Source organism: Litoribacter populi, assembly GCF_007483685.1.
In the GTDB taxonomy this organism is placed as follows: domain Bacteria; phylum Bacteroidota; class Bacteroidia; order Cytophagales; family Cyclobacteriaceae; genus Litoribacter; species Litoribacter populi.
In genome coordinates, this window is the sequence record NZ_VMKN01000002.1 from 149,452 (window position 1) to 380,137 (window position 230,686).

Genomic DNA, 230,686 nt, shown 5'->3' on the forward strand with positions numbered 1-230,686 from the left:
CCCTTTGGAGGCGGTGGATTTCGAAATAAGTCATAAATTTGTCTAAGTACACATTCATAAAATGCTAGTTTTGGTAGACCAGCAAAATACTCTAAAATCCTCTTGGGGCATGCCCCAAGAGGATTTTAGTGGTGCACTATTGTTGCCAAATTTGGTGCATTCTTATTTACCGAAAGTGGTGCAGTTTTATTTACCGATTACAAAATCTTATGTATAGCTCCTTGGTGACAAGATTCTTAGCTTTAAGTCGGTAGTAATCAAGAAAGGTTCTGTAAATCAAGAAGTAAAATAGAAACAACCCCGCAAAAACTTCTATTCCCACCCATTTGTACACGTAGCTCAGTATGAGTATAAAAATTGGTAGATAAGAGGCGATTTGATATATTTTGACGTTTTTCATGACAAAAAATAAGCCTTTCCATCCATAGATGAAAAGGCTTATAAGTTTTTTATTTAAACCTTAAAGGTCGATACCCATGAAAGACATAAAGGCGATACCCATAAGTCCTGTAATCAGCATGGTGATACCCAACCCTTTCAATCCGTTAGGAACATTTGAATACTTAAGTTTCTCTCTAATGGCAGCCAAAGCCACGATTGCTAGGAAAAAGCCTGTACCTGAACCAGCACCGTAAACCGCTGCTTCCGCTAGGGTGTAGTCTCTACCGGCCATGAAAAGGGAACCACCAAGAATCGCACAGTTTACCGCGATCAAAGGAAGGAAGATCCCCAAAGAACCGTAAAGAGCTGGTGCAAATTTTTCGATAATCATCTCAACCAACTGAACCATGGCCGCAATTACTGCGATGAACATGATAAATCTAAGGAAAGTCAAATCGATAGTGGCAAACTGCTCACCTAGGAAAGCCAATGCTCCCTCTTTAAGGATAAATTCATTCAACAACCAGTTTACCGGTACGGTAACTGAAAGAACGAAGATAACCGCTGCACCTAGACCAAGGGCTGTAGACACTTTCTTGGATACTGCCAAGAAGGAACACATACCTAGGAAATAGGCAAATACCATATTATCAATAAAGATTGATCTGATAGCTAAATTAAATAATTCCATTTCTTAGATATATTTTAATGTTCTACATAACCAGTTTTGGTACGTTGTACCCAAATGATCAATCCAAGGATTATAAATGCACCTACAGGGGAAACCATTAGACCATTTGTAGCCAAGGAGAAATCATCACCGAACAACCCAGAGATGTTGTCAAATACAGGGTATCCGAATACGGAGCCTGAACCCCAAAGCTCTCTAAAGAACGCAACTGCAAGGATAATCCAAGAGTAGCCCAAGGCACTACCAAAACCATCAAGGATGGAATCATACGGTTTGTTGCCAAGCGCAAAAGCCTCAAGACGACCCATTACAATACAGTTTGTGATAATCAATCCAATGAATACGGATAGTTCTTTGTACATATCGAAAGCAAAAGCTTTCAACACCTCGTTTACCAAAGTCACCAAAGAGGCAACAATAGCAAGCTGCACAATAATCCTAACCCTAGAAGGGATAGTGTTTCTCATTAGAGAAATGGTAAGGTTAGCCATTACCATTACAAATATTACAGATAGCGCCATTACCATGGTTGGTTGCATCTGTGTGGTTACCGCTAGTGCTGAACAAATACCCAAAACCTGAATGGTGATTGGGTTGTCATCCACTAGTGGATCCGATATCAATTTCTTTCTTCTCTTAGATAAGAGTGCCTCTGATGGCTTTTTTACTTCAGCTGTTTCTGTACTCATTATATTGAAATTGAAACGTTCAAAATTAATTTAAAGCAACAGGAGCGTCACCAGTTCTTTTTCTTTCTAGGTAGCTCTTGTAGTGGCTCAAGTAGCGCTCCAACATTTTGTTTACCCCTTCAGCAGTAATAGTAGCCCCAGAAAGGCCATCAACTTTATGCGGATCGGCAGAGTAGTCTTTACCTTCACCTTTTTGCATTCTTACCGCCTCAAGTTCTCCAGCTTCGTTGAAGATCTCTTTACCTCTATACCTAGCCTGCACATCACCTGAAGTGATTCTTGCACCAAGCCCTGGAGTTTCAGCGGCGTGAGCAAAAGTTACACCTTCGATAGTGTTAAGGTCAGTTTGAAGAGCTACATAACCCCAAATCTCATCCCAAAGTCCATTACCATATACCGGAAGGATGATAGACTGAACATCCTCTTCATTACCTTCAGCATGGTAGATAAACACGGGGTAAAGTCTATCTTCTGGGCTTCTTTTATAGTTTTTAGCGATGTTTACATTTTCAGCGACAAGTTGGTTTCCCTCCTCATCCTGCTCAACTTCCTCACCGTTGATGTTGACTACTTTAGAAGAAATTCTGGTTTCGTAATAGTTTATTACCTGTTCAGATTCCATTCTGTTTAATTCCTCGGCGGCCATCACGGCCCCAAGAATTTGCTTTTTGGTATCCAATTCTTCAGCTTTCTTCTGAATTGGCCCCAACAACTCTGATGTACCTGACAATAATAGTCCTAAGACTACGGTAAGGATGACAGAGAATGTGATAATATATCCGTTAGACTGTTGCACGTTGTAACCTCCTTTTCTTGTTTGCTTTTACTACATAGTGATCAATAAGTGGTGCAAATACGTTCATGAACAATACCGCCAACATAATTCCTTCCGGATAGGCTGGGTTCGTCACTCGTATGATGACAGTAAGAACACCAATTAATAACCCGTAAATCCACTTTCCAGTTTCGGTCTGAGAGGCAGAAACTGGGTCGGTAGCCATAAACACGATACCGAATGCAAGACCACCCATCACCAAATGATAATGTGCAGGCATAGCCATGTATTCATTCACTGCGAATAGCTCCATTACCAAGCCCATAAGCCAAGCACCACCAAATGCACTTACGATGATTTTCCAGCTGGCTACACCAGTTAGAATAAGTATGGCTGCACCGATTAAAGCCATCAAAGCCGATGTCTCACCGATTGATCCAGGGATAAATCCGAAAAACATATTTGCAAAGCTAAACATGTTGTCCATAAAGCCTGCGTTGTGGGTAGCCAATGCCGAAGTCACTGCCTCGCCCTCCTGGCCAGCCTGATATGCTACTGCAAGGGCAGTGGCTCCAGAGAATCCGTCAACCACACCTTTTTCACCTACGTAAGTCCATACCTGGTCACCAGAAATCTGCATTGGGTATGCAAAGTAAAGGAAAGCTCTTGCGGTCATGGCTACGTTTAGAATATTCATACCGGTACCACCAAACACCTCTTTTGCTATCACCACAGCGAAAATTGTCGCTAAGGCAACCTGCCACAAAGGAATGGTAGCTGGTACCACCAATGGAATCAACATCCCTGTCACCAAGAAGCCTTCATTGATGGGGTGTTTTCGTACTACTGCAAAAATGGCCTCTACAATACCACCTGCAGCATAAGAAACCAATACAATAGGTAATACTAGGATAGCGCCCAAAAGAAATTTGTCTGCGAAGTCCGCTGTCTCACCTACCGCTAAATAATGCATGTTGCCGGTATTGTACATACCAAATAGCAAACATGGAATCATAGCGATCACTACAGTGATCATCATTCTTTTTAGATCGATGGCATCCCTGATTTGGGCACCTCTTGGATTAGTTGTATGTTTTGGTGTGAACATGAACGTTTCACCTGCCTCATACAAATAATACAAGTTCTCCAATTTGCCGCCCTTTTGAAAAAGCGGCTTCTGCTTATCTAACAGATCGCGTAGAAACTTCATATTAATTAACTATATTGTATTAGTTCAATTCCTTTTCTTAATATCTCCTGTACTGGATGCTTGGACACGTCCACAAATTCACAAAGGGCAAGGTCTTCCTCCACCAACTCATAAATTCCTAGCTCTTCCATTTCATCATAATCCTCGGCCATGATGGCTTTCAATAGATATACCGGGTAGATGTCCATCGGAGTTACGTTTTCAAACACACCTGTCTGAACAAAAGCCCTCTCTTCACCTCTCATGTTAGTATCCAACACAAACTCTTGGTTTGGTTTCAAGAAGCTGAAAAGACCCAATGCCCTGTGGTAGCTAAGTCGTGCCGAAGTTGGTTTCATCCAGCCTAGGAACTCATACTCATCGCCTTCAGGAAGTACGGTGATTTGATTATCGTAATAACCCAAATAACCATCGTTATTGATTCTTTGTCCTGTAAGTACATTACCGGAAACCACTCTGTATTTACCTTCTTTGGTATTTCCCGCCAAGAACTTATCCACGCAAGCACCCAAGTAAGTTTTTGCGTAAGCGGGCTTAGTAATGTGTGAGCCAGAGATAGCAACAATTTTGGAAGCATCATAGACGCCGTCCAAGAAAAGTTTACCGATCTGCGCTACCCCATATGGGTTTACAGTCCAGGCAATATCTCCTTTATTGATGGGATTAATGTGGTGGATTTGCACACCTACGTTTCCGGCTGGGTGAGGTCCAGAGAACTTGTTAACCTGTACATTTTGTACATTATTGTAAACCGCTGGAACTTCAGCGCCTTCCTCCAAATTGAGGTGAACCACTCCAGGAGTCAACTTTTTCAATACGTTGATACCGGCTTGGAAGTATTTCTCTTGGCCTTTTAACAAAAAACCATAATCCGGAGCTAATGGGTGGGTGTCAAAACCTGAAATAAAGATGGCTTTAGGCTCATCCGCTGGATCGGCCACTACGCCAAACGGTCTTTGGATGATCTGTGGCCACACACCGCTCATCGCCATGTGATTAACTACATCTTCCCTTTTGAGCGCTTTCAGGTCAGAATCATTGTATTTTGTAAACTGTTCGAATTCAAAGGTCTGATCTGCCTTAATCTTAATCTCGAGCAATCTCCTTCTCTCTCCTCTTTTGATTTCTACGACTTCTCCGGAAACAGGAGATACGTATTGAACTTTGTCAAGTTTTTTATCAAACAAGATTGGGGTTCCTGCTTTCACAGTATCTCCCTCATTGACAAGAACTTTAGGGCGTTGCATCCCTATGAAGTCGGTAGGTTTGATTGCAAAGGTCTGAGCTGGCTGGAAATTTGCAAGTTGCTTATCAGCTCTTCCGGCAAGCTTAATATCAAATCCCTTCTTAAGCTTTATTAGTTTTGACATATTTATTTTTTGAACTATATGGTCCCTTTAAAAACGCCTCAAATCTAAGAAAATACATTAGTTATTAGAAGATAATTGCTCGATTATTTCCACGAAATAAGTATACTTGGCAATTATTTTGTTTGAGGCATATCTAATTTATGTTGTAATCAATCCCTCTTTATCCCAATTTTTTACATGGTTCATCACCAGTTCCATGAGCCACATAGGGGTGGAAGTAGCTCCACAAACGCCAACACTGTCATCGACTTTGAACCACGCCCTGTCTATTTCTGACTCGTTCTCAACAAAATAGCTACGCTCATTTTGTTCTTTACAAACTTGGTATAGAGCCTTACCATTGCTACTTTTCTTTCCTGAGACAAATATAATGACGTCGTTATCTTGAGAGAATTTTCTGAGTTGGGGTTCTCTGTTGGACACCTGGCGGCAGATAGAATCATTGGCATTGAAGTCCACTTCCTCAACCGATCCCTTGGCTTTTTCTATTCGTTGGGAGATTTTCTCTTTAAGGTCATAAAACCCCTTGGTGCTTTTGGTAGTCTGGCTGAAAAGAGTGATCGGAAGGGTGTAGTCAATTTTCTCCAGATCTTGTTCCTCCATCACTACAATGGCATTTTCCCTGGTTTGCCCAGTCAGGCCGATAACTTCGGCGTGTCCCTTTTTCCCATAAATGACAATCTGCCCCTTTTCTCTCTCCATTTTGTCGAAAGCATTTTTTACACGGTGCTGTAACTTTAACACCACTGGGCAGGAGGCATCTATGAGTTCAATATTGTTTTCTATAGCGGTGCGGTAGGTTTCAGGAGGTTCTCCATGGGCACGGATGAGGACTTTACAATTACTGATTTCCTTAAGTTGCTCACGGTCGATGACTACAAGCCCCTTCTGGCTGAGTCTATTTACCTCCATATCATTATGAACTATATCTCCCAGACAGTATAAAGTGTCAGCACCTTCCATTTCGTCCTCGGCCATTTTAATGGCAAACTCCACCCCAAAGCAATATCCAGAATTTTTATCTATAGTTACCTGCATGACATAGTTGTTTAAGCCTCGATTTTCTCTTTGGCCAATTTTACAATTTGGGTTACCTGGTCGTCAAAATCCAAATAACTTGTATCTATTTCCACAGCGTCATCTGCCTTTTTAAGTGGGCTGATTTCCCTGCTGGAATCTATTCTGTCTCTTTCTCCTAAGTTGTGGATAATTTTATCCAGTTCTACAAGGTCTCCTTTTTCCAAAAGCTCCTGCTGCCTTCTCTCCGCACGAATGTTAAGATCGGCAGTCATGAATACTTTCAATTCCGCATCGGAAAATACTACTGTACCGATATCGCGACCATCCATTACCACCCCTTTGTGTTTACCGAGCCGCTGCTGCTGTGCAACCAACTCTTTACGCACCTCTTTAAGCTTACTCACTTCGCTAACTCTCTCCGAAACCTTCATCGTCCTGATCTGTTTTTCCACATTCAGACCATTTAGAAAAGTCTCTTGGAAACCTGTTTCTTCATTCTTGTGAAACTCAATTTTCAGGGTGGATAGAGCCTTGAGCACCTCCTTGGGATTGGTGAGATTTGTAAAACTATTGATAAAATGGAGCGTCACCGCTCTATACATGGCCCCTGAATCTATATAGGTATAACTCAAAGTTTTAGCTACGGCTTTGGCTGTTGAACTTTTACCACAACCCGAAAAGCCATCAATAGCAATTACAATTTTCTTCATCCAATCTTTGTTAATTCCGGAAAGCCGTGTTTTCCGGTGCAAATATAAGAGTTTTAAATCTTTTATTAGTCCTGAGGCAAAGGTATCTTCAAAAGTCCAAAAAGCGTAATTTTCACAGCAATTAATAACAACTTTCGGAAAGTCCTCCGGCTTTCGTAAATTTGGTTTTCAGATAGACACCGAAGGCCTATCTGAAATTTCATTTTCTGCTTAACCCCATTTTTATGAAAAAATTTTCCCTTTCCGGCCAGTTTGTAGACATTCCCAACCGCCAAATCTTTCCCGCAGAAGTTAGCATCGAAAACGGCAAAATAGGCCAGGTGAAGAAAGTGACTCAAGCTCCAGATGAATATATAATGCCCGGATTCATCGATGCCCATGTGCACGTGGAGTCCTCCATGTTGGTCCCATCCGAGTTTGCCCGTCTAGCAGTGGTCCACGGGACGGTGGCTTCCATCTCCGACCCACATGAAATCGCTAACGTTTGCGGTATGGAAGGTGTGGAGTATATGATTGACAATGGCCACAAGGTCCCTTTCAAGTTTTACTTCGGCGCACCTTCCTGCGTACCCGCCACTCCATTTGAAACGGCAGGTGGAGAAATCAACACTGCCGATATTGAAAAACTAATGATTAGGGAGGAAATCACCTATCTAGCCGAAATGATGAACTGGCCAGGAACGGTCAACCGTGACTCAGAGGTAATGGAAAAAATTGCCATAGCACAGAAATTTGGGAAGCCCATAGATGGCCACGCTCCAGGCTTGAAGGGAGAACTGGCAGAAAAGTATATTTTAGCCGGCATTAGCACCGATCACGAATGCTTCACTCAAGAGGAGGCTTTGGACAAGTTAAAGCATGGTATGAAAATCTCCATCAGAGAAGGTAGTGCTGCTAAAAACTTTGAGGCACTGATCGGACTTATCGATGAACATGCAGACAACATCATGTTTTGCTCGGATGACAAGCATCCCGATAATTTGGCCGTCAGCCATATCAACCACCTCGCTGCAAGAGCAGTGGCCGAAAACAAGGATTTGTTTGATGTGCTAAAAGCCGCCTGTCTCAACCCAATTTCTCACTATAAAATGAAAGTTGGCTCATTGAAAGAAGGTGATCCAGCAGATTTTATAGTGGTGAAAGATTTGGAGAAGTTTGAGGTGTTGAAAACTTTCATTGACGGAAATTTGGTTGCGGAAAATGGCAAAACTCTCATCGAGAGTGTATCCAACGAAATCATCAACAACTTTCATACAAACAAAAAATCCGTTGAAGACTTTGCAATAGATGCCAAAAGTCAGACGGTTAGGGTGATCGAGGCTTTGGATGGGCAATTAATCACGCCAGAAATTAAAGGGGAAATCCTGATTAAAAACGGAAAGGCAGAATCTAACCCTGAAAAGGATATTTTAAAAATAACAGTAGTAAACCGTTATGAGGATGCTGCTCCAGCAATGGCTTTTATCAAGAACTTTGGATTGACCGAGGGTGCTATTGCCTCTTCAGTTGGGCATGACTCACATAACATCATAGCTGTAGGCGTGGATGATGAGAGCATAACCAAGGCAGTTAATCTAATCATCGAAGCTAAAGGTGGAGTATCTGCTATCAATCTCAATCAATCCATAATTTTGCCTCTTCCTGTGGGCGGAATCATGTCGGCTGAAGATGGATACAAGGTTGCAGAACAATACACCACCATTGATAAAATGGCCAAAGAAATGGGGTCTAGCTTACAGTCCCCTTTCATGACCTTGAGCTTTATGGCGCTGCTGGTAATACCTGATCTGAAACTAAGTGACAAGGGATTATTTAGCGGTCAGGAATTCAAATTCACAGACCTTTTTCTTTAAATCAAAAAAGCGGTCAGAAGTAATTTCTGACCGCTTTTTTGATATGCTATCACCTACAAGGGTTTAATTTTTATATTTTTGAAGTAAACTCTACTATGCATGTCATGCGCTTGCAAAGCAATTGTACCACCATTCAATTCAGCTTCATCAATCTTGTATTTGTTGACCACCTCATCATTGATCTTGATGGTAACCATATTGTCTTGCACAATGATATGTTGGGTAAACCATTGCATATCCTTTACATAGGTCTCTCTTTCTGAAGTTTCAAGGCCTTTTTCATTGGCCCGATTGATACATTGGCTAGCCTCATTAATTTGGATTTCATATCCTTTATTCGGAAAACCTTTCTCGGTATATTCTGTATGGATATAGATTCCCGAATTGGCTTTGGGAAATGTCATTATATCAGCCTTGAGTTCAAAATTCTTCAAGTCTTTCCCGATTTCATCTCCATTGTAATACAAATGTGCTCGCGGACCATGGGAAACCAACATTCCGCTAAAAACTTGAAACGCCCTAGGATTTTCAGTTACTGTCCATCCCTCTAGGCTCGTACCGTCAAACAGGCTTATCCAGCCCTCTTCATCCTCATTGTTGAATCCAAACCCACTAAGGGAGACCCAAATCACTCCGACTAAACCTAAAATTCTCAGTATCTTCATTTTTGCTAAAAGTTATTGGTTTTAATAATTGGTAGTTTGCAATAACCTTTCCAAAAAACCTAGTTGACAAAATGAATTCATCAGAAAAAATAAATTTGTTTTCAGAAAGGAATAAAGGACCTATTTCACCTGGTAATAAGTCGAAAACTAGAGTTAAAAAATTAAAAACATCAGTGACTAGCGATTTGCTGTTTCCTTTTAATATCGCGGACAATGGATTCTGCGTGAGCGATAGAGTTTTCTATAAAAAACTCACGGGTATTCAAACCACCACAAACCACCCCAGCCAAATACACTCCTGGAATATTTGATTCTTGATTTGCTTCATCATAGCAAGGTTGCCTATGCTCATCCAGGTTCAGGCTGACCCCAATCTGTTCAAGCAGTTCAAAGTTGGGCTTATAACCTGTCATCGCAAGCACAAAGTCATTTTCGACACTTTCCTCTCCACCCGGAGTGTTTAGAACAACAGTCGATGGTGTGATTTCCTTGATAGTGGTATTGAAATAAGCTTTAATACACCCCTCTTTTACCCTATTTTCAATATCAGGTAATACCCAATACTTCACATTCCTATCTACCATACTATCTTTCATAACCATGGTGACGTCGGCCCCTTTTCGCCAAGTCTCTAAGGCTACATCCACTGCAGAATTCCCGCCCCCTACCACAAGTATTTTTTGACCGATATATGGCCATGGCTCTTTATAATAATGACTTACTTTTGGAAGGTTCTCACCTGGGACATCCATCAGATTGGGTAAATCATAAAAACCGGTTGAAATAATAATATGGCGTGCCTGATAAGTGGCTTTCGAGGATTTTATTTCAAAACCATTTTCTAACTTGGTTATTAACTCTGCTTTTTCATAAAGTTTGACTTTGAGGTCGTAGTGTTTCTGAACCCTTCTATAATATTCCAAAGCCTCTGTTCTGGTGGGCTTATTGGCAAGTGACATAAAAGGTATTTTCCCCATCTCTAGTTTTTCAGAGGTGGAGAAAAAAGTCATGTTGACTGGATAGTTAAACAAAGAATTGGTTAGGGTTCCTTTTTCCAGGATTACATATTTGAGGTTGGCTTTTGTGGCTTCAATCCCACAAGCCAAACCTATCGGGCCTCCCCCGATAATCAAGACATCAATGTTGTTCATCTAAAAAGGTGATTTTCTTTCTTTTCATGTAAAGAAACCCATCTTAAGTTATAGAGTTCAAAAAAATCGGCTTCTTTTAGTACGGAAGACAATTGTGTTATTTTCAGTCTCTTCTTTTTCAACATAAAACTTCTCAGAAATAACCCCACTGCCATCGTGGCCCCAAAGAATCGCTGTAGTATTCACAGTACCGTAATAATCCTCCAACCTCACAAATTGTGCAGATAGTGCTCTCTCCTGAACAAGAGTCACACCGGTATCAGGCAGCTTTTCGTCTGGAGTAATTTCTTCACTTTTTAAGGTTTTCAGCATTTCCCCAGGCTGAAGTTTGTCCAAAAGAATAAGTTCATGCAAATCCTCCTTTGCAAGTTGTTCTTTAGGCCAGTCAGAGTTAAGCAGTTCATTACTGAGGGTGTGAAGACCTGGTTCAATTTCTATAATGTCTTCCCCATAATTACTCAGATAATACATGTTCTCAGAATCTGCCACTAGCAGATTGAAGCCATCATATTTATCCATTTGGGAGGAAATTTCGTCGAGGTAGTCATATGGGGACATCTTACCTTCCAAAAAGTTTTTAACCAAAAAACCTCGGCTTACTGGATTTTCTTTTAGGTTGTAGAAATCTCTATAGTTTGTGATTGCTGCAAATCTTCCTTCTGGAGAAATGCCCATCCAAGCGCCTCCACTTTTGAGGTCCTTACCTCCAAAGAAGCCAGATCCCCATTGGTGGATAGGTTTGGAAGGCCTATCAAAGACCTCATCTCTATTTCCTACTAAAATCAACCTATACTCAGGGTGAGCAAGCCAATTAAACGTGATCAAACACATAAAGTTTACGCTTTAAAAAGCCAAATATATTATTTCTTCCATATATCCAGCCGTTATTTCAAGGGATTTACTAAAAAAATAATTCCCAGACTTTGGTTTATTTTCTATCCCGTACTTAATCAAACTATAGGCCAATTAAATTTTAAGAGATTTTAACAGGAATTTTCTACCTCCCTATTGTATCTACGACACAAATCGTATACCTTTGATACGATAAATATCGTACAACAAATATGAGCGTAAAACCCACAGAATCAGAACTGGAAATCTTAGGCCTAATATGGGAAATGGAAAAGGCAAGTGTGCGGGAAGTCCATGAAAGGCTGAGCGCCAGTAAGGACACCGGATACACCACCACCCTGAAACAGATGCAGGTTATGTTTTCCAAAGGGCTATTGGAAAGGTATGAGGAAGGGCGTGGACACATCTACAAGCCCGCAATCAGCCAAAAAGAAACTCAATCCTCATTGGTCAAGAATTTCATGTCTTTAGCCTTTGGGGGATCTGCCAAAAAGCTTGTCATGCAGGCCTTGGGACAGAGTGAACCATCCAAAGAGGAAATTGAAGAAATAAGAGCGTTTTTGAACAAATTGGAAAATGACAAATAATGGAAACCTTTGACATTATATTCCCAGAAGCAACCAGGATTGCGCTGGGTTGGACTCTAATGCATTCCATGTGGCAGATATTAGCCATCAGCATTTTGTTTTTTATCTTCACCAAAGCCTTTTACAAAAAAAACCCAGTAGTTAAATACAAAGCAGGATTAGTCGCTTTGACCAGTATAGTAGTGACTACAGTTGCAACATTGATTTACTTCCTGTCACTGGCTCAAAATGAAGGTAGCATGGTGATGGTAATGTCCAACACAGGCTGGAATACTGTTCCGGCTGCTGCAAAGGCCAGCTATCTCCTTTCACTTAAGGCTTACCTTGCCCAACACTTACATTATATAGTAAACTTCTGGATAATCGGAGCCGCGTTGTTTTCCATTCGCCTCATTGGCAACTTAGCGGCATTGCAGAATCTGAAAAAGGATTTGAAAAGCAATCTCCCTGAAAAGTGGGTCAGTTTCACAAGTGCTCAAGCAAAAAGAATGGGCATTAAAAGGTCTATCAAGTTTGGAACTTGCAATCCATGCTTCACCCCTATCACTTTTGGGGTATTCAAACCAGTCATACTGATTCCCGTAAGCCTTGTTTTTCAACTTACTCCATCCCAATTGGAAGCTATCATCACACACGAGCTAGCCCATATCAAGCGAAATGATTATTTGACAAATTTAATGCAGTCCGTTTTGGAGGTGCTATTTTTCTATCATCCATGTTTCTGGTGGCTCAATGCCAACATCCGTGAGCAACGGGAACATGCCACTGATCAAATGGCCATTGCTAGTGGAATAGAACCAAAATGCCTAGCTCAAGGTCTAGCAGAAGTTCTCAACCATAGCGCACAAAACAGTCCGGAAGTAGCATTAGCTGCCGGAAGCCGTAAAAACACAACACTTGAAAGAATCAAGCTCATGCTTGGCTATTCAATCAATCAACCCAAATTCCCATCTATAATCTCTTACACTATGATAGCTACATTAATTCTTAGCGCCACACTTGTCGCTGCATCAAACCCTAGCCCCAATAACGAGTTATTGACTACGATTTCTGATAATATTCATCTGGAGCATCCTCGATTTGAAATCTCTTCTGATACAGTACCACAGAAAAAAGTAATGGAATTCGAAATCATAGAGGAGACTGAAGGCAATCAGGAAAAGGATGAGGACGAAAAAGTGATGGTAAGGACCATTATCATCAATGGCGATACGCAAATGACAAGATCTCCGAAAATAATCATGCGAAAGCACCTTGATGACAGCGTCTTTTATAAATTGGACACATCCATTCTTGATGAAGAAAAGATAAAAAAAATAGAAAAACTCTTGGAAAAAAACGCTGCCAAAATGGAAATAGCCGGGGAAGATCTGCACAAAAGAATCATGATCTGGTCAGAAGAAAACCATCCTCGTATGGAGGAATTCGTGAAAAAAATGAAAGGCAAGGAAGTGATGATCATGGAAAGGCACAAAGAAATGACTACCAAACTGGAGCCTAAACTTAAGGAATTAGAAGCCAAAATGGAGGAATGGCAAAAGGAATTCGGACCTAAAATGGAGGAATTTCATCAAAAAATGGAAGAGTGGCAGCAGAAAAACGACCACCACTTTAAGGAGTTGGAAAAACTTATGAAAGATGCTTTCAAAGAAGAAAAGCCTGCTAAAAAAGAGTCTTAATTGCCAATCTTTTCTTATTGATAATAACTTCATCCCCTGTGGTCTTTCCCAATAAGGATTGGGCCACAGGGCTTTTTATGGAAACTGCAAATACCTGCTCTCCTTCCACCACAAGTTTTCCAAAGGGAACACATATAATAAGACTCATTCCTTCAAGCTCAACCAAAGCTCCAAGCTCCACTTTTTGTCTTTGAGATTCAGGAGAAATGCTATTCACCACCTGAAGCTGGGAAGTTAAATCATGCAAGACTTGGGAAAATTTGGTTCTTTCCTGATTGATCATCTCACGTGAAGTCTCATACTTATCGCCTGCACTACTCTTAGTTTCCCCTTCTCCAGAGTCGTCCAACGCCTGCAAAGAAGTTTTCACCTCCTGAATCTTACTTTCCAGTGTGGATTTCAGAACTTCCAATGTTTTACGTTTCTTATCAAGCATATTAATAAAATGTCTCTAAAATAAAAGGGAAAGAGACTTCATTTGAAGCCTCTTTATTACTTTTGCAGCATGTCGATCAAAGCCGGTTTTATTTCAGGAATTATAGTCTTTCTGACTTTTATTTTGTTCAAAAACACCATTGAAGATGACACCATGCAGATGGTGTTTGCCATTTCATTTGTGCTGGCAGAACTCCTTATAATCGGATTGGTTTATAAAAAGATCCGCTGATTTTACTGACAGCCTTCTTTTCTGCGGGTATCCATGACATAGGTAATTTTCCAGTCGCCCTTTTCTTTGATCAATTGAAAAGAGTTTACACCACAGTGCGAAAAGGCATCATTTACGTAAAACTCATATGGAGTCCAAGCTGACGCCATTTCTCCATCTACCTTGATGTGATATTCCAAAATCCGCTCATCCAAATTGATTTCCGCAGGGGTGACAGCAATCCTATTCACAAAATCTTTAACTGAATTAGTTCCTAAAGCAGCTTTTCCCCCATTTTCAGTGACCGTGTGCATAATGGCTTTTTCGTGAAAGACAGATTCCAAGACCGCTTGATCTTTATCTCTCATACCTTCGAAAAGTTTTTCAATCACATTTTCGATTTCTTTATCGGAATTGACCTGTCCAAATGACAACCCGCAGATCATCACCAAAGAGATTAATAAAACTGATCTACTCATTTCTTCTGATTAAAAGACCCAGCCGTATTTTCTTTCACTTCTAGTTGTCTTGGATCTCCATGATAGGTGATTTTAGCACCTGTTGCAGCACTTCCTTTAAGGGATTCTTTGACGATAAACTCAGCCTTACCAGTGGTATTGGCAAAGACCTCGGCATTCTGGACTTCTAAATCCTTACCGTTTATTTCACCGCTGGTCACCGAGCGTAAGTCAAGGTTTTCAGCGCTACCTTTCACATAGATTTTGGCATTGGAGGCCGCATCAAGCTTTAAGTTTTGAGCATTGACCCTTGCCTCTATGTAACTGCTGGTGGATGCGGTGATTCTGATGTTCTTGGCATCCATAGGATCTTTGACAAAGACTCTAGAGCTGGAGCTTGCTTCCAATTGGTCAAGATCAGTATAAATAATTTTGACCTTTACTGAGGTAGATCTGAAATTGCCTCTGCCCAGTTTAACTTCTAAGGTTCGATCTGATACGTTGCTTTCCACCTTTTCCAGATCGACGCCACTGGCCACGATATGAATTTCGTTACGGTCTCCTTTTTCCAGTTCGGCTTCGATGGCGTTGGAAACTTTCACACTGTTAAACCCCTGCAATTTGCGGGTTTCCTCACTGGTCTGCGCCATTACTTGAACTGAGACCAAGATTGCACAAAAAAGCAATAAAGTGATTTTTTTCATAGTTTGGTATAAATTATACTCCTCCATAGAGTTTGAAGGTCATATTTCTTAAGGCCTTATTGGTAGCGGCATAATGCATTGCCTCCGCGATATCATAAGCACTCACCCATTCTTCAAAGTCACCATCCGGCATAGCTTCACGGTTCTGTGGGGTATCGATAATGCTGGGTACAAAAACATGAGAACGCACTTTCAAGTCTTTGCACTCCTGTGCCACCAAGTCGGCGAGCTGAATAACCAGCCCTTTACTCAAAGCGTATGCCACTACATCCTTTCCGTCCTCCGGTTGAAGGGCCGGCCTAGCTCCAACGAAAAGAAAGTTCCCTTGGTTGGCTTTTTTCATGGTTGGAAGAAAATATTTCACCATGTTGAAGGCACTAAAAAAGTTCAGTTTAATCATCTCCTCCACATCTGACTGAGAAGTCTTCTCAAACCCACCGAAGGCAAATCCCCCAACCAACATGGCTATCGTGTTAATTTCCCCATATTGAAGGCTGATTTCTTTAGAAAACTCCAAAACGGCTTTCTCATCCGTCACATTCACTTCATAAATATCATCCACTATTTCCTCCAGGTCATGCTCGCTGTCAGGCTCTACCATCGCAATTACTTTAAAGCCCTCTCTTTTGAATTTTTCAACTACTGATTTTCCCAAATTACCCGCTGCTCCGGAAATGATAATATTTCTGTCCATGTTTAACTATTATGATTTAAAAATCCACCGAATCGTTCCATATCGGCAGCCTCCATTATTCAAATTTACAAAACTTACCGACAATTGAATCACATTGAGTGCAAAGTTCAATTCCCATTTTCTCAACATCATCCTTTATCTTTGTGGCAATTGTAACATTTATATTTATCAAATGGAGAACCAAAAGTCCCAAATCCAGGTCAAAGAAAAACATAAACGCAAGGTGTTTTTGGCCAAAATACTAATATACCTGCTGCTATTTGTTTACAATGAATTTTTTGCTCAACTGATCAATTTTCCAACTGAAGCAATAAAAGCTACCGCCCACCGCATTTATGACGCGGCTACTTTCTTTTTGGCAAGCAACATCCTAATATCCTTGGGCAGAATGGTCTTGGTAAGATTTTACCTTAGAAAAAACCACCTTGAAAGTCTTCATACCAATTTTGTACTAGGGGTAAATATGATCGCCAGTATTCTAAATGGGATCATTTTCTTAATTACTTTGATGTTATTGTTTGGCATCAATCCTTTCACTTTTTTCACCAGCATCACCATTGTTGCAGCGGCCGTTGCTCTGCTTTCAAAGGATTATATCACCAATATGATCAATGGTCTGATTATAATGTTTTCTGATCAACTCACCCTTGGAGACAATGTGAAGATAGGGGAACAAAAAGGCAAAATATTGGATGTGACGCTCATCAATTTAGTGCTGCTCAATGAGGACGACGACATTGTGATGATCCCAAACAACACGGTCCTTACTAGTCTGGTAATTAATCACAGCCGACAGTACATCAAAAAATTAAGTTTTGAATTCGAAGTAAAACCTGGAAAACTGGATCTTGATCACTTCGAACAAAAGCTTCGGGAAACTCTGAATCAATTTGAGGAAGAAGTCACCGCAAATTCCTTCAGTATGAAAACCGTGCATATCCAAAAAGATGCCGTGAAACTGAAATGTCAATTTCTGCTCAACAACAATGACAAGCAGTCCGAGAGAATCATCAAAAGGAAGATTAATCAGAAAATAATCGAGCTTTCTAATGAAATCCAATAAAGAAAACCTTTACGCCAACATTTACGAGATTGTCAGATTAATACCGGAGGGAAAAGTGACCACGTATGGTGCCATTGCCAAAGCTATTGGGCTAGGAAGTGGGGCGCGAGTAGTTGGTTATGCCATGAATGCCTCCCATACAGAAAATGTTCCAGCGCACCGAGTAGTTAATCGCAATGGTCAATTGACTGGAAAGCATCATTTCCCCCACGCGACGACAATGGAAGATTTATTAAAAAAAGAAGGTGTGAAAGTAGTGGCTGATCAAATTGTTGATTTTGAGCAACATTTTTGGGACCCTGCCTCGTTGGAAGGAGAAATATGATAAAAACACTAGTCATGCCGTCATATTTTAAGTATATTTATTAAAGATTAATCCACATTTACCTATAAAAACTCTGCAAATACAAAAATTTAGTAAAAATTTCTTTATATCACAGCTTTTTAAGTATGGTTTTTGTTTATGACATTAATAAGTCAAAATCTATAGAAAACATGGAAAAAGAACTTAAGAGCCATATAGCAGAAAACCTTAGAAAACACAGAGTTTTAAGAGGTTACACACAGGAATACATAGCAGAGTTTTTAGGCAAAAAAGATTATACTGCCTATTCTAGGTACGAACAGGGTCGTTCTAACCTCAAAATGGAAGATGCCATCAAGCTTGCCGAACTTTATCAAGTAGATGTACAGGACCTGATATCGGTATCTCCCACCATAGCTGGCAACATAGAAGGCGGGAGCTCCAACGGACACCACATATCGGTACTAGTGGAACTTGATGGAAGCAACGAAAAGCTGGAAAACAATATTAAAAGACTGAAGAAGATTAACGAATTGATGAGTAAAGAGGAGCTTTAAACCTTTACCTTTTTATCTTTCTTTCTTGCCGCCATCAGGCCGAAAAACATCAGCAGTCCGTTTAGAATCAAGATTTCAAATCCGAACTTGTAACCTGCAAGCCAAGCTTCGGAATTCATACTGATTATGAAGGCCACAGATGGAGCTGCCACTGCAAGGTATGGCACCATCTTGTCATTGACCTGCCATCTGGTGAATAGTCCAAAAGCATATAGCCCCAACAAAGGTCCATAGGTATATCCTGCGATGGTAAAAACTGCGTTGATGACACTTTGATCATTAATCCAGCGGAAAAGCAAGATGACTAAAAACATGACTCCGGTAAAAGCCAAGTGGACCTTTTTGCGAATTGCATATTGCTTACTCTTTTCATAATTCTTCTCTATTTCTAGAAAGTCATAGCAGAAAGACGTGGTAAGTGCTGTAAGTGTGGAATCTGCGCTGGAATATGCCGCTGCAGTTATCCCCAATACGAAGATAATTCCTGCAAATGCGGTGAAATGCTGGGTTGCCAGGAAGGGATATAGGTCATCGGATCTTAATGGGACTTCTATTCCGTTGGTTTCAGTATATAGATATAGCAATACCCCTAGGACTAAGATCATCAGGTTAACAAAAACCAGGATTATAGTAAACCAGAACATGTTTTTTTGAGCATCACCTAAATTGCGACAGGTAAGATTCTTTTGCATCATGTCTTGGTCAAGCCCAGTCATCACAATGGTGATAAAGGCTCCAGCCAAGAACTGCTTGAAGAAATTAGTCCCTGACTTCCAATTCCAGTTGAATATTTCTGAACGGGTATCAGTACCCACTCTGTCTACCAAATCACCCAATCCCGAAATGTTGAGATCTTTGGAAACCAAATAGATACTCACCCCTATTGCCGATAGCATAAAGAAAGTCTGCAGGGTATCGGTCCAAACCACGGTTTTGATCCCTCCTTTATGCGTATAGAGCCAGATGAGACCAACAGTAATCAGCACCGAAACCCAAAATGGAATCCCCCAAGTATCAAATAGGATCAACTGAAGCACACCAGCCACTAGAAAAACCCGGATGGAAGAGCCCAACGTCCTGGAAAGAATAAAGAAAAAAGCACCTGTCTTATAGGACCAAAACCCAAAACGCTGCTCGAGATAAGCATAAATGGATACCAAATTCAACCTGTAATACAGCGGCAATAGCACCAAGGCAATCACAGCATATCCCAAAGTGTAGCCTAGCACTACTTGGAAATAATGGAAACTGGTATTGCCCACCTCACCTGGTACAGATATAAAGGTCACCCCAGAAAGAGATGCTCCTATCATCCCAAAAGCCACTAAAAACCACGGTGATTGCCTATCGCCAGTGAAAAACGTTTCGGCAGTAACCTTTCTGCTGGTAAACCAGGAGATGAGGAACAACAAGAAAAAATATGCGGTTATGACTAAGAGAACTAAGGTGGAATCCATACTGTATTATTATAAACAGCGTTAAAATTGTCTATAATTATTAACTTTGCAAAACTCTGCAGTGATCAATGGGGGATATATAAGTCTCAAGCCTATAAAATCACTGAAAACGGTGAGAACTGCCCGATTTTTGCGACGAATAAATTGAGCACTGAAAACCCTAACAACTAGATATGAAACCTTTAGAACATACCTTAGAAGAAGAAGTAGAAGTCTTGATTGAAGACTTGGTGGATAAGGAAGAGTATGACCTTGTGGTATTTAATGACGATGTTAATACGTTTGAGCATGTGTCCAAAGTATTGATCAAAGTCTGCAAACATTCTCAGGAACAAGCTGAGCAATGTACCCTGATTATTCATTATAAAGGAAAATGCGCTGTCAAGAAAGGGAGCCAGTCCACATTGAAGCCTATGTGCGAGTCAATTCTGGACGCAGGCATTCAAGCGGCCATTGTATAACAAAACCTGAGTGAACTTTCCATCCAAACTAATCGAAGATGCAGTCAGTGAAATAAGCCGGCTACCTGGCATCGGCAAAAAAACAGCCTTAAGACTGACCCTGCATCTTCTCAGGCAACCCGAAACTTTCTCCCAAACCCTTACCGAGGCCATTTCTAAGCTCCGGACTGAAATCCAATATTGTAAAAAGTGCCATAACATCTCCGATCAAGACGTTTGCTCTATTTGTCTAGGCGCCCGTCGTGATAGATCTACGATTTGTGTGGTAGAGGATATTCCCGATGTGCTGGCAATTGAAAACACCTCGCAGTATAACGGACTTTATCATGTCCTAGGAGGTGTAATCAGTCCTATCCAGGGTATAGGACCAGAAGAGCTAAAAATCGCTTCACTTTTGAGTAGAATTGATTCTCAGAAATCTGATGATCCAGTTCAGGAAGTAATTCTAGCGTTAAGCGCAACCATGGAGGGCGATACCACTTCCTTTTTTATAACAAGGAAACTTAAAGAAAAAGGGATTAAGGTCAGCACTATTGCTCGCGGTATTCCAATAGGTGGAGAACTAGAATATACCGATGAGGTAACTTTAGGCAGAAGTATTCTAACAAGAGTAAATTATAATCTCGAATAATTTCGAAAAAACTTAACTCATTTCCTTTGTGGAATTGATCGCACTCTCTATATTTGCACTCACAAAAAGGGGGATTAGCTCAGTTGGCTAGAGCGCTACACTGGCAGTGTAGAGGCCATCGGTTCGAATCCGTTATCCTCCACATCAATAGCTTGTCATCTGACAAGCTATTTTTTTGTACTTACCCTAACACTATCTACCTATCTATCAAATACTTAAGGTAAAATTTGGAAATAGAAAAAAAATCAAACTATTTTGCACGCTAAGTATGTTAAGGGGGTGAATACCGCCAACCAAACCACTATTACATGAATATCAGAGCCATCTGCACAGATATCGACGGCACTTTATTGAATAAAGACCGAGAAATTTCTAGAAGAACCATCCAAGCCATCCAAAGCCTTCCCAAAGATTTTCCCATTATTTTAGCCTCCTCCCGTATGCCGTCAGCCATGATCCATCTCCAAAAAGTTTTGGACCGGATTGAAAATCCGCTGATCTGCTATAATGGTGGTTATGTTGTCAATTATCTTTCTGCAGATCGGCATATATTGGGGGATGTATGTATCCCTTTAAATATCTGTGCAAAAATTCAGGACTTTTCCTTAGACACTTCGATTCACTTGAGCCTCTACGGTAGAGATGATTGGTTTGCTCCAAAAATGGACTTTTGGACAGAAAGAGAAATCCGAAACACCAAAGTCAACCCTTCAATCCAGCCTTTTGAATCAGTAATTGATCACTGGAACGACCGGGGCTGTGGAGCGCATAAGGTAATGTGTATGGGGCCTGCTGAAGAAATACAGACCCTATTTGATCAACTTCAAGACTCAGTAAGCCACGAGGTACATCTTTACAGATCCAAAGATACCTATATTGAAATTGCCCCTAAGAAAATATCAAAAGCCTCAGCTTTATCAGATGTGCTTAGTTTCAATTACGATATCGATATGTCTGAAGTAATGGCATTTGGCGATAATTATAACGATATAGACTTGCTACAGGCTGCAGGACACGGTGTGGCAGTGGGAAATGCGAGACCTGAAGTCAAGGCAATTGCCAATGAGATAACGACTGCAAGTATCGATGATGGCGTAGCTGAAATGATCGAAAAATATTGCTTAAGTTAAAGCAGACCATCTCCACTTTCGGCTTCATCTGTAGCCCTATATAGAAAATCCATGTAGGGCTGCATTTTATTAAAGGTGTCCAATGCAATATCAACAGTATTCCCCTTTTCAATTTCTTGGTCGGAAATTTTCGTAATGACTTCAAAGCTTTTGTAACGAAGAAGGTCAATGTGCGGGTGGTCGAGATCATAATCTCTAGGAGAGGTCTTTAGCTTTTCACCATAAAGTCCGCCAAATCTTTTCTTAAAATCCGGCTCACCCATGATCCTTTTGAGCTCTTCACCCGAGTAATCAATTTCCTGCCGCACCTGCTTTAACAATTGCGCGGGAGGATGATAAAGCCCTCCCCCTACAAAGCTCCCTTCTGGCTCTACGTGAAGGTAATACCCCGGTCCGATAGACTTTTTACTGCCTCGGGAAAAATATGCTGCCATGTTAATTTTATATGGCATCTTGTTGGGACTAAAGCGCATATCGCGATTTTGCCGAAACACACAATCTTTTGGCATGAGACTTTCCAAACCCGGATCGAGGTGCTTTAGGCCGTTGAGCAATTCACCCGTCTTTTCCAGAAACTCTTCCTTTACTTCTAAAAACCAATCCCTATTATCATCCATCCATCCCTTTTCATTGTTTTGGGCTAGGGTATTCAAAAATTTTAGTGTGTCTGCAGTCATTAAGTCTAAAGGTTATCAGCTTTTGTTTAGATAAAGTCCACCAAGGTTTCCATTTTCATTCCTCGGCTCCCCTTGATCAATATTAGGTAATCCTCAAGAGCGGAATCCTTCAACCAGTTTCTCAAAGAAAAAGGATCAGGAAAATATAATGCTTCAGGTGCATGTTTCAGTGCGGACTTGGTCATCTCTCCGGCAAAGCATACTTTGTCAAAATTGAGTTCCTTCACCAATTGACCCAATTTCTCATGTTCCTCCTCCGTCTGCTCACCTAATTCATACATATCTCCGAGAATGACCATTTTGTGCTTCTTACCGGTCATGGCTCCAAAGGTTTTGATAGCTCCTTCCATACTGGTAGGGTTAGCGTTGTAGGCGTCAAGCACTATCAAATTGCTTCTTTTTTCCACCAGCTGTGAGCGCATATTGGACGGGGTATATGTGCATATCGCTTCCACAGCCTTTTCCTCCTCCACTCCAAAGAAACTGCCTACCGCCAAAGCTGTGGCTATGTTTTCAAAATTATAGATCCCCAACATTTTACTCTGGTGTATCTTTCCATCAGATGACTTGAACTTTACAAAAGGGTCCGCACTAACGAATTCCACTTGATAGTCATCTCCTTGTTGAGGATATAGAAAAGGATCCCTCATCCGCTTGACCATATTCATCAAAATAGGGTTTTCACTGTTCACAAAGATTTTCCCGTCATTTGCAATGAGGTGCTGGTACATTTCAGTTTTGGTTCTTAATACACCGTCAAAACCTCCAAAACCTTCTAAATGGGCTTTGCCAATATTGGTAATCAATCCATGAGTAGGCTCGGCAATGGCACACAGCTCAGCAATATCCCCAATTTTGTTGGCTCCCATTTCCACAATACCTAGTTCCACTTTCTTGTTCATACCCAATAATGTCAGGGGCACGCCGATGTGATTGTTTAGGTTACCCTTGGTGGCAAAGGTTTTAAACTTCTGGCTCAAGACTGCATTAAGTAGCTCCTTAGTTGTTGTTTTCCCATTTGTTCCGGTTATAGCAAGTATAGGAATCCCAAGCTGCCTACGGTGATGAGTCGCCAATTGCTGCAAAGTAGTGAGTACATCATCAACGAGTATATAGCTGTCGTCCTTTTTCCTGGGTAGATAATTTTCATCATCAATCACCGCTACCGAAGCCCCGTTTTTCAAAGCAGTTGCCGCAAATTCATTGGCATTAAAACTTGGCCCTTTGAGGGCAAAAAACATATTTCCAGGCTGGATATGACGGGTATCGGTACTGATGCCGGAAGCATCTTTATAGGCTGAATAAAGCTTCTGCAGGTTCATGGTTACAAAAATTGGGTTCTAACTCCCAAAATAAATCAATGCCGGACATCTTCGCATCAATTCTTCCGTTTATTTTAAGTAATTTTAGTATCTATTCTTGCTAAACCGATGAAGTACCCACTTGTTTTCACTTTTCTCTTACTATACACCTCCACTTATTCCCAACAGCTTTTTGAATTCAATACTTCCGTACAACTAGAAATAGAGGGTAACACACTTATAAACCCCTATGCCGGAGGTATCAATGCGGCTCAATTTCAGACTTTGGATGTGACTGGTGATGGCAATGAGGAATTAATTGTTTGGGACCGAAATACCCGAAATCTGTTGGTTTTTGAAGAAATAGAGGGGCAACATGTGCACAGACCGGAACTTACCTACTTGTTCCCATTAGACTTAGGCGGCTATTTGATCTTGGCAGATTTTGACAATAACGGTCAGAAGGATCTATTTACCAGCAGTCCATTCGGAATTAAAGCGTACAAGAACACCGCCCCTGCTGGCTCCCCTCCTACTTGGGAAGTTGCCAGTGAATTTTTACGACTTGAAAACAACTCCAATCTGCAGGCGAACAACTTGGATATTCCAGTCATCATCGATTTGGATGGAGATGGAGATTTGGACATTCTTACATTCAATTTCGCCACTGGAGATTATCTGGAATACTTTGAAAACACCAGCGTGGAACGAACAGGGCGACCTGGGATTGATGGTTTTGTTAGAAAGACAATCCGCTGGGGGAATTTCGAGTTTTGTGGCTGCGAACACTTTGCCTTTGGCTTCACCTGTGGGGGGAATCCCATTCAAGAAGCCCACACTGGGGAAAATCTGCGAACAGAACACCTCGGAGGACACAGTTTGCTTTTACATGATTTCACAGGAAACGGGGCAGTTGATATGCTTCTAGGTCAGGATCAATGCAACACGCTTTACTTTCTTCCCAACACCGGCACTAATACCGAACCGGAATTCAACTCCTTCTCTACCTCGTTACCTGGGTTGGGAGAATTACCAGAATTCCCAATCTTCCATGTGGGTAGTCTTTATAAAAACGATTTGTTGATTTCCACAAATGCTTCCAGCCAAGCCCAAGAATATGGAATCGACTTTTCGACCAGCATCAAGAGGTTTATTGGAGAAGGTGACGGCTGGGCTGCTCAAGGGCAACCTTTTTTACAGTCGGACATGGTTGATCTAGGAGAAAATGCCAGACCTTTATTTAGAGGAAACCAGCAGGATGGGGAGCTTTTGGTTACCAGCAATCAGTCCATTGGAGAATCCACCGTTGGAGCTATTACCAGGTTTACACTTGGGCAAGATGGTTTTGTCTTAAGTGATAGGGATTACCTTAACTTTTCACAATTAGGATTCTTGGACCTACAACTTTTGGAAACCGATGGTTATTATTTTTTCTCGGGGGTTCAAATCATAAACTTCAGCCCTGTAAGAAAGCTATTTTGGTCAAGGAATGGTTTTCAGCATGTAGCTGAAAATGAAATCAGCCTTCCTGAAATCAGTTTGAGGGGTAATGACCACTTAGAATTTTTTAAAGAAGACGGCAATCATTATTTACTCGTATCAAGGCAAACTGGAGAATTGATCTTGTTTCGGGCCAATCTTTCCGACAGTCCTTCTTTCGCGCTCTTGGAAAGAAATTATCTAGGTTTCGGCGATAATCCCGTCAACCGAAATCGGGCTGTAAAGGTGGTGGGCAATGATCTTTATGCCACCGACCAAAGAGGAATTCTAACCCACTATCCTAATTTCAGACAGGGAGCCAATGGAAATGATAATCTTTTGCAAATAAATGGAGCAGCCACAATCACTAGATTGGGAAGAAGTACATGGGTTAGCTCAATTCCCTCTTCTCTGGGCGGAAATGAAGATTTACTTTTGGGGACCGGTGCTGGTGGGTTGATTTATTTGTCCCCTCTTGGTGATCAGGGAAACGGAGAACCTTCTAGATTGCAAATAAAAGTGTACCCTAATCCCACAACAGACGTGGTACAAGTCATTACCAGTTTAACTGGCGAGCTTCAGCTGATAAATCCTATGGGACAGATCCTCCAAGACGGATTGCCAATTCAAAGTCAACGCTTAACCGAAATTGACCTTAAGCAATACCCGAAAGGTATTTATATTATAAGAGTCTTAAGTCCTGATGGAGGCCGTGCCAGCAAAAAAGTAATCAAACTGTAATTTCAAAACCATCCGCATCTTCCAACGCCGGAAACTTCTTGCGGAAAGCCAAAAGTGGTTCTTTTTCTAAGGTGATGGTTGATATTTCTTCTCTGTCTTCTAAAAAGCAAATTGTTTCTCCTTTGAAAGTATAAGCGCCAGTATGACCGACATAGGGCACCTGATTGCCATCAGTACCGATTCGGTTGACACCAAATGAGTAGCTGACATTTTCCATCGCCCTTGCCTGAAGAAGCACATCCCAGGCATTGACGCGTGGGGCGGGCCATGAGGCAATAAAAAATATCACATCATAAGCTGGCTCTCCGTCTTTCAACCAATTCCGACTCCAAATCGGGAAGCGTAAGTCATAACAGATTTGTGGCAATAATTTCCAACCTTTCAATTCCACGATGATATTTTCCTCACCGCGGCTGAAATGCTCATCCTCCCCTGCCATTCCAAATAGATGTCTTTTGTCATAGTGCTCTACCTCACCTTCAGGTGTTACCCACAAAAGCCTATTGTAATAATGGCCTTCCTCTTTGATAATAACACTTCCGGTAACCACTGCTTTGGTCTGGGCCGCCATTTGCTTCAGCCATTTAGTGGCATGAAGGTTCATGGGCTCGGCAAGCTCCTGGGCATCCATGGAAAAGCCCGTGGCAAACATCTCCGGCAACACTATTAAATCAACCTGCTCCTTGATTGACCAGATCTTCTCTTCAAACATGGCTAGGTTTGCAGCTTTGTCTTTCCAGTACAGATCCGATTGGATCAGGGCAATTTTCAGGTTGTCGTTCATAGTTTCGTTATAAAAAAGATAACCGCTGAGGCGCAGAGGGCCCAGAGTAAATATTTCTCTGTGACCTCTGGATCTCTGCGGTTTAATTTATTTTCTTTTCTTTATCTTAATGGATACACCATGCGGTAATCCGTAGCTATTTTCCCTTTACTTACATCGATCAGTTTACTTTTGATCAGTCTTTTCTTCAAACCTTTGACATAGTCGACAAAAAGAATTCCCTCTAAGTGATCGTACTCATGCTGAATCACACGAGCAGTCATTCCAGAGAATTCTTCTTCCTGAAGGTTCCAGTTTTCATCAAAATACTCAATTGTTAATTTTTCTGGTCGAATGATTTCGGCTCTGACATCGGGAATACTCAAACAGCCTTCCTCAAAACCAAAATGGTCTCCATATTCGTCCAAAATAATCGGATTGATAAACGCACGACGGATTCCTTTCTCCTCCTCTTCCTCATCCAGCATCAAGGAGCTATCGATTACAAACAAGCGAATACCTTTGTTTATTTGTGGTGCAGCAAGGCCTACGCCTGAGGCATGTCCCATGGTGTCTAACATGTCAGAAATCAAACCAGAGACATCGTCCCCTTCCTTGATTTCTTCCGCTTCTTTCTTGAGTATAGGGTTTCCGTAAGCAACTATCGGATAAATCATAATTGATCTAAGTAGGTTTGTAATATGATGGCAGCACTGACTTTATCCAGGTTGCCCGCTTTTTCTTTTCTGTCTTTTTTCTTGCTTCCCATGGTGATCATGGATTGCATGGCCATTTTTGAGGTGAATCTTTCGTCCACTAGCACGACCTTTTTATCGGGGTATTTGTTAGCCAATCTACCTTTTAGGTTGATGGCTGGCTGGGTCATTTGCGTGTCCGTCCCATCAAGTGATTTTGGGTGACCTACCACGATGGTGTCCACCTCTTCCTTGGCGAAATAATTCTCCAAGTAGGTAAGAAGGATTTTGGTATCCACAGTCTCCAATGGATTGGCCGTAATCTTCAGCATATCGGTAACGGCTATGCCGGTCCTTTTTGTTCCCAGATCAATGGCTATAATTCTCCCCATTAGTTCGATTGGATTTTGATCTTGACTTTTCTTTTCACTTCCCTTTCCAGTTCCAAAGCTTTTGGAAACAGCAAGTCATTTTCAATTTTGGCGTGGATGGCCAGCTCTCTTTCGAAATTCTGTAAGTGGTAATAGAGTACTTTTATCTCCATCGGTGCACTGACTTCTAACTGGTAATCCTCGGTAAGCTTGCGGATTCCTTCCATTTCGTCATCATGCACCTCATGGGCATGAGCTAAGTGAGCAATACTTTTCACCTCCAGAAACCTTAATGCATCCACCAAGTTGTAGTCCCCCTCTTCCAAGTGATGTAGTAGAGCAATCCTTTTGAACAAAGTATCTTCCTCCTCATGAATATGGTGGACAAAATCATCCACAAACAGAGGAAACATCAACCCCATGTCAGCAAGCAGTTCCTTATATTTCCCCTCCACTTTTATCCCTGCTATCATGTTAGAGAGGAAAGGCAGTTGCTGGCAGACGAAATCATAGTGTTTTTTTCGCAGGTATTCCACCAACACTTCAATGGGATGGAGATAGAGTTCCTCGGCGGAGGGTTCCTTCTGGGCAGCCCATATTTCCAACTCCGCCATTACCTGGGAAGCCTTAACACGAAACTTGCCACAGACCTCTTCAAGTGATTTTTCTTTGTATTGGAAAAAGCTGATGCCGAAGTAATGCAATACCGCCGCAAAGACATAATTATCTTTGACGAGATCTGCAATCGAGAGGTGAGAACTGTGTTTAGCATTCGGCATACAATTACAAAAGTAAAATTTTTTGATGTAAAAAGAGGTTAAAATGGTCACCGAAATTGAATTTCTTACGTTTATAAAAACGAAATAGGGTAGAACCTTGTTAAGTTGTATATTTGGAATTATGCTTATTCCAGCCTTTTTTTAATTTAATAGCCTAAAGATACCGTGAGCGAAGAAAAAAATAAATCAAACCACGAAGACGTGAATCAAAAGAAAAACACCTCAGCTCAAATCCGATTACCTATCATTTTGGCCTTGGCCATATCTGCTGGTATTTGGATTGGGGCGACATTTGCAGAACCGAAATCAGATCGTAACGACCTGAAAGCGGCCCTTTATAAAATTCAGGAAATCATCACCTACATCAACCGAGATTATGTGGACAGTGTCAACACCAACGAACTCGTTGAGCATGGCATTGAAAAGATGTTGGAGAAACTAGACCCGCACTCTGCTTATATTCCTGCCAAAGACGCCCAGTTGGCTAAATCCCAACTTGACGGCGAGTTTGACGGTATAGGGATTGAGTTTGGCGTATTGAGGGATACTATATATGTGGTGGCTCCACTTACAGGAGGGCCTTCAGAGAAAGTAGGACTTCAATCAGGTGACCAGATTATTAAAGTGGATGGTGAAACCGTGGCTGGAACTGGAGTGACAAATAGGGATGTATTTGACCTATTAAGAGGACCGAAAGGAAGCAAAGTTGAACTTACTGTAAAAAGGAAGACCAGCAGTGACCTAATGGATTACACCATTACTAGAGATAAAATCCCACAATACAGTGTCAATGCGACCTATATGGTCAGTGATGAGATCGGCTATATCAAAGTGACAAGGTTTGCAGCCACTACTTATGAGGAGTTTAAAGCTGCTGTTGAAGAATTGAAGGAGAAAGGTATGAGCAAACTTATCCTTGACCTTCAAGGCAATCCAGGCGGTTACATGGGAGCTGCCATCAACATGGCTGATGAGATTTTGGGAGAAAATGCCATGATCGTATCCCAGCAGGGCAAATTGAACAGATATAATCAGAAAGCCTTTGCGGTGAAGCCAGGCATATTCGAGGATGGCTCAGTGATCGTATTGATCAACGAAGGAAGTGCTTCTGCATCAGAGATTGTTGCAGGTGCCATTCAAGACAATGACCGTGGACTGATTGTGGGTAGAAGATCTTTTGGAAAAGGACTAGTTCAAATGCCTATTGACCTTTCGGATGGTGCTGAGTTAAGATTGACCATTGCCAGATACTATACGCCTTCCGGTAGATCTATCCAGAAGCCTTATGGCGATGGTGATGATTATGGAAAGGATTGGCTTAACCGTTATGAGCATGGAGAATTCTTCTCCGCTGATAGTATCAAGTTTGATGACAGCTTGCGATATGAGACCAAAGGTGGTAGAGCCGTATTTGGTGGAGGTGGTATTATGCCAGATTACTTTGTGCCACTGGACACCACTATGAATAGCCCTTATGTAGGCAAACTCTTCAGCTCTGATTCAGCAAGAGAATTTATCCTTGGGTATGTGGACAATAATAAAGACAAATTTGAAAACATGACCTTTGAGGAATACTACAACAACTTTGAGGTTTCCGAATCCATGCTGAAAGAACTGATCAAAATCGGTGAGGAAAACAAAGTCAAGTTTGACGAAAAGGATTACAAAAAATCGAAGGATTACTTGAAGATTTTGGTGAAAGCCCATATGAGTAGAAATATTTATGACGACAACGCTTTCTATAAAATCGTCAATGACATAAATGAGGTTTATCAGCGAGCACTCAATCTTTTTGATGAGGCGGCTAACCTTGCTTTTCAAGAAAATCCTTAATAGAAGATAAATAGTAAAAAGCGGATAGATTATTTTATCCGCTTTTTTATTGTCTATTCATTTCTACCAAACTCTGCTTCTATGAAACTCCTTTATCTATCTCTTTGCCTTTTAGCATTATTGCCTATGACTACTAACGCCCAAGATATTCAAGTCAGACTAAACCATCTTGCCTTACAGGTAAAGAATTTGGAAACCAGCAGGGAGTTTTATAAAGATGTGGTTGGCTTACCCCAGATATCAGATCCTTTCAATGATGATATTCATGCCTGGTTGGACATGGGAGGCAGTCAGCTACACTTGATAGAGGGCGGCAAGGATGAAGGAGAAAAGGATAAAAACAATCATTTATGCTTTAGTGTAGATGACATGGATGCTTTTATTGAGAAGCTGAGAAAACATAATATCACTTTCAGCGATTGGCCAGGTAAAGAAGGCGCCATCACTACCCGACCAGATGGTATCCAACAAATCTATTTCCAAGACCCTGATGGTCATTGGATCGAAGTGAATGATGATCATTTTGGCTGAGGAACTTCAAACCGCACACGTATTTACATACTAACCCACTCATAAATAATGGCTACCCAATTAAGGGTAGCCTTTTATCATTTTGGTAATTACTATTAAGATGCAATTATGGTCAATTTAATATTGATCCAAATCTGCTTCACTATCCTAAAACCCATATGGACCCGAAGAGGAGGTGCATAGGAGCCGATTTGGAAATAAGTTTAGCGTAAGGTTACGGTAAACTTTTTCATTGCTTTAACTTAGTCTTCGTTACTATACAGATCACTTGGCCATCTGTCATTACTACTGTTGATATCAGGAAGAATGCGATCAGGATCTATTTGGATGGAGGTAACTTTTTTGTCAGTAGAAATCATATGATTCCAGCTGTCCCCTCTTTGCCAAATCTCTACAGGAAGCATTTTTCTCTCCTTTGAGCCATCATCAAATGTGATCTCCATCAAAACCGGCATAGGTATCCCTCCTCGGTTTGAAATAGCCACAACATAATTTCCAGGGCCATATGGGTACACGCCGTCAATAGCTAAATCTATGTTTTCTGTGCCATAGAACCAACCGTTCCAGAACCAGGAAAGGTTTTCTCCGGCCACATTCTCCATGTGGTTGAAAAAGTCGTTAGGTTGAGGGTGTTTAAATGCCCAAGTTTTAATATATGATTTGAAAGCATTGTCAAAACGCTCCTCCCCCAAGATATATTCTCTCAACATAATCAGCCCCATCGCAGGCTTCATATAGGCAATCATACCCAAATTTCTTACGTTAGCTACATCAGGATAAGTATCAATTCCTTCTCTGTCTTTACTGGTCAGCCAATTGGTAAATCTTCTGGTCTGATTTAAAGTAGAGCTGTACTCACCTTCATTGAAATCCAAAGTGCTGTAGTGGTTGATAAAAGTATTGAACCCTTCATCCATCCAAGCGTACCTTCTTTCGTTGGTGCCTACGATCATCGGGAACCAGTTGTGTCCAAACTCGTGGTCTGTTACACCCCACAGGGATTCTCCGGTGGATTCATACCCACAGAAGTTCAACCCTGGATACTCCATCCCTCCAATGTCAGCAGCTACGTTTACTGCAGCAGGGTAAGGATATTCATACCATTTTTCAGAATAATGCTCGATTGAGGCTTTGCTGTACTCGGTAGATCGGCTCCAGGCATCTTCCCCGTCACTTTCCTTCGGGTATGCCGATTGGGCTATAATTTTTTTACCGCTTGGTAAATTGATTCTAGCTGCATCCCAAATAAAGGCCTTCGAAGAAGCAAAAGCCACATCTCTGGAATTGCTGATTTTGTAATGCCAAGTCACCTTACCATCCTGACGTGGACGGGTAAGGCTCGTATTTCCAACCTCATCCGGACTAATGATATAAACCGTAGAATCGCTATCAGCAGCTCTGCTCAACCTGTTTTGCAATTCTCTCGGGACTACCTGATTCGTATTTTGAAGCGCTCCAGAACCTACCACGATATGATCGAAAGGCACGGTAACTTTATAATCAAACTCACCATAACCAAGATAAAACTCTCCAGCACCAAGATAGGGCTCAACATTCCAGCCCGTCACATCATCAAAAACCGCAACTTTAGGATACCATTGGGCCAAAGCGTAAATCACGCCATCCTCAACCTCAAGTCGCCCCATACGGTCCATGCCTTGTACAGGAATCTTGAATTTGAAATCCATGGAGATAGTCGCCTGACCGCCGTTGGCAGGAATAGGCTCATCAAAGAATACCTGCATTCTGGTATCGTCAATCAAATGACGGCTAGAACTTCCGCCTCTTCTACCTACTCTTGCGCTTACATTTTCAATTTCATACCCCCCATCTGTATCGCCGGAATACCGGTTGCCCTGAATTGGGGTAGTCAAAGTACCTCTGCTGTCCTCTTTAAACCTATTTTGCTCCATATGAAGCCACACAAAATCTAGGTCCATGGGGCTATTGTTGTGATAGGTAATTGTCACTGTGCCCCCTAGAGTATGTTCGTCCTCATCTAGTTCCACCTCCATGACATAATCGGCACCGTTTTGCCAATATTGATGCCCAGGGGTACCCATTGCGGTACGGAATGGAGAGCCTTGTCTATAAGTAAATTCATTGAATTTCTCCTGTTGGGTAGTGGTGGCCTGCTGTGCATCCACAGCGGTCAGCATCCCCACAAGAGAACAGGAAAGAAAAATTTTCCGCCAAACGTTCTTCATGTTGTATATGGAATTTTTGTTATCCTGCTAAAATAGGAAAAAAAAATCAGGCAGTGGGGTAAAGACCCCCCTATATACACAAAATGCAAAAAAATTGCATTTAGCTTAAATGACAAATTTATACCTTTGTGGGCTTAATCAACCCTTATTATCTTACTATGAGAAAAGTTTTACTTAGTTTGATTACTCTAAGCGTAGCGTTTGGAGCTCAGGCCCAACAGGATACCACTATGGTAGATTTGTCCGAGGTGGTCATTAAGGAAAACAGAATGGAAATCCCATTCAATAAGACATCGAGAAATATCAGTATCATCGGCCGAAAGGCAATTGAAACTACTCCAGCAAGGAGCTTGCAGGAAGTACTTTCCTTTACTCCTGGCGTGGATGTACGCCAGCGCGGTGTCAGCGGAGTGCAGGCCAATATCGGCATAAGAGGTGGCAGTTTTGAGCAAACCCTTATGTTGCTCAACGGCATCAAACTCACCGACCCACAGTCTAATAACCACATGATGAACATCCCTCTTCCCCTTCAGGGGATAGACCGCGTGGAGGTACTCAAAGGACCAGGCTCAAGAATTTATGGTCAAAATGCCTTTGCTGGAGCAGTGAATATTGTAACTAGATTACCTGAGAGCAAAAGTCTAAATTTTCAAGCTTATGGAGGAGGATTTGGATCGAGAGGTACCAGTTTGGTTACTTCCCTTCCCCTAGCCGGCGGCAAATACAAACAAACCTTAAGCTTTAGCCATGATGCCTCCGATGGGCACTGGCACAATTCTGATTTCAAGGTTAGCAATCTGTTTTACGAGGGCGGTCTTGACCTAAAACCCAGTCATGAGGTCAGAGTAATGGCAGCTTTAAGTGACCGTACTTTTGGTGCAAACGGATTTTACACCGATGCCTTTCCGGACCAGTGGGAAAGCGTACAGACTGGTTTGGCAGCTCTTAGCCATACTTATAAAAAGGATGCGGTTTGGGTACAAACCAGAGCCTACTGGAGAAGAAATATTGATGAATTTCGCTTAAGAAGGTTTGAGCCAGAGTTTTTCACCAACAATCATGTTTCCGATGTGTTAGCTTTGGAAGCCAACGGCCGGTATGAGCACAGCCTGGGTACCACCGGATTTGGAGTAGAAGGCCGAAAAGAGATGATTGATAGCAATAATCTTGGGCAACGAGAAAGAGAGTTCCTAGGAGCCTTTGCCGAGCATAGGATAGAATTTCTGGACAAATTCGACTTCCGAGCTGGTCTTTATTCCAATTATTATGATGAGTATGGCTGGAAACATTTCCCTGGAGCGGAGCTTGGTTATCAATTGAGTAACAGCTCGAGATTTTATACCAACTTTGGGATAAGCTACCGAATCCCATCATTCACAGAGCTCTATTACGAAGACCCCAGTAATCTGAGCAACCCGGATTTGCAACCTGAGCAGGCAAGGAGCTTTGAGTTTGGTTACATTTTTAGCAGAAAAGGATTCAGGTTTGAAACGGTGTACTTCAACAGATACACCGATAATCTTATTGACTGGAACCGCGCTCCTAGCGATGAGGATGTGAACCCTAACCGATGGACGCCAAGAAACGTCAGCGAGGTAACTTTCAATGGATTTGAAACTTCAGTAACCTATGCAGCAAATTGGGGTGGGACCAATGCGATGTTAAAGGAACTGTCCTTGTCCTACAATTTCATAGATGCCAACTTGACTCAGGCTGAAGGAGTGGATAGCAGGTTTGCCCTAAGCGCAATGAGAAATCAGTTTATCGCCGGTATACAAGCACAATTTACAGAAAGAGTCGAGCTTACCGTAAAAGGCCGATACATAGAAAGAATGGCTTTGGATCCGTATTTCCTCATGGATGCTAGGATAGACTTTAATAGACTTAAAACGTTTGGGTTCTTCGCGGAAGTCTCTAATATTACTGATACTGAATATATTGAGGCGGGATTTGTCCCAATGCCTGGACGTTGGGGGCGGGCAGGAATTACCGTAAACCTTTATTAACACAAAAGCTCTCGTCTTAGGCGGGAGCTTTTTGTTTATACCTTATCGTGGAAATTGGGCAAAAGTCCGGGGATTTGAAATCAACCCTTTTCCATATAGATCCTTTCCTAAATTACTGGCAAATCTATCCATTACATTCATACTACTATGGATGGGAGCTCCATGAGCACCTATTTGAGCCAGATACACATTGGATAAATCTTCTTTATCAATGAGAAAGCATTGGAATTCCATGTTGGAACGGAAAACAGAATCCCCATCTATAAATACTTCTTCTTGATAGATAGCCCGAGCATTAACCAGGAGAATAGCTTCCACGTCAATTTCGGCAAGCTTATTCATAAAATCTTGGTAACTGACAGGGCGATGGATGGCAAAATATTGGTCAGCGCTATGGACTTTGGTCCCTTGAAGATTTCTGGATATAGACTGCCCAAGGTCCCTTCTGAATTTTTCTTGAGCTAAGCTATTAAACTGACCATACAGGACATAATTGTAATTTTCTTCATCCCAATCGTAAAACATTTCCTCCGAATCCGAATACAAAAGAAGCACACTGCTGTATCGGAGGGTTTGAGCATTAGGGTCTAGCAAGTGGCTATTGACATTGACGGTAGCGCAGGCAAATGCTAGAAATAAAAGGGGGACTAATAACAGGCTCTTCTTCATACTAAATATTACTTTATACAAAGCAAAAAGGTTGCATATTATTGGCAATAAGTAATTAATTTAAGAATCTTTGACTAGGAGTGATATTTTAACAAGATGGTGCCAAAGTTTTCATTACACTAACAATCCGTTGTATTTATCCAATTTTTTATACAGATAACCATGTAATTTTTCATGAAAGATATTAATTTGCCTCTCTTTAGATTTTTTAAGGATAAACATTAGGCTTAAATGTTTTTTTTCCCGTTTTTCAAAGTGAAGATAAAACAGAGCCCTTAATGAAATACGTGTTGATGTTAGCTTGCCTGATGACAATTGTATCTTGTCAGTCGGACAACGAGGAGAAGTTGAGATTATTAAATTCAAAATTTACACCGGGCTGCTATAGCTTTAGCGGTGATGGCAGTACAATAGCCTTTGAGATTAAGCAGAACTACTCCAAAGTGGAAGGTAGTTTAAGTTATGATAAGGTCGGAAAGGATAGGAACACTGGTTATTTTGAAGGACAAGTTGAGGACAATATGCTGATTGGTACATATACCTTTCGCGTAGAAGGTCAAGAGCGTACTCGGCAGGTTGCATTCCAATACGATCAAGGTGAATTGAAGGAAGGTTTCGGCATACTTAGTCAAGATGGAACCACCTTTAGAAACCCAAAACAACTGGATTATACTTCATCCCCGTCTCTTCGTCGAACAGATTGCTATGCTCCTGTAATGACTGGTGTTGACGATACTAATGAATTGTATTCTCAAGTTCATTTGGCACTATTTAGCCCAGAGCAAGTTGAAACAAAATTAAAACCAGTAAACAAAAAAACCGAAAAGCCAGCTTATTTGATTTTCAACACAGATAATACTAAGGCCGAGATTTTCTTTCCTGGTCAGCATAGAAGTATGGTCTTAAGAAAAACGCATCAAGGCAATTGGGCAAACGCCCAATACACATTGTCTAGCTTAAAAGGTTATACACTTTATCATAATACCGACCCAATCTACAACAGTTGGGAGTAGGTAAAAATAGCGTTAAATTTTCCAGTTCATTATCAATAACTTAAAAACAAACTTTGAGATTTTCGCTTTTTTAATTTGCAGCAATCAAATTTAAAACTACCTTTGCAATCCCATTACAACGGTAATGGGATAAAGAAATCGGGAGTTTAGCTCAGTTGGTTCAGAGCATCTGCCTTACAAGCAGAGGGTCGGGGGTTCGAATCCCTCAACTCCCACCATTATACCTTGCATATGGTGAGGTTTTTCAAAATATTATTTCTTGGGTGTTTAGCTCAGTTGGTTCAGAGCATCCCGACCCTACAGGGCGGGAGAGACGGGAGTTTGATTCCGCCAACTCTTACTAAAAAAAAAATAATAAAAACATTTTGGGAGTTTAGCTCAGTTGGTTCAGAGCATCTGCCTTACAAGCAGAGGGTCGGGGGTTCGAATCCCTCAACTCCCACATTTTAAGCCTCACATGAGGCTTTTTTTGGTTATAAACTATTTTTTTTTGAAAGCCGTTCTCTATATACTTTTCTCTAAAAAACTCGACAGGTTTTATATTGGCCACACAACAGAACCTATCGAGGAAAGACTTCGCAAGCACTTATCTGACCATACCGGTTTTACCTCAAAAGCAAAAGATTGGGAAATCGCACACCTGGAGCCTTTTCCAGACAAGACTCAAGCTTATCGAAGGGAATTAGAGATAAAAAGATGGAAAAGTAAGCATAGAATTAAGAAACTAATCAATCCAACTCTCTAGCTCAGATGGTTCAGTGCATCCCGACCCCACGGGGCGGGAGGGTCGGGGGTTCGAATCCCTCAACTCCCACATTTTAAGCCTCACATGAGGCTTTTTTTGGTTATAAACTATTTTTTTTTGAAAGCCGTTCTCTATATACTTTTCTCTAAAAAACTCGACAGGTTTTATATTGGCCACACAACAGAACCTATCGAGGAAAGACTTCGCAAGCACTTATCTGACCATACCGGTTTTACCTCAAAAGCAAAAGATTGGGAAATCGCACACCTGGAGCCTTTTCCAGACAAGACTCAAGCTTATCGAAGGGAATTAGAGATAAAAAGATGGAAAAGTAAGCATAGAATTAAGAAACTAATCAATCCAACTCTCTAGCTCAGATGGTTCAGTGCATCCCGACCCCACGGGGCGGGAGGGTCGGGGGTTCGAATCCCTCAACTCCCACATTTTAAGCCTCACATGAGGCTTTTTTTGGTTATAAACTATTTTTTTTTGAAAGCCGTTCTCTATATACTTTTCTCTAAAAAACTCGACAGGTTTTATATTGGCCACACAACAGAACCTATCGAGGAAAGACTTCGCAAGCACTTATCTGACCATACCGGTTTTACCTCAAAAGCAAAAGATTGGGAAATCGCACACCTGGAGCCTTTTCCAGACAAGACTCAAGCTTACCGAAGGGAATTAGAGATAAAAAGATGGAAAAGTAAGCATAGAATTAAGAAACTAATCAACCCAACTCTCTAGCTCAGATGGTTCAGTGCATCCCGACCCCACGGGGCGGAAGGGTCGGGGGTTCGAATCCCTCAACTCCCACATTTTAAGCCTCACATGAGGCTTTTTTTGGTTGAAGTACCAATCTCCAGCTCCATCTTCACATCACACCTCTCATATTTTCCACACTCTTTAACCGCGCTTACGAAACCAGCCTTTTGATAAAGCTTTAGAGCAGATTGGAGTTTAGAGCTACTGTATAAAATAATTTTTGCAGCCCCTTTCTCCTTTGCCTTTTCTGTTATTGCCTCCAATAATATCAAGCCTATTCCTTTCCCTTGATGAGAGGGAAGCACACCCATTTTTATCACCTCGTAGACCCTTTCCTCACCGGTTTTGACTAATGCCACGGTCCCCACAATCTCACCATTTAATTTGGCAAACAACACCTCTCCTCCTTTATCCATAATATAGCCTTGAGGATCATCCAGCTGAGCGATGTCAAATGGCTCCAGTGAAAAATACTGCTCCACCCATTCTTTATTGATACTGGCAAAATAAGGAGCCAGATCAGCAGTGTAATCGACTATTTCCAAGTTTTCCATATTCAAATTTAACCATAAAAAAGCTCCCAAATCCAAAGACTTGGGAGCATTTTATTTAAAACGATTAAGGCTGGATTTAGATTAAATGTCAAATTTAATCCCCTGCGCCAATGGCAATTCTGTTGTATAATTAATAGTATTGGTTTGCCTTCTCATGTAAGCCTTCCAGGCGTCAGATCCGGATTCTCTACCTCCACCGGTTTCTTTTTCACCTCCAAAAGCCCCACCAATTTCAGCCCCTGAGGTACCGATATTGACATTTGCAATTCCGCAGTCAGAACCGGCTACAGAAAGGAACAATTCTGCTTCACGCATATTGGTAGTCATGATAGCAGAAGAAAGACCCTGAGGCACTCCATTATGCTTCTGAATCGCTTCTTCCAATTCAGAGTACCTCATGATATAAAGAATCGGTCCAAAAGTTTCATGCTGCACGATTTGGAAATGATTTTCTGCCTCGTAAATACATGGCTTCACATAGCAGCCAGACTCATACCCCTCACCTTCCAGCACACCTCCTGCAACGACTTCTTTACCTCCTTCGGCTTTCACTTTCTCGATAGCTCCAAGGTAGGCGTCTACAGCATCTTTATCGATCAATGGACCCATATGATTTTTCTCGTCCAGAGGATTCCCGATAACCAATTTAGTATAAGCGGAAGCAAGTCGATTTTTCACTTCCTCATATACGCTGTCATGAATGATCAACCTTCTTGTCGAAGTACAACGCTGCCCACATGTACCCACTGCTCCGAAAAGCGCTCCTCGGATAGCAATGTCCAGATCCGCATTTTTGGTGATTATGATAGCATTGTTTCCACCTAACTCCAAAAGTGACCTGCCCAATCTAGAGCCTACTGCCTCACCGACCAATTTACCCATTCGGGTGGAACCTGTGGCTGAAACCAAAGGAACTCTTGGATCGTGAGATAGGTATTCGCCAACTTTGTAATCTCCGATTATAATAGATGAAATACCTTCCGGCAAATCATTGGCTTTGAATACCGAGGCTGCAATATGCTGGCAGGCCAGACCTGAGATTGGAGCTTTTTCAGATGGCTTCCAAACACAAACGTCACCACAAACCCAAGCCAACATGGTGTTCCAAGACCAAACGGCCACCGGGAAATTGAAAGCCGAAATAATACCCACTATTCCTAATGCATGCCATTGCTCGTACATTCTGTGACCGGGGCGCTCGGAATGCATGGTAAGCCCGTAAAGCTGGCGGGAAAGGCCTACCGCAAAGTCACAAATGTCAATCATCTCCTGAACTTCACCAAGGCCTTCTTGATATGATTTGCCCATCTCATAAGAAACAAGCTTTCCAAGGTCCTCTTTTCTTTCTCGAAGTGCATTGCCAATTTGTCTTACAATCTCACCCCGTTGTGGAGCAGGCATTTTTCTCCATATTTTAAAAGCTTCCTCTGCTTTGGTGATGACTTGTTCATAGCCTTCGCGGCTTGAAACCTGTACTTTGGCAATTACCTCTCCATCCGCTGGGGAAGAGGAGGTGATATATTCTCCATTGGTGTCAATCCAATCGTTACCGGTGGAAGTACCCAAGTTCTCATCTTTGATCTGAAGCCTTTGCAGAGCTTCCTTTATTCCAAAATTATCTGCCATGAATTTAAGATTACAATTTTATCAAATAGTACTATTTCAAATCTACTACATTACACCTCCACGCCCAAGGAACCTCAGCAAAAAAACACCTTATCTGCCTAACCCGTCTTTCGAAAAAGAACAGCTCACAAAAAAGGCCGCCCAAAATGGACGGCCCTTTCATCTAACATAAACCAACTAAACACTACCAATAATTTTATTTATCCAATTCGACTTCGAAGTATGCCTGCTGCCCGCTTGAGTAAACACCTAGGATCATTACCTCTTCGCCTTTGTTTTTCTTTAATACTTCAATCAAATGCTCGGCATTTTTTATTTTCGTTCTACCGATTTGAGTAATCACGAATCCTTCTCTAACACCGGTTTCTTTCCATTTGTCATTGTTCAAAGATGTAATCACCGCACCGCCATCAATGTTCAAACGGTCTTTGATATTACCTCTTACATCCTCAAAACCTACACTCTCAAATTCTGTGGTCTTTGGTACCTCACGCTTAACTATTTTTGTGTCGCCGCTAAAGTTTTTAAGAGTCGCCTTTGTAGTCTCTTCCTTGCCATCACGGATATATTTGATCTCTACCTTATCCCCAGGCCGCTTTCTTGCCACCATTTCTTGAAGCTTGGAAGTAGTATAAGTAGTTACACCATCTACTCCAATAATTACGTCTCCGGATTTCAATCCTGCTTCGGCTCCACCGCTTCCTTCATTGACCTCTATCACGTAAACACCGCGGTTTTCTTTGATCTCTTTTCCAAGGTATTCGGCCAACTCAGGGCTGACATCATTAATCTGCACTCCTAATAAACCCCTCTGCACTGTTCCGTATTCAAGTAAGTCATCCATTACTTTCTGAACGATGGAACTTGGAACTGCAAAAGAATATCCGCTAAACCCTCCTGTACGTGAGGCGATGGCTGTATTGATCCCAATGATTTCTCCAGCGAGATTTACAAGCGGTCCGCCTGAGTTACCTGGATTCACCGCAGCATCTGTCTGAATAAATGCTTCTACCTGCAAATTGTTTTCATCGCGAAGAATTCTAATGTTTCTAGCCTTTGCACTGATGATACCCGCGGTCACCGTAGAGGTCAAATCCATCGGATTACCCACAGCCAAAACCCACTCTCCTACTTTTGCCACGTCTGAATCACCAAACCTAATAAAAGGCAAACCGGTATCTTCAATTTTCAACAATGCCAAGTCAGTTGTTGGATCGGTCCCGATCACTTTGGCAGTATACCTTCTGTTGTCCTCAAGAGTTACTTCAACTCTATTAGCGTTCTCGATTACGTGATTGTTTGTAACGATATAACCATCCTGGGAAATTATAGCACCAGAGCCTGAGCTTCTAGCTTCCCTACTAGGTCCTTCACGAGGCTCGGGGGATTTGAACCCAAAGAACTCTTCAAACGGACTAAATCCTCGGCCCTGCTGCCCCACTGTCACCGTGCTCCTAACGTGTACTACAGCAGGAGTAACCATTTCGGCCGAAGCCACGAAGTTAATACCATCGGGAACATTGAAGCGTTCATCGCTTAGCCAGTTGACCAAGCTGGTATTGTTATCGTTATTGAAATTTGTAGTCGCGGGCTGTTGATTGGCAAAATAGCTGGCTCCAGCTAAAGCCACAATACCACCTATCAAGGATGCCAACACTATCCCAAGAAAAAACTGGCTTCTATTCATATTATTCAAATTTTTACTTTCTTTTACTTCAATACACGAAATTTACAGGATTGGGTTCCTATTGGTCAAGTACTACAACTAGTATTTAACACCATTTAACCCACATTTGGGTTTGTTAGCATTCTTCTATATACTTAACCAAAAAACAATAAGTGGGTTTTGCCCACTTACCGTTATTTTACTTCTATTTTATATTTCTTGGTTGCCATTTCTGATTTAGGGAGGGTCAGCTTTAGCAGACCATCCTCATAAATAGCGGATATCTTCTCTTGGTGGACATCATCAGGTAAGAAAAAAGATCTGGTAAAACTTCCGTATTGGGTTTCTATGGTATGGAAGTTTTTACCCTCTTTATTTTCCTCGATCTTTCTTTCTCCAGAAATAGTCAACTTGCCATCAACTAGTTCAATATGAAAATCTTTTTTCTTTAAGCCTGGTACGGCCACTTGGATTTGATATTGGCTTGCCTCTTCAGAGGCATCCACGGCAGGGGAAAATTGCTTTAAAGTACTTCCCACATTTTCATTGAAGAATTTATCCAAAAGCCCACTGAAGGTGCTTGGATAATTCTGCTCCAACTGGTTGTATTTCATTAGAGTCATAACGGTTAATATTTTGGTTAATGAATAATTCCTTATATCACCTTACACCTATACAAATTTGTACCATTTAAATTATTGACTGATTTTAACGACACTTTGACTAGCATTTCAATATATTATTCTTATTTTAAGAAAAAATGTCAGTAATCATTATCAAGAACTGACAATTTATCGGAATGCTAATTGCTGCATGTATATCAATGCGGCCTCACTTAAAGGGTGGCCCTTTACCCCATGCCTATTAATCTATGAAAAGGTTTTTGTTCACAGCGTTATCTTTGATCGCTTTCCTTCAGCCTTACTTGAGTCTTTCCCAAGAGCCCGCGGTGGCTGACACATTTCTAACGGCTACGGACACAGCTAAGACGGTTGAGAAAAAATCAATTTCCTTGGAGGAACTGATAAGAAAAAATGAAACATATACGATCTCTCTCAACCATATCAATGCGGGGCTATCTCGAAAACTTGACACTCTAACCCTATATGAAGAACTCCCCCATATCGAGCAGGTGATCGAAACCGTAGGGGAAAGGCTCCAATATAGAGAGTCTTCCTTGAATCTTCGGTATCTAGGAGCCATAGAAAATCTGGTACAAAATTTTAAAACTCAAGTCGAATCATGGCAACAGACCATCACGGAAAGAAACCAAGATCTTAACAGTATTGGTGAAGAAATTCTTTCTATCCAAGAGGATGAGGATCTCAGGTTTGCTCTTCGAGACACCTCCCTGCTCCCCGAATACCAAAAACAAGCACACCTACTTCGAGAAAGGCTTAGCAAAGCAGATAGCTCATATCATGCCCAACGGCTTAAACTAGCGCGTGCGCAAAGCAGAGTTTCCTCCACCATAATCACTTTAAATGATTTTGACGAAGAGATAGACGAACGACAGAGACAGCTTGAAAGAAGGCTTTTTGCAAAAGAAAATAATTTTATCTGGGAGAGCGCCGAGCAAGTGGAGCAGAAAAGAATCCCCAGATTAATGAAGGAGTCGATTGCCCTTAACGAGTTAATACTTTCCAGATACATGCGTGAAAACCTAGATCGGCATGTGATCATCAGCATATTTGCTTTGGGCTGTTTTATTTGGTTTAGCATTTTGCTGAGAAGAATCAAACGGGAAAAAGATTTTGCGGCCATTATATTAGAAAGGGTATCATTCATTCCAACCAGCCCCGCACTTAGTACGCTTTTAGCAATCCTGCCATTGACTCCATTTTTTTATCTCAATCCGCCAACGGTATTTGTTCAGCTAATCTTGACCTTGACAGCAGCCGTTGCAACTGTGCTAATTAATAAGTCACTGGACAAGAAGGCCTACTATTTCTGGATAGGCATTCTTGCTATTTTCCTGTGCTATTCTTTAAGCAATTTATATGTGGAAATAGCATTTAAGGAAAGGTGGTTTTTGTTATTGCTCAACCTTGCAGGTATTTCTTTGGCTTATCTAGCCATTAGAGTATTGGAATCGCAGCCTGAGAAATACCCTAAATACATCAACTTTTTCATATACCTGTATTTCGGCATGCAGGTGATCTCTTTTTTCGCTAACATTCTGGGTCGCTATAGCTTATCAAAGATGCTGGGGGTTGCCTCCACAAATAGTTTGGTTCAGGCCATTACTCTATATGCTTTCGTCACTATTATTTTGGAGGCTATATACCTCCAATTAGAGTTGGGGAAAAATAACCAAAAAGAGTTTGCTTCTTATTTTGATTTCAAAAGCATACGCAAAAGACTAAAAAACTTCCTTATTGGCATAGCCACCGTCATTTGGGTGTACTATTTCACAAGCAATCTTAATGTTTATGAATATCTTTCCCTACAACTTGGTGAGATTCTCACCTTCGAAAGGCATTTTGGCTCCTTTAATTTCACCTTAGGAAGCATCCTGGTATTCATTGCTTTAATATGGGCCTCCTCCGTGCTTGCTCGAAATATTGCATATTTTGCAGAAATGAAGGATGAGGCAAAAGCTAGTTCCAGGACCCAGAGATTAGGCTCGTCCATTTTATTGATCCGGCTGGGTGTTTTGACAGCCGGCTTTTTACTTGCCATCACAGCTTCTGGAATCTCTTTGGAAAAAGCGGCTATTGTATTGGGTGCACTCAGTGTGGGTATAGGTTTCGGTTTACAAACCATTGTAAACAACCTCGTCAGTGGTGTCATCTTGGCTTTCGAGCGTCCTATTCAGATTGGGGACATGATTGAGATCGGCAATCGAGGCGGCACGGTCAAAGAAATAGGTATTCGGGCAAGCAAGATCAAAGCCTACGACGGCTCCGAGGTTATTATCCCAAACGGTGACCTCCTTTCTGAACATTTGATCAATTGGACCTTGTCAGATAAAACACGTCGAGTGGAGTTGTTTATTGGAGTAGCTTATGGTTCTGACGCTGATAAGGTCACCAATATATTGGAAAATGTAATGGATCACGATGGGATATTAACCATTCCACAGCCTGCTGTATACTTACAGACCTTTGCTGATAGTGCGGTGGAATTCAGGATGCTGTTTTGGGTAGCTGACATTAGCACATGGATTAGCATCCGTAGCCAGATTATGACAGCCATTTATAAAGCATTTAAGGAGCATGAAATTGAAATCCCTTTTCCCCAAAGGGACCTACACATAAAGTCTTACCCTAAAGAAGGTTTTTTGCGTAAAGAGTTAGTAAGAGGTAATCCAATGGAAGGCAAAAAAGATGGTTGAAAAGTATTTTATAATTGGAGACATTCACGGCTGTTTTTTCACCTTTGAGGAACTTATATCACATTGGGATAGGGAAAATGAAATCCTCATTCAGGTGGGAGACCTTATTGACCGGGGAGCTCATTCTCCAAAAGTTATTTCATATTGCAGGCAATTGGCCAGAACTTTTCCTGATTGCACCCATTTCCTTAAGGGTAACCATGAGCAGATGATGCTTAATTTTTTCAGCGAAAAAAACAGTAATTGGCTTTACAATGGGGGAACAGATACCTTCAGGCAATTTGAAGAGACTCAACAAGATCTCGAGGTGGTGTTGCAATGGATTGAATTATTACCGCTGTATTTTGAATCAGACAGCATAATAGTCTCTCATGCCGGAATCACTGATCACCCGGAATACCTCAATCCAAACCATCCATCAGGCATATTATGGAACAGGGGAAAACTAAAACCTTTGGGAAAAACTCAAATCATTGGACACACGCCACTTTCTACCGGAAAACCAGCATTCAACCCTTATTCTCAGGCTTGGAACATTGACACTGGTGCCTATAAAGGAATTTGTCTCACAGGAATAAAGTTGGACGCCAACGGGTCTTTTTTGGAAAAAATCAGCATCCCCACCAAAGAGCAAGACCTAAATGACCTTAATTATTGATAGTTATATGCTAGGTTTTCGGCCCTCAATAAAATTCATCGCAGCCTCAAAACTGAGATCCACCACCCTCAACCCCGAGGCATCGTCAATTATCAAATCCATATCGAGACAGTCCTCCAAAGGCTCAACTGCCAAAATGAAATCATCATTGAGAAATGTGTGGTTATCATGCCTATAAAACATGATGAAATGACCGATATCAAGCAATAATAGCTGAAGGAATTGAGCGGCTTGGGTTTCATCTGGGAGTTCTGGACTCACCATGATCTTTCCACCCGACCTTCTTTCCAATGTAACAAAACAAGTAGAGTTCATAACATATAACCAGGGTAAATAAGTAATAGAAGACATTTCCTTTTTAATACAATCAAGAAACGATGATCTGAATACCTTATTTTGAAAAGAGTACTTTTTAAAAAAAATTACTTTATTGCAGAGAGTAACAAAAATATTTTAAAAGCTTGACTTGAAGTTTTTGACCAGCGCTCCATCTCGCCATTGCGGGCTCACTAACTCAAATTCCAAAATTCCACAACCAGTAAATAAAACCGGTAACCAAAAAAAAGCCTTGCATCTCTGCAAGGCTTCTGCTCCTCCTCTTGGGCTCGAACCAAGGACCCTTCCAGCCAAAGCGGGATCAGATGTTCAAACCAATTTCACCCTTTTCAATTACTTCTTCTATATATTGGCGCGACTTCTTACTTTTCATCAATCTCTCAATTTTAAAGGCCTTTGATCTACTCTCCATTTGAAAAGCACGTTTTAATTCCCAAGGAATCCCCCTTCGGGTCCAAATCCTATTCCTTTCTGCATCGTTGTGAAAAGTAACTCTTTGATCAAGGGCCCCAGTTTGCCCAACATAAAATTTATTCAAAGAAGCGGAGTAAAGAATATACACATAAAAGTTTTCCATAATAATTAACATTTAAAAAATATACAATATAAAAAAAGCCTTGCATCTCTGCAAGGCTTCTGCTCCTCCTCTTGGGCTCGAACCAAGGACCCTCTGATTAACAGTCAGATGCTCTAACCAACTGAGCTAAGGAGGAATTTTTGTTATCGTTAACCCCTTTCGTTTAACGTGATGCAAACATAACAGGTTGTTTGATTTTATCCAAACAACGCCCATAAAAAAACTTATAATTTTTCATGTGAAAAGGCTTTTTATCTCTATTACAGGGACTTATTTTTTATGATTTTACTCCATGAAATCGAGCACTTCTAGATACTTCTTTAGCTGTGGGCCTGGCAGGAATCTATAAACGAAATTAAGTCTATAATTTCCTGTCATCACCGACTGTGAAAATCCTTGATTTTCAATGAGGCGAACACGGTTATGGACATAGTTCGCATTAATTGACCATTTTTCGGAATTATACCCCGCAAAACCTCTGAGAAATAGGTTGGGATTTATTCCCCACTCTGTATTTCTTTCAGGATGTCCTTCTTGCTGAGAGTAGCCAAACCCTAAATTGGCTGAGGCGGCACCCGTGATAAACCAGTGCTTTTTGATAATAAGAGTATATGCATATCCAATATTTGGTCCCAATTCAAAAAACCTCAAAGTCCTGAAGTTTCTTTCTGGATTAAGTACCATCGTTTCGGGCAAAAGTAGACTGTCACTTAAAACCCTACCACCATAGATCTCAAATCCGGCCATAAAACTTCCTGCAGACCTCTTCTGCCATTCATTATTAAGAAATGCAGCTCTGAAAGAGAATTTATCTGGATTGAAAAGGTATTGCCAAAAAACACCTATTTTAGTCAAGCGCAAGTTTGGATCAGTATAATAACGCTCATCAGGTGGTGCGCCAACCTCTCTTTCGGCTAGATGATAGCCACGATAGAATTGTCCAAAGAAGTCCAATACAAAATTTTTGGGATAAGCATGAGCTTGTAGATCCAAGTATTGGGTATCCCCCCTTCCTTTGTTGGGATTCAAGGCATCAAAGCCATAGGCCAAATTAAGTGTAGCCCACTTGTAAGTGGCCCCAACCCCGTGATTAAGGGTGGAGTTAGGCGCAAACAAATAGGATTGACCTTCCACATTATCACGGAGCCAAATAGATGTATATTTTCTGCTCAAATACAACCTTCCCATGATATGATCTGGAAAGGTTTGATAATAGGTATTTTCCTTATCATCAGCCATCTGAGCCTTTGATTCGGTTGGCATAATCACTATAAGTAAGGATAAAAGTATTAAAAACGTTTTCATAAATATTCTTCACAAAAAACCAGGCAATTATGCCTTTTCCGGCAATACAACGGCAAACACTTAAGGTATGTTCATGAAATGAAGAAGTAGACTACTGTTGCGGTAAGAAGCATTGCTATGAGGGAGGAGATTAGATATATTCTAGAAAAAAAAGACCGGTAAATACTCCGGCCTTCAGCCGCGGATCTAAACTTATACTTCAGTCTGTCATAGCTGTCCCTTGGAAAAAATGAAAGGGCACCTAACAGATACACGCCAAAAATCAATAGCACTGAACAAATTAAAGACAACATACTCGGTAAAATTTACTTTCCCTATTAGTCCTACTGAATGGTATTCAAAAACTCCTCCAAAAAAGAATTAATACAGGAATGTAACAAAAAAATCCGGGCTACCCGCCCGGATCTTAATTTAAAATAAACCAAACAAACAAGATCTGGTGATAGAAAAAATGATTCTCGCAATACCGGCCAGATCAGACTCAACATTAAAAAATAAAAAGCGGAAAAAGTTGCTTAATCACCCATTACAAAGGTACAAAACTCATGAGGTACAAATCAATACCGCGATCACGGTATTTTTCGATATTTTAGCAAAAAAATTACACCGATCATTTTTTGACTATTTTAAGATATGTTGTATTTTCCTAACAAATACCCATTACACGCTATCCCGCTGAACCTTATGGAGTGTGCAAACATGAAAAAACATATCATAACAGCATAAAATAAGGATTATTTCGGAATCACGCCTGAATACTATTGACTGAGCAGTCTCTAAAACTAACTCGTGACTGTTCATAATATTGAATCTTATTAAATAATTTTTTATTGAAAAAATCTTATTTTTTTTTTAAAATAACTGAATAAATGTGGGTAAATAACTTGTCAAAAAAATTAAAAATAAAAAAGGCCAACTTGGAAGCTGGCCTTATATGATTATTCGAATTTGAATTTTTTAAAATAAACCACATTGAGCTCTTTAATCTTCAGATTTTTTTCAATAAACCAGATGTTCAGCAACCGTTCGGCTATGAAACCCAAAATTCTTTCCTGATAACCGGTATATTCTTGAAGATTAACTCTTTTTTCAAACTCAAACATCATCTCAAACCACCATTTCATGAATTCATCATAATAGGGCTGTTTGAGAATAAACATATTATTAGCATGTAAGGTATTTCTCTGCTTCAAAACATTATAAGCGCGCAAATATTCGGGACATTTGTCTTTTAAAATCTGCTCGACCACTAGAAGGTCATGAGGGTTGTGGTGGCGACTGTATTGCTTGTCAGTGGTTCTGGAAAAAACCCTTGCCTTAGGGAGCACGCCGTCGTAGTTTTGAAGGATTTCCGAAAGCTGCTCCTCAGTCAACAATTTATCTTCCCAGTACGTGTGATCATTGCTGTAAATAAGACCTTTTTTAAATCGGAACTTTCCTGAAATGAACTTAGTGAGATTGAGTACGGGGTTATTGGAATATTTTTCCGTGAGCGTATAAAACCTGCGGTAATGACAGGCGCCAACAGTTTCATGATTAGTGTTTTTCCACATCCAATATATCCCTGTCAACTCACTGAAATAAGCGTTTTTCTCAGAAATGTGGTCACCCGAATCATCCCCGATCATACCCGCACCCTCTTTGAACCTATAATTCCCGCACATCAGAGGCACATATAAATCATCAAGCTTGAGTTCTGTGTTTTTTTTATAAAACAACACATACAACTTAACTTTAGCTGCTAAATTCAAGATTCCTAAGTTTAAATGATAAGTTAGATTTTGTCTTTTCCTCCCCAGAATTTTTTCCAGTAATATTTAATGGGATTGGAGTATTTGAGCATCTTCCATGGCCTGCTGCCATGGGGTTTATGAAGTACAGGCGTATCCATTAGGATGAAGTTCTCATAACCCAATTCTACCGCCTTATAAGACATGAAGGTATCGTACCAGTCTTTGGAATTATCCAGGTGTTGGAAATCATATTCCTGCATAAACGATGAAGTAAAAAGTGTGCAGCAAAAGCTAAGGCTCCGTTTGGTCTTGACCACAGGTTCCTTTACATCCTTAAATTTTAGATAAGGAAAATTCACTTGGCCGTCGTATCCCACAGTGATAGCCCCTATCAACCCCGACTTTTTATGAAGATTGCTAAAATCCAACATCTGCCGGAAGGTATCTGGCTTCACCTCCACATCAGACTCCACCACGATCAAAGGTAGATTTTTGGAAAGTGCTTCCTTTTGAGCCATCTGCAGCACGACTTTATAATTGGGAGATACTGTATTCACATGATCTTCCAAATTGACCAATCTATAGCCCAAATTCTTGGCATTTTCGGTAAGCGCTTTTGTGGTTTCATAAGAACTGAAATCATTAAAGATCACATGCTCCACTTCCAGAGTGGAAGCCGCAATGGCTTTAGCAGTCTGGAGGGTGTTATCAAGAGCATCTTTTACCGGTGTTATTACAAGAATTTGGACCATAATTTTTGGAAAAGCTTATTTCAATTTGGCCAAAGCTTCTTTAATTCTTTTTAGGGCTTCAGTGAGTTCTGCTTCAGATGCCGCATAAGATAGCCTTACACACTGAGGTGCTCCAAAAGCTCCACCGGTAACTAGTGACACATTCGCCTCTTCCAACAAGTAGATACATAGATCATCTGCATTCTCGATAGTATGCTTACCAGCCGACTTTCCGAAAAAAGAAGTCACTTTGGGAAAAAAGTAAAATGCTCCCTCAGGCACATGAGTCTCCAATCCTGGAATCTCTCTTAAATACCCCAAGACCAACTCTCTTCTCTTCAAGTAGGCTTCCGCCATCTTTTCAGATGGGCCATGATTCCCATTGATGGCAACCAAGGCCGCTCTTTGCGCAATAGTGTTACCACCAGAGGTGAATTGTCCCTGCATTTTCTCGCAAGCTTTGGCTATCTCCAAGGGTGCACAGATATATCCCACTCTCCAGCCTGTCATAGCGTAGCCTTTTGAGAAGCCGTTTACTGTGATCGTTCTATCAAACATCCCATCAAAGCTTGCAATACTGGAGTGAGCTCCTGAGAAATTAATGAGTTCATATATTTCGTCGGCCACCACCATGACATCGTCTTTTTTCTTGACAACACCCGCAATTGCCTCTAATTCTTCCTTGCTAAAAACAGATCCTGTGGGATTGCATGGCGAAGAATAAATGACAGCCTTAGTTTTATCAGTCATCGCTGCCTCTAATTGCTTAGCGGAAGCTTTAAAGTTATTTTCCAAGTTGCCCTCGATCAATACCGGTACCCCACCGGCTAATTTGATGATCTCGGCATAACTCACCCAGTAGGGGCTAAAAATCACGACTTCATCTCCCTCATTCAACAGACACATGAAAATATTGGCAATAGAATGCTTTGCCCCGGTACTAAGCACGATATTTTCAGCTTTGGCTTCGGCAATGTGGTTTTTATCTCTCAGCTTTTTAGCAATGGCTTCCCTAAGATCGTTATAACCAGCCACAGGTGGGTAAGCAAACCATTTCCCTTCGTCTATGGCATCCTTAGCGGCCTGCTGGATATGCTCCGGGGTCTTAAAATCCGGTTCACCCAAGCTAAGACTGATGATGTCAACGCCTTGAGACTTAAGTTCTCTTGCTTTCTTGGCCATGGCTAAAGTGGCCGATTCTTCCATATTGTTGATGCGGTCGGATAAAATCGAGTTCATAAATGAGGTATTTTTTATAATTTGCCAAAATTAAGTATTATGCTTGGATAATCTAAACCTTTGCGGAAATAGAAACCTTTTCGCATTTTTCACAAAAAATAAACCAGCCTGCAATCCGTTGTTCTTTTAATGAGGAAGATATTAATTTTTATGATTCTGACAGCACCCTTGCAAGTGCTATTTGCCCAGGAGTCCGAGTCTGACTCCTCAGGAATCGTCAGCAACAGACTGTTGCCCACCTCTGCCCCTACTCTTTTGTTTAACGAGGCTGACGAGCGCCAAAAAGAGGATAGAAAAAAAAAGAAAAAGAAGAAAAAGAACGTCTATTATAATGTCAAGACCAAGAAATCCTATCTCAAGCAGACATTCCGCAATCAGACCATCTATGAATTCTTCCACTATAGCCTAGAAACCCGACATGTTGACCCTTATATCCGGGATATTTACTGGGTTGACAAAAAGGACAATGTGATCCGGACGAAAAACTTTGATTCCAGCAGAGGTTATCTCCTTCACGGACCTTATGAGAAAAAAAACGGTGATATTGTAGTGGAGTCAGGCATGTTTTATTTCGGCACCAAGCATGGCCGTTGGATGAAATATGATAGTAAAAACATATTGGTCGACAAAGCACATTTTGCCGAAGGGTGGCCAAAAGAAAGTCGGGTAACCTATTATAACCGTACCGACCGGAAAATCGAAAAGGTTACTCCCATGGAGTATGACTTAAAGGAAGGCAATTTTTTTCATTTTTACGAGGATGGACAGGTGGCCGTCACCGGCGAATACCAATATGGGGAAAAAGTAGGAGTTTGGACTGAATATTGGCATACAAACAAGGACAAAACTATAAAAAAGCGTGAAATCCAGTATCAGGAAGCCCCATATACTAAGAATTTCACACCTTTCATAAAAGCCGAATGGGATAAAGAAGGTAATATAATTTATAAAAAAGATACCTAGAAGCTAAACAGCTACAGCCATTATTTTTTTCCAAGAATCCATGGGTTCCCATTGTAAGGGGTGCTCATTTTCAAAAATTCGGTCAAAATATGCCAATGCTTCTTCCTCAGTATAATTTCCATTTCGCACATTTGGCCAATACTTTACATCTTCCCTTTTAACTACTATAGTTGAAAGCTGGATGGGTACATTTGTAAACCCCAACGCCTGCAGAACTGTCATCCGATGTTTGCCTCCACTAACAGCAACGCGATAATCTGACCCATCTCGTACATAAAGCTTACCAGTGATATGCCCACCCATTTTTTCTGGTTCAAAGCCGTTTTCCTTAATGGAGTCGTAAAGACCTGTGAATCTTTGAAAAGTGACTTTACCAAAACTTTTGGTGACAGGACCTTTTTTTAGTTGCCCCTTGATTTCACCAAGTTCACTTAACTCCGACTGAGCCTTGAGAAAGTCATTCCGTTTCATCCTTGCTTCGGAAAGATGGATTTTTTTCTTAAAACCCTGTTCCCATGGCGGAGCGAGTTCTTTTCCATTTTTATAATAACCATCGGAGTCCCCAGGTTGCCAATGTTTATAAAAATTCTCTAAAGGAGAACCCTCATATTTGTCGCACAAACCCTCCCCATACAACCGCAAAGTGGCGATAAACGGATTGTATTCAGCAGCACCGGGAAACTCTATGCAAAAACACTTTTTCACCTTCACATTCATGACAAATGGCGCTCCGCAGGTCCAATAATAACCCTCTAGTGGACTCTTCACTTTTGCTCTTAAATCAACAGTTTGCCTGGTTTTATCAATCTTATTAATCGACAATCCCAACGGCCTTAAAACATTATTAAGCACGTTTTTTACAGCTACTTTCATCCAACTCCACATTTTAATTAAACAAATTATTCCTTGCATTTTCTAAAATATTCTGCACTCCACTTCGGTTCTCACAGGACCTCTTAAATAGTTTGAGCGCATAAAAAAATCACTAAAGTACAGCTAACTATTTTTGAATATAATTATTTCAATTTCAAGTTGCAAGAAATGTATTACAAAATGTAACATTTGACACCTTCAGATGAATTTTCGGATTCTAATCAATACAATTGAATCAGTTTATGAAAAGTTGTATAAGTATTTAAAGGGTGAAATGCATTAAACCTACCACCAAGCGGTTTTTAATTGAGGTTAAAACTAAATATCTCAATCCTCTGAAAATCACATCATTATTAAGTTTTTTTAACTGCATAAAATGAATTATTATTGTAAAAGATTCTTTTGATTAATAGATATATTTATCATATTTGATATTAATGATAGGATTATTGTCATTATGAAGCATTGGTAGGAGGGAATTCCGCCTAAAACCCGAAATAATTTGCCCACTTTGCCCAATTTAACCGTGACTAAACCTTCTCACAGCCTACTTCCAGGATGGATGGTACTAGCTTTGGACTTCTTGGTGTTTTTCCATGCAAGCATTCTCAGCTACTTCGCTATATCCGATTTCAACTTCAGTCTATTAGCTTCTTCAGGATTCTTGGCGGGAGGCATTCTCTTTGCCACCATTGCTACATTTTCCTGTTACCTGTTAAAAAACCATCTTCTTTCCGCAGATGACAACTTAGTGCAAGAGGTGCTTTCAATCCTGAGAACATTGATAGTCAGTACTGTCATGATAGCGATTTTTTCTTTTGTGGATAGACTCATCTTTGGGCTATCCCTCCTTCCCGGAAGTAGAGTGATATCTATTGGATTAGGCGTTTCTCTTTTCGGCCTTACATTTACCAGAATGGCTTTGCGTCAGGGGGTTGATTATCTGTCCCAGACCCACCAAGTACAGAAAAACATTTTAATTATTGCACATAACGCATCCCAGGCTATGTCAAGAAGGGTACTGAAAAATGCAGGGTTTCCCCTTCATTTCATTCAGGCCTATGTATCAGAAAATTTCACAGAATCCGGTAGAAAAATACTTGGGCCTCCCATTTATGAAAACCTTGATGAGCTTCACAAGGTAATTGCCAGACATAAAATCACCGAAGTCTTCATTAGCGAGGAAGGACTATCCTTGGAAGAAAAAAGAACTTATATCAATGCATGCCTTCAAAACGGTATCCACCCCAGTTTGCTAACCCCATCTAATGAATGGGATATTAATGAAGGAGAATATGTTTTAAAAAAAGCCGTGATCGAAGACTACTTGACTCAAGAAGCTCCAGTTGAGAAAGCTACAAGCAGCAAAAAACATTTCTTTTCCAATAAAACCGTAATGATAACTGCTGCAGGAAGCAAGTTGGGATCCGAACTTTGCAGACAACTAATTTATCAAAACCCTGCACATATCATCATTATAGATAGATCTGAAGCTGCAATAGCTGATCTAAGTTTTAGAATTAAGCAACTTAAGCTTAAAAGCCATGTCACCACAGCCGTGATTGATATTCGCAACAAGGGTAGAGTGAGGGCATTGTTTGAGGCCCACCGCCCAGAATTAGTTTATCATGCCGCGCTTTTCCATGATCCGGCGATGATGGAAGTGTATGCTGAAGAAGCTGTCAGGGCAAACGTATTGACAACAAAGAACCTTTCAGAATTAGCACTTGAGTATGATGTGGAAAAATTCATCCTTATTTCATCTCATCAAGCTGTAAATCCAACAGAAATAATCGGAGCCTCCAAAAAACTGGCAGAGATGTATGTGAAATACAAAAATGACCTGCCTAGCTTTGCCCCAAAAACCCAATTCATGACTGTTCGGCACGGGGAAGTGTTAGGTGTAAACGATCAAAGTCTTCAAAAAATAAAAAGTGAGGTCAGAAATGGGGACACGATCAATATACACCACCCGGACACCACCCACCAATACTTCACCTCATCACAAACCTGTAAATTTATACTTACTGCTAGTCAGATCGGGAAGGGAGGGGAAATATATACCATGGAAAAAAACAGTCCAATCAAACTCGTAGAGTTAGTCAAAAAGACCGTTCAGCTAAATGAGGGTAAGATTTCCACTGAACTTAAAGTACACTACAATAAGCACTTGCAACCCAAAGAGGCTTTCCCTCTTTTTGACGAGAGATCCGAAAAGCTGAAAAGAACCCATGTTCCCCAATTGACAAGACTTCAGCCATTAACTGAAAACAACTTTGACATTTCTGAAAAAATTGATGAATTGGAAGATATTTTGAAAAATCAGGATACGCTGACTTTGCATAAGTTTTTCAAAAGTGTCATCCCTGCATTTGTAAGTGACAATAACTTTGTTGAGTTATCTAACCGGCTTAATTAATGTAATTTTTACCTTTGCCCCATGAAGATAACTATAGTAGCGGGAGCAAGGCCAAATTTCATGAAGATAGCCCCCATTATCAGGGCTATCAAAGAAGAGAATAATGCAAAAATTCAATTTCGCCTAGTCCATACTGGTCAGCATTACGACCGGAAGATGTCTGGTGACTTTTTCGATGAACTTGGCATTCCCATGCCAGATGCAAATTTAGGTGCTGGAAGCGGTTCTCAAGCAGAACAAACGGCATCAATTATGGTCGGATTTGAAAAGGAGTTGTTGCAAAACCCTCCCACAGTAGTCCTAGTAGTTGGTGATGTCACCTCCACCATGGCTTGTTCCATTACCTCAAAAAAACTCAACATTCCCGTAGTCCATGTGGAGGGCGGCATACGCTCTGGTGACATGAGCATGCCTGAGGAAATTAACCGCATTGTCACCGACAGCATCTCTGATCACTTTTTTACCACCAGTGAGCTAGCAAACCAAAACCTTCGATATACCGGTATTACCGATGAAAGAATTCATTTTGTGGGCAATACCATGATTGACACTCTTTTGAGTAATCTGAACAGGTTGGAAGACCCAAAACTTAATTTCCAAGATAAACCCCTGGAAGAAAAAAAATACATGGTTTTAACACTTCACCGTCCTGCCAACGTGGATGAGGAAACAAAACTCAAACAAATGATGGACACCATCGTAAAAGGCTGCGCTCCCTTTCCAGTCGTTTTTCCAGTACATCCACGAACAGCACAGATACTACACAGCCTCGGAATCCTATATGACAACTTGATTACGGTGGAGCCTCTATCTTATTTGAAATTCAACTACTTGGTCAAAAATGCCTTGGGAGTAATTACTGATTCAGGAGGAATAACAGAAGAAACTACTGTCTTAGAAGTCCCCTGCATTACTTTAAGAGACAATACTGAAAGACCTGAAACGGTTGATATGGGCACAAATGAACTCGTTGGCACCGACCCCACCAAGCTCCCACCTTTCTTGGAGAAAATAAAATCTGGAAACTGGAAAAAAGGCAAGACTCCTCCACTCTGGGACGGAAAGGCAGCCCAGAGAATCGTAAGCAAGTTGAAGGAAATTTACGGTTAAAGATTATTTAATAGAAAGCATCCTCAAAATGATAATAAGTGAAGTTACCTTCTGGATCCTTTGAAACCGACACAATATCAAAGCGAATATCCCGGTGCCAATCCCGAAGGTGAATAAAATGATCGGCTGCTCGGATTATCAATTGTTTTTTGCGAAAATCTACAAATTCCTCAGGGTGCCCAAAACTGACTCCGCTACGAAATTTGACTTCCACAAAAACCAAAATCCCTTGATGCGTTAAAATAAGATCAATCTCTGCATGCCGGTAACGGAAATTGGAAGCTAGCAAGCAGTACCCTTTAGAAATCAGCCAATCAGCGGCGAGCCTTTCGGCTTCAAAGCCTTTTTGAAGATGCAGTGCCATAGGAAAAATTATTTATGTAATTTTGAAAAAGTAAGCTTAAAAATAGCTGTTCCAAACTCAAAGAAACAACTGTGAATCAAGTTATTAATAAAAAGGTAAAGTTCGTAGATTTAGGGCTAAAAGATTATCAGGAAACCTGGGATTTGCAGGAAAAGATTTTCGCAAAAACTGTGGAGGCTAAAATTGCAAACCGCAAAGCTAGTTCTGAGGAGCAAAAGGCCACTTCAAATTACCTTTTATTCGTTGAACACCCGCATGTGTATACACTTGGAAAAAGCGGTGACCCCTCCCATCTGCTTTTGGATAAACAAGGGCTTGATGAAAAAGAAGCTAAGTTTTATAAAATAAACCGTGGTGGGGACATCACATATCACGGTCCCGGTCAACTTGTAGGTTACCCTTTACTTGATTTGGAAAATTTTTTCACAGACATCCACAAATATCTCAGGCTTCTTGAGGAGGCCATCATTCTTACATTAAAAGATTATGGCCTCGAAGCAGGCCGGATAGAAGGACTAACTGGCGTATGGCTTGATCACTTAGAGCAAAAAAATCCAAGGAAAATCTGTGCCATGGGTGTTAAATCTAGCCGCTGGGTCACCATGCACGGTTTTGCATTTAACGTCAATGCGGATATCGCTTATTTTGGCAATATTGTCCCTTGTGGAATTGCTGATAAGGCTGTCACCTCGCTACATTTAGAGTTGGGTCAAAAGGTGGATGAAAGTAAAGTTAAAGAATGCGTCAAAAATCACCTCATTCAATTATTTGGCATGGAAGAGGCAATAACAGTTACTTCCGAAGATATATTTAATATTTAATCAAAAATGAAAAAGGATATTGACTTTCACCCTGTCTCCGGAGTGAAACTGGCCATTGCAAAAGAAGAAATCAACGGCAATGAAGAGTGGGGAGTTTACATCATCAACCTCAACTTAATCGAACTCAAAACCCTCATGATTACCTCCAAAGGGTATGGCCTCATTAATGGGGAGGAAAAGAAGACCTCTACTCTCCGGCACATGATCGAAGAGCTGGGATCCCAAAGTATTGCCAAAATTGAACCTATCGATCCTGCACTTTTCAAACTGAACAATGAATTTTGGGTAAGTTATTATATATTAGATCAAATCTTCGACAAGAAGTTCATTTTCGTAGTAGGGAGCATGGATGAGGAAAACATCAAACTCATTCCAGAGCTAGGCCTCGAAGGAGTCTTACACTCATAAATTTATATATGGCAGATTTTTTTAACCAACTTAAAAATATACTTTTTCTTGATATAGAAACGGCAACCTCCACGGAGAATTTTGACGAACTCGATCCAAGACTACAAGCCGAATGGCTGCTCAGACATCGCCGAAATGGAGATGATTCTATCAGCCCTCAAGCTTATTATTCTGACAAAGGTGCAATTTTTGCGGAATTTGGACAGGTAATCTGTATCGGGGTAGGATATATCATTTTCAATCCTGAGACCGAAAAATTTCAATTCCGAACCAAAAGCTTTGCCGCTGATTCAGAAAATGAAACCTTATGGGAATTCAGAGAATTACTTGAAAGAAAAAACTGGACCCTCTGTGCCCACAACGGCAAAGAGTTTGACTTTCCATACCTCTGTAGAAGGATGCTGATAAATCAGATTCCACTGCCCAATGCCCTACAGATGGCAGGCAAAAAACCCTGGGAGATCAACCATTTGGACACACTGGAGCTTTGGAAATTTGGTGACTATAAACATTATACAAGATTAGACCTGCTTACTGCTCTTTTCGGCATACCCAGCCCAAAAGAGGATATAGATGGAAGTAAGGTCAATGAAACTTATTATAAGCAAAAGGGTTTAAATATAATCAGAAGCTATTGTTTAAGAGATGTGGAGGCCACAGCAAGAGTTTATTTGGCCTATCAAGGCCTGCCTTCAGACCTGGAAATGGAAGTTTTCAACCTGGACACCCCACAGGTTGAGAATTAAATACCAGGATATTTTAGCTTATTTATTATTAACAATTAATTTTTATGGGAAGAAAATCAGACAAACAATCACCTAAGAATAAAAAAGGAATGGACTCGGCCCAACTGGCCAAAACAGTTTTGAACTTTTTAGACAAAAATTTTGGAGAGGAATTTTCCTCCAAACAGCTAGTAAAAAAACTTGAATTAAGAGATGCCAAAACCAAGTCGATGTTGGATTCAACCCTACATAAACTTGTCGAAAGTGGCTCAGTGAGCAAAAATCCTAGAAATGCCTACTCCTCCACTAAGGAGCCTGACTTCATTACTGGCACTGTGGACTATGTAAATCCACGATTTGCATTCATTATTCCTGATGACAGAGAAAAGTTTCCAAAAGACATTCAGATAAAAGACTCCGACCTCAAAAACGCTCTTGATGGCGACAAGGTCCGCATTATGATTAATCCTAACCCAAACCGTTCAGGAAGACTTGATGGTAGGGTTTTGGAAGTTATAAGCCGTAATAGAGACGAATTTGTGGGAAGAGTTGAAATCTCACCCCGTTTCGCATTTGTGGTAGCTGACTTTAAAAAAATGCACCATGACATTTTCATCCGAAAAGGCGACCTTATGGACGCACAGCACAATCAAAAAGTGGTGGTTAAGATCACTGAGTGGCGCGATGATGATAAAAACCCAACAGGAAAAGTCCTGCGTGTACTTGGAGAGGCCGGTGATCACGAAGTAGAAATTCACTCCATCATGGCGGAGTTTGGTCTTCCTTTCGAATACCCTGAAGAAGTAGAGAAAGAGGCAGAGGAAATCCGTGAGGAGGTACCACAAAGTGAAATTGCCAAAAGGAAGGATTTTCGAGATGTTACCACATTTACGATTGATCCTGCAGATGCTAAGGATTTTGATGATGCTATTTCATATCGAAAACTGGAAAACGGAAACTTGGAAGTCGGTGTACACATCGCCGATGTAACCCACTACGTCCGTCCTAACACCCTTCTAGAGAAAGAAGCATACGACCGGGCCACATCCGTCTATTTGGTGGACAGAACCATCCCAATGCTGCCTGAAAGACTGAGTAATGGGCTTTGCTCTCTACGCCCAGAGGAAGAAAAACTCACCTTTTCATGTGTGTTTGAACTCAATGAAAATGCTGAGGTAGTAAAACAATGGATAGGAAGGACAATCATTTATTCCGACCGTAGGTTTGCCTATGAGGATGCTCAGGAAAACATCGACAACCAATCCGGTGACTTCTACCAAGAGCTTACTCACCTAAATGATCTCGCTAAGAAAATCCGGAAAACCCGTTTTCAGAAAGGGGCAATAAATTTCGAAACTGTCGAAGTCAAGTTTAAGCTTGATGAGGACGGTACTCCCCTGGGACTTATGGTCAAGGAAAGGAAAGACATCCACAAAATGATTGAGGAATACATGCTATTGGCCAATAAGACAGTAGCGGAATTCATTTATAACAAGAATAAAGGTAATGACACCTTTGTCTATAGAACCCACGATTATCCCGATTCGGAGAGGTTAATAACCTTTTCAAACTTTGCGAAAAGATTTGGGCATGAGGTAGACTTGGAAAAAGAAGGCCGCATCTCCTATTCTCTCAACAAATTGATGGATGAGATCCAAGGTAAGCCTGAACAGAACGTATTGGAGCAGTTAGCTATCCGAAGCATGGCCAAAGCCAAATATACAACCGAGCCAAAAGGGCACTTTGGTTTGGCATTCAAGCATTACACTCACTTCACCTCCCCTATCAGAAGGTATCCTGATATGATGGTTCACAGACTGTTGCAACATTATCTTGATGGTAACAAATCGCCTGATCAGGAGGCTTGGGAGGACAAGTGTATGCATTCCTCAGACAGGGAAAAAAGAGCCTCCGACGCCGAAAGAGCCTCCATCAAATACAAGCAGGTGGAGTATATGTCCCTTGCAGAGGAAAAAGTTTATGGTGGAATCGTTTCCGGTGTTACAGAATGGGGTATTTTTGTGGAGATTACTGAAACCAAATGCGAAGGCATGGTCCGACTTCAAACCATGGATGATGATTATTATGAGTTTGACGAGAAGAACATGCGGGTAATTGGCGCGAAAAACAAGAAAATGATAACCCTTGGGGACAAAGTCCATGTACGGGTGGTTGCCACCGACATTGACCGTAGAACCATAGATTTGGAATTTGCAGATAATGACTAAAATTAAACAGATAAACGTTCCGGAATTATTGAAGGAATTGGAAGAGCATCTCACCAGCCTCAATTATGGCCAGGAGCCAACCGAACTTTATCAACCTATAGATTACATCATGCAGCTGGGCGGAAAACGAATTCGTCCACTGCTTACTCTTTTGGCTTATCGCCTATATAAAGACGACCATCAAAGCATCCTTACTCCCGCATCTGCCATCGAGGTTTTTCATAACTTCACTTTGATGCACGATGACATTATGGATGAGGCACCCTTGAGACGTGGCAACCCAACCGTTCATGAAAGATGGAATGCCAATACAGCCATCCTCTCAGGTGATGTGATGCTTGTAAAAGCATACGACATGCTGTTGGAAATCCTCCCTCAATATTTGCCCAAAACCCTCCGGCTCTTCAATAAAACTGCAGCTGAAGTCTGCGAAGGGCAGCAACTGGACATGAACTTTGAAACGAGGGATCAGGTAAGTGAAGCTGAGTACTTGGAAATGATCAGACTCAAAACTGCCGTATTATTAGGGTTTTCACTTCAACTGGGAGCCATTTTGGCAGGAGCAAGCGACGAGGATTCCCAAGCGCTCTATGATTTTGGTGTAAATGTGGGTATTGGATTTCAACTGAAAGACGATCTTCTAGATGTATATGCTGACAAAGCTAAATTTGGCAAGCAGGTCGGGGGAGACATCATTTCGAATAAAAAGACATTCCTCCTTATCAAAGCCAAGGAAACTGCAAAAGGGAAGCAGCTTGAAAAACTGGATAAATGGCTCGAAACTTCTGACACAAAAACCAACGAGGTTAAAGTTAAGGAGGTTACGGCAATCTTTACCGAAAATGCCATTAACACCCTCACTGAGAAAAAAATGGCTGGCTATTTTGAGCAAGGTTTTTCCCAATTGGAAAGACTTGAGGTCCAAAATCAGCAAGCCTTACAAACACTCAAAACTTTAACCGAAGATCTCATCGATAGAGAAAGTTAAATGCAGATTTCCGCTACGTTAGTAATTATTGCACTTACCGCACTTGTTTCTTTTCAAGGCTTTAAAAATCACGGACTTCTAAACCGTTGGATGTTTACCCCTTATTTGATTAAGGAGTACCACCAATGGGACAGATTTGTATTGAGTGGTTTTATACACAAAGACCTCACACACTTGTTGTTCAACATGTTTACATTCTTCTTTTTTGGAAGAGTAGTTGAACAGTTTCTTGGGTATTATTTTAATGGAGTGATTGGAACTGTCTTCTATGTGTTGTTTTACCTGGCAGCCATCATTATTTCCGATATTCCTACATACTTCAAGCAAAAGAGCAACCCTCGCTATCATGCCTTGGGGGCATCGGGTGGAGTTTCGGCCACGGTGTTTGCCAGTATCATGTTGATGCCATTGGCCGACATTTGTTTGTTCGGTTTAATATGTCTTCCAGGATTTATCCTAGGAGTATTGTTCTTAATTTATTCTGTGGTAAAAGGTATGCAAGATAAAGATGGGATCAATCATGACGCCCATTTATACGGAGCATTATTCGGTATTATCTTTATTCTAATTCTAAATCCTCAAAGTGCAGTCAGCTTTTTTGAGCAAATAAAAAACTACAGGCCGTTTTGACCTGTAGTTTTTATCATTTTGCAGTATTCCTGCCAAACCTTATTTGATTTCTTTCAGCGTATTATCTATCAATACTTTGATATGATCTTTATGTGCTTTGGTAGCCAGGTCTCCAGCACCATTACTTACCCTGCCCTTAATATAGTTTAGGTTATACAAAGCGGAGGATTTAGCCAAGTGGTTATATCTCCCACTGCTATCGCCAGCAACCATCGCCTTCAAGGAATTCACATACTCCAACTGAAGGTTTTGACGGAAAGTATTTACATTCTTGTTCATGTCCTCGTCGAATACAGATTTGGTAAGATCATTCATGAAAGCTGCCAACTTATATTCGTTGCCATACAGCTCGGAATCAGAGATTCTCTGCAAAGTATTTGTGTGCAACAAGTGGTTCAGCACATTTTTCTGATAATTCAACACTTGCTTATGGATTTTAGGATCCTCAGGGCCACTGAAGAAATTGAACCCCCTCCTTTGCTGCGCCAAATAGTTGTACAAGTCATTGGACACGTTGAAGGCATCTGGAGCAAAAACATACTTACCCAAAGCATTCATGGCTCTTTTCTGATCCTGAAGACTTACTGGAGTAAACGGCTGATCGGCACCTTCCTGACCCGCCATTGAACGATCAACATAGACACCGCCGATAAACCTTGACACCACACCTGCTGCGGTGGCATATTGCCCCATCAGCACATTGTACGCTTGGTTCAATTCATGGTAAGATTGACCTTCTTTGGTATATTTGGACTTCACATCCTTCATAATATCCTTGACTAGATCCATCCTATCAATTGAATATTGAATCTGGTCATTGGAAAGATCCCCTATCATTACACGTGGGTCAATTCCTTTTCCCGGAGCCCGCATATCATCAGCATCATTTCCAAAGATGTGCTCTGGTTTGGTAGATTCAGCCAGAATTGTATTCAAACCCTCTTCATCCACTTCCGCATAACCAAACTGAATTGCCCATTTATCATAAGGACCGACAGTAGTGGAGAAAAAGTGTCCTTGCTTGTCCTTATCCTTGTTGACGTTTATAGCCAAATAATCCATAACCGAACCGGAAAGTGCTTTTCCCTTAGTGAAATCCCCGTCCTTTAATTCTTCGGGAGAATACAGTTGACTGGCTTTCATGTTGTGGTTCAACCCAAGCGTATGCCCTACCTCATGCATGAGCAACTCGGCCATAGCTTCTTTACGCATACCAACCATTTCCATATCAGAAGCACCGGATGCCATCAACACAGCCTGCCCAAACATCATGTTATGCTGCATTTGGTGTCCGGCCACACAGTATAGGTGAGGGTCATTACCTTGCATTTGGTCGTTTTCAAACACTGTCAAATCATTGAAAATCTTATCCATCACCACTCTGTTGGTATGATAGACGAATTCCAACATGATATCGGAGCCTAAAATTTGCCCTGTTCTTGGATTGACAAAGCTCGGCCCGTATCCTCCAAATGGTGGGTTAGGCGAACTGGTCCAACGGAGTACGTTGTACCTGATATCTCCAGCATCCCAGTCAGCATCGTCAGGCTGCACCCTAACTTCAATCGCATTCTTAAATCCAGCATGCTCAAATGCTTTGTTCCATTCCAAAACCGCCTCTGCAATGGTCTCTCTCCACTCATGTGGAGTTGAATTCTCAATCCACCATACTATCGGCTTAACTGGCTCTGAAAGCTTGGCATTTGGATCTTTCTTCTTTAGATCCCATCTATGTATTAAATCCTTATATGGAGTGGCAGAACTAGAAGTCATATCCGTGACCTCTGTAGTAAAATACCCTACCCTTGGGTCATCATATCTTGCCTGATAGCCATTGTCCGGCATTTCGATCAAGCTATGGTAAACCTTGATACTAACATTTCTTCCATCAGTAACTGCACTTGAACCACCGTTTAAAACCGACGGATTGGTAAATACGTATTCAACCGCCAAATCCGAATTTAAGTCATAGTTCCTTACAGCCAACACTTTTGTCTTATCGCCATCTAGATTACCAAGCTTGAATGCCATTGGAGATTGGCCAGGATAGGAAGGTGGTTTAATGGCTGAGAAAGTCTCTTTAAGAAAAAGGTTATCCGCCTTGATCAAATAAAGCCCATTTTCATCATCACTGGCCTCAATCTTCATTGTTGCCATCATGCCATGGCTGATGTTTGCATCGGCAGATTTACTCAATGGATTTTCAGGGTCGAAATAATGTGAGGTGTTTTGGCTTACAAACTCCAATTTGTTGAAATACTTTTCAACCTTGAAAACCTTGGAATCCTTATAAGCCCCACGGAAGGCAGATGCCTCAGTCACTCCATCCGCCACCTGGCTAAAATAGATAAACTCTTTACCAAGCTGCTCCTTGGTGATGAGCATTTTCAGTTCTCCACTAGTGGTATCCTGATAAAAAGTGAATAGCCCTTCGATTTTTTGATGACCTTTGACAAGCTCATCAATTGATTTTTTTTCGCTTTTCTTTTCTGAAGCAGCTACTGGAGTGGTAGTTTCCGCTTTCTTTTTCTTAAACAACTGCGCCTGGGCATCTTGGGGGGCAAACATAAGTCCGCCTGCCACAAGCACAGCAAAAGAAGTGCTTTTGATTAGGTTCATAAAATTCTGGGTAAAATTCTGGGAATTATTTTAATCAATATAATCAATGAAACCCTAAAATAAAACAGCTTAATTCTTATTAAAAGTTAAAAAACGAAAAAGGAGGGCAAAAGCCCCCCTTTTTCGTTCATTATTAAGAAATTGAACCTCACTATTTACTTTTCTGAAGCTGGCGAACAAGTTTGTCCGTCACGTTTTTCAACATTGGCACATAGTGCTCACCATTTTCTTCCGCAAATGCATCAGGCCCCGGGATGCCCACTTTCATACCCACCTTGTGGTCTTGACCATTGGAACCTTCGGTCTTGAAATAGACATCTACCCAATTGATCTCATGAGTAAACCTCAATAGCTTGTCAATGGAAGACCGGACCTCTTGTTGCACAGCGTCACCTATTTCCAAATTGACCGCCTGGACATCTATTTTAATGCCTTTGTAATTTTCAGTGTAGTTCATAAATGTTATTTTTTTGATTATAAGTGCTGTTTTTTAAAAACCTTTATAGGCAGGGTTTTTGTTTAAATATATATCATTCTAATGAATCTTTTTAGATCACTTTAACCAAGTAAACCTAAAATTTTCCACCCTTATGAAAATATTTCACAACAACCATTTCGAAAATCTTGCCAAAACCAGCGGGGAGTGCGTGGTTTCAATCTATATTCCTACCAGCCAAAAAAGTACAGATAGCTATCAGGCTGATAAAACGCATTTTAAAAACCAACTTGCCGCAACGGAGAATGATCTGAAGAACATCTGCAAGATGGAGGAAGAGGATATAGCAAAATTTCTCAAACCAGGCTACGAGCTGTTAGAAGATTATGATTTCTGGAAATTCAATTCCGATATGCTGGCCTATTATATAATTGATGGAAAAGCGGAGTTTTTCCGATTGCCAATTAACATTGAAAAGGGGATGAATTTTGTCGGCAAAAGGCCATTCCTATTGCCCATAATTCCCGAACTGACCGGAGATGGGCGTTTCTATATACTTCTTCTAAACCTGGACAGAATCAGGTTATTTGAAGCCACCCGAAACACCATAAATGAGGTAGAGCTGGACCCTGAAGAAGTGGCCGTTTCCTTTACTGCTGAAGAGGAGGAAGATGAAAACCAAGAAAGTTTGCAAGGTCAAGGTGGCGTTGGAAAGGCGGGAGCCATGTTTCATGGCCATGCTAAAGGCTCTGACGAAGATAAGAAAGTAACCATCCTGAATTATTTCCACCGTATGACTAACATGCTGGAACCAATATTGAACCAGCATCCTCTTCCATTATATCTTGCGGGTGTTGATTATCTGATTCCTCTTTTCCGACAGGCTTCTAAATACAATAATTTGATGGATGGACATGTTGCAGGTGCACAATTCAACGTTAAGAATGCCGACCATCGTGAGCTCCATCAAAAAGCCTGGACTATTGCCGAACCTCATTTTGAGAAGGAAAGAAAGAGCCGAAAAGAAGATTTCGGTTTCAAATCCTCCAAAAACTTAGCATTGTCCAATGATTATGCGAAATTGATCAAAGCTTCCATCACCGGCGGAGTGGACACCTTGTTGGTCAGCAAAAAGCATAAGCACTTATGGGGAACTTATGATGAGGAAAATTACAAGCTTAGCTTTGATGATGACCCTAATGGGAATAATCATTGTCTTATCGATCTAGCGGCGGTAAAAGTGAAAGAAAATGGCGGTAAGGTATACTTTGTAGAACCTGAAAATATGCCAGACTCTGCCTTGATAGCAGGCACTTTAAGGTACGAATTATAAAAAAAGGAGCGGAGATTTATTCTCCGCTCCTTTTTTATTTTTTTTCATTATTAAGCTGTTGACTTTCATAGGTATAACCGATTTTTTTATTGAAATTTGTAAAGAAATCATTTTTAAATCCTTAAACCTATGAAGAAGATATTTAGAATATTCGCTTTTGTAATTTCTGGGTTGTTAATTATTTTGATTGCTGTGGTAGCTTATATTTCCATAGCCCTTCCCAGAGTGGATGCTGCCCCCGATTTGGCCGTAGACCTGAATGCAGAACAAGTAGAAAAGGGCAGGTATTTGGCCACACATGTGATGATGTGTGTGGACTGTCATAGCCAAAGGGACTTCAGTATCTTCAGCGCGCCTCCCATACAAGGAACAGAACTGGCCGGCGGGGAGGTATTTGATCACGCCATTGGCTTACCAGGAGTTTTTATTTCACCAAACATCACTCCAGCAGGAATCAGCGATTGGACCGATGGAGAGCTTTTCAGGTTGATTACCACAGGGGTGAAAAAAGATGGAGATCCCATTTTCCCCATAATGCCTTATCACAATTTTGGCAGAATGGACGAAGATGACATAAAAGCTGTCATTGCCTACATCCGATCTGTACCACCCGTGGAGACCAATCACCCGAAGTCAAAAGCTGATTTCCCCATGAATCTCATCATGCGAACCATGCCTAAAAGGCCTGCTTTTGAAAAGAAACCTCAACCAGACGATGTGCTTGAATATGGTCGCTACATGGTCAATGCAGCAGCTTGTAATGAATGTCATACTGATTTTAGGGACGGTAAGTTTGTAGGTGAATTCCTAGCAGGTGGCAGAGAAATGCAGTTCCCAGATGGTGCGACCGTACGCTCCGCCAATTTAACACCCCACGAAACCGGCTTAAAAAACTGGACGCAGGAAGAGTTTATTCAAAAATTTAAAAGTTATTCCGCTCCCTCGGTAACATTGGCAAAAGTCTCTCCCGGAGAATTTCAAACCATTATGCCATGGTCCATGTATGCTGAAATGAGCGAGGAGGATTTGGGGGCAATTTACACCTACTTACAGTCGCTCCCTCCAGTTGAAAACAAAGTGGAGCGATTTACACCGGCTCCTTAAAAAGATGTCGGCCTCACATATGAGAGACCGACATCTTTCTTATTCTGCCAATTCATAAAGCTTTTTAGAATGCGGCACTCCTGAAATCATCCAGTCTGGGGCATCCTTATCCATTAGATAGTGATCGAAATATGCTTTCATCCTAACCTGAAAATCCTTTTGATTCGCCTCATTAGTAAGGTGATGTCCTTCCTCTGGGTATGAAAGAAAAATAACTTCCTTGCCCATCCTACGAGCAGCATTAAAGAGTTCTAGTCCCTGAGACCAATCTACCGCTCCATCTTTGGTTCCATGCAAAATCAAGAATGGAGTATTAATATTTTGAATGTGAAACATTGGATTTTCTCGCTGGTAATCCTCCCTATGGGTCCAGGGAGTTACACCTCTACCCATTCTCACTTGCCCAATTTCCATAATCCCGTGATGGACTGTTCCCGAACTACCGTATATATTATTGTAAAAGCTTTCAAGATTCGTCGGTGGAGCTCCGGTCACGATACATTTAAACATATCCGTCTGAGTTAAAATAAATGAAGTCTGGTACCCACTCCAACTGTGCCCCTGCAGCCCTATTTTCTCCTTGTCTGCATAGCCTAGCTCAATTAGTTTGTTAGCTGCTGAAGTAATCCCGTCAAGGGCACTGGTACCAGGACGACCCTCTTCATAGACATTGTCTGGCATGAAAACCATGTAGCCATTACTGGCATAAGTGGACATATGGGGTCTATCATCATATACTGGCATAGAATACTGGTGATGACGATCGGACATTTTTTCGTAAAAATATATGATAGTAGGATAGCTTTTTCCTTCCTCATAATTTGCTGGTAGAGTAAGGGTACCCTGAAGTTTATCCCCCCTTCCATTTTCAAAGTCAACTAATTTTCTTTTGCCCCAGGCATATTCACTATGTTGTGGATTGGCTTCAGTGATCCGTTGAGGTTTGCCAAAATTCAGGTCAGCTATATAGTAATCCGGAAATTCGGTAAAGGTCTGCTTGGTGAACACAAGCTTATCTGCCCCTTTAGCCTTCTGGGTAGAACCAAACATTGCATCTTCATACATTAATTCTTTAGGTTGCTGGCCTTGCTTCAAGATATAAAAACCGCTTTTCTTTGTCCATTCCCCATATGCGGTTAAAATGACAGGCTCTTTCAAATCAACCCATTTTTCCTCATTATCCAAATTGGCAATACGGAATCTAATTTCTTTCTCTGAGCCTACCTTAGTAAGGTTCTCGGCAGAGGATCCGTCCACTGCCAAAAGCCAAAGATCATAATCATGATTCACGATAACATGCTGCCCATCCTTGGTCCATCCAGCCACCCCATAAGGAGGATTTTCGTGTGGATAGGGATGGTCCATATTCATAAAGTTTACCTCTGCCTTTTCGGAAACATTAATCTTTCTGTCATTTTCCAAATCATAAACTATCAGGGCTGAATCCTTCTGATAAATATAAAATTTCCCATCAGGTGACACTTCCAAGGGACGGTTCACCTCGCTATCGATCATTTTTTCCTCTGCAGAAGAAACTTCAATCCTATATAGATCCGAAGGTGACACACCCCAATTGATATCACTCACATAAGGCTTTTCGTCTCTTTTGATTAGGTAGCGGTTGTGGTTGCTCATCACCAGAGATTGGTCTGGGTGATCGGTAAGCTGGGTAAAGGCTCCGCTCTCAAAATCAAAGAGTCCCGTTTCGGTATTTCTTCTATTGCGTTCTGCTCTCACCATTTGCACTGATTGAATCCTGTCATCTTTGTGATGCCACACGTCTACATTGGGGATAGTATCCTTGCTTATTTTCACTTTCACATCCTGAGATTTCAGCCCAACCCAGACTCCCTTTCCATTTTCCTTGAAATATATTCGAGAAAGATCACTAATTACCATTTCTCCCAAGACATTGTTATCTTTTTTCAATGGATGATTTTTAGGCGACTGGTCTAAATCCGTAAATACCATCAAATCATAGGCTGTATGGACAAGAGAATCATCAGCCACACCTTTCAGAAAAGCCAACGTTCTACCTTTTGACTCCCACTCACTTCTTTCTGCTCGATGGTCATCCCATATAAGATGCTTGAAATTGCTTTTTTCCGAATCCAAAACCTTAGTAGACCTGCTATTCAAATCTAACAAAAACACGCCGTTTCCAATTTTATCTTCAGCAGAAACCGTATAGGCAAGCATATCTGAATGCTTGTTAAAAGAAAATTCCTCTACATTTCCCAAAGTCATGACATTGCCTGATTCCAAATCATGAATGACAAGATCAGCGCCTTTATGGGAGTTTTTGTTACCCTCGGGCTTAGATCTATGGACTGCCCAATATTTGCCATTTTCGGAAAACTCCATCTTTTCTGCTTTGCTTACCTCATAGGCTTTCTCCTGGTCCAAAGTTTTAAGATGAGCAGTTTTAATCACGGGTTTCTTTTCCTTCTTCAGTTCTTCGGCATTTTTCTTTCCCGGCTGGGTAAAATAAGCCACGTGTTTAGAAGTGGATGCAAATAAGGGATTGGATCCGTTTTCGATTCTTTCCAACTTTTCAGTGGATAAGTTTTTCAAATGGAGAGTGTCATCACCGCCATTTGGACGAAGCGAATAGGCAAACCAATTGCCATCATCAGCCAGGGTGGGCTGCACTATTCTTGACCAGCGTTTGTAATCCTCAAGTTGTAGGGTTTTCTGCTGGGAAAACCCCTGAAAGGATATGGCAGTAAACAAAAGGAGTAAACAAATTTTTTTCATGGGAACGATTATTAGTCTTTCCCTAAGCTCCCCAAAGTTTTACTATCAAAAAATCTTTTTTACATCTGTGGTTTAATTTCTTTCTCAAGTAAACCTCATTATAAATCTATTATAATGAGCATAATCTTTATAAAAAAAAATAAAACCCACAAAAAAAACCTTCTTCCCGAAGGAAAAAGGCTTCTTAAAATGAAATCTCTGTAAGAATTAAGCCTCTGCAGGCACTACGCTTACATATGATTTACCGTCAAATTTCTTTCTGAACTGTACTTTGCCATCAACAGTTGCGAAAAGCGTGTGATCTTTTCCTAGACCAACGTTCTCACCTGGATGATGCTTAGTACCTCTTTGTCTTACGATGATGTTACCAGCAATAACTGCCTCGCCGCCAAATTTCTTAACGCCAAGTCTCTTACTATGGGATTCTCTACCGTTTTTGGAACTACCGACACCTTTCTTGTGAGCCATAACTTTTAATGTTTTGGATTATAACTACGCTATAATCTTATAGTGAAATATTTTCAATAAGTATTTTGGTGTAATCTTGTCTGTGACCGTTTTTCTTCTTGTAACCTTTTCTCCTCTTCTTCTTGAAGACGATTACTTTGTCACCCTTCACATGTCCAAGAATTTTTCCTGATACCTTGGCGCCTCCTAATAGTGGAGCGCCGATTGATACTGTGCCATTGTCGTCTGCCAACAAGACCTGATCAAATTCAACGGAAGCGTCAACATCACCCTGCATTTTTGGTGCATAGATGTATTGATCTTTAGTTACTTTAAACTGCTTTCCTGCTATGTTAACTATTGCGTACATAATGTTGATATAAAAGACTTTTTATCAAATTGAGGTGCAAATATAAGGAAGAAATACTTTTAATAAAAATACCTTCTTATATTTTATCGCTCACCTACTCCCTAAAACGTACCTATATAAATATAGCTATATTTAATTGGTGATTTTGCATTATAATTGGTGATTTTACACAATCCCCCTTATTCCCTAATTTCCAAATGGTATTCACAAATAAATATCATTTTAATTCGAGCCAATTCTTGCATAAATCAGAACCTTGATATTCAGGCATTTTGGTAAAAGTTTCCAACTAAAGCACTATATATCAACGCCTCAACAGATATTATTATGACCAATAGTTTTCTTGACCAAAAGTCAATCATTGGTTCAAAAAACCAGCTGGAAACTTTTTTTAACTTTTTTAAAAATTCTTCACAGGGCCCAAATGAGGCGAAAACATGAAAGCTACAATTGAAGTAAACCCTTATATATGTATTGATTTCCTGGTATTTACATAGATTTTGACTAGAGGTCAATAAAGCTGCGTCTCTACTTTTTGTCCTTTTTAATTTTAAAATATGTTTTTCATATTTGCTTAACACAGTTCAGGAAGGCTCTCCGGTAATAGAACACATGGAAGAAAAATTTTCACCAACAAAATGTTGGTTTCCTGTCCGAAGCTCAAACGAAAATCTAATTAAAAATGCAAAGACCAGAACCCATATTAGAACAAGGCGACAGTAGCAGATTTGTCCTTTTCCCAATCCAGCACGACGATATTTGGGATTATTACAAAAAGGCAGAAGCCAGTTTTTGGACCGCTGAAGAGATTGATTTAGGCCAAGATGTAAAGGATTGGAAAAACCTGTCTGATGGCGAAAGACACTTTATCTCTCACGTTTTGGCATTTTTCGCTGCCAGTGATGGCATAGTTAACGAAAACCTTGCTGAGCATTTTGTGGCCGAAGTGCAATATACAGAAGCCAAATTTTTCTATGGTTTCCAGATTGCCATGGAAAACATACATTCTGAAACCTACAGCTTACTCATTGACACCTATATCAAAGATGCGAAAGAACGTGACAGACTACTCAACGCCATCGAACATATTGATTGCGTAAAGAAAAAAGCTGACTGGGCTTTGAGATGGATTGATAATGGAAGCTTCCAAGAAAGACTTATTGCATTTGCTGCTGTTGAAGGAATTTTCTTTTCCGGATCGTTTTGCTCGATATTCTGGTTGAAGAAAAGAGGCCTAATGCCAGGCCTTACGTTCTCAAATGAACTTATTTCCAGAGACGAGGGTCTTCACTGTGATTTTGCCTGCCACCTTTATACCGAACATGTAGTCAACCAGCTCCCTAAGGACACGGTTACCATGATCATCAAAGATGCGGTAGAGATTGAAAAAGAATTTGTGACCGACGCATTACCGGTTAGATTGATAGGTATGAATTCCGACCTAATGTGCCAGTATATCGAATTTGTAGCCGATCGACTATTGGTGGAACTTGGATGCAACAAGGTATGGAATAGCACCAACCCATTTGATTTCATGGACATGATCAGTCTTCAAGGTAAAACCAACTTCTTTGAGAAAAGAGTAGGTGACTACCAAAAGGCTGGTGTGATGAAATCAAAAGACAACCCTGAGTCCAGCAGTAAATTCTCCATTGAAGAAGATTTTTAAGCATATTTTTTCCATAAACCATTAAAGTTAAGTAAGCACATGTTAGTAATAAAAAGAGACGGAAGAAGAGAATCGGTTAGATTCGACAAGATCACTACTAGGATTGAAAACCTTTGCTATGAATTGGACGGAAGATATATCCAACCAATCGAGGTTGCAAAAAAAGTTATTGATGGTCTGTATGACGGGGTGACCACTAGCGAGCTTGATAGCCTGGCCGCTGAGGTATGTGCATCATTGACGATTAAGCATCCAGATTATGCAATTCTGGCTGCTAGGATTGCCATTTCCAACTTGCACAAAACCACCAGTCAGTCTTTTTCAAACACCATGAAAAGACTCTACACCTACATCAATCCTAAGACAGGGGAAAATGCCGCTCTTATTGCCCCAGACGTATACGGGGTGATCAAAAAATATGCTGCTAGACTAGATGAAGCCATCGAGTATAGAAGAGACTTCGACTATGACTTTTTTGGTTACAAAACTTTGGAAAAAAGCTACTTGATCAAACTTGACGGCAAAGTAGTGGAAAGACCTCAGCACATGTTGATGAGAGTTGCTGTGGGTATCCACAAAGAGGATATTGACTCGGCTATCGAGACTTACCACTTGCTTTCCCAAAAATGGTTTACTCATGCCACCCCTACCCTGTTTAATGCAGGTACGCCAAAGCCGCAGCTTTCCAGCTGTTTTTTACTAACCATGCAAGATGACAGTATAGACGGAATTTATGACACATTGAAGCAGTGTGCGAAAATCTCTCAGTCAGCAGGTGGAATTGGACTTTCCATCCATAATGTCAGAGCTAAAGGAAGTTACATCAGAGGAACGAACGGAGTTTCAAACGGTATTGTACCTATGTTGAGAAACTTTGATATGACCGCAAGGTATGTGGACCAAGGTGGTGGAAAAAGAAAAGGTAGTTTTGCAATCTATCTGGAACCTTGGCACGCTGACATTAAGGATTTCCTCGAATTGAAGAAAAACCACGGTAAAGAGGAAATGAGAGCGCGTGACCTTTTCTACGCCTTGTGGATCTCAGATCTTTTCATGAAAAGAGTGGAAGCCAATGAAGACTGGTCTTTGTTCTGCCCTCATGAGGCACCGGGACTATCTGACTGCTTCGGTGACGAATTTGAAAAGCTATATACCAAATACGAGCGTGAAGGTAGAGCAAGAGAGGTAATCAAGGCCCAAGACCTCTGGTTTGAAGTTTTGGAATCGCAAATTGAGACCGGAACTCCTTACATGCTTTACAAGGATTCTGCAAACAGAAAATCCAACCAGAAGAATCTGGGTACTATCAAGTCCTCAAACCTTTGTACTGAAATCATGGAATATACCGCTCCGGATGAAGTAGCGGTTTGTAACTTAGCATCTATAGCCCTTCCCAAATTTATCAAGGAAGACAGTAATGGCAAGCGCTATTTTGACCATGACAAATTGTATCGTATCACCAAAGTAGCCACCAAAAACCTGAACAAGGTGATTGATGTCAACTACTACCCCGTAAAGGAGGCTGAAAAGTCCAATTTCCGTCATAGACCAATTGGGCTGGGCGTACAGGGATTAGCTGATGCCTTTATCATGTTGAGAATGCCTTTTGATTCTGAAGAGGCAAAAGGTTTGAATGAGGACATCTTTGAAACTATCTATTATGCCGCAATGGAAACTTCCATGGAATTGGCAAAAGTGGAGGGGACATATGAAACCTATGCAGGATCTCCAGTTTCTAAAGGCGAATTCCAATTTGACCTTTGGGGTGTAAAACCAAGATCAGGTAGATGGAATTGGGATGGATTGAAGGAACAAGTAAGTAAGTATGGAGTTAGAAATTCCCTGCTAGTAGCACCTATGCCAACGGCTTCCACTTCACAAATCCTTGGAAATAACGAATGTTTTGAGCCCTATACCTCAAATATTTACACCCGTAGGACACTATCCGGAGAATTCATCGTTGTAAATAAGCATTTGATGAAAGATCTGATTAGAATTGGACTCTGGAATGAAAATATGAAAAACAGGCTCATCGCAGCCAACGGTTCTGTTCAGGGCATCCCGGAAATCCCTCAAAATATCAAAGACATCTATAAAACGGTGTGGGAAATTTCTCAAAAAATCATCATTGACATGGCTGCCGACAGAGGCGCCTACATCTGCCAGTCACAAAGTATGAATGTGTTCCTTCAGGAGCCAAACTTTGGAAAATTGACTTCCATGCATTTCTATGCTTGGAAAAAAGGACTCAAGACAGGCATGTATTATCTAAGATCAAAAGCTGCTGCTTCTGCCATCCAGTTTACCGTGGACAAATCCCAACTGGCAGGCAAACCGGCCCCAGTCGAGACAGACAGCACAAAAAATACGAAGCAAGAGGCCATTGCCTGCTCTCTGGACAATCCAGATGATTGTGAAATGTGCGGAAGCTAAATCTTGAAAATAAGTGTAGTGGTTAAATGTGGGAAAGAGCGCCGATCAGTATCGGCGCTTTTTTTATGTTCAATTATTCCTTCCTCACTCATATCGATCTTTTTAGTATCCGAAAGAAAAAATAAACCTTTCATTAGTAAAATCAATTGTGTAAATAACAGCATTAACGATTATATAATGAGAGTAGCCTGGATCTTTATCCTTTTAATAATAAGTAGCGGTGTTGCAAATGCGCAAGCATTCAATCAAGAGCAGCGCATCTTTCATCCCTTCAAGGTGGATGTCGGAATAAACTTGACTTTTCCTACCGATCCCAACTTAACTATAGGTGGTGGAGCATTTGCCGAGGCGAGATACGGCATCGATGACCAATGGCATGTTGGACTTAATTTGGGCAGCAACATCTTGGGAGAGGGTCAATTTATCCTTAACAACAGAGACGCAACTATCACCGCTCAGGCTATCGGAAATATCTCCCTTACTGGTGAATATCATTTCAACACCACCAATACCCGGCCATTTCTTGGATTAGCAGCTGGAATGTACCGCCGAAGCGATTTTGAGATCACAGATCCCGACAATGGAAACACTATTACTAATCAAGGCTCTATTGTCAACTTTGGATTTGCCCCTAGAGCAGGACTCATGGCAGGGAAATTCAGAATGATGGTGGCCTATAACTTCACTGGAAGGCAAATAACTAACTTTATCAGCTTAGGGTTGGGCATGCAAATTGGAGGTAACCCCTATATAAATAGATAACTAAATGGATAAACAATTATTCCAGAAACTGAAGCTGTTGACAGCTGAGCAGAAGCCCTTATTCGGAATTATGACACCCCAGCACATGTTGGAGCATCTGATTCTAACATTGAAGCTCTCTCAGGGAAAAATTCAAGTCCCTACAATCAAGCCTTCCCCTGAGGCTCTGGCTATTAAGCATAATATCATTGTGGAAAATGAGGACATTCCAAAAGGTATAAAAGCCCCCGGAACGAATGGTAGTTTATTACCTTTACGCTTCAATAGTTTGGAGGAAGCCAAGGCTGAGCTATTAAAAGCTTGGCAGCAGTTTGAGCTTTATTATTTTCAACATACGGAAGCTACAAATGTGCACCCCTTCTTTGGTGAATTAAATTATGAGGAGTGGAAAAGTTTTCATGCCAAGCATTTTCAGCATCACTTTTCTCAATTCGGGATTGACTACAGGCACTGATTATTCTTCGATAGTCTCGTTGGATTGGGTTTGCTTTTCGTAAAGATCAGCGTAGACACCCTTTTTAACCAAGAGTTGCTCATGGGAACCCTTTTCCACCATATACCCATCATCCAAAACAATAATCTTATCAGCAAGCTTAGCTGAAGACACCCTATGAGAGATAATAATGGAGGTCCTATCCTCCATTATATTTTTCAGAGCGTTCAAAATTGCATTTTCTGTTTTGGTATCTACAGCTGATAAACAGTCATCCAATAAAAGTATTTTCGGTTCTTTGGCAATTGCCCTTGCAATCGATACCCGCTGTTTCTGCCCACCAGAAAGCGTTATACCTCTTTCTCCAAGCCTGGTTTGAAACCCATTTGGAAAGTCCATAATATTTTCATAAACGTCGGCATCTTTGGCTGCTTTATAGACTTTTTCGTCAGCAAGTCCATCGGTCCCGAATCCTATATTATTTTGGATTGTATCGCTAAATAGAAAAACATCTTGAGGCACAAATCCTATCTGTTTTCTAAGCGATTCGATTTTATAGCTTTTAATATTCTTTCCATCCACTAAGACTTCACCCTCGCTGGTGTCATACATCCGCATAAGAATGTTAGCAATGGTAGACTTCCCAGAACCGGTGGTTCCGATAATAGCTAAAGACTCTCCTGCCTCCACCTCAAAGCTCAAATTTTTCAATGCCTGAATACCCGAATCTGGATACACAAATGAAACATTCCGAACAGATATACTGCCTTTTATTTCCTCTTCGAGTTCTTCAGTACTTATGATATGATTTTTTTCATCCAGAAACTCATTGATTCTAGTTTGAGAAGCAGCCGCCCTTTGTACTATACTTGTTACCCAGCCAAGGGAAGTTACCGGCCAGGTTAACATATTAACATATAATATGAATTCGGCGATTACTCCATACCCTATTGCGCCATTGATAACTTCAATACCGCCAACATAGACTGTAATAATCGTACTGATTCCAATCAAGGCAAGAATTAATGGATAAAAAAGGGACTGAACTAACGTAAGCCTAATAGACTTGTCTTTGTAATGTTCACTCGCTTTTTCAAATTCATTAGCACTATCTGTTTCTCTCACAAAAGCCTTGATAACCCGGATTCCGGAAAATGCCTCCTGGACAAAAGTGCTTAAGTTGGAAAGGCTTCGTTGTATTTTTTCAGACCTTTCATTAATAAGGTTATTGACAAAATAAATACTGAGGGATAATACAGGAAGTGGTAAAAGGGAAAAAAGCGTCAATCTTACATTCACGGAAAGCATATACCCGATCACCAGAGGAAACAACACCAACAAATTAATACCGTACATAATCGCAGGTCCAAGGTACATCCTCACTCTGCTCACATCCTCTGTGATTCGCGCCATTAGATCGCCTGTACTGTTTCTTCGGTAGAAGCTTAATGGAAGGTTTTGATAATGCCTAAATATTTCATTTTTGAGATCAAATTCTATATACCTCGACATGGCGATAATGGTCTGACGTACAAGGAATAAGAACAAGCCTCTGAGCAGAGCCATTACCAGAATTAAAAACCCGAAAATGAAAATAAATTTTAAAAATCCACTCCGTGCAACGGACTCAATTTCCGCCCCATCATAGAACTGATAGAAACTGAAGCTTTCCACCACATAATCAATAGCAACCCTAACCAGTTGCGCTGGAATGATTACAAAAATATTGGATATGATGGTAAAGACGATACCAAGCAAAAGGTATCCTTTATACTTAAATAGGTATTTATTTAATCTCCAGAGGGGCTTCACAAAATAAAAACTTTTTATTGACTTGATTTCTTCTAGAATACTCTTTTAATTGCGCTAGCAAAGCCGAACAAAAATATTTAATTTTGTGGAGCAAAGTCACGCATTAAACCCAAATATAACACAATCTAAACTTCAAAGTTCACAATGGTAGATACTAAAACTCAGGAAACAGTAAGGGAGGGAGCTATTTACGGGCAAATCACCGCTTTAGGTCACGAGCAGTTGGTGATCTGTTACGATGAGCCTACCGGCTTAAAAGCAATCATCGGTATTCACAACACTGTATTAGGCCCAGCATTGGGAGGTACAAGGATGTGGAATTATGCTTCCGAGGAAGAGGCCATTACCGACGTATTGAGACTATCAAGAGGTATGACCTTCAAGGCGGCCATCTCTGGTCTAAATCTTGGCGGTGGTAAGGCTGTCATTATCGGTGATCCGAAATTAAAATCAGAGGCCTTCTTGAGAAGATTCGGGAGATTTGTTCAAAGCTTAGGCGGAAAGTATATTACTGCCGAAGACGTAAACATGGGTACTCAGGACATGGAGTACATCGCCATGGAAACCAAACATGTAACCGGCCTTCCAGATGTGAAAGGTGGCGGTGGCGACCCATCTCCGGTAACTGCTTACGGTACTTACCTGGGCATGAAAGCTGCAGCAAAAAAAGCTTACGGAACGGATTCCTTACAAGGTAAGAAAGTTGCCGTACAAGGCATCGGCCAAGTAGGAAAATACCTAGTTAATCACCTGATAAAAGAAGGTGCTGAAGTATTTATCACTGACATCTTTGAAGACAAACTTCAAGTGGTAGCCAAGGATACTGGAGCCACTGTGGTAGATCCAAAATTCATCTACGACATCGACATGGACATCTACGCTCCTTGCGCTTTGGGTGCCACTGTCAATGACGAGACAATCGACAGATTGAAATGCCAGGTCATCGCCGGTGCTGCCAACAACCAGTTGAAAGACGAAGAAAAGCATGGAAAATTACTTTTGGAAAAAGGCATCATCTATGCTCCTGACTTCCTAATCAACGCCGGAGGACTTATCAATGTGTACGCTGAATACCTTGGTGGATACAACAGGGACCTGGCTTACCAGCAAGCTGACAAGATATATGATACTTGTATCTCCATCTTGGACAAATCAGAAAAAGAAAACATACCTGCCCAACAGGCAGCTATCGAAATGGCTTGGAACAGAATCCAGGCTATGGGTAAAGTTAAATTATCTCATTAATACATATCAGAAGGGAACATTTTCGTTTCCTTATTGATTAAGCTTTGGAGGAGGAAATCCGCTTGGATTTCCTCCTTTACATACTATTCTTTTTATAAACACATTAATAATTTACGTTCTTTAATTCAGGGCAATGCTAAACAGGAGAATTTTACGGGTAAAGGCCTTTCAAAACCTCTACTCTTACGAACAGTGTAGAACTTCCAATCTGAATCTGGCCAAAGATTTCATACGAAATGCTTTCCAGCCGGATTTGAATAGTATGGAAGTGCAAGACAAGGCTCAGCTCAAAAAAGATGCTGCTACTACCATTGAACTTTTCCTTAAAAACCTGAACAATCACAAACTAATCTCGGCCACTGAACATAACGCCAAGATCAAATCCACAGCCATCCAAGCGATCAATCAGTTTCACAAGGCCAACGATAAGGACTTGGAATTCATGGAAAAGAACATGATCACTTCGGCTGAAAACATCCCCCAACTTTACCTATATGCCATAGAGATGCTCATCGCATTTGGTGACCACGTGCGAAACGAATATGCCAGAAAAAGGAAACTTTCCGGTGAGGCGATCTCTGCACACGCGGGCGAGTTAAATTTGGCTAACAATAAAATCCTCAAAACCCTTAAATCTGCCCCTCAATATCAAAATGAATTGACAAGGCAGGACGTGAACATTGAGGACCTTGAGCAAGAGATCAAGGAATGGTTCCGTGAATACGTGAAGCCTTCTCCAGAGTATCAAACCTACATGGGAATTCTTGAGCCTACGATCAAAGAAGACAATGACATCCTCAACCATATCCTTAAAAAGATAATTTTCAAAAATGAGGCTATCTTGAACTTTTTCTCAGAAAAGGACCTTAACTGGTCAGAGAATAAGGCAGTTGTCAAAAGCTTGGCTGCTAAGGTTCTGAAAAACTTGGAGGAAACTCCCGAAATGGAGAATTATGAGTTGCCCGAATTGGCCATAAATTGGGAGGAGGACAAGGAATTTTTCCAAAATATATTTAATTTGACTATCGAAAATGATGAGGACAACCGGGAGTTGATCTCTGAAAAAACGAAAAACTGGGACATCGAGCGGGTGGCCTCTACAGACAAGATTATCTTGTCGATGGCCCTTACAGAAATGATGAATTTTCCGAGTATCCCTGTAAAAGTGACCATTAATGAGTATATTGACATTTCCAAAACATACAGTACCCCAAAGAGCAAGCAATTTGTGAATGGACTCTTGGATGTATTGTCCAAGGAGCTCACAGATGCAGGCAGAATCCGCAAAAGCGGGCGGGGCCTTTTAGACAACAAATAAACATTTAACCATGAGCAAAAACAGCAGTTCTCTTTTAGCTTTCGTTTTGGGTACCGGAGTAGGTGCCGCATTAGGTGTTTTGTTTGCACCAGACTCAGGGGGCAACACCCGTGACAAGCTTACTTATCAGTTGAGCCACTACAAGGACGAGTTGGAAGAACTTGTGAAAGATTTGGTGGATGGCAAAAACATGCCACTCAACGAAGCTAAAAATGAAGGAAATAAAGTGATTTCTGAGGCCAAAACTAAAGCTGAGAATTTACTAAACGATGTAAACAAATTGATCGAGCAGATTAATAAAGGCGAACATTAATAAACAATCAATCTATGAAGTACCTAAGTCTTCCTGCATTATTAATAGCAGGATCTATTTTGACTTTTGGCTGCGATTCAGGTGGTAGCGAGAAGGATGAAAGAATTCAAGCCCTAGAGCAACGCATTGCCCAGATGGAGCAAGGCCAGCCAAATGTACCAAGCAATGCCCAATCAGTAAAAACAGCTGATCCATCTACTCTGGGAGCTTTCCAGTTTCCTGAGATCGAGCATGACTTTGGCACCATTGAGGAAGGTAAAGTTATCGAACACAACTTTACATTTACCAACACGGGTGAAGCGCCATTGGTGATTTCTAACATTCAAGCCTCTTGCGGTTGCACAAGCCCTGACTGGACTAAAACGCCAATCAAGCCAGGAGAAGAAGGTTTTGTAAAGGTGGTGTTTGACTCTAAAGCCAAATCTGGTATACAGAGCCCTACGGTATCCATTACGGCCAACACTCAGCCAGCGGTAACTAGACTTAGACTTAAAGGAAACGTAAACAGCAAAAATTCAGCTTCAGCTGCACCGGCCATGGGCCCGGTTAGAAAATAATCATGACAAATTCCATTTTATTACAAGCAGGCGGCGGTGGTTTCGGTATCGAAAACATCGTCTTCCTGGCGCTTATCGGTTTGATCTTTTATTTCTTCATGATCAGGCCTCAGCAAAAAAAAGCTAAAGACGCCAAAACATTCATGGAGTCTATCAAAAAAGGTGATGAAGTGGTAACGATAGGAGGTCTTCACGGTAGAGTTCATACTGTAGATACTGACACTTTCATCCTCGAAGTGGATCGCGGAATGAAACTTAAGGTTGAAAAATCGGCTATTTCGCATGACTTCACCAAAAAAACAGACGTTAAAAAATAAGAAGATTGGACTTTAAGAAGTATTTAAAAAGGTTAAAAGAACAAAAGACTTCTAACCTAAAAGTGGTGGCCCTATGTGTTTTGACGGCCACCACTTTTTGGGTTTTAAACGCTTTGAACAAGGATAGTTACTACACTGTAGTGGATTATCCTATCGAGTTCTTTTACGACCGCCAAGAGTACATGGCCGTCGAAGAGCTTCCTTCCAAAGTCAGAGTGGAAATCCATGGCAATGGCTGGGACCTTATACGTAAATACTTCCGGGTCAATGTCCCCCCTTTCAACATTGAACTGGTCGACCCCTCTCGACAGGAGTTCATTCTGACCCGTAATATACAGCGGGAACTTTCAGATAAGCTCCTACCTAGCCAACTCACGTCCATTCTTACCGACTCCCTGAAAATCAATATTGATAATGTAGTCACCAGAAAGATCAAGGTCCAAGTCGACACCACATCGGCTACGCTTGGGAAAAACATTCGATTGGCCTCCCCTATCAAAGTCGATCCGGAATTTGTGACTCTGAAAGGCCCTACCTCAGTACTTCAACGATTAGGCGGCAGCTTCTCTGTAAAGCTAGAAGATGAAAAGATCAATAAGAATTACTCCAAGCTACTGCCCATCAAGGTTCCCAAGGAGCTTTCTGAATTCCTTACATTACAAGAGGATAATATTTTGGTGGAGTTTGAGGTGGTGGAATTCTTGGAAGGTAATAAAAGGTTAAGGCTGAAAAAGGTAAATTTCCCTGACAGGGTGGACATTGAGTCTGACATCACATCAGTGATCATGACCTATCTGGTAGACGAAAGAAACATAAATGACTTGAAAGAGGCAGAACTGGAGGGCATCCTTAATTATATTAATAGAAACAGGCAAGACAGTTCGGTGAATGTCCAATTGAACAGAAGGCCACCCTACCTCGAAAATATTAGCTTTGAGCCTAACTCCTTAAAATTAAAGTACAATAGTGATCAAGAATAAACCACTTTTAGTCGGACTTACAGGGGGAATTGGCTCTGGAAAATCTATTGTTGCAAAGTTTTTTAGTTTACTCGGTACGCCCGTTTATTATGCTGACGACAGGGCCAAATGGCTTATGAGCAATGATCCGGACCTCAAAAAAAATTTAGTCGATACTTTTGGTGAGGAGAGCTTTTTGCCGGATGGGACGCTCAACCGCGCTTATCTTGCCGAAGTGGTATTTGGAGATCCTGAAGCCACCAAAAAAATTAACTCATTGGTACACCCTGCTGTCAAACTCGACTTTGATAAATGGGCTGAAATGCAAAACACACCTTATGTACTTAAGGAGGCCGCCTTACTTTTTGAGACCGGTTCGTACAAAGAACTTGACAAAATCATCAACGTAAGCTCCCCTATCAAACTTCGCATAAGCAGGATTTTATTGAGAGACCAAAGGTCGGAGACTCAGATCAACGAAATCATCGACAGACAACTTCCGGATGAGGAGAAAAATAAACTGGCTGATTTTGTGATAAAAAATACCGAAAACAAGATGGTGATTCCACAAGTATTGGAAATCCACCATAAACTTATAGGCTAAATGGTATCTAGTTGAATCTGATCAAGGTAAAACTTCATGCGGGTGTGGGATCTGTTTAGATATTCTATCCTTTCAATCCTATCAAGTTTGTGATTATAAAAAACTTCAATATAATCGTCTCCAAGAAGGTAAAGATTAATTTTATACCCGTAATAGCGGATGGCTACTACAAATAGCCCATCCGCATACAGGATCTGTATCTTTTTCTGCAATGGTAACGCTTTAAAATCGTCTCTACTCATTTTTCAATTTCGCTAATTCCATTTCGGATGCTATGTATCCAAAGGCTGACCAATAATTGGTTTTCATTACCCTCATAAAAGTCTCAGTTGCTTCCTGAACCTGCCCTTGTCTCAAATAGTGATTACCTAAACCATAACCCTGGGTGACGTATTGTAGTTTCCCTTGATCAGAATTTAGATCTCCGGAAATCAAATCATCTTCATCTACTTGGCCTTTGTACATCATAAGCCGAGTATGATAGGCGTCGTTTTCAATAATTTCCATATCTGCATGGACATGATCTAAAAGCTCATTTGCCTCAGATTCTCGCCCTAGCTTCATCAATGTCATATAATACCAATCTAGGGTGGCAACTTTCAAGTCATCGTTTACACTCACTTCCATACATTTCTGGTAGGCAAGCAAAGCCTTGTCGTAATCATTCATCAGGTAATGCGCCAATCCGAGATGATACCAAATATTGAATTGAACAGATGAAAGTGGCTTGTTCAGCTTGTTGGGGATCCCATCCTCCTCTATCTGTATTTCCTCACCTTCCATCAATTTGGATGCTTCATTTAAATCTGCTACAGCTTTTTCAAATTCTCTTATGGAAATATAACGATGCCCACGGTGCCTCAAAGCCTCATAACTCTGAGGAAACTTTTCTGAGGCTTTGGTGAAAGTCTGAATAGCTAAATCATGCCTTCCAAGGTACGCCTCGCGACGACCCACCCATATGAGATTATACAACGTGCTATCCTCCTGATATTGCCTCTCTGCCTCTGAAAGGTCTTTTAACTGTTTTTCAAGAGCCGCTGAATCCACCATGGTGAAAAGCGAATCTCCAAGTAGGCTCATTCCTTGAAACACTCCTTGGACATCCTGCTTTTTTTGGACAAGCGCCAGATCATCTGTTGGGAAGGAAACACAAAAGCTAATCATTCCTCCAAGTAAAATATTTGCAAGCATAAAATAGTATCGTTTATAGTGGAAATCAAACCATGTCGGGAAGGACAAATTCTAGACCTAATTTAAATAAAATCATTAGCCCAACCTAAGTTTACTTTTTTTCGTGTCACATTTAAAGTAGCTTGAATCTTGCTACTAGGATTTTTACTTGTTATTATTGAAAAAATAACCTGATTAGAGTAAGAGTATGAGAAGATTTATTTCAAACACACCTAAATTTCAGTTACTATTTTTAGTCCTTATCCTTCTTCTTTCCAGTTCATGTTCTTCCAGCCGCAAGATTCGGAAACAAAACATTGATCAAGTAGTAAACACAGCCAAATCCTTTCATGGCACACCCTACCGATTTGGCGGTACCACCCGTTCAGGAATGGACTGTTCAGCATTGCTTCTGCATTCTTTTTCAAGCGTAGGAGTGAGTCTACCGCGGACCTCAGAAGCCCAAAGCAAGATTGGCAAGAGGGTAACTTCACAAAGCCTTAAGAAAGGAGACGTGGTATTCTTTGCGACGGGCAAAAAAAGAAGAAAAGTTACCCATGCAGGCATAGTCACCTCGAGCCATCGGGGGAATATTCAGTTTATTCACGCCTCCACCTCCTTGGGGGTGACCGAAGATGCCATCAATTCAAGTTACTGGTCCAAAAAATTTGTAGTAGGAAGAAGGGTATTTTAGCAATAAATGCTAAAATAAATGCCATTAGTATCAGTCAAATGGCTTAAAGTGGCTTATGGAAATAAAAATTCAATTCGATGTGTATTTAAATTCAAAACATCCTTTGGTATTAAGGTTTATTAATTAATTTTGCACTCGAATAAAAAAGCATATTTCCCTTTCACATTAAGATATACAAATGGCGAATAATGGTAAGATAACCCAGGTAATCGGTCCCGTAGTGGACGTTTCCTTCGAAGGAGGGGAATTACCTAACATCCTGGATGCATTGGAAATCACCAAGGAGAACGGACAGAGAGTAGTATTGGAAGTTCAGCAACACCTAGGTGAAGACAGAGTTAGGACTATTGCAATGGATTCTTCCGAAGGTATGGTTAGAGGTATGGTGGTGACTAATTTGGGCGCCCCGATTTCTGTTCCCACCGGAGAAGGCATCAAAGGAAGACTTTTCAACGTGATCGGTGAAGCCATCGATGGTCTTCCACAGCCGGAGTCTGCTAACAGATTACCTATTCACAGAAGTGCTCCTAAATTTGAAGACCTTTCCACTTCTTCAGAGGTATTGTTTACTGGTATCAAAGTAATTGACTTGATCGAGCCTTATGCAAAAGGTGGTAAGATCGGTCTTTTCGGTGGTGCCGGTGTAGGTAAGACCGTATTGATCCAGGAATTGATCAACAACATCGCTAAGGCATATTCAGGTCTTTCTGTATTTGCAGGTGTTGGGGAAAGAACCCGTGAGGGAAATGACCTTTTGAGAGAGATGATCGAGTCAGGCATCGTAACTTACGGTGACGACTTCGTGCATTCATTGGAAAATGAAGGCGGATGGGACCTTTCAAAAGTAGATCTAAAGAAACTAGAAGATTCTAAAGCAACCTTCGTCTTTGGTCAAATGAACGAGCCTCCTGGGGCACGTGCTCGTGTAGCCTTGACTGGATTGACTTTGGCTGAATATTATAGAGATGGTGAAGGGGACGGTGCTGGAAAAGATATACTTTTCTTTATCGATAATATCTTCCGATTTACTCAGGCAGGTTCTGAGGTATCCGCCCTTCTAGGTCGTATGCCATCAGCGGTAGGTTACCAACCAACCCTTGCTACTGAAATGGGTGCCATGCAGGAGAGAATTACCTCTACGAAAAACGGATCCATTACATCTGTACAGGCCGTTTACGTACCTGCGGATGATTTGACTGACCCGGCTCCAGCTACTACTTTTGCCCACTTGGATGCTACTACCGTACTTTCAAGAAAGATTGCAGAACTTGGAATCTATCCAGCTGTGGATCCTTTGGATTCTACTTCAAGAATCCTTTCTCCAGAAATATTGGGTGACGAACACTACGACTGCGCGCAGCGAGTGAAAGAAATCCTTCAGAGATACAAGGAACTTCAGGATATCATTGCAATCCTTGGTATGGAAGAACTTTCTGAAGAGGATAAACTTGTGGTACACAGAGCTAGAAGAGTGCAGAGATTCCTTTCTCAACCATTCCACGTAGCTGAGCAGTTTACAGGCTTAAAAGGTGTTCTTGTTGATATCAAGGATACTATCAAAGGCTTTAACATGATCATGGACGGAGAACTTGATCACCTTCCTGAAGCAGCCTTCAACTTGGTAGGTAGCATCGAGGATGCAATTGCCAAAGGCGAGAAAATGCTTGCTGAAGTAAATAATTAATTTTAATGCTCAGGCCTTTGCATTTCAAATTATACCAATATGCGTTTAGAAATCATTACACCGGATAAGAAAGTATTTCAGGGTGAAGTATCAGAAGCTAGCTTCCCAGGAGCTAATGGTGCGTTTCAGGTATTACAGAACCACGCCCCTCTTGTTTCTGCCCTTTCCAAAGGCATAGTGGCCTTCACTACGGCCGAGGGAAGACAAACCTTGGAAGTTGACGGTGGTGTTGTAGAAGTCAAAGAAAACAACATTATCCTTCTAGCCTAAAAGGTAGTGGCATAAACATTATTACAATACACTTTAAAAAAGCGGAGAGTTAATCTCCGCTTTTTTTGTTTCTTTTTATTCTAGGCCTGTCAACACGAGGTAAAGACCAGCAGCCAATGCAGACCCAACAAGCGGACCGAGAATTGGCACCCAACTGTAAGCCCAATCGCTGCTCCCTTTCCCCTTTATAGGTAGAATCTCGTGGACAAGTCGAGGTCCTAAATCTCTTGCCGGATTGATGGCGTAACCCGTTGTTCCTCCTAAAGCCAAGCCAATCACCCAAACCAAAAAAGCTACCGGAAGCGCCCCTATAGATCCTAGCCCAATCGGAGTACCAGTTTCATCCCCTATCATTGGGTGGGTGATGTGAAGGATGACAATAATTAAAACGAAAGTCCCGGTAACCTCGGAAATAAAATTAGACGCATAATTTCTTATTGCCGCTACGGTTCCAAATGGAGCAAACTTAAGACTTGGGTCTGGAGTACGGTCAAAATGATCCTTATATACCAACCATGCCCCAAACGACCCAACAGCTGCTCCAAAAAACTGACTGACAACGTACCCTGGCACCATAGCCCAATCGAAGTCCCCAGTCAAAGCCAGGGCCAATGAAACGGCTGGATTGAGATGAGCCCCACTATATGGGCCAGCCACCACCACACCGATAAACACGCCCAATGCCCAAGCCGTAGTAATTACCATCCAACCACTCTGATACCCCTTAGTATCTTTCAAAACCACATTAGCTACTACCCCGGATCCCATTATAATCAGTAAGGCCGTACCTATAAATTCAGCAACGTAAACGTTCATATCAATCTTCTATCCAATGGGAAGCTCTTTTCACGGCTTTATGCCAATAGTTTAATAGGGATTCTGCTTTTTCTACTGTCATCTCGGGCTCAAACCTAGAGTCACTATTCCACAGGCTTTCTAGTTCAGTAGTATCCTTCCAAAACCCCACTGCCAGTCCGGCCAAGTATGCCGCTCCAAGTGCTGTTGTTTCCAACACCGCAGGTCTCAATATGGTACACCTAACCAAATCAGCCTGAAACTGCATCAAAAAATCATTGGCCGTAGCCCCACCGTCCACCCTCATTTCCTTGGTTGTCTCCCCACGATCCTTTTCCATGGAAGCCAAAACATCCTTAACCTGATAAGCTATGGCCTCTAAAGCCGCTCGGGCAAAATGTGCCTTTCCAGTACCTCTCGTGATTCCAAAGAATGCTCCTCGGGCCTTCGCATCCCAATGAGGCGCACCCAGGCCGGTTAATGCTGGCACAAAGTAAACCCCTTCATTATCCTCAAGTTGGCTGGCGAGAGTTTCACTATCCTCTGCTGTTTTAAATAATTCCAATTCGTCTCTTAGCCATTGAATGGCTGCACCACCAATAAAAACACTTCCTTCTAAAGCATATGTTACCTTACCGTTGATTTTCCAGGCTACCGTGGTCAAAAGTTTGTTTGTAGAAAAAACCGGTTTTTCCCCAACATTCATCACCATAAAGCATCCCGTACCATATGTGGTCTTGACCATTCCATCCTTAAGACATAACTGCCCGAAAAGTGCGGCTTGTTGATCCCCGGCAATTCCCGCAATTGGAATTTTGGCAGAAAAAACATCCCCAGCTGTGGTACAATATACCTCACTTGAACTTTTGACCTCTGGCAACATTGAGATGGGAATGTCAAATAACTCCAGAAGCTCCTCATCCCATATTTCTTCCTTGATATTAAAGAGCATTGTTCTGCTGGCATTGGTGATATCAGTAAGATGCTGGTTGCCACTGGTAAGGTTGTAAATTAACCAGCTATCAATGGTACCGAAACACAATTCCCCAGCTTGGGCCTTCTCCCTAGCCCCCTCAACATTATTTAAAATCCAATTAACCTTTGTCGCAGAAAAGTAGGAGTCGATAATTAAGCCTGTTTTTTCATTAATCAGTGCACCTTTACCTGCTTTTAAAAGTGTACTGCAATACTCAGCGGTACGTCGATCCTGCCATACAATAGCTTTGTTTATAGGTTGCCCCGTGTTCTTATCCCACACCACGGTAGTTTCTCTTTGATTGGTGATTCCGATTCCGGCTATTTGAGAAGGAGTGACACCCGACTTAGTCAAAGCTTCCATAGCCACTGTCGCCTGACTCGTCCAAATCTCTTTTGCATCATGCTCCACCCATCCGGGCTTTGGGAAATATTGCTTGAATTCCCTCTGAGCTACCGTCACAATTTCACCAGCTCGGTTAAAAAGTATAGCTCTGGAACTCGTGGTGCCCTGATCCAAAGCAAGGATATAAGTTTCTTTTCCTTCCATAAAAATCAATTCAAGATGTATTTTTTCGCAAGCTTCTCAAAACTTTTCAATTCGGACTCAATCCACTCCTCATTTTTACCCAGCTCTTTAGCCATTATCGCCGCTACCTTCGGGGCCATCTCTACTGCAACTTTGGCATCTAACACCAAAATCCTGATTCTCCGTGAAAGGAAATCTTCAATATGGTGAGCCATTTCCTTTCTAACGGCCCAAGCTACCTGCCCCTGGATGTAAGGGTATTCTGGGTGAAGTTTCTGCTTAAAATCAGAACCTTCTTCTAAAAGCCTTAAAAAATCAGTCTCCTCACTCCCATACATTGAAAAAGTAGAATTAGGTAATTGATCTTGATAACCAAACAATTTAAGATTTGCGGAATTGGACTTTATCTTGAGACCTAGTACCTTTTGAACTTTGTCGACGGTATCTTCTCCCATTTTTCGAAAAGTGGTCCATTTCCCTCCTACAAGTGTTATCAGCCCACTATCAGAAACGGTAATTTTGTGACTTCTTGAAATCTCTTTAGTCTTTGTCATTCCTTCTTTGGGAGCGGCTAATGGACGAAGCCCTGCAAACACAGACCTGACATCCTGAAGCGTCGGCTTCTGATTTAAATATTTCCCAGCATTTTTTAATACAAATTGAATCTCTTTTTTTAAGGCAACAGGTTCCAATTTTACTCGCTTACGCAAAGTATCTGTAGTTCCCAACATCAGCTTGCCATGCCAGGGAACAATAAATAAAACCCTCCCGTCTGTAGTTTGAGGGATCATCAAAGCGCTATCTCCTTCAAAAAATCTTTTCTCCAATATCAAATGAATCCCCTGACTCGGGCGGATAGATTTTTTCATTTCAGGAGAGTCCAGCTTCATGATTTTATCGGCAAAAACGCCCGTTGCATTGACTACCACACTCCCTTTGATCTTAAAGTGTTCTCCTGATATTTCATCTTTACACCCTACTCCAATAACCTTCCCTTGGGAATTCTTCAGCAATTTATCAACCTTCACATAATTGGCTGAGCAGCCCCCAAGCTCATCACAAGTCCTAACTAAGGCAATAGCCAAACGGGCGTCATCAAACTGCCCATCAAAATATTCAATCCCTGCGCGTAGATTTTTCTTCTTGAGTTGCGGAAATCGTTTAAAAACCTCCTCTTTACTTAAAAGGGAGGACGAACCAATATTTTTACCTCCCGCTAAAAGGTCATAAACCTTAAGTCCAAGCCAATATTTAACCTGATGCCACAGAGAGTAAATAGGAATGATAAAAGGTTGTGCCTCGACCAAGTGTGGGGCTTGTTTGATAAGATAACCACGTTCAAGCAGAGCTTCGCGTACCAAGGCAAGATTTCCCTGGGCCAAATACCTAACCCCTCCATGGATCAATTTGGTACTTCTACTGGAAGTACCTTTGGCAAAATCAGATTTCTCTATTAAAGCCACCTTCATCCCCCTGCTTAAGGCGTCCAAAGCTACACCTAGCCCAGACGCACCTCCACCGATGACGATCAAATCCCACTTCTCAGAAATTAAACGTTGAACATTATTAACTCTATGCATAAAAAATTTGGTGATATAATCCTAATTTGAGCAAAAAAGCTGATTTTTCCAATAAATAAAAAAGCCGAGACTAATTGGTCTCGGCTCTCTCAAGTTTTAATTATTTATTCGCAGATCATCAAATTACTCAAAATCACTAAATTTCTTCGAATCCAACCTCGTGGCTCCTTGATCAGTAATATATACAACGAAGATGTTTTCGTAATCTGATTCATCCAATTCTTCCATAATCTCATGACCAACCAATAAATTGACCAAATGATGAATCGTGTTGGAGTGGCCAATGACAACCACATTATCAGTTTCCTCCTGTAGTTTGGCTACAACTTCCCCATGTTTATTGGTATCATAAAGCTGAATTCCCAAACCTCTTTCATCAGCAAATGGCATGATGGTGTTTCTGGTCCTTTTGGTATCCGAGCTGTAAACCTTATTGATATCCTTATCATTCAATATGGGTTTTAGCCTTTCTGCCCTTGCCTCTCCTTCCGGAGACAAGGCCGGATCATTTTTGTCAGCAAGTTTTTCTCCATGACGGATTATAAAAATGGCTCTTTCATCTTCCTGTGCCTGCCCAAAGACAGAAAAATTCAAATAAAGACTCAATATTAATAAGAAAGGTAAGCACTTTTTAAACATTACTCTTCGATTACGGTAACTGTATATCCTTCGTTTCTAAGCAAATTAAGCAATCCAAGCTCTCCACCCAAATGACCGGCCCCAACAGCAAAAAACTTTTGGCCTTCTTCCATAAAGCTTTTCATGGGCTCTATCCAGTTTTTATTTCGATTATGTAGCATCACATCCTGATAATTTTTGTATTCAGGGCTCTCTCCCACTATTTCTACCATTTTATTCACATCCTTTGTTTTATAGGTATCGATCAGTTTTCTAAACTCTCTTCTACCCTTTTCAAAATCAGAAACATAGTCATAAAGATTTTTGTACTGCTCTTCTAATGGAATGTGCTCAAATACAGACAACTGGTCCTGAATGGTTTCCAAACCCTCTACTGTTCTTTCATTTTCTTTAGCTATCTGCATAAGCTCAATTTCATAAGCCTTTGTTTCACATTCCAACATTTTGGGATATAGCATGGAAAGTAGCATGAATGGTCGCATAGATTTCATCATCGAGATATCCACAGCCGCATTTTCCAAAAGAAAATCTTTAGTAGCGATAAACTCTTCGTCGTCCAAGAAGTCGGTAATTTTTTCCCCATCAGGATTGTTGATATTTGCAAACACAATCTGCATCATAGAGGGATCGTCAAGATCAATTTCCAGCACCAAACTTTGAGATTCAGCAACTTTTTGAACAACCTGATCACTTAGCTCAAAATCCTCCTCACAGATAATATGAATGGTTCCAAATAGGTAGGATGACTTTTCTAGGCCATTACCGCTGATTTCATAAAGAAGTCCCTTATCCTGCGCAAGGCTTGTAAAAACAATTGCGAAGGTCGCCAAAAATAAAAGTAGATTTTTTTTCATTGGAGAAAGATAAATTGTGAATTATCCACTATAGGTATTATCCAAGTGCTGGTCTTTAGCTTTTACATCCTCAAATTCCAGGAATTGTTCCCAAAAGGGCTCTGTAGGCAATCCAGCTCTTAGAAATAATTTTTCGTTTTTTATGGGATGCACAAATACCAAATGGAAAGCATGCAGATTAATGCTTGCATCACTGTTTGGCTTCGCAAATCCATACTTGAGATCCCCTCTGATAGGGCAACCCATTGAGGCTAACTGCACGCGAATTTGATGTGGCCTACCAGTTTTTGGTCTAACCTCAAGTAGCCAATGGTCATTCAGCTTGCCTAATCGCTTGTAGTTAAGTTCAGACTTTTGGCTTCCAGGCACCTCTTCCTCATGGGCAGTCACAGTATTGCGCTTCTCATCTTTTACCAAATAATGCGTGAGTTTACCCATTTCCTCTTTCGGCTTCCTCTTTACGATAGCCCAATAGACTTTGTGGATATCACGCTTTCTGAAAAGCTCCATCATCCTTTCAAGGCCTTTGCTCGTCCGTGCAAATACTACTAGGCCACTTACTGGCCTATCCAAGCGGTGCACTGGATGTAGAAAAACCTCCCCTGGCTTTTCATATTTATATTTGATGTACTCTTTGCAATAATCGGTCAGCGTTTTATCTCCTGTCTTATCTCCTTGAACTAATACTCCCGCTGCTTTATTTACAACCAACAAGTGGTTATCTTCATATACTACCGTAAAAGGCTGTTTTCTCATTTTAACGCAATTTTTTCAAGGCAAAGGTAGCCAAAAAGTAAGTCAATTAGGGTGTCAAATATTCGGGATACTCAAAGATAATTGTTTTATTGACAAAAGCTAAATATTTATTAAAATTTTTATATAAATAACAAAGTACTATTCTGACTGTTTTTACTTAAACCTTTAAACTTAAATGGGCATTTATGTCGAACAAACTGATGACGACTATCAAGGATACTTGGGAAATCCTTAAAACTGCCGTCAAATATTTAAAAGAAGACGAACCAATAGTCTATTGCGCGGCGATAGCCTTTTTTACAATTTTTTCCCTCCCCGCTATATTGATTGTAATCTTACTAGTGGGCATACTTTTCTTCGATGAGGAAACCATCAAAGATGAGATCCTTAATCAAGCGGATGAATTCATTGGCCGGGAAGCCGCAGAGCAGGTTGAAGAAGTCTTGATGAATGTCATGGAAACCCCAAGCGGATTTTGGTATATACTGATCGGGGTTCTAGTGATCATCAAGAGTGCGACGATGATATTTTTCATCGTTCAAAAAGCGCTCAACTCAATCTGGCAAGTTACTTTAAAGAAAAAAGTAAACTATCTCCGCTTTCTCAAGTATAGATCCATCACCTTATTGATGGTTATTGGCTTAGGGTTAATATTAGTGATCGGTCTAATGATGGATACAGTCATATCGATAATGGGATCAGAGCTCCAAAGTATCATTCCAGGGGACTCCCATCACACTATCACAGCCTTAAATTTGCTTTTTAACTTTATTGTTATCTTAACGTTCTTCACTACCATTCACAAAGCTCTTCCTGACGCAAAAATCCCTTGGCAGGATGCCTTGGCAGGTGGAATCATCACTTCTATTTTGTTCATGATAGGTAAGCAAGTCATTAACCTCATCTTAGCAGAAATAGAAATAGCCGATTATTACGCTGCAGCAGGTTCACTCGTAATCATCCTCCTTTGGATATTTTACAGCAGCATAATTCTATTTCTTGGTGGTGAAATTACCAAGGCTTATACCACCCATCGGGGGGTGGAAATAAAACCTAAGCCAATAGCCGTAAAATATGAAAAAAACATACGGTATGGAGATGATGATGAGGAAGACGAAAATGAGGAATAACAACAAAAAAAGGGGCGCTTAGCCCCTTAAAATATTTACTTTACTTCCTACAAATACAGAACGATTAAAATCAGATTTAAGGTCGGTCCAGCCTTTGGGCTCTGTAAAATTTAAAACTCAGAGGTGAAGTGGAATTCAATATCAGGATAATTGTCCTGCACCATTTGAAGCCATGATTTTGATTCAGCCATAAATACCAGTTTGCCTTCCTTGTCTCTAGCAATGTGACGGTTTTTCGACCTCACAAATTCATCGAGGGCTTTTTTATCCGTACTGCTTATCCAACAAGCCTTGTATAAGTTCATCGGGGAAAATTCCACCGTAGCGTTGTATTCATTTTTTAACCTGAATTGGATAACTTCAAATTGAAGCTGACCAACGGTACCAATTACCTTTCTTGATCCCATTTCAAAGGTAAACAACTGTGCCACCCCCTCTTCCATCAACTGCTTTAACCCCTTTTCCATTTGTTTGGTTTTCATGGCGTCCTTATTGATTACCTCACGGAAGATTTCGGGAGAGAAGCTTGGAATACCTTTAAAGGTCATGTTCTCCCCATCGGTAAGAGTGTCGCCGATTTTCAAGTTTCCTGTATCATAAAGACCTACAATATCACCAGGAAAAGCCTCATCAACAATTTCCTTGTCTTGTGCCATAAAGGAAGTGACATTAGAAAACCTTAAAGGCTTAGTCCCCCTCACCTGGTTATAAGGTTTGTTTCTTTCAAACTTTCCAGAGCAAATTCTTAAGAAAGCAATTCGGTTTCTGTGATTCGGATCCATGTTGGCGTGAATCTTAAACACAAACCCAGAAAAGTTTTTCTCATCAGGCACCACTTCTCTATCTTCAGTATTTCGGCTTTTTGGACCTGGAGCAATCTTAATGAAAGTATCCAACATCTCATTCACCCCAAAGTTATTCACGGCCGAACCAAAAAACACAGGTGCAACTTTACCCTCCAAATATTCCTTAGGATCAAAATCCGGGTACACACCCTCGATCAATTCTACGTCTTCACGCAGTTGCTCGGCATAGTTAGGACCGATTTTATCAACTAGCTTACTATCCTCCAAGTCTTTAATCTCCAACCGATCATCACTTAGCTGTCGCTGACTTGGGGTATATAAGTTTAATTTTTTATCATAAAGGTTATAAACCCCTTTAAAGCTTTTCCCCATCCCTATTGGCCAGGAAAGTGGACGTACTTTGATATTAAGTTTTTCCTCCACCTCATCCAACAAATCATAGGGATCTCTACCTTCCCTATCCAGCTTGTTGATAAAACAAATCACTGGGGTATTTCTCATCCTACAGACTTCCATGAGCTTTTCTGTCTGAATTTCCACACCCTTTACACAGTCTATTACCATGATCACCGAATCCACCGCCGTCAAAGTCCTATATGTATCCTCTGCAAAATCTTGGTGACCCGGGGTATCGAGAAGGTTGATCTTGATCTCCTTGTATTCAAATCCCATCACCGAGGTGGCCACCGAGATACCTCTTTGTTTCTCGATCTCCATCCAGTCAGACTTGGTCGCCGTGTCAATTTTATTTGATTTTACCGCACCGGCGGTCTTGATGGCTCCCCCAAAAAGCAGAAGCTTCTCGGTAAGAGTAGTTTTACCGGCATCAGGGTGAGCAATAATGGCGAAGGTTCTTCTTTTTTGGATCTCTTTGGTCAGGCTCATTTCTGGTAGGATTCTATTAATCAGGGGGCAAAGGTAAGCTTATTATCCTTAAATCGGAAACAATCTTAATCACCCTTAACTGTATCGGCTGCGTGTAAAATAATCCTAAAAGTCGTACCCTTCCCCAATTCGGAATTTTTAACAAAAATCTTCCCTTTATGGTAGCCTTCCATGATTCTTTTGGCCAAAGTAAGTCCCAATCCCCATCCCCTTTGGCGAGTAGTAAACCCAGGGTTAAACACCCTTTTGTACATACTTTTCTCCATGCCTTTACCTGTATCTGTGATATCTACAATAACAAATTTATCGCCATCTCTAAGCAACTGAATGGTTATCCCTCCCCTGCCTTTCATGGCATCCACAGCATTCTTACAAATATTTTCCACCACCCATTCAAACAACGGCTTGTTCACCATTGCCATCATGTTGTGGTCAGGAGCTAGAAGATTGATTTCCACCTTGCTCGATAAGCGGGGGCGGAGATAGTTTACCGTATCCTCAATAGCCTGAAATACATTTTCCGGCTGGATGACAGGCGTGCTTCCGATGTTACTAAACCTCTCCGTCACCATACGCAGTTTAATCACATCCTTGTCCATCTCCTCGATTACCTCCTTGTTTTCTTCCCAAACTGGGGAGTTTTTCAAGTATTCGATCCAGGCCATTAAAGAGGCTAGTGGAGTACCTAACTGGTGGGCTGTCTCTTTCGTCAAACCTGCCCAAACCCGATTCTGCTCAGCTATCTTTGACTGATTAAATACGGTGTAGGCCAGCAATCCAAACACGAGGATAACGGAAAGTTGAACATATGGGTAAAATTGCAATCTTCTAAGCAATTCAGAATTACGGTAGTAAATAAAAACTTCCTCAGTAGCCATTATAGGCTCATATTCGGCTTTCATTCTGAGTAGCTCCAACCTCAGCTGCTCCTGTATTTCGCTATCAGTACTTTTTGGAGGGAGTTTAATGTTTTTGTGCTCATAAGGATCTCCTAGAGCATCTGCTATTATTACAGGAATACTGGTGTTTTCTACTATAATCTCTTGGTAGATCCAAGTAAGATTATCATCCCCACTAGCAGCATACTCAATAGCACTAGCAAAGAGATCTACTTGGCGTTTTTCCCTTTCCTTCAATTCCACTACCAAAAGGTCTGTATAATATATGGAACCTATACTTATGATAATGGAGACAATAAAAATGATCCATTTCACCTTACCGCGATTTTGATAAAGGTCAATGGATTTGAGATCCTGAAATCTATTTTTCATAAAAGGGGAATACGCAACACAATGTAGAAACTGGTTTAATAACTCTGCTTACTGATAGTTATTATCTATTTCGAATAGAAATTAACAGTTTGACCTATTTTAGGTATTTTTATAACTTGTGGTAAATTAAGAAAAACCAAAATAAATCACCATATGAAAACCAACGATATTGGACTACAAGTTAAAGAAAGTAAGGTTTTGACCGAAAAGCTAAACAGCCTGCTGGCCAATTATGAGATATATTACCAAAATCTACGCAATTTCCACTGGAATGTAAGCGGACCCAACTTCTTTGAGCTGCACAACAAGTTCGAAGAACTTTATAACTCCGCCATTGGAGCAATTGATGAGACCGCTGAGCGCATTCTTACTTTAGGAGAAAGACCATTGTCTTCTTTTTCAGAATATATCCAACACGCAGAAATAAAAGAAGCCATGGAGATCACAGATCCCAAGCAGATGGTGGAAATTGTTAGGGAAAACCTCAATACTTTGTTGAAGATCGAAAGAGATGTTCTTGCCACTGCAGGTGAGAAAGAAGATGAAGGTACTGTAGCTTTAATGAGCGAATACATCACTGCCAAGGAAAAAGTGGTGTGGATGCTTTCAGCTTACCTGAAATAATAAACTATTTTTAAAAATTAAAGCAGCCGAAATAGACCGGCTGCTTTTTTTTAGGCTGTTTTCACCCATCTCCATAGGGTGCGGTAATTAACCTTGGTACCATGAACAAGGATCCCAATACGGTAAATTTTGCCCGCGAGCCAAGTAGTGAAGAGAAATCCAATAATCAACAAACCCATAGATAAGGCTAAGTCAAAAAATGGAACCCCATAACTCGCCCTTCCCATCATCGCAATCGGAGAGGTAAATGGAATAATGGAAAGCCAAAATGAAATATTGCTATTTGGATCATCCAATACGAAAATAAAAAGTCCAAAATAAGCGACCAGTAAAGGAATTGTCACAGGAAACATAAACTGCTGGGCATCTGATGGTGTATCTACCGCCGCACCGATGGCAGCAAAAAATGCCCCATATAATAGGTATCCCCCAATAAAGTAAAAGATAAAGGTCAAAACTAATTTAACAAAATTGATATCCTGAATAACCTGCATATACTGTCCCATATCTGTAGTAGAGGCCTCCATCATTTTACCTGCTTCAGGATTGGCAAGTTCTAGGGCTTGCTGTTGGGGCATTTGCATACCGAAATACCCCATCACTAAGGTGGAAATCGCCGATATCAGAATAATCCAGATGAGGAATTGTGTCAATCCCACTGCCCCTATCCCGATAATCTTGCCGGTCATCAATTGGAAGGGCCGGAGTGAACTGACCAAGATCTCGATTATTCTGCTGGATTTCTCCTCAATCACCCCCTGCATGATTTGGTTACCATAAATGAAAATGAACATGTAAATCAAAATACCGGTAATAAAACCCAAAGCATAATTGACCATGGCATTTGTCATCTTTTCCTCTCCCGCATTATCTAGGGTGATAGCCCTGATATTTACGCTGGTGCGGAGGCCTGAAATTACTTCGGGGTCGATACCGGAATTATACAGCCTTATTTCCTCAATCTTTCGCTTCAGGGCGCTTTCCAAATTCCCGATCAAAGTCATACTGGGATTCTTTTCAGAATAATAAACGATTCCCAAAGGCTTTTCCAGATCTATAGGCGGAATGTATAGCGCACCGTACCTCTCCCCGCTCTTGACCATTTCTTTAGCTTCCTCTCTGTCTCTATCAGAAAAAGAAAAAGCATATTGCCCTGAGCTTTCCAGTCTGAATTGATTGGATTCATCTATCACCTCAATTATCCTCAAGGATTCAGAATCTCTTTCGGACATGGCAATCCAAAGAAACAATCCTAATATGGTGGGAAATATAAGTGGAGTGAGCAAAGTGGCCAGCAGAAACGATTTCTTTTTCACTCTAGCCAAATACTCTCTTTTGATCACCAAAAATATCTTATTCATGATCTGTGTCTTTTGCGCGTTGTATAAAAATATCGCCTATACTCGGGATCACTTCTTCAAACCCTAATATATCCCCAAACCGAATAGCTTCTTCAATCACCTGGTTGGTAGTATGTCCGTTAAGCTGGATCAAAAATTTATCATAGCCAAAATTCCCCTCCACTCTTTGCCAGGTTGGCGGAAAGGTAGACGCTTGACTATATATTTTTAAATGATATAGGTTGGTTTTGGACTGCTGCCTAATATCCACAATGCTCCCATCCAGCACCTTTCGGCTCTTGTTGATCATCGCAATATGGTCACAAAGCAACTCGACCGACTCCATTCTATGGGTAGAAAGAATTACCGAAACCCCCTTTTGCTTTAATTCCAGAATTTCATTCTTGATAAGTTCAGCATTTACAGGGTCAAATCCTGAAAAGGGTTCATCCAATATTAGCAATTCAGGTTCGTGAATCACGGTCGCTATAAACTGAATCTTTTGGGCCATGCCTTTTGACAAATCCTCGATTCTTTTCTCCCGCCACTCCCATATTTCCAATTTGTCCATCCAGGCTCTTACTTTCTTCTTGGCTTCAGAATTACTCAGACCTTTTAATTGGGCAAAATAAAGCAACTGCTCCCCCACCTTCATTTTCTTATACAGCCCTCTTTCTTCAGGAAGGTAGCCTATAAGTTTGATGTGGTCTGCTTTGAGTTTTTCACCCTTGATCCGGATTTCGCCAGAATCGGCATCGATGATTTGGTTAATTATTCTAATTAGGGTAGTCTTACCCGCCCCATTGGGGCCCAGCAAACCAAACACCTTCCCTTTCGGAACTGCCAGAGAAACATCGTTCAATGCGGCTTTGTCGCCGTAATATTTGAATAAGGATTGAACCTCAAGAATATTGGACATGATCAATTAATCTTTCTCATATAAATTTCATTAGGATAATACCCGAAAACAAATTCCGTAACAGGACATAACCACATTTCATGGTTAATTTTCTTTCCCTGAAGTTCCTCTACGAAATAGTCGGCTCCACCTTCCTCAACAATATTTAAAAGTGATAGTTTGGCACAATTATTCAATTTATCCAGAGACACGTGTACTTTAACTTCGGCCTTCTCCCCTGCAAGCATGTCCAAAAAAGTATCGGCCCCACACACCAATTCAAGTTCCGCTTTGGAACCTTGCCAATCAGGCAAATCGACATACCATCTTCCCTCTGATTCTTTATAAAATTCCAATATGCCTACTATAAGTGGTTCTCTCATTTTCAAGGTCTCCGGTCCTCGGCCTCCGATCTCTCAAATTTATTTGAGTGCCACCGATCCTACAGAAACATCAATTTCAATAATCATCAGGTTCTTGGCATTCTCTGAAAAGCCCTTGCTGACATAGGTTTTGCTACCCACCTCGCGGAGATAGGAAGGAATGGATGTTCTACACATGGCGGTGCTTTTCACTTTCACCTTGTAAGGCAAGGATTGGTCAGGCAGTTCTATGAAGACGCTTCCAGCACCAACTGACGCTTTGAGGTGGCTAGCTTGGGGCATTTCTCCGTTAAATGACAGGTTTACTTTCCCATAGTTCACATCGAATATCATATGCTTAGCATTGGAAAAATTGAGGTTCTGAACATCTACATTTCCCATATTTATAATCACTGACATGGTGTCCATACTAATAGGATTGGGGGCTCTCCTACCATATTTGAGAGAAACGTCTGCTGTGGCAGTTTTCACCTTACAATTTGCCACGTTGATATTGGAAAGATCAAGTATTGCCTTGCCAATTCCAAAATAGAAGTCAAGGTCATACATAAAATTGGAGTTCAGCCCAACTATCCATTCATGGTCAAAATCATCATTGGTGTTGGAAAAAAGTCGAGAAGAGAGGCTTTTACCCAGGTTTTCAGACTCCACGTTAGCATGGTCAAGGGAAGCAAAAAGGATGTTGTCTTCTATGGAATGGGAAAAAGTTGGCAATATGTTGACTTTGGCTAGATTGGCCTGGATGCTCAGCGGATGACCGGAATGATCTCTCTGGATATGGGAAATACCTTTATACGAGGCAAAATCCAATTTGACTACGTTGAAACCACTCCTTTCCTCTACTACGAAATCCTTTGAAATCTGGGCATTTGATTCTGCATGAAAAGCCCAAATTGTCCAAACCAACAAACATACTTTTCTCAACATACGGATAAATTACGGAGAGCAAGTAAAAAGGTTTGTTTTAAATAGAAAAAAGCCGGACAATTGCCCGGCTTATTAGAATCTTAAAAGAATTCCTTCATTTTATCAAAGAAATTCTTCTCTGTTTTTCCTGGATCTGGAATGAAATTTTGCGATGTTCTCAGGTTTTCCAACGCCATTCTCTCCTCTTTGGTAAGTTGAGTAGGTGTCCATACGTTTACGTATATAAGTTGGTCGCCTTTTGCATAACCATTAAGATCTTTGATTCCTTTACCTTTCAGTCTCAATACTTTTCCGCTTTGAGTGCCTGGATCAAGTTTTATCTTAACCTTTCCGTCAATGGTAGGAACTTCAATCTGAGCCCCTAATGCAGCGTCAATAAAGCTTACATAGAGGTTGTACACCACATTATTCCCATCACGCTGAAGCAACTCATCTTCGATTTCCTCAATCACGATCAAAAGATCACCCGGAATACCACCTGGTGTTTCGTTACCTTTACCTGACATGCTCAATTGCATACTGTCAGCCACACCTCCCGGAATGTTAATAGGAATAATCTCTTCTTTGATCACCAAACCCTTTGCATCCGCATTGGCTGGCTTCTTATCTACGATCTGACCGTTGCCGCCACAGCTAGGGCAAGTGCTTGCTGAAACCATCTGACCCAGCATGGTATTCACCACCTTTTTGATCTGACCGGAACCTTGACAAGTGCTACAGGTTTTGAATGTCACCCCATCAGCCAGGACATGACGCTTGACCTTGATCTTTTTCTCTACACCGTTTGCTACTTCTTTTAAAGTCAGTTTAAGCTTTACCCGAAGATTAGTACCTTTCTTAGCCCTTCTTCCGCCTCGGCCACCGCCACCGCCAAAGAATGACTCAAAACCTCCACCTCCAAAAATATCCCCAAACTGAGAGAAGATGTCGTCCATGTTCATTCCGCCACCGCCGAATCCGCCGTTACCGCTGACTCCTTGGTGACCAAACTGGTCGTAGCGCTGCCTTTTGTCCTGATTACTCAAAACTTCGTAGGCTTCAGCTGCCTCTTTAAATTTTTCCTCTGCCTCTGGGTCATCCGGATTTTTGTCAGGATGATATTTGATGGCCATTTTACGATAGGCCTTCTTTATCTCATCCTGACTGGCGGTCTTGTTAACCCCTAATACTTCGTAATAATCTCTTTTAGTCATAATATTATGATCCAATTACCACCTTGGCATATCTGACAACTTTGTCACCAAGGGTATATCCTTTTTCAATTACATCAATCACTTTCCCTTTCATCTCTTCCGATGGGGCAGGTATTTGTGTGATGGCTTCCTGCTGGTCGGCATCAAAAGCATTTCCAACCACATCCTCCATTGGCTTAAGGCCTTTGGATTCCAAAATCTTCAAAAGTTTGTTATAAATAAGAAGATTGCCTTCTTTCACAGTTTCTACAGCCTCTTCTTTCTCTGAGGCTTTAATGGCTCGTTCAAAATCATCCACTACAGGAATAATGTCCTTCAAGACATCTTCAGAAGCGGTTTTGATCAAATCCAACCTTTCCTTGCTTGTTCTTCTTCTGTAATTTTCAAATTCCGAATAAAGGCGCAAATGCTTGTCCTTCAATTCTGCTAGTTCAATTTTCAATTTCTCCTCCTGGCTTAAATCCTCCTTCACTTCTGGTTGGCTCTCAGCATTTTCCTGGGCCTTGACATCTTGTGTCTCCTCAATTTGCTCCTCGGAGGTCTCTTGGGTCTTAGTCATTTCGTCCTTCTCTAAATTTTCTTTTTCAGCCATAATCTTATTGGTATTCAAAAGCTTTCTGATAAAACTCAATATGTTTGCCATTCCCTTAAAACTGACAAACTGGCATTATTCCATGATCGCTTGCCATATCAAATCTTTCAATTTGTCCAGATTGTGCTGACTGACCGATGAAATAAACAGGGATGGCACGTTTTCCGGCAGTTCTTTTTTCATCTCCTCAATCAGCTCTTCATCCAGCATATCAGCTTTGGATATTGCCAGTAATCGTTTCTTGTCCAATAACTCAGGATTGTATTTCTTCAGCTCATTAAGCAAAATATCATATTCCTTTTTGATATTGTCAGCATCAGCTGGGACCATAAACAAGAGTATCGAGTTCCTTTCTATATGACGTAGAAATCTGATCCCAAGTCCACGCCCTTCTGCAGCACCCTCAATTATCCCTGGAATGTCAGCCATCACAAAAGACTTGTCATCCCTGTAACCAACCACACCCAAGTTGGGAACCAAGGTGGTGAATGGATAGTCACCAATTTCTGGTTTTGCAGCTGAAATACTTGACAGCAAAGTGGATTTTCCTGCATTAGGAAATCCAACCAAACCAACATCAGCCAGCAGTTTAAGTTCCAAAATGATCCATTCCTCGACACCTTCTTCACCAGGCTGTGCATAGTGAGGAGCCTGGTTGGTCGCCGATTTAAAGTGGTCATTTCCAAGGCCCCCTCTCCCCCCTCGGGTCAAGACAACTTCTTGCCCATCTTCTGTGATCTCACAGCGGACTTCTTTAGTTTCGGCATCCTTGGCTAATGTCCCCAATGGGACCTCCAAGATGATATCCTTGCCATCAGCTCCTTTCCTTCTACCTCCTTCTCCACCTTTTCCGGCTTCCGCGATCACATGTTTTTTATACTTTAAGTGAAGCAGCGTCCAATGTTGGGCATTGCCTCGTAAAATAATGTGTCCACCACGGCCACCATCACCACCGTCAGGACCACCCTTGGGCACGTGCTTCTCTCTTCTAAAATGAACAGAGCCTGAACCTCCTGCTCCAGATCTGGAACAAAACTTCACATAATCTATAAAATTGGAATCCGCCACAGCTTCTTTTGATTTTGATAAAACAAAATTGGCCAAGCAATGCAGCTTAGCCAATTGGGTTACAAAGTTATGAAAATTCGTCGATTAATAAGAATCAATCACTTTGCAGATGTTTTCAAAGATCTCATTGATCTCACCTACGCCATGGATCTTAGTGAGTTTCTCTTGACCTTTATAATAGGTGGCCACCGGCAAAGTCTCATCCAGATAAACCTGAATTCTGGTTTTGATTTTCTCTTCATCCTGGTCATCTACTCGGCCTGAAGTCTTCCCTCTTTCACGGATCCTTTCTTTGAGCACTTCTTCAGGCACATCCAAAGCTATCATACCGGAGATAGACATTCCTTTTTCATCAAGTACGGTGTCCAAAGCTCGAGCCTGGGCCACCGTACGGGGAAAGCCGTCAAAGATAAAACCATTGCTATCTTGGCTGTTTTTGATCTTGTCGTCAACCATGCCGATCACGACTTCATCGGGAACCAGTCGGCCCTCATCCATATATTTTCTGGCCGTTTGGCCTAACTCGGTCCCTTGACCAAGATGCGCCCTAAAAAGATCCCCGGTGGAAAGGTGGGTCAAATTGTATTTGGCAATCAGTTTTTCACTTTGAGTACCTTTTCCTGCACCTGGAGGGCCGAATAATACTATGTTTAGCATAACAACAAAATTATGTAGCGATCAATATTTTTATTTAATAATTATTCCTTCAATTGGTAAATTTCCTTCAGATTCCTCCCAAACCCATCATAATCTAAGCCGTAGCCGACTACAAACTTGTTGGGTATCTCAAAGCCCACATAGTCTATCTCCAATGGTTCTTTCAATGCTTCTGGCTTCAGTAAAAGGGTAGCGATAGAAACTTTGCTCGGATTTCGATCAGCAATCAGCCCTAATATATACTTCATGCTTAATCCTGTATCCACGATATCCTCCACCACGATAACTTCCCTGCCTTCTAAATCAACATTTAGGCCAATCAGGTTTTTAACCTCCCCAGTTGATGAAGTAGCTTCATAAGAAGCCACTTTAATAAATTGAATTTCAACAGGGATTTCGATGGCTTTGGCTAAATCGGAAATAAACATAAATGCTCCGTTAAGTATTCCGAGCAAAATCGGTTCTTTTCCCTGAAAATCCTTATTTATTTTTGCACCCAGAGTAGCAATCCGTTGCGATAGTTCAGCTTCGGATAGGTAGGGAACAAACTGCTTATCTTTAACTTCTACCATATCTTAATTAAAAATCCCCTAGGACAGGGCGGTACAAATATATAAAAAAATGGCACCCCCTCGACATATTTCTTGCTAAACCAGCATACATTTAAAGGTGTTTCATCAAATAACGGTACATCTGCAGCATGCAGTCCAGATCATGCAGGGATACTTTTTCATCCGGCGAGTGAACGTTATCTTCAGGGGCCCCCACAAAACACCAATCCATGGGATATGGACTCATCTGAACTTCACGGCCATCACTACTCCCCATCCCCTCTACTTCGAGTTGGTGGGGGATTCCGCTTTGGGCAGCCAGTTCAAGGATCCTATCTATATAGCATTTACGAGGAATATTTCTATCTCTCAAAGAGATGGCTACCCCTTGATGATGATGAACACCTTCAGTCACCCAGGTGATGTCGGAGATTAGGGACTGACGGATCTGCCACTTCTCGTATATAAAGCGTAGTAGAAAAGGCATGCTCCCTCCATGATGCTCTTCGTAGGTGGAAAAAACCACAACACCATCCTCCAAAGTCTCACACAACTTCATCGCATTATAGACTCCAAGCCTGTTGTCCAAGTAAGCGGCTTGGATAAATTCCTCGTCCACTCGGATATTTTGCTTGAAGGAGAGATTTGTTCCTCTTTCTATAGCTCGAGGGAGATCATAAAATAACTGCCCATTATTTTTTTTTATTTTACATTGAATTGGACCTAAAGAATCTTTTCCTACCAGCTCAAACCCGTCTTCAGCCTCGGGCCCACCGACAGTAACTAATTGATTTTCATATCTAACCGTAAACCCAATAGTGTCCATATGAGCAAACACAGCAGTGCGCGGATTACCGAATTTTAGGACGATACAGTCCTGCAATTCGTCCCCAAAGTATATTTCAGGTGAAACCTTCCAGTTTTCTTTTCGTTTAGACACCCAACCCAGAATGAACTTAGAAATGGTAGATTCTTCACCCGAAACCCCCTGAATTTGGAGCAATTCCCTCAAAATTTCCATATTGGCATTATTTATGACCAAATCATTTTCAAAAACTTAGCACAAACCTACGTAAAAAACATTTCATAGAAAGTTTTACGTTCTAAATAAAAAATTTACATTTGCATACAGTTACAAGTAAACAAGTTTGGAATTAAATCAATTAAACACTTAATTTTGGAAAAAAATTTTTTATCATGAAAAAGTTATTACTATCTACATTAATGGCTGGTGCTTTAGCAGTTGGAGCTAATGCCCAGGACGACTTTAACAAGTGGTCGATCGATGTTAACGGTGGGTTCAATAAAGCTATGACGCCAATGACGCCAGGCTATTATTCTCCTATCCTTAACCTTGGACATGGTGACGTTGGCGTCAGGTACATGTTCAATGAGAAATTTGGTGCGAAACTAGATTATGGTTTCGGAAGATTCGCTGAAGCAAGCCAGGACAACAATCCTGAGTTTGAGACTAATTACTACAGATTAAACCTCCAAGGGGTGGTTAACCTGGGTAGAATGATGAACTGGGAGACTTTCTCTCGTCGATTCAATCTATTGGGTCACGCCGGTGCTGGTATCGGTAGAATTACTCCTCAGCAGAACCTACATGCTGATTTTCAGGACAACGTGTACAACTTGATGGCAGGTATCACCGGTCAAATCAGATTGAGCGACAGAATTGCCCTTAACGGTGACATCACCGCTATTGCAAACGGTCGTCAAGATGTGGCTTTCGATGGTGCTTCTGCAATCACTCCTGAGCACTTCAGCTACTACGGACCAAAAGCAACTTGGTGGACTGGTACTCTAGGTCTTTCATTCTACCTAGGTGGTAACTCTACTCACGCTGACTGGTACGTAGCTGCAGACAAGTATGCTACTAAGGAAGAATTAGCTACTCAAATCGGTGAAATCAGAGACATGTTGAAAGACTCTGATGGTGACGGTATCCCTGACTACCTTGATAAGGAGCCTAACACTCCAGCTGGCGCTAGAGTAGATGCATTCGGTAGAACTTTGGACTCTGACGGTGACGGTATCCCTGATCACTTGGATGAGTGTCCATTCGTACCTGGTCCTGCTTCTAACCAAGGATGTCCAGTTGAAGATGACGAAGACAGAGAAACTGACTTCTTCAAGCAAGCGATCAACGATGGTTATGTGAACGTATACTTCGCATTCGACAGCGCTAAGCCACTAGGATACTCTTCTTCTGCTGCTAACTATGTAGCTAACTTCATGAAGAGAAACCCAGGTGTTAGTGTTGAGTTGAAAGGTTACGCTGACGAAATCGGTCCAGAAAACTACAACCAGAGACTATCTGAAAGAAGAGCTAAGTCTGTTTACGATCTATTGATCGCTACAGGTATTGATGCTTCAAGATTGACTTACAAAGGTTATGGCGAAGACACTAGCGTAGACAAGAAGTCTGCTGATGCTCGTCAAATGGCTAGAAGAGTAAGCTTCGAAGTTCAATAAGCTATTGAAATAAGAAAATTAAACCCGATCTTTGCTGATCGGGTTTTTTTTTGTTCAAATACTTAGTACCAATGTTTATATTAAACCAGACCACCTCCATTGCCAACCAGTTTTTGGCGGATCTACGCAATGTTAACAGACAGCAGGACAGGATGCGATTTCGGCGTAACCTCGAGCGCTTGGGTGAAATCATGGCTTATGAAGTTTCCAAAAATCTCCCTTTTGTAACTCATACTATCTCAACCCCTTTGGAGGATACAGAAGCAAAAAAGCTAAAGGATAATCCTGTAATCATCTCAGTTATGAGAGCTGCCATCCCTTTCTACCAGGGAATCCTCAATTACTTTGACGAGGCTGACAGCGGTTTCATAGGAGCATACAGAAAAGAAATTGAAGGACAGAGTTTAAAAATTGACCTGGATTACATAGCCGCTCCATCCATTGAGGGTAAGGAGGTCTTGATCGTAGACCCCATGCTCGCCACTGGCGGTTCTCTCCTCACTAGTATCAATCATCTTTTGGCTAACGGCACCCCTAAAAAACTTCATATCATAGCAGCTATCGCAGCCCCGGAGGGCATTGAGCATGTAAAGCAAAATCTTGACCTCCCTCATGAGTTCTGGCTTTGCGCTCTGGATGAAAAATTGAATGAAAAATCCTACATCGTTCCAGGATTGGGCGATGCCGGGGACTTAGCCTTTGGACAAAAGCTCTAAGAATGGTTTACTTATTTTTATTGGTTGGCCTCCTAATCCTATTATTAGGAGGAAAATATCTGGTAGATGGAGCTTCGGCTATCGCCGGTAAACTTGGTCTTAGCCCAGGGCTAATCGGCCTGACAGTTGTTTCATTTGGCACCTCGGCACCTGAGCTCTTGGTAAGTGTCTCCGCCGCCCTCAAAGGCAATAGTGACATTGCATTGGGCAATGTCATCGGTTCCAATATATCCAACATTTCATTGGTGCTAGGCACCAGTGCCATAATCTTTCCCATATCACTTCCAAGGTCAGTCATCAAGTTGGATTATGTCTTCACTTTGGTGGTCAGTATTCTATTCTATCTATTAGCCATCAACGGAATCATTTCCTATTTCGAAGGGATTATTTTGGTCACTTTACTGATTTTGGTCAATTTCTACTTTTTTAAAAAAATAGAAAGAATCCCTGAAGATCCCGATGACCTAGATATGGTCAAAATCAGAGAGGCATCCATTTGGAAATCTATAGGGCTAATTTTGTTGGGAATTGCCGGCCTATACTGGGGTTCTGATCTTTTTGTGGAAAACAGCATAGTAATCGCCCAGACCTTCGGCATAAGTGATCGCGTGATCGGGGTGACCATCATTGCGATCGGCACTAGTCTTCCTGAGTTGGTCACCTCAGTAATGGCGGCTTTGAAAAAACATACAGACATAGCCTTGGGCAACATCCTTGGCAGCAATATGATGAATATCCTGGCCATCATCGGCATCACCGCCATAGTGAGCCCTATTGAGGTTTCTCAGATATTTCTGACAAATGACTTCATTTGGATGTTAGGGTTTACCATAGTATTACTACCTATTATCCTGACTAAACTTAGGATCTCCAGATGGGAAGGGGCGCTACTAGTGGGTGGATATATTTTTTATATCGCCTTACTTATATGATAGAGTATATCCTGACTTATTTGACCATTTACTTTTTCTGCTTGTTCAAATTTATCGCAGGGCCAGTTTTAGGTACTGCTGCGGGCTTCTCTATATTCGAAATGGTCACTGTTACCGTTGCAGGAATGATGAGCAGTGTGGTAGGCTTTACCTATCTTGGGCAGAGGTTAAGAGTTAGGTATCAGAGAATCTTTAATCCCCAAAGAAAACTCTTCACCAAAAATAACAGAAGAATAGTCAAGGTATGGCGAAATTTCGGTGCCATCGGGGTAGCAGCCATTACTCCTTTAATACTTACCCCGATTGGAGGAACTATAATAATGAACTCATTTGGGATAAAGAAAAAGAAAATTTTCATCTATATGTTTGCAAGCAGTATACTCTGGGCTACTTTCTTTTCATCCTGTCTAGATTTGCTTCTGCAAATTCCTGTATTGAGGCCTTACCTTACTCAGGCAGCTCTTCATCTGGGAGAATTTCAATATCTTGAATCAATACCCGCTTGGCAATTTGCTGTCCTGTAAGAGTGGCAGCTAGTCCTCCCAAAGCTGTTTCCTTGTATTTGTTTTCCATGCTCGCGCCTATTTCTCCCATTGCTTCCACACACTCATCCACCGGTATTACGGCATCCACATCTGCTAATGCAATTTGAGCAGAAGAGTTAGCGATAGCCGCTGCACTGGCATTTCTCACCACACAAGGGATTTCCACTAATCCTGCAACGGGGTCACAGACCAAGCCCAACATACATTGGATGGTAATTCCCACAGCGTTAAATACCTGCTCGATTGATCCTCCCAGACAAAAAACCATCGCACCGGCCGCCATTGCTGCAGCAGATCCGGTTTCCGCTTGACAACCTCCAACAGCACCTGCCAAACTCGCATTTTGCTCAATGATCAAAGCAATACCTGCACCCACCAATAATCCTTCGACTATTGACTCATCCGGGAGATCATGAATTTCCTGAAGGGTGTAAAGGGTCCCAGGCAGAATTCCCGACGCTCCTGCAGTAGGCGCTGCCACAACTCTGCCCATACAACTGTTGACCTCTTTAGCGGCCAAAGCCCGGGAAATTAGCTTTTGAAATTCAGGGGATAAAACTGCCAATTTATGATTATAAACTTTTTTAGCCCCATTGTTGATCATTCCTGATCTACTGGTCATTTCTTCACGAAGCCCAGTATCCACCGCTTCCCTCATCACTTGGTAAGCTTGGAGAATCCCAGCACGTATAGCATTTTCCTCCTTGTTCTTTTGCTCTACCTCATACTCAATCACGGGTTGATAAAGGGGGACATTTTTATCTTCACAATAGGCCTTCCAGCCCTTGAATGTTTCAAAAAGAAAACTCATGTTATTTTGGGTTTAGATGATCGTTACTTTTAAAACCTTACATTTCGGTAAGGAATTCCAAAGCCTGATTCTTTATACAAACTTAATTAAAATTATACTGTTTCAGCATGCCTGGCTTAAAACAAAAAACCCCGATCAATTATGACCGAGGTTTCCAGAAAATCTACTGCCTGTCGCTAGGCTAGCAACACCCAAGCTTAATCCGCGTTTCGTTCTACCTTTTTTATCGTTGTGTTAAAGCGAATAGGTTCAAAAGGTCTAACTCTATCCAAAATCAACTCCCTTTTAAAAAGGTCCTCTCTGATAGTATGGGGAATAACCTGTGTACTTGCGCCATAAGCCAATTGTGAAGGTGCAATGATTTCGAGATGAGTATTTGTTGTAAAACCTTTTACGCTTAAATCCAAAAACTTCAAGTTGTCCGGAACTCCCACACGGTAAGCAAAGCTTCCATTTTCTGCTTCTCCTTTACCGAAGTGCTCCGGATCGCTCAGTTCATAAATCTTATAATTGACAGTGACACGATCTCCGGATGCAACTACCTTACCATCCGCATCCCCCTGCTCAAACACTTTTATATAAGCCCCACTTTCATGCTTTTCAAAACCCTCTATAGAATTTTGCGCGAGATACTGCTGAATCCGCTGATCTTCTATCTCAGCCACCTCCTCTTTGGTATAGACATTGGCAAATTCAACCCGGATATCTAAATTACTATTGGGTAGGATCAATTGTTGATACTGATACTCTCCATAGGCCAAATGGGATGGAGCATACACATTCAAAATCTCACCCTCACTTGCCAATCCGGCCACAAAGTTGAGAACTCTAGGGACCATTCCGGCTTCACCATGCAAGAAAATAAGTGGGTCTCCATCCTCAGGTGAATGTGAATCCACGATTTTGCCATCTAAGGTTTTGATTCTATAATAGATACCTACAATTGAATTATTGGTAATCTGTGGGGCACCATCATTTTCCAATTCTTTAGTATAATAATAGCCCACTTGCGTTTTGGTGGCCTCAATATTATTTGACTCCATATAAGCTTTCAACAAAGCCTCATCCCTTTCCCAAATCTTATCCACTTCATTTTCCATTGGACTAAGACAGGAGCTCATCCCCAAGCCGACTACCGCAGCGGTCACTGTTTTCAAAATAGCATTCATATAGTTATTGTTAATTTATTTTCTGAATTGGAAATTCATCCTCAAGTTGATACCCCCGATGGAAAACTGCTGATCGATAAAGGTCATGTTTCCAAGTGGCATTTTGTAGAAAGGTTCTATTGACAGGAAGGTCCCGTTGGTCAGGTTATGCTCATAGCCGAAGGACAAGTTAAGCATGCGGCCCAAATCCACTCCTCCTTCTCCCCCGTCCGGTGTCAGCTCATTCGAAATTACTGCATCTACCGCATTGGTCTGGGGACCGAATCCAAAACTTGGCTGAGAATAGCTCTCTACCGTGGTCTGGTTGAGATAAACCATGCTCGAAAGGCCACTAATCACATATAGACCCGCTTGTGGCCTGTCCAATACTTTATATTTCAAATTGATAGGTATATCCAGATTGGCAATAGTCAGCTCATAACTCCTCGTAGCCGGAACCGAAGCACTTGCCGAAGATAGCGTCATGGCGCTCGAAACACCTTGAGGCCCCATGGCATTCCTGGTATAAGCTGCACTTACTTCCATCAATTGCTGATTTTGCTGAGGCACCATACTTTGCCGGGCATACGTTACTCCCACATCCACTTTTAGCCGTTTACTTAAAGGAATCTCAGACATCACCCCAGCACCCAGGTTAAGCCCCATGCTGGTATTGGAGTTTGACTGGGGGGCTACCAGCACGCCAAGCCTCATTTGATTCGTATTTTTCTTTTTCTCCAATTCCGCGGCATCGGCCATAGACCAATCCTGCAATTTTCTTTTTGCCTCCTGTTCGGTCATCAGGTTATCAGCCTGCTTGTCTTCTTTATCTGCTATTACAACAATAGTGGTTGCCAAATTATTCTGTAAGTCAGGATTTGCCCTTTCTACAACCTCACCCATTGCCAATGATTTATCAGGCATTTCGAAGCTTCCAAGTTGTGGAAGGTTACCCGTCTCAAGAGGCATAAATGGTTCCGCTTCAATTGGTGTGAAAGTTTCCGCTTCTGCCACCAGTGGAGCTATTGGATTGTTATTCACCTTTGGTTCAACCTTTCGAGGAGAAGGTTTATGTTGTGTTTCAGCAGGAACGGTCTCCAGCTCTTGCTGCTGAGCATCTTCCTCTACATCGCTCTTTTGAGTTGGTTTTGGCTCATTCGCTTTAGGGCTTACATTTTCTGCCACTATAGCCGGCTGATCATTTACTCCCATTTCAGGCAAAAGGAAAACACCCAACACCATACATGCGGCAGCCAAACCTGCTACTAACCATGGCCAGAACAAAACTTTTTTTGTTTTTGGCTTATCGAAAAAGGCATCAGAAAACTTCTCCCATTCCTTGGGATCCGCCTCCTCGTGATAATCATCGAAGGAGGCTTTTATTTTCGCCGCCAGTCGTTTATCGAACTGCTCCTTCATCCCTTATTTCATTTAATGCTATAAATTTTTCTCTCAATTTCTGCTTGGCTCTAGCCAGATAGGTTCTGGAGGAACTGCTAGGAAAACCCAGCTCTTCTCCAATTTCCTTATGCGAAAAGCCTTCAATCTCATACATATTGAATACGATTCTCAGTATTTCCGGCAATTCGCGAAGCATCCCCAATATTTCCTCCTTGGTCAGATCATCCACAGCATCCGAATCATAAGATTCCGCGGCAGCCTTATCAATTTCCAGCACAGCGTAATGCTTTTGGTTCTTGCGGTAATTGTCAATGGATGTATTGATGATTATCCTGCGAAACCAGCCCTTGAAGCTGCTTCCTGTGGAATATTGGTCCAGTTTGTTGAAAGCTTTGAGGTAACTGTCGTTAACTACCTCGCAGGCTTCATCACGGGTATTGGTATATCGAAGGGCAACGCTCATGGCATAGCCATAGAAATGCCTGTAAAGCTTTTCTATCGCTGCTGCATTTCCGCTTTTTGCTTCCTTGATTAAATGTTGCTCCAAACTGCCGTAATTTTCCAACTTCTACTAAGACGAGGTACTCTGGGAGAGTGCTACAATATTATCAAAAAAAGAAAGGATTGATTCACAATCCTTTCTTTTTTCTTGAGAGATTCTTAGTCAGTATCTAAATTGGCCGCTTGATTCGATCTCCGGCCTCCCGTCCTCCGTCTTCGGTCTTCGGTCTTCGGTCTTAAAAATTAAAAACCACATTTTGCTTGATGGCTGGGTCAATGCTCAATGCCACAGGGCAAGTCTTGGCGGCATTTTTCAGCTTCTGCAAAAGCTTGGAATCTTCTGGCGCATTTTTCCAGTGAAATTCAACATGGATTTCAGATATTTTTCTCGGATCAGACTGCATGACCTTGGTAGTTTCCCATTCCAAACCGTCAAGATCATTCCCGTCGCGACGAGCCACAATTCCCATTATGGTAACCATACAGTTCGCCAATGCGGCGGCTACGAGGTCGGTAGGTGAAAAAGCCTGTCCCTGGCCGTTGTTGTCAAGTGGGGCATCGGTCAGAATGGAGATTCCGGATTGCAGGTGCTCGGAGGTAGTGCGTAAATTTCCTAAATAGGAGCTTTTTATAGTCGGCATAAACAGTTACTTTTAATTTAAAGTTTATAACTTGAGCGACAAAATTAGCGTTAAATTCCATAGAAATATATGGCAAAATCAGCAAAATATCTTTTTCTTTTCCTGCTCTTGGGTATCAGCCATTTTTCCTTTGCCCAGCGAGAGGATGCCGGAGACTACGATTATGACCGGGAAGTTCTCTTTGGTGTCAACAAAAACACTAATGGAGGCCTGATAGGTGGGGTAAATATCAAAATCGGAACCCGTTTGACTGATGACCTATTTCAGTTTTATGGTTTGGAATTGGTAAATGTGAAAAATCCCAAAGAAGTGCGGGAGAATACCCCCTATGGGAACAGCTATATTTTTGGAAAATCCAATTACCTCTATTCAATTAGACCCCATTATGGGCGGGAACTTATACTGTTTAAAAAAGCTCCCCAACAAGGCGTCCAAATTTCCATTCTCTCGGCGATAGGCCCATCTATTGGAGTGATTGCGCCGTATTATGTGGAATATTTTGCCAGTAGAACAGAAACAGTCAGGGGTCAATATGATCCTGAATTAGTGAGAAGCAGGTTTGATATTACAGGCCCAGGCCGGATTTTCGAAGGCATCGGAGAGTCTGAGCTCGCCATTGGGGGACATGCCAAGGCGGCCCTTTCCTTTGAGTTTGGGGTTTTCAAAAGCAATGTAACCGGAATGGAACTAGGATACCTGTTTGAGGGTTTTCATAAAACACCGGAAATCATGCCTACAGTAGAAAATAGGCAGTTTTTCCACTCAGTTTACTTCACCCTTTTCTATGGGTTTAGGAAATAGGCAAGGATGTTGGGTTTTGCGCCCATTATCCTTAATTTTGCGATAAGCTAAGACAATATAGATGATCGAATTACCAGTAATATCCGAGGAGGAAACCAGAAGAAAAAAGCCAAATTGGCTTAGGGTAAAGCTTCCTGTAGGAAAAGAATACGCCAACGTCAGAAAATTAGTAGACCAGCACAAGCTTCACACTATCTGTGAAAGTGGTAACTGTCCCAACATGGGCGAATGCTGGGGTGCCGGTACGGCTACTTTTATGATCCTTGGCAATGTATGTACCCGATCTTGCTCATTCTGCGCCGTGGCCACTGGCCGACCGCCGGAATATGACACCGACGAACCGAGAAGAGTGGCCGAGGCCATCAAGCTGATGCAGGTCAAACATGCAGTAATCACATCGGTAAACCGGGATGAATTGAAAGACCGAGGTGCTGAAATCTGGTATCAGACAGTAATAGAAACGAAAAAACTTTCTCCGGAAACAACCATTGAAACCTTGATTCCGGATGTGAAATCCAACTGGGACGCACTATTCCGAATGATCGAAGGCGGTCAAGAAGTGGTTTCCCACAATGTGGAGACAGTAGAAAGCCTATATAGAAGGGTAAGACCTCAGGCCAAATATGCCAGGTCTTTGGAACAGATCAAGCGCACAAAAGCTCATGGTATGCGTACCAAAACGGGCATTATGCTTGGACTGGGTGAGAAGCAAGAAGAAGTTTATAAGGCGATGGACGATCTGGTTGCCCATGATTGTGATATCCTAACATTGGGGCAGTACCTTCAGCCGACCAAGATGCATATCGAGGTAGCCGAGTTTATCCATCCGGATTTGTTTGACCATTATAGAGAAGAAGGGTTAAAAAGAGGATTAAAATATGTAGAATCTGGGCCATTGGTAAGATCTTCTTACCATGCAGAAAGACATGTTAACGTCTAAGGTGAATTAAGCTTCACGAAGAAAACAGAATCCACACCTAATGCAGGTGTGGATTTCTTTTTAATCTAAACCAAACTTTACCATCCCCCCTCCTTAACGAAGCCCTCCCCTATTCTTCACAAACCCCTGAGATAATTCACCTCCTAATTAGTCAATCTTCAATTCCAAATAAAATTTTGCCCACTTACTGACAAATCAACATTTAATCGGGACTTGATCAGTAATTGATCAGCGACCAATCAAAATTTTATTTGCTTTAGGACCATTTTAACCCGGTTTAACCAAATCCTCAAAAGTACCTAATATCCGGCCCTGCAGTGTCGTTTTATCTCTTGCAAACCAACTTCATCCCTCTCTGGTCCTCAGTGAATATCTTTATATTCAATATAAACTAGAACAGACTTTGCGGTCCTTAGTACCCTTTGCGGTAAGTTTTTTTTTTATCCATAAAAAAAGTGCCTGAAGATTCCTCCAGGCACTTTTGCAATTTATATTGAGAATGGCTTAAGCCATTGCTTCCTCTTCGCTTTGCTCATATTCCGTTACAGGAATACAGCTACACATCAGGTTTCTATCACCAAATGCGGAATCAATTCTTCTAACAGATGGCCAGAACTTATTGGTTTTCACAAAGTCCAACGGATAAACCGCTTGTTGTCTACTGTAGCTGAAACTCCACTCATCTGCCAAAGCTAACGTGGCCGTGTGCGGAGCGTTTTTCAGCATGTTGTCTTCCTTGTCCAAAGTCCCGTTTTCGATAGACTTGATTTCTTCTCTAATGGCAATCATAGCATCACAGAATTTATCCAATTCAGACACAGTCTCAGATTCGGTAGGCTCGATCATAAGTGTACCGGCCACTGGGAAAGAAACTGTAGGCGCATGGTATCCATAATCCATTAATCTCTTAGCAATGTCCTCTACCTCGATTCCAACTTCCTTAAATGCTCTGCAATCAAGGATCATTTCGTGGGCTGCTCTACCTTTTGTTCCTGTATAAAGGATTGGGTAGTGAGTTTCCAACCTTGCCTTCATGTAGTTGGCATTAAGGATTGCCATTTTGGTAGCATTGGTCAGGCCGTCTCCGCCCATCATTGCGATGTAGGCATAGGAAATAGGCAAGATGGATGCACTACCAAATGGGGCCGCAGAAATTGCGTGGATTGCTTGCTGTCCGCCTGTTTTCACTATTGGGTTGCTTGGAAGGAAAGGCACCAAATGTTCTGCCACGCAGATTGGACCCATGCCTGGTCCACCACCACCGTGAGGGATACAGAAGGTTTTGTGCAAGTTCAAGTGACAAACGTCAGCACCGATTCTGCCCGGGCTGGTCAAACCAACCTGTGCGTTCATGTTGGCACCGTCCATATAAACCTGACCACCATTGTCATGGATAGTCTGGCAAATCTCTTGGATGGATTCCTCAAACACCCCGTGAGTGGATGGGTAAGTTACCAACAAGGAGGATAAGTTTTCTTTATGCTTTTCAGCCTTAGCCTTCAAGTCTTCAAGGTCAATGTTACCTTTATCATCGCACTTCACAATCACTACCTTCATACCCGCCATAACAGCAGATGCAGGGTTGGTTCCGTGAGCAGATGAAGGGATCAGGGCGATATCTCTGTGGTGATCGCCACGGCTTTGGTGATAAGCTCGGATCACCATCAAACCTGCGAATTCACCTTGAGCACCTGAGTTTGGCTGAAGGGAGGTGTCAGCAAAGCCAGTAATTTCGCTCAACCAGTTTCTCAAATTTTGGAACATCTCATAATAACCGGCAGCTTGATCTTGGGGCACGAATGGGTGCATCTGACCAAACTCAGGCCAAGTCACAGGAATCATTTCCGCCGTGGCGTTGAGTTTCATAGTACAAGAACCCAAGGAAATCATGGAATGAGTTAAGCTCAAATCTTTTGCTTCAAGACGCTTGATATAACGCAACATCTCATGCTCAGAGTGGAATTGGTTGAATACCGGATGCTCTAAGTAAGTAGAAGTTCTCTCCAAACCATCAGTCAATTCCAGCTTAAGGTCTGCTGCTTTTTCCTGAATATCAATTGGAGTTTTGTTGGTTGACTTTGCGAAAATGGCCAAGATGTCTTTAACATTTTTCAATGTTTTCACCTCGTCAAAGGCAAGGTAAATGTAGCCAGTCTCGTATCTGAAGTTCACTTTTGAAGAAAGCGCAAAGGCCCTGATCTTCTCCTGCTGAACTTCATCTACTTTAATTTTGATCGTATCGAAGAAATTCTTGTTTTCCTGCTCAAAGCCCAACTCGGCAAGCCCCTGAACGGTCAACTTAGCCAATCCGTGGATTCGGGCAGCAATTTCTTTCAACCCTTGAGGCCCATGATATACGGCATACATACCGGCCATCACGCCCAACAATACCTGAGCAGTACAGATATTTGAAGTTGCTTTTTCTCTTTTGATGTGTTGCTCTCTAGTCTGAAGAGCCATTCGGTAAGCTTTGTTGCCATCACGGTCAACAGAAACGCCAATGATTCTACCTGGAATCTGACGCTTGTAAGCTTCTCTGGTAGCAAAATATGCAGCATGAGGTCCACCAAAACCCATTGGCACACCGAATCGCTGGGTAGTACCCACTACCACGTCAGCACCCATTTCACCTGGAGGGGTCAAAAGGGTCAAGCTCAATAGGTCAGCAGCAAATGCCGTCAACACATCGTTTTCTTTGGCGGATGCCACCAATTTGGAATAGTTAATCGCCTCTCCGTCAGCATTAGGATACTGAAGCATCAAGCCGAAGAGCTCAGGATCAGTCAGATCCAGGTCCGACGACGAACCTATTACCAAATCAACGCCCACAGGCACTGAACGCGTTAAAAGGATATCTTTGGTTTGTGGGAAGATTTTTTCATCCACAAAGAACTTGGTAGCTTTCTTCTTTGATTTTGCCTTTGATGCATAGAGAAGGGTCATGGCCTCAGCAGCAGCCGTACCTTCGTCAAGAAGAGAAGCGTTTGCCATTTCCATTCCGGTAAGGTCCATGACCATAGTCTGAAAATTGATCAGAGCCTCCAAACGGCCCTGAGCGATTTCTGCCTGATAAGGCGTATAGGCGGTATACCACCCTGGGTTTTCCAAAACATTTCTCAAAATCACCCCAGGTACCAGCGTATCATAATACCCTAATCCGATATATGATTTATAAATTTTATTTTTGGAGGCCAGTTTTTTGAACTCATTTAAGAAGGTAGCTTCAGACCTAGCTTCGGGAAGCTGGAGACTTTGTTTTGACCGGATGGCTTTAGGTACCGTTTGGTCAATTAACTCATCGACAGAAGACACACCAATTTTTTCCAACATCAGGGCAATATCCGCTTGGGAAGGCCCATTATGCCGGTGTTCAAATTTAACTGAGGGATCTAGATTAATTTTCATATCAGCTGATAGAAGTTAAATAATTTGGGTTATATCCAGGTATTTTTGGTTGTGCAAATGTATAAATTATTGATGGATAATGATTTCAAAATCCAAAGATTTATACCCATTTTGCCAACCGATCATGGAAATCAATTTTAATCTACTAATTAAAATTTTTAGTTTTAGGTTCAAAAAACAACACGCACAACAAAATAATATGAAGAAAAGATATCTTTTGGCAGGCGCCATGGCATATATGCTGTCATGGCAGGTTTCTGCTCAGGATGCCACGGCGATTAAATACGCCTCCACCATTACTGAAGCAGATTTAGAAGAATACCTCACCTATTTGGCCTCCGACGAAATGGAAGGCCGTGAAACAGGCGAGAAAGGTCAGAAAATGGCCGCAGAATATTTAGTGAATTTCTACAAGGAAATTGGCCTTGAAGGTCCAGTCGATGGAGATTATCTTCAGAAATTCGATCTTGCCAATGTAAAGTGGGGAGACATTTCCCTAAAAGTTGGCAACCAAAAACTTACCAACAACGAAGACTTTGTTTTCATCGGTGACGGTGATATGAGACGCTCTGCGAAAAAAGACTTAGTATTCCTAGGTCTTGCCAATGAGGAAAACCTAGCCAAAGTAGACGTGAAGGATAAACTGGTAGGCATCTGGGCCATTGGTGGCAGAGCCCAAAATGTGATCCAAGACATAAGAGATGCCGGTGCCGCAGGTGCGGTAATCGTAACCATGGAAGGCCAGGCAAACTTTGACCGTATCGCCAACCGTTACAAGGCGCTTTCAGGACGTGGAAGACTTGGATTCGACTCTGAAACAAAAGAGCAACCTGTATTCATGGTTAGCAGCAACAAAATGGCCGAAATCTTTGGTACTTCTGTAGAAGAATTGAAAGAAGCTGCCAAAAATGATCCTTCTGTGATCAAAAGCCAAAAGGCAACTTACCAAGTAAAGAAAAACAAGGAGATGGTCGGCACTGAAAACGTGATGGCTTACCTTGAAGGTACTGACAAGAAAGATGAGGTTTTGGTAATCTCTTCTCACTACGATCACATCGGGATTGACAGCCAAGGCAGAATCAACAACGGTGCTGATGACGACGGGTCTGGAACAGTTTCCGTAATGGAAATTGCCGAGGCGTTTGCAAAAGCGGCAGAAGATGGTCACAGACCAAGAAGAAGCATTCTTTTCCTTAACGTAACCGGCGAGGAAAAAGGACTGTTGGGTTCTCAGTACTATGCTGAAAACCCTATCTTCCCATTGGAAAACACCGTTAACAACATCAATATTGACATGGTGGGTAGAATAGACTACGAATATCAGGATGCAGAAGACCAGGATTATGTGTATGTGATCGGTTCTGAGATGCTTTCAAGCCACCTGAAAACCATCAACGAATACAACAACATCACTTACACCAACTTGAAGCTGGATTACAGATATGATGCTGAAGATGATCCAAACAGATTCTACTACAGATCTGACCATTACAACTTCGCCAAAAACAACATTCCTGTGATCTTCTTCTTCAACGGAGTACATGATGACTACCACCAGCACACGGATACGGTGGACAAAATCGAATTCCCTTTGATGACAAAAAGAGCCAGATTGATCTTCCACACCTCTTGGGATTTGGCCAACAGAGAAGAAAGAACGCCTGTAGACGGTACTAACAATAGAACTGATAGATAAAATAGACGGGAGACCGGAGACGGGAGACCGAATAAAAGCCTTCGAGCATCAAGCTTGAAGGTTTTTTATTATCTCAATAGTCATATTTAAATAATACTACCGTCCTCCATTTCTATGATTCTGTCTGTTCCTTTGGCAAATTCATCGTCATGAGTTACGATCAGCATGGTTTGGTGAAAATCCTGGGCCAATTCCTTGAAAATATTGAAAACTATATCACTATTGGTGTTATCGAGGTTACCGGTTGGCTCGTCGCCCATGATGATCAAAGGGTCATTGATCAATGCCCGTGCAATGGCCACCCGTTGTTTTTGACCTCCTGAGAGCTGATGAACTTTTTTGAGCGCATGGCTTTCCATTCCAAAAATCTTGAGTTTTTCCATAGCCCTATTCTCGATTTCTTCTGGGCTAAACTTGCCCAGTTTCATAGCCGGTATTTTGACATTTTCAAGGGCTGAAAACTCATTGAGCAAATAATGAAACTGGAACACAAAACCGATCTTCTCATTTCTGATCCGAGAAAGCACTTTCGCGTCCAGCCCGGTAATCAATTCATTTTCTATAAATAGCTGACCTTCGTAGTCCGTGTCCATGGTGGAAAGAATGTAAAGCAATGTGGATTTCCCGCATCCGGACTTGCCCATCACCGAAACGAACTCTCCCTTTTTAACATCCAGACAAACTTCCTTCAGCACCTGGGTTTTCTCAGGACTAAAGAAATACTTACTTACATTTTGGGTTCTTAGAACACTGCTTCTCTGCATAATCGTAATTATTTCCCCCGGATAATGTCCACTGGGTCTATTTTGCTGGCCTTTCGCGCAGGAAAATACCCGGCGAAATAGGTTGTCACCACACTAAATACTCCTGCTATCATATAATATCTAGGATTGAAATCTACCGGAAACGTCTTGATGGTGGGCAAGGCTTCTGTTTCGAAAGGAATCCTCTCTATTCCCAAACCGGCCATGTAACCTAAAATCAACCCCAATGCGCCGCCAACAACTCCAATAGTGAGCGCAATCATAATAAAAATCATATTGACATCTCTCCCTGAAAATCCAATTGCCTTCAAAATGGCAATAGTGTCCATTTTCTCATAGATCATCATGTTGAGAATATTGTAGATGCCAAAACCGGAGACTACCAGCAGCGTAATCCCTACAGCATAACTAATCATTGACCTTACCTGGGTGCCGGTTTCAAACTGTGCATTCACGGTCTGGATGTCATCTGCATCTACCTGATAGATCTGTGAGAGTTCCTTGGCCATTTCTGGTGCAAGATTAAGATCATGGAGCTTGACCTGTATGTCAGTCACATAAGATGAGGGTTCTCCCAACATTTTCTGAACCGTGTTTATTGAAGCATAACTCTGGACATTATCCACATCGCCAAGGCCAGATTGAAAATACCCTACTACCTTCAGCTGCATCCGGTTACCTTGCGCGGTGGTCACCTGGATCAGGTCGCCGATTTCGGCAAGCATCCTATCGGCAGCGCCTTTTCCCAGAATCACACTATTCAGTGTATTGTTGAGGTCTTGGACATTGCCTGTGGTAATATAATCCTCAAAGGCAAATAGATCCGCCTCCTTTTCCACATTGACACCGTTGATTACCCCGGTGATATCGATGGTACCTACATTGTAAAATACCTGAGTGGTAATTTTAGGAGCCACACCTAAAACGCGCTGGTCATTCTCCAAACTTTCCATGATAGGACCGCTGTTGTGGATATCTAGTCTGGAGGCACTGGGCTTGATAGAGCGAATCACATGATGAGATTCTTTGTCATAAAGCTGAATGGGTTGCTCTGGATTGGGCTTAACTTCATTGTAAAAACGAATGTGTGGTGTCCTGTTAAGTATAAGTCCGTCCAACATGGAGTTGAGGCCATTCATAAAGCCAAGCAGCGCCACAAACATGGTGATACTGAAAACTACCCCTACCCCAGCAATGACTGTTTGCTTGCCTCGGGCCACCATAAGAGCCCAAGCGATTTCGGTTATCAAACCCCACATCATGGTCTTCTGATGAGTTTGGTACCCTCATCCACCCCGTTGAGCAGTTCCACCTTTTGAAAATCCCTGATTCCCATCTCTACCTCCAAAGTGTCTTTGTCCTCCGTTACCACAAACATTTCCTGGTAGATATAATTACGAGGCACCAACAAGGTTTCCTTGTTCTCCCTGATCAAAATATTTGCTTCTAAGGTAAGGAAAGGAAAAAGCTGGTCGGGAGCTACGGTAAACTTGGCTTCCACAGTAAAGCTTTTACTCGCCTGGTTAAGTATAGGGTTGATTTTGGTTATTATAGCCTCAAAACTTTGCCCCCTATAGCTATCCATGCTCACAAAGACTTTTTGACCTGGCTTCACTTTGACAATATCATACTCATCTACTTGGAGCTCTAGAAAATACGCTCCGGCTTGACCCAATACCGCCAAGGGCGTCTGTGGAGAAACCAGCTCGCCTTTTTCCATCAAAACAGAAAACACCACCCCATCCAATCGGGAGGTCACCAAAAAGTCATCTTCCAAAGCCCTGCTGATCTTCAAGTTTTGATAGGCCTGTCTGTCCTGGAAATCTATTTCCCTTTTTAGCTCTTCATACCTGATCTTACTGGATTGATATTGAGTCATGGAATTCCTGTAGTTGAGCTCCCTCCTCTCCATTTCCGTTTCTGTGCCTACCCCTTGATTTTTGAGTCTTTTTTGCCTTTCCAGCATGAGAGAGTCATTCTCTAATTGGCTTTTTGCCAATTCTACGGCAATCTCCAAATCCCTCAACCGGCTTTGGTTGGCCTGTTGGTCCGCAAAGGCTCGGGCCAGTTCTGCACTTTCTCGATTGAGTTTTCCGGACTCGTTGTAAATAGAAATAATCGGATCGCCCTTTTTGACCGTGTCTCCTTCTTGAGCATATACCTCATCTACCAAGCCGGAAACTGATGCATAGGCTTGGTATTGTCCCTGGCTCTTGACGATCCCGGAAGCATATACGGATTCGGAGATGTTTCCCCGTTGTACGGTCGTGGTCTCATAATTTTCCCCGCAGGAAAAAACCAACAACAAACTGCAACCCAGCAAAAAGTATTTTCCAGTTGAATCCATGACCGAATAGTTGTAGCTACTTTTAAAGATAAGTAAAAGTAAGCACATGCCGAACCTTAAAAAATGACCTGTATCATAAAAAAAGCTCCACGAAGGGAGCTTTCTATTTTTAGGATCGTTTTTTATTCTTACCCTGAGTTTTCATCTGGTTTCGGTTTCTCTTGGCTTTCTGCCTTTGATGTTTCCGAGGATCAGCAGCCGGTTTTTCCTGGTAGCTGGATTTGGGCTTTGCTTTTTTCTCATGGAATGCACCCAGATAATCTGGATCGTTTCTTTTCTTTTGGTTGTCAATCTCACGGGCATAGGCCTGTTTCTCAGCAAATGGCGTATCTGGAATCTTCACCTCATCGGGGATGTGACTTTCAGGCACAGTCATCCGGATGATTTCCTCAATCTTTTCGAAATGGAGTTCCTCTACCGGATTGATAAAAGTAATGGCCTTGCCCTCCTGCTCGGCTCTCCCCGTACGGCCGATTCTATGAACATAATCTTCATAGATCAAAGGCACATCAAAATTGATCACGTGGCTGACCATAGAAATATCCAATCCTCTCGAAGCCACATCTGTAGCTACCAGAATCCGGACATCACCACCCTTAAACTGCTCCATGGAGTTGATTCGGGTGTTTTGCCCCTTATTGGCATGAATCACCCTAACCTCTCCCAGTTTTTTTCTCACTATATAATTGAATACCTCTTCGGCATTTTTTCTTGATTTGGTGAAAATCATGGCTCTTTTCACTTCCTCTCCCTGAAGAAGATGTTCCAAAAGATTGATTTTCGCCTTGATGTTAGGCACTAGGTATTTGACCTGCTCGATGGTCTCAGCAGTGGTAGCCTGGAGAGCTACTTCTACCCTTTCGGGGAATTCCAGAAACTCTTGGCTTATGATTTCAACTTTATCTGCAAAGGTTGCCGAAAACAACAGGTTTTGTCTTTTCACTGGGATGATTTCCAAAATGGAACGGATCTGGCGCATAAAACCCATATCCATCATCTTGTCGGCCTCATCCATAACCATGGTTTTGATTTCCTTTACAAAAATCTCCCCTCGGCTATAAAGATCCATAAACCTACCCGGTGTAGATACAATCACATCCACCCCTTGTTGAACTTTCTCGATTTGAGTTTTTGGCCCGATGCCGCCATAAAGACACACATATCTCAAATCTGTATATTTCCCAAACTGGAGGATGGCTTCTTCAATCTGCATCACCAACTCTCTGGTTGGAGCCAAAATAAGTGCACGGGGATGCATTCCTTGGGCATATTTGATCTTCATCAGGATCGGAAGCACATAGGCGGCGGTTTTCCCCGTTCCGGTTTGCGCAATCCCCAAAACATCATGTCCGGCAAGTGCCAATGGAATGGCCTTAGCCTGTATAGGTGTCGGTTTTTCAAAACCTGCCTCCCGAACAGCTTCCAAAAGCTGCTTATTTAATTTAAATTCTTCAAAACTTACGGGGCTGTCCGACATGTTTACTATTTTTAAGGATACAATTTTAGAAATATTAAAAGCAGAAAATCCATAAGTAAGTTCAAAACCTATGAAAAGCATCTTAATAACAAATGCAAATATAGTAAATGAAGGACAGATATCCCGAGGAGACGTGTTGGTAAGGGACGGACTCATCTTTGTGGCCGGGGGCGACCTCAGTGGACACGAGGCTGACATCCGCATCGATGCGAAGGGAAAATACCTGCTCCCAGGAATAATTGACGATCAGGTTCACTTCAGGGAACCGGGGCTTACACACAAAGCAGACATCAAAACCGAAAGCCGGGCCGCAGTGGCCGGGGGCATCACTTCCTACATGGAAATGCCCAACACAGTACCCCAATCTACCACAATCGAACTGCTGGAAGAAAAATATAAGATAGCTTCTGATACTTCCCTAGCTAACTATTCATTTTATCTTGGCGCCACCAATGACAATTTGGAGGAACTCCTAAAAGTAGACCCTCAAAACGTCTGCGGCATTAAAGTTTTCCAAGGCTCCTCCACAGGTAATATGCTGGTAGATAATCTGGAAACTCTGGAAAAAATATTTGAGAAAAGCCCCATCCTCATCGCCACTCACAGCGAAAATGATGATATGATCAAGGCTAATTTTGAGAAATATCAGCAAGAATTTGGGGAGGACATCCCCATTAAATACCATCCATTGATCCGCTCAGCAGAAGCCTGCTATGATGCTTCAAAAAAAGTAGTGGACTTGGCTAGAAAGCACGGGACAAAGTTACACATCCTTCATATCAGTACCGCGAAGGAAGTCAGTCTTTTTGATAACAACATTCCTTTGGAAGAGAAAAGAATCACTGCCGAAGCCTGCGTGCATCATTTGTGGTTTTCTGATGCAGACTATGATGAAAAAGGCACTTTTATCAAATGGAATCCTGCTGTAAAAACCGCAGCTGACAGAGATGAAATCTTAAGAGGTGTGTTAGACAACCGCATCGATGTGATTGCGACTGACCATGCACCGCATACCAAGGAGGAAAAAAACAATAAATATGCCCAGGCACCTTCTGGAGGACCATTGGTTCAACACTGCCTTGTCGCCATGTTAGAGATGTACCACCAGAAAAAAATCAGCCTGGAGACAATCGTGCAGAAGATGTGTCACCATCCGGCCATTCTCTTCGAAGTCGAGAAAAGAGGATATATCCGCCCAAGTTTCCATGCCGATTTGGTATTAGTGGACCTGGACAATCCGTGGAAGGTGACATCTGAGAATGTGCTTTCCAAGTGCGGCTGGTCTCCTTTTGAGGGGCAGACATTTAAGTCAAGAGTGACCCACACGATCGTTTCCGGGCATTTGGCGTACGAAAATGGCGTGTTCCATGAGGACAAGATGGGCGAAAGATTAAAATTTTCCAGAAAATAATTCCTAGACTATTGCGTCGAATAGACCAAAATACTACCTTTGCAATCCATTCAGGAAACAGATTCTGAAAAAGATATTAAACGGTGGTTGTAGCTCAGCTGGTTAGAGCGCTGGTTTGTGGATCCAGAGGTCGCCGGTTCGAACCCGGTCTTCCACCCAAACCCCTTGATTTATCAAGGGGTTTTCTTTTTTCAAGCCAATGGCTAGTTTTATTGGCATTTTAATTGTTCTTGGTGACTTAAATTAAAAAGATAATAGGCAATGTTTACATTATTTAAATCTTCGCCCTTAATCCCAAAGGTTAAACCAGTGGATTTGCGTTTTATTAGTTTATATCTAAACAAGTTTGATGAATCCCTCCGCAATTGGGAGGAGCTACAAAAAGACTCAACTTCAGCAGTTCGATAACAACAAGACCATCTTCGGATGGTCTTTTTTTTGTCCTTTTGTTTTTCTTTCCCTCACAAAAAGGTATTTTTATAGTTGTACAAATAATTGTACTAACTGCATCAAACCACTAACCTATGAGCTGCATACACTTTGATAAGACTCAACTTATCAATTTAAATTATTCTTTAGAAAAAGAAATTATTCGGGCCAACAAATCCGGTTGCTACACCAACTCCACTATAACCGGCTGCAACACAAGAAAGTATCATGGACTATTGGTAGCCCCACAACCCCAAATTGATTCACAGCACCATGTTATGCTCTCCAATGTGCACGAAACGGTAGTCCAACACGGTGCAAGTTTTAACCTTGGAATTGCCAAATACCCAGGCACCTATTCTCCTCGCGGACATAAGTATCTGGAAGATTTCGATACCGAACCCATCCCCAAACTCACTTATCGAGTAGGTGGAGTAGTCTTGCAGAAGGAAATTATTTTGGATTCCAACCGAGACAGGGTGATGATCCGATATACTTTATTGGAAGCTCATAGCCCTACCAAACTTCGGTTACAACCATTTCTGGCCTTTCGCGGTCACCATAGCCTTTCAAAAGCGAACACCTACGTCAACAAGAAGTACAAAAAAGTAGACCAAGGGCTAATGTTTAGGCTATACGAGGCCTATGACCCACTTTACCTGCAACTTTCGAAGAAAGGTGAATTTGTCCCCGCACCGGACTGGTATTACGATATAGAGTATATCCGTGAAAGGGAAAGAGGATATGATTATCATGAGGACTTATACGTACCGGGATATTTTGAGGTGGAAATCACCAAAGATGAGCCGATAATCTTTTCAGCAGGACTTCAAGAGGCAAAAGCGGCCACCAGAAAACAGTCCTTTGAAAAAGAGGTGGCCAGAAGGTTCCCAAGAAACAACTTCGCCAATTGCCTTAAAAACTCTGCCGGACAATTTGTCGCCAAAAGAGACGGAAAAACCCACGTTATTGCTGGATTCCCCTGGTTTGGCTGGTGGGGAAGAGATACCTTTATAGCTGCCCCAGGATTAACACTTACTTTGGGGCAAAAGGACACTTTCCTTGAAATCATGGAAACCATGACCCGTGATATGAAAGGTCCACTTTTCCCCAACGTCGGGAGTGGAGTTAATACCAACATGAACTCCCTTGACGCTCCAATGTGGTATTTCTGGGCATTGCAGCAATATGTGATTTTTACAGAGGACGAAGCCACCATCAAAGACAAGCATCTCAAGTACATGAAGCAGATCATTGATGGCTTTATAGCAGGAACGGATTTCAACATACGAGTGCAGGAAAACGGTCTTCTCTACGGAGGTGAGGAAGGAAAGGCACTGACTTGGATGGATGCAGTAACCGATGATGGTCCGGTAACTCCAAGAATCGGCTGCCCTGTGGAGATCAACGCCCTATGGTACAATGCGCTCTGCTTTTATTATTCTCTTTCAGGAGATGAAAATATCAATGAACTGGCACAAAAAGTCAGGAATTCATTTGAGGAAAACTTTTGGGATGACCGAAAAGGCTATTTGGCCGATGTGGTAAACAATGGTGAAAAAGATTGGTCGATCAGGCCAAATATGATTTTCGCCACCTCCCTTCCTTTTAGACCCTTATCTGACTTTCAAAACGATTCGATTCTGGAAACAGCTAGGGCTAAGCTCCTTACCACACGGGGATTGAGGACTCTTTCGCCTGACGATCCGCGATATAAAGGTTACTATCAGGGGAACCAATATGAGCGGGACAACGCTTATCATCAAGGGACGGTATGGCCTTGGTTGTTAGGTCATTTTATGGAAGGTTACCTGCGTATCCATGGTGATAAAGGTAAAATACTGATCGAGAAAACCATAACGGCATTTGACGATGTCATGACCCAATATGGTGTGGGCACCGTAGCGGAAATTTATGACGGGGATCCGCCTCATCGTCCTAAAGGAGCCATTTCCCAAGCCTGGAGTGTGGGAGAAATGCTTAGGATGATGCATTTAGTCAATAAACTTTAATTTTTTTTGGATGCCCCCTGTCACCCTCAGGGTCATTCATTGAGCCACTTAACCCGAAACACATGAAAGTATTAATGTTTGGTTGGGAATTTCCGCCTCATATTTCCGGAGGACTCGGTACCGCATGTTACGGCCTGGTCAAAGGGATGATGCAAAATAACCAAGAGATTATCTTTGTTGTCCCCAAACTGTGGGGGGATGAGGATCCAGTCGCCGATTTTGTCAATGCCAGTAATATAGAAATTGATTACCGGGAAAGACGATTTCAGGAAGTCTGGAAAAACCTCACCTATTTGGAGGTCAGCTCATTTCTTGTCCCCTACCTCGGCCCGGAGGAGTTTAGTAAGTTTACCGACTATAGCGAACATGACAAGTTTGATGTAGAGGACAGTGTTTTTGCCCAAAAGTATACCTTCAGCGGGAAATATGGAAAGGACCTCTTGATGGAAGTATCCCGGTATGCACTAGTAGCTGCTCAGATTGCCAAAAACAAGGAACATGACATAATTCACGCCCATGATTGGTTGGCCTTCCCAGCAGGGATTGCTGCCAAGCAAATCAGTGGGAAACCTATGATTGCCCATGTCCATGCTACCGAGTTTGATCGCTCTGGCGAGCATGTCAACCAGCAAGTTTACGATATAGAAAAGGCCGGAATGGAAGCCGCCGATCGTATTTTGGCGGTGAGCCAACTGACAAAAAACACCATTGTCAACCGGTACGGGATTTCTCCTGACAAAATAACAGTGATCCATAATGCCGTGATGGATACGAGCATAATCCAGCACAATGCGGTGAAAAGGGTCCCGGAAAAAATCGTAACCTTTTTGGGAAGGGTTACCTTCCAAAAAGGCCCAGAGTACTTTATCGAGGCGGCCAACAAGGTCATCAAGCGGGACCCGAATGTGAGATTTGTAATGGCAGGATCCGGAGACCTTCTCCATCGGATGATCTCTAGGGTAGCCGAATTGAGAATCAGCACTAAATTCCATTTTACGGGGTTCTTAAAGGGTGCCGATGTTGACGAGATGTTTGCTATCAGTGATGTGTATGTGATGCCATCGATTTCTGAACCTTTCGGTATCTCGCCTCTCGAGGCGGTCAGGCACAATACACCGGTGATAATCTCCAAACAATCGGGAGTGGCAGAGGTATTACACAATGCAATTAAAGTGGATTTCTGGGACATTGATTCCATGGCTGATTCCATTTTTGCACTGCTACACTATGAGGGTATTTCCAGAATGTTTAAGGAGCTGGGAAGCCAAGAACTTAAGAAATTAAAATGGGAGCATGTGGCCAAAAAAGTCATAGACACCTATAAAACCACTATAAACCAATAACCTATGAGAACCATTTGTTTTTATTTTCAAGTACACCAACCCTACCGACTCAAGCCTTACAGATTTTTCGATATCGGCGAGGACCATGATTATTACGATTCTTTTGGAAACAAAAATATAATGAGGAAGGTGGCTGAAAAATGCTATCTCCCGATGAATGCCTTGCTTTTGGAGCTAATCGAGCAGCACCAAGGCAAATTCAAGGTCTGCTTTTCTATATCAGGTACTGCCTTGGATCAATTTGAACAATATGCCCCTGACGTGTTGGAAAGCTTCCAAAAGCTAGTCAAAACAGGTCATGTGGAGTTGCTTAACGAAACCTACACCCATGCTCTCTGTGCTCTGAAAAGCAAAGAGGAGTTTCATGACATGGTCAAGAAACACCAAAAAAGAATTAAGGAGCTCTTTGACGGTTACACCCCAACGGTATTCAGAAATACGGAATTGATCTATTCCGACACTATAGGAGAAATGGTGGCCGAACTTGGATACAAAGCCATACTTACTGAAGGAGCCAAGCATATTTTGGGCTGGAAAAGTCCAAACTTTGTCTACGTGAACGCTATCGAGCCAAAGCTTAAGGTTCTATTAAAAAACTTCCGATTAAGTGATGATATTGCCTTCAGGTTTTCGGAAAGAGGCTGGCCGGACTGGCCGCTTACCACGGAAAAATTTGTGGGTTGGATAAACCAGTTACCCGAAGAAGAGGAGGTTATCAACCTATTTATGGATTATGAAACCTTTGGAGAGCACCAGTGGGCAGAAAGCGGGATATTCGACTTTATGAGACATTTGCCAGAGGCGGTGATGAAATATTCAAATTATACCTTTTCAACGCCATCTGAGGTAGTGGAAAACATTCCTCCGGTAGGGAAAATTCATGTTTCCACACCAATCTCCTGGGCCGATGAAGAGCGGGATCTTACCGCTTGGTTAGGCAATGACTTGCAAGATGAGGCTTTTGACAGGCTTTATGAATTGGAAGAATTGGTAAAAGCCTCGGATGACCCAGACATACAGCGTGACTGGAAATACCTACAGACCAGTGACCATTTCTATTATATGTGTACCAAGTTCTTCGCTGATGGAGACATCCACACCTATTTCAGCCCTTATGAAAATCCTTACGAGGCATTTATCAATTACATGAATGTCTTGAGTGATTTTATGTTGAGGTTGAAAAAGGTGAAAGTGGAAAACAAATTATAATATTCTTAAGCTACCTATTGCAATCACCTTTGGAAAATCCGAAGGTGATTTTTTTTGACCTACCCCAACCAGCTGATAAAATGCCTGTTACAAACGGGAAAAACCGCTAAAATAAAAAAATCGCCTATTACAAGTACTTTTTAACCAATTGCAGGAATAAGAAAATTTTTATTGACCCTATATAAATATAATAATCTATTATTTAATTATATTTAGTATAGAGTACCACTATTTATTCCATATTCAAACACTTATACTAACATGAGAGAACTCTACAAACTATTCTCCGTCGTGTTTTTCCTTGTTTTGACTTCAGGGGGAGCAATGGCGCAGTACGTCGTCACCGGATCGGTGGTAGATGAAAGGTCGGGAGAACCGCTTATCGGGGCCAATATCCTGATAAGGAACACTACCCAAGGAACGGTTACCGATATTGATGGTAACTTTAATTTAAATGTCCCCACAAATGAAGAAGCCAACTTGGCCATTTCTTCATTGGGGTATTTAAGTCAAAATTTTACAGTGAGTCCGACAAACAACACATTGAATGTCCGGCTGCGTGAGGATGCTACCAATTTGGAAGAGGTGGTAATTACTGGCTTGGCATCCAATGTCAAACGTTCAAATCTGGCAAATGCGGTAAGTTCTGTATCCGCTAGAGAGCTTACCGGCACTACCACCATTCAGACTACTGATGGAGCCTTGTATGGCAAAGTAGCGGGTGCGACGATCCGTTCGAATGGCGGTGCCCCTGGAGGAGGGATGTCGATCCAATTGAGAGGTATATCTTCACTAAGTGGGGCCTCCCAACCCTTGATCATAGTGGACGGAGTGTATATCAACAACTCCTTCCAAAGAACAGGTAGGGCCACAGTTTCGGGTGCCGGTGCTTCCAACCAGGATGATGGTGCAAACAGATTGGCTGATCTTAATCCAAATGATATAGAATCAATAGAGGTGTTGAAAGGACCTTCTGCGGCGGCTATATACGGTACTCGGGCCAATGCAGGGGTAATCATTATTACGACCAAAAGGGGAGCAGAAGGTCGGACAAAAGTATCCTTTTCACAAGATGTAGGTTTTGCCCAACCATTGAGATTATTGGGCGTAGACGATTGGAGCGAAGAAAAAATCAATTTCTTCTTTCCTGAAGCCCGGCGGCCTATCGAACTTGAAAGATTTAATCAGGGGACTAGAATTGATTACGAGGATTACTTCTACAATAACACGGCTCTATTGACCAATACACGATTGAACGTGAGCGGGGGAACTGATAAAACAAAGTTTTTCATTTCAGGAAATATCACCAACGAGGATGGCACAGTAAGGAATACAGGCTTTGAGCGGTATTCCATCAGAGCAAACATTGACCATAAAATAACCAATTCAATCAAGTTAGGTGTGTCATCAAACTACATTAAGTCCAATACTGATAGGGGGTTTACGGGCAACCAAAACAACTCAGGAGCCTCTATTGGGTATAGCATCGCCTATGTACCCAATTACTTTGATTTAAGGCCTGATGCCACCGGGAACTACCCTGTGAACCCGTACTTCTCAGAGAATCCGGTTGCAGTGACTGACAATGCGATCAACAACTCGGATGTCAACCGATTTATCCAGGCTTTTACATTAGATGTGGATTTATTCAAAACCAACAACAGCTTCCTCAAAGCTACTATAGGAGGTGGGGTTGATTTCCTACAAAACACCACACTAGTTTATTTACCAGAATTTCTACAGTTTCAAAGAGGCCAAGCCAACCCAGGCGATGCACTTTGGGGCAAGCAAGAAAGTTTGAACACTAATTTTCAGGCAGCATTAGTTTATAACTGGAACTTGGGTCGGGTAAACATGAACTCTCAAGTAGGTTTGGTAAGGTTGGATTTTAAAGACGATGCCTTATTTAATAGAGGACGGGGGCTAGCTCCAGGCCAGACCAATCTTCAACAAGCCTCTGTGCAGGAAATCAACCAGCAGTTTTTCAGCGAAGTACAGGAAGCAGGCATTTTCTTACAACAGGAAGCAAACTTTGACGATAAAATAATCGGTACAGTGGGTGTGAGATGGGACAAATCGACTCTAAACGGCGATCCAAATCTATTCTATGCTTTCCCTAGAGCCTCTTTAGCAGTAAATCTGGCCAATTTTGACTTTTGGAACCCGACTGTGGTATCCCAGTTAAAACCGAGAATTGCTTATGGTGAGACAGCCGGTCCGGTGGCATTTGGAAGCACCTTCACACCCCTTCAGGGTGCAAACATCGGGGGTCTGTTAGGGTCAGTGGTATCAACCCAGATCGGGAACCGTCAAATCCGTCCAGAAACTGCTCAGGAATTGGAGTTTGGTATAGATGCCAATTTCTTCAACAACCGTATTGGTTTGGAGGCCACCTATTATGTCAAAAACACCCAAAACAATATCCAAAACCTAAACCTTGCTCCTTCTACTGGGGTAACAATCACTCCTAGCAACGAGGCTGAGCTTCAAAATAAGGGTATAGAGTTGGCCTTGTTTGGTACTGTGGTGGACAAAGCGAACTTCCGATGGTTTTCCAGAGTACTTTACTGGCAAAACAGGGTAAACCTTACTAGGCTAGGAATTCCAACATATACGGCCGGAGCCTTTGGTAGTGCCTTGGGCACATTCCTTTATGCGGAAGGATACGCTCCTACCACCATTGTGGGCACTCCAGCTGACCCAAGCATCCCAGGTGGTTTTACAGTTTGGGGCAATGCCCAGCCTGACTTCAACATGTCTTTTTACAACTCCTTTAACATTGCCAGAAACTTTGAGCTTTCATTTCTGATCGACTGGAGACAGGGTGGGGACAACATCAACCTTACCTCCTTTCTGACAGATGGGGGAGGAACAACCCGCGGATGGTTTAACGATGACACAGGAGATGGAATTCCTAACGGACGACAACGACCACCAGCTCCGTATAATAATGCCGGAAGATGGGTTCAGGATGCTTCATTCGTCAAGGTTAGAGAGGTAGGTTTATTCTATACCATTCCAAGAGCTACGGTCACTCAGGCCTTTGGAGGAGCGATTGAAAACATCAGGGTAGGTACCTCTGCAAACAACCTGTTTCTTTTCACAAAGTATGAGGGTTACGACCCCGAAACATCCACCTTTGGAGCACAGGCTGTTGCTAATAACGTAGACATTGCCCCATACCCAACGCCAAGAAGGATATTCTTCCATTTGACAGTTGATTTTTAAACCCCTAAGAAGAAACAAATGAAAAATATAAATAAAATTCTCGGGGCAATGGCCATGTCAGCTTTGATGCTGGGCTGTAACCCCTTACAGCTTGACACTATTGATGACCCTAACAACCCTTCAATAGAAAGCGTGTCTTCCAATGCTTCAAGGGAACAAATCCAGTTTTTATTGACCGGATTGGAATTCAGACATAGAGGATATGTGACCAATGTATCTCAGGCTTGGAATACTTTTGGCCGAGAAGTGTGGTATTTAAATGCTTCTGACCCAAGGTTTCAAACTGACTGGCTAGGCCAGGCAGGTAGAATCCCGGACCGGTCCTATTTTGGGTTTGGAAACACAGGAGGTGGATCCTGGGCTGCACCTTATCAGGCAGTTAACCAAGCTAATGTGCTTGTGACTGCAGCTGGAAATACCAATACCCTTTCTCCAGAAGAAACCAGTGCTGTATCAGGTTTTGCTTTGATGATCCAAGCCTACCAGTTTATGATACCAGCCAATTTCGTTTATGATAACGGTATTCGTATAGACGTCACTGACCCCTTGAATCCGGGCCCATTTGTAGGATATGATGCAGCCATGGATCATGTGGCTGGACTGCTTGAACAAGCCGATGCAAGCTTTGCCACGGCTGGAGCTGGAGAGTTTCCATTTACACTTACAAGCGGGTTTTCTGGATTCACCTCCGTTCCAGCATTACGTCAAGTAAACCAAGCAATTTTGGCAAGAGCAAATGCTTATAGAAACAACTGGCAAGGCGTACTAACAGCTTTGGAAGGTTCATTCATGAATTTGGGTGGTAACCTGCAAGCGGGTCCTGCACACCCATTCACAGGCCCACCGGATGCGTTCAACCCATTGTATTATGTTCCTGATGCAGCGGTAAACACCATTATTGTTGTCCATCCATCAGTCCTGGCTGATGCTACTCCAGGAGATCTAAGGGTGGCAAGCAAATTCTTCGAAAGAGAGGTGCCGGTAACTATCACTACCGATGCCACACCACTCGTGGGCACACATCAGGATGCCAGATGGCCTACCAATACGGCCCCAATTCCTTTTATCAGAAACGAAGAATTAATTCTCTTGAAAGCTGAAGCCCATGCAAACTTGAATCAATCCGAATTAGCGGTGGAGGCAATCAACATTATTAGAAATGCTGCGGGAATAGGGGCTTATGGAGGTGCCACAGACCAAGCTGCTCTAATAGATGAGATCCTATATCAGCGGAGATATTCCCTTTGGGCAGAACCTTGGGGGCACAGATGGATCGATGCGAGAAGATATGATCGTCTTGATGATATCTCAACCGATTTTGATCAGGGAACGGTCTTCAGGCAGTTCCCTCATCCTCAAGCTGAACTCAACTGGGATCAATACGCAGGTGGATAAGAAAAATTGTAAAGCAGAAAAGGGATTGAGAAATCAGTCCCTTTTTTTATATTTAATGATGTAAGTATTATTCACCAGTTTTTCAAAACCACTTTTGATCATGAACAGATTTTACCTAATAGCCTTAATTCTAATTGCTCTAGTAACCCTTCCCTCCTGTCAACAAACCACAGACTACCAAGACGATAAGAAAATCAAGCGTTTTGACCGGCCTGAAGCTAGTATTCTTAAGGGAGTCTATGTGCCTGAAGGGGCAGAATATTTTCACACATCAGGGCTTGTGGCTCCGGTGAAGGATGAGAATGCGGAGCCTGGCACTTATCAGCGCTATGGCGACACCAGGGAGCAGAGCCTTGGTATTCTCAATAGGATAAAGGAGACTTTGGAAGAAGGTGGCTTTGTGATGGAGGACGTAATTTTTCTGCGAGTTTACTTAGCTCCAGACAAGGATGGAAATGTGGACTGGAACGCTTGGTTCAACGCCTATGGGGAATTCTTCAACAATGATGAAAACCCGAACAAAGTGGCCCGATCAACTATTGCAGTACATTCCCTCGCCAATCCTGATCTACTCATCGAAATCGAAGCAGTTGCGGCAAAGTAAAAGGGTCACAGAATTTCTTGCCAATATGCATTTAAACAAAAAAAGCCTTCCCGAACATCATTCGAGAAAGCTTTCTTCATCCATCATCCGACATCGGTCATCCGTCATCGGTCATCCGACATCCGTCATCAATTCATTCTCACTCCACATTCACACTCTCCACATTCTTAAAATAAACCTGTCTATCAGCATCCAGGTCTACCAAGACGGCAGAATCGTTTTTAATATATCCCGACAATATCTGCTTGGAAAGTTCATTAAGCACAAGCCTCTGCATGGTTCTTTTCAGAGGTCGGGCACCAAACTGGGGATCAAAGCCCACCTCTCCAAGGTAATCCAACACCTCTTTGGTGGCATCAATTTCAATATTAGCCTCTCCAAGACGCTGCTGTATCTCTTTCCACTGGATGTCGACAATCTTGCGGATGATGCTTTTGTCCAAAGGCTCAAACATGATTGTCTCATCGATCCGGTTCAGAAACTCAGGCCTTACTGATTTTTTCAATAATTCATACACCTCCTGTTTTGTGGTTTCCATCACCTCCTCCTTGTTCCATTCATCCAGAGTGGCAAACCTCTCCTGGATGAGATGAGAACCAATGTTGGTAGTCATGATCACAATGGTGTTTTTGAAATTGGCAACACGGCCTTTATTGTCGGTCAACCTACCGTCATCCAAAACTTGCAAGAGAATATTGAACACATCCGGGTGGGCTTTTTCAATTTCGTCAAGCAAAACCACAGAATACGGTTTTCTTCTCACTGCTTCAGTTAGCTGACCACCTTCATCATACCCCACGTAGCCTGGAGGTGCTCCCACAAGCCTACTTACTGCATGACGCTCCTGATATTCGGACATATCGATTCTCACCATAGCGTTGTCATCGTTGAACAAATACTCGGCAAGCGCTTTAGCAAGCTCAGTTTTACCCACCCCAGTGGTTCCCAAGAATATGAAGGAGCCGATTGGGCGCTTGGGATCCTGCAGGCCGGCGCGGCTTCTTCTTACTGCATCCGATAGAGCACCTATGGCTTCTCTTTGCCCGGCTACTCGCTTACCTAACTCGTCTTCCAAGTGAAGTAGCTTTTCCCGTTCACTTTGGATCATTTTGGAAAGTGGGATGCCAGTCCATTTGGAAACCACTGCCGCAATATCCTCTCCATCCACTTCTTCTTTCAATAATGCGGAACCCTGCTGCATTTCTGTTAATTGCTTTTGAAAACTCTCAAGCTTTTGCTCAGACTCGCCAATTTTTCCATATCGAATTTCAGCAACCTTACCAAAATCCCCAGCCCTTTCAGCTTGCTCGGCCTCCAGCTTAAGTTTGTCAATGTTTTCCTTTTCTCTTCTGATGCCAAGAATTACCGCTTTCTCACTTTCCCACTTCGCTTTTACATCTTGACGCTTTTCGGAAAGCTCGGCAATCTCTTTGCTCAGCACGGCTTCTTTGTCTTTATCCTTTTCCCTTCTAATGGCCTCCCTTTCGATCTCCAACTGCATGATCCTACGGTTGAGCTCATCCAGTTCCTGAGGAAGGGAGTCTATCTCCATTCGGAGCTTGGCCGCAGCTTCATCCATCAAGTCAATGGCTTTATCAGGGAGGAATCTATCAGAAATGTATCGCTGCGAAAGTTCCACTGCGGAAATAACAGCATCATCTTTTATCCTCACACCGTGGTGCAACTCATATTTATCTTTAATCCCTCTAAGGATTGAAATGGCATCAGCGGCATCAGGTTCATCCACAATTACAGCCTGAAACCTTCTTTCTAGAGCTTTGTCTTTTTCTATATACTTCTGGTATTCCTTTAGAGTAGTTGCTCCGATGGCATGAAGCTCACCCCTTGCCAAGGCAGGTTTCAAGAGGTTGGCGGCATCCATCGCCCCTTCTCCACCTCCACCGGCACCGATCAAAGTATGAATTTCATCAATGAATAGAATAATCTCTCCATCTGAATCAGTCACTTCCTTGATTACGGCTTTCAGTCTTTCTTCAAACTCACCCTTATATTTGGCACCAGCCACCAAAAGTCCCATATCCAAAGAAATGATGGTTTTTGATTTCAGGTTTTCGGGCACATCACCGCTGACGATACGTTGGGCTAGCCCCTCTACAATGGCGGTCTTTCCCACTCCTGGCTCACCTAAGAGGATGGGGTTATTTTTGGTCCTTCTGGCCAAAATCTGCAAAACCCTCCTGATCTCTTCATCTCTTCCGATCACAGGGTCGATCTTGCCTTTCTTGGCCATTTCATTCAGGTTTTTAGAATACCGCTCCAAAGACCTGTATTTGGATTCTGCATTTTGATCTGTCACTTTATTTCCTTGTCTAAGTTCTTTGATAGCGTTGATCAGGGTCTTTTCAGCCACTCCCTGATCTTTCAAAAGCTGGGCAGTTTTGTCCGAGCCGGCTAAAATCCCCAAGATCAGATGCTCAATAGCCACAAACTCATCCCCAAAGGTTCTGAGGTAATCCTTGGCTTTAGTCATCACTTGGTTTGAGGCATTGGACAAATAAGGCTGCTGGCCCGAAACCTTCGGAAAGGACTGTACTAATCCATCCAATTTGGTGGTTAGCATGCTTTTATTGACCCCCAACTTCTTAAAAATAAAGTCAGTCACATTCTCATCCTCTGCCAAAATACCCTTCAGAAGATGGGCTGGCTCAATGGCCTGCTGCTGCTCGACCATAGCCAATTCGGCTGCCTTCTGCACAGCTTCCTGGGATTTGATGGTAAATTGTTTAAAGTCCATTTTATAGTGGTTTAAGTATTGTCTAATTGCAAACTATAAAATCCTCATCAAAACCTTAACCAATTGAAAAAACAGGGAAATAGCGGAAATAATGTCCGAAAATAATTAGAAAACGAGATAAAAAAAGACGTTTTGGCAGTTAATTTATACTTAATGAGTAAAATGGTTGAGATGATTGATTAGCTTTTGAACATCTTTTCGGATCAGGTCTGGCCTTAAGGAATTGTCCCACTTATGTTCGGCCCTAACCTGGTAGACAGGCAAAGTATCAGAAATATCAACCTGATATAATGAATATTGGATATCGACCATATGCCTTGATTCAGCGGGGGTGTGAAGCGAAACAAAGCTTCTATCCACATCCTGCCCGGCCGCACTTAAAGCTGAAAGCTTGTTGGTCCGGGCTTTTTTCCTGTTCAGGATTTCCACTTGCAGGAGATATACGATTCCGAGTTCGGAGTACAATCTATCTACATTTCTTTGGATGGAAAAATCACGGATACCTGCTGAAAGCAACTCAACCTCCAATTCATCGCTGGAAAAAACATCTATAAATCCATTGCTGCGCAGTTGCCTGAGCACGGTGGAAGAGAAAAGTTCATGCTCCTTATAGGGAAGTCCATCTAGTCCATTGACGAGCACTACCTGACTGATATCCAAAGGGGTGGCCATGCTAATAACTTCCATACGCTGGACCTGATAGATCCCCGACCTGCAGGAAAATAGACAAAACACCAGTGCTAAAGGTGTAATAATTCTTAAACTGCCTTTCCCCATCGGTTAATTGATTATTGGACTAATAAACTATTAATATAGCACTTTTTCTTTGATATCGCCAATGTTTTCTTTCACAATTAATCTTTCACTTAAAGCATCCTGGGCAGCCGCGAAAGTGTCCTTAACTAAAACCTGCCCCACTCCCAACTTTTTAAGTTCCCTGCCTATCTCTTTCACTTTTTCTTCACGCCTATCACTGCTCACGTTTCTGATATATATCCTTTTTACCCTTCCGGGAAAATCGCGTACCGCCTGCAGATAGATCTCCGGGTCCTTTTGTCCACTGTCGCCGATGAGGATAAACTGCATGTCAGGATAAACTTCGAAAATATGCTCAATCTGCGTCAACTTGTGTAATTCATGGCTACCAGCTATAAACTGTTCCCTAGTCAGCCCTATGTCCCGAAGCATGAGCGGTCCCTTTGGAATTTGGTGAATTTCCAGAAACTCAGCCAAAAAATCATACAGGTTCCATGGGCTACTGGAAACATAGAAAATGGGATTATCAGGTTTATTATCCTGTCCATTAACCAATGCTTTGTAAAACTCCCCTACCCCGGCAAATGGCAGCCTTGTAAGTGCATTATTGAAAAAGGTCGCCTGAAACATCGCATACCATCGTGTAGCTCCTGTAGGAACTATGGTGTCATCAATATCAGATATTATCCCAAACTCTGCGGAAGCAAGTGGAATAAAAACCTTCCCCTTGGCTGTCACCTTGCCTTGACTTGTCACCACCTTATTCAGGAGCTCCAATTCTACGGTTTGGACGTTTCCTATTTCTTCAATAGACTCTTTAGGCTGAAGTTTGAATTCAAAATAGCCTTCTTCATCGGTAACAACGGTTTGCACATCCCCTGCAAAGGAAGCTTTGACGCGCACATTGGGAATTTTCCAGCTCATAAACCTTTTGTACATGGCCTTAAAATTACTCCATCGCCCCTGTCCCTCTTCTGCTGGTTTGATACTACGGTCCTTTATCACCCTTCCGATTAGAAAAACCTCATGCTTGGAGCCCAATCCTTTAAAGGGTAAAACCATTACTTTTCGTACAATACCCGTTTTCTTGCCCACCCATAGCTTGCCTAAGGCGAAGTTTCTTTTAATAAAATACGCACTCCTCAGAAGGTTACTTTTGTTGACCATGATGTGAAATTAAGGTTTGGTTTCAGAAACCAAACTTTATTCCTCTGATGAATGTTTGCCTAGGCACAATTGACCAAGCTGCGCTTATCGCAGAGAATGCTTAACTTTGCAAAATGAATACACCTGAAAAAAGAGATATACGTAAATTCAATCTGGAGCAACTCGAAGAGTTTTTTGTATCCCAAGGGGACAAAAAATTCCGTGCCAAGCAGGTTTACGACTGGTTGTGGAACAAATCGCTGAAAAATTTCGATGACATGACCAATATTTCCAAGGACACCAGGGAGATGCTGAAGGAAAACTTCCTCATCAACCATGTCAAGGTGGATCTTATGCAGCACAGCAACGACGGCACCATCAAGAATGCGGTCAAACTTTTCGACAGTAAGATTGTAGAATCAGTCCTTATTCCCACCTCCAAGCGAATCACAGCCTGCGTCTCCTCTCAGGTAGGATGTAGTCTGGATTGTAACTTTTGCGCTACGGCCAGACTAAAGAGGATGAGAAACCTGAATCCGGATGAAATCTATGATCAGGTGGTGGCTATTAAAGAAGAAGCAGAAACTTATTTCCAGCGACCACTAACCAATATTGTGTTTATGGGTATGGGAGAGCCGCTGTTGAATTACAACAACGTCATATCAGCCATAGACAAGATCACCTCTCCGGAAGGCCTGGGTATGGCACCAAGAAGGATCACGCTTTCCACAGTCGGCATCCCAAAGATGATCAAGAAAATGGCGGACGATGAGGTGAAGTTCAACCTTGCCATCTCCCTCCACTCCGCGATCAATGAGACCAGAAGCCGCCTCATGCCTATTAATGATGTCAACCCAATTGAGGATCTTGCGGATTCTTTGAAATACTGGTATTATAAAACCAAACGCAAAGTGACTTATGAATACGTAATCTGGGACGGCATCAACGATGATAAGGAGCATGCACAGGCTTTGGCGAAGTTTTGCAAAATAATTCCAAGTAAAGTCAACATCATTCAGTACAACCCTATTGACGAAGGGGAATTCCGTCAGGCCTCCCAAGAGGCAGTGGAAATGTATATCAGGGTTCTGGAAAGCCATAACATTATCGCAAAAGTAAGAAAATCGAGAGGTCAAGATATTGATGCCGCCTGTGGTCAATTAGCCAATAAGAATGAGGTAGAGACGATTTTGAAGGACTGACATTTAGGGATGGTTTAATTTTTGTGCAGCGTAGGAAAACTATTTAACTATGAAAAAGCTATTGTTTATTTTCACTTTTGTGATGACCGTAGGACTGGCTGAGGCCCAACAACGCGGAGAGGCCAGAGTTCAGTTTGGCGGCGACTTCGGTTTTACCACCGAACTCTTCGGACTTAATTTTGGAGCGGAGTATTTTCTTGTTGACAGGATCTCACTAGCCCCTAATCACACTATTTACTTCTGGGAAAACGGGAGGGCCAGCAACCTTAATATCGATGCCAGGTATTATTTCACGGAAGGAATTCTCCAATGGTATGGAATGGCAGGCTTCACCAATAATTGGGAAAACCCTGATTTGATAGGAGGTGATTTCAGAACAAGCCGCGCAGGGGCCAACCTTGGAGTGGGAGGCGTCCTGAAATTTGCCGATCGCCTAGCCTTCAATCCAGAATTCAAATACCAACTTCAGAACAATGGCCAGGCTATATTCAGGTTAGGGCTGGTTTACTTGATAAATTAATGTGGAAAGACCGGAGACTGAAAACCGATGACAGGATCAGCGGCCAATTTAGATACTGACCAAGATATTGCAGGTGTTCGTCGTTTACTGGTATGATTTCGAATTCACATACAAAGTTATTTTCAAACACATAAAAAAAGCCCGAGGTTGATTCCCCGGGCCTTTTTTATGCTTTATTGCTAAATTCAAAAAGCTTTCTTTTTTCTTCTTTGGAAAGGCTATCGTAACCCTTATCGGCAATCTTATCCAATATTCTATCAATTTCCTCTTGGGAGGTCAATTCTCCTCTGCTTTTGGATAAGGGCTCTGATTTATACTCGTAGCTTTTTTTTCTGTAAGTAACCTTTACTTTTGATTTCTTGCTGAACAGCTTTTCAAAGAATTGTCCTACTACTTGTACAGGAACCCCCAAGTCACGCCCATTGCGGAGTTGAACCACATAGAAGTAACCTAGTGCTGCCCCACCTAGGTGAGCAAGTTCACCCCCTGCATTGCTTCCTGCAGAGTTGGCAAAAGCCACCAAGACATAGAAAATAGCGATGTATTTGATTTTGACATTGCCTAACAGAAGAAGTCTAAATGATGTATTTGGCGATAAAGTGGCCGCTGCCACTACGATTGCATACACCCCAGCACTAGCTCCCAACATAAGAGAACGGTGCACCACGTCGCTGAAAAGCGGTGCAATGTTGTAAATCAGCATATAAAACAAGCCACCTGCTAGACCACCTAGGATGTAAAGGTTGGCAAACTTGCGGCTGCCCAGGTATTCCATCACCAAAAGCCCAAACCAATAAAGGAAGAGCATATTAAACAGGATATGAAAAAACCTGTCGTGGGTAAACATATAAGTGAAAATAGTCCAGGGCTGGGTAATGAAATATTCTGGTGCGGCAGGCATCATCAGATAGGACCTCATAGCATTGTAGACGGACTCCAAGCCGGCCAAGCTCATAAACACCCAAGCTACCAAGAGCACAAAATACACCAAAAGGTTAATGGCCAATATTTTATAAAGGCTATTCCCATTTTGATTAAATGCATTTTTAATCTGATCCCAAAATCCTGCGTACATATTTGTTAATAGAAACTATCTCTACTTTTTTTCCAATAGGTAATCAATATAAACCCGATCACTAAGCCACTGAGGTGGGCAAAGTGGGCCACGTTGTCTGTAGGGCGGCTAATGATAATGTTGTAAACGGTATAAAGTCCATAAAAGAGTACCAGATATTTCGCCTTTACCGGCATAGGTGGAAACAACAGAAATAACTGGGTATTTGGAAATAGCATACCAAATGCAATCAGTACCCCAAATAATGCGCCAGAGGCTCCCACCATCGGGATATTTGCCACATTATTTCGGATTTTTATCATATAGTTCTTCGCAATGCCCTCATAGCGGTCATCCTCGGGATTACGATCATAATCATCTATGAAATCGTATATCTCCGACCTGAAGTGATGTCGGTTATTAGACACAAACCGATTGAATTCTTCTGGGCTAGGGTCATTGTAAAATCGCTCCACCTGCGTATCAAACTGATTCATCCTATAGAACGTATAGCCAGAATATAAGATTCCTGAGCCCACTCCACAAATCATCCAAAGGATTACCACTTTCTTACCACCCAAAAACTGCTCAAGCATAGGTCCAAATATGAACAGTCCAAGCATGTTGCTGAACAGATGCCAAAAATCGGCATGCATAAACATATAGGTCAAAAACTGAAAGGGCTCAAACCTATCGCTATTGATATAATAAAGAGCAAACCAGCCTTTCAGCTGGGGCAATAAATATGAGGTAATTACAAAAACACCTATGGTAATGATCAGTAGGTTTTTGACTACTGGTGTTAAGGATCTGAACATGTGTTAACGCTGAAAAAAGCTGTGTAATTTATTTAAATCTAATTTGATGAAGGTTTTGTTTCCCGAAACGCCATAATTGGGATTTTGGCAGGCAAATAACTGGCCCACCAGTGTTTCCATTTCTTGTGCCTTAAGCACTTTTCCCTTTTTGATGGAGGATCTTTTAGCCAGGGATCTTGCTAGGTTCTCCTTATTGTCTATAGAAAGCTCCGATTTAAAATACTTAAATTGTTCTAAAAGCCCTTCAAAGAGATCCTTTTCATTGTTGATATAAATATCGGCTGGCACCCCGTTGATCACTACAGTGTGCTGGCCAAATTCTTCCACAAGAAACCCGAGACTGTTGAGCTCTTCATGAAGATCCATAACCAATGAAAAGTCTGCAGGACTCAGTCTAAGACTTTGCGGAAATAGACATTGCTGCGAAGCCCCTTGCGTATTTCTTAGCTGCTTGATGTATCGTTCATACAATATACGCTCATGAGTGGCCTGTTGATCTAAGATAAGCAATCCTGTTGACATCTGAGCTACAATGTATGTTTGCTCCACCTGAAAGGTGGCCCCAGTGGCCGCAATCGGCGCAGGTGTTACTGACTCTTCGTCCCTTGCTTGTACCGGCTCCTCAGAATTCACCTTGCTGGAAAAGGTCATCATTTCGGAACTGTCAGTTTCCTCCTTTTTCCATTGCGCCCTTTCGGAGGAGGCATCCTCTCTATTACTCAAGGCATCCTGCTCAAAGAGTTTTTCCCAACCGGTGGCATCCTGTTTTTTAAAGGATGGCACGGAATGAGTCTTATAACTATTTTCCTGCTTAACCTCTTGTTTCTGACCCTCATCCCGCTTGAAAGTCTCGGTGAAATTGACATCCATGCTAAAATCAAGGGTAGGCACCACGTTGTGAGCCCCTAGAGCCTGCTTAACAGCAGACCTGACCACGGCATATATGGTCCGCTCATCGTCAAATTTGATTTCGGTTTTGGTTGGATGCACGTTGATATCAATGTGCGTAGGATCCAAATCCAGAAACAGGCAATAAAAAGGATGGCTCTCACCTGGCATCAGCCCTTCAAAGGCATTGGTGACGGCGTGATGCAGGTAGTTGCTTTTTATGAACCTGTTGTTGACAAAGAAGTACTGCTCCCCTCTGGACTTTTTAGCATTTTCAGGTTTGCCCACATAGCCATGGATATTTAGATGAGGCGTTTCCTCCTGGCATGGCACAAGCTGCCCCTGATAATTTTTTCCAAATACGCCAACAATCCTTTGACTGAGTTTGCCAGGACTTAACTTGAAAAGCTCCATGTCGTTTTGCATAAGTGAAAATCCAATTTCAGGATAAGCCAAGGCAACCCTTTGGAACTCCTCCACGATGTGCCGCATCTCTATGGGATTGGACTTGAGAAAGTTTCTTCTTGCTGGCACGTTAAAAAACAGGTTTTTGATGGCAATGGAGGTTCCAGTAGAACAAACCACTGGTTCCTGTTTTTTTACTTCCGAGCCTTCAATACAGATCAAGGTTCCCAACTCCTCATCGGCGGTGCGGGTTTTCATTTCCACTTGGGCCACAGCTGCAATGGAAGCCATCGCCTCTCCTCTGAAGCCAAATGTTTTGATAGCAAAAAGATCCTCTGATTGGCGGATCTTGGAAGTAGCATGTCGTTCAAAGCTCATACGGGCATCGGTCGGGGACATTCCTCGACCATTGTCGATCACCTGAATGAGCGCCTTGCCAGACTCTTTGACGAATACCTGTATATTGTCGGCCCCTGCATCCACTGCATTCTCCATCATTTCCTTCAGGGCAGACGCAGGCCTTTGAACCACCTCACCGGCTGCTATCTGGTTGGCGATAGCATCGGGAAGCAGTTGTATAATATCACTCATGTTTCTTTTTTCCTTTTAACCTGAAAAAGACAAGCACCAAAGCTCCTGTAGCAATTAATACAAGGAGCGCATAGAGAGCGGCATTTCCATAGTAAATATACCCAAAAACACCCACCATCAGAATTACAAAAATAAACATCCGTAATAGGCCCGCACTGGACAAACCTGAAGAGCTACTTTTCCGTAAACTAGCTTGGGTAAATGCTCCTCTTAATGAGGAAGAACGACTTTTTCCAAAACTTTCTTCCCCATACTCATCCGGATGCAAAACACCCTTTGACTCCAATTCTTTTTGGATTCTCGAAGTCCGCTGCTCGATTTCTTCTTTTACCGGATCGTAAAATCTGGGCTTGATAGCAAATCGTTGATGAGAGGTGGATGTAAATAATGATGGGAGTTTCATGAGTCAAAATTTTCGGTTGTCACTTGAATACGTTACTTAAATAAACTTATTCCACTTTATCACAATACAATAGGCCTGGGACAAGTTATTGTGTAAGTTTGACGTTGCAGTACAGACAAGTTGTACAACAAAGTTATTTTAAATTTTAAGCAATAAAAATTAAACATTTACATGCAAAGAAAAGTTTGGCAGGCCCTGATGACAGTGATGTTAACTACCTCATGTCTGTTGGCCGGCGGGAAAGGCCCTAATGACCGCGATCCTTTGGCAACAAAGGACAGTCATAGACAGGACCAGTGGGTTGACAGTGTTTTTCATTCGATGACCTTTGAAGAAAGGCTGGGCCAGCTGTTTATGGTGGCAGCCTATTCCAACAAAGATGAAAAGCACAAGCAGGAGATTGCCAAACTCATCCAGGAGGAACACCTGGGCGGACTTATATTTTTCCAAGGCGGCCCGGTCAGGCAGGCCCGCCTGACTAATTATTACCAATCCATTTCCAAAACCCCACTATATCTTGCCATGGATGCCGAATGGGGCATCAGCATGAGACTGGATTCCATGATGCAGTACCCAAAGCAGATGACTTTGGGAGCCATTCAGGATGACAGGTTGGTTTACAACATGGGAAAAGAAATTGCCCGCCAGTTTAAGGAACTGGGTATGCATATCAATTTTGCCCCGGTGGTGGATGTGAATTCCAATCCTCAAAACCCGGTGATTGGCTATCGTGCCTTCGGCGAGCAAAAAGAATTAGTGACCCAAAAATCACTTGCCTATATGAAGGGCATGCAGGATCATGGTATCATGGCCAACGCCAAACATTTCCCAGGTCATGGCGATACAGAATCTGACAGCCATTATACCCTTCCGGTAATCAAGCATAGCGAGGAAAGGATCCGTGACATTGACCTTTACCCCTATCAGGCCCTGATCGATCAGGATTTGATGAGTGTAATGGTGGCCCACTTACATGTACCAAGCTTGGACAGCGAGCCAAACCGAGCCACTACCCTTTCCAAAAAGGTGGTTACGGATATTTTAAAGGACGAGATGAACTTCAACGGTCTGATATTCACAGATGCACTCAACATGAAAGGGGTAAGCTCATTTCATAAACCTGGAGAAGTTGATCTTTTGGCTTTGTTGGCAGGAAATGACATATTGCTTTATTCTCAGGATGTAGCGAAGGCAAAACAGCTGATCTTGGAAGCAGTGAAGGATGGAAAAATCACCCAGGAAGACATTGACGGACGTATCAAGAAAGTATTGCGGGCCAAATATTGGAGTGGCCTGCATCAGCAAAAGCCGATCGACACCCACAGACTGGTGGAAAGAATTAACACCAACCATACCAAAGGGGTGATTGAGGAATTGTATGCATCTTCAATCAGTGTAATTGCAAATCAGAACAATTTCCTTCCTCTGAAAAACATCGACATGCTTAATATGGCATCGATCACAATCGGTGGAGGGCAAGGAAAAGATTTCAAAAAGCAGCTTTCCAAATATGGTAAGTTTTCCCATTTCGATCTTCCCAAAAACCCATCCTCATTGGATTACAGAAACCTTGAAGCCAGTCTGCAGGGTAGCAACACCATTGTGGTGGGCTTTACCGGAATGACCAACAATCCGAAGCGAAATTTCGGATTGAACGAAAGCGATATTTTCTTTATTAAAAAATTAAGTGAAAAATTCAATGTCATCACTGTGATGTTTGGCAACAGCTACGGTGCCAAACAATTAGACGGCCTGCCTCATGTGGTGATGGCTTATGAAGAAAATGAATTTACGGAGAAATTAGTACCTCAGGTGATATTTGGAGCCAGAGCTGCAGAAGGTAGACTTCCGGTGACGGTCAGCAAAAAGTACCCTTTTGGATCAGGTGTGGATACTAAAAAACTATCCCGACTGGCTTATAGCACCCCAGAAACACAAGGTGTGGACAGCAGATCTTTGCTTGAAATTGACCGGAAGATGAATGAGGCTATCCAAAAGAAAGCCACCCCAGGAGGTGTGGTATTGGTAGCTAAGAACGGCCATGTCATTTTCGAAAAAGCTTATGGTCACTTGGATTACCAGAAAAGCCGGCCGGTAACTACTGAAACGGTTTATGACCTAGCCTCCATTACCAAGGTGATGTCCACCACTTCAGCTGTCATGTTTTTGCAAAGCCAGCAATTGCTTGACATGGAGGCTCCTATTTCTCAATACCTGCCTGACCTGAAAGACACTAACAAGGGTAAGATCAAAATTAAAGATCTAATGACACATGAGGCCGGGCTGAAACCTTATATTCCTTTCCACTCCAAAACTCTGGAAGGAGGAAAATGGAAAAATGAATTCTACAGTGCTCACGAAATGGACGGGTACAATGTTCAACTTGGCACCAATATGTTCGCCATCAACACCCTAAGAGACAGCCTTTGGCAATGGTCTTTGGATGCCGACATGAAAGTCCTCCCAAAAGGCCAAACCAAATACGATTATACCTATTCCGACGTCGGTATGTACATTATGCAGAGAGTGACGGAAAGGTTACTTAATCAACCCTTGAACGACTTCATGGAGCACAATTTCTATGAGCCACTCGGACTATACACCTTAACCTATCTACCGCACCGTAAACTTGATTTAGATCTGATTGCCCCTACCGAGGAGGATAAGTTTTTCAGGAAGCACCTTGTCAGAGGATTTGTTCACGATCAAGGAGCTGCAATGTATGGCGGTGTTGCAGGACATGCTGGACTCTTTGGTACAGCTAATGACTTGGCCGTGATGATGCAGATGCTATTGCAAGGTGGGAAATATGGAGATGTTCATTTGCTAGATGAGAAAACCGTTCATGAATTTACTAAAAGGCAGTCTGCCCAAAGCCGACGGGGCTGGGGATGGGACAAACCTGAAGTGGAAAAAGGCAAAAATGGATCTACAGGTAAGCTGGCTCCCAAAAGCACTTTTGGACATACCGGGTTTACAGGCACAGCTGTGTGGGCAGACCCTGACAACCAGCTCATTTACGTCTTCCTTTCCAACCGGGTTTATCCAGATGCTAGTAATAATACCCTGTTGAAAGAAGGATACAGGACTGAAATACATGATATCATATACAAATCACTTCGATACGAATCATTAAATAATTACGCCCAGGTGAACAAAATTGATTAAGATTCGTGTTAAAGGAGTATTGAATAAAAGCTTTACAAAATTTGGAATAGGGCGTCCCTATATTTTTTGGGACGCCACTTTCTACTAACTCCTTACATATGAGAATCGGAATTGTCTGTTACCCAACTTTTGGCGGTAGTGGAGTAGTGGCCACAGAGCTTGGCAAGGCACTTGCAAAAGAAGGTCATGAAATCCATTTCATCACCTACAGACAGCCCTCCAGGTTGGATTTTTTCAGTGCCAACCTTTTCTACCATGAGGTAGACATCAAAAGTTACCCTCTCTTTGAGCATGCACCTTATGAACTAGCCTTGGCCAGTAAGATGGTCAATGTGGTGAGGTATGAGAAACTTGATCTTCTGCACGTGCATTATGCCATTCCGCATGCTTCAGCTGCCTATATGGCTAAACAGATCCTAAAAACAAAAGGCATACATATACCGGTAGTCACCACCCTTCACGGTACCGACATTACCTTGGTGGGCAAAGATCCCTCTTATGAGCCTGTGGTTACATTCAGCATCAACCAATCAGACGGTGTGACTGCGGTATCTGAAGATCTCAAAAAAGCCACTTTTGATCATTTTGAAATCCAGAAAGAAATTGAAGTCATTCCTAACTTCATTGATTTGGAAAGATTCAAACGGCAGAAAAAAGAACATTTCAAAAAAGCTATTTGTCCGAATGATGAAAAGCTGATCGTACATACTTCCAATTTTCGAAAGGTGAAAAGAGTAGAGGATGTAATCTATGTTTTTGACAAATTGCGAAAGGTCATTCCCGTTAAGCTTCTATTGGTTGGTGATGGCCCCGAAAGGGACAAAATGGAACGCCTCTGTAGGGAACTTGGCACCTGCGAAGATGTGAGGTTTTTGGGTAAACTGGATGCCGTAGAGGAAGTGCTCTCGGTGGCAGACCTCTTCGTTATGCCATCTGAAAAGGAAAGCTTTGGTTTGGCCGCTTTGGAAGCCATGGCCTGCGAAGTTCCGATTTTGTCATCGAATGCAGGAGGAATCCCCGAACTAAACATAGACGGAGTGACCGGGTTCAATTGTAATGTCGGTGATGTAGACACGATGACAGATCGTGCTTTGGAAATTCTTTCCTCAAAAAATCTACCTGGCTTTAAAGCAAGAGCTTTGGCCAGAGCCAAAGAATTTGATGTTTCAAATATTTTACCCCTCTATGAGTCTTTTTATAAGAAGACTATCGAAAACTCTCTGGAAACAGCAAAATAAAAACCTGATTTTCACCACATAAATAAATTAAACAAAATAAGATTCCTTTTTACATACTTCTAAAGTAGCTTTACCTCAAATTTCACCATTGTTTGGCATAATATTATCTGTAGATATAGTATAATTAATACTGTTTTTTATGAGAAAGATTGGAAGACTGGACAGACCGGACAACAGCGGATCGGCTAAGATGTTTGATAATCCGGTTTTGGAAAAAATGTCCAGAACGCACATAAGTATCCCGATCGCCATGTTTTTAGGTATTGGTACGCTCTCACTATATTTTGCGATCACCATTACCGAGATACCCTATAGTGTAGGTTTAGGTGTCAGCTTGATAGGATTGCTGGCATTCACCCTAGTGGAATATGTTATGCATAGGTACTTTTTTCACATGGAACCGGATAGCAAATTGAAAGACAAACTTCAATATTCTGTACATGGCGTACACCATGACTATCCTAAGGATAAGGACAGATTGGCCATGCCGCCATTTATCAGTGCTTTTTATGCCTTTGTTTTCTATGTGGTGTTCACCCTTTTGATGAACGACTATGCGTTGTACTTTCTTCCCGGATTTTTGGTAGGCTATTCCCTCTATCTGGGAGTTCACTATACAGTACATGCTTACCAGCCACCCAAAAACTTCCTGAAGATTCTGTGGGTAAACCATGCTATCCACCATTACAAAGATCCGGATGTGGCATTTGGGGTATCTTCACCCCTTTGGGATTATATATTGGGCACTATGCCGAAAAGAGACAAGTGAAAACTTATGGCCTTCCTTATGGGGAGGCTTTTTTTGTTGGGTGACGGGTGACGGATGTCGGATGTTGGATGACAGGTGACGGGTGACGGATGTGATGTATTAACTTCATTGCGCATTTAAAAAAATAAAGAATGGTGATATCTATTATTGGACTGGGCTGGTTAGGGTTACCGCTAGCTAAACAGCTAAAACGTAAAGGGCATCAGGTGAAAGGAAGCACCACAACAACTGACAAACTACCTTTGCTTGAGAAGGAAAATATACCCCCCTATCTACTAAACCTAGTCCCCCACCCCACTGGTCAACAATTCGGAAACCTTTTCCAGACTGATATTTTAATTATTAACATCCCACCAGGTTTAAGAAGCAATCCGGAAACTTATCATCCTGAACAGGTCAAGTACTTGAAAGCCCTAGCCGAGCAACATGGGGTAAAAAAGATTATATACATCAGCTCCACTTCCATCTATCCCTCTCAAGAAGGCACCTTTGATGAAAAGTTTCCCCTTTCGGAAACCAACACCGGAAACCGTGCACTTTGGAAGGCTGAGAATCTCCTCAACAGGGATTCAAGTTTTGATCTGACTATCTTGCGTTGCGGGGGACTGATGGGGGAAAAGCGGATACCTGGAAGATACTTCTCTGGAAAAGATGGTGTAGAAGGCAATGTACCTGTTAATTACATTCACCAGCATGATGTTATAGGCATAATTGAATGGGTAATTAATAACGACAAATGGAATGAAACCTTCAATGCGGTCAGCCCAAACCACCCACTTCGAAAAGAAATATACCTTAACAATTCTGAAAAACTAGGCTTTCCTCCACCAGCTTCCTTTTCACCAAATGAACAAAACAGAATCATTTCTTCTGAGAAACTCCTGCAGAAGGGATATTTGTTTCTCTTTCCCCAACCTTTGGAATACAGGTATTCAACATAATGATTTTCAAAGCTATTGGATGAAAAAATGGAGTTTATAAATATTTTCACCCTTTTAAAACTAAACAAAACGCCCCTCACCAAAAGTCCTGTCTTAATATTAGCATAACACGTCCAAAAATCCGGAAAGAAACCATAAAACAGAATATATTTCGGCAGGATAAAAATAACAGTACTGAAAATCAGCCTAATTCGTGTACACGAATATACAATTTTTAAAACAATACATAACTGACTATATTTGTCCTATAAGAAAATACCTTACCATGGACAAATTCTCATATATTGCAAACGCGCATGTAGCTTACATCGATGAGTTATATGACGAATACAAGAAAGATCCTGAATCCATTGATCCAAGCTGGAAAACCTTCTTTGACGGCTTCGACTTTGCCATCACCAAATACGGTGAGGACGAGGACGGTGGAGCCCAGACTCAAGCAGCCTCCCCAAAAGCTGAAAACGGCAGTCTGGCAACCCGCGGCACCATCATGGACATGGAGCAACTTCCCAAAGAAATCAAAGTAAGGGCACTTATCCACGCCCATCGCTCCAGAGCCCACCTACGCTCCAAAACCAACCCTGTTAGGGAAAGAGTGGACCGGAAGGCCCTCATCGACATCGAAGACCTTGGATTGAGCCAGGCAGATCTCAATACTGAATTTCAGGCCGGCGAAGAAATCGGAATTGGCAAAGCCAAACTAAGCGATATCCTAGCTGCCCTCAAAAAAATATACGAAGGCTCTATGGGTTTCGAGTACCTTTATATCCGGGACCCGGAGATGCTCGACTGGCTCAAGACCAAAATTGAAAAAGAAGCCTTAGCCTTCAACCCTCCTGCTGAAGACAAGAAAAGAATCCTTTCCAAATTGAACGAAGCGGTAGTTTTCGAGAACTTCCTTCATACCAAATATCTTGGACAAAAAAGATTTTCGCTTGAAGGTGGTGAAAGCACCATCCCATTCTTAGACGCAGTCATCAATAAAGGTGCAAACCTTGGAGTGAAAGAAGTGATGATTGGCATGGCCCACCGTGGCCGTCTTAACGTTTTGGCCAACATCATGGGCAAAACCTACGAGCAGATCTTCTCTGAATTTGAAGGTACAGCAAAGCCTGACCTAACTATGGGCGATGGAGATGTGAAATACCACATGGGCTACTCCAGTGACATCCATACACCGGAAAACAATAAGGTAAATCTTAAGCTGGCTCCCAACCCTTCCCACCTGGAAGCAGTGAACCCCGTAGTAGAAGGCTTCTTGAGAGCAAAAATTGACTCCGAGCACCAGCATGATTCCAAAAAGGCATTACCTATCCTTATTCATGGGGATGCGGCAGTTGCAGGGCAAGGCATCGTGTATGAGGTGACCCAAATGGCCGGATTAAAAGGCTACAACACCGGAGGTACCATACATTTTGTAATCAACAACCAGGTAGGCTTTACTACTGACTTTGACGACGCACGTTCTTCCATCTATTGTACTGACGTTGCTAAAATTATAGATGCTCCAGTAATCCACGTGAATGGTGATGATGCCGAAGCTGTAGTATTCGCGGCAAACCTTGCGGCTGAATTTAGACAGAAATTCAACAAAGACATCTTTATTGACATGGTCTGCTATAGAAGGCATGGCCATAATGAGTCTGACGAACCTAAGTTCACCCAGCCTTCACTATATAATGTAATCTCCAAGCACCCTAACCCAAGAGAAATCTATAATAAGAGATTGCTTGAAAGAGGTGACGTAGATGCTAAGCTGGCCAAGCAGATGGACAAAGAATTCCGTCAATTGCTACAGGACAGGCTCAACATGGTAAAAGAACAACCGCTTCCGTATAAGTTCACCCAATTTGAGCAGGAGTGGCAGTCTTTGAGAAGGTCAAAACCAGAGGACTTTGAGCAATCCCCTGAGACCTATATTTCCCAGGAAGCTATAGATAAAGTAGCAGAGGCACTTACCTCACTACCTAAAGGGTTCAAGCCGATCAAGCAGATCGAAGCGCAGATGAAACAGCGAAAGGAAATGTTCTTCCACTCCAAGTCCCTCAACTGGGCTGGAGCAGAGCTTTTGGCTTATGGATCCCTACTTTTAGAAGGTAAAACCGTAAGGTTGACTGGTCAGGATGTGCAAAGAGGAACCTTCTCCCACAGACATGCGGTGCTTCATGATGCAAACACCAACAAGCCTTTCAACTCCCTTAAGGAAATGAAGGACAGTAAGGGTCAGTTCCACATTTACAACTCCCTGCTTTCAGAATATGCCGTTCTTGGTTTTGAATATGGCTATGCCATGGCAAATCCTAACGCATTGGCTATATGGGAAGCACAATTTGGTGATTTCGCCAACGGAGCCCAGACCATGATTGACCAGTTTATTTCCTCCGGGGAATCCAAATGGCAAAAAATGAACGGTTTGGTTATGCTTCTCCCTCACGGCTATGAAGGCCAGGGACCTGAGCACTCCAATGCCAGACCGGAGCGATTCTTGCAGCTTTCCGCCGAATACAACATGTTGGTCTGCAACATCACCGAGCCTTCCAATTTCTTCCACATGCTGAGAAGACAACTAGCTTGGGAATTCAGAAAGCCATGTATCGTCATGTCTCCAAAGTCACTTCTTAGGCATCCGAAAGTAGTCTCTCCTATAGAGGAATTCACTCAGGGAAGATTCAGGGAAGTAATCCAAGACTCTGGTGTAAAAGCTAAAGATGTAAAAAGGGTTGTACTTTGTTCAGGCAAAATCTATTATGATCTTGCTGAGCAGAGAGAGAAAGAAAAAGTGAAAGATGTAGCTATCGTAAGGGTAGAGCAGCTTCACCCACTTCCTAAAACCCAAATTCTAGAAGCTGTCAAGCAATACAAAGACGCTGAAGTGGTATGGGTACAGGAAGAGCCTGAAAACATGGGTTACTGGACTTACATGATGCGTGCCCTTTACAGGGACTTCCCGATGGAGGTGATCTCCAGAAAAGCAAGTGCCTCTCCTGCTACTGGTTACAATAAAGTACACCACCAGGAGCAAGAATCTATTTTGAACAAAGCTTTAAAACTACAATAAACACCTCCAATCCCGCTTTGGTGGGACAAGGGGTTAATTTACAATTTAACCAATGTAAAATTAACCTTAGGCTTTGGCCTGGGGGTAAAAAGAAAATTATGAGCTTAGAAATTAAAGTCCCTGCCGTAGGGGAATCTATCAGCGAAGTGACCATTGGACAATGGTTTAAAAATGACGGCGACTACGTCGAGATGGACGAAGTAATCTGTGAACTTGAATCAGACAAAGCTACTTTTGAATTAACAGCTGAAGCTGCAGGAGTATTAAAAACAAGTGCTAAAGAAGGTGACACCCTTGAAATCGGGGACGTGATCTGCACCATCGACACCAACTCAACAGGGGATTCTGCTTCAGCCGAAAAAGCAAGCAAGAGCTCTAAAGAGGAAAGTTCTTCTTCAAACACTGGAGGAGTAACCGGAGAAGTGAAGGAAATGGTAGTCCCTACCGTAGGTGAGTCCATCACCGAGGTGACATTGGCCACTTGGCTGAAAAACGATGGTGATTATGTAGAATTAGACGAAATCATCGCTGAGGTGGATTCTGATAAGGCCACTTTTGAACTTCCTGCTGAGGCAAACGGTATCCTTCGCCATGTGGCACAGGAAGGCGACACCTTGGAAATCGGCGGATTGATCTGCAAGATCGAAGTGACCGAAGGTGGTGCCCCTCAGGGTGAACCAGCACCGGCTGCCAAGGAAAGCGCTTCAGCAAGTGCATCCGCTTCTGCAAACGAAACATATGCAACCGGGCACGCCTCTCCTGCTGCAGCCAAGATTTTGGCTGAAAAAGGAATCGACCCAAAAGAGGTAAACGGAACCGGTAAAGATGGCCGTGTAACCAAAGAAGACGCTGAAAAAGCGCAGAAGACTGCCAAACCTGCAGCAGCTAAGCAAGAAAGCAAGCCGGCTTCCAAAGCCACAGAAGCAGAAGCACCAAAAACCAGCGGAGAGAGAAACAGCCGTCGTGAAAAGATGACTTCCCTGAGAAGAACAATCGCCAGAAGACTTGTTTCCGTGAAAAATGAGACGGCCATGTTGACCACTTTCAACGAGGTGAACATGAAGCCTATCATGGATATTCGTAAGCAGTACAAAGATAAATTCAAGGAGAAGCATGGCGTAAACCTAGGTTTCATGTCCTTCTTCACCAAAGCTGTCTGCGTAGCCCTTCAGGAATGGCCTGCAGTGAACGCGCAGATTGACGGAAACGAGATTGTTTACAATGATTTCTGTGACATTTCTATTGCGGTTTCCGCCCCAAAAGGGTTGGTGGTTCCGGTGATCAGAAATGCTGAGAAACTTTCATTTGACGAAGTGGAGAAAGAAGTTGTAAGACTTGCCACCAAAGCAAGAGATAACAAATTGTCCATCGAAGAGATGACAGGTGGCACATTCACTTTGACCAATGGAGGTATATTTGGTTCCATGATGTCCACCCCAATCATCAACGCCCCTCAATCGGCAATCCTAGGCATGCACAACATCGTTGAAAGACCGATGGCTGTCAACGGTGAGGTCAAAATCCTCCCAATGATGTACCTAGCCCTCTCCTACGACCACCGAATCATCGACGGACGCGAGTCCGTAAGCTTCTTGGTGAGAGTAAAGGAACTACTCGAGGATCCGACGAGGCTTCTGTTTGGGGTATAAATCATTTGACTTACTAGGTACAAAGTACCAAGTACCAGGTACCAAGTAAATAACCGTGTATCTTGAAATTAGCGGGGAATTAAGTATTTTAACACTTTACTTTTTTCCCCATCTTTTTCATATGCACAGATATCAAGAATTAAAAGTATGGCATAAGGCCATCAACCTTGCTGTTGAAGTGTACAGCTTGACTGAAAATCTTCCTAAAAGAGAGCAATATGGATTAATTAGCCAAATTAACCGCGCCGCCATATCTATACCTTCCAATATTGCTGAAGGTGCTGGGAGAAATTCGAATAAAGATTTCAACCATTTTTTGGGTATAGCGCTGGGGTCAGCCTTTGAATTAAATACTCAATTACTGATTTCCAACAAGCTCAACTACCTAACAATTGATAAATTTGAGGATTTATCAGTGAAATTGGTGGAGATCCAGAATATGCTTGTCAAATTAAAGCAAAGTTTAAAATAAAAATAAACGACCCTGTACTTGGTACTTTGTACTTTGTACTTGGTACAAACAAAAAAATATGTACGACGTAATCGTTATCGGCTCAGGACCAGGCGGGTATGTGGCAGCCATTAGGGCGGCGCAGCTTGGGATGAAGACGGCCATCGTAGAAAAATATTCCACACTTGGAGGTACCTGCCTAAATGTAGGTTGTATCCCTTCCAAGGCTTTACTGGATTCCTCAGAGCATTATCATAATGCTGCCCACACCTTCGAAACTCACGGCATCGACCTGAAAGATCTTCAGGTTAATTTCGGTCAGATGATCGGCCGAAAAAATGAAGTGGTGAAGCAAAACGTAGACGGCATCCAGTATTTGATGAAGAAGAACAAAATCGATGTTCATCATGGATTGGGTTCTTTTGTGGACAAAAACACTGTCAAGGTGACCAAAGAAGATGGAAAAGCCGAAGAAATCCAAGGCAAAAACATCATCATTGCCACGGGTTCTAAGCCTTCTTCTCTTCCTTTCATTAACATTGACAAGAAGAGAATCATCACCTCCACGGAGGCGCTTACACTTAAGGAAATACCTAAAAATCTGATCGTGATCGGCGGTGGGGTTATAGGTTTGGAACTTGGTTCGGTGTATGCCAGAATAGGTTCCAAAGTTTCCGTGGTGGAGTATATGGATTCTTTGATTCCTACCATGGACAAAACTATGGGCAAGGAACTTCAGAAGTCCCTCAAAAAACTTGGTTTCGATTTCTTCCTGAAGCACAAAGTCACTTCTGTTGAAAATACAGGAAATGAAGTTGTAGTCAAAGCTGAGAACAGCAAAGGCGAAATCGTAGAATTGAAAGGCGACTATGTCTTGGTTTCAATCGGAAGAAGACCTTACACTGACGGTCTCAATGCTGAGGCTGCTGGCGTAAAACTTAACGACAGAGGTCAGATAGAAGTAGACGAGCACCTAAAGACCACTGCCGACAACATTTACGCTATCGGTGATGTAATCAAAGGCGCCATGCTGGCTCACAAAGCGGAGGAAGAAGGCGTGTTGGTAGCCGAGCAATTGGCAGGTCAGAAGCCGCACATCAACTATAATCTGATTCCAGGAGTAGTTTACACTTGGCCAGAAGTAGCTGCTGTAGGTTTTACCGAGGAGCAGTTGAAGGAAAAAGGCATCAAGTATAAAACCGGGAAGTTCCCATTTATGGCTTCCGGTAGAGCGAGAGCTTCCATGGACACGGACGGATTGGTGAAAGTTTTGGCTGACGCTGAAACTGATGAGATCTTGGGTGTTCACATGATCGGACCGAGAACAGCGGATATGATCGCTGAAGCAGTAGTAGCTATGGAGTACAGGGCTTCAGCGGAGGATATCGCTAGAATGTCACATGCTCACCCAACTTACACTGAGGCTTTCAAGGAAGCTTGTCTGGCAGCCACTGGTAATAGGGCGTTGCATATTTGATGTCGGATGTTTGAAGACCGATGTCCGATGAGGATGACTTGTATTTATTAGCAAGAAAATATTAAAGAAAGAAAAGCAGCACACCAGGCGCTGCTTTTCTTTTTTACTAAAAATGATAGGCTATGCTGATGTTTCGGATAGGTAAAAACCTAAGTTGCATCCCAGACTGGGTGGACTCCCTCTCCCTCATATCAAAGTTTCTATATGTGGAATTGGCTACTGTATTGTTTTCTAAGACCAGTCCCATTTCGGCAAAAACAGAAAGTCTCGGTAAAATATGGTATTTGGCGCCCCAGAAATAAGTCCCTCCAATTGAAAAATTGCTTTGCTGAAAATGTTGTAACTGGCCGGGAACTACATTCTGATCAAATCGATTAATGGTTTCTCCAAGAACAAAGTCTAAACCTTGATAACCAATAAATTTAGGACTGATGGATTTCTGCATTTCAAGCCCTATAAGCATTTGGTAATTGAAAACACGCTGGCGTTCAAAAGTGGCTGATTCATAAGCAAAATCTGCCGGCGCAGAGGTTAAAGAACCGCCTAATCCTAGTCGGAAGCCCATCATTTTACCCTTAGGTGTCGTATAATTTTTACGATAGAAAAATCGGGCCGGGAGGTCACCGTTTATAACAGGAATGAGATCAACTGAAAATTCATGTTTAAACTTACCATAATCAAAGCCTCGGTCTTCTTGCTCGTCAGTTTGTGCATATGCCCCAAAAGTGAAAGTAAAACATGTCAACAGTAGAATAGCATAAATTATCTTCATAATTACTTGATTTTGTTACTCTTCACCTAACGCACACTAAATTTAAAGGTTGAGGAATTTTGATTTCCCTATTCAAATCTTTTTTTAATAAGCTGATAATTAAAAGTTTAATCAAGGGGATTTTTTTGGGAAGATGTGGGAAGACGGGTGACCGATGACCGATGACCGATGTGGGATGTCGGGTGAGGGGGATATAGTTTTCAATGCTTGAATTTTAGGAACTTATTTTTTATTATGTATAAAATTTTTAGATATGAACGCAAAAAGGCAGCCCCTTACTCTTATAGCATTCTTAATATTTGCGATGTCTTCATGGGCACAAACCGCAAAACCCATTGATCCTTTAAAATTCCTCACCAATTTTGAAGCTGTACCCACAGAAGACGGCGAGGCTACAACCTTTTCTCAGGATTTGCCTCCATGTTTAGTTTACCGGATCAAACACCTTGGATTCAACGAAGTCCTGCTGTATAATGAAGCACTACTATATCAAGGTGAGCCACAGAACTTACAATATTTTATGGGCAAGCTGAAAATACAGGGCCCAACCCTAATCTTTCAAACAAAAACTAACTCAAGTTTTTTAAAAGAGTCGGCTACCTGTTTAGCATAATTTTTGGTCAAATCCTTAAGACTAGGGTAAATTGAAGAAGCGCCTTCTTCTGATTCTGCCTGCAATCCCCTATCTTTAATAAATCAATTTTTAACCTAATATTGAATCCTATTATTTTATGGACCACACACTTCATCAGCAAATTCTTTCCCAGGGAATGTCCCCTGAAAAAGTCCAAGAACAGATTGACAATTTTAAATCAGGTTTCCCTTTTCTGCCGATAGTCGAAGCGGCAAAAGTGGGCAACGGCATCCAGAAATTCAGTGAAGCAGAAATTGAGAGGTTTGGAAAGGAGTTTGACAACATGGTCCAGAGCAAGGACATTCTGAAATTTGTACCCGCCTCCGGAGCTGCATCCCGAATGTTTAAAGACTTGTTTGCTTTTCTTGACGGGGATGGGAACCTCGAAAACCATGCTTTTGCCAAGAAATTTATTGACAACATAGAAAAATTTGCTTTTTATCACGACCTCAACAAAATCTTGGAAAGAGACGGTAGCTCCATCAAAAAAGCGCTGGAAGACAAAGATTATGCCTTGATCATCAGCTATCTGCTAGAAGACAAAGGCCTCGGATATGGAAGTTTGCCCAAAGGCTTACTCAAATTCCACCACTATAGTGAGCAGGACAGGACTCCGACCTACGAGCACTTTATCGAAGGGGTAATGTACGCCAAGGGTAAAGGAGACAGGGTGAAATTACACTTTACCGTCAGCCCAGAGCATGAGGAGAAATTCAAGGAGGAGATAGCTCAGATACAGCCCAAATTGGAAAAAGAGCATGGTGTCACCTTCGAAGTCAGCTTTTCACACCAAAAGCAATCCACGGATACCATTGCCGTAAATCCTGATAACACTCCTTTCCAAGAAGATGACGGCAGTATACTTTTCAGACCAGCGGGGCATGGAGCCCTCTTGGAAAACTTGGATGAGATAGACGCCGATTTGATATTTATCAAAAATGTGGACAATGTGGTTCCTGACAGATTGAAGGACACTACACAGAAGTATAAGAAAGCACTGGGGGCATTGCTACTGAACCTTCAGGAAAAGGTTTTCCAGGCTTTACAAACCATAGACAAGGACACCTTAGTAGCTGAGGAGGTATTTGACAAGGACCTTTCAGGTCGATTCCCTGAGGAGTACAAAGAATGGTCTCAAGACCAAAAAAGAGACTTTTTGAAAAGCAAACTCAATCGTCCAATCAGGGTGTGCGGGATGGTTAGGAATGTAGGGGAACCTGGGGGCGGACCTTTCTGGGTGAAGGAGGAGGATGGATCCCTATCCCTACAGATTGCCGAAAATGCCCAAATCGACCTGCAGGACTCCGATAAGAAAGAAATATACAATTCTGCCACACACTTCAACCCAGTGGATGTGGTCTGCGGCACAAAAGATTATAAAGGCAATAAGTTTGACCTTTTGAAGCATAGGGACATGAAAACAGGTTTTATCACTTCCAAATCCAAAAATGGTAAGGAGCTGAAAGCCCTTGAACTCCCAGGCCTCTGGAACGGATCCATGGCCGATTGGACCACTGTTTTTGTTGAGGTCCCCATCATCACGTTCAATCCTGTCAAAACAGTCAATGATCTTTTGCGAGATGAACACCAAAACTAGACGATACCACACCGCTGGGACAAAACCGGCGGTGTTTTGATTTTATATGAAAACCACTGACGATATTTTAAAACTTGGAGACCCCAGGCTTTATGAAACGTGTGAACCAGTCGATGAATCGGAGCTACCCTTGGTCGCTGCCTGGGTCCAAGACCTCCATGAGGCCATGGAAGATATCCGCCGGAAATATGGTTTTGGGCGAGGAATAGCCGCCCCTCAACTGGGCATCATGAAAAGACTATTTTACCTCAATTTGGACAAACCCTATGTCATCATCAACCCCGAACTCAAAAACTTGAACGAAGACACTTTTGAAATGTGGGATGATTGCATGAGTTTTCCAAACCTGCTGGTAAAAGTCGACAGACACCGTTCTATGACTTTGCAATATTTCGATGAAAATTGGAAAAAGAAGACTTGGGAGGTTCGTGATGACATTTCTGAGCTTATCCAACATGAGTATGACCATTTGGACGGAATTTTGTGTACCATGAGGGCCAAAGACGCCAAGTCCTTTAAATACCGGTAAGTCAGCGTTAAAATTGTTTAATTCAAACAGGCAATATGCCAATTATCAAGCACAACCGTGAATCTCTCGATTATTTGTTTAATTTTGCACCAATTTAGCCAAAAGTTCTCAACAGACTAAAAACCTCTCAACAGCATGCCAAAAGATAGTAGCATCAAACACGTCCTCATTATCGGTTCAGGTCCCATCGTTATCGGCCAAGCTTGTGAATTCGACTATGCCGGTTCCCAAGCCGCAAGGTCTTTGAGGGAGGAGGGTATCAAAGTTACCCTTATCAACTCAAATCCGGCCACGATCATGACTGACCCAGTGACGGCGGACCACATTTACCTTTTGCCTTTGGAGAAAAAGTCCATCGTAAAAATCCTTACTGAACATCCAGATATCGACTGCGTACTCCCAACCATGGGTGGGCAGACGGCCCTTAATCTAGCCATCGACTGTCACAATGCTGGAATCTGGGACAGGTTCAAGACCAAGATGATCGGTGTAGACATTGATGCCATAGATACTGCTGAAAACAGGGAAAAATTCAAAGCTCTTTTGGAGAAACTTGGAGTGGGTGTTTGCCTAGGTAGAACTGCCACTTCCTACCTCCAAGGACATGAAATTGCTCAAGAAATCGGCTTCCCACTGGTCATCAGACCATCCTACACCCTTGGGGGTTCTGGTGGGGGTTTTGTAGAAAAAGCCGAAGACTTTGAAAAAGCATTGGCAGCAGGCCTTACCGCCTCTCCTACCCACGAAGTGCTTATCGAGCAAAGCATCTTGGGTTGGAAGGAATACGAACTTGAGGTCTTGCGTGACAATATCGGCAACATGGTGGTGATCTGTTCTATCGAGAACTTTGACCCAATGGGTGTGCATACCGGTGACTCCATCACGGTGGCTCCGGCCATGACCTTGCCGGATACCACTTATCAAGAATTGAGAAACCATGCCATCCGCATGATGAATGGTATCGGGAATTTTGCCGGAGGCTGTAACGTACAGTTCTCGGTAAGCCCAGACAATAAGCAAATCATCGGAATTGAAATCAACCCAAGGGTTTCACGTTCCTCTGCCTTAGCTTCCAAAGCTACCGGTTACCCAATTGCGAAAGTTGCCGCTAAGCTGGCCATCGGATACAATTTGGATGAAATACAAAACTCCATCACAGGCACTACGTCAGCGTTTTTTGAACCTGCAATTGACTATGTGATCGTGAAGATCCCAAGATGGAATTTTGACAAGTTCAAAGGCTCTGACAGGAAACTTGGATTGTCGATGAAATCTGTAGGTGAAGTGATGGGAATCGGAAGAAACTTCCAGGAAGCTCTTCAAAAAGCCTGTCAGTCTCTAGAGATAAAAAGAAACGGCCTTGGTGCCGACGGCAAGGAACTCAGGAACCAAGATGCACTTTTACACAGCTTGGCCAACCCTAGCTGGGACAGGCTTTTCCACGTGTATGATGCCTTTAAGCTTGGGGTTTCCTTCAAAACCATACATGACCTTACCAAAATAGACAAATGGTTCCTCAAGCAGATTGAGGAATTGATCCATGTGGAGGCGGAGATATCCAAATTCAAATTGGACACCATACCAAAAGAACTGATGCTTTTGGCTAAGAAAAAAGGGTATGCGGACAGACAGCTTGCTCACTTGATGGGCTGTCTTGAAAGCGAGGTCTTTGACAAAAGATACAAAGAAATGGGCATCATGAGGGACTACAAGTTGGTAGACACCTGTGCTGCAGAATTTGAGGCCCAAACGCCTTATTACTATTCTTCCTTTGGGGAGGAAAACGAAAGTATTTCTTCAGACAAGAAAAAAGTTGTTGTCCTAGGTTCGGGACCAAACAGGGTCGGTCAAGGGATTGAGTTTGACTACAGCTGTGTGCATGGGGTACTTGCTGCGAAAGAATGTGGCTACGAGACTATTATGATCAACTGTAACCCCGAAACGGTTTCCACGGATTTTGACATCTCCGACAAGCTTTACTTTGAGCCTGTATTCTGGGAACATATCTACGAGATCATTCTACACGAAAAACCTGAGGGTGTAATCGTACAGCTCGGCGGACAGACAGCCTTGAAAATTGCAGAAAAACTGGACAAGTATGGCATCAAGATCATCGGCACTAGCTTCGAGGCCTTGGATTTAGCTGAGGACAGAGGCCATTTCTCTACTTTGCTGAAAGAAAACGATGTACCTTATCCAGAGTTTGGCACCATCCATAATACAGATGAGGCCCTTGAGCTTTGCAAAACCATCGGATTCCCCCTACTGGTAAGACCATCCTACGTATTGGGTGGACAAGGGATGAAGATTGTAATCAACGAGAAAGAACTGGAAGAGCATGTGGTTAACGTACTTCGTGACATTCCTAATAATGAAATTCTCTTGGATCACTTCCTTGAAGGAGCAATAGAAGCCGAAGCAGATGCTATTTGTGACGGAGAAAATGTTTACATCATCGGAATCATGCAGCATATCGAGCCAGCCGGAATTCACTCCGGAGACTCTTACGCGGTATTACCTCCATTCAACCTTGGGGATTTGGTAATCAGGCAAATTGAGAACCACACGGAAAAAATCGCCCTTGCCCTCAAGACCAAGGGATTGATCAACATTCAGTTTGCCATCAAAAACGATAAGGTATATGTGATAGAAGCCAATCCGAGGGCATCCAGAACGGTTCCATTCATTTGTAAGGCATATAGAGAACCTTACGTCAACTATGCCGTAAAGGTAATGTTAGGAGAGAAAAAGGTTACCGATTTTGATTTCAAGCCCTACAAAAACGGCTACGCGATCAAGGAGCCAGTATTCTCCTTCCACAAGTTCCCTAATGTCAACAAGGAACTTGGGCCAGAGATGAAGTCCACTGGAGAGGCCATTTACTTCATAGACGATCTTCTGGATGATTATTTCCTAAAGATTTACGCCGAGAGGAACTTGTACTTAAGTAGATAAGGTTAATAGTGGGAGCGGTTTTTACTGCTCCCATGTTTTTGATCAAAATACCAAATAGTTAATAAATGGGATTTATCTTAAAATTCATCATCATCACCTTCGCATTGTCATGGGTATTCACCAACCTGCTTCGCTTTTTCCTAAAAAGTAAGCTAAAGCGGTTTTTTGACCAGATGCAAGATGTGCAGCGCCATGAACAGCCAAGAAGCCGCCCTGCAGATGGCAATGTAAATGTAGATTTCATCCCCAAATCAGAAAAAAAGAAACAGCCCCAACGCCGCGAAATAGATGGCGAATATGTGGACTATATTGAGGTGAAGGATTAATTTCCTTCACCTTTTTTATTTTATTATTATCGTACTTCGTACTTGCTTTTGGGTACAAAGTACTAGGTACCAATATCAAGTATTTTTATGAGGACAACCGCTTAGCTTTAGTTTCTTCCTCTTTTTCAGGACACTATTTAAACGTGCTCCTCCTTCGCACCTTGAACTTCTTATTTCGTACTTGAGGTACCCTTCCGAACAGCTAAGCGTTGATAGGAAAATCCCCCCCTAAGCCTCCCCGAAGGCCTCTTAAAATATTTCTCAGTTCCTTAAGAAAATCCCATAAAATTTTATTAAATTCACTCCATAGAGGTTTTTAATATGAGAAAATTTGCTTCCATAGCACTTTTATTGTTTTTCTCCTTTTACCAATTTGGGTATTACTACTTTTATTTATCCTTAACCCATACCATTGAGGAGCAATGGAGTCAATTGGTCTACAGCGAGGATTTTGCTCCGTCGGCCTTGTTGATGGAAGTGCCTATCTCTATTCCTTACATGACCAACCAGGAGGAATTTTCTGAAACTAACCTTACTTTTAGCAAGGATGGGAAACGGTTTAGGGCTATCAAACAACGCTACGCCAATGATACCCTTCAGCTTATCTATACCCCAGACACCGCGCAAAACATGCTGGACACGGTGGTGAAGAACTGGGTAAGCAGCATTTCCGGCGAGCAACTTCCAAACAGCCCCTTAAAAAATTTCGCCTATACCTTTCACAAAGATTTCACTTTCCCTGTTCTTCAGGGCTTACAGTTTATTTTGTTTCACTCAAAAACCGGTTACCCCCACGAGGCTGTGAACATGCTAATTCTACATGCTTCCTCGGTACCTTCACCGCCTCCAGAAGCTTGATACATTTTTGTCTTTCAAAATTCAAAGTATCTCAAGCTAACTTTAACCAAAAACAATGAAACTAAAATTTTTATTAATCATACCTGCCCTTATGTGGAGCGGGCTGGAATCCTATGGTCAGGGTTGTGTGGCAATACGACAGTTTTCCGGAGTGGGAAACGCAATCGGCCAGGGCAATCTCCTCGAAAAAGGGGAATGGAATTTTAACACGAATTACCGATATTTCAAATCGTTCAGACACTTCAGAGGCACCCACCAGGAAAGGGAACGAGTAGCCAACAATACAGAAGTAATCAACTGGTCCCATGCAATTGATTTCAACATCAGTTATGCTTTTTCGCAAAGAGTATACGGCGTAGTTACCATCCCTATTGCTTATAATGAGAGAAGCAGCCTCTATGAACATGGTCGAACAGAGCGACACATGACCTATAGTGGTGGCCTAGCCGATATGAGAATAGGCGCTGGATACTGGCTTCTTGGTGAAGAAAAATCAAAATCGGGCAATGTAGCAGTTGGAGCTGGAATAAAATTACCTACCGGCGATTATAATGCCTTGGGGACCTTCTACAATGTTGGACCAAACGGCAGCCGAGAGACAAGACCCGTGGATCAATCCATCCAACTGGGTGATGGTGGTGTGGGGTTGATTCTGGATTCGCAAGGGTATAGATTTCTTCAGGGAAACTTTATCTGGTATTACGATGGCTTTTACATGCTCAATCCCAGAAACACAAATGGAACGCAGACTTTCCGGTCAAGACAAAGTGAGGCTATTATGAGTGTACCCGACCAATACGCCTTTCGCACAGGGTTTTTGAAAACTATTCCCAAAATCCACGGATTAGGTTTCTCCCTAGGAGGAAGAATTGAAGGCATTCCTGTACGGGATTTAATTGGCGGAAGTGATGGTTTTAGGCGCCCCGGCTATATTCTTTCCGTGGAGCCAGGAGCAAGTTATATGCGCGGCAACTTCACCACTACGCTCAATATGCCTATAGCAATTTTGAGAAACCGGACCCGAAGCCTCACCGACATAGCGGACTCCACACCGGACAACCCACGCCATGGTGATGCTGCATTTGCCGATTACCTGGTAAATGTTGGTCTGGCATACCGGCTGACGAAAAAACAGCCAACACCTTTCAACATCAATTAAAAAAAAACGGAGGTTATCGGCCTCCGTTTGCTCTTATATCATTCCTGCAATTGTCATCCAAAGGCGGAATAAATCCTCCGTCAATGACATTCAAAAGTCCAGCTGTTTCCACTGCCCAATACATCAGACAGCTTGAATTGTCGCAATGACCTCCATGGTTGGGGTCTTCGTGCGGTTCGACCATATCAGAGCCAACATTTACCAGCCCCATCAAATGGCCAATTTCGTGTCTAGTAACTGTGTTTTCCAAAAGGGAACGGGTCGGCCTTCCAGGTATATCTGAATTTTCACGCATCCTTCTACCAAACAAAGCTATGGAGTTGCTTCTATGAACCAGTCCAAAGGTGAAACTGCTACCCGTATCCTCAGCGGAATAACCGTCCAAGATCAACAAATACAACCCTACTCTTCTACCTTGATTGTAAGCGCTTCGATTGGCATCTTCTATTCTTCTAATATCAGCAATGGAATAACTTTCCTGCCTTTCCGGTGCTATAGCTGTAAGATAAATATCTATTCCCCCCGGTTTGTCAGTCAATTCCTCCAAAAACTGCTTAATGTTGTCCACCATACCAGGGGTGGGTTCAAACCCCACCATGTATTGGATTTCCATTTGTATGGAGTGAAAATGTTGGCCTGCAAGAATTTCCCTTGCCGCAGCCCCTATGGGCCTACGGGCCGACCTTAGATCCCGAACAGCATTGTCATCTAAATCTTCTGGAGACACGTTGTCGCATCCCACCTGAAAAAAGGCAATGAATAGAAGAAAAAAAATGTAAAATGGCGTTTTTCTCATGTTTTAATTTTAGTCGGGACTTTCGACGCTAAGTTTTTTCTGGCCAAGGCCATTAGTACTAGAGATAATACACATAAGCTAACTGCAATGATGGCCAGCACATAAGAGCCTGATTGATAATTTTGCCAAGCAAACAAAATTAGCGAGCTAATAGTTACAGCAAACATGAAAAACATGGGGATCAACACAAAATTCGGGTTGATCTGCTGTCTAATCAGCCATACACCTATGGTCAGCAATGCTAATGCGGCCAACAATTGATTTGCAGAGCCAAAAATCGGCCAAAGATTCGCAAAGCCACCTGATAAGAGAAGTAAGGCACTCAACACTACCACCACGAAGGTGGATGCATATCGGTTTTCGGAAAAGAAACGACCGGACCGGCTTTCAGATTGTTCAAAATACTCCTGAAAGGTAAAGCGGGCAAGTCTGGTGCAAGTGTCCAAAGTGGTCAGCGCAAAAGCTGAAACCGTCAAAGCTACAAAGCCTACCGCAAAAGATGGCGACAGACCTAGGGTAGTAACCATCCCTCCCAGCCCGTCGGCAAAAAGACTTACGGGTCCCTCATCGGCAAGTCTCAAATTATATTCCTGCCTGCTGATCACGATTACAGCCCCTATGGAAATTATCGCTAAAAACGATTCTATCAACATTCCGCCAAAACCGATCAGCTTCACATCCTTTTCCTGGTCAATCTGCTTGGAAGTAGTTCCGGAAGCCACAAGAGAATGAAATCCACTTATAGCCCCACAGGCCATGGTCACAAACAAAACCGGGAATAGATAACCCAGATTGTCGGCCTTAAACTGTACCTGAGTATCCATTTCAATAGATGGGTTGGCGACGACCACCCCTACTATAGCAGCCAGCATCAGTCCATAAAGTAGAAAACTGTTCAAATAATCCCTTGGCTGCAAAAGTATGGAGACAGGCGCCACTGATGCCACAAACCCATAAGCCAACAATATCCAGATCCAAAGTTTATAGGAAAGCAAAAATGGGTGTTGCATCCCCAAATACACAAAGTAATACATCAACACCACCCCAATCACCGTAGCAACCACAAACTGCCCTCTCGACCTCAACTGCTTGCTTATCCAACCAAAGATCACTGCCAGCCCTATGAACAATATGGAAGCCGTGGCCACTCCTGGATTAGCTACAAAAGTTTTGGCAATAATATCTGCAAATACTCCAATGATCAATATGAGGGTAGAAAAACTGAACACCACAAAAAGCTGTTTTCCCTTTTCTCCAATATTGTTCTGAATTATCACCCCTATGGACTTGCCTTCATTTCTCAGAGAGGCCACCATACTGCCCAGGTCATGCACAGCTCCAAAGAAAATACCTCCTACCAAAATCCAGATCACGGCGGGAATCCAGCCAAAGGCTACTGCAATGATAGGCCCGACTATAGGCCCTGCTCCCGCTATAGAGGCAAAGTGATGACCCAACACCACCACAGGCTTGCTTGGGATATAATCCACCCCATCCCGGTGTCTATGAGAAGGAGTGATGTTAGCGTTGTTTATTCTGAACTTGCGAAATACATACTTGCCATATAGAAAATAAGCCCCTACCAAGACCACTGCGGCAATTATGTATAGAATTATTAAAGGCATAAATTATCGGATGTTTGATGGGGAAGCCCCTAAGCAAACCTTAATTTACCACATATTATATTTTTTGTACATTTATTGAAGTAATTTTTAACCAACCTATTACAGAACCTATTTACCTATGCAGGACAAACTGATCTTCTTTTCAGCCTTAATCCTAACTTTGCTTTTAAGCCATCTTATAATCTACCTGTTGTTTCCACAGTTGTCCAAGGTTTTCTTCAAACCAAAGATGGCAAAGGCACAAAGGTCGATGGTGCGTTTTTCCCATTCCTTGAAGTTTGGGCTATTCTTCATTCTGTGGCCGATCACTGAACCCTATGTATCTCCAGAGACTATGGCATATATCAGAGGTCATGTGTTCTTCCAGATTTTTTGGATCATCAACCTCGCCTGGATTCTTATCGAGCTTACCAATGTACTCAGGTATTATTTCATTGAGCATTACAATTTTGAGAAAGATGATAACTTAAGGGAAAGGCGGATTTTCACCCAGCTGGATTTTATCCGGAAGATAATTGTATTGATCATTGTAATTGTGGCCCTGGCATTTGTGCTTATGAGTATCGAGACGGCTAGGAAGATCGGGGCAGGCCTGTTGACTTCAGCGGGTATAGCGGGTTTGATTATAGGTTTTGCCGCCCAAAAATCAATTGCCAACCTCTTGGCCGGGTTTCAGATTGCCTTTACCCAACCCATCAGAATTGATGACGTAGTAGTGGTAGAAGGAGAGTGGGGGAAGATTGAAGAAATCAACCTGACTTATGTGGTGGTCCGCATCTGGGATCAAAGGCGACTAATTTTGCCCATCAACTATTTCATCGAGAAGCCTTTTCAAAACTGGACACGCACCACAGCCAATATTTGGGGAACAGTATTCCTCTACGTGGACCATACCGTTCCTATCAAAATAATGAAGGCGAAACTCAAGGAACTTCTGGACTCTACACCTCTGTGGGACGGCAAGGTCCAGGTGCTACAGGTAACGGATGTTCGGGAAAGAGTTGTGGAACTACGCTGTCTGATGAGCGCCAGGGACAGTCCCTCAGCGTTTGACCTACGCTGCTTCATACGTGAAGAAATGATCATTTTCCTACAGGAAAACTACCCCGAAACATTGCCCAAGACTAGGGTGTTAATGGAGCAGGACAAGGCTGCCAAAAACCCTGATCTCTAGCAAATAAATGTAGGGTATTAGAGATAAGGTTTTATTTAATGGATATTACCTATAAATTTGTACTCTCTGAAAAGACATTTTCAGCCTTAAACAGAATAATATGGCTTGGTTTAAAAGAACAGATAAAGGAATTAAAACCTCTACCGAGGAGAAAAAAGACGCCCCTGACGGACTTTGGTTCAAAACCCCTCAAGGAAACATCATTCACACCCGCGAGCTGAAAAACAACTCATACGTTTGTCCTGATGATGATTATCATGTCAAAATCGGCTCTAAGGAATATTTCGAAATATTGTTTGACAAAAACCAGTTCAAAGAACTGAATGCCGACATGACAAGCGGTGACCCGTTGAATTTCGTGGACAGCAAACCGTATCCTGCAAGGATAGAGGCTACCATCAAAAAAACGGACCTTAAAGACGCGGTGAGATCGGCAGTTGGCAAAATCGACGGCCAGGACATCGTGATCGCCTGTATGGATTTCAACTTCATCGGCGGATCCATGGGTTCAGTAGTGGGTGAAAAGATCGCCAGAGCAATCGACCATTCCCTCAAAAACAAGATCCCATTCTTGATGATTTCCAAATCAGGTGGCGCTAGAATGATGGAAGCCGGCTTCAGCTTGATGCAGATGGCCAAGACTTCCGCCAAACTTGCCCAGTTGGATGATGCCAAAATCCCCTACATTTCCCTATTGACCGACCCTACTACCGGAGGGGTAACCGCTTCTTATGCTATGCTTGGTGATTTCAATATTGCCGAACCAGGTGCTTTGATCGGGTTTGCAGGTCCAAGAGTAATCCGCGAAACCATAGGCAAGGACTTGCCCAAGGGTTTCCAAAGTTCAGAATTCGTGTTGGAACACGGCTTTCTAGACTTTATCATTGACAGGAGACAGCTTAAATCTAGGCTATCCACCCTACTAAGGCTATTAAAGAAGTAATCCGGGCACCCCAGATGTTTTAGGGGAAAAAAGGGGCTTTAAATGGCCGTTTTTACCGAATTATAAATATATTTGTACTCCCTTATCCTAGGGTGTATTATACTGAAAAACAAAAAGAAAAAAGTCGTTAAATGAGTTCAGTAATCATTACTTCGATTGTAGCATTTACCTTGATTATCTTGCTACTAGTTTTCATCCTGCTTTTTGCCCAGTCTAAACTGGTACAATCAGGGGATGTTAAAATTATTGTCAACGGGGACGAGAAAAACCCGATCGTGGCTTCTGCCGGGTCGACGCTTCTCAACACCTTAGGCGGTAAAAAAATCTTCCTTCCTTCTGCCTGTGGTGGAGGGGGTACTTGCGCCATGTGTAAGTGTGTCATCGAAGACGGTGGCGGGGAAGTCCTTCCAACAGAAGTTGGTCACCTCACCAGAACCGAGCAAAAAGAGAAAGTTCGTCTTTCCTGCCAAGTGAAAGTGAAACAGGATATGAGGATCCGAATCCCAGAGGAAATCTTCGGGATCAAAAAGTGGGACTGCGAGGTTGTTTCCAACTACAACGTATCCACCTTTATCAAAGAATTTAAAGTTAAACTTCCTGAAGGAGAAAACCTTGATTTTGAATCAGGAGGATATATCCAGATTGACGTTCCAGAGATCACAGTAAACTTTAAGGATATGGACATTACTCCACATCCTGAGTTGGGTCACCCAGCTGATGTTTACCAAAGTGATTGGGATAAGTTTGGACTTTGGGACTTGACCATGAAGAATGACGAAGAGCTCTTCAGAGCTTATTCCATGGCCAACCACCCAGCAGAAGGCAACATCGTAATGCTTACCATCCGTATCGCTACCCCGCCGTGGGACAGAGCTAACAATAAGTGGATGGACGTAAACCCAGGTGTATGTTCTTCTTATGTGTTCTCTCGTAAACCAGGCGATTTGGTAACCATCTCAGGTCCTTATGGTGAATTCCACATCAACCCAACTGATAGAGAGATGATCTACATCGGTGGTGGTGCTGGTATGGCTCCATTGAGATCACACATCTTCCACCTTTTCCACACGGAGAAGTCAGACAGAAAAGTTTCTTACTGGTACGGTGGTAGATCCAAGAAGGAATTGTTCTACGTACCTCACTTCAGAGACATCGAGAAAGATTTCCCTAATTTCAACTTCCACATCGGTCTATCCGAGCCTCTACCTGAGGACAACTGGAAGATCAAGAAGTCATTGGACGATAAGGATGGTGACGGTTATGTAGGGTTTATCCACCAAGTACTCTATGACAACTACTTGAAGGATCACCCAGAGCCAGATGAAATCGAGTACTATCTTTGCGGTCCTCCATTGATGAACTCAGCAGTACTAAAACTGCTAGATGACATGGGAATCCCTAAAGAAAACATCAGATTTGACGACTTCGGAGGTTAATCCGACAACATATAAAGCCCCGCGAGACACGTGGGGCTTTTTTTTGGAAGAATTGAAAGGATCACAATCTCGCACAAAGTTCAAAAAACAAAAGTCGCACAAAGTCCTCACGAAACTCTCCACCCCTTTTTCTGCTAGATGCTAAAAAAACCATGGAATTTCATTAATTTTAGCTTCTATCAATTATTCACCTATGGATTTAGAGTTTTATTTTGATCCGATAGCCGAGTCCATTACCGAGACCGATTATCCCCTAAATTCCTTTTTCAGCCATATCCACCATTATGGTGAAACCTTTCCCGATCTTGAAGGCATTCAGATTGCCATCATCGGACTTACCGACGGAAGGGGCATTAAGGACAACCGGTCTATCGAAAATGCGGCAACCGAAATCAGGTTGAAATTATACGATCTCAAAAGAGGATTGGGACACTACAAGGTAGCCGATCTCGGTAATCTGAGAAACGGGGTGGACCTTAAAGAAACCTACCTCCGAATCCAAACAGTAGGCGAGCATTTGATGAAAATGCAGATCTTACCCATCTACATAGGCGGTACCCATGATTTGGATTTTGGCCAGTACCTTTCCTATGAGGGGATGAAAAAACTGGTGAGCATGCTCACCGTGGATGCCAAGATAGACATGGAAGATGAAGGATTGCCCAACGAAATCCACTCCCAAGACATTATACTGCACCAACCCAATTTCCTTTTCAACTACACCCAACTTGCCTATCAAAGCTTCCTGACCGACCGCGACTTGGTCAATGTGATGGAAAAACTCTATTTTGACCATGTCAGGTTGGGACAGTTAAGAGAGAATTTCAAGGAAATCGAACCTTTGATCCGCAATGCAGACCTGCTTAGTTTTGACATTTCATCCATACAGTCAGCAGATGCCCCCGGAGCAGCAGATGCACAACCCTTTGGCCTTACCGCTGAAGAAGCTTGCCAGGTTTGCTGGTTTGCTGGCATGAATGAAAAGTTGAGTTCCATCGGTATTTATGGTTATCAGCCCTATTACGACGATACCCGCTACAAGACTGCCGCAGTAATCGCCACCATGATTTGGTATTTCATTGAGGGTTTCTATCACCGTAAGGACAGCCTTTCCTTCCAAAGCAACGATTACACCAAGTACACGGTATCCCTGGATGCCAAGCCTTCTACTTTTATTTTCTACAAAAGTAATATAAGTGGAAAATGGTGGATGGAAGTCCCCCATACCGGTAACCAAAAGTATGACAGGGAAACCATTATCCCCTGCAGTTACCAGGATTATCAGATTGCCCAAAGTGGGGAAATCCCGGAGCGCTGGATCAATGCCCAGCTCAAAATGTATTAATTGAATGAAAGATATTACCAGGCAACAGCTTGCCCTTCGCAATGGGCAGGACAAACCTGAAATTTGGATAGCCTACGAGGGGAAAGTGTACGATGTGAGCAGTTCCCGACTTTGGAAAAACGGCAAACATTATGAGCACTGGGCTGGTCAGGATCTGACCGATGAGCTGAAAGATGCCCCCCACACCCAAAATGTATTTGATAAATTTGAGCCCATCGGGCATTTAATATAAAAATGATTTTAATAGCGGATAGCGGTTCCAGCAAGACCGACTGGAGAACAATAGGACACGAAGGACAGATCAACCAATTTAGGACAGTGGGTTTCAACCCCTATTACCAAAGCCTGGAAGAAATGGTAGCGGGGCTCAAGCAGCCCTCATTACTGAACATCCAGGATGAGGTTTCCCAGATCTATTATTATGGAGCGGGATGTTCCAGCGTGAAAAACAACAAAATAGTAGAGCATGCACTGAAGCAGGTTTTCCATAAGGCTAAGATCGAGGTTCATCATGACCTCCTTGCTGCAGCACGTGCCACATGCGGAAGCGAACCTGGTATAGCCTGCATTTTGGGCACAGGGTCCAACAGTTGCGATTATGACGGTAGCGACATTGTCGAAACCCGTCCAGCCCCCGGATACATCTTGGGTGACGAAGGAGGTGGATCCTATATAGGAAGACAGTTCCTTCATGATTTCATCTATGAGGAAATGCCGGAAAATATCCGCGACCTCGCTATTCAGGAATACCAATTCTCCAGCCAGGACATTCAGGAAAACGTCTATCAGAAGCCCTTTCCAGGCAGGTATATGGCCAGCTTCTGCCGTTTTATAACCCAACACAAAAACGACCCCTATTGCTATAAACTATATCAGAAAGCCTTCAATGACTTTTTCCAGATACATGTCATGAAATACGACAACTATCAGGAAAAGCCTGTAAACTTCGTGGGTTCCATTGCCTATTACAACAGCGATATCCTACGATCAGTGGCTTTTGATTTGAATATATCTGTAAATATCATCCTGGAAACACCCATCGCAGGATTGACCCTATTTCATAAAGAGAAAATATGAGTACTACCGAAAGCAATTCCTTTTACGATAATCTTGAAAACATGAGTGTGGCCGAATTGCTCGGCAACATGAACAAAGAGGATAAAACTGTTCCATTGGCTGTAGAAAAGGCTTTGCCGCAAATAAAGGCATTGGTGGAGCAGATTGTACCAAGAATGCAGGCTGGTGGCCGTCTTTTTTATATCGGAGCGGGCACGAGCGGCCGGTTGGGCATACTGGATGCCAGTGAGTGTCCTCCTACCTACGGTGTACCCTTTGACATGGTCATAGGTATCATTGCCGGCGGAGATTATGCAATCAGAAAGGCCGTCGAAAATGCAGAAGATGATGCAAACCAAGCCTGGCCTGACATTCAGGAGTTTGGTTTTAACAAGAATGACACAGTAATTGGCATTGCGGCCTCAGGCACCACACCCTATGTAATAGGAGGACTGGACAAAGCCAGGCAAGAAGGCCTACTCACCGGCTGCATTACCTGCAACTCCGGCACCCCAGTGGCCAAAGCCGCCGAATACCCAGTAGAAGCCGTAGTAGGCCCCGAGTTTGTCACAGGCAGCACACGAATGAAATCCGGCACCGCCCAAAAACTCGTCCTCAACATGATTTCCACCAGCGTGATGATCAAGCTTGGCAAGGTCAAAGGCAACAAAATGGTGGACATGCAGCTTTCGAATGAGAAATTGGTCAAAAGAGGAACCAGGATGATAATGGAGGCCGCAGGAGTGGAAGCAAACCTAGCACATGAGCTGCTAATGACGCATGGATCGGTAAGGGCAGCGGTGGAGTTTTACAAAACAACCAAGGATAACCGAAAAAAGCGCCTATAATGAAACGCTTTAGAGGTTACGGTGATAATTTATTTGGATCTGCTAAAAGCTCCTCCTTTAAAGATGGTGCAGCCTTTGTCCATTGTGGAGTTTTTTGAGTGACAGGCCATGGTGACCTTACTTGGAAAGCCAGTGAGCTCAATTAAATTAAGAAAACCAATGTTTTTTTACCTTCGATGACTTTGCGAACAAGAAAAAGGAAGGAGGATAAAGATCGCATTAAAGCAATCCTTATCCTTCAATTTTATAAATCAACAATATCTCAAAACGGGAATCCGAGATTCGAGGAACTTATTTAATCATTTACATTTTTTTTCTGTATCGCCACCTTGTAATAGGCTAATTCATCCTCTTTTGGCTGATTTTTGGAAAATATAAAAAGCTCATTTTCCAATACCAACCATCTAGTACCCAACTGAGGCTGTAGGTTAGTCAGGTTCACCTCATCTACCTTGCGGAAGGTTATATCAAATAACTCTAAAAAAAGATTTACCCCTTCATTATGTTTCCTCCCCTTAACAACCCTAAAAAAATACCTTTCCCCTAACTGGCCAAAAGAACCATAAGAAACATCATCTTGCCAATCTTTCAGAATTGCCATACCTTGATGATTGGAGTAACTTGGGAGTATCTCTTGAGGCAAATTCTTTGCTAAAGGATATTGTTCAGCATAATGATCATAATTTCTCCACGAATTATACTTTCTGTTATATACATGAAAATTTCCTTTAAAAGCATAAGAAACAACAAGATTATCTCTGGAAAGAAAAACATCAGGGAAATTGATAACACCTAACCCCATTGGCAGTGAGACTGTATTCTTTTTTATTTCCTCATTATCCAATTGAAACTCCATTAATCGAAAATCATTGGACCTGAAATTAAATTGAAGAATACCAGACAACCCTGAATGGACATTTTTGGCTGCCAGAAAAATGTTTCCCGAATCACAATCAAACGAAGGATAATTAAAATTAAACCCATCGCCACGAGAAACAGCAACTATCCCTGATTTACCAAAAAAATCCAGTTCAGAAAAATAGAGCACTTTATTTTCATCTTCATACTTATTAAAAATGGTTATAGACTTATTATCCAAAAAATATAAAGTCGAACCACAAGCCCAAAAATTAATAAAATTCGGAACTCCTAAAGGCCCTTCCAACGGCAATTGATTTCCGGGTAATAAAGTAAAAGAGCCATTATAATAAAGCAACGTATCTACTGATCTGTGAAATGAATCGAAGATCAATACCCTATTATCAGTCAAATAAGAATATTTAAAGGGAACCCCAGAGGAAACCCCTGAGGTCTTGAGTTTAATCTTCTCTTCCCTTCCAATAATTACTTCCCAATTTTCTACTGTTCTATTTTCTACTGAACATGAAATCAGAATTATTAGAAAAAGAAAATAAATTTTCATAACATTCGAATTATGGAGCACAACTAGAATTTTCTCCATCTTCGGGGACCACCAGCAAATATGCTTGCTCGCTACAAACATCATAAAAGGACATGGTAGAACCTTCACAACAATTTAATAGAGCATCCATTCCCATATCAAGTACATCATCTTCTCCGCAGGCATAATACGTACCTCCACAAGGAAACGCTGTTGAAGAAACCATGAACAACCCAAAAGCCATAATTAAAAACCGAAACTTGTTCTTTTTTGTGTAACGCATTTTTTTTAAATTTTAAAGTTGAATAAAAATTTGATTATCAGGCTAAAAAGTGGCCACTAAAAAACCCGTTTAAAAAAAACAAAAAAGAAGTAAAAAAGCAAATATTTCTAAAAAAATTTTACAGACTTTAATTAGACCTCTCCAACATCCTTTTCACCACCTAATCCTATTCAATATTTGACTGTAGGGAAACTAAAAAAACTTGGTTTTAATTGGCAAAATTTCATCATTTTAACCTTACCACCTCTGCATGACTTGAAATTAAATACCTTCGGCCTGAGGAGACCTCCAAACACAATACTCTGGTCCTTCTGACTTCCTCTTTGGTAAACACCCTCCCCCTCAGGGAAAATGAATCCCCTACCTTGATATCCGTAAGGAAAAGGGGGCGGCATCCATCCTCTTGGTACTTTAAATCGTACTTTTTAAGCTCTTTGGAAAGAAAAATATCGGCCCCGCTACTGGCTTTGGGATTTAGCATATGTCTCTTTAAAGGAATCAATACATCCTTGGGAAAAACCAAATCTGAAAACATCGGAGCAAGCAGCTTTTGGAATACCTTCTTCCATTCCGACCCATGGGGCTTTACGCCAAGATCAAAATCCTTATACACACGGTGATGGGCAACCTCATGTATATACGTGATGAGAAACTGGTAAGGGTTTAAATCATAATTAATGGTGATGGTCTGGATCTCCCGGTCCCTCCTAAATCTAAAATCACCTAGTTTGGAACTTCTGCTGCGCGAAATGACAAAACGAAACGGATCTTCAGCCCACAAATCATAGCAATACGCCGCCGCATTCTCCGGCACATGGTCCACAAAAGCCTGATAAATCTTTTTCTCCATTTCCATTCCTGAGCAAATATAGAAAAAGTACGAAGTACGAAAAGACGAAGTACGAAGAAGTAAACAAAAAAAAGCCCCAGTCTCCCGGGGCTCATGATTCTTAAGTGAACTGCTAATTAAGCAGCAGTTTCTTCAGTTTCCTCTTCTTCAACTTCAACTTCCACCTCTTCAGCCTCAACTTCAGCAGCTTCAACTTCAGTAGTCTCGTCGATGATCTCAACGTTCTCTTCAGTTTCAGTTTCTTGAGTTCCACAAGCTGAGGTAAAAATCATACCTGCTACAGCTAATAATGCGAATAATTTTTTCATGGTGTTGCTTACTTTTAAAATTAAGAATCAAAGTTACATACACTTTGCAATTTGTCAAGCTTTCACCAAAAATAATTTATTATTTCTTCTTATACGTAATCTTTATAGGAACTCCTTTGAAATCAAAATGCTCTCTTATTCTGTTTTCCAAGTATCTAGTATATGGCGATTTGATGTATTGAGGCAGGTTGCAGAAGAAGGCAAACACCGGATTTCGGGTCGGCAACTGGGTGATATACTTGATCTTGATATATTTTCCTTTGTATGCCGGCGGCGGATATCTCTCAATTTCTCCCAACATCTTGTCATTCAATTTGGAGGTAGGCACCTTGCTGGTCTTGTTGTCATATACTTCCACGGCAAGCTCAATAGCCTGGAAAATCCGCTGCTTGGACAACACCGATGTAAAGATGATCGGAATCCACTTGTTCTCACCAAGCTTTTCCAACATATCCTCCTTGAATTTCTCCATGGTTTTATGATCCTTTTCGATCAGATCCCATTTGTTGACCATGATCATGATGCCCTTACCGTTTTTGATGGCAAGCGAAATAAGGTTGACATCCTGAGCCTCTAGGCCTCTAGTGGCATCTACCATAATGATCACCACGTCGGACTCCTCAAGAGTTCTCAGGGAACGCATCACTGAATAAAACTCGATATCTTCCTTAACCTTGGCCTTTTTACGGATTCCAGCTGTATCGGTAATGATAAAATCCTTCCCGTATAATTTATATCTGGTATGGATGGCATCTCTGGTAGTTCCGGCCTCATCGGTTACGATTGACCGCTCCTTACCCAAAAGGGCATTAAGGAATGAAGATTTTCCTACATTTGGTCTACCTAAGATGGAAATCTTCGGAATGCCAAAATCGGGATCCTCTAGCCCATCTTCAGAAAGATGCTTGATCACTTCGTCCAAAAGGTCACCTGTACCCGCACCACTAACCGCTGCGATAGGGAACACTTCATTCTCCCCAAGTCCTAGGGAATAAAATTCATTGGCCATCAAAAGGCGCTCCTGATTGTCAGCCTTGTTGGCCACAATGAAGATCGGCTTTTTGGATGACCTAAGTTCATTGGCAAATTCCTTATCCAAGCCTGTAAGCCCATCAAAACAATCCACTACAAACAAAATCACAGAAGCTTCCTCAACGGCAAGCTTTACCTGCTTTCTGATTTCTGCTTCATACACATCATCTGAGCCGGTCACATACCCACCCGTGTCAATCACGGAGAAGAATTTGCCGCCCCACTGGGCATGGCCATAGTGACGGTCACGCGTCACTCCACTCATGTTATCCTCGATGGCCTTTCTTTCCTCTACCAACCTATTAAAAAACGTGGATTTCCCCACGTTTGGCCTTCCTACTATTGCTACTATATTCGACATTGCTATTCTCGTCTCTTATTGGTCGTAACCAAATCTTCTTAATTTGTTTTTATTTTTCCTCCAGTTCTCCTCCACTTTCACGTGGGTTTCCAGGAAAACTTTCTTGCCGAAGAACTTTTCGAGTTCCTCCCTTGCCTGTATGCCGACACGTTTTAGAGCGCTGCCTTTGTCACCGATGATGATGCCTTTCTGGCTGTTTCTTTCCACGTAGATTTCGGCACGTATGCGGATGATTTTATCTTCTTCGAAGAAATCCGCTATTGACACTTCCGTGCTGTAAGGGATTTCCTTTTTGTAGTTGGTAAAAATCTTCTCCCGGATAATCTCAGAAGCGAAGAAACGTTCCGGACGGTCGGTAAGTTCCTCTTTATCATAGAAGGGTGCATGCTCGGGCAACCTGACTAGGATTTCATCAAGCACCTTTTGGATGTTGAAGTTTTCTGTCGCCGAGATTGGTATGACAAGTTCATGCTTGACCTTTTCGGTCCAGTAAGCGGTCACCGTATCCAGTTGCTCTTCTTTGTTGAGGTCGATCTTGTTGATCACCAACAGCACCGGCACGCCAGAATTGTTGATTTTCTCTATAATCTCCTCTATTTCCTCCTCATTCTCATAAAGATCGGTCACAAACACAATCACATCGGCATCCTCCAGCGACATGTTGACGAAGCTCATCATACTTTTGTGCAACTCGTACTTGGGCTTCAACATGCCTGGGGTGTCGGAAAACACGATCTGGTAATTGTCATCGTTCATGATACCCAGGATGCGATGGCGGGTAGTCTGCGCCTTGGAGGAAATAATGGAGAGCCTCTCCCCCACCAGGGCATTCATGAGCGTGGATTTCCCCACATTGGGTTTCCCTACGATGTTTACAAATCCGGCTTTATGAGAAATTTCGGTCATTACGGCAATTTTTTCCACAAAGATACTCTAAAATTCTCAATCTTTGGAATTTAATACCGTTTCCCTCAATGCCCGATTGCGAAATCAGAAGAAAAATAAGGTGGGGAGAGAAAGGAAATAGGTCACAAAGAAAAAAAGGGACACAGAGTTTCGCGGAGTTCAAAAAAAAGAGGATACACACTATCTGACACATCGTACATTTGGCTACGAGGGTTTTTGTAGGTGAAAAACGTGTAAACATGCAGGTTGCCCCTATGCCGGTCAGGCCGATCTACTGTTAATTCCACTTGTCCTTTTACCCTTGACTTACTTTCAAGCACAAAAAAAGCCGCTTGATTAGCCACATCATAAAGAAGCACTGATACCTTATCCCTTCTTTTGGCAAAGCCCATTCCAGAGTTGTCCTCCCACTCAACCAGAACAGTGTCATCATTTTTCCAACTTGCTTGTCCCGTGTCCATTCCTGCGAGGCTTCCCGTACTGATTTTAAGCAAAGCTGGGTCGGGAGACCTTTGTCCATCCCTAAAACCACCTTTTAGAACCTTGCCTAAAGCAATTTTCATAGGAGTCTGCATACCATCTTTGAAATTGACGTACCCAAGCTGCAATACTTTTTTAATTGGCTTAATAAAATGCTGGGCATTTCTAAACCTTCCCCAAACCTCGAGCTGAAGGCTGCTTGGTTTGGAGTGATCCGGAATAAAATGAGCCCTTACAAAGGTTTTATTGCCCACCGTATAATACACGTCATTGCCTTTTTTCCCTCTAAGGCCTTGATTAAATATAGAAGCTCTAGCCATTTTTTTAAATAGTTTAAGATAAAACATACACCCACTATTTCCACCGGCGGGGCTTTACCAGACAAACCTCATCAATTGATAGCCAGTTGGGTACTGCTTAACTAACCTCCCCAATCAAATTGCCCTAAGGTTAATACAAAAAATACATCCCTACAAACGAACACGTATATATGAGCACTTTTTGCACATTTTGACCCTTTATGCGCTCTGGATTTCACAGGTCTCTATCAAGTGTGTATCAGGAGAGGCTCTGGTAAGCATCTGGTTTCCGAGGAACTCTGTGGGTTCTTTATGATAGGAGAAAAAGGAAGCTCTATGGTAATTTAGTAAATAGGGTGCATAAGGAAATTAAAATTACGAGGGCGAAAAACTCCAAAAAAGTATGTGGGGTTAAGGAACTGACAGTCAATTTCAAGGCCCAATAAAGGTATTCTGTTCCATATTTTTTTATTGCCCATCTATTGACTTCTCAAAAAATCCCCTTACATTTGTATCACATTAAAGCAAAGGGGAAACGCAAAAGGCAAAAAAACTCCAGTTTTAATGAACCAAAACAGCGACAAATTAATTGTTAAGATATATCGCGGGATGGAGCAGTTGGTAGCTCGTCGGGCTCATAACCCGAAGGTCACAGGTTCGAGTCCTGTTCCCGCTACTCAGCCAAGCAGAAATGCTTGGCTTTTTTTATGCTCTTTCAGTTCATCGGGCTCATATCCCTACCTACCGTAGGAAGGCGCCGCGGCGGACACTGATCTTAAACGAAGTAGCACTTATCCCGTGTTTATCCCGTGTTCAACGCGTCATCAACCCGCAATCCAGCTCCATTAAATCTGTATCGCACTCCTCGATTTCCCTGGGTTGCAAGGAATGCTTTTCTACATCCTAAAGTTTAATCCATAGAGATTTCTGACAACCTCCAACCCGAAGGATACCCTGTTTCCGTTGATAATCCCGCACCAGCCCAAAGCACCAATTTGCCTCGCATAGCTAATTATAGTATTTTTTCAAAAAAAGTGTTTCTTGATCTTCCGTATATCATTAATTACACTTCAATTTATTAGATTTTTGGAATAAAAAGCATTACTCCTCCTATTCGGACTCATTGATCTGGTCAATAAAGTTGATCAGGTTGGTCTTGAAAACTTCGATATCCTTTCTGACAGGTTTTACTTTGAGGCATGCCTTGTTGAGCGCCTGTCGTGGCCGTAAAATCTTGTGGTTCATGGGAAGCCGGTACTTAAAAGTTTAAGGCTTCAATTTGCTAGATTTTGGAATGAAAAGTAATTATGGCAAAGAATTCAGGTGAAAATATCCTTCTAGAACAAGGGAAAGATGCTTATCCATACAAGAAGCAGCTGAAAGTTGCCAAAAATCCGGTTTATCGTAGATGATTTGTAAGAAAAGTTTAGTATCATTATACCCTGACTACAACCCCTCATAAGCGTGAGGGGGGGTATATAAGTTACAGGCAAGACAAGAAGAACACAATCAATGAAAAAAACAGTTATAATAGAAAGGACTTGAAAATTGCTTTATTTCTGAAATAACGGTTTTTGAACTCAAATATGGAGCAGAGAACAGCGATAATCCCAAAAAATCACACAAAGCGGTTGACAAATTTGTAAAAGGGCTGACCATCATTCCTATTTTTGGAATAGTCGAGCAATACGCTCATAACAAAGTTTACCTGAGAAAAAACGGAACACCTTTACATGAGGAATTTGATTTGATAATTGGGGGTTTCTGCTCTAGCAAACGAAATGACATTAGTAGCCCACAACATAAAAGACTTCCGTCATATCAAAAACCAAAAGCTGGTAAACTGGGCAGAGAGAAAATAACCTGCCTGTAACAGCACCTAAGAAAACATGCGGCAAATATTCCCATACGCAAGGTTTATTTCTCGAATTTACCATTATTATTCGCTTCGAATGCCCCAAGTCCTTAGCCGAGGGACGTTATACACCAGGCTAAAAAGATGACCTCTAGACCATAAACTCACGGATTGCAGGTAGTAAAACACAAGTTTTAGACTTCTTCTGATTATTTAGTTAATTTTAAGAATCAAATAGTCAACGCTATGAATATCAACTTGGAAGAAAAATTTGCCAAAATACAGAGTCATTGGCACCCCTATATCATAGGAGAGTTGAATGAAAACTTCGTAAAACTAGCCAAACTTAAAGGAGAGCTCGTTTGGCATAGCCATCAGGAGGAAGACGAGATGTTTGTGGTGGTCAGAGGCACGCTTATGATGGATTATAGAGACGGGAAAACCATTTCAACCGGACCGGGAGAGATTCTCATTGTTCCAAAGGGGGTAGAGCATAAACCTTGGACTAAAAATGGTGAAGAAGTAATGGTCATGCTTATAGAACCTAAGTCCACGAAACACACAGGGGACTTAAAAGTAGCACAAACAGTGGAAAAGCAGGAGTGGTTATAACTGCTAGCTACAGGAGCGCTAGGCATACATCCTACCAATAAGCTTCTTCAAGGCATGCACCTACTGAGATAAAAGTAAGTACCGCTGTCTTATCTTAATTTGGTATGACAGTATCATATCGCTACAACGGTGTACTATAACCGAACATCTTTTTAATAAAAATTTACATAAGATACTGACTCTTAACCAGTTGGGTTATGGCTCCAACTTTGCCCATACAGTTGGGAGGCAATCCCTTTTCAGTATTTGACCTATCTCTCATTAATAATTAAACACTTTAAGTCTTGCTAAAGAACAATCTAAAAATCGCTTTACGGATTCTCTGGAAAAACAAACTCTTTTCATTGGTCAATATCCTGAGCTTGTCATTAAGCATGGCGGTTGGGGTTATTCTTTTTACATTCATAAAAGCCACTTACGATACAGACCATTTTCATCCAAATTTAAATCAAATTGTCCGGATACTCACTCAAGAATCAATAGAGGGGGAACAAACGAAATGGGCAACAGCTCCATTGCCATTGGCGGCTCAAATGGAAAGCGCCTCCTTTGTTGAAAATACGGTAAAAGTACGTCTGGCAGGAAAACATAATTTGCAAACCGACAAAGGAGATGTACCTATCGACATCAAATTTTCGGAGCCTTCATTTTTTGATGTTTTTGGTTTTAAACTGTTGTCTGGTAATGCTCAAAGCCTTTTCAATAATCCCACAGCCCTATTCTTAAGCGAAAATACAGCTAAAAAAATATTTGGAAACACCAATGCGGTAGGACAAACTGTTCAATTTGAAAACTTAGGTGCTTATACCGTTGCCGGAATTATCCAAGATCCGCCCTTAGAAACACATTTACCCATTGAGGCAATGTTATCTATGAATGCTGCTGAAATGCTTGAAAAAGATGGAGCAATCAGCAATGTTTCTGAAAATTGGGAAGACTTCAAGAGTGCAGCAATTTATGCACGTTTAAAATCAGAAGATAATTTGAAGGAGCTCAATACAACGCTCCAAAACTATGGTCGGGATTTGGACAAGAGCAATCTTCAATTTTTGGCACAACCCGTAGAGGATATTACACCTCGAATAAACAAAGACATTAAAAATGATACTAATGCGGGCGGCACTTACGAGAGCATAAAAACACAGCTGATTTTAATACTATTCCTAACCCTATTATCTGCCTTCAACTATATCAGTTTGGCATTGGCCCGCGCCTTCTCCCGGGCGCAGGAAGTTGGTATCCGCAAAACTGTAGGCGCCAAAAGAGGTGAAATAATGGGTCAATTTTTAATGGAATCAACCCTTGTTGCGCTATTAGCTTTATTGCTTACCGTGCCTTGTGTGAATATCTTATTGCAATATATTCCCGATCCCGATATAAATGTGGCCTTTTCTTTTGATCTAACCTTCATTTTGGGCTTGTTAACCTACACCGTAATCACAGGTTTAGTTGCAGGGGCATTTCCGTCCTGGCTATTGTCAGCGTTTAAGCCCGTACAGATTTTGCGTAAAATGAAGAATATAAAGCTGTTTCGAGGTGTTGCTGTTTACAAAGCTTTGATCGTGGTACAGTTTTCAGTGACTATCATGCTGATGATATTTTTTGTCATATTTGCAGATTATGATAGAAAAACCAATGCCCTTATTAGTGCAACCGTGCCACCCAATGTGCTGATACTTGATTTGGAAGGTGAAAACTATGAAAACCTTCAAAACGATATAAGTCAACTAAGTCAGGTAGAAACGATTTTGGCGACCAACTGGTATTTTGAAGCGAATAAGATGGGGAAATCTTCTGTAGCATTTAATGATAAAGCGCTGGAAATAAACTATGTAAGTATTGATCCGAAAACAATTGAAACAGAAGGTATCAGCTTAAAATCCGGACAAAATTTTCCTAAAATTATGCCTCAAAGTGCTGAGCAATATGTGTTGGTAAATGAAGCTGCCGCAGTAATGCTGGACTCTAAATCGGAAACTTTGGTGGGGCAAAATTTATTACTGGACTCAGCCTATGTGCAAGTCATTGGCATCATGCCCAATGAAATTATCGGCGAAACAAAACCTTTAATCTATCGGTATTTGCCAAATGAAATAGCCACGCTGACTATAAAAATAAAGCCGGATACCGAGTTGGAGGCGACCCAGGCCATTCAAGCATTATGGATAAACCATTTTCCTGAAAAAACAGCAAATCTTCAGAACTTAAAAGATAATTATTCACAAAGCAGTGGAGAAAGAATGAGTATTTTTGGAGGCCTTGCCCTTATAGTCATGATAATTGCTGGTTTGGGCATTTTAGGTATAGCAAGTTACACGGTAGAAACCCAGACAAAAGAACTGGGTATAAGAAAAGTATTGGGGGCAAGCAACACCAAATTGGTGTGGACTGTCACCAAAAATTTCGGCATACTCATCCTTGTGGCCGGACTTATCGGTGTGCCGGCGGGTTTGTTTGGTGGGGATCTATTAAAACAGGAAAGTGGTTATGATGTCGATTTGGGCTTTATCAATATAAGCATTGGCTTTGGTTTGGTCGCCATAGTCGCGCTACTGATTGTCCTATCACAGACCATTCGAGCAGGGCAAATTGAACCAGTAAACGTTTTAAAAGCAGAGTAAAATTAATCCTTGGCAGGTGATCAGGATTAGGAGAGCACAACTGTAAACAAAAACCAGGTCGAAAATTGGGTTGTTTTTGGTTTCCAACCTTTGGTTGGTACAATTCTGATATTAGTAGAGTTCTTATCTGATCGAAGGGAATAGTCTCCTGAAATGCTCCCTACAGATTTATGTCCTCCAATCCTAAACTTCCCTTTCAATTGAGTATTTGCCTGAATAGTATTCAAACATGGAAAAGAGGGCTGTTTAAACTCTCTAACACCCCATTGAATGCGGGATTGAATGTTGCTATCAACGGTTTAGGGCTATATCGAGCAGTAATTTTTGCCAGTCAATAGGCATCGGAAGATCATCCAGTTTGTGAGCTTTTTCATTTATGGAAACCTTAAATATCTGTTTCGCTTTTTCTGACGAATTAGAAATCATGCAGTAGGACCATGGGCAGCGATGTGGGATGAGTTGCAGCATCAAGCATGTCCCTGAATTTGTAGTGAGCCTGAACACCAACATCATTCACTTCATATGATGCTTTATCCATATCGACTGCAATCATTTTGTTTAAACCTGCACCGGCAATACTGTACTTTAAGGAATCAAGAGTAAGAGATTTTTGATGATAAACATCAATCTTTTTGTCTGTTCTCCAACCAATAATTAAATGTCCGGTGCCATTTATGGTGTCATTAAACACCTGAGGTTCAAAACCCACATACATAGTGTCTGGGTCTTTTTCAAAATTGTCCAAAAGCAACTTTTCCATCGGGTCGATTTCTATCGAAATCGGAATTACTATCCCGGAGGGTTCAACGTCAACTCTCGTGTTTTGTGCCATAGGATTATTCACAGTTATAAGCATAAAATGTACTTGAACTCTTATGTGATTCCAAAAATGAAGTTCAATATACTGTCAGCCTTATCAACTTTTGTTTTTCAGGATGTCAAATTAGCAGTCGTTAAATGCGGTCAATTCTAGTATTATCGGATTCATGATACAGAGGATGGGTGAAAAATATTATAAGCTATGAAAGTATGTATAAGTTAAACGCAAATGCTGCAAACTCTAAATCTAACCCTTTCCATTTTTATTCGTAACTTAAGATTCAAAAGAAGTTAACTATGATAGTTCAAGCAACACAGTTGCCAAACATCAAAGATTTGATGCAGACTTTGAGGGGCCAATTCGCCAATTACTCAGTTTATACATTTGAGTCTAAACCTCAAAAAAGTATAATTGTGCGAAAATCTGCCATAATCGGTGCCCAAGTAACAGTTCTATTTCTCCTCCAACCGTTTAATCATTTTTTTCATTTGCTGAATCTCTTTTTCCTGAGCCTTAATTATGTCTTCCGCTAATTTCTTTGCTTCTGGGTCATTAATATTTGCTCTTTCACTGGTAAGAATAGCAATGGAGTGGTGAGGAATCATCGCTTTCATCCAATGTATGTCGCCTATGATTGGTTTTTGCGTTCTGACCAAACCCAAGGCACTAATAAAAAGAAGAATACTACCTAGGAGAATAGCAATATTCTTTTTTTTGTTTTTGTACATTTTTCGCATAAAAAACCACATTATAACTGCCATGCATGAAATACCTAAGCAAGTCATGTAGAAACGGGTTAAGCTAAAATACACGTGGTCTATCGCATACGTGTTTAAGTACATTGTGATGTACATTGCAATAAAAGATGCACCAAGCATTAACATGAATTTTGTGTAATTGCTATTGTGATTATCCTGATTAGAATTTTCCATAGTTATTTAATTTTAAAAATTTGATCTATTCAATTTTAGCAGGCTAGCATTGATTGCAACCACAATAGTGCTAACACTCATTAACACTGCACCCATTGCAGGGCTTAAAATAAAGGTTGGATAATGGATTCCGGCAGCTAGGGGAATCGCTATGACATTATATCCTACTGCCCAAACAAGATTTTGCACCATTTTCTGATAAGTCCGTTTTCCAAAATCAATCATTTTTGCAACATCTCTTGGGTCACTGTTTACTAAAATGATATCGGCTGTTTCGGCAGCCACATCAGTACCAGAACCCACAGCAATTCCTACATCTGCCTGTGCTAATGTCGGTGCATCATTTACACCATCTCCCGTCATTGCTACAATTTCTCCTTCTGCTTGAAATTCTTTAATTTCCTCTTGCTTATTATGGGGTAAAAGATTGGCAAAAAACCGTCCATTCTCAACTTATTACTCGCTGCTGCTGCAATTTTTTCATTTTCGCCCGAGAGCAAGAAAGACTTGATGTGCATTTCTATTAAATCATTAATCGCCTGTTGAGATCCTTCCCGAATGGTATCGGCCAAGGTAATAATGCCTATTATTTCACCCACTATCAGCACAAAGTTTACGGTCTCTGCATCTTGATTGATATCTTTTGCCATTTCAGGTAATAGATGACCTTTGTCCTTGAAGTAATCGGCAGCTACTACAGTTTTGCCTTTTACACTAAAAGAGGGTTTTCTAAAATCACTCCTAGTGGAGTAGTATGGGATAGCGGTGAGGAGGAAGCTCCAAACCCTTATATACCAAAAACTTATACCATTTTTTAACTTAAAATATTTTCACTTTTCTAATATTAATACTATATTCACCCATGAACCTTATTACCGCAATGTTATTTTTCTGTTTATCCACATTTTAATCGTAACAATTACTTTAAGGCAGTAGCGCAAAATTTAAATTTTCATTAGCTAGTTTTATTATAGAGGACCTCTAGGTTGGTTTTTACTCTCTTTTCAAATCCATTTACGTTTCATTTTAAAGTGAAGTACTATGATGCATTTTTTGTTTATTGACGACAAGCTTATAGATTTATTGACTGTAGAAGAAAAGCCCTCCGGCGGGGCGGCAGTACAGGCGCTGGGCTGGATCAAAGGCCTACAGGAAGAAGGCCATCAGGTAAGCATTATTACGCGCACCGAACCGGGTCAGAAATTGAAAAAGGGATTTGCAGGCATAAACCTGATTCCATTTTTTGATGAAAAAAAAGGTATTCGCAAACTTCGCTGGGCAACATACCGCCTTCCCTATTTTTTTAAAAGGCTTAAGGAAGCAAAACCTGATTACGTCTACGTGGGCATCCCTTCCTGGAGTACCTTCTATTTTGGGTTGATGTGCAAGGTTCTTGGCATCAAGCTAATCGTAAGGATTTCAAGCGATGGGCTGGTGGACAAACGTATCTTGAAGAAACACTCCAAAAGCCATAGATTTTTGCAAAAGCTAGGTTTGTCGTTAAGTAACACCATCCTTTGTCAAAACGATTATCAGCTTGAGCAGATCAGTAGTCAGTTTCCGAATAAGAAAACTGTAAAACTTACAAACCCCATCTATCCATACCCACGCCCTGTCAATATGGGCATGCCTAAAAATGCCATAGTATGGCTTGGCCTTTTCAAGCCAGAAAAGAACCTAAAGCTATTGTTCGAAATAGCCACCATCATGCCAGATCAAGAATTTGTGGTAGCTGGAAAAGAAGAAAAAAATATCGACTCCATCACCCGGGCGTACGTAAAACGACTGCGGCAGCTTCCTAATGTGAAGTTTATCGGTTTCCTGCAGCGACATGAGGTCCTCCCCTGTTTAGCACAAGCCAAATTCCTATTGAATACTTCCCATTATGAAGGGTTCAGCAACACTTTCTTGGAGGCCATGTATGTAGGTACTCCCATACTTTCTTCTGAAGGGGTAAATCCGGACGGCATTCTAACCAAACACAAATTAGGAGTCGTGTACCATTCCAGAGAGGACCTGAGTGATAAACTTAAGGAACTTGACCCCAGAAGGCATGGCAAAATGCAGAACCATTGTCATAAATACATTTCCCAACATCATGACCACCGCATGCTGACACAAAAGCTGTTGGCCTTTTTGGAAAACAAAACCCTTATTAACATCGAACCGGCAGTGCCAGCAAAACCTTCGAAGTCGATGCCGGATTTGGCGAGTTGAAATAATGGGTACAAAATACAATAAAAACATCTCCCCGTCCAGGTTGTTTATGTACAGCAACCAAACTAAGCCTAGATGCCTAATACTCCGGTAATACCTGATTTTGAGGATTTTAAGAGAGACATCATAGAAATTTTTGAACACGTTACCCCTCATACTGAGGGGACACCTGATAAAGACCTGTATCCAGAAGGCCTGGAAAATCCGCCATTTGCCGTTTCCATTTGCACAGTAGATGGGCAGTGGCTTCAGTTAGGCGACCATCACTTATCATTTTCCATTCAGTCAATTTCTAAACCCATTAATTATGGGATTGCAATAGAGGAGTGCGGTAAGGAAACCGTACACCGGCATATCGGAAAGGAACCTGGTGCCGAAAACTTTGAAAAAGGAATGATCCTCAACCGGCACAACCTTCCCCATAACCCTATGATCAACTCCGGCTCGATCATGAGTGCTAGCTTAATCAAGCCTAACTTGGACAATGATAAAAAATTGGAACATGTAATGGGCATATGGAAAAAACTCTGTGGAGAAAAACCCCTGGGTTTTGACCAAGATGCATTTAAAAAAGAAATGGAGGCCTCCCATTCTAATTTTGCCTTAGCTCATATTATGATGAAGCATAATGCCTTTCCCGAAAATACGGACTTAAACAAAGCTGTTGAATTTCATTACATGTGCTGTTCCATAGGCATCAATATCGATGACTTAGCTCATGCAGCAGCTACACTGGCTAATTATGGCACTAGCCCGAGCAATGGAATTAAGGTTTTTGAACATGATACGGTAAAAGATATGCTGAGCCTGATGTTATCTTGCGGCATGTACGATCATTCAGGTGAATTTGCCTTCAATGTGGGGATTCCATCTAAAAGTGGTGTGGACGGAGGAATGATTGCCGTGATTCCGGAATTAATGGGGATATCTATATATTCACCTCCATTGGATGAACACGGTAATACTGTACGCGGTGTGAAGTTCTGTGAAAAATTGGTAGAAAAGTTCAACTTTCACAAACACGACGCTCTGTTCAGAAATGTGCATGGAAAGAAAGACCCACGAATTGACCATCGGAAACGGTAAATTTCAATGAATTTCCTTTACCCGCTGAAACTCTTTCCTTCAACAAAAAGTAAATCCCTAAAAGAAAACTTATGGAATTATTGAAAGTGGGGTCAGTGATAGTGACGGCGGTGTTTTTGATAAGGGCAATTATCAAAAAGGTGTTTGAGTGAGGGTTTAGAAGGTTAGCGTCCAGAATCGCATAGCTGCACTGTATACGATTCTGGACTGTTTAGAAGTTTACTATTTAAAAAGGTTTTGCGTCGCTTTGCGGTTTCTAAACTCCTAACCTTCTGGATGCGCGGAGCGCCAATTCAGAAATAACCTCCTAATCCTATTAATTCGGAAGTTTATCCGCAAACCTACCGTAGACCCAAGTACCGGCAATCGCACTCAGCAGGGTCACTGCAACGACACCAAAACCACTACCTATCTGGGCGAACAATGGTCCCGGGCAGGCGCCGGTAAGGGCCCAGCCCAAACCGAAGATGAAACCTCCTATGATTTGACCTTTTCTGAATTCTTTGTTGCCTATTTTAATCTGCTCACCGGAGATGGTCTTCACGTTAAATTTTTTAATCAAAAAGATGGAAAGCATTCCAACCGCAATGGCCGAACCGATCACTCCATACATAAAGAAGCTTTGCAGTCTGAACATTTCCTGGATCCTGTACCAAGAGATGATTTCAGCCTTTACAAATACGATCCCAAATAAGATCCCAACAATCAGGTACTTCAACAGGGACAAGCCTGTCTCGTCCATTTTCTGCATATTGGGTGCCTCACAATCTATGGGGCTATTTTGTATATTTTTTTGCTCTGTTTTCATTTTCTAGTTGTTTTGATGTCGGATGACTGATGACCGATGACCGATGTCGGATGACCGATGTTTCTAGGACCGGGCTTGTTACTTGCCATTTTGGCCATATCGCTATTTAAAGCTAATGGACACCTTGAATATTTATTTTTTTTGCGAAGAGGCTTTTGTAAAACTTTGTGCTCTCCTTTGTGACCATTTCTTTTCCGCGGCGCCTTTGTTCTATTTCTTTAGAATCCAACCAATGCCATGATGTGGGGTAAGATCAAGTGTGTCATGCCGAAACCTCCTAGCATGAAGAAGATGGTGGCTACCAAGGATGGCCACTGCAGGTTACTGATCCCCATGATGGCGTGCCCAGAGGTACATCCACCCGCATAGCGGGTACCGAAACCTACCATAAAACCGCCGATTACAAAGAAGAACAAGCCTTTCAAGGTAAATAGGTTTTCCCAGGAAAAGATTTCGGAAGGCATCAGGTTGCTAAAGCTGGTCATCCCCAAAGCCGCCAGATCTCTCTGGGTGGACTCCGCAACAACTACCGTATCTGGGTTGGAGATAAAAACAGTAGCGATGAATCCTCCAATCAGAACTCCCAGCACAAATACCAAGTTCCACATTTCCTTCTGCCAATTGTATTTGAAGAAAGGAATATTAGCTGGAAAACAAGCTGCACAGGCGTGCCTCAATGAGGAGGAGATTCCAAATGATTTATTACCCAGCAACAACAGGGCTGGCACTGTCAAGCCGATCAGGGGACCAGCAATATACCAAGGCCAAGGTTGTCTGATACATTCAATAAATTGTTCCATTTTTCTATTCTGTTTTAAAATCTATAATCCATTATCAGGTTGAAGTTCCACATATCCACCCGGTTAATCCGGTAACGATCAGGAACCTGGTTGGGGCGCTGGGCGGTCTTGTTGACCACCATAAACCTTAAGTCCATGCCTTGTAGAAAACCATCAAACTCGTAGTCCAGTTCGCCCACGAAATGGTAATAACTCGGCACCCCATATTTGTTTAACCCATAATTGTTAATATCTGGGTTTTTAACTGTGCTAGCCCCCAGAGCTCCTCTCCAATTATTATGGCCTTTCCAGTCATATTTGGCCGTAATAGCCCTCACGCCACCGTTGCCTTCAAACCTTTCCCTAGGCAAACTGGCATAAAACCTCTCCCGCCCCCATTCCCTTGGGAAGAGAAACCTTCCCGAATCGGAGATGCCGAGAAAATTTATCGACCAGGCGTGGTTTCCGTAATACCATCCTGCTTTACCACCTATTCCGTAGGTCTGTTCGCTACTCATGATAAAGGACGTGGATGGATTTTCATTGCCACCACCTGTCGGAGTTTGATAGAAACCTTGCAGTCCCACTTGAAGTCCTTGCTTCTCAAGACCAAACTTCCAGTCTGATTGGGCAAAGGTGGTATTGAACACATTTTCTGCCCAATAATTATATACATGCAAAGAACCTTTCTCATTCAATTTACGACTAACACCCAGCATCCCAATTCCGCTGGAGGAAATGTTTTCTTTATAACTGGAAGGTTCCCCTAAAGGATTGCGTCCAAATGGATAAACTCCAAAAGACTCCTCGATGCTATACCAATCCACGGTGCCCCGCATCGTAACATGCGTAAAGCCTCCACCATATATATCCCAATCATTGGTGGTATACCTAAGTGTCAGCCCACTGAAGGTGTTGGGCCTCATTCGGTTATCCTGTTCATTGAGAAAGGGGGTATTGACACTTTGCCGACCAAAAACTGCTTGGAAACCATCATTTAAGTAGGAAAGGTATAAATGTTCAAGCCTGTCCAGGTCCCGGGTATTTTCCAGGTCGTTCATGTCATAGAGCAGAATCTCATATCGGTTGACATTCCCGGTGACCGGGTCGGCAATCCTGAGATTATGCTCATGGAGCTGAAACACGAAGAACCCGCTGAATCCCACATGGAAGCCTTTAAACGAGGGGCTGTAATATCCCAACCCGGCACCTGTGGCCAGGGAGAAATAATTTAATAAAGCACCTTTGTTTCGGGTAGCCATGAAGAAGTTGCGGACATGAAAGTCCAGCTCCCCATTTTTGAGCCAGTCTCCAAGCGAACCGTACACCTGGCCGGCGCTGTCCATTTGGGCGTGTTTTTCTTGGGAGTAAGCCACAAGAGAAACAAAGAAGGCCACTAGGAACAGATACTTTTTCATCACATTACAAAGATACATCATCATGTTGTGCCATTACAGTGACATTCATCACACTGCAAGTCCTGAAATCAAAAACGGCGAGAACTAGGTCTCGCCGCTTAGGGGTTTGTTTGGTTTAAAATGTTGTACTAGGTACTATGTACTAGGTATTTTTAGGTCAGGGGCTTGTTTTATGCCTTTTTGGCCGATTCGCACAAGGAAATCAATTATCTCCGCATGGAAGCCATTGTGTCCTTCGTGAAAACTTTGTGCCTTTTGACCCATTTTTGCTTCCCCAAAGAGGCCTTAGTGCGACTTCGTGGAAGCTTTGTGACCTTTGTGCCCCATTCCAGCGCTGTGTTTTTACAGCAACGTAGAAGGACATACATACTCGCTCACTTGGAATTTGCCAGAGTCTTTGATGGCTTTAAAACCGCCGGCAACATCAATAAGCTTGTCGTATCCTCTTGCTCTCAATATAGAGGTAAAGATCATGGAGCGGTATCCTCCTGCGCAATGCACGTAATAGGTTTTGTCCATGTCCACTTGGGCCATGTTTTCATTGATGTAATCCAAAGCCACATTTTCAGCTCCCAATATATGTTCACTGGCATACTCACTGTTTTTTCTAACATCCAATACTGATGCCTGGGGATCTTTTTCTTTGATTTCAGCAAGCTCTTCTACCGAAATGGATGTGATGGTATCCACTTCCTTGCCTTCGGTTTTCCAAGCTTCGAAACCTCCTTTCAAATAACCTAAAGCATTATCGTAACCCACTCGGGCCAATCTGGTAATAACTTCTTCCTCTCTTCCTTCATCGGCAATAATAAGAAGCTCCTGCTTCACGTCAGGTATCAAAGTCCCTACCCAAACGGCAAATGACCCGTCGATACCGATGTTGATGGAGTTAGGCACAAAGCCTTTGGCAAACATCTGAGGGGCTCTGGTATCCAGAAGGATGGCGCCGGTCTCATTAGCCGCTGCCTCAAACTCCGCAGGGGTAAGAGCTCTTAGGCCTCTCGTCAATACCTCGTCGATATTGTTATAACCCTGAATGTTCATCATCACATTTTGTGGGAAATAAGACGGAGGAGGAGTAAGCCCGGTGATCACCTGCTTGATAAATTCCTCTTTGCTCATGTCCTGCAAAGCGTAATTGGTTTTCTTTTGGTTGCCCAAAGTATCGGAAGTTTCCTTGCTCATGTTCTTTCCGCAGGCACTGCCGGCTCCATGGGCAGGATACACGATCAAGTCATCGGAAAGCGGCATGATCTTGTTTCTCAAGGAATCATACAGATAACCGGCAAGTTTGTCTTGGGTAAGATCTTTCACTACTTTTTGCGCCAAATCAGGTCTTCCTACATCACCGATAAACAAGGTGTCGCCAGTGAAGATGGCCTCTTCTTTTCCTTCCTCATTAATCAAAAGGAAAACGGAGCTCTCCATGGTATGACCAGGAGTGTGGATCACTTTGATCTTGGCATTTCCAATGGCAAATTCCTGCCCGTCTTCCGCCACCACAGCATCAAACCCAAGTTTCATCTCTGTGGGGCCAAACACGATCGTAGCACCGGTCTTAGCGGCCAGGTCCTTATGTCCGGATACGAAGTCAGCGTGGAAGTGGGTCTCAAATACATATTTGATTTTCACACCGTTTCTTTCAGCCTTCTCGATATAAGGCTGCACCTCTCTCAAGGGATCGATGATAGCGGCTTCTCCATTGGATTCAATATAGTAGGCTCCCTGAGCCAAACATCCGGTATAAATCTGTTCTATTTTCATGGTATCAGTTTTTCTAATTTTATATAACAAAGTTAATCTATGAAATGCTCAAGCAAAATGACATTTGTCACATTACACTTTCGCATGCTGCTTGATCACTTGGACCAACTGCTGGGCGGGCACCACACCTGACTGCCTCCACAAAGGTTTGCCATTCTGAAACAAAATCAAAGTAGGTACGCCTCTAACCTGAAACTTGCTCGCAGCGAGTTGATTTTTATCCACATCCACTTTGATTACTTTCACAGCAGTCCCCATCTGTTTGGTAACATCCTCCAAGATTGGCTGCATCATCTGGCAGGGACCGCACCAGGTGGCAAAGAAATCCACCAAAACCGGCTGTTCCCCGGAGATTAGCTCGTTGAAAGATTTAGGTTTATTTTGAGTGCTCATCTTCTCTTTATTTAATTGAACAATACAAATTTACTATATAAATAAGGTCCAAATCGGTAATTTTTATCACACAACCGACCAAAAGACTAAAAAAAAAATGCCGCAAGAAAGTTTCCCTATTGCGGCATTTTATGATTTCAGTTATGGATATTATCTTCCAAAATGCTGGCCTAGCATGCCTCCGAGAATGGATCCGTAAATAGCACTGCTCCATGGCCTGCCTGTGATGGCGCAACCCTGGTCGCAGCCTACAAACCTATAATATAAATATCCTCCGACCGCACCCACCAAAATTCCCAGCACGGTAAATATAATTGCTCTATTGTCCACAGTTACGCTGTTTCATAAGGCCAGTTCATGATGCCGCCTTTCAGGTTATGTACCTTTTCAAATCCCTGATCAGCCATAATACCTGCAGCGGATCCGCTTCGGTTGCCACTTCTGCAGTAAAGATAATACTGCTTGTCCTTGGGTAGTCCAGCTACTTTTTTAGCAAAATTAGACCCCATCACGTCGACATTTCTGGCACCCTTAATCTTGCCGCTTGCAAACTCACCCCCACCGCGCACATCAATGATGACCGCGTCTTTGCTTTTCATTCCTTCATGAAAGGCATTGGCATCAAGATCAACATATTTTTTTGGTTTGCTTTTAAAGATATCGAAGAACATAATAAATTTCAGTTTAAGTTTAAACAAAGATACCTCTAACCACCTATCCTTACGGTAATTAAAGTCACACAACCATAGAAAAAAGAAAAGCCTTTCCGAAGTGGAAAGGCTTGTCACTAACTAATCGTCTTTTTTCACCAAATACCCTTTGATCTGGTCACCCATGTCAATGATTTTTTCACCTTCCAGTTCATGGTGGAGGATGCTGGCCCCTATGGCAGACCGGTAACCCGTCCCGCAATGCACCACGATGGGTTTGTCAGTCGGGATTTCACCTGCCCTTTCCGCCAGTTCCGGAAGGGGAATGTTTACCGAATGCTCAAACACAGGATTATCCTCATGCTCATCCTCCCCTCTTACATCGACTACGGTAAATGCCTCTGGATTTTGATCAAATTCAGCTTTGTCAAACTGCTGCATTTTCTCTCCATCCATTCTATTGTATACAAAGACTCCTTTGATGCTGGGTCCATATCCCACCGAATCGGCATGGTCCACCAAATGTGAAAGGCGCTCCGGATTGTCGGCCACCACAAAGAATTCCGTATCAGGATCCACCATTTTTTTCAGGAATTCCCCAAATTTGGCTTCTTGAATGTTGATGGCTCCGGGCAAATGGGATTCTTTGAACTTGGCCTGCGGCCGACCATCGATAATCACCGCCCCGCCTTCAGGGTTATAGTTCTCCTCCATTAGCGGTATGTCCTTTTTGGACGGCGCCAACCTCTCGTCCTGTGCAATTGCAGCGTTACCGAACATGCCGGCTAAAGCTGTGAGAATCAGTAGTTTTTTCATATTTATTTTTTTGTACCAGGCACCATGTACAAAGCACCAAGTATTTAAGTATCAAAGGTTAATTTCTTTCCCTTTAGGCCTTATTCCCGACATCCGACATCCGACATCGGTCATCTATCAACCAAACTCCTTAATTGCCTCACTCATATCCATCACCGTTTTGTCAGGAAAGGCATTTTTCACAATACTGCTCCCTGCCGCCGAGCGGTAGCCGCCTGCACAGTGCACTACTATAGGCCTATCTTTAGGTATTTCATTCACCCGCTCCCTCAATTCTGGAAGTGGAATATTGATGGCAGAATTAAATTTTTTGTCCCCTTTTGTTTCACTTGCGTTTCTGATATCCAGGATGGTATAAGCGTCCTTGTTTTCCTTGAATTTCCCTTTATCAAAGGCATCAAATCCCTTTCCATCCGAACCAGTATAAATAAAGGCCCCTTGGATATTGAGTTCATAACCTATCTTGGCCGTTTTCCTGATCAGTTTATTCAAGGTTTGCGAATCTTCAGCCACCAAGTAAAAGGGCTCATTTGGAGCTACTATACTTCCAAGCCAAGTTTCAAACTTCTCTCCGTCCATGATATTAATAGCCCCGGGAAGGTGGGATTCTTTATACTTGCCACTAGGTCTTCCATCCACTATGATAGCTCCTTGTTCAGGCATAAAATTTTCATCCATTTTTCTCACCTTCTTTACGCTGTCCTCATAGTTTGGTGCTCCCTGCTTATTAAGGTCCACATCATAAGGAAAATATTTAGGGATAAAGGGCTGATCCTCGAGTAGAATTTCCACAAACCTATCCTCGCTCATTTCTTGAAGGGCGTAATTAGATGCTTTTTCCTGACCTATGGTGCTGCTGTTAGCATCGCTCATGGATTTGCCGCACAGGGAGCCGGAACCATGGGCTGGATAGACCACCACCTCATCAGCAAGCTTCATGAGTTTTTCGCGAGTACTTTGGTACATCTGTCTGGCCAGTTCCTCTCGTTTAGCCTGCATCTTACCGGATTTCTCACGAAGGTCTGGTCTTCCTACATCTCCAATAAAAAGGGTGTCTCCGGTGAAGACCGCCTTGTCCTTGCCATCCTCAGACACCACAATGCTGATACTATCGGGGGAGTGGCCAGGGGTATGGAGCGCTTTGAATTTCACTTTATCCCCAAGGCTGATTTCATCCCCTTCATCAAATGCCTGATGAGGATAGTCGGCCTCCACCATCTCGCTGATGTAAACGGTAGCACCGGTTGTTTTATGGATTTCGTAATGTGAACTTATAAAATCAGCATGTGGGTGCGTTTCGATCACCCCAACGATGTCCCCCTGCTTTTGCTTTGCAAAATCATAGTATTGCTGTGGATCTCTTCCCGGATCGACCAGGATCACCTTGTTATCCGCTACTATGGCGTATGAAAAATGGGATAAGCCCTTGTCCTCAAATTGCTTGATTTCCATAAATGATAATTGTTTTAGGATTAGGTTAATGGTTTGATTTTATTTAATACAAAAATAGTTCAATTTCTGACAATACTTCGTGACTTGAGTCACTTAATTAGCTGATTACTAAAAGAATTTCAAAAATTTCTTATCCCACCTATAACAATAATTTGATAGTTTCACTATCTTTGTAAATATTTCAAGATTATTTTTAACTATTAGTATTTTATACGTGTAGCTAGTAATATCAACTAAACAAAATTGAGTTGATTACTATCGGGTGGGCCAGCCGGTCTTTTTTATAAGTTTTTTTTATATCCTAAACCTAAAACCCCTGGCCTATGAACTTGGATACTTCCTGACCACACTATTCCCGTACGATTTAGATTTTTGATTTGAAATGGCATCCCACAGGTGCTATACGGGACCCCTATGCTCTTTTTCTATCTATTTATCAAACTGAGAAATTATGAAAACCTTTACAACAAACGCTATCACAAGACTTTTGTATGTTGCCTTATCGGTATTGATGGGAGTCGTGAATTTAACCCATACTTATGGCCAAAGAATCTTCGGTGTTGCATCAGAGGCAGGTCCAAAAGGCGGGGGAACGGTGTTCTCCATGGATCCGTCCGATGGCAATTTTACCGTTGAACATGCATTTGAATTGCCCATTAGCGGACCCTTTGCTTTGTTTGAAGGCATTGATGGAAATTACTATGGTGTAAATAGCGGCGGCATTTATGGTCAGGGCGCCATAAGTAGGTACTCTGCTGAGGGCATGGAAATGGAGGTTTTGCACTATTTCGAGGGCGGAAACAATGGCCGACAACCTTATTCGGATCTAGTTCAGGATGAGGCAGGATATTTCTACGGGGTTGCATTGGGTGGCCAATTTGATGACGGCTTGATTTTCAAGCTTTCACCTGGTGGTGAATATACTATTCTATACCATTTCGATACTTCCAGCGAAGTAGCCGGCTCGCCAGCAGGTGGACTTACACTAGGTAGCGAAGGAAAACTTTACGGAGCAAATAGTTCTGGAATAGGGCGTGGCAGTTATGGAGCTATATTCTCAATAGAAAGGGACGGATCAGGTATGACTGTTTTAAAAACCTTTGAAGACATAATGGATGGAAGTCCCAGGTCAAAATTACATAAGGGGCCAGATGGATTCCTTTATGGGTTAGCTGATTTTGATCCTTTTTTGTACAAAATTGCCCCTGACGGAAGCGGCTATGAGATCATAGGCACCCTGGACCGGAGTTTGGCAAGCTTCTCTTTGGTAAACCATCCTGACAGTTCGACCGGCATTATCTATGGCTTGGCAATTCAGGGCTTTGTGGGTGGGGAAACCAAGATTTTCAAGATAGACACGCAAACAGACGAAATGGAAATACTTTATTCCATGGAATCTCCCCAGAGCGACGGATCAAGAGTTGATACGGGATTGTTGATAGATGAGGATGGATATTTATATTGGCTGACCCGATCGGTTAGGGCCAACTCCCAAATACACCGTTTAGATCCAGGTTCCAAAAATCTCACCATTTACTCCACGCTTGAATCTGAACAAGGCTATATAAACGCTACCTCTATAAATTTTGAACGAGATGGGTCAATTGTAGGCGTGGGTTCTATCCGAGAAAACGTAACCTCCCTGATTTTCAGGCTTGATTCAGATGAAAGCAGACCCAGCATTATTTATGAAAAAGGAATTATCGACCCCTATGGACCTAGAGGTAAGCTATTGGAGACTTCCTTTGGGAAAATTTACGGCGTAGCTGGTGGCGGGAAAGGAACTGGAACTATCTATGGCATAAATGCCGACGGAACCGGATTTACTGTTTTAAGAAACCTGGATTTCAATGAGGATGGCAGAGACCCTAACGGCTTGATTGAAGGCAGTGATGGGAATATCTATGGGATAAATTCAGGAGGTGGAGTTCTCCTGAGTGGCACCATCTTCAAAATGTCTCCAGACGGAACTGAATTTACAGTCCTCCGGCACTTACATCCCAAACTGGATGGGGGCAACGTAAATGGAAACCTAGTGGAAGGGCCAAATGGACTTTTTTACGGGGTGGCAAGAGAAGATGGTCCTGAGGGATTTGGAAGTTTGTTCAGCATCAGCAAGAACGGTGATTTTGAAGTAGTTTACAGCTTTTCGCAAGCCAGAGCCGGTCGTTCTCCAAATGGTTCACTCACCCTTGGTCAAGATGGAAGACTGTATGGTTTTACCACCGAAGGGGCCAGAAATAGAAAAGGCTATAGTATTGGTTTGGACGGTAGCGATCTACAGGTGCTTTACGAGACACCTTTCCGCGACCAGGGCATGTATCCTATCGACCAAATGGTGGAAGGGGATCCCGGGGTTTTCTACGGTGTGATGGTCACAGGGCCGGACGATTTTTTCAGCTTCCTGGATTTTGGACTGGTCTTCAAGCTGACTGTGGAAGATCTTAATTTTGAGATCCTTCAAACCTTTGTGGTGGAGGAGGATGGGGTACCGTATACTGGGCTTGCCATTGATAACCAGGGTAATCTTTATGGTGGGACTGATATAAATTTCCAGCCGTATGACCCGGTAACTCAAGCGGGAGTGATTTTCAAGCTCAGTGCAGGCGATTATAAATACGAGGTATTGAAAAATCTTAATGAATCCTCGGATGGAAAAGGGGTGACTGGAATTAATTTCATCAAAGGTGATCTCCCTGATTGTATTGAAATTAAACTCGGTGAACTCATCATCGACCCCGAAAAACGCGCCCCAATTGGCAAAACAATCAGACCTACTGTGGCGGTGAATTCGATCGGTCCCTCCTCGGCAACCTGGCAATGGGGAAATGAAGAATCATCTGCAGTAGAAATGGGCGAAAATAAAATCGCCGGGGCTTTCAAATATGAAGAAGCCGGGCTTTACCGAATAGCTCTTGAATATGCGGATGGATGTGGTCAAACCAAAACAGTGGAAAGTGACCCCTACCCCGTTTACGACCCAGATGCAGGTAGGCTGATCGGTGCAGGGTGGTTCAATTCCCCTCAAGGAGCCTACATTTCCAAACCGCGGTCCGCAGGGCGGGCATTCTTCAACATCAATGCCCTATACCACCGCAACAGCAAGACTCCTAGTGGAATGGCCAGCTTCAGTACCAGGGATTTCAGTTTCCACAGCACCTATTTCAACTGGCTGGTCATCGATGATGAAAAGGCCGTGCTACAGGGTGTGGGCAAGGTCAACGGACGTGGCAATTTTGGTATTTTGATGAGTGCTGTGGAGGGTAATCTAGAAGGCGAATCCACCGGCAGATTGCGCGTCAAAATCTGGGATCGAAACCGGGATGATCTGCTCATTTATGACAATGACATGGATGCTCCAACTGACGCCTTGGCGGAAAATTCAATTGACCAAGGCACCATCAACATCACAGATAGAAGAACGAAAAAATATCAGAAAGACTATCAGGCTTTGCTCGAAATCAAGGCCTATCCCAACCCAGCTAGCGACAGAATATATATTGACTTGGGGGACATTACTCCTGAAATGATCAATACCCTGCTGACCGATGCTTATGGCACTTTTGAAATCAGGAACTTGCACAGAAAAGTGGATGGTAACAGGCTTGAATTTGACCTGACTACTTTAAAATACGGCACCTATTACATCAGGATACAGACTGAGAATGGGTCTCACAGTATTAAGATTCTAAAACGCTAAATAATTTACTACCGGAGCGACCCATCTGAGCTAGCTCCGGTTTTTTGTGTTTTTCGGCTTTCGGTATGGGGAATTTTTCCATTTAAGTATTCATCAAGGGGCTTTTAGGTCCCAAAATCTTCAAGCTTATAATTTTCAGAAAATGAAGAATCAATTTTACAAATCATTCAGAATTTGGGTGAAAGCGGTTTTGATATGCTTTTGTCTAGTAAGTTTTGTTGGCTTGCCAAAGGTGAAGGGGCAGGATGTCTTTTGGGGAATTTCGGGATTTGGCCCCCTAGGAGGGGGTTCGATTTATTCGATCAATTCGGATGGCACGGATTATCAGCAAAGACATGCTTTTACACCATCACCTCAATTAACCGGCGAACTGTTGGACATTGGAGATGGCTTCCTATATGGTATTTCAACCGGCAGAGATAGAGGTTCCATTGTGAGGTTCAGCTCCGACGGATCTTTTTTTGAGACGATACATTCCTTGGCATTGCAACCTTTTGGTAAGCTGGTTTTGGGCAGCGATAATATGCTCTACGGCACCGCCCATCATTTTGCTAACCAATCTCCTGTGGTGATTTTCAAAATCAATCCGGATGGTTCAGGGTATGAGGAGATATATAATTCCAATGAAGCTGAGTTTAAAATATCCTGGAATGTAGGACTAAAAACAGCCCATAATGGATTTTTGTATTCCCTTTCTCCCGATGGAATCTTCAAGATCAGTCTCGATGGCTCATCAATTTCCATTCTTGAAACCAGCAGCAATGACCTCAGTGATCATAGGATAGCAAGCTTGGTCCAAGATGAGGAAGGGATCTTGTATGGTTTTGAAAGAAGTGACAACAGGATCTTTCATCTGTACAAAATACATCCTGATGCAGGAAAGTTTGAGGTACTTTACGCATTTGAGTATGAACCAGGAGATTCCTTCGAAGCGGACCTTATAGTTGGGGCAGAAGGATTCCTCTACGGCATGTTCGGCCAAGATAGTTGGGACGGAGATCCCACCTCTGGAACAGTATTTCAAATCGGCCGAGACGGAACAGGCTTTTCAGTGCTCCATGAGTTTGTGGACTCAGCCCCTAGCGGCTCTTTGGTTGAATCAAACGGCAATTTATATGGGATTGAAGTTGATGAAGATCGGGACGGATTTTTATTCAGGATTGATGTGGACAGTGGTGGGTTTACACAAGTTTTATCCCTGGAAACTTTCCCCTCCAACTCCAGTCTTACTTTAGGGTCTGACAGCAACCTGTATGGATTATTCGTTCCTGCTGACAGAAGCATTATTTTCAGCATTGTGCTGGACGATTACAGCTACCGAACTATTGTTGCCCCCACTTCCGATGGTTCTTCTCCCAATAACATTGTTGAAGGGCAGGATGGCTACTTCTACGGAACTACAGTAGCAGGGGGCGTGTTCGGAAGAGGTACATTTTTCAGGATCAGTCCTCAGGGGAATGATTTCCAGGTACTTCACCACTTGGAAGTGACCATTACCAAACTCATCGAAGGGACCGATGGCGATTTTTATGGGATAGGCGAAGTGACGGAAAATTCCCATCACCTCTTTCGCATCACCACTGAGGGGCTCCACTCTCTGAGAGAATTCCCTGCCCTTTACCGGGACTTGTTGCAAGATCAGGAGGGCTTCCTTTACGGAATTTTCGTTGATTTAAATGAAGAGGCTAGCATTTTCAAAATCAGTACTGACGGTAATGAATTTGAAATATTGTTTTCCCCCAGCCAGCAACATCCTTACAGACTTCAACAAGGTCCATTCCTATTAGCACAAAATGTTTTCATTTATGTAGGGGCAAGAGTAGCGGGTTCCTTTGACCAAAACCTGATTTTTAGGGTTAACATTGACGGATCAGATTTTGAAGTCCTCAGGACTCAAGAGGACTGGCTGGAAGACATGATCCCCGGATATTTTTTGGAAGGAAGTGACGGATTGATATATGGGGTTTTGTTGGATATAGAAGGAGGCGCACCGTGGCTATTCAGTATGCAGCCTGATGGATCGGGTTTCCAGAGTTCCCAGCTCCCCATTCCTTCTTTTATATACAGTTTAAGATTCGAATGCAGGGATGGATATCTGTATGGAGATGGGGAAGACATAGATGATCCAACTACTTTCCTATACAGGGTGGCTAAAGATGGCACAGATGCCTCAAGAATTTACGTTTCTGAGGGTGGAATCAACCCGGTTGGTCCTTTTGTCCTACAACAACGCGATTGCCCTACCCCATCAAGCCCCGAACCCATAATCTCTGACAGTTTGATCGCTATAGGTGATGAGATTTCCGTCTTTGTATCCATTACCGAAGAAAAGGATTGGCTTACCGCCACCTGGCACTGGGGCGATGGTGAAACTTCCGAGGCCAGCTTCACCGATACCATTGCGGTGGGCACCCATTCCTACACCCAGGCAGGCTCCTATTCAATAACTTTGGTTTTAACCGATGACTGCGGCACGGCCACTTCCCCACCAGTTGCAGTGGAAGTTACCGATGAGGCTCAGCCTAGCACAGGCTCCGTGAAAGGAATCGGAATGTTCGCCTCACCTAGAGGCGCATATGTTGCCAAACCACAGATGAGGGGCATGGCTCACTACAGCATCCACGCCAAAGCCGATAACGGAAAAGTTTCCGGCACCTTCCAGTTCAAGATTGCTGACCTACAGTTCCGAAGCTCTAAATATGATCAGTTGATAATTGAAGACAATAGAGCTTGGCTCTATGGTGAAGGCAAGATCAGAGGAAAGGGCAAATATGGGTTCCTGTTAGCCATGGTCGATGAGGAAGACAGTCCTAATGAGAAGAGCTATAAAAAATGGAAAACCCGAGGAAAGGACAAACTCCGCGTCAAGATATGGAATATCAGCAAGGACAACCGGATTGTCTATGACAACCAACTTGGAGATTCCGATGATGCAGTGGCCGTTAGGAATATTGAAAGGGGCACCATTATCATACTCGAAGAGGTAACAAGCCCCGGGATTGAGTTGGACAAGGACTTCATCATAGAGCAACTTAAGAAGATCAAGGCTTATCCTAATCCGGCTAGCGATAAAATTTACATTGACCTAGGGGATATCACACCCGAAATGATCAATACCATGCTGACCGATGCTTATGGAACCTTTGAGATCAGAAATCTTTATAGAAAAATGGATGGGAATCTACTTGAATTCGATTTGTCTAGTTTGAAACATGGTACTTATTATATCAGGATTCAGACTAAAAATGGATCGCAGAGTATTAAGATTTTGAAGAAATAGAGACGAGAGACCAAACCAGTAAAAAGAAATCCCGCGCCATACTGCGCGGGATTTTTCATGTGGAAACAACAATTAAGAATGACGGATGTGGGATGACGGATGCTCGATGACGGATGCCCGATGACTGAGGAGCCCTGAACTCAATTAATAACCCATATTTTGCAGGATATCATTCATTTTCATTTCTTTCCTCTTCACCTTTCTTTTTCAATTTCGCGAGCTCTTCTTTGCTATAGGCTTTTCTGGAAATCAGCACAAAGAGGACCGGAACCAAGAAAATGGTCATGGTAGTAGCGGCTATCATCCCTCCGAAAACCGTCCAACCGATAGTCTGTCTGGCTAAGGCCCCTGCACCACCTGCAAATGCTAACGGCAAGATCCCCAATATAAACGCTAAGGAGGTCATGATGATGGGTCTTAAACGAAGTTGGGCTGCCTCTCGTGCCGCACGTTTGATTGAATAACCCTGGTCGACTCGCTCCTTGGCATATTCTACGATCAAAATTGCGTTCTTGGCGGCAAGTCCTACCAAGGTCAACAATCCAATCTGGGCATACACGTTATTTTCCAATCTTGGGAAGAGTAACAGCGTGAGAATCGCCCCAAAAGCACCCGTCGGCACAGCTAACAGAACGGAAAAAGGAACCGACCAACTTTCATACAAGGCAGTCAAACATAGAAAAACGAAAACGATGGATAGTAAGAAAATGATGATGGTGCTTGAGCCGGTTTTTACTTCTTCCCGGGTGATGCCTGAAAACTCATATCCATATCCAGTGGGAAGGTGTTTGGCGGCCAAACCCTCCAAGGCAGCAATGGCATCCCCAGAGCTTTTACCAGGGGAGGCTTCACCATTGATGGTAGCCGAGCGGAAGAGGTTAAAATGGTTGATCAAAGGAGCGTTTTCTATCAGCTCCACCTCAGCAAGTGAGCTTAATGGTGTAAGTCCACCCGTATCGTCTCGTAGAAAAAACTGGGAAATTGCCTCAGGCTTTCCCCTGTATTCACTATCCGCCTGCACCAAAACCCGGAAATTACGCCCGTAAAGGATAAAATCGTTCACATAAAAACTCCCTAGATATGCCTGAAGGGTTCTGTATGCTTCACCGATATTAAGCCCAAGCCTAGCGGTTTTCTCCCGATCAAGATTGAATCTATAGGCAGGGGTGGATGCGCTGAAAAAGCTGATGGCATTGTTGATGTCTGGATGGTCATTGGCTTCCTCAATGAAAGCTTGCAGATTTTCTTCAAAATCCTTGATATCTCCTCCGGCTTCCAATTCCTGGAATACAAAGGAAAACCCTGAAGTACTGCCCAGCCCGGGAATTGCAGGTGGGGCGAGTATAACAATTTTTGCCTCAGGAAGCTCTTCTGCGAGAATACCTTCCAACCTATCCCTTACTTCAAAGGCACCTTGACCACTTCCCTTTCTTTCATTCCAAGGAGTCAGCTGAGTGAAAACGGTCCCACTGTTGGACTTAGTGGCAAAGTTGACGGCATTCAGGCCGGTCACAGCAGAGTAATGCAGCACTTCTTCCTGTTCGTCCAATATCTCCATCAGCCTTTTGATGGTAGAAAGTGATCGTGCTGTGGAAGAGCCTTCGGGAAGTTCAAAGGCAACAAAAAGTCGCCCCTCGTCCTCCACGGGAATAAATCCGGTGGATTTTTGTTGAAACATAAAGACAGTGGCCACTGCAAGCACCACCAGGCCAATAATAAAATACAGAGACTTGGAAAAACTCCACTTCACCTTTCTGATATACCAATCTCCCATTCTATCAAACCATGTATTGAAAAGATGGAAAAAGCGGTTCAGACCAGTGGACTTCTCCGAAACCTCGGTAGGCTTGAGCAAGAGGGAACAGAGCGCCGGGGTGAGGGAAAGTGCAACAAACCCAGAAATCAATCCTGATACTGCCACCGCCATAGCAAACTGCTGATAGAGCCTGCCCAGAATACCAGGAATAAAGCCCACCGGAATAAATACCGAGGCCACAATAAGCGACATGGCAATTACTGGTCCTGAAATTTGCTTCATAGCCTTGCTCACCGCCTCTTTGGCCGATATTTTCTCCTTTTGCATGATGGCAGTAGTAGCTTCCACCACCACAATTGCATCATCTACCACAATTCCAATAGCAAGTACAAAACCGAACAAGGTCAACGTATTGATAGTAAATCCGAGGGGAACGAACAATGCAAAAGTCCCGACAATGGATACTGGGATAATCAAAATGGGGATAAGCGTTGCCCGCCAATTTTGCAGAAAAAGAAATACCACCAGGCAGACCAGTGCCAGGGCAATAAATAGTGTTTTCAACACCTCATTGATGGATGCATCCACCACTGATGCGGACTCAAACGGGATGATATAATCCAGGTCTGGCGGGAAATTTTCCTTCAATCTATCCATCGTTTCCCGAATGCCTTCTTCTGTCTCGAGAATATTACTCTCAGGAGTCTGGTAAACCAACAAATAGGCAGCTGGGAAACCGTCTGTAAAATTATTGGGGGCGTAATCAAACCGGCCTAATTCTACTTCAGCCACATCCCTGAGATAGACCAGGGCATTGGTATCTTCATCAGCCTTTAATATAACTTGTTCAAATTCCTCCACGCTTTCAAGGCGCCCATTTGAAAATAAGGTGTACTCAAATGCCTGGTAATCGGGCTGGGGTGGTGCCCCCAATCGACCGGCGGCAATCTGAATATTTTGTTCCTGTAGAGAATTGATTACATCCGAAGCAGTGAGACCAAGTTGGGCCAGACGATCGGGCTTGAGCCAAACACGCATACTGAAATCCTCTGCCCTTGCGAAAATATCCCCCACCCCTGGCACTCTCAACAGTTCATCCTTGACAAAGATATTGGTGTAATTATTCAGAAAATCTATATCATGGGTACCATCAGGGGAAAACAGTGAGACAATTAAAAGTATACTCGGATTCCTTTTCCGGATGGTCACCCCTAGTCTTCTGACCTCCTCGGGCAGGAGTGGCTCAGCGATACTAACCCTATTTTGGACCTCCACTGCAGCCACATCTATGTCTGTACCTACCTCAAAGGTGATATTGATAGTCATACGCCCTTCGCTACTGGCGGTGCTTTCGATGTAGGACATGCCCGGGGTACCATTGATTTCTGTTTCGAGGGGGGTGATGACTGTTTGCTCAATCGTTTCGGCATCTGCTCCAGTATAAACGGCCGTGACTTGAATGGTGGGAGGCGTAATGTTAGGGTATTGGGAAACGGGCAGACCTACGATGGCCAAAATGCCAAAGAGCAATATGAAAATGGATACCACGATGGCGGTATTGGGCCGCCTGATAAATACATCTGCTATCATCTCCTCTGATTTTCTTCTACCCTTACGGCAGCACCATCACTCACCCGCTGGATACCTTTAACAATCACTTCCAGTCCCTCTTCCAATCCCTCGAGCACCACTGTTTCTCCTTCTAGCTTCCTTCCAGTTTGGACTTTAACCTGTCTGGCTTCCCCGTTTTCCACTATAAACACAGAAAATTCACCCATCTGCTCCTGCACCGCCTGCTCTGGAACCAGTAAGACCTCCCTACTTTCCTCCTCTTTTACAATTAAAGTAGCGCTTAATCCAGGTCGTAAGAGATATTCTGGATTAGGAAAAGTAAGTCTGATTTGAATCGTCCCAGTATTTCTATCCACCGCCCGGTCGATGATTCTGATCTTACCTGTGAAAGGATAGCTTTGTCCATCCGGCAATCTGAGAAGGAAAACCGAGTCCGCCTCCGTATCCTCATTAAACTGTAGGGAGGTGAATTTTCGCAGGTATCTTTCCTCCGGAAAAAAATCAACTCCCATGGGCTCGTCGCGGGAAAGGGTATTCAAAAGCGTCTGCCCAGGCTGTACCAGTGTACCCTCCCGCACTTGGGAAAAACCGATGGTGCCGTCAAAGGGCGCATGAATACTTGCATATTGTAGGTCTATCCTAGCGTTTTCAAGGTTTGCTTCAGCAGCGGCAACTTCCTGTTCGGCATTGCGGACTTCAGTCACGGCATTGTCATATATCTGTCCCGCAATGGCATCCTCCTCTTGAAGGGCTTCATACCGGCGAAGATCCCGCTGCGCTCTTTCTAGGTTGGATTTGGCAATGGCAAGGGCTGATTCTGCCTGCTCTTTTCTTGCTGCAAATCTTGTTTGGTCGATTTGATAGAGCAGTTGGCCTTTTTTTACCCGCTGCCCTTCTTCAATATTAATTCGGGTGACATATCCGTTGACATCTGCCCTCAATTCCACTTCCTCCAAAGCTGTGACCGTGGCTGGGTATTGCTGGGTAAAATTTACAGCGGCTTTTCGCACTTTCACCGTTTCCACTACTGTACTTTCATCTTCCTCTTTTTCCTCCCCGCAGGAAGAAAAAACTGCACAAAGCCCTAGTAGGACCAATATGGATAAATATCGGTGATATGTATTATTAGTCTTCAATCGTATAAGTTTACATCAATGGTTCCTCTGGCCCTTAGCACTTCCAGTCTGCTGGTCATCATCCTGAATAGGGCGTTGTAATAATTAATCCTGGCCGTTCTCAAGTCGGTTTCTGCTTGAATCACCTCCAAAAAATTCTTGATCCCTTCTTCGTATTGCAGACTTACCGTATTGTAAATCTCCTCGGCTAACTGTTTGTTGCTCTCCAAAATCCTAAACTCGTAAAACCTGGATTTATAGCCGGAGAGGGCCTCCTCATGCTCCCTGTTGATTTGAAGTAATAGGCCCTCCTCTGCAAACTTGAGTTGCTCATACTCTAGATTGGCGGCACGGATGTCGTGGTTTCTTCTTCCTCCCTGAAAAATGGGAAAATTGAGGCGGAAACCTGCCAAAGAATTGGGGTAAGCCCGGTTAAAGATTTCATTGCCAAATGGCGTTTGATAAATGATGTTATAATTGAAAAAAGCACTCAAGGTTGGGATATATCTTCTCCGAAAATAGCTGACCTCTTGGTCCTGCAAATCCTGTCGGGTCAATAGCAATTGATAATCTGGTCGCTTTCCAGCATCCACGGCTTCCAAGGTATCCAGCGAACTTTGATAAATGAGCCTTTCCTCATCATAAACCAGTTCAATTGGGTGGGAAATGCCGCTTCTCTCTTGTAGAGTTGCCAATCGGGCCTTATAATCCTGTTCTGCTTCAAACAATGCTGCTTGGGTATTTTGAAGGGTAATAGTTGCCCTTTTATAATCAATATTGTCCGTTATCCCCGCTTCATACAGCAATCTAGCATCCTTGAGCTGTCTTTCTTGCCTGGCAAGGTCTTCTTTATTGATCCTGATTTGTTCTTGGCTGAGCAGGGTTTCATAAAATGCCCTCCCCACTTCCAAAATGAGGTCAAGTTTAGATTCCTCCACCTGATAGGCGGCTTCTTTCCTTCTGAGATCCGCTTGGCCTTTGGCCAAAAAAAGCTCGTTGTTGAAAAGGGATTGTTCAACAAAAAAGTTAACGTTGGAGTTGAACGGCACCCCAGTTCTGACTTCCTGAAATTCCCCAGATTCAGGATTGTTGAAATCCGGGAAGATGGCCACTGGCTGCTCAAAGTATCTAAAGTAATCCGCAAATATCCCGGCTTGGGGAAGCCACCCCGACATATCCGATTTCACCTGGGCATCAGCTATATCCTCCTGAAGCCGCATTTGGCGGAAAATGGGTTGGTTTTGGAGACTAAATTCTACTATTTCATCTAAGGAATACGCCACCGTATCCTGATTGGCTGACAATTGGGTTAGGCTTGAAAAAAATAAAATTAAAAAGATTAGTCGGTTCATAAAATCAAGCGTACCGTGGGTAATTAATCAACGGTACGCCAAACCAACCAACATTTTTGGCCTTTTGTTTAACTTTTAAGCCTAGATTCGACTCCTTACTTACTAATCAACTCTTCAAAATCATCCCGAATATAAATAACATTTCTTCCCAGCTCTATCCATTTTTTCTTTTCAAGCTGCTTGAGTAGACGGGATATCACCTCACGGGAAGTGCCGAGTTCGTTGGCTATTTCCTGGTGGGTTGTATGGAGTTCGTTGGCCTTGAACTGCTTCATTTTGGTGACGATGTAGCTCATCAGCCTTTCGTCCATGCGTTTGAAGGCCACCGCATCCAAAGCAACAAGCATTTCCTGAAAACGCTGCTGATAGGTGCTGGACACAAAATCTTTCCATTGCTTGTATTCATCCATCCACTTTTCGTGAAGCTGAACCGGAATTCCCAAAATGGTAGTATTCTCTTCAGCCACTGCCTTGATTTCACTCGGTTTATGCGCACTGCAGCAAGTCAGAGAAAGGGCGCATGTTTCCCCCGGCTCGAGATAGTATAAAAATAATTCGCGTCCATCCTCATCGGTCCTCATCACTTTGATGGCCCCTTCCAAAACAATCGGCACGATTTTGATAAACTGCCCAGGCTCCATGATGGATTTTCCTTGCTCAAAAGTCATCAGTTTGCCTTCGGCATTCAAGGCTTCGAGCAATTGGGGGTCGGTGATAAGGGGAAGTCTTTCCTTCAATGAATCTAATTCCATTATTATATCGGGTTTAACTTTCAAAGAAAGGAGTTCATATACTCTAAGTTAGTGATAAATATCACATAAAACCGCTCAGCCACTTCCAAAAACCAAAACCATTTGAGTCTTTTATGCTTAATCTCTTATTAGCTATCACTTGCGCCTATGAGACTTTTTAAATGCCACAACTGCGAGCAACCGGTATATTTTGAAAACTTCAAATGTGCCAACTGCCAATCCGAAATAGGCTTCGATCCATTAAGCAGTAGGATGAAGTCCCTAAACCCTGCTGGTGAATTCTGGACCGATTCAACGAGTGGAGAATTATTTAAGAAATGCCAAAACCATCAGCATGGGGTGTGCAATTGGCTTATCCCAGCCGATAAACAGGATACATTTTGCACAGCCTGCTCTCTCAACCGTACCATTCCTAATCTCTCCAACCCTGAGCACCTAGAGCGATGGTCCACCATCGAAGTGGCAAAACACAGGTTGATCTATGCTTTGATCCGATGGGACATCCCTGTGATGAGCAAAGTGGAAGATAGAAATGTAGGGTTGGTTTTTGATTTCAAGTCCGATGAAGGAGTTCCGCCCGGTCAACGGGTATTGACAGGACATGCGGATGGGGTCATCACGATGAATATTTCCGAGGCCGATGATGTGGAAAGAGAAATGGCCAGAAATGAGATGGATGAAGTCTATCGCACGGTTTTGGGGCACTTTAGGCATGAGGTAGGCCATTATTATTGGGATAGGCTGGTTATGAATACTGAATATTTGGAGCCATTTCGTGAGCTGTTTGGAGATGAACGGGAAAGTTACCAGGGGGCTTTAGACTATCATTACCAAACAGGTCCTCCTGCTGATTGGCGAGAAAACTTCATAAGTTCTTACGCCACTATGCATCCCTGGGAGGATTGGGCTGAATCTTGGGCTCATTACCTCCACATTGTTGATACCCTGGATACGGCATATTCTTACGGATTGACCATTAGACCATTACTTGCTCCGGAACATCCTGTGCAATCCGGAAAAGTGGATTTTGACCCCTTCACCCAAACCGACTTCCAAGCCATCATCCGGAATTGGTTTCCACTTTCCCTTATGATAAATAGTCTTAACAGAAGCATGGGGGCTAGAGATGCGTATCCATTTGTTATCACGCCGATGGTGCAGAAGAAACTTAGGTTTGTGCATGAGGTGATACATGGTCGGAAGTTGAGTGTCGGATGATCGATGTCGAATGTTAAAGAGAGCGTAAAACTATAGACAATGAAAAACAACTATAAAATACCCAGTCGCACCACCATTGGCCACGTCCATTTAAAGGTATCTGATTTGCAACGGGCGATGGATTTCTATTGTGGTTTATTGGGTTTTGAACTGCAGCAGAAATATGGGGAGGATGCAGCTTTCATTTCGGCAGGCGGGTATCACCACCATATAGGGCTCAACGTGTGGTTTAGCAAAAATGCCTCAGCAGCACCCAAAAATGTACCTGGGCTTTTCCATACAGCCATTTTGTATCCCACACGTAAGGATTTGGCAGAGATTTATGTGAGGATCAAACAAGCCGGATACCCATTTACAGGTCTTGCGGATCATGGAGTATCGGAGGCCCTATACCTGGATGATCCCGACGGGAATGGTGTTGAATTATATTGGGACCGCCCCGTAGATAATTGGCCTAAATCAAGAGACGGCAACTTGGAAATGTATACAAGGGCTTTAAACCTGGATAGCCTTTTAAAAGAGGCTGAAACTTAACACAATCTTATAACAAATTGATAATCAGTATATATTTCAGTAAATTTACCTAATCACCAAATCAATGAAGAAATGGAAAAGGTAATCTATTGCAGAGACGTCGGTTTTGATTGTGATGGAGTGATCAAGGCCACAACTGAAGATGAAGCCTTGAAAATGGCTGCTCATCATGCGCAAACGGTTCATGGGGTTAAGGAAATCACCCCGGATATGGCGGCAAAAATCAAATCAGTGATGATGGAAAATCCTGAAGGCCACGTAATAACCTGATTTCCCAAATTCAAGAGATGAAAGGTTAAGGTAACCTTTCATCTTTTTTTATTCTTACCATATCAGTTTGGCTTTCAGATATATTGTGCTCTGGAAAAATAAATTGTAATTGACCTTTCCCTATTTTGATTTAATATATCTAAATTGATGCTGATAACAACCCAACTATTTGCACCAATGAAAAGATTTTTAATATTGGCGGCTTGCCTTATGACAAGCCTATCAACCTTTGCCCAAACTGAACCACAGATTAAAGGCGAAGTGACCGTCCACGAAACCGATAACAAGGGAAAGCATTTTTCCTACGTAATTGTCAATGAAGGGGAAGAAACCCTTGAAGGTGGGACTTACCGCATTTATCTGAAAGTAAACAAAAAGTACATCAGTTTTGACCGCACTACTTCGGACCTGGAGCCCGGGCAAGCCATCCGATATGAAAGCAATGAGATTTTTATGAAGGATGAAAAAACCGAGGAATTAAATTATTTATTGGAGTTGACCACCCGGAAGCCCAAGAAAAGACATACTTTGGAAGAAGGTTTGGTGAAATGGGACAACTAGAAGATCCATATAATCTAGTTCGCTTTGAAGAAGCTCAAAGTCAAAGTTTGAGTCTGGCAAAAATGGAGCTTTTCAAAGGGAGGAAAACATCTCACTGGATGTGGTATATTTTTCCGCAATTGAGCCATTTGGGGTATAGCGACACAGCCAAATATTACGGCATTAAAAACTTGGAAGAAGCAAAGGCGTATTTTGCGCATCCTGTATTGGGCAAGAACCTGTTGGACTGCTGTAACATATTGCTCCAGCATAACGAAAAATCCGCTTTGGCTATATTGGGTTCGCCGGATAACCTTAAGTTGAAATCATGCGCAACCCTTTTTCTGGAAACTTCTCATGAACCTGTTTTCAAGAAAATCCTAGATGAGTTTTTTGAAGGGAAATCAGATCAAAAAACTTTACAATTTTTAAAATAAAAATTGGCAGCAAGTAACTTCTTAGGTTTTCAATTTTGACTTATTTTAGGTAAATTGCTTAAAGCATTATTTTTATAATTCACTTCAATTTTTCAACTATGAAGACAGCCAAAGTTTTTGTTGACCCGGCTACCCGTATCAATTACAGCACCTATTATTTACTTGGACTATATGATTATTTTGGAAGAAAGTATGTGAATTTTAAAAGAAGTCCCTTTCATACTCTTTATCAAAGCCGGGACAAAAGCGACAATGGCGATTATTTTAATTATATGGCATTTGTTGTAAATACAGCTGGCAAGACAATAAAATATATCATAGACTTTAGAGACAGCCCTGAAATATATGAACATGCTTATCAATGGTGCGATGTATATGCCAAAATTAATATAAATCTGGAAGTCCTAGGGGATCGTAAAGATTTTAACAAATTGATATCGATTGGCCCCGGCTTCAGTATCCGGATTTGGGGAAAATGGAAGACATATTGGACCTGCTTTCAAAATCTCTGGAAGCTGCGGTTCCGAACTGGAATATATTGGAAGACCTTTGTGAGAACTTATGAGAACCAGTTGGAAAAATCTTATCTCAACCAATTTGTGGGGCTCAAGAAAAGTTCACAAGGAAGTAGAAAGCCTTATATCTTCACCATTGCCACCCTTTGGGAACACGCTAACTGTCAAATGGGCACCAATCATTTAAGAAAAGAATTCATGAAAATCTGCAAGAAAAGCCCCTTATGTAAATTTGAGGGGGGATTCTTCTTTTACAAAAAATTCAAGGGTGTGAAGGATTTCAAGGATTTGGAAGTCAAAAAATTCACACCTCATGAAGAGTTCTTGAGGAAAACCCACGACTCAGCATTAGTCTTCAACACCCCCTCAGTCTTCAATTGCCACGGATGGAAGCTGGGTGAATACTTTGCCATGGGAAAAGCTATGATTTCCTCACCTATCGTCAATAAATTACCTGAGAAATTGGTCCATGGGGAAAATGTTCATTTCATTGAGGACATCAGTGAAATGGAGGATGCCTTAAATTACATGCTGAGCAACGAAGCTTACCGAAAGAAATTGGAAATCGGGGCCCGAAAGTACTATAACGACCATATAGCACCCATCAGAGCCATCTGTAGCATCATAAATCGTAGTCATCCAGTAAGAGTAACGCATAGGTTCTCAGAAGTCTTAGCCGGATAAGTTGATTTTTCAACACTCTGTATATCAATAGTTCCAACTCTAATTAAAGGCGTAAAAATTAAAGAAAATTAACATTATAATATCAGTTCCATTTCCATATATTTGCGCGCTTAATTTTATGGAAATATGAAAAAACTCATCCTAGCTTTGGGATTGATTTTCCCCCTTGTAGCCTTTGCGCAAACAGAGCGGGACAGTGTACGTCAGGAAAACCTGATGCTTGATAGCCTTTTTATTCAGGAGGTGGAGAATGTAAGGGGAGAAAAGCCAAAGGTCCTTCATGCCGAGCCCTTGTATATTGACTTGATCCGTGACTTGGGGGCCAGAAAAGGCGAGAAAGAGTGGAACGTGGGGATGGGTATGAAGGCTGGTCGGCATTACAATGAGTTTGAAACCCTGATCGAGTACGAATGGGCCCCGATAGACCGATTGGGTTTTGAGATCGAGCTACCTGTCACCATGTACAGCCAACCAATTAGTATGGCCAATTCTGATGTAAGTAAGCCATCAAATAGATTGGAAAGCTTAAAGCTGGCTACTCAGTGGTCTTTTCTGGTTTCAGAGAAGCACAACACTACTTTGGCACTTGGCTATATTCATGAGTTTGAATTAACCGACTTGAACAGGATGGGCCAAGAAAAAGCCTATCAGGGCAACATCTACAACCCATTTTTTGTGGCAGCAAAAAGATGGGGCAGAAATTACCATACCCTGATCTATACAGGTCCCAAGTTTATACAGGAATTTCACCACAAGGGAAGCCACCAGATATTTGAAATCAACACCAACTTCCATTATATGATTACCGGTACCAGAAATTTTATCGGTTTGGAGGTCAACAAGGAGATTGTCAACAACAAGCTGCTGACCGTGATGCGTCCACAGATGAGGGTAGCCTTGGCAGAAAACCTTATGGTAGGCATTGTATCTGGTATCCCCATTAATACAGAAGTTCAGGGATTGAGCTCTTTTGTAAGGATCATCTACGAACCCGGATTTAAGACTATGCATTAAAAAAAGGCTTCCAAACGGAAGCCTTTTTCTTTGTCCTTTTTAAATAGAAATCATCTAATTACCATCTGATTTCCTACCCGCTTTTGCAGCTTTTTTCACTTGCTTATCAGCTCTGATTCGAGATTTTTGGGCCTTTTTTTCCATGTTTGCAGACCTCCTGGCTTGTTTATGAGCCATTTTGGCATCCCTGTTAGCTTTCTTAGCAACCCTCTCCTTTTTCTTGTAATCTTTGCTCAAGGCATTGGCATCATCCTGTCTCCCTTGATTCTCTCTATCCAAGACATCAGCCCTATTTTGATTCTGCTTTTCTTGGGCCTTCACTTCTTTTTTACTCAGAGGTTTGGTCGTCTGAGCAAGGGCGTGTTGGCCGGCAAAAAGAAATCCTGCCAACATTACCATCGATAAAACATTTTTAATATTCATATTTATATCTGTTCTTGGAGGCTTTTGACCTCCTCTCTTTTTGAACTTGAAACTGGCCTACCCATTTTCTTAAGAAAATTAGAGTGTGACCTTAAAGCGGTAAAAAATGTTTCATTCTCATGGTAAGGCAAATTATGTTCCAAAGCCGTCTCTTTTACAATATCCGATATGGCCGGATAATGTATATGACAAATTTTAGGAAATAAGTGGTGCTCTACTTGGCAATTAAGCCCTCCACAAAGAAATGTTGCCAATTTACTTTTTCGAGAAAAGTTTGCTGTGGTCCTCATTTGATGCTCAGCCCATGCCTCCTCAATATTCTCATTTTCCTCAGGTTGTGGAAATGAAGTCTGCTCCACGAGGTGAGCCAATTGAAACACCAATCCCAACACAAGGCCTTCAGCAAAATTTAATGCCAAGAATCCAATTAAATATTGCCACCAAGTAATATCCATCACTACCAAAGGAAGAATGATGAACAAGGTGTAATAAAGCAGTTTGTAAAAAAACAGGTTGAAGTATTCGATTTTTGGATGGTTATTTTCATGCTGTCCTATTTTTTTCTGAAAAAACTTAACGTAGTCCTTTCTGAAAAACCAAGATATGGAAGCCAATGCATATAAGAAAAAAGCATAGATATGCTGGTATCTATAAATAGGCTTATATTCCTCCTTCGGAGAGACTCTTACCATGCCTGGGGCCACTTCCAAGTCCCCATCATGATCCACAATATTGGTGTAGGTATGGTGGATTTTATTGTGTGTGATATTCCATATATATACGTTGGCACCAATGATATTAAAAAAGAATCCCAAGGATTTATTTACCCAAGATTTGGAAGAATAGGAGCCGTGTAGTGCATCATGACAGATATTAAAACCAATGAAGGCCATGTTCATTCCCAAGGCTATAGCTAAAATAAATGTGATATAAAGAGGAAAAACCTGCAATAAAATCAACAGGTATAATGCTACAAAAGATACTATATAGAACACCGTTTTGGCGATCATAGACGTATTGGCTCTCTTTGATATTCCGTTGGACTCAAAATATTGATCGACCCTTTTACGGACTGCTAGAAAAAAACTTGAATTATTTGAATCAATAAATTTAAGGGGAGACTGCATATTTTAAAGATTGTGTACTTTAGAACAAAATTTCACTAATAATCATTACACATCACAAGACATTCTAATGATTAAAGTTTTTCAAGATATTTTTTTGAACCGTAATTCTACACTTTAAAATTAATAAAAAGAAAATTTATTATTGATCAAAATGCCTAAAATTGGTAACTTCAATGGATAAATATTCAAACTAATTTATCATGAAGAAGCGCCTAATTCTCCTTATAGATTTTTCCAAATTCTCCGAGCCATTGGTAAAGCTCGCAGGTTTGCTTGCCGAGCAACTTGACGCCAAGATCACTTTAGTCCATCAGATCCCAAGTTTAGTGCCATCACTTTCCGACTTGGAAAGTAGAGAGGTGCTCATCAGCCATGAAAAAGAAACTGCAACCTCAAAATTGCTGGATCTTATGAAAGTAGCAGGATTACCTGAGGAGGACGTATCCATATTGGTGACTGAAAAACACCTACCCCAGATCATAAATGAAAGATCGGTGATGGGGCATGATGATATAGTAATGCTTGGTCTCAAGGGATCAGGTTTTTTAAAAAAACTACTGATAGGAAGCACTGCAACAAAAATAATAGATGAGACTAACAAACCCATCATGGCAATACCGTCAACGCTTACCTCATTTGAACCTTCTAAGTTTGTAGTAGCCGTAAGCTATAGATTTCCCATAAATGAAGAAAGTTTGCTTCATTTACTTGAAACCTTCCGAAACTTCAAAGTCAAATTAGAATTTCTAACTGTGATCACTCAGCATGATGACAAGGATAGCAGCTATGCATACTTACTTATTCTTGAGAATAAATTTTCGGAATGGGGGGCCACCTACAAAATTTATCAGGGCACAGATGCATTTTCCGAAATTAAAACTCATATCCAAACCCTTCCTAATTCCTATTTAGTAGCCCAAAAAGGCAGTAGAACCTTAAACGATCAGCTTTTTCGCAAATTCATGCTTAATGATTTAATTCACGACGGTTCCATGCCACTATTGATTCTCCCCAAATGATCTGGCTTTCATCTTTAGCAGAAAACCCCTTCTACGAGTTTGCCATTATTTTATTTTTGGCCGCTGTGATGGGTGGGCTTGGTCAGTTGCTCAAGCAACCCTTGATTGTGATGTTCATTGCCTTAGGTATTTTAGTAGGGCCTGCATTTCTTAATGTCGTAAAATCGGAAGACAATATCCACCTACTCGCAGAAATTGGGATTGTCATCCTGCTGTTTATTGTAGGACTAAAGCTTGATCTCCGCATTATCAATTCTATAGGTAAAATTGCTTTACTAACCGGCTTGGGACAAGTTTTATTCACTTCCCTTATCGGATTTTTCATTGGGTTGGCATTGGACTTCACGTACCTGCACAGCTTTTATATTGCCGTAGCACTGACATTTTCCAGTACTATTATCATTGTAAAACTACTATCGGACAAAAAAGAAATCGACTCCCTCCACGGCCAGATAGCCATAGGCTTTTTGATCGTACAGGACATTGTAGTGATTTTAGTGATGATTGTGCTTTCGGCGATGGGTCAAAGCGAAGGTGAATCTTTCTGGGATGACATGGGCCAGACCTTATTCGCTGGCGCTGTTTTGGGCTTATTGACATTTATCGCGATGAAATTCGTCATCCCTCGGTTGAGTATGTTTCTAGCAAAGTCTCAAGAGCTTTTAACCTTGTTTGCTATCGCATGGGCGCTAGCCATGGCCGCCCTCGGCGATGTAATGGGCTTCAGCGGGGAAGTAGGTGCTTTCTTGGCCGGGGTAAGCTTGGCTTCCTCCCAATTTAAGGATGTGATCAGCAGTCGACTTATCAGCTTACGGGATTTCCTGCTCCTTTTCTTTTTTGTAAACCTGGGAGCAAACCTCGACCTGGGAATTATCGGAAATCAGATACCTTCATCGATGATATTTTCTGTATTCGTGTTGGTGGGAAACCCCATTATCGTTTTGGTAATCATGGGGGCTATGGGATATAGGAAAAGAACCGGCTTCCTGGCAGGGCTTACCGTGGCTCAAATCAGTGAATTCTCCCTGATATTTGCCGGATTGGGCTTATCAGTGGGCCACATTACAGAGGACGTGGTAGGATTGATCACCTTGGTAGGCTTGATCACAATTGGACTTTCCACTTATTTGATCATTTATAGCCATCCAATATATGACTTTATCGCCCCTGCTTTGAGCATTTTTGAAAGAAAGCATCCATACAGGGAGGCAGAGTTTGAAGAAGAAATCCATGCCCGCTACGATTTGATCATTTTTGGATTAGGTAGATTTGGGTCAAAAGTAGCCGAACTATTGGATCAGTACCAGGACATCAAGTACCTGGCAATCGATTTTGACCCCCAGGTGGTCAAGGAATGGCGAAAAAAAGGGGACCATGTGATCTATGGGGACATTGAAGATCCGGACCTGATGGATTCACTACCCCTGGGCGCTGCCAAATGCGTCATCAGCACCGTTCCCAATACAGAACTTTCAATAAATCTCATCCATGCCTTAAGAAGACATAAATATCAGGGCAAAGTATATGTGACTGCCATGCACGAAAAAGACGTGGGCATTCTGCAAGCCGAAAAGCCGGATGTGGTCTTGCTCCCTCATCAGTTGGCAGCCAACACCTTCTACCATGCCCTAATGGAGGAAGTCAAAGCCTAATCAAGTCTCTAAAACTTCCTGTTTTGAGCGAAATTTCCATAACTCTACAGCCTGACCAAGGTTTTCCAGGGAAGTGGAAGCCTGCCTTATGACATTTGCTAAAGTGGAAACCGGAAATAATTCTTGCCTGTTCTTGCGGAGTTCGACATGAAGGAAGGTATTGATTTCTTTAAGGAAAAGTTCGTTCCCGTAGCGCCAAGTATTTAGGCTGTTGTAAGTCAAGGAATCTTTAGCCAAGCTTGCCTCGAGGTCTATCAAACTCTTTTTAAGCTGATTTCTAAGTTTTTTCAAAATCTCAGAAGTTAGTGCATCTTCCGAGTTTTCCATTTGCCGAAGATTATGCTGAATGTCCTTGATATCTTTGGCAGCAAAAATCATAGATCGCATCCCCAGCATCAAATTGGTCAGTGATTCTGCCTCCTCTTCGCTCAGCACTTCCTCCTGAAGGGAAACATGGTAAGCAGTAAGTTCATCCTCAATCTCCTTGAGTTGATTATAATTTTCAATTGGATCCTTTACCTCCCCCACTATCCTTCTCCACGTAGGCATTTTACGAAGATTTTTCCCAGCCTGAAAAGTACCTATGATGAAATTAACAGTTTTTTCAAAAGTAGCGGCCACCTCCTTTTCCACAGCCGACACGGCCACTTCTGGCACTTTGGTAGATACGTTTTTAATGTAAAGGGTTTGCCCTCTAGGTTCAGATTTTGAAAAACGCTGCTTGAGCCATTTCTCCAAGATTCCCAAAAATGGCAAAAACAAAAGTACCCCAAGCACCTTGATTAAAGTGCTAAAGATCACCAAATCAATCAATGGATCCTGCACTGGGAATAGCCTCAAAGTCAAGTTTACCAGGTTTTCTATGAAGGCATAAATCAAGATACCTGTTACAAGGTTGAAAAGAAGGTGGGCCAAAGCCAGGCGTTTTTTGTCTGCCGCCCCACCCATGGCACCGATAGCCACGGTAATAGTCGTGCCGATATTGGCCCCTACGACCATGGCAGCAGCTTGAGTAAGGGTAACGACATCTGCATGGACACCTGAAAGGATGATTACCATCATGGCCGAACTCGATTGGATCAGGGCTGTAACGACAATCCCAATCCCCAAAAACATCCAAAGTCCATATTGCTGATATTGCTTAAAATCTATTTGGGTGGCCACTTCTTCGATGGCCACTTTCATAAAGTCCAATCCCAAAAATAGCAGTCCGAACCCTATACAACAATAGCCGATGTTTTTCAATACGGGACGTTGTTGCAGAAATATCACTGAAAGGCTTCCTAAACCAAGAAATGGCAAGGAAAAATCGGCTACGCTAAGCTTAAATCCCAATGTGGCCACTATCCAGGCAGTGATGGTAGTCCCCAAATTTGCACCAAGAATTACACCCAATGAACTGCGAAGATTGATTACTCTTGCTCCTAAAAAAGCCAATACCATCAAAGTCACCAGAGAGCTGCTCTGCAAAACGGCAGTAATCAAACCTCCAACCAACACTCCTTTCCAGGGCTGGTCGGTTAGGCTTTGCAACATTTTACGGAATGATTTCCCGGCCAGTTCCTTCAGGGCTGTTTCCAACTGGCTCATACCAAAAAGAAACACCCCTATACCGGCTAAAAACCGCCAAAAATCAAAATTTGGTTCTTCCATTAATTTCGTACAGCTAGTAAGCAAATATAAGTAAAGCCTACCGGAATAGAGGAGTATTTTCTTTAGGAATGGTCTTAGCGTATTTTATAAACCCTCCTCCAAAGCTTGAACCCCTCTACCCAAATCACTGAGAAAAATCCAACAACAAAGGCTTGTATTAGAATTGTGGAGTTAATCGGAGCAAAGTCAAATACATCTCTCATAGGTTCGAAAAACAATGCTGCTCCTAATACTAAAAGAGAGGCTGTGAGAATCAGGGGCATTAGTCTATTAGGATAAGACATGGTTTTTAGAATGGAATAGTAAAATGACCTATTTGTCAAAGTCAAAAAAACGTTACTGAAGATTAAGGTGGAAAAAATCACCGTTCGAACAAGATTTTCACTCGCTCCAGCTTCCATGTAATAATAGCCAATTCCCAAACACCCTCCTGTGATGATTAAACCTTGCACGATACTAATTGACAATTCCCTGAGGGAAAAGAATGTATTGGTCATTTGTCTGGGCGGTCGATCCATGGAACCGGGTTCTATGGGTTCATTTTCAAAAACTATAGAGCAAGTAGGCCCCATTACCAGTTCCAAAAATATTACGTGAATAGGTGAGAAAATGGCGGTATACTCCCAGAATAAAACCAAAGGCAGGGTTACTATTAGGATAATAGGGATGTGAATAGAAATAATGTATTGTATGGCTTTTTTGAGATTTTCATATATCCGCCGGCCAAGAGCCACCGCATCTACCATATGATCCAAATCATCATCCATCAAAACCAAAGCTGCTGCTTTCTTGGCAATCTCCGTCCCTCTCAATCCCATTGCAATTCCGATGTGAGCTGCTTTTAAAGCAGGGCCGTCATTGACCCCGTCTCCGGTCATGGCCACAATCTCACCGTTAGCTTTTAAGGCTTCGATGACTTTCATTTTGGCCTGGGGGAACATCCTGGAGAAAAGTTTGGTATGCCGAACTGTTTTGCGAAGTTCAAGA

At 42.2% G+C, this 230,686-nt stretch carries 210 protein-coding genes and 8 tRNA genes (1 of these 218 cut by a window edge); 107 read left to right on the plus strand and 111 right to left on the minus strand.

Annotation, left to right across the window (positions count from 1 at the left end):
* Positions 1 to 460: 460 nt before the first annotated feature.
* The 7 genes from nqrE to cmk form a co-directional block, all read right to left on the minus strand.
* Positions 461 to 1,072, minus strand: a complete 612-nt coding sequence (gene nqrE / locus FPL27_RS16400) for an NADH:ubiquinone reductase (Na(+)-transporting) subunit E (RefSeq protein ID WP_143962316.1) — start codon at positions 1,070 to 1,072, stop codon at positions 461 to 463.
* A gap of 14 nt (positions 1,073 to 1,086) precedes the next feature.
* On the minus strand, positions 1,087 to 1,761 hold the full coding sequence (locus tag FPL27_RS16405; RefSeq protein WP_143962317.1) for an NADH:ubiquinone reductase (Na(+)-transporting) subunit D: 675 nt from the start codon (positions 1,759 to 1,761) through the stop codon (positions 1,087 to 1,089).
* Positions 1,762 to 1,786: 25 nt separating this feature from the next.
* Positions 1,787 to 2,557 (minus strand): NADH:ubiquinone reductase (Na(+)-transporting) subunit C, encoded by a 771-nt coding sequence (gene nqrC, locus FPL27_RS16410; RefSeq protein ID WP_143962318.1) that lies wholly within the window; start codon positions 2,555 to 2,557, stop codon positions 1,787 to 1,789.
* A complete protein-coding gene (locus tag FPL27_RS16415; RefSeq protein WP_143962319.1) occupies positions 2,544 to 3,746 on the minus strand; it encodes an NADH:ubiquinone reductase (Na(+)-transporting) subunit B in 1,203 nt (400 codons plus the stop codon). Before FPL27_RS16415 ends, nqrC begins: the two co-directional genes overlap by 14 nt.
* Positions 3,747 to 3,751: 5 nt before the next feature.
* Complete coding sequence (locus FPL27_RS16420) at positions 3,752 to 5,116, minus strand: Na(+)-translocating NADH-quinone reductase subunit A (protein ID WP_143962320.1); 1,365 nt, start codon at positions 5,114 to 5,116, stop codon at positions 3,752 to 3,754.
* A gap of 138 nt (positions 5,117 to 5,254) precedes the next feature.
* The gene (locus tag FPL27_RS16425) at positions 5,255 to 6,154 is read right to left on the minus strand and encodes a 4-hydroxy-3-methylbut-2-enyl diphosphate reductase (RefSeq protein ID WP_143962321.1); all 900 of its coding nucleotides are present in this window, start codon (positions 6,152 to 6,154) and stop codon (positions 5,255 to 5,257) included.
* A gap of 11 nt (positions 6,155 to 6,165) precedes the next feature.
* Positions 6,166 to 6,846 (minus strand): (d)CMP kinase, encoded by a 681-nt coding sequence (cmk, locus tag FPL27_RS16430; protein WP_143962322.1) that lies wholly within the window; start codon positions 6,844 to 6,846, stop codon positions 6,166 to 6,168.
* Between the two features lie 224 nt (positions 6,847 to 7,070).
* On the opposite strand from cmk, the gene ade reads away from it, so the two are divergent.
* Positions 7,071 to 8,699 (plus strand): adenine deaminase, encoded by a 1,629-nt coding sequence (ade, locus tag FPL27_RS16435; protein ID WP_143962323.1) that lies wholly within the window; start codon positions 7,071 to 7,073, stop codon positions 8,697 to 8,699.
* 53 nt (positions 8,700 to 8,752) lie between these two features.
* On the opposite strand, the gene FPL27_RS16440 is transcribed toward ade, so the two are convergent.
* The 3 genes from FPL27_RS16440 to FPL27_RS16450 form a co-directional block, all read right to left on the minus strand.
* Positions 8,753 to 9,364 carry a 3-keto-disaccharide hydrolase gene (locus tag FPL27_RS16440; protein WP_143962324.1) on the minus strand — a complete coding sequence of 204 codons (612 nt, stop codon included), beginning with the start codon at positions 9,362 to 9,364 and terminating at the stop codon, positions 8,753 to 8,755.
* A 170-nt stretch (positions 9,365 to 9,534) separates the two neighbouring features.
* Positions 9,535 to 10,515 carry a YpdA family putative bacillithiol disulfide reductase gene (locus FPL27_RS16445; RefSeq protein ID WP_143962325.1) on the minus strand — a complete coding sequence of 327 codons (981 nt, stop codon included), beginning with the start codon at positions 10,513 to 10,515 and terminating at the stop codon, positions 9,535 to 9,537.
* Positions 10,516 to 10,572: 57 nt separating this feature from the next.
* A complete protein-coding gene (locus FPL27_RS16450) occupies positions 10,573 to 11,346 on the minus strand; it encodes an NRDE family protein (protein WP_143962326.1) in 774 nt (257 codons plus the stop codon).
* 233 nt (positions 11,347 to 11,579) lie between these two features.
* Between FPL27_RS16450 and FPL27_RS16455 the strand changes: the two genes are divergently transcribed.
* Positions 11,580 to 11,954 carry a BlaI/MecI/CopY family transcriptional regulator gene (locus FPL27_RS16455; RefSeq protein ID WP_143962327.1) on the plus strand — a complete coding sequence of 125 codons (375 nt, stop codon included), beginning with the start codon at positions 11,580 to 11,582 and terminating at the stop codon, positions 11,952 to 11,954.
* The gene (locus FPL27_RS16460) at positions 11,954 to 13,633 is read left to right on the plus strand and encodes a M56 family metallopeptidase (RefSeq protein WP_143962328.1); all 1,680 of its coding nucleotides are present in this window, start codon (positions 11,954 to 11,956) and stop codon (positions 13,631 to 13,633) included. The genes FPL27_RS16455 and FPL27_RS16460 overlap by 1 nt, the downstream gene beginning before the upstream one ends.
* On the opposite strand, the gene FPL27_RS16465 is transcribed toward FPL27_RS16460, so the two are convergent.
* Positions 13,617 to 14,069 carry a GreA/GreB family elongation factor gene (locus FPL27_RS16465; protein WP_143962329.1) on the minus strand — a complete coding sequence of 151 codons (453 nt, stop codon included), beginning with the start codon at positions 14,067 to 14,069 and terminating at the stop codon, positions 13,617 to 13,619. The genes FPL27_RS16460 and FPL27_RS16465 overlap by 17 nt on opposite strands.
* 69 nt (positions 14,070 to 14,138) lie before the next feature.
* Here FPL27_RS16465 and FPL27_RS19865 point away from each other — a divergent pair, with 69 nt between their 5' ends.
* Positions 14,139 to 14,300 (plus strand): hypothetical protein, encoded by a 162-nt coding sequence (locus FPL27_RS19865; RefSeq protein WP_185974404.1) that lies wholly within the window; start codon positions 14,139 to 14,141, stop codon positions 14,298 to 14,300.
* 2 nt (positions 14,301 to 14,302) lie between these two features.
* Here the strand turns inward: FPL27_RS19865 and FPL27_RS16470 are convergent, their stop codons facing one another.
* From FPL27_RS16470 to FPL27_RS16480, 3 genes are read right to left on the minus strand one after another with little or no spacing between them, the layout of a single operon-like run.
* Positions 14,303 to 14,758 (minus strand): nuclear transport factor 2 family protein, encoded by a 456-nt coding sequence (locus FPL27_RS16470; RefSeq protein WP_235893485.1) that lies wholly within the window; start codon positions 14,756 to 14,758, stop codon positions 14,303 to 14,305.
* Positions 14,755 to 15,441, minus strand: a complete 687-nt coding sequence (locus FPL27_RS16475; protein ID WP_143962330.1) for a head GIN domain-containing protein — start codon at positions 15,439 to 15,441, stop codon at positions 14,755 to 14,757. Before FPL27_RS16475 ends, FPL27_RS16470 begins: the two co-directional genes overlap by 4 nt.
* A gap of 13 nt (positions 15,442 to 15,454) precedes the next feature.
* Entirely contained in the window at positions 15,455 to 16,135 is a 681-nt protein-coding gene (locus FPL27_RS16480; protein ID WP_143962331.1) for an SDR family NAD(P)-dependent oxidoreductase, read from the minus strand.
* A gap of 172 nt (positions 16,136 to 16,307) precedes the next feature.
* On the opposite strand from FPL27_RS16480, the gene FPL27_RS16485 reads away from it, so the two are divergent.
* From FPL27_RS16485 to FPL27_RS16495, 3 genes are all read left to right on the plus strand, one after another.
* The gene (locus tag FPL27_RS16485; protein ID WP_143962332.1) at positions 16,308 to 17,198 is read left to right on the plus strand and encodes a mechanosensitive ion channel family protein; all 891 of its coding nucleotides are present in this window, start codon (positions 16,308 to 16,310) and stop codon (positions 17,196 to 17,198) included.
* Positions 17,185 to 17,523: an MGMT family protein gene (locus tag FPL27_RS16490; protein ID WP_143962333.1), complete on the plus strand. Its 339-nt coding sequence runs from the start codon at positions 17,185 to 17,187 to the stop codon at positions 17,521 to 17,523. Before FPL27_RS16485 ends, FPL27_RS16490 begins: the two co-directional genes overlap by 14 nt.
* A gap of 170 nt (positions 17,524 to 17,693) precedes the next feature.
* Positions 17,694 to 18,059, plus strand: coding sequence for a helix-turn-helix domain-containing protein (locus FPL27_RS16495; RefSeq protein WP_143962334.1), 366 nt, complete (start codon positions 17,694 to 17,696; stop codon positions 18,057 to 18,059).
* Here the strand turns inward: FPL27_RS16495 and FPL27_RS16500 are convergent.
* Entirely contained in the window at positions 18,056 to 19,516 is a 1,461-nt protein-coding gene (locus FPL27_RS16500; RefSeq protein WP_143962335.1) for a sodium:solute symporter, read from the minus strand. The two genes, FPL27_RS16495 and FPL27_RS16500, sit on opposite strands and share 4 nt — an antisense overlap.
* Positions 19,517 to 19,689: 173 nt before the next feature.
* On the opposite strand from FPL27_RS16500, the gene FPL27_RS16505 reads away from it, so the two are divergent.
* The 4 genes from FPL27_RS16505 (at position 19,690) to FPL27_RS16520 (ending at position 21,738) form a co-directional block, all read left to right on the plus strand.
* Entirely contained in the window at positions 19,690 to 19,977 is a 288-nt protein-coding gene (locus tag FPL27_RS16505; RefSeq protein ID WP_143962336.1) for an ATP-dependent Clp protease adaptor ClpS, read from the plus strand.
* A 10-nt stretch (positions 19,978 to 19,987) separates the two neighbouring features.
* Positions 19,988 to 20,608, plus strand: a complete 621-nt coding sequence (recR, locus tag FPL27_RS16510; RefSeq protein WP_143962337.1) for a recombination mediator RecR — start codon at positions 19,988 to 19,990, stop codon at positions 20,606 to 20,608.
* A gap of 68 nt (positions 20,609 to 20,676) precedes the next feature.
* Positions 20,677 to 20,750: transfer RNA gene (locus tag FPL27_RS16515), tRNA-Ala, on the plus strand.
* Positions 20,751 to 20,916: 166 nt separating this feature from the next.
* Positions 20,917 to 21,738, plus strand: a complete 822-nt coding sequence (locus FPL27_RS16520; protein ID WP_143962338.1) for a Cof-type HAD-IIB family hydrolase — start codon at positions 20,917 to 20,919, stop codon at positions 21,736 to 21,738.
* Here the strand turns inward: FPL27_RS16520 and FPL27_RS16525 are convergent.
* The gene (locus tag FPL27_RS16525; RefSeq protein ID WP_143962339.1) at positions 21,735 to 22,415 is read right to left on the minus strand and encodes a DUF2461 domain-containing protein; all 681 of its coding nucleotides are present in this window, start codon (positions 22,413 to 22,415) and stop codon (positions 21,735 to 21,737) included. The two genes, FPL27_RS16520 and FPL27_RS16525, sit on opposite strands and share 4 nt — an antisense overlap.
* Positions 22,416 to 22,441: 26 nt before the next feature.
* Positions 22,442 to 23,737, minus strand: coding sequence for a UDP-N-acetylmuramoyl-tripeptide--D-alanyl-D-alanine ligase (locus FPL27_RS16530; protein ID WP_143962340.1), 1,296 nt, complete (start codon positions 23,735 to 23,737; stop codon positions 22,442 to 22,444).
* A 108-nt stretch (positions 23,738 to 23,845) separates the two neighbouring features.
* On the opposite strand from FPL27_RS16530, the gene FPL27_RS16535 reads away from it, so the two are divergent.
* Positions 23,846 to 25,936, plus strand: a complete 2,091-nt coding sequence (locus FPL27_RS16535; protein ID WP_143962341.1) for a T9SS type A sorting domain-containing protein — start codon at positions 23,846 to 23,848, stop codon at positions 25,934 to 25,936.
* Here the strand turns inward: FPL27_RS16535 and FPL27_RS16540 are convergent.
* The 4 genes from FPL27_RS16540 to FPL27_RS16555 all read right to left on the minus strand — a co-directional run bounded on the left by FPL27_RS16540 (position 25,926) and on the right by FPL27_RS16555 (position 28,544).
* On the minus strand, positions 25,926 to 26,720 hold the full coding sequence (locus FPL27_RS16540; protein WP_143962342.1) for an amidohydrolase: 795 nt from the start codon (positions 26,718 to 26,720) through the stop codon (positions 25,926 to 25,928). The genes FPL27_RS16535 and FPL27_RS16540 overlap by 11 nt on opposite strands.
* 101 nt (positions 26,721 to 26,821) lie before the next feature.
* Positions 26,822 to 27,376 carry a peptide deformylase gene (def, locus tag FPL27_RS16545; RefSeq protein ID WP_143962343.1) on the minus strand — a complete coding sequence of 185 codons (555 nt, stop codon included), beginning with the start codon at positions 27,374 to 27,376 and terminating at the stop codon, positions 26,822 to 26,824.
* On the minus strand, positions 27,373 to 27,786 hold the full coding sequence (ruvX, locus tag FPL27_RS16550) for a Holliday junction resolvase RuvX (protein WP_143962344.1): 414 nt from the start codon (positions 27,784 to 27,786) through the stop codon (positions 27,373 to 27,375). Before ruvX ends, def begins: the two co-directional genes overlap by 4 nt.
* Entirely contained in the window at positions 27,786 to 28,544 is a 759-nt protein-coding gene (locus tag FPL27_RS16555; RefSeq protein WP_143962345.1) for a hemerythrin HHE cation-binding protein, read from the minus strand. Before FPL27_RS16555 ends, ruvX begins: the two co-directional genes overlap by 1 nt.
* Before the next feature lie 201 nt (positions 28,545 to 28,745).
* On the opposite strand from FPL27_RS16555, the gene FPL27_RS16560 reads away from it, so the two are divergent.
* A complete protein-coding gene (locus FPL27_RS16560) occupies positions 28,746 to 30,377 on the plus strand; it encodes a S41 family peptidase (protein ID WP_143962346.1) in 1,632 nt (543 codons plus the stop codon).
* Between the two features lie 81 nt (positions 30,378 to 30,458).
* The gene (locus FPL27_RS16565) at positions 30,459 to 30,908 is read left to right on the plus strand and encodes a VOC family protein (protein ID WP_143962347.1); all 450 of its coding nucleotides are present in this window, start codon (positions 30,459 to 30,461) and stop codon (positions 30,906 to 30,908) included.
* 242 nt (positions 30,909 to 31,150) lie between these two features.
* Here FPL27_RS16565 and FPL27_RS16570 read toward each other — a convergent pair whose 3' ends face one another.
* Positions 31,151 to 33,115: a M1 family metallopeptidase gene (locus tag FPL27_RS16570; RefSeq protein ID WP_143962348.1), complete on the minus strand. Its 1,965-nt coding sequence runs from the start codon at positions 33,113 to 33,115 to the stop codon at positions 31,151 to 31,153.
* A 158-nt stretch (positions 33,116 to 33,273) separates the two neighbouring features.
* Here FPL27_RS16570 and FPL27_RS16575 point away from each other — a divergent pair, with 158 nt between their 5' ends.
* The gene (locus FPL27_RS16575) at positions 33,274 to 35,121 is read left to right on the plus strand and encodes a TonB-dependent receptor plug domain-containing protein (RefSeq protein WP_143962349.1); all 1,848 of its coding nucleotides are present in this window, start codon (positions 33,274 to 33,276) and stop codon (positions 35,119 to 35,121) included.
* Between the two features lie 42 nt (positions 35,122 to 35,163).
* Here FPL27_RS16575 and FPL27_RS16580 read toward each other — a convergent pair whose 3' ends face one another.
* Positions 35,164 to 35,790: a hypothetical protein gene (locus FPL27_RS16580; protein ID WP_143962350.1), complete on the minus strand. Its 627-nt coding sequence runs from the start codon at positions 35,788 to 35,790 to the stop codon at positions 35,164 to 35,166.
* 278 nt (positions 35,791 to 36,068) lie between these two features.
* On the opposite strand from FPL27_RS16580, the gene FPL27_RS16585 reads away from it, so the two are divergent.
* The 8 genes from FPL27_RS16585 to FPL27_RS16610 all read left to right on the plus strand — a co-directional run bounded on the left by FPL27_RS16585 (position 36,069) and on the right by FPL27_RS16610 (position 38,292).
* Positions 36,069 to 36,803, plus strand: a complete 735-nt coding sequence (locus tag FPL27_RS16585) for a hypothetical protein (protein ID WP_143962351.1) — start codon at positions 36,069 to 36,071, stop codon at positions 36,801 to 36,803.
* Positions 36,804 to 36,943: 140 nt separating this feature from the next.
* Positions 36,944 to 37,021: transfer RNA gene (locus tag FPL27_RS16590), tRNA-Val, on the plus strand.
* A 149-nt stretch (positions 37,022 to 37,170) separates the two neighbouring features.
* Positions 37,171 to 37,245: transfer RNA gene (locus FPL27_RS16595), tRNA-Val, on the plus strand.
* 48 nt (positions 37,246 to 37,293) lie between these two features.
* Positions 37,294 to 37,548 (plus strand): GIY-YIG nuclease family protein, encoded by a 255-nt coding sequence (locus FPL27_RS16600; protein WP_235893486.1) that lies wholly within the window; start codon positions 37,294 to 37,296, stop codon positions 37,546 to 37,548.
* Positions 37,547 to 37,610, plus strand: a tRNA-OTHER gene (locus tag FPL27_RS19870). Before FPL27_RS16600 ends, FPL27_RS19870 begins: the two co-directional genes overlap by 2 nt.
* Before the next feature lie 55 nt (positions 37,611 to 37,665).
* The gene (locus FPL27_RS16605; RefSeq protein ID WP_235893486.1) at positions 37,666 to 37,920 is read left to right on the plus strand and encodes a GIY-YIG nuclease family protein; all 255 of its coding nucleotides are present in this window, start codon (positions 37,666 to 37,668) and stop codon (positions 37,918 to 37,920) included.
* Positions 37,919 to 37,982 (plus strand) — tRNA-OTHER (locus tag FPL27_RS19875). The genes FPL27_RS16605 and FPL27_RS19875 overlap by 2 nt, the downstream gene beginning before the upstream one ends.
* A gap of 55 nt (positions 37,983 to 38,037) precedes the next feature.
* On the plus strand, positions 38,038 to 38,292 hold the full coding sequence (locus FPL27_RS16610) for a GIY-YIG nuclease family protein (protein WP_235893486.1): 255 nt from the start codon (positions 38,038 to 38,040) through the stop codon (positions 38,290 to 38,292).
* A gap of 80 nt (positions 38,293 to 38,372) precedes the next feature.
* Here FPL27_RS16610 and FPL27_RS16615 read toward each other — a convergent pair whose 3' ends face one another.
* The 4 genes from FPL27_RS16615 to FPL27_RS16630 form a co-directional block, all read right to left on the minus strand.
* On the minus strand, positions 38,373 to 38,864 hold the full coding sequence (locus tag FPL27_RS16615) for a GNAT family N-acetyltransferase (RefSeq protein WP_143962353.1): 492 nt from the start codon (positions 38,862 to 38,864) through the stop codon (positions 38,373 to 38,375).
* Positions 38,865 to 38,945: 81 nt separating this feature from the next.
* Positions 38,946 to 40,490, minus strand: coding sequence for an L-piperidine-6-carboxylate dehydrogenase (amaB, locus tag FPL27_RS16620; RefSeq protein ID WP_143962354.1), 1,545 nt, complete (start codon positions 40,488 to 40,490; stop codon positions 38,946 to 38,948).
* 196 nt (positions 40,491 to 40,686) lie between these two features.
* Positions 40,687 to 42,177: a Do family serine endopeptidase gene (locus tag FPL27_RS16625; RefSeq protein WP_143962355.1), complete on the minus strand. Its 1,491-nt coding sequence runs from the start codon at positions 42,175 to 42,177 to the stop codon at positions 40,687 to 40,689.
* 173 nt (positions 42,178 to 42,350) lie between these two features.
* Entirely contained in the window at positions 42,351 to 42,779 is a 429-nt protein-coding gene (locus tag FPL27_RS16630; protein ID WP_143962356.1) for an Hsp20/alpha crystallin family protein, read from the minus strand.
* A 248-nt stretch (positions 42,780 to 43,027) separates the two neighbouring features.
* Between FPL27_RS16630 and FPL27_RS16635 the strand changes: the two genes are divergently transcribed.
* Both FPL27_RS16635 and FPL27_RS16640 read left to right on the plus strand, forming a co-directional pair.
* Positions 43,028 to 45,493: a mechanosensitive ion channel family protein gene (locus tag FPL27_RS16635; RefSeq protein WP_143962357.1), complete on the plus strand. Its 2,466-nt coding sequence runs from the start codon at positions 43,028 to 43,030 to the stop codon at positions 45,491 to 45,493.
* A complete protein-coding gene (locus tag FPL27_RS16640; protein WP_143962358.1) occupies positions 45,486 to 46,151 on the plus strand; it encodes a metallophosphoesterase in 666 nt (221 codons plus the stop codon). Before FPL27_RS16635 ends, FPL27_RS16640 begins: the two co-directional genes overlap by 8 nt.
* Before the next feature lie 3 nt (positions 46,152 to 46,154).
* Here FPL27_RS16640 and FPL27_RS16645 read toward each other — a convergent pair whose 3' ends face one another.
* The 7 genes from FPL27_RS16645 to FPL27_RS16675 form a co-directional block, all read right to left on the minus strand.
* On the minus strand, positions 46,155 to 46,466 hold the full coding sequence (locus FPL27_RS16645; protein WP_143962359.1) for a hypothetical protein: 312 nt from the start codon (positions 46,464 to 46,466) through the stop codon (positions 46,155 to 46,157).
* A 322-nt stretch (positions 46,467 to 46,788) separates the two neighbouring features.
* A complete protein-coding gene (locus FPL27_RS16650) occupies positions 46,789 to 47,064 on the minus strand; it encodes a GIY-YIG nuclease family protein (RefSeq protein ID WP_235893487.1) in 276 nt (91 codons plus the stop codon).
* A gap of 62 nt (positions 47,065 to 47,126) precedes the next feature.
* Positions 47,127 to 47,200: transfer RNA gene (locus tag FPL27_RS16655), tRNA-Asn, on the minus strand.
* Positions 47,201 to 47,349: 149 nt separating this feature from the next.
* Entirely contained in the window at positions 47,350 to 48,327 is a 978-nt protein-coding gene (locus FPL27_RS16660) for a DUF4421 domain-containing protein (protein ID WP_235893488.1), read from the minus strand.
* Positions 48,328 to 49,307: 980 nt separating this feature from the next.
* Complete coding sequence (locus FPL27_RS16665; protein WP_185974405.1) at positions 49,308 to 50,120, minus strand: DUF4422 domain-containing protein; 813 nt, start codon at positions 50,118 to 50,120, stop codon at positions 49,308 to 49,310.
* Positions 50,121 to 50,143: 23 nt separating this feature from the next.
* The gene (locus tag FPL27_RS16670) at positions 50,144 to 50,854 is read right to left on the minus strand and encodes a glycosyltransferase family A protein (protein WP_143962363.1); all 711 of its coding nucleotides are present in this window, start codon (positions 50,852 to 50,854) and stop codon (positions 50,144 to 50,146) included.
* A 15-nt stretch (positions 50,855 to 50,869) separates the two neighbouring features.
* On the minus strand, positions 50,870 to 52,072 hold the full coding sequence (locus tag FPL27_RS16675; protein WP_143962364.1) for a pyridoxal phosphate-dependent aminotransferase: 1,203 nt from the start codon (positions 52,070 to 52,072) through the stop codon (positions 50,870 to 50,872).
* A gap of 129 nt (positions 52,073 to 52,201) precedes the next feature.
* On the opposite strand from FPL27_RS16675, the gene FPL27_RS16680 reads away from it, so the two are divergent.
* Positions 52,202 to 53,035 (plus strand): toxin-antitoxin system YwqK family antitoxin, encoded by an 834-nt coding sequence (locus FPL27_RS16680; protein ID WP_143962365.1) that lies wholly within the window; start codon positions 52,202 to 52,204, stop codon positions 53,033 to 53,035.
* A gap of 3 nt (positions 53,036 to 53,038) precedes the next feature.
* Here the strand turns inward: FPL27_RS16680 and FPL27_RS16685 are convergent, their stop codons facing one another.
* A complete protein-coding gene (locus FPL27_RS16685) occupies positions 53,039 to 53,908 on the minus strand; it encodes a ParB N-terminal domain-containing protein (protein ID WP_143962366.1) in 870 nt (289 codons plus the stop codon).
* Between the two features lie 526 nt (positions 53,909 to 54,434).
* On the opposite strand from FPL27_RS16685, the gene FPL27_RS16690 reads away from it, so the two are divergent.
* Positions 54,435 to 56,327, plus strand: coding sequence for a polysaccharide biosynthesis protein (locus FPL27_RS16690; protein WP_143962367.1), 1,893 nt, complete (start codon positions 54,435 to 54,437; stop codon positions 56,325 to 56,327).
* Between the two features lie 21 nt (positions 56,328 to 56,348).
* A complete protein-coding gene (gene wecB, locus FPL27_RS16695; RefSeq protein WP_143962368.1) occupies positions 56,349 to 57,437 on the plus strand; it encodes a non-hydrolyzing UDP-N-acetylglucosamine 2-epimerase in 1,089 nt (362 codons plus the stop codon).
* Positions 57,438 to 57,444: 7 nt separating this feature from the next.
* Here wecB and FPL27_RS16700 read toward each other — a convergent pair whose 3' ends face one another.
* The gene (locus FPL27_RS16700) at positions 57,445 to 57,801 is read right to left on the minus strand and encodes a YraN family protein (protein WP_143962369.1); all 357 of its coding nucleotides are present in this window, start codon (positions 57,799 to 57,801) and stop codon (positions 57,445 to 57,447) included.
* Between the two features lie 71 nt (positions 57,802 to 57,872).
* Between FPL27_RS16700 and lipB the strand changes: the two genes are divergently transcribed.
* From lipB to FPL27_RS16730, 6 genes are read left to right on the plus strand one after another with little or no spacing between them, the layout of a single operon-like run.
* Positions 57,873 to 58,622, plus strand: a complete 750-nt coding sequence (gene lipB / locus FPL27_RS16705) for a lipoyl(octanoyl) transferase LipB (protein WP_143962370.1) — start codon at positions 57,873 to 57,875, stop codon at positions 58,620 to 58,622.
* 6 nt (positions 58,623 to 58,628) lie between these two features.
* The gene (locus FPL27_RS16710; protein ID WP_143962371.1) at positions 58,629 to 59,030 is read left to right on the plus strand and encodes a hypothetical protein; all 402 of its coding nucleotides are present in this window, start codon (positions 58,629 to 58,631) and stop codon (positions 59,028 to 59,030) included.
* A gap of 8 nt (positions 59,031 to 59,038) precedes the next feature.
* Complete coding sequence (locus FPL27_RS16715; RefSeq protein WP_143962372.1) at positions 59,039 to 59,776, plus strand: 3'-5' exonuclease; 738 nt, start codon at positions 59,039 to 59,041, stop codon at positions 59,774 to 59,776.
* 44 nt (positions 59,777 to 59,820) lie between these two features.
* Entirely contained in the window at positions 59,821 to 61,983 is a 2,163-nt protein-coding gene (gene rnr, locus FPL27_RS16720; protein WP_143962373.1) for a ribonuclease R, read from the plus strand.
* Complete coding sequence (locus tag FPL27_RS16725) at positions 61,976 to 62,971, plus strand: polyprenyl synthetase family protein (protein WP_143962374.1); 996 nt, start codon at positions 61,976 to 61,978, stop codon at positions 62,969 to 62,971. The genes rnr and FPL27_RS16725 overlap by 8 nt, the downstream gene beginning before the upstream one ends.
* Positions 62,972 to 63,601, plus strand: coding sequence for a rhomboid family intramembrane serine protease (locus tag FPL27_RS16730; protein WP_143962375.1), 630 nt, complete (start codon positions 62,972 to 62,974; stop codon positions 63,599 to 63,601).
* A gap of 39 nt (positions 63,602 to 63,640) precedes the next feature.
* Here the strand turns inward: FPL27_RS16730 and FPL27_RS16735 are convergent, their stop codons facing one another.
* The gene (locus FPL27_RS16735; protein ID WP_143962376.1) at positions 63,641 to 66,220 is read right to left on the minus strand and encodes a zinc-dependent metalloprotease; all 2,580 of its coding nucleotides are present in this window, start codon (positions 66,218 to 66,220) and stop codon (positions 63,641 to 63,643) included.
* A gap of 151 nt (positions 66,221 to 66,371) precedes the next feature.
* Positions 66,372 to 66,677, minus strand: a complete 306-nt coding sequence (gene hpf / locus FPL27_RS16740; protein ID WP_143962377.1) for a ribosome hibernation-promoting factor, HPF/YfiA family — start codon at positions 66,675 to 66,677, stop codon at positions 66,372 to 66,374.
* Between the two features lie 133 nt (positions 66,678 to 66,810).
* On the opposite strand from hpf, the gene FPL27_RS16745 reads away from it, so the two are divergent.
* Together FPL27_RS16745 and FPL27_RS16750 are read left to right on the plus strand one after the other, a co-directional pair.
* Positions 66,811 to 67,989: a baeRF7 domain-containing protein gene (locus tag FPL27_RS16745; protein ID WP_143962378.1), complete on the plus strand. Its 1,179-nt coding sequence runs from the start codon at positions 66,811 to 66,813 to the stop codon at positions 67,987 to 67,989.
* Positions 67,990 to 68,118: 129 nt separating this feature from the next.
* Positions 68,119 to 69,093: a c-type cytochrome gene (locus tag FPL27_RS16750; RefSeq protein ID WP_143962379.1), complete on the plus strand. Its 975-nt coding sequence runs from the start codon at positions 68,119 to 68,121 to the stop codon at positions 69,091 to 69,093.
* A 39-nt stretch (positions 69,094 to 69,132) separates the two neighbouring features.
* On the opposite strand, the gene FPL27_RS16755 is transcribed toward FPL27_RS16750, so the two are convergent.
* The 3 genes from FPL27_RS16755 to rplU form a co-directional block, all read right to left on the minus strand.
* Positions 69,133 to 71,850, minus strand: coding sequence for a S9 family peptidase (locus FPL27_RS16755; RefSeq protein ID WP_143962380.1), 2,718 nt, complete (start codon positions 71,848 to 71,850; stop codon positions 69,133 to 69,135).
* 207 nt (positions 71,851 to 72,057) lie between these two features.
* Positions 72,058 to 72,318, minus strand: a complete 261-nt coding sequence (gene rpmA, locus FPL27_RS16760) for a 50S ribosomal protein L27 (protein WP_143962381.1) — start codon at positions 72,316 to 72,318, stop codon at positions 72,058 to 72,060.
* 37 nt (positions 72,319 to 72,355) lie between these two features.
* A complete protein-coding gene (rplU, locus tag FPL27_RS16765; RefSeq protein ID WP_143962382.1) occupies positions 72,356 to 72,667 on the minus strand; it encodes a 50S ribosomal protein L21 in 312 nt (103 codons plus the stop codon).
* A 682-nt stretch (positions 72,668 to 73,349) separates the two neighbouring features.
* On the opposite strand from rplU, the gene FPL27_RS16770 reads away from it, so the two are divergent.
* The 4 genes from FPL27_RS16770 to FPL27_RS16785 all read left to right on the plus strand — a co-directional run bounded on the left by FPL27_RS16770 (position 73,350) and on the right by FPL27_RS16785 (position 77,985).
* A complete protein-coding gene (locus FPL27_RS16770; RefSeq protein WP_143962383.1) occupies positions 73,350 to 74,336 on the plus strand; it encodes a ribonucleotide-diphosphate reductase subunit beta in 987 nt (328 codons plus the stop codon).
* Positions 74,337 to 74,375: 39 nt separating this feature from the next.
* Positions 74,376 to 76,769, plus strand: a complete 2,394-nt coding sequence (locus FPL27_RS16775) for a ribonucleoside-diphosphate reductase subunit alpha (RefSeq protein WP_143962384.1) — start codon at positions 74,376 to 74,378, stop codon at positions 76,767 to 76,769.
* Positions 76,770 to 76,946: 177 nt separating this feature from the next.
* Complete coding sequence (locus FPL27_RS16780) at positions 76,947 to 77,531, plus strand: outer membrane beta-barrel protein (protein WP_143962385.1); 585 nt, start codon at positions 76,947 to 76,949, stop codon at positions 77,529 to 77,531.
* A 4-nt stretch (positions 77,532 to 77,535) separates the two neighbouring features.
* On the plus strand, positions 77,536 to 77,985 hold the full coding sequence (locus FPL27_RS16785; protein WP_143962386.1) for a DUF1569 domain-containing protein: 450 nt from the start codon (positions 77,536 to 77,538) through the stop codon (positions 77,983 to 77,985).
* Here FPL27_RS16785 and FPL27_RS16790 read toward each other — a convergent pair whose 3' ends face one another.
* Positions 77,986 to 79,776: an ABC transporter ATP-binding protein gene (locus FPL27_RS16790; protein ID WP_143962387.1), complete on the minus strand. Its 1,791-nt coding sequence runs from the start codon at positions 79,774 to 79,776 to the stop codon at positions 77,986 to 77,988.
* A gap of 144 nt (positions 79,777 to 79,920) precedes the next feature.
* On the opposite strand from FPL27_RS16790, the gene FPL27_RS16795 reads away from it, so the two are divergent.
* The 7 genes from FPL27_RS16795 (at position 79,921) to coaE (ending at position 85,089) form a co-directional block, all read left to right on the plus strand.
* Positions 79,921 to 81,021, plus strand: coding sequence for a Glu/Leu/Phe/Val family dehydrogenase (locus FPL27_RS16795; RefSeq protein WP_143962388.1), 1,101 nt, complete (start codon positions 79,921 to 79,923; stop codon positions 81,019 to 81,021).
* A 133-nt stretch (positions 81,022 to 81,154) separates the two neighbouring features.
* Complete coding sequence (nusB, locus tag FPL27_RS16800; RefSeq protein ID WP_143962389.1) at positions 81,155 to 82,339, plus strand: transcription antitermination factor NusB; 1,185 nt, start codon at positions 81,155 to 81,157, stop codon at positions 82,337 to 82,339.
* A gap of 10 nt (positions 82,340 to 82,349) precedes the next feature.
* Positions 82,350 to 82,652, plus strand: coding sequence for a YtxH domain-containing protein (locus FPL27_RS16805; RefSeq protein ID WP_143962390.1), 303 nt, complete (start codon positions 82,350 to 82,352; stop codon positions 82,650 to 82,652).
* 14 nt (positions 82,653 to 82,666) lie between these two features.
* The gene (locus FPL27_RS16810; RefSeq protein WP_143962391.1) at positions 82,667 to 83,209 is read left to right on the plus strand and encodes a DUF1573 domain-containing protein; all 543 of its coding nucleotides are present in this window, start codon (positions 82,667 to 82,669) and stop codon (positions 83,207 to 83,209) included.
* A 2-nt stretch (positions 83,210 to 83,211) separates the two neighbouring features.
* Complete coding sequence (yajC, locus tag FPL27_RS16815; RefSeq protein ID WP_143962392.1) at positions 83,212 to 83,526, plus strand: preprotein translocase subunit YajC; 315 nt, start codon at positions 83,212 to 83,214, stop codon at positions 83,524 to 83,526.
* Positions 83,527 to 83,531: 5 nt separating this feature from the next.
* Positions 83,532 to 84,506, plus strand: coding sequence for a YbbR-like domain-containing protein (locus FPL27_RS16820; protein ID WP_235893489.1), 975 nt, complete (start codon positions 83,532 to 83,534; stop codon positions 84,504 to 84,506).
* Positions 84,493 to 85,089: a dephospho-CoA kinase gene (gene coaE, locus FPL27_RS16825; protein ID WP_185974406.1), complete on the plus strand. Its 597-nt coding sequence runs from the start codon at positions 84,493 to 84,495 to the stop codon at positions 85,087 to 85,089. The genes FPL27_RS16820 and coaE overlap by 14 nt, the downstream gene beginning before the upstream one ends.
* Here the strand turns inward: coaE and FPL27_RS16830 are convergent.
* Positions 85,086 to 85,331, minus strand: coding sequence for a hypothetical protein (locus FPL27_RS16830; RefSeq protein WP_143962394.1), 246 nt, complete (start codon positions 85,329 to 85,331; stop codon positions 85,086 to 85,088). The two genes, coaE and FPL27_RS16830, sit on opposite strands and share 4 nt — an antisense overlap.
* Complete coding sequence (locus FPL27_RS16835) at positions 85,324 to 86,283, minus strand: tetratricopeptide repeat protein (RefSeq protein WP_143962395.1); 960 nt, start codon at positions 86,281 to 86,283, stop codon at positions 85,324 to 85,326. Before FPL27_RS16835 ends, FPL27_RS16830 begins: the two co-directional genes overlap by 8 nt.
* A gap of 187 nt (positions 86,284 to 86,470) precedes the next feature.
* Between FPL27_RS16835 and FPL27_RS16840 the strand changes: the two genes are divergently transcribed.
* The 3 genes from FPL27_RS16840 to atpC all read left to right on the plus strand — a co-directional run bounded on the left by FPL27_RS16840 (position 86,471) and on the right by atpC (position 88,910).
* The gene (locus FPL27_RS16840) at positions 86,471 to 86,956 is read left to right on the plus strand and encodes a C40 family peptidase (protein WP_143962396.1); all 486 of its coding nucleotides are present in this window, start codon (positions 86,471 to 86,473) and stop codon (positions 86,954 to 86,956) included.
* A gap of 178 nt (positions 86,957 to 87,134) precedes the next feature.
* Positions 87,135 to 88,640, plus strand: coding sequence for a F0F1 ATP synthase subunit beta (gene atpD / locus FPL27_RS16845; protein ID WP_143962397.1), 1,506 nt, complete (start codon positions 87,135 to 87,137; stop codon positions 88,638 to 88,640).
* 39 nt (positions 88,641 to 88,679) lie between these two features.
* On the plus strand, positions 88,680 to 88,910 hold the full coding sequence (gene atpC / locus FPL27_RS16850) for an ATP synthase F1 subunit epsilon (protein ID WP_143962398.1): 231 nt from the start codon (positions 88,680 to 88,682) through the stop codon (positions 88,908 to 88,910).
* Positions 88,911 to 88,985: 75 nt separating this feature from the next.
* Here atpC and FPL27_RS16855 read toward each other — a convergent pair whose 3' ends face one another.
* The 6 genes from FPL27_RS16855 to FPL27_RS16880 all read right to left on the minus strand — a co-directional run bounded on the left by FPL27_RS16855 (position 88,986) and on the right by FPL27_RS16880 (position 95,038).
* Positions 88,986 to 89,726, minus strand: coding sequence for an MIP/aquaporin family protein (locus FPL27_RS16855; protein ID WP_143962399.1), 741 nt, complete (start codon positions 89,724 to 89,726; stop codon positions 88,986 to 88,988).
* A gap of 1 nt (position 89,727) precedes the next feature.
* Positions 89,728 to 91,230 carry a glycerol kinase GlpK gene (glpK, locus tag FPL27_RS16860; protein ID WP_143962400.1) on the minus strand — a complete coding sequence of 501 codons (1,503 nt, stop codon included), beginning with the start codon at positions 91,228 to 91,230 and terminating at the stop codon, positions 89,728 to 89,730.
* A gap of 5 nt (positions 91,231 to 91,235) precedes the next feature.
* The gene (locus tag FPL27_RS16865; protein WP_143962401.1) at positions 91,236 to 92,789 is read right to left on the minus strand and encodes a glycerol-3-phosphate dehydrogenase/oxidase; all 1,554 of its coding nucleotides are present in this window, start codon (positions 92,787 to 92,789) and stop codon (positions 91,236 to 91,238) included.
* Between the two features lie 123 nt (positions 92,790 to 92,912).
* A complete protein-coding gene (locus FPL27_RS16870) occupies positions 92,913 to 93,383 on the minus strand; it encodes a SixA phosphatase family protein (protein WP_185974407.1) in 471 nt (156 codons plus the stop codon).
* 44 nt (positions 93,384 to 93,427) lie between these two features.
* Entirely contained in the window at positions 93,428 to 94,282 is an 855-nt protein-coding gene (locus tag FPL27_RS16875; protein ID WP_143962403.1) for a TraB/GumN family protein, read from the minus strand.
* A 21-nt stretch (positions 94,283 to 94,303) separates the two neighbouring features.
* Positions 94,304 to 95,038 (minus strand): RluA family pseudouridine synthase, encoded by a 735-nt coding sequence (locus tag FPL27_RS16880; RefSeq protein ID WP_143962404.1) that lies wholly within the window; start codon positions 95,036 to 95,038, stop codon positions 94,304 to 94,306.
* 185 nt (positions 95,039 to 95,223) lie between these two features.
* Here FPL27_RS16880 and FPL27_RS16885 point away from each other — a divergent pair, with 185 nt between their 5' ends.
* Positions 95,224 to 96,168 carry a YihY/virulence factor BrkB family protein gene (locus FPL27_RS16885; RefSeq protein ID WP_143962405.1) on the plus strand — a complete coding sequence of 315 codons (945 nt, stop codon included), beginning with the start codon at positions 95,224 to 95,226 and terminating at the stop codon, positions 96,166 to 96,168.
* Positions 96,169 to 96,278: 110 nt separating this feature from the next.
* Here FPL27_RS16885 and FPL27_RS16890 read toward each other — a convergent pair whose 3' ends face one another.
* Both FPL27_RS16890 and FPL27_RS16895 read right to left on the minus strand, forming a co-directional pair.
* Positions 96,279 to 97,859, minus strand: coding sequence for a peptide chain release factor 3 (locus tag FPL27_RS16890; RefSeq protein WP_143962406.1), 1,581 nt, complete (start codon positions 97,857 to 97,859; stop codon positions 96,279 to 96,281).
* Between the two features lie 65 nt (positions 97,860 to 97,924).
* On the minus strand, positions 97,925 to 99,130 hold the full coding sequence (locus tag FPL27_RS16895; protein ID WP_143962407.1) for a sensor histidine kinase: 1,206 nt from the start codon (positions 99,128 to 99,130) through the stop codon (positions 97,925 to 97,927).
* 153 nt (positions 99,131 to 99,283) lie between these two features.
* Here FPL27_RS16895 and FPL27_RS16900 point away from each other — a divergent pair, with 153 nt between their 5' ends.
* Positions 99,284 to 99,754 carry a Dps family protein gene (locus FPL27_RS16900; RefSeq protein ID WP_143962408.1) on the plus strand — a complete coding sequence of 157 codons (471 nt, stop codon included), beginning with the start codon at positions 99,284 to 99,286 and terminating at the stop codon, positions 99,752 to 99,754.
* Between the two features lie 50 nt (positions 99,755 to 99,804).
* On the opposite strand, the gene FPL27_RS16905 is transcribed toward FPL27_RS16900, so the two are convergent.
* The 10 genes from FPL27_RS16905 to FPL27_RS16950 all read right to left on the minus strand — a co-directional run bounded on the left by FPL27_RS16905 (position 99,805) and on the right by FPL27_RS16950 (position 108,384).
* Positions 99,805 to 101,115 carry an ABC transporter permease gene (locus tag FPL27_RS16905; protein ID WP_143962409.1) on the minus strand — a complete coding sequence of 437 codons (1,311 nt, stop codon included), beginning with the start codon at positions 101,113 to 101,115 and terminating at the stop codon, positions 99,805 to 99,807.
* A complete protein-coding gene (locus tag FPL27_RS16910; RefSeq protein ID WP_143962410.1) occupies positions 101,108 to 102,013 on the minus strand; it encodes an ABC transporter ATP-binding protein in 906 nt (301 codons plus the stop codon). The genes FPL27_RS16905 and FPL27_RS16910 overlap by 8 nt, the downstream gene beginning before the upstream one ends.
* A gap of 2 nt (positions 102,014 to 102,015) precedes the next feature.
* A complete protein-coding gene (locus FPL27_RS16915) occupies positions 102,016 to 102,375 on the minus strand; it encodes a DUF6717 family protein (protein ID WP_143962411.1) in 360 nt (119 codons plus the stop codon).
* A gap of 39 nt (positions 102,376 to 102,414) precedes the next feature.
* The gene (locus FPL27_RS16920; protein ID WP_143962412.1) at positions 102,415 to 103,302 is read right to left on the minus strand and encodes a DUF4097 family beta strand repeat-containing protein; all 888 of its coding nucleotides are present in this window, start codon (positions 103,300 to 103,302) and stop codon (positions 102,415 to 102,417) included.
* Between the two features lie 80 nt (positions 103,303 to 103,382).
* Positions 103,383 to 104,495 (minus strand): molecular chaperone DnaJ, encoded by a 1,113-nt coding sequence (gene dnaJ, locus FPL27_RS16925; RefSeq protein ID WP_143962413.1) that lies wholly within the window; start codon positions 104,493 to 104,495, stop codon positions 103,383 to 103,385.
* Between the two features lie 4 nt (positions 104,496 to 104,499).
* Complete coding sequence (locus FPL27_RS16930) at positions 104,500 to 105,087, minus strand: nucleotide exchange factor GrpE (protein WP_143962414.1); 588 nt, start codon at positions 105,085 to 105,087, stop codon at positions 104,500 to 104,502.
* Positions 105,088 to 105,162: 75 nt separating this feature from the next.
* Positions 105,163 to 106,155 (minus strand): GTPase ObgE, encoded by a 993-nt coding sequence (gene obgE, locus FPL27_RS16935; RefSeq protein WP_143962764.1) that lies wholly within the window; start codon positions 106,153 to 106,155, stop codon positions 105,163 to 105,165.
* A gap of 84 nt (positions 106,156 to 106,239) precedes the next feature.
* Positions 106,240 to 106,812, minus strand: a complete 573-nt coding sequence (locus tag FPL27_RS16940) for an adenylate kinase (RefSeq protein WP_143962415.1) — start codon at positions 106,810 to 106,812, stop codon at positions 106,240 to 106,242.
* Positions 106,813 to 106,853: 41 nt separating this feature from the next.
* Entirely contained in the window at positions 106,854 to 107,384 is a 531-nt protein-coding gene (gene hpt / locus FPL27_RS16945) for a hypoxanthine phosphoribosyltransferase (RefSeq protein ID WP_143962416.1), read from the minus strand.
* Positions 107,385 to 107,475: 91 nt separating this feature from the next.
* Positions 107,476 to 108,384, minus strand: a complete 909-nt coding sequence (locus FPL27_RS16950; RefSeq protein ID WP_143962417.1) for a M20/M25/M40 family metallo-hydrolase — start codon at positions 108,382 to 108,384, stop codon at positions 107,476 to 107,478.
* Between the two features lie 176 nt (positions 108,385 to 108,560).
* Between FPL27_RS16950 and FPL27_RS16955 the strand changes: the two genes are divergently transcribed.
* The 4 genes from FPL27_RS16955 (at position 108,561) to FPL27_RS16970 (ending at position 112,016) form a co-directional block, all read left to right on the plus strand.
* A complete protein-coding gene (locus FPL27_RS16955; protein WP_143962418.1) occupies positions 108,561 to 109,844 on the plus strand; it encodes an OmpA family protein in 1,284 nt (427 codons plus the stop codon).
* A 71-nt stretch (positions 109,845 to 109,915) separates the two neighbouring features.
* The gene (gene upp, locus FPL27_RS16960) at positions 109,916 to 110,560 is read left to right on the plus strand and encodes a uracil phosphoribosyltransferase (protein WP_143962419.1); all 645 of its coding nucleotides are present in this window, start codon (positions 109,916 to 109,918) and stop codon (positions 110,558 to 110,560) included.
* Positions 110,561 to 110,562: 2 nt separating this feature from the next.
* Complete coding sequence (locus FPL27_RS16965) at positions 110,563 to 111,492, plus strand: calcium/sodium antiporter (RefSeq protein ID WP_143962420.1); 930 nt, start codon at positions 110,563 to 110,565, stop codon at positions 111,490 to 111,492.
* Positions 111,489 to 112,016: a hypothetical protein gene (locus tag FPL27_RS16970; RefSeq protein WP_185974408.1), complete on the plus strand. Its 528-nt coding sequence runs from the start codon at positions 111,489 to 111,491 to the stop codon at positions 112,014 to 112,016. The genes FPL27_RS16965 and FPL27_RS16970 overlap by 4 nt, the downstream gene beginning before the upstream one ends.
* Here the strand turns inward: FPL27_RS16970 and sdaAA are convergent.
* The 5 genes from sdaAA to FPL27_RS16995 all read right to left on the minus strand — a co-directional run bounded on the left by sdaAA (position 111,940) and on the right by FPL27_RS16995 (position 116,539).
* Entirely contained in the window at positions 111,940 to 112,848 is a 909-nt protein-coding gene (gene sdaAA / locus FPL27_RS16975) for an L-serine ammonia-lyase, iron-sulfur-dependent, subunit alpha (protein ID WP_143962421.1), read from the minus strand. The genes FPL27_RS16970 and sdaAA overlap by 77 nt on opposite strands.
* Positions 112,849 to 113,045: 197 nt before the next feature.
* Positions 113,046 to 114,017, minus strand: a complete 972-nt coding sequence (locus tag FPL27_RS16980; protein WP_143962422.1) for an FKBP-type peptidyl-prolyl cis-trans isomerase — start codon at positions 114,015 to 114,017, stop codon at positions 113,046 to 113,048.
* Between the two features lie 15 nt (positions 114,018 to 114,032).
* Positions 114,033 to 115,415 carry an outer membrane beta-barrel protein gene (locus tag FPL27_RS16985; RefSeq protein ID WP_143962423.1) on the minus strand — a complete coding sequence of 461 codons (1,383 nt, stop codon included), beginning with the start codon at positions 115,413 to 115,415 and terminating at the stop codon, positions 114,033 to 114,035.
* Positions 115,396 to 115,944: an RNA polymerase sigma factor gene (locus FPL27_RS16990; RefSeq protein ID WP_143962424.1), complete on the minus strand. Its 549-nt coding sequence runs from the start codon at positions 115,942 to 115,944 to the stop codon at positions 115,396 to 115,398. The genes FPL27_RS16985 and FPL27_RS16990 overlap by 20 nt, the downstream gene beginning before the upstream one ends.
* Positions 115,945 to 116,134: 190 nt before the next feature.
* Complete coding sequence (locus FPL27_RS16995; protein WP_143962425.1) at positions 116,135 to 116,539, minus strand: OsmC family protein; 405 nt, start codon at positions 116,537 to 116,539, stop codon at positions 116,135 to 116,137.
* A gap of 69 nt (positions 116,540 to 116,608) precedes the next feature.
* On the opposite strand from FPL27_RS16995, the gene FPL27_RS17000 reads away from it, so the two are divergent.
* Entirely contained in the window at positions 116,609 to 117,340 is a 732-nt protein-coding gene (locus FPL27_RS17000) for a hypothetical protein (RefSeq protein ID WP_143962426.1), read from the plus strand.
* A gap of 61 nt (positions 117,341 to 117,401) precedes the next feature.
* Entirely contained in the window at positions 117,402 to 118,280 is an 879-nt protein-coding gene (gene lipA / locus FPL27_RS17005) for a lipoyl synthase (RefSeq protein WP_143962427.1), read from the plus strand.
* Between the two features lie 504 nt (positions 118,281 to 118,784).
* Here the strand turns inward: lipA and gcvP are convergent.
* The gene (gene gcvP, locus FPL27_RS17010; protein ID WP_143962428.1) at positions 118,785 to 121,685 is read right to left on the minus strand and encodes an aminomethyl-transferring glycine dehydrogenase; all 2,901 of its coding nucleotides are present in this window, start codon (positions 121,683 to 121,685) and stop codon (positions 118,785 to 118,787) included.
* Positions 121,686 to 121,884: 199 nt separating this feature from the next.
* Between gcvP and FPL27_RS17015 the strand changes: the two genes are divergently transcribed.
* On the plus strand, positions 121,885 to 123,381 hold the full coding sequence (locus FPL27_RS17015; RefSeq protein WP_143962429.1) for a M28 family peptidase: 1,497 nt from the start codon (positions 121,885 to 121,887) through the stop codon (positions 123,379 to 123,381).
* 86 nt (positions 123,382 to 123,467) lie between these two features.
* Here FPL27_RS17015 and FPL27_RS17020 read toward each other — a convergent pair whose 3' ends face one another.
* From FPL27_RS17020 to FPL27_RS17035, 4 genes are all read right to left on the minus strand, one after another.
* Positions 123,468 to 124,145 (minus strand): ABC transporter ATP-binding protein, encoded by a 678-nt coding sequence (locus FPL27_RS17020; RefSeq protein WP_143962430.1) that lies wholly within the window; start codon positions 124,143 to 124,145, stop codon positions 123,468 to 123,470.
* A gap of 8 nt (positions 124,146 to 124,153) precedes the next feature.
* Positions 124,154 to 125,407 (minus strand): ABC transporter permease, encoded by a 1,254-nt coding sequence (locus tag FPL27_RS17025; RefSeq protein WP_143962431.1) that lies wholly within the window; start codon positions 125,405 to 125,407, stop codon positions 124,154 to 124,156.
* A complete protein-coding gene (locus tag FPL27_RS17030) occupies positions 125,404 to 126,492 on the minus strand; it encodes an efflux RND transporter periplasmic adaptor subunit (protein ID WP_143962432.1) in 1,089 nt (362 codons plus the stop codon). The genes FPL27_RS17025 and FPL27_RS17030 overlap by 4 nt, the downstream gene beginning before the upstream one ends.
* A gap of 109 nt (positions 126,493 to 126,601) precedes the next feature.
* Complete coding sequence (locus FPL27_RS17035; RefSeq protein ID WP_143962433.1) at positions 126,602 to 127,969, minus strand: DEAD/DEAH box helicase; 1,368 nt, start codon at positions 127,967 to 127,969, stop codon at positions 126,602 to 126,604.
* A gap of 70 nt (positions 127,970 to 128,039) precedes the next feature.
* Here FPL27_RS17035 and FPL27_RS17040 point away from each other — a divergent pair, with 70 nt between their 5' ends.
* The 8 genes from FPL27_RS17040 to FPL27_RS17075 all read left to right on the plus strand — a co-directional run bounded on the left by FPL27_RS17040 (position 128,040) and on the right by FPL27_RS17075 (position 139,600).
* Positions 128,040 to 129,380, plus strand: a complete 1,341-nt coding sequence (locus tag FPL27_RS17040) for a dihydroorotase (RefSeq protein ID WP_143962434.1) — start codon at positions 128,040 to 128,042, stop codon at positions 129,378 to 129,380.
* 82 nt (positions 129,381 to 129,462) lie between these two features.
* Positions 129,463 to 129,538: transfer RNA gene (locus tag FPL27_RS17045), tRNA-His, on the plus strand.
* A gap of 366 nt (positions 129,539 to 129,904) precedes the next feature.
* Complete coding sequence (locus FPL27_RS17050; RefSeq protein ID WP_143962435.1) at positions 129,905 to 131,821, plus strand: amylo-alpha-1,6-glucosidase; 1,917 nt, start codon at positions 129,905 to 129,907, stop codon at positions 131,819 to 131,821.
* A gap of 62 nt (positions 131,822 to 131,883) precedes the next feature.
* Complete coding sequence (locus tag FPL27_RS17055; RefSeq protein WP_143962436.1) at positions 131,884 to 133,164, plus strand: glycosyltransferase family 4 protein; 1,281 nt, start codon at positions 131,884 to 131,886, stop codon at positions 133,162 to 133,164.
* 3 nt (positions 133,165 to 133,167) lie between these two features.
* Positions 133,168 to 134,373 (plus strand): glycoside hydrolase family 57 protein, encoded by a 1,206-nt coding sequence (locus FPL27_RS17060; protein ID WP_143962437.1) that lies wholly within the window; start codon positions 133,168 to 133,170, stop codon positions 134,371 to 134,373.
* A gap of 261 nt (positions 134,374 to 134,634) precedes the next feature.
* A complete protein-coding gene (locus FPL27_RS17065) occupies positions 134,635 to 137,601 on the plus strand; it encodes a SusC/RagA family TonB-linked outer membrane protein (RefSeq protein WP_143962438.1) in 2,967 nt (988 codons plus the stop codon).
* 18 nt (positions 137,602 to 137,619) lie between these two features.
* Positions 137,620 to 138,996 (plus strand): RagB/SusD family nutrient uptake outer membrane protein, encoded by a 1,377-nt coding sequence (locus FPL27_RS17070; RefSeq protein WP_143962439.1) that lies wholly within the window; start codon positions 137,620 to 137,622, stop codon positions 138,994 to 138,996.
* Between the two features lie 100 nt (positions 138,997 to 139,096).
* The gene (locus tag FPL27_RS17075) at positions 139,097 to 139,600 is read left to right on the plus strand and encodes a RidA family protein (protein ID WP_143962440.1); all 504 of its coding nucleotides are present in this window, start codon (positions 139,097 to 139,099) and stop codon (positions 139,598 to 139,600) included.
* 139 nt (positions 139,601 to 139,739) lie between these two features.
* On the opposite strand, the gene clpB is transcribed toward FPL27_RS17075, so the two are convergent.
* The 3 genes from clpB to FPL27_RS17090 form a co-directional block, all read right to left on the minus strand.
* Positions 139,740 to 142,355 carry an ATP-dependent chaperone ClpB gene (gene clpB / locus FPL27_RS17080; protein ID WP_143962441.1) on the minus strand — a complete coding sequence of 872 codons (2,616 nt, stop codon included), beginning with the start codon at positions 142,353 to 142,355 and terminating at the stop codon, positions 139,740 to 139,742.
* A gap of 150 nt (positions 142,356 to 142,505) precedes the next feature.
* Positions 142,506 to 143,132 carry a hypothetical protein gene (locus tag FPL27_RS17085; RefSeq protein WP_221936626.1) on the minus strand — a complete coding sequence of 209 codons (627 nt, stop codon included), beginning with the start codon at positions 143,130 to 143,132 and terminating at the stop codon, positions 142,506 to 142,508.
* Positions 143,133 to 143,162: 30 nt separating this feature from the next.
* On the minus strand, positions 143,163 to 144,278 hold the full coding sequence (locus tag FPL27_RS17090) for an App1 family protein (protein ID WP_143962443.1): 1,116 nt from the start codon (positions 144,276 to 144,278) through the stop codon (positions 143,163 to 143,165).
* 113 nt (positions 144,279 to 144,391) lie between these two features.
* Here FPL27_RS17090 and rlmN point away from each other — a divergent pair, with 113 nt between their 5' ends.
* On the plus strand, positions 144,392 to 145,459 hold the full coding sequence (rlmN, locus tag FPL27_RS17095; RefSeq protein ID WP_143962444.1) for a 23S rRNA (adenine(2503)-C(2))-methyltransferase RlmN: 1,068 nt from the start codon (positions 144,392 to 144,394) through the stop codon (positions 145,457 to 145,459).
* 49 nt (positions 145,460 to 145,508) lie between these two features.
* On the plus strand, positions 145,509 to 145,979 hold the full coding sequence (locus tag FPL27_RS17100) for a hypothetical protein (RefSeq protein WP_143962445.1): 471 nt from the start codon (positions 145,509 to 145,511) through the stop codon (positions 145,977 to 145,979).
* A gap of 166 nt (positions 145,980 to 146,145) precedes the next feature.
* Here the strand turns inward: FPL27_RS17100 and FPL27_RS17105 are convergent, their stop codons facing one another.
* From FPL27_RS17105 to FPL27_RS17120, 4 genes are read right to left on the minus strand one after another with little or no spacing between them, the layout of a single operon-like run.
* A complete protein-coding gene (locus FPL27_RS17105; protein WP_143962446.1) occupies positions 146,146 to 147,054 on the minus strand; it encodes a rhomboid family intramembrane serine protease in 909 nt (302 codons plus the stop codon).
* Positions 147,055 to 147,059: 5 nt separating this feature from the next.
* Complete coding sequence (locus tag FPL27_RS17110; protein WP_143962447.1) at positions 147,060 to 147,851, minus strand: rhomboid family intramembrane serine protease; 792 nt, start codon at positions 147,849 to 147,851, stop codon at positions 147,060 to 147,062.
* Between the two features lie 3 nt (positions 147,852 to 147,854).
* Complete coding sequence (gene mutL, locus FPL27_RS17115; protein ID WP_143962448.1) at positions 147,855 to 149,735, minus strand: DNA mismatch repair endonuclease MutL; 1,881 nt, start codon at positions 149,733 to 149,735, stop codon at positions 147,855 to 147,857.
* Entirely contained in the window at positions 149,728 to 150,138 is a 411-nt protein-coding gene (locus FPL27_RS17120) for a hypothetical protein (protein ID WP_143962449.1), read from the minus strand. The genes mutL and FPL27_RS17120 overlap by 8 nt, the downstream gene beginning before the upstream one ends.
* A 171-nt stretch (positions 150,139 to 150,309) precedes the next feature.
* On the opposite strand from FPL27_RS17120, the gene FPL27_RS17125 reads away from it, so the two are divergent.
* The 8 genes from FPL27_RS17125 (at position 150,310) to lpdA (ending at position 162,889) form a co-directional block, all read left to right on the plus strand.
* Entirely contained in the window at positions 150,310 to 153,306 is a 2,997-nt protein-coding gene (locus tag FPL27_RS17125) for a glycoside hydrolase family 3 N-terminal domain-containing protein (RefSeq protein ID WP_143962450.1), read from the plus strand.
* A 98-nt stretch (positions 153,307 to 153,404) separates the two neighbouring features.
* Positions 153,405 to 154,544 (plus strand): N-acetyl-alpha-D-glucosaminyl L-malate synthase BshA, encoded by a 1,140-nt coding sequence (gene bshA / locus FPL27_RS17130; RefSeq protein ID WP_143962451.1) that lies wholly within the window; start codon positions 153,405 to 153,407, stop codon positions 154,542 to 154,544.
* Positions 154,545 to 154,683: 139 nt separating this feature from the next.
* Positions 154,684 to 155,313 (plus strand): sterol desaturase family protein, encoded by a 630-nt coding sequence (locus FPL27_RS17135; protein ID WP_143962452.1) that lies wholly within the window; start codon positions 154,684 to 154,686, stop codon positions 155,311 to 155,313.
* A 131-nt stretch (positions 155,314 to 155,444) separates the two neighbouring features.
* On the plus strand, positions 155,445 to 156,254 hold the full coding sequence (locus tag FPL27_RS17140) for an SDR family oxidoreductase (RefSeq protein ID WP_143962453.1): 810 nt from the start codon (positions 155,445 to 155,447) through the stop codon (positions 156,252 to 156,254).
* A gap of 265 nt (positions 156,255 to 156,519) precedes the next feature.
* Positions 156,520 to 159,312, plus strand: coding sequence for a 2-oxoglutarate dehydrogenase E1 component (locus tag FPL27_RS17145; RefSeq protein WP_143962454.1), 2,793 nt, complete (start codon positions 156,520 to 156,522; stop codon positions 159,310 to 159,312).
* Positions 159,313 to 159,410: 98 nt separating this feature from the next.
* Positions 159,411 to 160,961, plus strand: a complete 1,551-nt coding sequence (gene odhB / locus FPL27_RS17150) for a 2-oxoglutarate dehydrogenase complex dihydrolipoyllysine-residue succinyltransferase (protein ID WP_143962455.1) — start codon at positions 159,411 to 159,413, stop codon at positions 160,959 to 160,961.
* A gap of 121 nt (positions 160,962 to 161,082) precedes the next feature.
* Complete coding sequence (locus FPL27_RS17155) at positions 161,083 to 161,433, plus strand: four helix bundle protein (protein WP_143962456.1); 351 nt, start codon at positions 161,083 to 161,085, stop codon at positions 161,431 to 161,433.
* A 58-nt stretch (positions 161,434 to 161,491) separates the two neighbouring features.
* Complete coding sequence (lpdA, locus tag FPL27_RS17160) at positions 161,492 to 162,889, plus strand: dihydrolipoyl dehydrogenase (protein ID WP_143962457.1); 1,398 nt, start codon at positions 161,492 to 161,494, stop codon at positions 162,887 to 162,889.
* Between the two features lie 106 nt (positions 162,890 to 162,995).
* Here the strand turns inward: lpdA and FPL27_RS17165 are convergent, their stop codons facing one another.
* Positions 162,996 to 163,661 (minus strand): hypothetical protein, encoded by a 666-nt coding sequence (locus tag FPL27_RS17165; RefSeq protein WP_143962458.1) that lies wholly within the window; start codon positions 163,659 to 163,661, stop codon positions 162,996 to 162,998.
* A gap of 253 nt (positions 163,662 to 163,914) precedes the next feature.
* Between FPL27_RS17165 and FPL27_RS17170 the strand changes: the two genes are divergently transcribed.
* The 7 genes from FPL27_RS17170 to FPL27_RS17200 all read left to right on the plus strand — a co-directional run bounded on the left by FPL27_RS17170 (position 163,915) and on the right by FPL27_RS17200 (position 171,719).
* The gene (locus FPL27_RS17170; protein WP_143962459.1) at positions 163,915 to 164,274 is read left to right on the plus strand and encodes a hypothetical protein; all 360 of its coding nucleotides are present in this window, start codon (positions 163,915 to 163,917) and stop codon (positions 164,272 to 164,274) included.
* 118 nt (positions 164,275 to 164,392) lie between these two features.
* Positions 164,393 to 165,892 carry a DUF4301 family protein gene (locus FPL27_RS17175; RefSeq protein WP_143962460.1) on the plus strand — a complete coding sequence of 500 codons (1,500 nt, stop codon included), beginning with the start codon at positions 164,393 to 164,395 and terminating at the stop codon, positions 165,890 to 165,892.
* A gap of 46 nt (positions 165,893 to 165,938) precedes the next feature.
* Positions 165,939 to 166,421: a peptide deformylase gene (locus tag FPL27_RS17180; RefSeq protein WP_143962461.1), complete on the plus strand. Its 483-nt coding sequence runs from the start codon at positions 165,939 to 165,941 to the stop codon at positions 166,419 to 166,421.
* 135 nt (positions 166,422 to 166,556) lie between these two features.
* Entirely contained in the window at positions 166,557 to 169,376 is a 2,820-nt protein-coding gene (gene carB, locus FPL27_RS17185) for a carbamoyl-phosphate synthase large subunit (protein ID WP_143962462.1), read from the plus strand.
* Between the two features lie 65 nt (positions 169,377 to 169,441).
* The gene (locus tag FPL27_RS17190) at positions 169,442 to 169,702 is read left to right on the plus strand and encodes a DUF4834 domain-containing protein (RefSeq protein WP_143962463.1); all 261 of its coding nucleotides are present in this window, start codon (positions 169,442 to 169,444) and stop codon (positions 169,700 to 169,702) included.
* A gap of 321 nt (positions 169,703 to 170,023) precedes the next feature.
* Positions 170,024 to 170,560 carry a hypothetical protein gene (locus tag FPL27_RS17195; protein WP_143962464.1) on the plus strand — a complete coding sequence of 179 codons (537 nt, stop codon included), beginning with the start codon at positions 170,024 to 170,026 and terminating at the stop codon, positions 170,558 to 170,560.
* A 55-nt stretch (positions 170,561 to 170,615) separates the two neighbouring features.
* Positions 170,616 to 171,719, plus strand: coding sequence for a transporter (locus FPL27_RS17200; RefSeq protein WP_143962465.1), 1,104 nt, complete (start codon positions 170,616 to 170,618; stop codon positions 171,717 to 171,719).
* Between the two features lie 13 nt (positions 171,720 to 171,732).
* Here the strand turns inward: FPL27_RS17200 and FPL27_RS17205 are convergent, their stop codons facing one another.
* Both FPL27_RS17205 and FPL27_RS17210 read right to left on the minus strand, forming a co-directional pair.
* Entirely contained in the window at positions 171,733 to 172,515 is a 783-nt protein-coding gene (locus FPL27_RS17205; RefSeq protein WP_143962466.1) for a zinc metalloprotease, read from the minus strand.
* Positions 172,512 to 174,140: a carbon starvation CstA family protein gene (locus FPL27_RS17210; RefSeq protein WP_143962467.1), complete on the minus strand. Its 1,629-nt coding sequence runs from the start codon at positions 174,138 to 174,140 to the stop codon at positions 172,512 to 172,514. Before FPL27_RS17210 ends, FPL27_RS17205 begins: the two co-directional genes overlap by 4 nt.
* A gap of 229 nt (positions 174,141 to 174,369) precedes the next feature.
* On the opposite strand from FPL27_RS17210, the gene FPL27_RS17215 reads away from it, so the two are divergent.
* From FPL27_RS17215 to murQ, 7 genes are all read left to right on the plus strand, one after another.
* Positions 174,370 to 175,314, plus strand: a complete 945-nt coding sequence (locus tag FPL27_RS17215) for a mechanosensitive ion channel family protein (protein ID WP_235893490.1) — start codon at positions 174,370 to 174,372, stop codon at positions 175,312 to 175,314.
* Between the two features lie 100 nt (positions 175,315 to 175,414).
* Positions 175,415 to 176,257 (plus strand): acetyl-CoA carboxylase, carboxyltransferase subunit beta, encoded by an 843-nt coding sequence (accD, locus tag FPL27_RS17220; protein ID WP_143962469.1) that lies wholly within the window; start codon positions 175,415 to 175,417, stop codon positions 176,255 to 176,257.
* 131 nt (positions 176,258 to 176,388) lie between these two features.
* Entirely contained in the window at positions 176,389 to 177,693 is a 1,305-nt protein-coding gene (gene nqrF, locus FPL27_RS17225) for an NADH:ubiquinone reductase (Na(+)-transporting) subunit F (protein ID WP_143962470.1), read from the plus strand.
* Positions 177,694 to 177,886: 193 nt separating this feature from the next.
* A complete protein-coding gene (locus FPL27_RS17230) occupies positions 177,887 to 179,038 on the plus strand; it encodes a formimidoylglutamase (RefSeq protein WP_143962471.1) in 1,152 nt (383 codons plus the stop codon).
* Positions 179,039 to 179,042: 4 nt separating this feature from the next.
* Positions 179,043 to 179,270, plus strand: a complete 228-nt coding sequence (locus FPL27_RS17235) for a cytochrome b5 domain-containing protein (RefSeq protein WP_143962472.1) — start codon at positions 179,043 to 179,045, stop codon at positions 179,268 to 179,270.
* A gap of 2 nt (positions 179,271 to 179,272) precedes the next feature.
* Complete coding sequence (locus tag FPL27_RS17240) at positions 179,273 to 180,115, plus strand: N-acetylglucosamine kinase (protein ID WP_143962473.1); 843 nt, start codon at positions 179,273 to 179,275, stop codon at positions 180,113 to 180,115.
* A complete protein-coding gene (murQ, locus tag FPL27_RS17245) occupies positions 180,112 to 180,942 on the plus strand; it encodes an N-acetylmuramic acid 6-phosphate etherase (protein WP_143962474.1) in 831 nt (276 codons plus the stop codon). Before FPL27_RS17240 ends, murQ begins: the two co-directional genes overlap by 4 nt.
* A gap of 295 nt (positions 180,943 to 181,237) precedes the next feature.
* On the opposite strand, the gene FPL27_RS17250 is transcribed toward murQ, so the two are convergent.
* The 7 genes from FPL27_RS17250 to FPL27_RS17280 all read right to left on the minus strand — a co-directional run bounded on the left by FPL27_RS17250 (position 181,238) and on the right by FPL27_RS17280 (position 186,884).
* Positions 181,238 to 182,158 (minus strand): hypothetical protein, encoded by a 921-nt coding sequence (locus tag FPL27_RS17250; protein WP_143962475.1) that lies wholly within the window; start codon positions 182,156 to 182,158, stop codon positions 181,238 to 181,240.
* A 217-nt stretch (positions 182,159 to 182,375) separates the two neighbouring features.
* Positions 182,376 to 182,627, minus strand: coding sequence for a hypothetical protein (locus tag FPL27_RS17255; protein WP_143962476.1), 252 nt, complete (start codon positions 182,625 to 182,627; stop codon positions 182,376 to 182,378).
* A 226-nt stretch (positions 182,628 to 182,853) separates the two neighbouring features.
* Positions 182,854 to 183,483, minus strand: a complete 630-nt coding sequence (locus FPL27_RS17260) for a SprT family zinc-dependent metalloprotease (RefSeq protein ID WP_143962477.1) — start codon at positions 183,481 to 183,483, stop codon at positions 182,854 to 182,856.
* 110 nt (positions 183,484 to 183,593) lie between these two features.
* Positions 183,594 to 183,785 carry a hypothetical protein gene (locus tag FPL27_RS17265; RefSeq protein ID WP_143962478.1) on the minus strand — a complete coding sequence of 64 codons (192 nt, stop codon included), beginning with the start codon at positions 183,783 to 183,785 and terminating at the stop codon, positions 183,594 to 183,596.
* A gap of 79 nt (positions 183,786 to 183,864) precedes the next feature.
* A complete protein-coding gene (der, locus tag FPL27_RS17270) occupies positions 183,865 to 185,178 on the minus strand; it encodes a ribosome biogenesis GTPase Der (RefSeq protein ID WP_143962479.1) in 1,314 nt (437 codons plus the stop codon).
* A 15-nt stretch (positions 185,179 to 185,193) separates the two neighbouring features.
* Positions 185,194 to 186,084 carry a GTPase Era gene (gene era / locus FPL27_RS17275; protein WP_143962480.1) on the minus strand — a complete coding sequence of 297 codons (891 nt, stop codon included), beginning with the start codon at positions 186,082 to 186,084 and terminating at the stop codon, positions 185,194 to 185,196.
* A 122-nt stretch (positions 186,085 to 186,206) separates the two neighbouring features.
* Complete coding sequence (locus FPL27_RS17280; protein WP_143962481.1) at positions 186,207 to 186,884, minus strand: DUF6266 family protein; 678 nt, start codon at positions 186,882 to 186,884, stop codon at positions 186,207 to 186,209.
* A 582-nt stretch (positions 186,885 to 187,466) separates the two neighbouring features.
* Here FPL27_RS17280 and FPL27_RS17285 point away from each other — a divergent pair.
* Positions 187,467 to 187,539, plus strand: a tRNA-Met gene (locus tag FPL27_RS17285).
* A 434-nt stretch (positions 187,540 to 187,973) separates the two neighbouring features.
* On the opposite strand, the gene FPL27_RS20175 is transcribed toward FPL27_RS17285, so the two are convergent.
* Positions 187,974 to 188,108: a DUF7149 domain-containing protein gene (locus FPL27_RS20175; protein WP_262712098.1), complete on the minus strand. Its 135-nt coding sequence runs from the start codon at positions 188,106 to 188,108 to the stop codon at positions 187,974 to 187,976.
* A gap of 856 nt (positions 188,109 to 188,964) precedes the next feature.
* Between FPL27_RS20175 and FPL27_RS17295 the strand changes: the two genes are divergently transcribed.
* Together FPL27_RS17295 and FPL27_RS17300 are read left to right on the plus strand one after the other, a co-directional pair.
* Positions 188,965 to 189,330: a cupin domain-containing protein gene (locus tag FPL27_RS17295; protein ID WP_143962482.1), complete on the plus strand. Its 366-nt coding sequence runs from the start codon at positions 188,965 to 188,967 to the stop codon at positions 189,328 to 189,330.
* A gap of 284 nt (positions 189,331 to 189,614) precedes the next feature.
* Positions 189,615 to 191,951, plus strand: a complete 2,337-nt coding sequence (locus FPL27_RS17300; RefSeq protein WP_143962483.1) for an ABC transporter permease — start codon at positions 189,615 to 189,617, stop codon at positions 191,949 to 191,951.
* A 415-nt stretch (positions 191,952 to 192,366) separates the two neighbouring features.
* On the opposite strand, the gene FPL27_RS17305 is transcribed toward FPL27_RS17300, so the two are convergent.
* The 4 genes from FPL27_RS17305 to FPL27_RS20315 all read right to left on the minus strand — a co-directional run bounded on the left by FPL27_RS17305 (position 192,367) and on the right by FPL27_RS20315 (position 194,353).
* Positions 192,367 to 192,783 carry a hypothetical protein gene (locus FPL27_RS17305; RefSeq protein WP_143962484.1) on the minus strand — a complete coding sequence of 139 codons (417 nt, stop codon included), beginning with the start codon at positions 192,781 to 192,783 and terminating at the stop codon, positions 192,367 to 192,369.
* Between the two features lie 440 nt (positions 192,784 to 193,223).
* The gene (locus FPL27_RS17310; RefSeq protein ID WP_143962485.1) at positions 193,224 to 193,703 is read right to left on the minus strand and encodes a DUF305 domain-containing protein; all 480 of its coding nucleotides are present in this window, start codon (positions 193,701 to 193,703) and stop codon (positions 193,224 to 193,226) included.
* A gap of 12 nt (positions 193,704 to 193,715) precedes the next feature.
* Positions 193,716 to 194,102, minus strand: coding sequence for an HAD-IC family P-type ATPase (locus tag FPL27_RS20310; protein ID WP_394348530.1), 387 nt, complete (start codon positions 194,100 to 194,102; stop codon positions 193,716 to 193,718).
* Complete coding sequence (locus tag FPL27_RS20315) at positions 194,069 to 194,353, minus strand: hypothetical protein (protein WP_394348529.1); 285 nt, start codon at positions 194,351 to 194,353, stop codon at positions 194,069 to 194,071. The genes FPL27_RS20310 and FPL27_RS20315 overlap by 34 nt, the downstream gene beginning before the upstream one ends.
* Positions 194,354 to 194,744: 391 nt before the next feature.
* On the opposite strand from FPL27_RS20315, the gene FPL27_RS17320 reads away from it, so the two are divergent.
* Together FPL27_RS17320 and glsA are read left to right on the plus strand one after the other, a co-directional pair.
* Complete coding sequence (locus FPL27_RS17320) at positions 194,745 to 195,920, plus strand: glycosyltransferase family 4 protein (protein WP_143962486.1); 1,176 nt, start codon at positions 194,745 to 194,747, stop codon at positions 195,918 to 195,920.
* A gap of 75 nt (positions 195,921 to 195,995) precedes the next feature.
* Positions 195,996 to 197,006 (plus strand): glutaminase A, encoded by a 1,011-nt coding sequence (gene glsA, locus FPL27_RS17325; protein WP_143962487.1) that lies wholly within the window; start codon positions 195,996 to 195,998, stop codon positions 197,004 to 197,006.
* Between the two features lie 316 nt (positions 197,007 to 197,322).
* On the opposite strand, the gene FPL27_RS17330 is transcribed toward glsA, so the two are convergent.
* The 9 genes from FPL27_RS17330 to FPL27_RS17370 form a co-directional block, all read right to left on the minus strand.
* Positions 197,323 to 197,814, minus strand: a complete 492-nt coding sequence (locus tag FPL27_RS17330; RefSeq protein ID WP_143962488.1) for a DUF6691 family protein — start codon at positions 197,812 to 197,814, stop codon at positions 197,323 to 197,325.
* Between the two features lie 218 nt (positions 197,815 to 198,032).
* Positions 198,033 to 198,614, minus strand: coding sequence for a YeeE/YedE family protein (locus FPL27_RS17335; protein WP_143962489.1), 582 nt, complete (start codon positions 198,612 to 198,614; stop codon positions 198,033 to 198,035).
* A 14-nt stretch (positions 198,615 to 198,628) separates the two neighbouring features.
* Positions 198,629 to 200,011: an OprD family outer membrane porin gene (locus tag FPL27_RS17340; protein ID WP_235893491.1), complete on the minus strand. Its 1,383-nt coding sequence runs from the start codon at positions 200,009 to 200,011 to the stop codon at positions 198,629 to 198,631.
* Positions 200,012 to 200,353: 342 nt separating this feature from the next.
* A complete protein-coding gene (locus tag FPL27_RS17345) occupies positions 200,354 to 201,775 on the minus strand; it encodes an MBL fold metallo-hydrolase (RefSeq protein ID WP_143962490.1) in 1,422 nt (473 codons plus the stop codon).
* A 72-nt stretch (positions 201,776 to 201,847) separates the two neighbouring features.
* Positions 201,848 to 202,168, minus strand: a complete 321-nt coding sequence (trxA, locus tag FPL27_RS17350; RefSeq protein ID WP_143962491.1) for a thioredoxin — start codon at positions 202,166 to 202,168, stop codon at positions 201,848 to 201,850.
* Positions 202,169 to 202,318: 150 nt separating this feature from the next.
* On the minus strand, positions 202,319 to 202,498 hold the full coding sequence (locus FPL27_RS17355) for a hypothetical protein (protein WP_143962492.1): 180 nt from the start codon (positions 202,496 to 202,498) through the stop codon (positions 202,319 to 202,321).
* Positions 202,499 to 202,500: 2 nt separating this feature from the next.
* Positions 202,501 to 202,839, minus strand: coding sequence for a rhodanese-like domain-containing protein (locus tag FPL27_RS17360; RefSeq protein WP_143962493.1), 339 nt, complete (start codon positions 202,837 to 202,839; stop codon positions 202,501 to 202,503).
* A 120-nt stretch (positions 202,840 to 202,959) separates the two neighbouring features.
* Positions 202,960 to 203,634 carry a rhodanese-like domain-containing protein gene (locus tag FPL27_RS17365; RefSeq protein WP_143962494.1) on the minus strand — a complete coding sequence of 225 codons (675 nt, stop codon included), beginning with the start codon at positions 203,632 to 203,634 and terminating at the stop codon, positions 202,960 to 202,962.
* 117 nt (positions 203,635 to 203,751) lie between these two features.
* Positions 203,752 to 205,086, minus strand: a complete 1,335-nt coding sequence (locus tag FPL27_RS17370; RefSeq protein WP_143962495.1) for an MBL fold metallo-hydrolase — start codon at positions 205,084 to 205,086, stop codon at positions 203,752 to 203,754.
* A gap of 451 nt (positions 205,087 to 205,537) precedes the next feature.
* Here FPL27_RS17370 and FPL27_RS17375 point away from each other — a divergent pair, with 451 nt between their 5' ends.
* Together FPL27_RS17375 and FPL27_RS17380 are read left to right on the plus strand one after the other, a co-directional pair.
* Complete coding sequence (locus FPL27_RS17375) at positions 205,538 to 208,786, plus strand: choice-of-anchor tandem repeat GloVer-containing protein (protein WP_143962496.1); 3,249 nt, start codon at positions 205,538 to 205,540, stop codon at positions 208,784 to 208,786.
* 142 nt (positions 208,787 to 208,928) lie between these two features.
* Complete coding sequence (locus FPL27_RS17380) at positions 208,929 to 212,066, plus strand: choice-of-anchor tandem repeat GloVer-containing protein (protein WP_143962497.1); 3,138 nt, start codon at positions 208,929 to 208,931, stop codon at positions 212,064 to 212,066.
* Positions 212,067 to 212,235: 169 nt separating this feature from the next.
* Here the strand turns inward: FPL27_RS17380 and FPL27_RS17385 are convergent, their stop codons facing one another.
* From FPL27_RS17385 to FPL27_RS17400, 4 genes are all read right to left on the minus strand, one after another.
* Positions 212,236 to 215,412, minus strand: a complete 3,177-nt coding sequence (locus FPL27_RS17385; protein ID WP_143962498.1) for an efflux RND transporter permease subunit — start codon at positions 215,410 to 215,412, stop codon at positions 212,236 to 212,238.
* The gene (locus tag FPL27_RS17390; RefSeq protein ID WP_185974410.1) at positions 215,409 to 216,530 is read right to left on the minus strand and encodes an efflux RND transporter periplasmic adaptor subunit; all 1,122 of its coding nucleotides are present in this window, start codon (positions 216,528 to 216,530) and stop codon (positions 215,409 to 215,411) included. The genes FPL27_RS17385 and FPL27_RS17390 overlap by 4 nt, the downstream gene beginning before the upstream one ends.
* On the minus strand, positions 216,527 to 217,813 hold the full coding sequence (locus FPL27_RS17395) for a TolC family protein (protein ID WP_185974411.1): 1,287 nt from the start codon (positions 217,811 to 217,813) through the stop codon (positions 216,527 to 216,529). Before FPL27_RS17395 ends, FPL27_RS17390 begins: the two co-directional genes overlap by 4 nt.
* 143 nt (positions 217,814 to 217,956) lie before the next feature.
* Complete coding sequence (locus tag FPL27_RS17400; RefSeq protein ID WP_143962501.1) at positions 217,957 to 218,613, minus strand: Crp/Fnr family transcriptional regulator; 657 nt, start codon at positions 218,611 to 218,613, stop codon at positions 217,957 to 217,959.
* A 147-nt stretch (positions 218,614 to 218,760) separates the two neighbouring features.
* Here FPL27_RS17400 and FPL27_RS17405 point away from each other — a divergent pair, with 147 nt between their 5' ends.
* From FPL27_RS17405 to FPL27_RS17435, 7 genes are all read left to right on the plus strand, one after another.
* Complete coding sequence (locus FPL27_RS17405; protein ID WP_143962502.1) at positions 218,761 to 219,831, plus strand: zinc-binding metallopeptidase family protein; 1,071 nt, start codon at positions 218,761 to 218,763, stop codon at positions 219,829 to 219,831.
* A gap of 39 nt (positions 219,832 to 219,870) precedes the next feature.
* Positions 219,871 to 220,365 (plus strand): VOC family protein, encoded by a 495-nt coding sequence (locus tag FPL27_RS17410; RefSeq protein ID WP_143962503.1) that lies wholly within the window; start codon positions 219,871 to 219,873, stop codon positions 220,363 to 220,365.
* 72 nt (positions 220,366 to 220,437) lie between these two features.
* Complete coding sequence (locus FPL27_RS17415; protein ID WP_143962504.1) at positions 220,438 to 220,635, plus strand: DUF1059 domain-containing protein; 198 nt, start codon at positions 220,438 to 220,440, stop codon at positions 220,633 to 220,635.
* 177 nt (positions 220,636 to 220,812) lie between these two features.
* The gene (locus FPL27_RS17420) at positions 220,813 to 221,196 is read left to right on the plus strand and encodes a hypothetical protein (protein WP_143962505.1); all 384 of its coding nucleotides are present in this window, start codon (positions 220,813 to 220,815) and stop codon (positions 221,194 to 221,196) included.
* A complete protein-coding gene (locus tag FPL27_RS17425) occupies positions 221,184 to 221,612 on the plus strand; it encodes a DUF1810 domain-containing protein (protein WP_143962506.1) in 429 nt (142 codons plus the stop codon). Before FPL27_RS17420 ends, FPL27_RS17425 begins: the two co-directional genes overlap by 13 nt.
* Before the next feature lie 98 nt (positions 221,613 to 221,710).
* Complete coding sequence (locus tag FPL27_RS17430; protein WP_143962507.1) at positions 221,711 to 222,811, plus strand: glycosyltransferase; 1,101 nt, start codon at positions 221,711 to 221,713, stop codon at positions 222,809 to 222,811.
* Positions 222,812 to 222,937: 126 nt separating this feature from the next.
* Entirely contained in the window at positions 222,938 to 223,825 is an 888-nt protein-coding gene (locus tag FPL27_RS17435) for an HAEPLYID family protein (protein ID WP_143962508.1), read from the plus strand.
* Between the two features lie 54 nt (positions 223,826 to 223,879).
* On the opposite strand, the gene FPL27_RS17440 is transcribed toward FPL27_RS17435, so the two are convergent.
* Positions 223,880 to 224,248: a hypothetical protein gene (locus tag FPL27_RS17440; protein ID WP_143962509.1), complete on the minus strand. Its 369-nt coding sequence runs from the start codon at positions 224,246 to 224,248 to the stop codon at positions 223,880 to 223,882.
* A 2-nt stretch (positions 224,249 to 224,250) separates the two neighbouring features.
* Positions 224,251 to 225,375, minus strand: a complete 1,125-nt coding sequence (locus FPL27_RS17445) for a fatty acid desaturase family protein (protein ID WP_143962510.1) — start codon at positions 225,373 to 225,375, stop codon at positions 224,251 to 224,253.
* Positions 225,376 to 225,575: 200 nt separating this feature from the next.
* On the opposite strand from FPL27_RS17445, the gene FPL27_RS17450 reads away from it, so the two are divergent.
* A complete protein-coding gene (locus tag FPL27_RS17450) occupies positions 225,576 to 226,394 on the plus strand; it encodes a universal stress protein (protein WP_143962511.1) in 819 nt (272 codons plus the stop codon).
* A complete protein-coding gene (locus FPL27_RS17455; protein ID WP_143962512.1) occupies positions 226,391 to 228,046 on the plus strand; it encodes a cation:proton antiporter in 1,656 nt (551 codons plus the stop codon). Before FPL27_RS17450 ends, FPL27_RS17455 begins: the two co-directional genes overlap by 4 nt.
* On the opposite strand, the gene FPL27_RS17460 is transcribed toward FPL27_RS17455, so the two are convergent.
* Complete coding sequence (locus tag FPL27_RS17460; protein ID WP_143962513.1) at positions 228,047 to 229,699, minus strand: Na/Pi cotransporter family protein; 1,653 nt, start codon at positions 229,697 to 229,699, stop codon at positions 228,047 to 228,049.
* A 74-nt stretch (positions 229,700 to 229,773) separates the two neighbouring features.
* Positions 229,774 to 230,686 carry the 3' portion of a cation-translocating P-type ATPase gene (locus tag FPL27_RS17465; protein ID WP_143962514.1) on the minus strand. The gene runs 1,586 nt beyond the window's last position, so only the last 913 of its 2,499 coding nucleotides appear in the window; the start codon falls outside the window, past its right edge; it ends in the stop codon at positions 229,774 to 229,776.

Bases quoted from the DNA above. Each gene is read 5' to 3' on its own strand.
- nqrE (WP_143962316.1), bottom strand. From the start codon at position 1,072: ATGGAATTATTTAATTTAGCTATCAGATCAATCTTTATTGATAATATG.
- FPL27_RS16405 (WP_143962317.1), bottom strand. From the start codon at position 1,761: ATGAGTACAGAAACAGCTGAAGTAAAAAAGCCATCAGAGGCACTCTTA.
- FPL27_RS16415 (WP_143962319.1), bottom strand. From the start codon at position 3,746: ATGAAGTTTCTACGCGATCTGTTAGATAAGCAGAAGCCGCTTTTTCAA.
- FPL27_RS16420 (WP_143962320.1), bottom strand. From the start codon at position 5,116: ATGTCAAAACTAATAAAGCTTAAGAAGGGATTTGATATTAAGCTTGCC.
- FPL27_RS16425 (WP_143962321.1), bottom strand. From the start codon at position 6,154: ATGCAGGTAACTATAGATAAAAATTCTGGATATTGCTTTGGGGTGGAG.
- cmk (WP_143962322.1), bottom strand. From the start codon at position 6,846: ATGAAGAAAATTGTAATTGCTATTGATGGCTTTTCGGGTTGTGGTAAA.
- ade (WP_143962323.1), top strand. From the start codon at position 7,071: ATGAAAAAATTTTCCCTTTCCGGCCAGTTTGTAGACATTCCCAACCGC.
- FPL27_RS16440 (WP_143962324.1), bottom strand. From the start codon at position 9,364: ATGAAGATACTGAGAATTTTAGGTTTAGTCGGAGTGATTTGGGTCTCC.
- FPL27_RS16445 (WP_143962325.1), bottom strand. From the start codon at position 10,515: ATGAACAACATTGATGTCTTGATTATCGGGGGAGGCCCGATAGGTTTG.
- FPL27_RS16450 (WP_143962326.1), bottom strand. From the start codon at position 11,346: ATGTGTTTGATCACGTTTAATTGGCTTGCTCACCCTGAGTATAGGTTG.
- FPL27_RS16455 (WP_143962327.1), top strand. From the start codon at position 11,580: ATGAGCGTAAAACCCACAGAATCAGAACTGGAAATCTTAGGCCTAATA.
- FPL27_RS16460 (WP_143962328.1), top strand. From the start codon at position 11,954: ATGGAAACCTTTGACATTATATTCCCAGAAGCAACCAGGATTGCGCTG.
- FPL27_RS16465 (WP_143962329.1), bottom strand. From the start codon at position 14,069: ATGCTTGATAAGAAACGTAAAACATTGGAAGTTCTGAAATCCACACTG.
- FPL27_RS19865 (WP_185974404.1), top strand. From the start codon at position 14,139: ATGTCGATCAAAGCCGGTTTTATTTCAGGAATTATAGTCTTTCTGACT.
- FPL27_RS16470 (WP_235893485.1), bottom strand. From the start codon at position 14,758: ATGAGTAGATCAGTTTTATTAATCTCTTTGGTGATGATCTGCGGGTTG.
- FPL27_RS16475 (WP_143962330.1), bottom strand. From the start codon at position 15,441: ATGAAAAAAATCACTTTATTGCTTTTTTGTGCAATCTTGGTCTCAGTT.
- FPL27_RS16480 (WP_143962331.1), bottom strand. From the start codon at position 16,135: ATGGACAGAAATATTATCATTTCCGGAGCAGCGGGTAATTTGGGAAAA.
- FPL27_RS16485 (WP_143962332.1), top strand. From the start codon at position 16,308: ATGGAGAACCAAAAGTCCCAAATCCAGGTCAAAGAAAAACATAAACGC.
- FPL27_RS16490 (WP_143962333.1), top strand. From the start codon at position 17,185: ATGAAATCCAATAAAGAAAACCTTTACGCCAACATTTACGAGATTGTC.
- FPL27_RS16495 (WP_143962334.1), top strand. From the start codon at position 17,694: ATGGAAAAAGAACTTAAGAGCCATATAGCAGAAAACCTTAGAAAACAC.
- FPL27_RS16500 (WP_143962335.1), bottom strand. From the start codon at position 19,516: ATGGATTCCACCTTAGTTCTCTTAGTCATAACCGCATATTTTTTCTTG.
- FPL27_RS16505 (WP_143962336.1), top strand. From the start codon at position 19,690: ATGAAACCTTTAGAACATACCTTAGAAGAAGAAGTAGAAGTCTTGATT.
- FPL27_RS16520 (WP_143962338.1), top strand. From the start codon at position 20,917: ATGAATATCAGAGCCATCTGCACAGATATCGACGGCACTTTATTGAAT.
- FPL27_RS16525 (WP_143962339.1), bottom strand. From the start codon at position 22,415: ATGACTGCAGACACACTAAAATTTTTGAATACCCTAGCCCAAAACAAT.
- FPL27_RS16530 (WP_143962340.1), bottom strand. From the start codon at position 23,737: ATGAACCTGCAGAAGCTTTATTCAGCCTATAAAGATGCTTCCGGCATC.
- FPL27_RS16535 (WP_143962341.1), top strand. From the start codon at position 23,846: ATGAAGTACCCACTTGTTTTCACTTTTCTCTTACTATACACCTCCACT.
- FPL27_RS16540 (WP_143962342.1), bottom strand. From the start codon at position 26,720: ATGAACGACAACCTGAAAATTGCCCTGATCCAATCGGATCTGTACTGG.
- def (WP_143962343.1), bottom strand. From the start codon at position 27,376: ATGATTTATCCGATAGTTGCTTACGGAAACCCTATACTCAAGAAAGAA.
- ruvX (WP_143962344.1), bottom strand. From the start codon at position 27,786: ATGGGGAGAATTATAGCCATTGATCTGGGAACAAAAAGGACCGGCATA.
- FPL27_RS16555 (WP_143962345.1), bottom strand. From the start codon at position 28,544: ATGCCGAATGCTAAACACAGTTCTCACCTCTCGATTGCAGATCTCGTC.
- FPL27_RS16565 (WP_143962347.1), top strand. From the start codon at position 30,459: ATGAAACTCCTTTATCTATCTCTTTGCCTTTTAGCATTATTGCCTATG.
- FPL27_RS16570 (WP_143962348.1), bottom strand. From the start codon at position 33,115: ATGAAGAACGTTTGGCGGAAAATTTTTCTTTCCTGTTCTCTTGTGGGG.
- FPL27_RS16575 (WP_143962349.1), top strand. From the start codon at position 33,274: ATGAGAAAAGTTTTACTTAGTTTGATTACTCTAAGCGTAGCGTTTGGA.
- FPL27_RS16580 (WP_143962350.1), bottom strand. From the start codon at position 35,790: ATGAAGAAGAGCCTGTTATTAGTCCCCCTTTTATTTCTAGCATTTGCC.
- FPL27_RS16585 (WP_143962351.1), top strand. From the start codon at position 36,069: ATGAAATACGTGTTGATGTTAGCTTGCCTGATGACAATTGTATCTTGT.
- FPL27_RS16615 (WP_143962353.1), bottom strand. From the start codon at position 38,864: ATGGAAAACTTGGAAATAGTCGATTACACTGCTGATCTGGCTCCTTAT.
- amaB (WP_143962354.1), bottom strand. From the start codon at position 40,490: ATGGCAGATAATTTTGGAATAAAGGAAGCTCTGCAAAGGCTTCAGATC.
- FPL27_RS16625 (WP_143962355.1), bottom strand. From the start codon at position 42,177: ATGAATAGAAGCCAGTTTTTTCTTGGGATAGTGTTGGCATCCTTGATA.
- FPL27_RS16630 (WP_143962356.1), bottom strand. From the start codon at position 42,779: ATGACTCTAATGAAATACAACCAGTTGGAGCAGAATTATCCAAGCACC.
- FPL27_RS16635 (WP_143962357.1), top strand. From the start codon at position 43,028: ATGAAAAGGTTTTTGTTCACAGCGTTATCTTTGATCGCTTTCCTTCAG.
- FPL27_RS16640 (WP_143962358.1), top strand. From the start codon at position 45,486: ATGGTTGAAAAGTATTTTATAATTGGAGACATTCACGGCTGTTTTTTC.
- FPL27_RS16645 (WP_143962359.1), bottom strand. From the start codon at position 46,466: ATGAACTCTACTTGTTTTGTTACATTGGAAAGAAGGTCGGGTGGAAAG.
- FPL27_RS16650 (WP_235893487.1), bottom strand. From the start codon at position 47,064: ATGGAAAACTTTTATGTGTATATTCTTTACTCCGCTTCTTTGAATAAA.
- FPL27_RS16660 (WP_235893488.1), bottom strand. From the start codon at position 48,327: ATGCCAACCGAATCAAAGGCTCAGATGGCTGATGATAAGGAAAATACC.
- FPL27_RS16670 (WP_143962363.1), bottom strand. From the start codon at position 50,854: ATGGTCCAAATTCTTGTAATAACACCGGTAAAAGATGCTCTTGATAAC.
- FPL27_RS16675 (WP_143962364.1), bottom strand. From the start codon at position 52,072: ATGAACTCGATTTTATCCGACCGCATCAACAATATGGAAGAATCGGCC.
- FPL27_RS16680 (WP_143962365.1), top strand. From the start codon at position 52,202: ATGAGGAAGATATTAATTTTTATGATTCTGACAGCACCCTTGCAAGTG.
- FPL27_RS16685 (WP_143962366.1), bottom strand. From the start codon at position 53,908: ATGAAAGTAGCTGTAAAAAACGTGCTTAATAATGTTTTAAGGCCGTTG.
- wecB (WP_143962368.1), top strand. From the start codon at position 56,349: ATGAAGATAACTATAGTAGCGGGAGCAAGGCCAAATTTCATGAAGATA.
- FPL27_RS16700 (WP_143962369.1), bottom strand. From the start codon at position 57,801: ATGGCACTGCATCTTCAAAAAGGCTTTGAAGCCGAAAGGCTCGCCGCT.
- FPL27_RS16710 (WP_143962371.1), top strand. From the start codon at position 58,629: ATGAAAAAGGATATTGACTTTCACCCTGTCTCCGGAGTGAAACTGGCC.
- FPL27_RS16715 (WP_143962372.1), top strand. From the start codon at position 59,039: ATGGCAGATTTTTTTAACCAACTTAAAAATATACTTTTTCTTGATATA.
- rnr (WP_143962373.1), top strand. From the start codon at position 59,821: ATGGGAAGAAAATCAGACAAACAATCACCTAAGAATAAAAAAGGAATG.
- FPL27_RS16725 (WP_143962374.1), top strand. From the start codon at position 61,976: ATGACTAAAATTAAACAGATAAACGTTCCGGAATTATTGAAGGAATTG.
- FPL27_RS16730 (WP_143962375.1), top strand. From the start codon at position 62,972: ATGCAGATTTCCGCTACGTTAGTAATTATTGCACTTACCGCACTTGTT.
- FPL27_RS16735 (WP_143962376.1), bottom strand. From the start codon at position 66,220: ATGAACCTAATCAAAAGCACTTCTTTTGCTGTGCTTGTGGCAGGCGGA.
- hpf (WP_143962377.1), bottom strand. From the start codon at position 66,677: ATGAACTACACTGAAAATTACAAAGGCATTAAAATAGATGTCCAGGCG.
- FPL27_RS16745 (WP_143962378.1), top strand. From the start codon at position 66,811: ATGAAAATATTTCACAACAACCATTTCGAAAATCTTGCCAAAACCAGC.
- FPL27_RS16750 (WP_143962379.1), top strand. From the start codon at position 68,119: ATGAAGAAGATATTTAGAATATTCGCTTTTGTAATTTCTGGGTTGTTA.
- FPL27_RS16755 (WP_143962380.1), bottom strand. From the start codon at position 71,850: ATGAAAAAAATTTGTTTACTCCTTTTGTTTACTGCCATATCCTTTCAG.
- rpmA (WP_143962381.1), bottom strand. From the start codon at position 72,318: ATGGCTCACAAGAAAGGTGTCGGTAGTTCCAAAAACGGTAGAGAATCC.
- rplU (WP_143962382.1), bottom strand. From the start codon at position 72,667: ATGTACGCAATAGTTAACATAGCAGGAAAGCAGTTTAAAGTAACTAAA.
- FPL27_RS16770 (WP_143962383.1), top strand. From the start codon at position 73,350: ATGCAAAGACCAGAACCCATATTAGAACAAGGCGACAGTAGCAGATTT.
- FPL27_RS16775 (WP_143962384.1), top strand. From the start codon at position 74,376: ATGTTAGTAATAAAAAGAGACGGAAGAAGAGAATCGGTTAGATTCGAC.
- FPL27_RS16780 (WP_143962385.1), top strand. From the start codon at position 76,947: ATGAGAGTAGCCTGGATCTTTATCCTTTTAATAATAAGTAGCGGTGTT.
- FPL27_RS16785 (WP_143962386.1), top strand. From the start codon at position 77,536: ATGGATAAACAATTATTCCAGAAACTGAAGCTGTTGACAGCTGAGCAG.
- FPL27_RS16795 (WP_143962388.1), top strand. From the start codon at position 79,921: ATGGTAGATACTAAAACTCAGGAAACAGTAAGGGAGGGAGCTATTTAC.
- nusB (WP_143962389.1), top strand. From the start codon at position 81,155: ATGCTAAACAGGAGAATTTTACGGGTAAAGGCCTTTCAAAACCTCTAC.
- FPL27_RS16805 (WP_143962390.1), top strand. From the start codon at position 82,350: ATGAGCAAAAACAGCAGTTCTCTTTTAGCTTTCGTTTTGGGTACCGGA.
- FPL27_RS16810 (WP_143962391.1), top strand. From the start codon at position 82,667: ATGAAGTACCTAAGTCTTCCTGCATTATTAATAGCAGGATCTATTTTG.
- yajC (WP_143962392.1), top strand. From the start codon at position 83,212: ATGACAAATTCCATTTTATTACAAGCAGGCGGCGGTGGTTTCGGTATC.
- FPL27_RS16830 (WP_143962394.1), bottom strand. From the start codon at position 85,331: ATGAGTAGAGACGATTTTAAAGCGTTACCATTGCAGAAAAAGATACAG.
- FPL27_RS16835 (WP_143962395.1), bottom strand. From the start codon at position 86,283: ATGCTTGCAAATATTTTACTTGGAGGAATGATTAGCTTTTGTGTTTCC.
- FPL27_RS16840 (WP_143962396.1), top strand. From the start codon at position 86,471: ATGAGAAGATTTATTTCAAACACACCTAAATTTCAGTTACTATTTTTA.
- atpD (WP_143962397.1), top strand. From the start codon at position 87,135: ATGGCGAATAATGGTAAGATAACCCAGGTAATCGGTCCCGTAGTGGAC.
- atpC (WP_143962398.1), top strand. From the start codon at position 88,680: ATGCGTTTAGAAATCATTACACCGGATAAGAAAGTATTTCAGGGTGAA.
- FPL27_RS16855 (WP_143962399.1), bottom strand. From the start codon at position 89,726: ATGAACGTTTACGTTGCTGAATTTATAGGTACGGCCTTACTGATTATA.
- glpK (WP_143962400.1), bottom strand. From the start codon at position 91,230: ATGGAAGGAAAAGAAACTTATATCCTTGCTTTGGATCAGGGCACCACG.
- FPL27_RS16865 (WP_143962401.1), bottom strand. From the start codon at position 92,789: ATGCATAGAGTTAATAATGTTCAACGTTTAATTTCTGAGAAGTGGGAT.
- FPL27_RS16875 (WP_143962403.1), bottom strand. From the start codon at position 94,282: ATGAAAAAAAATCTACTTTTATTTTTGGCGACCTTCGCAATTGTTTTT.
- FPL27_RS16880 (WP_143962404.1), bottom strand. From the start codon at position 95,038: ATGAGAAAACAGCCTTTTACGGTAGTATATGAAGATAACCACTTGTTG.
- FPL27_RS16885 (WP_143962405.1), top strand. From the start codon at position 95,224: ATGTCGAACAAACTGATGACGACTATCAAGGATACTTGGGAAATCCTT.
- FPL27_RS16890 (WP_143962406.1), bottom strand. From the start codon at position 97,859: ATGAGCCTGACCAAAGAGATCCAAAAAAGAAGAACCTTCGCCATTATT.
- FPL27_RS16895 (WP_143962407.1), bottom strand. From the start codon at position 99,130: ATGAAAAATAGATTTCAGGATCTCAAATCCATTGACCTTTATCAAAAT.
- FPL27_RS16900 (WP_143962408.1), top strand. From the start codon at position 99,284: ATGAAAACCAACGATATTGGACTACAAGTTAAAGAAAGTAAGGTTTTG.
- FPL27_RS16905 (WP_143962409.1), bottom strand. From the start codon at position 101,115: ATGAATAAGATATTTTTGGTGATCAAAAGAGAGTATTTGGCTAGAGTG.
- FPL27_RS16910 (WP_143962410.1), bottom strand. From the start codon at position 102,013: ATGTCCAATATTCTTGAGGTTCAATCCTTATTCAAATATTACGGCGAC.
- FPL27_RS16915 (WP_143962411.1), bottom strand. From the start codon at position 102,375: ATGAGAGAACCACTTATAGTAGGCATATTGGAATTTTATAAAGAATCA.
- FPL27_RS16920 (WP_143962412.1), bottom strand. From the start codon at position 103,302: ATGTTGAGAAAAGTATGTTTGTTGGTTTGGACAATTTGGGCTTTTCAT.
- dnaJ (WP_143962413.1), bottom strand. From the start codon at position 104,495: ATGACTAAAAGAGATTATTACGAAGTATTAGGGGTTAACAAGACCGCC.
- FPL27_RS16930 (WP_143962414.1), bottom strand. From the start codon at position 105,087: ATGGCTGAAAAAGAAAATTTAGAGAAGGACGAAATGACTAAGACCCAA.
- FPL27_RS16940 (WP_143962415.1), bottom strand. From the start codon at position 106,812: ATGCTAAACATAGTATTATTCGGCCCTCCAGGTGCAGGAAAAGGTACT.
- hpt (WP_143962416.1), bottom strand. From the start codon at position 107,384: ATGGTAGAAGTTAAAGATAAGCAGTTTGTTCCCTACCTATCCGAAGCT.
- FPL27_RS16950 (WP_143962417.1), bottom strand. From the start codon at position 108,384: ATGGAAATTTTGAGGGAATTGCTCCAAATTCAGGGGGTTTCGGGTGAA.
- FPL27_RS16955 (WP_143962418.1), top strand. From the start codon at position 108,561: ATGAAAAAGTTATTACTATCTACATTAATGGCTGGTGCTTTAGCAGTT.
- upp (WP_143962419.1), top strand. From the start codon at position 109,916: ATGTTTATATTAAACCAGACCACCTCCATTGCCAACCAGTTTTTGGCG.
- FPL27_RS16965 (WP_143962420.1), top strand. From the start codon at position 110,563: ATGGTTTACTTATTTTTATTGGTTGGCCTCCTAATCCTATTATTAGGA.
- FPL27_RS16970 (WP_185974408.1), top strand. From the start codon at position 111,489: ATGATAGAGTATATCCTGACTTATTTGACCATTTACTTTTTCTGCTTG.
- sdaAA (WP_143962421.1), bottom strand. From the start codon at position 112,848: ATGAGTTTTCTTTTTGAAACATTCAAGGGCTGGAAGGCCTATTGTGAA.
- FPL27_RS16980 (WP_143962422.1), bottom strand. From the start codon at position 114,017: ATGAATGCTATTTTGAAAACAGTGACCGCTGCGGTAGTCGGCTTGGGG.
- FPL27_RS16985 (WP_143962423.1), bottom strand. From the start codon at position 115,415: ATGAAGGAGCAGTTCGATAAACGACTGGCGGCGAAAATAAAAGCCTCC.
- FPL27_RS16995 (WP_143962425.1), bottom strand. From the start codon at position 116,539: ATGCCGACTATAAAAAGCTCCTATTTAGGAAATTTACGCACTACCTCC.
- FPL27_RS17000 (WP_143962426.1), top strand. From the start codon at position 116,609: ATGGCAAAATCAGCAAAATATCTTTTTCTTTTCCTGCTCTTGGGTATC.
- lipA (WP_143962427.1), top strand. From the start codon at position 117,402: ATGATCGAATTACCAGTAATATCCGAGGAGGAAACCAGAAGAAAAAAG.
- gcvP (WP_143962428.1), bottom strand. From the start codon at position 121,685: ATGAAAATTAATCTAGATCCCTCAGTTAAATTTGAACACCGGCATAAT.
- FPL27_RS17015 (WP_143962429.1), top strand. From the start codon at position 121,885: ATGAAGAAAAGATATCTTTTGGCAGGCGCCATGGCATATATGCTGTCA.
- FPL27_RS17020 (WP_143962430.1), bottom strand. From the start codon at position 124,145: ATGCAGAGAAGCAGTGTTCTAAGAACCCAAAATGTAAGTAAGTATTTC.
- FPL27_RS17025 (WP_143962431.1), bottom strand. From the start codon at position 125,407: ATGATGTGGGGTTTGATAACCGAAATCGCTTGGGCTCTTATGGTGGCC.
- FPL27_RS17030 (WP_143962432.1), bottom strand. From the start codon at position 126,492: ATGGATTCAACTGGAAAATACTTTTTGCTGGGTTGCAGTTTGTTGTTG.
- FPL27_RS17035 (WP_143962433.1), bottom strand. From the start codon at position 127,969: ATGTCGGACAGCCCCGTAAGTTTTGAAGAATTTAAATTAAATAAGCAG.
- FPL27_RS17040 (WP_143962434.1), top strand. From the start codon at position 128,040: ATGAAAAGCATCTTAATAACAAATGCAAATATAGTAAATGAAGGACAG.
- FPL27_RS17050 (WP_143962435.1), top strand. From the start codon at position 129,905: ATGAGCTGCATACACTTTGATAAGACTCAACTTATCAATTTAAATTAT.
- FPL27_RS17055 (WP_143962436.1), top strand. From the start codon at position 131,884: ATGAAAGTATTAATGTTTGGTTGGGAATTTCCGCCTCATATTTCCGGA.
- FPL27_RS17060 (WP_143962437.1), top strand. From the start codon at position 133,168: ATGAGAACCATTTGTTTTTATTTTCAAGTACACCAACCCTACCGACTC.
- FPL27_RS17065 (WP_143962438.1), top strand. From the start codon at position 134,635: ATGAGAGAACTCTACAAACTATTCTCCGTCGTGTTTTTCCTTGTTTTG.
- FPL27_RS17070 (WP_143962439.1), top strand. From the start codon at position 137,620: ATGAAAAATATAAATAAAATTCTCGGGGCAATGGCCATGTCAGCTTTG.
- FPL27_RS17075 (WP_143962440.1), top strand. From the start codon at position 139,097: ATGAACAGATTTTACCTAATAGCCTTAATTCTAATTGCTCTAGTAACC.
- clpB (WP_143962441.1), bottom strand. From the start codon at position 142,355: ATGGACTTTAAACAATTTACCATCAAATCCCAGGAAGCTGTGCAGAAG.
- FPL27_RS17085 (WP_221936626.1), bottom strand. From the start codon at position 143,132: ATGGGGAAAGGCAGTTTAAGAATTATTACACCTTTAGCACTGGTGTTT.
- FPL27_RS17090 (WP_143962443.1), bottom strand. From the start codon at position 144,278: ATGGTCAACAAAAGTAACCTTCTGAGGAGTGCGTATTTTATTAAAAGA.
- rlmN (WP_143962444.1), top strand. From the start codon at position 144,392: ATGAATACACCTGAAAAAAGAGATATACGTAAATTCAATCTGGAGCAA.
- FPL27_RS17100 (WP_143962445.1), top strand. From the start codon at position 145,509: ATGAAAAAGCTATTGTTTATTTTCACTTTTGTGATGACCGTAGGACTG.
- FPL27_RS17105 (WP_143962446.1), bottom strand. From the start codon at position 147,054: ATGTACGCAGGATTTTGGGATCAGATTAAAAATGCATTTAATCAAAAT.
- FPL27_RS17110 (WP_143962447.1), bottom strand. From the start codon at position 147,851: ATGTTCAGATCCTTAACACCAGTAGTCAAAAACCTACTGATCATTACC.
- mutL (WP_143962448.1), bottom strand. From the start codon at position 149,735: ATGAGTGATATTATACAACTGCTTCCCGATGCTATCGCCAACCAGATA.
- FPL27_RS17120 (WP_143962449.1), bottom strand. From the start codon at position 150,138: ATGAAACTCCCATCATTATTTACATCCACCTCTCATCAACGATTTGCT.
- FPL27_RS17125 (WP_143962450.1), top strand. From the start codon at position 150,310: ATGCAAAGAAAAGTTTGGCAGGCCCTGATGACAGTGATGTTAACTACC.
- bshA (WP_143962451.1), top strand. From the start codon at position 153,405: ATGAGAATCGGAATTGTCTGTTACCCAACTTTTGGCGGTAGTGGAGTA.
- FPL27_RS17135 (WP_143962452.1), top strand. From the start codon at position 154,684: ATGAGAAAGATTGGAAGACTGGACAGACCGGACAACAGCGGATCGGCT.
- FPL27_RS17140 (WP_143962453.1), top strand. From the start codon at position 155,445: ATGGTGATATCTATTATTGGACTGGGCTGGTTAGGGTTACCGCTAGCT.
- FPL27_RS17145 (WP_143962454.1), top strand. From the start codon at position 156,520: ATGGACAAATTCTCATATATTGCAAACGCGCATGTAGCTTACATCGAT.
- odhB (WP_143962455.1), top strand. From the start codon at position 159,411: ATGAGCTTAGAAATTAAAGTCCCTGCCGTAGGGGAATCTATCAGCGAA.
- FPL27_RS17155 (WP_143962456.1), top strand. From the start codon at position 161,083: ATGCACAGATATCAAGAATTAAAAGTATGGCATAAGGCCATCAACCTT.
- lpdA (WP_143962457.1), top strand. From the start codon at position 161,492: ATGTACGACGTAATCGTTATCGGCTCAGGACCAGGCGGGTATGTGGCA.
- FPL27_RS17165 (WP_143962458.1), bottom strand. From the start codon at position 163,661: ATGAAGATAATTTATGCTATTCTACTGTTGACATGTTTTACTTTCACT.
- FPL27_RS17170 (WP_143962459.1), top strand. From the start codon at position 163,915: ATGAACGCAAAAAGGCAGCCCCTTACTCTTATAGCATTCTTAATATTT.
- FPL27_RS17175 (WP_143962460.1), top strand. From the start codon at position 164,393: ATGGACCACACACTTCATCAGCAAATTCTTTCCCAGGGAATGTCCCCT.
- FPL27_RS17180 (WP_143962461.1), top strand. From the start codon at position 165,939: ATGAAAACCACTGACGATATTTTAAAACTTGGAGACCCCAGGCTTTAT.
- carB (WP_143962462.1), top strand. From the start codon at position 166,557: ATGCCAAAAGATAGTAGCATCAAACACGTCCTCATTATCGGTTCAGGT.
- FPL27_RS17190 (WP_143962463.1), top strand. From the start codon at position 169,442: ATGGGATTTATCTTAAAATTCATCATCATCACCTTCGCATTGTCATGG.
- FPL27_RS17195 (WP_143962464.1), top strand. From the start codon at position 170,024: ATGAGAAAATTTGCTTCCATAGCACTTTTATTGTTTTTCTCCTTTTAC.
- FPL27_RS17200 (WP_143962465.1), top strand. From the start codon at position 170,616: ATGAAACTAAAATTTTTATTAATCATACCTGCCCTTATGTGGAGCGGG.
- FPL27_RS17205 (WP_143962466.1), bottom strand. From the start codon at position 172,515: ATGAGAAAAACGCCATTTTACATTTTTTTTCTTCTATTCATTGCCTTT.
- FPL27_RS17210 (WP_143962467.1), bottom strand. From the start codon at position 174,140: ATGCCTTTAATAATTCTATACATAATTGCCGCAGTGGTCTTGGTAGGG.
- FPL27_RS17215 (WP_235893490.1), top strand. From the start codon at position 174,370: ATGGCAAAGGCACAAAGGTCGATGGTGCGTTTTTCCCATTCCTTGAAG.
- accD (WP_143962469.1), top strand. From the start codon at position 175,415: ATGGCTTGGTTTAAAAGAACAGATAAAGGAATTAAAACCTCTACCGAG.
- nqrF (WP_143962470.1), top strand. From the start codon at position 176,389: ATGAGTTCAGTAATCATTACTTCGATTGTAGCATTTACCTTGATTATC.
- FPL27_RS17230 (WP_143962471.1), top strand. From the start codon at position 177,887: ATGGATTTAGAGTTTTATTTTGATCCGATAGCCGAGTCCATTACCGAG.
- FPL27_RS17235 (WP_143962472.1), top strand. From the start codon at position 179,043: ATGAAAGATATTACCAGGCAACAGCTTGCCCTTCGCAATGGGCAGGAC.
- FPL27_RS17240 (WP_143962473.1), top strand. From the start codon at position 179,273: ATGATTTTAATAGCGGATAGCGGTTCCAGCAAGACCGACTGGAGAACA.
- murQ (WP_143962474.1), top strand. From the start codon at position 180,112: ATGAGTACTACCGAAAGCAATTCCTTTTACGATAATCTTGAAAACATG.
- FPL27_RS17255 (WP_143962476.1), bottom strand. From the start codon at position 182,627: ATGCGTTACACAAAAAAGAACAAGTTTCGGTTTTTAATTATGGCTTTT.
- FPL27_RS17260 (WP_143962477.1), bottom strand. From the start codon at position 183,483: ATGGAAATGGAGAAAAAGATTTATCAGGCTTTTGTGGACCATGTGCCG.
- FPL27_RS17265 (WP_143962478.1), bottom strand. From the start codon at position 183,785: ATGAAAAAATTATTCGCATTATTAGCTGTAGCAGGTATGATTTTTACC.
- der (WP_143962479.1), bottom strand. From the start codon at position 185,178: ATGTCGAATATAGTAGCAATAGTAGGAAGGCCAAACGTGGGGAAATCC.
- era (WP_143962480.1), bottom strand. From the start codon at position 186,084: ATGACCGAAATTTCTCATAAAGCCGGATTTGTAAACATCGTAGGGAAA.
- FPL27_RS17280 (WP_143962481.1), bottom strand. From the start codon at position 186,884: ATGGCTAGAGCTTCTATATTTAATCAAGGCCTTAGAGGGAAAAAAGGC.
- FPL27_RS20175 (WP_262712098.1), bottom strand. From the start codon at position 188,108: ATGAACCACAAGATTTTACGGCCACGACAGGCGCTCAACAAGGCATGC.
- FPL27_RS17295 (WP_143962482.1), top strand. From the start codon at position 188,965: ATGAATATCAACTTGGAAGAAAAATTTGCCAAAATACAGAGTCATTGG.
- FPL27_RS17305 (WP_143962484.1), bottom strand. From the start codon at position 192,783: ATGGCACAAAACACGAGAGTTGACGTTGAACCCTCCGGGATAGTAATT.
- FPL27_RS17310 (WP_143962485.1), bottom strand. From the start codon at position 193,703: ATGGAAAATTCTAATCAGGATAATCACAATAGCAATTACACAAAATTC.
- FPL27_RS20315 (WP_394348529.1), bottom strand. From the start codon at position 194,353: ATGGCAAAAGATATCAATCAAGATGCAGAGACCGTAAACTTTGTGCTG.
- FPL27_RS17320 (WP_143962486.1), top strand. From the start codon at position 194,745: ATGATGCATTTTTTGTTTATTGACGACAAGCTTATAGATTTATTGACT.
- glsA (WP_143962487.1), top strand. From the start codon at position 195,996: ATGCCTAATACTCCGGTAATACCTGATTTTGAGGATTTTAAGAGAGAC.
- FPL27_RS17330 (WP_143962488.1), bottom strand. From the start codon at position 197,814: ATGAAAACAGAGCAAAAAAATATACAAAATAGCCCCATAGATTGTGAG.
- FPL27_RS17335 (WP_143962489.1), bottom strand. From the start codon at position 198,614: ATGGAACAATTTATTGAATGTATCAGACAACCTTGGCCTTGGTATATT.
- FPL27_RS17340 (WP_235893491.1), bottom strand. From the start codon at position 200,011: ATGAAAAAGTATCTGTTCCTAGTGGCCTTCTTTGTTTCTCTTGTGGCT.
- FPL27_RS17345 (WP_143962490.1), bottom strand. From the start codon at position 201,775: ATGAAAATAGAACAGATTTATACCGGATGTTTGGCTCAGGGAGCCTAC.
- trxA (WP_143962491.1), bottom strand. From the start codon at position 202,168: ATGAGCACTCAAAATAAACCTAAATCTTTCAACGAGCTAATCTCCGGG.
- FPL27_RS17360 (WP_143962493.1), bottom strand. From the start codon at position 202,839: ATGTTCTTCGATATCTTTAAAAGCAAACCAAAAAAATATGTTGATCTT.
- FPL27_RS17365 (WP_143962494.1), bottom strand. From the start codon at position 203,634: ATGAAAAAACTACTGATTCTCACAGCTTTAGCCGGCATGTTCGGTAAC.
- FPL27_RS17370 (WP_143962495.1), bottom strand. From the start codon at position 205,086: ATGGAAATCAAGCAATTTGAGGACAAGGGCTTATCCCATTTTTCATAC.
- FPL27_RS17375 (WP_143962496.1), top strand. From the start codon at position 205,538: ATGAAAACCTTTACAACAAACGCTATCACAAGACTTTTGTATGTTGCC.
- FPL27_RS17380 (WP_143962497.1), top strand. From the start codon at position 208,929: ATGAAGAATCAATTTTACAAATCATTCAGAATTTGGGTGAAAGCGGTT.
- FPL27_RS17385 (WP_143962498.1), bottom strand. From the start codon at position 215,412: ATGATAGCAGATGTATTTATCAGGCGGCCCAATACCGCCATCGTGGTA.
- FPL27_RS17400 (WP_143962501.1), bottom strand. From the start codon at position 218,613: ATGGAATTAGATTCATTGAAGGAAAGACTTCCCCTTATCACCGACCCC.
- FPL27_RS17405 (WP_143962502.1), top strand. From the start codon at position 218,761: ATGAGACTTTTTAAATGCCACAACTGCGAGCAACCGGTATATTTTGAA.
- FPL27_RS17410 (WP_143962503.1), top strand. From the start codon at position 219,871: ATGAAAAACAACTATAAAATACCCAGTCGCACCACCATTGGCCACGTC.
- FPL27_RS17415 (WP_143962504.1), top strand. From the start codon at position 220,438: ATGGAAAAGGTAATCTATTGCAGAGACGTCGGTTTTGATTGTGATGGA.
- FPL27_RS17420 (WP_143962505.1), top strand. From the start codon at position 220,813: ATGAAAAGATTTTTAATATTGGCGGCTTGCCTTATGACAAGCCTATCA.
- FPL27_RS17425 (WP_143962506.1), top strand. From the start codon at position 221,184: ATGGGACAACTAGAAGATCCATATAATCTAGTTCGCTTTGAAGAAGCT.
- FPL27_RS17430 (WP_143962507.1), top strand. From the start codon at position 221,711: ATGAAGACAGCCAAAGTTTTTGTTGACCCGGCTACCCGTATCAATTAC.
- FPL27_RS17435 (WP_143962508.1), top strand. From the start codon at position 222,938: ATGAAAAAACTCATCCTAGCTTTGGGATTGATTTTCCCCCTTGTAGCC.
- FPL27_RS17440 (WP_143962509.1), bottom strand. From the start codon at position 224,248: ATGAATATTAAAAATGTTTTATCGATGGTAATGTTGGCAGGATTTCTT.
- FPL27_RS17445 (WP_143962510.1), bottom strand. From the start codon at position 225,375: ATGCAGTCTCCCCTTAAATTTATTGATTCAAATAATTCAAGTTTTTTT.
- FPL27_RS17450 (WP_143962511.1), top strand. From the start codon at position 225,576: ATGAAGAAGCGCCTAATTCTCCTTATAGATTTTTCCAAATTCTCCGAG.
- FPL27_RS17455 (WP_143962512.1), top strand. From the start codon at position 226,391: ATGATCTGGCTTTCATCTTTAGCAGAAAACCCCTTCTACGAGTTTGCC.
- FPL27_RS17460 (WP_143962513.1), bottom strand. From the start codon at position 229,699: ATGGAAGAACCAAATTTTGATTTTTGGCGGTTTTTAGCCGGTATAGGG.